This window comes from Luteimonas sp. e5 (assembly GCF_054031035.1).
Map to the genome: position 1 here is coordinate 45,329 of NZ_JBSTRX010000003.1, position 221,701 is coordinate 267,029.

Annotated in this window: 194 protein-coding genes, 2 tRNA genes, 1 other RNA gene, 1 pseudogene and 1 CRISPR repeat array; of the genes and pseudogenes, 91 read left to right on the plus strand and 107 right to left on the minus strand. The window is 66.4% G+C overall.

The genetic code is table 11. The features are described 5' to 3' along the window. The coding region (locus ACW11F_RS09340) for a hypothetical protein (RefSeq protein WP_456996627.1) at positions 1–1,935 on the minus strand (1,935 nt) is incomplete at its 3' end. A 363-nt stretch (positions 1,936–2,298) separates the two neighbouring features. Beyond that, positions 2,299–3,009 (minus strand): response regulator transcription factor, encoded by a 711-nt coding sequence (locus ACW11F_RS09345; RefSeq protein WP_456996628.1) that lies wholly within the window; start codon positions 3,007–3,009, stop codon positions 2,299–2,301. Between the two features lie 139 nt (positions 3,010–3,148). On the opposite strand from ACW11F_RS09345, the gene ACW11F_RS09350 reads away from it, so the two are divergent. Continuing rightward, the gene (locus ACW11F_RS09350) at positions 3,149–4,252 is read left to right on the plus strand and encodes a sensor histidine kinase (RefSeq protein WP_456996629.1); all 1,104 of its coding nucleotides are present in this window, start codon (positions 3,149–3,151) and stop codon (positions 4,250–4,252) included. 1 nt (position 4,253) lies between these two features. Here ACW11F_RS09350 and ACW11F_RS09355 read toward each other — a convergent pair whose 3' ends face one another. Genes ACW11F_RS09355 through rluD form a run of 3 tightly spaced genes read right to left on the minus strand, consistent with a single transcriptional unit; the run spans position 4,254 to position 8,469 of the window. Continuing rightward, positions 4,254–6,668 (minus strand): ligand-binding sensor domain-containing protein, encoded by a 2,415-nt coding sequence (locus ACW11F_RS09355; RefSeq protein ID WP_456996630.1) that lies wholly within the window; start codon positions 6,666–6,668, stop codon positions 4,254–4,256. A gap of 21 nt (positions 6,669–6,689) precedes the next feature. Continuing rightward, positions 6,690–7,481, minus strand: a complete 792-nt coding sequence (gene pgeF / locus ACW11F_RS09360; RefSeq protein ID WP_456996631.1) for a peptidoglycan editing factor PgeF — start codon at positions 7,479–7,481, stop codon at positions 6,690–6,692. Between the two features lies 1 nt (position 7,482). Next, complete coding sequence (gene rluD / locus ACW11F_RS09365) at positions 7,483–8,469, minus strand: 23S rRNA pseudouridine(1911/1915/1917) synthase RluD (protein WP_456996632.1); 987 nt, start codon at positions 8,467–8,469, stop codon at positions 7,483–7,485. Between the two features lie 98 nt (positions 8,470–8,567). Between rluD and ACW11F_RS09370 the strand changes: the two genes are divergently transcribed. Beyond that, positions 8,568–9,443 (plus strand): outer membrane protein assembly factor BamD, encoded by an 876-nt coding sequence (locus ACW11F_RS09370; RefSeq protein ID WP_456996633.1) that lies wholly within the window; start codon positions 8,568–8,570, stop codon positions 9,441–9,443. Between the two features lie 39 nt (positions 9,444–9,482). Here ACW11F_RS09370 and ACW11F_RS09375 read toward each other — a convergent pair whose 3' ends face one another. Both ACW11F_RS09375 and ACW11F_RS09380 read right to left on the minus strand, forming a co-directional pair. After that, positions 9,483–10,979 carry a sigma-54-dependent transcriptional regulator gene (locus ACW11F_RS09375; RefSeq protein WP_456996634.1) on the minus strand — a complete coding sequence of 499 codons (1,497 nt, stop codon included), beginning with the start codon at positions 10,977–10,979 and terminating at the stop codon, positions 9,483–9,485. A 38-nt stretch (positions 10,980–11,017) separates the two neighbouring features. Continuing rightward, positions 11,018–12,643, minus strand: a complete 1,626-nt coding sequence (locus ACW11F_RS09380) for a sensor histidine kinase (RefSeq protein ID WP_456996635.1) — start codon at positions 12,641–12,643, stop codon at positions 11,018–11,020. A gap of 151 nt (positions 12,644–12,794) precedes the next feature. Here ACW11F_RS09380 and sucC point away from each other — a divergent pair, with 151 nt between their 5' ends. The 3 genes from sucC (at position 12,795) to ACW11F_RS09395 (ending at position 16,681) form a co-directional block, all read left to right on the plus strand. Beyond that, positions 12,795–13,964, plus strand: a complete 1,170-nt coding sequence (gene sucC, locus ACW11F_RS09385; RefSeq protein WP_456996636.1) for an ADP-forming succinate--CoA ligase subunit beta — start codon at positions 12,795–12,797, stop codon at positions 13,962–13,964. A 25-nt stretch (positions 13,965–13,989) separates the two neighbouring features. Then, the gene (gene sucD, locus ACW11F_RS09390) at positions 13,990–14,865 is read left to right on the plus strand and encodes a succinate--CoA ligase subunit alpha (RefSeq protein ID WP_456996637.1); all 876 of its coding nucleotides are present in this window, start codon (positions 13,990–13,992) and stop codon (positions 14,863–14,865) included. 148 nt (positions 14,866–15,013) lie between these two features. Next, entirely contained in the window at positions 15,014–16,681 is a 1,668-nt protein-coding gene (locus ACW11F_RS09395; protein WP_456996638.1) for an NAD+ synthase, read from the plus strand. Positions 16,682–16,712: 31 nt separating this feature from the next. On the opposite strand, the gene ACW11F_RS09400 is transcribed toward ACW11F_RS09395, so the two are convergent. From ACW11F_RS09400 to mtgA, 3 genes are read right to left on the minus strand one after another with little or no spacing between them, the layout of a single operon-like run. Continuing rightward, positions 16,713–17,141, minus strand: coding sequence for a CBS domain-containing protein (locus ACW11F_RS09400; RefSeq protein WP_456996639.1), 429 nt, complete (start codon positions 17,139–17,141; stop codon positions 16,713–16,715). Further along, positions 17,116–18,117, minus strand: a complete 1,002-nt coding sequence (locus ACW11F_RS09405; RefSeq protein ID WP_456996640.1) for a glycosyltransferase family 2 protein — start codon at positions 18,115–18,117, stop codon at positions 17,116–17,118. The genes ACW11F_RS09400 and ACW11F_RS09405 overlap by 26 nt, the downstream gene beginning before the upstream one ends. Continuing rightward, complete coding sequence (mtgA, locus tag ACW11F_RS09410; protein ID WP_456996641.1) at positions 18,114–18,845, minus strand: monofunctional biosynthetic peptidoglycan transglycosylase; 732 nt, start codon at positions 18,843–18,845, stop codon at positions 18,114–18,116. Before mtgA ends, ACW11F_RS09405 begins: the two co-directional genes overlap by 4 nt. Positions 18,846–18,925: 80 nt before the next feature. Between mtgA and hslO the strand changes: the two genes are divergently transcribed. Together hslO and ACW11F_RS09420 are read left to right on the plus strand one after the other, a co-directional pair. Then, entirely contained in the window at positions 18,926–19,855 is a 930-nt protein-coding gene (hslO, locus tag ACW11F_RS09415) for an Hsp33 family molecular chaperone HslO (protein ID WP_456996642.1), read from the plus strand. Positions 19,856–20,033: 178 nt separating this feature from the next. Beyond that, positions 20,034–20,852, plus strand: a complete 819-nt coding sequence (locus ACW11F_RS09420; RefSeq protein WP_456996643.1) for an XOO1806 family protein — start codon at positions 20,034–20,036, stop codon at positions 20,850–20,852. A gap of 244 nt (positions 20,853–21,096) precedes the next feature. Here the strand turns inward: ACW11F_RS09420 and ACW11F_RS09425 are convergent, their stop codons facing one another. Both ACW11F_RS09425 and ACW11F_RS09430 read right to left on the minus strand, forming a co-directional pair. Further along, positions 21,097–24,162, minus strand: a complete 3,066-nt coding sequence (locus ACW11F_RS09425) for a TonB-dependent receptor domain-containing protein (protein WP_456996644.1) — start codon at positions 24,160–24,162, stop codon at positions 21,097–21,099. A 364-nt stretch (positions 24,163–24,526) separates the two neighbouring features. After that, entirely contained in the window at positions 24,527–27,172 is a 2,646-nt protein-coding gene (locus ACW11F_RS09430) for a TonB-dependent receptor plug domain-containing protein (RefSeq protein ID WP_456996645.1), read from the minus strand. Between the two features lie 244 nt (positions 27,173–27,416). Here ACW11F_RS09430 and ACW11F_RS09435 point away from each other — a divergent pair, with 244 nt between their 5' ends. Genes ACW11F_RS09435 through ACW11F_RS09450 form a run of 4 tightly spaced genes read left to right on the plus strand, consistent with a single transcriptional unit; the run spans position 27,417 to position 32,458 of the window. Then, entirely contained in the window at positions 27,417–28,517 is a 1,101-nt protein-coding gene (locus tag ACW11F_RS09435; RefSeq protein ID WP_456996646.1) for a class I SAM-dependent methyltransferase, read from the plus strand. Continuing rightward, positions 28,510–30,462 (plus strand): O-linked N-acetylglucosamine transferase, SPINDLY family protein, encoded by a 1,953-nt coding sequence (locus tag ACW11F_RS09440; RefSeq protein ID WP_456996647.1) that lies wholly within the window; start codon positions 28,510–28,512, stop codon positions 30,460–30,462. The genes ACW11F_RS09435 and ACW11F_RS09440 overlap by 8 nt, the downstream gene beginning before the upstream one ends. Positions 30,463–30,489: 27 nt before the next feature. After that, positions 30,490–31,164, plus strand: coding sequence for a putative 2OG-Fe(II) oxygenase (locus ACW11F_RS09445; RefSeq protein WP_456996649.1), 675 nt, complete (start codon positions 30,490–30,492; stop codon positions 31,162–31,164). A gap of 16 nt (positions 31,165–31,180) precedes the next feature. After that, positions 31,181–32,458, plus strand: a complete 1,278-nt coding sequence (locus ACW11F_RS09450; RefSeq protein ID WP_456996650.1) for a putative 2OG-Fe(II) oxygenase — start codon at positions 31,181–31,183, stop codon at positions 32,456–32,458. Between the two features lies 1 nt (position 32,459). On the opposite strand, the gene ACW11F_RS09455 is transcribed toward ACW11F_RS09450, so the two are convergent. Together ACW11F_RS09455 and ACW11F_RS09460 are read right to left on the minus strand one after the other, a co-directional pair. Continuing rightward, a complete protein-coding gene (locus ACW11F_RS09455; RefSeq protein ID WP_456996651.1) occupies positions 32,460–34,238 on the minus strand; it encodes a phosphoenolpyruvate carboxykinase (GTP) in 1,779 nt (592 codons plus the stop codon). Between the two features lie 60 nt (positions 34,239–34,298). After that, a complete protein-coding gene (locus ACW11F_RS09460) occupies positions 34,299–34,901 on the minus strand; it encodes a TetR/AcrR family transcriptional regulator (protein ID WP_456996652.1) in 603 nt (200 codons plus the stop codon). Positions 34,902–35,089: 188 nt separating this feature from the next. Between ACW11F_RS09460 and ACW11F_RS09465 the strand changes: the two genes are divergently transcribed. Further along, positions 35,090–37,567, plus strand: a complete 2,478-nt coding sequence (locus ACW11F_RS09465; protein ID WP_456996653.1) for an acyl-CoA dehydrogenase — start codon at positions 35,090–35,092, stop codon at positions 37,565–37,567. A 59-nt stretch (positions 37,568–37,626) separates the two neighbouring features. Then, positions 37,627–38,625: a Nudix family hydrolase gene (locus ACW11F_RS09470; RefSeq protein ID WP_456996654.1), complete on the plus strand. Its 999-nt coding sequence runs from the start codon at positions 37,627–37,629 to the stop codon at positions 38,623–38,625. Positions 38,626–38,691: 66 nt separating this feature from the next. Here ACW11F_RS09470 and secA read toward each other — a convergent pair whose 3' ends face one another. Both secA and ACW11F_RS09480 read right to left on the minus strand, forming a co-directional pair. Further along, on the minus strand, positions 38,692–41,433 hold the full coding sequence (gene secA, locus ACW11F_RS09475; RefSeq protein ID WP_456996655.1) for a preprotein translocase subunit SecA: 2,742 nt from the start codon (positions 41,431–41,433) through the stop codon (positions 38,692–38,694). A 141-nt stretch (positions 41,434–41,574) separates the two neighbouring features. After that, positions 41,575–42,504, minus strand: a complete 930-nt coding sequence (locus tag ACW11F_RS09480) for a M23 family metallopeptidase (protein WP_456996656.1) — start codon at positions 42,502–42,504, stop codon at positions 41,575–41,577. Between the two features lie 55 nt (positions 42,505–42,559). Here ACW11F_RS09480 and ACW11F_RS09485 point away from each other — a divergent pair, with 55 nt between their 5' ends. Continuing rightward, complete coding sequence (locus ACW11F_RS09485) at positions 42,560–42,916, plus strand: DciA family protein (RefSeq protein WP_456996657.1); 357 nt, start codon at positions 42,560–42,562, stop codon at positions 42,914–42,916. Positions 42,917–43,058: 142 nt separating this feature from the next. Here the strand turns inward: ACW11F_RS09485 and lpxC are convergent, their stop codons facing one another. From lpxC to rsmI, 17 genes are all read right to left on the minus strand, one after another. After that, positions 43,059–43,985, minus strand: coding sequence for a UDP-3-O-acyl-N-acetylglucosamine deacetylase (lpxC, locus tag ACW11F_RS09490; RefSeq protein WP_456996658.1), 927 nt, complete (start codon positions 43,983–43,985; stop codon positions 43,059–43,061). 173 nt (positions 43,986–44,158) lie between these two features. Further along, positions 44,159–45,472 (minus strand): cell division protein FtsZ, encoded by a 1,314-nt coding sequence (gene ftsZ, locus ACW11F_RS09495; RefSeq protein ID WP_456996659.1) that lies wholly within the window; start codon positions 45,470–45,472, stop codon positions 44,159–44,161. Positions 45,473–45,659: 187 nt separating this feature from the next. Beyond that, positions 45,660–46,898: a cell division protein FtsA gene (gene ftsA, locus ACW11F_RS09500; RefSeq protein ID WP_456996660.1), complete on the minus strand. Its 1,239-nt coding sequence runs from the start codon at positions 46,896–46,898 to the stop codon at positions 45,660–45,662. Continuing rightward, the gene (locus tag ACW11F_RS09505; protein ID WP_456996661.1) at positions 46,895–47,635 is read right to left on the minus strand and encodes a cell division protein FtsQ/DivIB; all 741 of its coding nucleotides are present in this window, start codon (positions 47,633–47,635) and stop codon (positions 46,895–46,897) included. Before ACW11F_RS09505 ends, ftsA begins: the two co-directional genes overlap by 4 nt. A 55-nt stretch (positions 47,636–47,690) precedes the next feature. Continuing rightward, a complete protein-coding gene (locus ACW11F_RS09510; RefSeq protein WP_456997087.1) occupies positions 47,691–48,632 on the minus strand; it encodes a D-alanine--D-alanine ligase in 942 nt (313 codons plus the stop codon). 4 nt (positions 48,633–48,636) lie between these two features. Then, the gene (gene murC / locus ACW11F_RS09515) at positions 48,637–50,097 is read right to left on the minus strand and encodes a UDP-N-acetylmuramate--L-alanine ligase (protein WP_456996662.1); all 1,461 of its coding nucleotides are present in this window, start codon (positions 50,095–50,097) and stop codon (positions 48,637–48,639) included. Beyond that, entirely contained in the window at positions 50,094–51,170 is a 1,077-nt protein-coding gene (gene murG, locus ACW11F_RS09520; protein ID WP_456996663.1) for an undecaprenyldiphospho-muramoylpentapeptide beta-N-acetylglucosaminyltransferase, read from the minus strand. Before murG ends, murC begins: the two co-directional genes overlap by 4 nt. Beyond that, positions 51,167–52,591, minus strand: a complete 1,425-nt coding sequence (gene ftsW / locus ACW11F_RS09525; protein WP_456996664.1) for a putative lipid II flippase FtsW — start codon at positions 52,589–52,591, stop codon at positions 51,167–51,169. The genes murG and ftsW overlap by 4 nt, the downstream gene beginning before the upstream one ends. Further along, positions 52,591–53,679, minus strand: coding sequence for a phospho-N-acetylmuramoyl-pentapeptide-transferase (mraY, locus tag ACW11F_RS09530; protein ID WP_456996665.1), 1,089 nt, complete (start codon positions 53,677–53,679; stop codon positions 52,591–52,593). The genes ftsW and mraY overlap by 1 nt, the downstream gene beginning before the upstream one ends. Then, the gene (locus ACW11F_RS09535; RefSeq protein ID WP_456996666.1) at positions 53,669–55,051 is read right to left on the minus strand and encodes a UDP-N-acetylmuramoyl-tripeptide--D-alanyl-D-alanine ligase; all 1,383 of its coding nucleotides are present in this window, start codon (positions 55,049–55,051) and stop codon (positions 53,669–53,671) included. Before ACW11F_RS09535 ends, mraY begins: the two co-directional genes overlap by 11 nt. Further along, complete coding sequence (locus ACW11F_RS09540) at positions 55,048–56,520, minus strand: UDP-N-acetylmuramoyl-L-alanyl-D-glutamate--2,6-diaminopimelate ligase (protein WP_456996667.1); 1,473 nt, start codon at positions 56,518–56,520, stop codon at positions 55,048–55,050. The genes ACW11F_RS09535 and ACW11F_RS09540 overlap by 4 nt, the downstream gene beginning before the upstream one ends. After that, on the minus strand, positions 56,517–58,292 hold the full coding sequence (locus ACW11F_RS09545) for a peptidoglycan D,D-transpeptidase FtsI family protein (protein WP_456997088.1): 1,776 nt from the start codon (positions 58,290–58,292) through the stop codon (positions 56,517–56,519). Before ACW11F_RS09545 ends, ACW11F_RS09540 begins: the two co-directional genes overlap by 4 nt. 89 nt (positions 58,293–58,381) lie before the next feature. After that, on the minus strand, positions 58,382–58,648 hold the full coding sequence (ftsL, locus tag ACW11F_RS09550; RefSeq protein WP_456996668.1) for a cell division protein FtsL: 267 nt from the start codon (positions 58,646–58,648) through the stop codon (positions 58,382–58,384). Next, positions 58,645–59,586 carry a 16S rRNA (cytosine(1402)-N(4))-methyltransferase RsmH gene (gene rsmH, locus ACW11F_RS09555; protein ID WP_456996669.1) on the minus strand — a complete coding sequence of 314 codons (942 nt, stop codon included), beginning with the start codon at positions 59,584–59,586 and terminating at the stop codon, positions 58,645–58,647. The genes ftsL and rsmH overlap by 4 nt, the downstream gene beginning before the upstream one ends. Then, positions 59,583–60,032, minus strand: a complete 450-nt coding sequence (locus tag ACW11F_RS09560; RefSeq protein WP_456996670.1) for a division/cell wall cluster transcriptional repressor MraZ — start codon at positions 60,030–60,032, stop codon at positions 59,583–59,585. Before ACW11F_RS09560 ends, rsmH begins: the two co-directional genes overlap by 4 nt. Positions 60,033–60,427: 395 nt before the next feature. Beyond that, positions 60,428–60,778: RNase P RNA component class A (gene rnpB / locus ACW11F_RS09565), an RNA gene on the minus strand. Between the two features lie 99 nt (positions 60,779–60,877). Beyond that, the gene (gene rsmI / locus ACW11F_RS09570) at positions 60,878–61,726 is read right to left on the minus strand and encodes a 16S rRNA (cytidine(1402)-2'-O)-methyltransferase (protein WP_456996671.1); all 849 of its coding nucleotides are present in this window, start codon (positions 61,724–61,726) and stop codon (positions 60,878–60,880) included. Between the two features lie 59 nt (positions 61,727–61,785). Between rsmI and ACW11F_RS09575 the strand changes: the two genes are divergently transcribed. Continuing rightward, a complete protein-coding gene (locus tag ACW11F_RS09575) occupies positions 61,786–63,111 on the plus strand; it encodes a penicillin-binding protein activator (protein WP_456996672.1) in 1,326 nt (441 codons plus the stop codon). Next, positions 63,101–63,472: a YraN family protein gene (locus ACW11F_RS09580; RefSeq protein WP_456996673.1), complete on the plus strand. Its 372-nt coding sequence runs from the start codon at positions 63,101–63,103 to the stop codon at positions 63,470–63,472. The genes ACW11F_RS09575 and ACW11F_RS09580 overlap by 11 nt, the downstream gene beginning before the upstream one ends. Before the next feature lie 9 nt (positions 63,473–63,481). Here ACW11F_RS09580 and thiL read toward each other — a convergent pair whose 3' ends face one another. From thiL to glyA, 8 genes and pseudogenes are all read right to left on the minus strand, one after another. Next, positions 63,482–64,435 carry a thiamine-phosphate kinase gene (thiL, locus tag ACW11F_RS09585; protein ID WP_456996674.1) on the minus strand — a complete coding sequence of 318 codons (954 nt, stop codon included), beginning with the start codon at positions 64,433–64,435 and terminating at the stop codon, positions 63,482–63,484. A 75-nt stretch (positions 64,436–64,510) separates the two neighbouring features. Further along, positions 64,511–64,972, minus strand: a complete 462-nt coding sequence (gene nusB, locus ACW11F_RS09590) for a transcription antitermination factor NusB (RefSeq protein ID WP_456996676.1) — start codon at positions 64,970–64,972, stop codon at positions 64,511–64,513. A gap of 110 nt (positions 64,973–65,082) precedes the next feature. Next, a pseudogene (gene ribH / locus ACW11F_RS09595) lies at positions 65,083–65,532 on the minus strand (6,7-dimethyl-8-ribityllumazine synthase); the annotation flags it as partial. A 78-nt stretch (positions 65,533–65,610) separates the two neighbouring features. Then, the gene (gene ribB / locus ACW11F_RS09600) at positions 65,611–66,702 is read right to left on the minus strand and encodes a 3,4-dihydroxy-2-butanone-4-phosphate synthase (RefSeq protein WP_456996678.1); all 1,092 of its coding nucleotides are present in this window, start codon (positions 66,700–66,702) and stop codon (positions 65,611–65,613) included. 348 nt (positions 66,703–67,050) lie between these two features. Further along, positions 67,051–67,647 (minus strand): riboflavin synthase, encoded by a 597-nt coding sequence (locus tag ACW11F_RS09605; protein ID WP_456996679.1) that lies wholly within the window; start codon positions 67,645–67,647, stop codon positions 67,051–67,053. Further along, the gene (ribD, locus tag ACW11F_RS09610; RefSeq protein WP_456996680.1) at positions 67,647–68,747 is read right to left on the minus strand and encodes a bifunctional diaminohydroxyphosphoribosylaminopyrimidine deaminase/5-amino-6-(5-phosphoribosylamino)uracil reductase RibD; all 1,101 of its coding nucleotides are present in this window, start codon (positions 68,745–68,747) and stop codon (positions 67,647–67,649) included. The genes ACW11F_RS09605 and ribD overlap by 1 nt, the downstream gene beginning before the upstream one ends. 93 nt (positions 68,748–68,840) lie before the next feature. Continuing rightward, complete coding sequence (gene nrdR / locus ACW11F_RS09615; protein WP_456996681.1) at positions 68,841–69,359, minus strand: transcriptional regulator NrdR; 519 nt, start codon at positions 69,357–69,359, stop codon at positions 68,841–68,843. 206 nt (positions 69,360–69,565) lie between these two features. Beyond that, a complete protein-coding gene (gene glyA, locus ACW11F_RS09620; RefSeq protein WP_456996682.1) occupies positions 69,566–70,834 on the minus strand; it encodes a serine hydroxymethyltransferase in 1,269 nt (422 codons plus the stop codon). A 233-nt stretch (positions 70,835–71,067) separates the two neighbouring features. Here glyA and ACW11F_RS09625 point away from each other — a divergent pair, with 233 nt between their 5' ends. The 13 genes from ACW11F_RS09625 (at position 71,068) to ettA (ending at position 83,544) form a co-directional block, all read left to right on the plus strand. Then, entirely contained in the window at positions 71,068–71,382 is a 315-nt protein-coding gene (locus ACW11F_RS09625) for a YerC/YecD family TrpR-related protein (protein ID WP_456996683.1), read from the plus strand. Further along, on the plus strand, positions 71,379–72,266 hold the full coding sequence (gene hisG, locus ACW11F_RS09630; RefSeq protein ID WP_456996684.1) for an ATP phosphoribosyltransferase: 888 nt from the start codon (positions 71,379–71,381) through the stop codon (positions 72,264–72,266). Before ACW11F_RS09625 ends, hisG begins: the two co-directional genes overlap by 4 nt. After that, the gene (gene hisD / locus ACW11F_RS09635) at positions 72,263–73,561 is read left to right on the plus strand and encodes a histidinol dehydrogenase (protein ID WP_456996685.1); all 1,299 of its coding nucleotides are present in this window, start codon (positions 72,263–72,265) and stop codon (positions 73,559–73,561) included. Before hisG ends, hisD begins: the two co-directional genes overlap by 4 nt. Then, positions 73,558–74,646, plus strand: a complete 1,089-nt coding sequence (gene hisC, locus ACW11F_RS09640) for a histidinol-phosphate transaminase (RefSeq protein WP_456996686.1) — start codon at positions 73,558–73,560, stop codon at positions 74,644–74,646. Before hisD ends, hisC begins: the two co-directional genes overlap by 4 nt. After that, on the plus strand, positions 74,553–75,725 hold the full coding sequence (hisB, locus tag ACW11F_RS09645; protein ID WP_456997089.1) for a bifunctional histidinol-phosphatase/imidazoleglycerol-phosphate dehydratase HisB: 1,173 nt from the start codon (positions 74,553–74,555) through the stop codon (positions 75,723–75,725). The genes hisC and hisB overlap by 94 nt, the downstream gene beginning before the upstream one ends. Before the next feature lie 47 nt (positions 75,726–75,772). Beyond that, positions 75,773–76,498: a 1-(5-phosphoribosyl)-5-[(5-phosphoribosylamino)methylideneamino]imidazole-4-carboxamide isomerase gene (locus ACW11F_RS09650; protein ID WP_456997090.1), complete on the plus strand. Its 726-nt coding sequence runs from the start codon at positions 75,773–75,775 to the stop codon at positions 76,496–76,498. Then, entirely contained in the window at positions 76,492–77,268 is a 777-nt protein-coding gene (gene hisF, locus ACW11F_RS09655) for an imidazole glycerol phosphate synthase subunit HisF (protein ID WP_456996687.1), read from the plus strand. Before ACW11F_RS09650 ends, hisF begins: the two co-directional genes overlap by 7 nt. Then, positions 77,258–77,896 (plus strand): bifunctional phosphoribosyl-AMP cyclohydrolase/phosphoribosyl-ATP diphosphatase HisIE, encoded by a 639-nt coding sequence (hisIE, locus tag ACW11F_RS09660; RefSeq protein ID WP_456996688.1) that lies wholly within the window; start codon positions 77,258–77,260, stop codon positions 77,894–77,896. Before hisF ends, hisIE begins: the two co-directional genes overlap by 11 nt. A 227-nt stretch (positions 77,897–78,123) precedes the next feature. Continuing rightward, positions 78,124–78,993: a hypothetical protein gene (locus ACW11F_RS09665; RefSeq protein WP_456996689.1), complete on the plus strand. Its 870-nt coding sequence runs from the start codon at positions 78,124–78,126 to the stop codon at positions 78,991–78,993. A gap of 166 nt (positions 78,994–79,159) precedes the next feature. Further along, complete coding sequence (locus ACW11F_RS09670) at positions 79,160–79,783, plus strand: hypothetical protein (RefSeq protein ID WP_456996690.1); 624 nt, start codon at positions 79,160–79,162, stop codon at positions 79,781–79,783. Between the two features lie 19 nt (positions 79,784–79,802). Then, the gene (locus ACW11F_RS09675; protein WP_456996691.1) at positions 79,803–81,200 is read left to right on the plus strand and encodes a phospholipase effector Tle1 domain-containing protein; all 1,398 of its coding nucleotides are present in this window, start codon (positions 79,803–79,805) and stop codon (positions 81,198–81,200) included. Between the two features lie 21 nt (positions 81,201–81,221). Beyond that, positions 81,222–81,785 (plus strand): hypothetical protein, encoded by a 564-nt coding sequence (locus ACW11F_RS09680; RefSeq protein ID WP_456996692.1) that lies wholly within the window; start codon positions 81,222–81,224, stop codon positions 81,783–81,785. Between the two features lie 94 nt (positions 81,786–81,879). Next, on the plus strand, positions 81,880–83,544 hold the full coding sequence (gene ettA, locus ACW11F_RS09685) for an energy-dependent translational throttle protein EttA (protein ID WP_456996693.1): 1,665 nt from the start codon (positions 81,880–81,882) through the stop codon (positions 83,542–83,544). 70 nt (positions 83,545–83,614) lie between these two features. Here the strand turns inward: ettA and pncB are convergent, their stop codons facing one another. Further along, the gene (pncB, locus tag ACW11F_RS09690; RefSeq protein ID WP_456996694.1) at positions 83,615–84,787 is read right to left on the minus strand and encodes a nicotinate phosphoribosyltransferase; all 1,173 of its coding nucleotides are present in this window, start codon (positions 84,785–84,787) and stop codon (positions 83,615–83,617) included. Between the two features lie 66 nt (positions 84,788–84,853). Between pncB and pyrF the strand changes: the two genes are divergently transcribed. Next, on the plus strand, positions 84,854–85,669 hold the full coding sequence (gene pyrF / locus ACW11F_RS09695; protein WP_456996695.1) for an orotidine-5'-phosphate decarboxylase: 816 nt from the start codon (positions 84,854–84,856) through the stop codon (positions 85,667–85,669). A gap of 9 nt (positions 85,670–85,678) precedes the next feature. Here the strand turns inward: pyrF and ACW11F_RS09700 are convergent, their stop codons facing one another. The 6 genes from ACW11F_RS09700 to xerD all read right to left on the minus strand — a co-directional run bounded on the left by ACW11F_RS09700 (position 85,679) and on the right by xerD (position 94,143). Continuing rightward, on the minus strand, positions 85,679–86,473 hold the full coding sequence (locus tag ACW11F_RS09700) for a DUF3667 domain-containing protein (protein ID WP_456996696.1): 795 nt from the start codon (positions 86,471–86,473) through the stop codon (positions 85,679–85,681). 75 nt (positions 86,474–86,548) lie between these two features. Next, complete coding sequence (locus tag ACW11F_RS09705) at positions 86,549–87,388, minus strand: glycosyltransferase family 2 protein (RefSeq protein ID WP_456996697.1); 840 nt, start codon at positions 87,386–87,388, stop codon at positions 86,549–86,551. Further along, on the minus strand, positions 87,385–88,224 hold the full coding sequence (locus tag ACW11F_RS09710; protein WP_456996698.1) for a glycosyltransferase family 2 protein: 840 nt from the start codon (positions 88,222–88,224) through the stop codon (positions 87,385–87,387). The genes ACW11F_RS09705 and ACW11F_RS09710 overlap by 4 nt, the downstream gene beginning before the upstream one ends. Before the next feature lie 116 nt (positions 88,225–88,340). Then, positions 88,341–92,219, minus strand: a complete 3,879-nt coding sequence (purL, locus tag ACW11F_RS09715) for a phosphoribosylformylglycinamidine synthase (protein ID WP_456996699.1) — start codon at positions 92,217–92,219, stop codon at positions 88,341–88,343. A gap of 66 nt (positions 92,220–92,285) precedes the next feature. Beyond that, positions 92,286–93,083, minus strand: a complete 798-nt coding sequence (locus tag ACW11F_RS09720; RefSeq protein WP_456996700.1) for a DsbC family protein — start codon at positions 93,081–93,083, stop codon at positions 92,286–92,288. Between the two features lie 100 nt (positions 93,084–93,183). Next, entirely contained in the window at positions 93,184–94,143 is a 960-nt protein-coding gene (xerD, locus tag ACW11F_RS09725; protein ID WP_456996701.1) for a site-specific tyrosine recombinase XerD, read from the minus strand. Between the two features lie 67 nt (positions 94,144–94,210). Between xerD and ACW11F_RS09730 the strand changes: the two genes are divergently transcribed. Further along, positions 94,211–94,681 carry an RDD family protein gene (locus ACW11F_RS09730; protein ID WP_456996702.1) on the plus strand — a complete coding sequence of 157 codons (471 nt, stop codon included), beginning with the start codon at positions 94,211–94,213 and terminating at the stop codon, positions 94,679–94,681. A gap of 6 nt (positions 94,682–94,687) precedes the next feature. Here ACW11F_RS09730 and lptG read toward each other — a convergent pair whose 3' ends face one another. After that, complete coding sequence (gene lptG / locus ACW11F_RS09735; RefSeq protein ID WP_456996703.1) at positions 94,688–95,797, minus strand: LPS export ABC transporter permease LptG; 1,110 nt, start codon at positions 95,795–95,797, stop codon at positions 94,688–94,690. Beyond that, a complete protein-coding gene (gene lptF, locus ACW11F_RS09740) occupies positions 95,797–96,879 on the minus strand; it encodes an LPS export ABC transporter permease LptF (RefSeq protein WP_456996704.1) in 1,083 nt (360 codons plus the stop codon). The genes lptG and lptF overlap by 1 nt, the downstream gene beginning before the upstream one ends. Before the next feature lie 107 nt (positions 96,880–96,986). Between lptF and ACW11F_RS09745 the strand changes: the two genes are divergently transcribed. The 3 genes from ACW11F_RS09745 (at position 96,987) to ACW11F_RS09755 (ending at position 102,328) form a co-directional block, all read left to right on the plus strand. After that, positions 96,987–98,465 carry a leucyl aminopeptidase gene (locus ACW11F_RS09745; RefSeq protein WP_456996705.1) on the plus strand — a complete coding sequence of 493 codons (1,479 nt, stop codon included), beginning with the start codon at positions 96,987–96,989 and terminating at the stop codon, positions 98,463–98,465. A gap of 282 nt (positions 98,466–98,747) precedes the next feature. Beyond that, positions 98,748–99,170, plus strand: coding sequence for a DNA polymerase III subunit chi (locus ACW11F_RS09750; RefSeq protein ID WP_456996706.1), 423 nt, complete (start codon positions 98,748–98,750; stop codon positions 99,168–99,170). 212 nt (positions 99,171–99,382) lie between these two features. Next, a complete protein-coding gene (locus ACW11F_RS09755; protein WP_456996707.1) occupies positions 99,383–102,328 on the plus strand; it encodes a valine--tRNA ligase in 2,946 nt (981 codons plus the stop codon). 48 nt (positions 102,329–102,376) lie between these two features. On the opposite strand, the gene rimI is transcribed toward ACW11F_RS09755, so the two are convergent. Genes rimI through pssA form a run of 3 tightly spaced genes read right to left on the minus strand, consistent with a single transcriptional unit; the run spans position 102,377 to position 103,874 of the window. Further along, the gene (rimI, locus tag ACW11F_RS09760; protein ID WP_456996708.1) at positions 102,377–102,850 is read right to left on the minus strand and encodes a ribosomal protein S18-alanine N-acetyltransferase; all 474 of its coding nucleotides are present in this window, start codon (positions 102,848–102,850) and stop codon (positions 102,377–102,379) included. After that, positions 102,847–103,098 (minus strand): hypothetical protein, encoded by a 252-nt coding sequence (locus ACW11F_RS09765; RefSeq protein ID WP_456996709.1) that lies wholly within the window; start codon positions 103,096–103,098, stop codon positions 102,847–102,849. Before ACW11F_RS09765 ends, rimI begins: the two co-directional genes overlap by 4 nt. Next, the gene (pssA, locus tag ACW11F_RS09770; protein ID WP_456996710.1) at positions 103,095–103,874 is read right to left on the minus strand and encodes a CDP-diacylglycerol--serine O-phosphatidyltransferase; all 780 of its coding nucleotides are present in this window, start codon (positions 103,872–103,874) and stop codon (positions 103,095–103,097) included. The genes ACW11F_RS09765 and pssA overlap by 4 nt, the downstream gene beginning before the upstream one ends. A gap of 114 nt (positions 103,875–103,988) precedes the next feature. On the opposite strand from pssA, the gene ACW11F_RS09775 reads away from it, so the two are divergent. The 3 genes from ACW11F_RS09775 to ACW11F_RS09785 all read left to right on the plus strand — a co-directional run bounded on the left by ACW11F_RS09775 (position 103,989) and on the right by ACW11F_RS09785 (position 106,664). Next, entirely contained in the window at positions 103,989–104,363 is a 375-nt protein-coding gene (locus tag ACW11F_RS09775; RefSeq protein ID WP_456996712.1) for a DUF4124 domain-containing protein, read from the plus strand. Between the two features lie 100 nt (positions 104,364–104,463). Then, positions 104,464–106,173 carry a proline--tRNA ligase gene (locus ACW11F_RS09780; RefSeq protein ID WP_456996713.1) on the plus strand — a complete coding sequence of 570 codons (1,710 nt, stop codon included), beginning with the start codon at positions 104,464–104,466 and terminating at the stop codon, positions 106,171–106,173. 131 nt (positions 106,174–106,304) lie between these two features. After that, positions 106,305–106,664, plus strand: a complete 360-nt coding sequence (locus tag ACW11F_RS09785; protein WP_456996714.1) for an H-NS histone family protein — start codon at positions 106,305–106,307, stop codon at positions 106,662–106,664. Between the two features lie 78 nt (positions 106,665–106,742). Here the strand turns inward: ACW11F_RS09785 and ACW11F_RS09790 are convergent, their stop codons facing one another. Then, complete coding sequence (locus ACW11F_RS09790; RefSeq protein WP_456996715.1) at positions 106,743–107,987, minus strand: threonine/serine ThrE exporter family protein; 1,245 nt, start codon at positions 107,985–107,987, stop codon at positions 106,743–106,745. An 89-nt stretch (positions 107,988–108,076) separates the two neighbouring features. Here ACW11F_RS09790 and ACW11F_RS09795 point away from each other — a divergent pair, with 89 nt between their 5' ends. From ACW11F_RS09795 to ACW11F_RS09810, 4 genes are read left to right on the plus strand one after another with little or no spacing between them, the layout of a single operon-like run. Beyond that, positions 108,077–109,192 (plus strand): MlaE family ABC transporter permease, encoded by a 1,116-nt coding sequence (locus ACW11F_RS09795; RefSeq protein WP_456996716.1) that lies wholly within the window; start codon positions 108,077–108,079, stop codon positions 109,190–109,192. A gap of 26 nt (positions 109,193–109,218) precedes the next feature. Beyond that, entirely contained in the window at positions 109,219–110,031 is an 813-nt protein-coding gene (locus ACW11F_RS09800) for an ABC transporter ATP-binding protein (RefSeq protein WP_456996717.1), read from the plus strand. Between the two features lie 7 nt (positions 110,032–110,038). Beyond that, complete coding sequence (locus tag ACW11F_RS09805) at positions 110,039–110,965, plus strand: MlaD family protein (RefSeq protein ID WP_456996718.1); 927 nt, start codon at positions 110,039–110,041, stop codon at positions 110,963–110,965. Continuing rightward, positions 110,962–111,657: an ABC-type transport auxiliary lipoprotein family protein gene (locus ACW11F_RS09810; RefSeq protein WP_456996719.1), complete on the plus strand. Its 696-nt coding sequence runs from the start codon at positions 110,962–110,964 to the stop codon at positions 111,655–111,657. The genes ACW11F_RS09805 and ACW11F_RS09810 overlap by 4 nt, the downstream gene beginning before the upstream one ends. A gap of 47 nt (positions 111,658–111,704) precedes the next feature. On the opposite strand, the gene ACW11F_RS09815 is transcribed toward ACW11F_RS09810, so the two are convergent. Next, entirely contained in the window at positions 111,705–112,292 is a 588-nt protein-coding gene (locus tag ACW11F_RS09815; RefSeq protein WP_456996721.1) for an alpha-ketoglutarate-dependent dioxygenase AlkB family protein, read from the minus strand. A 71-nt stretch (positions 112,293–112,363) separates the two neighbouring features. Between ACW11F_RS09815 and ACW11F_RS09820 the strand changes: the two genes are divergently transcribed. Both ACW11F_RS09820 and ACW11F_RS09825 read left to right on the plus strand, forming a co-directional pair. Continuing rightward, positions 112,364–113,995 carry an electron transfer flavoprotein-ubiquinone oxidoreductase gene (locus ACW11F_RS09820; RefSeq protein ID WP_456996722.1) on the plus strand — a complete coding sequence of 544 codons (1,632 nt, stop codon included), beginning with the start codon at positions 112,364–112,366 and terminating at the stop codon, positions 113,993–113,995. A gap of 28 nt (positions 113,996–114,023) precedes the next feature. Beyond that, on the plus strand, positions 114,024–116,093 hold the full coding sequence (locus ACW11F_RS09825; protein ID WP_456996723.1) for a glycoside hydrolase family 99-like domain-containing protein: 2,070 nt from the start codon (positions 114,024–114,026) through the stop codon (positions 116,091–116,093). A gap of 38 nt (positions 116,094–116,131) precedes the next feature. On the opposite strand, the gene ACW11F_RS09830 is transcribed toward ACW11F_RS09825, so the two are convergent. From ACW11F_RS09830 to rfbB, 7 genes are all read right to left on the minus strand, one after another. Beyond that, positions 116,132–116,758: a CoA transferase subunit B gene (locus ACW11F_RS09830; protein WP_456996724.1), complete on the minus strand. Its 627-nt coding sequence runs from the start codon at positions 116,756–116,758 to the stop codon at positions 116,132–116,134. After that, entirely contained in the window at positions 116,758–117,465 is a 708-nt protein-coding gene (locus ACW11F_RS09835) for a CoA transferase subunit A (protein WP_456996725.1), read from the minus strand. The genes ACW11F_RS09830 and ACW11F_RS09835 overlap by 1 nt, the downstream gene beginning before the upstream one ends. Before the next feature lie 85 nt (positions 117,466–117,550). Next, positions 117,551–118,963 carry a mannose-1-phosphate guanylyltransferase/mannose-6-phosphate isomerase gene (locus tag ACW11F_RS09840; RefSeq protein ID WP_456997091.1) on the minus strand — a complete coding sequence of 471 codons (1,413 nt, stop codon included), beginning with the start codon at positions 118,961–118,963 and terminating at the stop codon, positions 117,551–117,553. A 52-nt stretch (positions 118,964–119,015) separates the two neighbouring features. Further along, on the minus strand, positions 119,016–119,918 hold the full coding sequence (rfbD, locus tag ACW11F_RS09845; RefSeq protein ID WP_456996727.1) for a dTDP-4-dehydrorhamnose reductase: 903 nt from the start codon (positions 119,916–119,918) through the stop codon (positions 119,016–119,018). Next, the gene (gene rfbC / locus ACW11F_RS09850; protein WP_456996728.1) at positions 119,915–120,472 is read right to left on the minus strand and encodes a dTDP-4-dehydrorhamnose 3,5-epimerase; all 558 of its coding nucleotides are present in this window, start codon (positions 120,470–120,472) and stop codon (positions 119,915–119,917) included. Before rfbC ends, rfbD begins: the two co-directional genes overlap by 4 nt. Continuing rightward, a complete protein-coding gene (gene rfbA / locus ACW11F_RS09855; protein WP_456996729.1) occupies positions 120,469–121,353 on the minus strand; it encodes a glucose-1-phosphate thymidylyltransferase RfbA in 885 nt (294 codons plus the stop codon). The genes rfbC and rfbA overlap by 4 nt, the downstream gene beginning before the upstream one ends. A 15-nt stretch (positions 121,354–121,368) precedes the next feature. Next, complete coding sequence (gene rfbB, locus ACW11F_RS09860; RefSeq protein WP_456996730.1) at positions 121,369–122,421, minus strand: dTDP-glucose 4,6-dehydratase; 1,053 nt, start codon at positions 122,419–122,421, stop codon at positions 121,369–121,371. Between the two features lie 109 nt (positions 122,422–122,530). Here rfbB and ACW11F_RS09865 point away from each other — a divergent pair, with 109 nt between their 5' ends. The 14 genes from ACW11F_RS09865 to wecB all read left to right on the plus strand — a co-directional run bounded on the left by ACW11F_RS09865 (position 122,531) and on the right by wecB (position 135,644). Continuing rightward, positions 122,531–123,277, plus strand: coding sequence for an electron transfer flavoprotein subunit beta/FixA family protein (locus ACW11F_RS09865; protein ID WP_456996731.1), 747 nt, complete (start codon positions 122,531–122,533; stop codon positions 123,275–123,277). Then, positions 123,277–124,215, plus strand: a complete 939-nt coding sequence (locus ACW11F_RS09870; RefSeq protein WP_456996732.1) for an electron transfer flavoprotein subunit alpha/FixB family protein — start codon at positions 123,277–123,279, stop codon at positions 124,213–124,215. The genes ACW11F_RS09865 and ACW11F_RS09870 overlap by 1 nt, the downstream gene beginning before the upstream one ends. Positions 124,216–124,297: 82 nt before the next feature. Then, positions 124,298–125,215: a glycosyltransferase family 2 protein gene (locus ACW11F_RS09875; RefSeq protein ID WP_456996733.1), complete on the plus strand. Its 918-nt coding sequence runs from the start codon at positions 124,298–124,300 to the stop codon at positions 125,213–125,215. Next, on the plus strand, positions 125,212–125,991 hold the full coding sequence (locus ACW11F_RS09880; RefSeq protein ID WP_456996734.1) for a GNAT family N-acetyltransferase: 780 nt from the start codon (positions 125,212–125,214) through the stop codon (positions 125,989–125,991). The genes ACW11F_RS09875 and ACW11F_RS09880 overlap by 4 nt, the downstream gene beginning before the upstream one ends. Then, on the plus strand, positions 125,988–126,230 hold the full coding sequence (locus ACW11F_RS09885) for an acyl carrier protein (protein WP_456996735.1): 243 nt from the start codon (positions 125,988–125,990) through the stop codon (positions 126,228–126,230). Before ACW11F_RS09880 ends, ACW11F_RS09885 begins: the two co-directional genes overlap by 4 nt. A 1-nt stretch (position 126,231) precedes the next feature. Beyond that, positions 126,232–126,975, plus strand: a complete 744-nt coding sequence (locus ACW11F_RS09890) for an SDR family NAD(P)-dependent oxidoreductase (protein WP_456996736.1) — start codon at positions 126,232–126,234, stop codon at positions 126,973–126,975. Further along, positions 126,972–128,378, plus strand: a complete 1,407-nt coding sequence (locus ACW11F_RS09895; protein ID WP_456996737.1) for an AMP-binding protein — start codon at positions 126,972–126,974, stop codon at positions 128,376–128,378. Before ACW11F_RS09890 ends, ACW11F_RS09895 begins: the two co-directional genes overlap by 4 nt. After that, positions 128,375–129,466 (plus strand): LuxE/PaaK family acyltransferase, encoded by a 1,092-nt coding sequence (locus tag ACW11F_RS09900; RefSeq protein ID WP_456996738.1) that lies wholly within the window; start codon positions 128,375–128,377, stop codon positions 129,464–129,466. Before ACW11F_RS09895 ends, ACW11F_RS09900 begins: the two co-directional genes overlap by 4 nt. Continuing rightward, entirely contained in the window at positions 129,463–130,683 is a 1,221-nt protein-coding gene (locus tag ACW11F_RS09905; protein ID WP_456996739.1) for an acyl-CoA reductase, read from the plus strand. The genes ACW11F_RS09900 and ACW11F_RS09905 overlap by 4 nt, the downstream gene beginning before the upstream one ends. Positions 130,684–130,687: 4 nt before the next feature. Beyond that, positions 130,688–131,053 (plus strand): EamA family transporter, encoded by a 366-nt coding sequence (locus tag ACW11F_RS09910; protein ID WP_456996740.1) that lies wholly within the window; start codon positions 130,688–130,690, stop codon positions 131,051–131,053. A 26-nt stretch (positions 131,054–131,079) separates the two neighbouring features. Then, entirely contained in the window at positions 131,080–132,231 is a 1,152-nt protein-coding gene (gene rffA, locus ACW11F_RS09915) for a dTDP-4-amino-4,6-dideoxygalactose transaminase (RefSeq protein ID WP_456996741.1), read from the plus strand. Between the two features lie 278 nt (positions 132,232–132,509). After that, positions 132,510–133,940 (plus strand): hypothetical protein, encoded by a 1,431-nt coding sequence (locus ACW11F_RS09920; RefSeq protein WP_456996742.1) that lies wholly within the window; start codon positions 132,510–132,512, stop codon positions 133,938–133,940. Positions 133,941–134,010: 70 nt separating this feature from the next. Next, on the plus strand, positions 134,011–134,430 hold the full coding sequence (locus ACW11F_RS09925) for a hypothetical protein (protein ID WP_456996743.1): 420 nt from the start codon (positions 134,011–134,013) through the stop codon (positions 134,428–134,430). 59 nt (positions 134,431–134,489) lie between these two features. After that, positions 134,490–135,644 carry a non-hydrolyzing UDP-N-acetylglucosamine 2-epimerase gene (wecB, locus tag ACW11F_RS09930; protein ID WP_456996744.1) on the plus strand — a complete coding sequence of 385 codons (1,155 nt, stop codon included), beginning with the start codon at positions 134,490–134,492 and terminating at the stop codon, positions 135,642–135,644. A gap of 820 nt (positions 135,645–136,464) precedes the next feature. Here wecB and ACW11F_RS09935 read toward each other — a convergent pair. Genes ACW11F_RS09935 through ACW11F_RS09945 form a run of 3 tightly spaced genes read right to left on the minus strand, consistent with a single transcriptional unit; the run spans position 136,465 to position 141,969 of the window. Further along, a complete protein-coding gene (locus ACW11F_RS09935) occupies positions 136,465–139,920 on the minus strand; it encodes a glycosyltransferase (protein WP_456996745.1) in 3,456 nt (1,151 codons plus the stop codon). After that, complete coding sequence (locus tag ACW11F_RS09940) at positions 139,917–141,209, minus strand: ABC transporter ATP-binding protein (RefSeq protein ID WP_456996746.1); 1,293 nt, start codon at positions 141,207–141,209, stop codon at positions 139,917–139,919. Before ACW11F_RS09940 ends, ACW11F_RS09935 begins: the two co-directional genes overlap by 4 nt. Next, a complete protein-coding gene (locus ACW11F_RS09945) occupies positions 141,199–141,969 on the minus strand; it encodes an ABC transporter permease (RefSeq protein WP_456996747.1) in 771 nt (256 codons plus the stop codon). The genes ACW11F_RS09940 and ACW11F_RS09945 overlap by 11 nt, the downstream gene beginning before the upstream one ends. 295 nt (positions 141,970–142,264) lie before the next feature. Here ACW11F_RS09945 and ACW11F_RS09950 point away from each other — a divergent pair, with 295 nt between their 5' ends. Beyond that, positions 142,265–143,410 carry a PilT/PilU family type 4a pilus ATPase gene (locus ACW11F_RS09950; RefSeq protein ID WP_456996748.1) on the plus strand — a complete coding sequence of 382 codons (1,146 nt, stop codon included), beginning with the start codon at positions 142,265–142,267 and terminating at the stop codon, positions 143,408–143,410. A gap of 33 nt (positions 143,411–143,443) precedes the next feature. Here ACW11F_RS09950 and maiA read toward each other — a convergent pair whose 3' ends face one another. The 6 genes from maiA to rplM all read right to left on the minus strand — a co-directional run bounded on the left by maiA (position 143,444) and on the right by rplM (position 147,242). Beyond that, complete coding sequence (gene maiA, locus ACW11F_RS09955; protein ID WP_456996749.1) at positions 143,444–144,103, minus strand: maleylacetoacetate isomerase; 660 nt, start codon at positions 144,101–144,103, stop codon at positions 143,444–143,446. A gap of 9 nt (positions 144,104–144,112) precedes the next feature. Continuing rightward, positions 144,113–145,102 carry a fumarylacetoacetate hydrolase family protein gene (locus ACW11F_RS09960; protein ID WP_456996750.1) on the minus strand — a complete coding sequence of 330 codons (990 nt, stop codon included), beginning with the start codon at positions 145,100–145,102 and terminating at the stop codon, positions 144,113–144,115. A gap of 113 nt (positions 145,103–145,215) precedes the next feature. Next, the gene (locus ACW11F_RS09965) at positions 145,216–145,995 is read right to left on the minus strand and encodes a 2OG-Fe dioxygenase family protein (protein ID WP_456996751.1); all 780 of its coding nucleotides are present in this window, start codon (positions 145,993–145,995) and stop codon (positions 145,216–145,218) included. Positions 145,996–146,061: 66 nt separating this feature from the next. Continuing rightward, positions 146,062–146,136, minus strand: a tRNA-Gln gene (locus ACW11F_RS09970). Between the two features lie 274 nt (positions 146,137–146,410). Beyond that, positions 146,411–146,803 (minus strand): 30S ribosomal protein S9, encoded by a 393-nt coding sequence (gene rpsI / locus ACW11F_RS09975; RefSeq protein WP_456996752.1) that lies wholly within the window; start codon positions 146,801–146,803, stop codon positions 146,411–146,413. 10 nt (positions 146,804–146,813) lie between these two features. Next, positions 146,814–147,242, minus strand: coding sequence for a 50S ribosomal protein L13 (rplM, locus tag ACW11F_RS09980; RefSeq protein ID WP_456996753.1), 429 nt, complete (start codon positions 147,240–147,242; stop codon positions 146,814–146,816). A 185-nt stretch (positions 147,243–147,427) separates the two neighbouring features. Here rplM and coq7 point away from each other — a divergent pair, with 185 nt between their 5' ends. Next, positions 147,428–148,072: a 2-polyprenyl-3-methyl-6-methoxy-1,4-benzoquinone monooxygenase gene (gene coq7, locus ACW11F_RS09985; RefSeq protein ID WP_456996754.1), complete on the plus strand. Its 645-nt coding sequence runs from the start codon at positions 147,428–147,430 to the stop codon at positions 148,070–148,072. A gap of 231 nt (positions 148,073–148,303) precedes the next feature. Here the strand turns inward: coq7 and speD are convergent, their stop codons facing one another. Further along, entirely contained in the window at positions 148,304–149,095 is a 792-nt protein-coding gene (gene speD, locus ACW11F_RS09990) for an adenosylmethionine decarboxylase (protein WP_456996755.1), read from the minus strand. Between the two features lie 134 nt (positions 149,096–149,229). Between speD and crp the strand changes: the two genes are divergently transcribed. Both crp and ACW11F_RS10000 read left to right on the plus strand, forming a co-directional pair. After that, on the plus strand, positions 149,230–149,916 hold the full coding sequence (crp, locus tag ACW11F_RS09995; RefSeq protein WP_456996756.1) for a cAMP-activated global transcriptional regulator CRP: 687 nt from the start codon (positions 149,230–149,232) through the stop codon (positions 149,914–149,916). 1 nt (position 149,917) lies between these two features. Continuing rightward, a complete protein-coding gene (locus ACW11F_RS10000) occupies positions 149,918–150,388 on the plus strand; it encodes a GNAT family N-acetyltransferase (RefSeq protein ID WP_456996757.1) in 471 nt (156 codons plus the stop codon). A gap of 40 nt (positions 150,389–150,428) precedes the next feature. Here ACW11F_RS10000 and ACW11F_RS10005 read toward each other — a convergent pair whose 3' ends face one another. From ACW11F_RS10005 to ACW11F_RS10045, 9 genes are all read right to left on the minus strand, one after another. Further along, positions 150,429–151,160, minus strand: coding sequence for an HAD-IB family phosphatase (locus ACW11F_RS10005; RefSeq protein ID WP_456996758.1), 732 nt, complete (start codon positions 151,158–151,160; stop codon positions 150,429–150,431). After that, positions 151,157–151,966: an indole-3-glycerol phosphate synthase TrpC gene (trpC, locus tag ACW11F_RS10010; protein ID WP_456996759.1), complete on the minus strand. Its 810-nt coding sequence runs from the start codon at positions 151,964–151,966 to the stop codon at positions 151,157–151,159. The genes ACW11F_RS10005 and trpC overlap by 4 nt, the downstream gene beginning before the upstream one ends. Further along, the gene (trpD, locus tag ACW11F_RS10015; RefSeq protein WP_456996760.1) at positions 151,959–152,993 is read right to left on the minus strand and encodes an anthranilate phosphoribosyltransferase; all 1,035 of its coding nucleotides are present in this window, start codon (positions 152,991–152,993) and stop codon (positions 151,959–151,961) included. The genes trpC and trpD overlap by 8 nt, the downstream gene beginning before the upstream one ends. 38 nt (positions 152,994–153,031) lie before the next feature. Next, entirely contained in the window at positions 153,032–153,610 is a 579-nt protein-coding gene (locus ACW11F_RS10020; protein WP_456996761.1) for an anthranilate synthase component II, read from the minus strand. A gap of 120 nt (positions 153,611–153,730) precedes the next feature. Further along, positions 153,731–154,618 (minus strand): GGDEF domain-containing protein, encoded by an 888-nt coding sequence (locus ACW11F_RS10025; RefSeq protein WP_456996762.1) that lies wholly within the window; start codon positions 154,616–154,618, stop codon positions 153,731–153,733. Continuing rightward, positions 154,608–156,098 (minus strand): anthranilate synthase component I, encoded by a 1,491-nt coding sequence (trpE, locus tag ACW11F_RS10030; RefSeq protein WP_456996763.1) that lies wholly within the window; start codon positions 156,096–156,098, stop codon positions 154,608–154,610. The genes ACW11F_RS10025 and trpE overlap by 11 nt, the downstream gene beginning before the upstream one ends. A 109-nt stretch (positions 156,099–156,207) precedes the next feature. After that, positions 156,208–157,206, minus strand: a complete 999-nt coding sequence (yegS, locus tag ACW11F_RS10035) for a lipid kinase YegS (protein ID WP_456996764.1) — start codon at positions 157,204–157,206, stop codon at positions 156,208–156,210. Positions 157,207–157,396: 190 nt separating this feature from the next. Further along, the gene (gene rpe, locus ACW11F_RS10040) at positions 157,397–158,077 is read right to left on the minus strand and encodes a ribulose-phosphate 3-epimerase (protein ID WP_456996765.1); all 681 of its coding nucleotides are present in this window, start codon (positions 158,075–158,077) and stop codon (positions 157,397–157,399) included. Next, on the minus strand, positions 158,074–158,415 hold the full coding sequence (locus ACW11F_RS10045) for a J domain-containing protein (protein ID WP_456996766.1): 342 nt from the start codon (positions 158,413–158,415) through the stop codon (positions 158,074–158,076). The genes rpe and ACW11F_RS10045 overlap by 4 nt, the downstream gene beginning before the upstream one ends. A gap of 57 nt (positions 158,416–158,472) precedes the next feature. Between ACW11F_RS10045 and ACW11F_RS10050 the strand changes: the two genes are divergently transcribed. Genes ACW11F_RS10050 through ACW11F_RS10060 form a run of 3 tightly spaced genes read left to right on the plus strand, consistent with a single transcriptional unit; the run spans position 158,473 to position 160,763 of the window. Beyond that, positions 158,473–159,369: a phosphoribosylaminoimidazolesuccinocarboxamide synthase gene (locus tag ACW11F_RS10050; protein ID WP_456996767.1), complete on the plus strand. Its 897-nt coding sequence runs from the start codon at positions 158,473–158,475 to the stop codon at positions 159,367–159,369. A gap of 1 nt (position 159,370) precedes the next feature. After that, on the plus strand, positions 159,371–159,859 hold the full coding sequence (locus ACW11F_RS10055; RefSeq protein ID WP_456996768.1) for an Mpo1 family 2-hydroxy fatty acid dioxygenase: 489 nt from the start codon (positions 159,371–159,373) through the stop codon (positions 159,857–159,859). Position 159,860: 1 nt separating this feature from the next. Then, positions 159,861–160,763 carry a DMT family transporter gene (locus ACW11F_RS10060; protein WP_456996769.1) on the plus strand — a complete coding sequence of 301 codons (903 nt, stop codon included), beginning with the start codon at positions 159,861–159,863 and terminating at the stop codon, positions 160,761–160,763. A 19-nt stretch (positions 160,764–160,782) separates the two neighbouring features. Here ACW11F_RS10060 and ACW11F_RS10065 read toward each other — a convergent pair whose 3' ends face one another. Next, positions 160,783–161,655, minus strand: a complete 873-nt coding sequence (locus ACW11F_RS10065) for an NAD-dependent epimerase/dehydratase family protein (protein WP_456996770.1) — start codon at positions 161,653–161,655, stop codon at positions 160,783–160,785. 121 nt (positions 161,656–161,776) lie between these two features. Here ACW11F_RS10065 and ACW11F_RS10070 point away from each other — a divergent pair, with 121 nt between their 5' ends. The 7 genes from ACW11F_RS10070 to ACW11F_RS10100 all read left to right on the plus strand — a co-directional run bounded on the left by ACW11F_RS10070 (position 161,777) and on the right by ACW11F_RS10100 (position 168,556). Continuing rightward, positions 161,777–162,679, plus strand: coding sequence for a universal stress protein (locus ACW11F_RS10070; protein ID WP_456996771.1), 903 nt, complete (start codon positions 161,777–161,779; stop codon positions 162,677–162,679). 95 nt (positions 162,680–162,774) lie between these two features. Continuing rightward, positions 162,775–165,549, plus strand: coding sequence for a monovalent cation/H+ antiporter subunit A (locus ACW11F_RS10075; protein WP_456996772.1), 2,775 nt, complete (start codon positions 162,775–162,777; stop codon positions 165,547–165,549). Then, positions 165,549–165,911: a Na+/H+ antiporter subunit C gene (locus ACW11F_RS10080; protein WP_456997092.1), complete on the plus strand. Its 363-nt coding sequence runs from the start codon at positions 165,549–165,551 to the stop codon at positions 165,909–165,911. Before ACW11F_RS10075 ends, ACW11F_RS10080 begins: the two co-directional genes overlap by 1 nt. Further along, positions 165,908–167,440 carry a monovalent cation/H+ antiporter subunit D gene (locus tag ACW11F_RS10085; RefSeq protein ID WP_456996773.1) on the plus strand — a complete coding sequence of 511 codons (1,533 nt, stop codon included), beginning with the start codon at positions 165,908–165,910 and terminating at the stop codon, positions 167,438–167,440. Before ACW11F_RS10080 ends, ACW11F_RS10085 begins: the two co-directional genes overlap by 4 nt. Further along, positions 167,437–167,925 carry a Na+/H+ antiporter subunit E gene (locus ACW11F_RS10090; protein WP_456996774.1) on the plus strand — a complete coding sequence of 163 codons (489 nt, stop codon included), beginning with the start codon at positions 167,437–167,439 and terminating at the stop codon, positions 167,923–167,925. Before ACW11F_RS10085 ends, ACW11F_RS10090 begins: the two co-directional genes overlap by 4 nt. Further along, positions 167,922–168,191 carry a K+/H+ antiporter subunit F gene (locus ACW11F_RS10095; protein ID WP_456996775.1) on the plus strand — a complete coding sequence of 90 codons (270 nt, stop codon included), beginning with the start codon at positions 167,922–167,924 and terminating at the stop codon, positions 168,189–168,191. The genes ACW11F_RS10090 and ACW11F_RS10095 overlap by 4 nt, the downstream gene beginning before the upstream one ends. Beyond that, the gene (locus tag ACW11F_RS10100) at positions 168,188–168,556 is read left to right on the plus strand and encodes a Na+/H+ antiporter subunit G (protein WP_456996776.1); all 369 of its coding nucleotides are present in this window, start codon (positions 168,188–168,190) and stop codon (positions 168,554–168,556) included. Before ACW11F_RS10095 ends, ACW11F_RS10100 begins: the two co-directional genes overlap by 4 nt. Positions 168,557–168,580: 24 nt before the next feature. Here ACW11F_RS10100 and ACW11F_RS10105 read toward each other — a convergent pair whose 3' ends face one another. After that, entirely contained in the window at positions 168,581–168,988 is a 408-nt protein-coding gene (locus tag ACW11F_RS10105) for a lectin (RefSeq protein ID WP_456996777.1), read from the minus strand. A 680-nt stretch (positions 168,989–169,668) separates the two neighbouring features. Here ACW11F_RS10105 and csy1 point away from each other — a divergent pair. From csy1 to cas6f, 4 genes are read left to right on the plus strand one after another with little or no spacing between them, the layout of a single operon-like run. After that, on the plus strand, positions 169,669–171,036 hold the full coding sequence (csy1, locus tag ACW11F_RS10110) for a type I-F CRISPR-associated protein Csy1 (RefSeq protein ID WP_456996778.1): 1,368 nt from the start codon (positions 169,669–169,671) through the stop codon (positions 171,034–171,036). Continuing rightward, complete coding sequence (gene csy2, locus ACW11F_RS10115) at positions 171,033–172,046, plus strand: type I-F CRISPR-associated protein Csy2 (RefSeq protein WP_456996779.1); 1,014 nt, start codon at positions 171,033–171,035, stop codon at positions 172,044–172,046. Before csy1 ends, csy2 begins: the two co-directional genes overlap by 4 nt. Then, positions 172,043–173,074 (plus strand): type I-F CRISPR-associated protein Csy3, encoded by a 1,032-nt coding sequence (gene csy3 / locus ACW11F_RS10120; protein WP_456996780.1) that lies wholly within the window; start codon positions 172,043–172,045, stop codon positions 173,072–173,074. The genes csy2 and csy3 overlap by 4 nt, the downstream gene beginning before the upstream one ends. Position 173,075: 1 nt before the next feature. Then, a complete protein-coding gene (cas6f, locus tag ACW11F_RS10125; protein WP_456996782.1) occupies positions 173,076–173,636 on the plus strand; it encodes a type I-F CRISPR-associated endoribonuclease Cas6/Csy4 in 561 nt (186 codons plus the stop codon). Positions 173,637–173,766: 130 nt separating this feature from the next. Then, positions 173,767–175,595: a CRISPR direct-repeat array (repeat unit 28 nt; unit sequence GTTCACTGCCGCACAGGCAGCTGAGAAA). 80 nt (positions 175,596–175,675) lie between these two features. Here the strand turns inward: cas6f and cas3f are convergent. From cas3f to groES, 12 genes are all read right to left on the minus strand, one after another. After that, on the minus strand, positions 175,676–179,056 hold the full coding sequence (cas3f, locus tag ACW11F_RS10130) for a type I-F CRISPR-associated helicase Cas3f (RefSeq protein ID WP_456996783.1): 3,381 nt from the start codon (positions 179,054–179,056) through the stop codon (positions 175,676–175,678). Continuing rightward, positions 179,053–180,024 carry a type I-F CRISPR-associated endonuclease Cas1f gene (cas1f, locus tag ACW11F_RS10135; RefSeq protein ID WP_456996784.1) on the minus strand — a complete coding sequence of 324 codons (972 nt, stop codon included), beginning with the start codon at positions 180,022–180,024 and terminating at the stop codon, positions 179,053–179,055. Before cas1f ends, cas3f begins: the two co-directional genes overlap by 4 nt. 372 nt (positions 180,025–180,396) lie before the next feature. Further along, positions 180,397–182,328, minus strand: a complete 1,932-nt coding sequence (locus ACW11F_RS10140; protein ID WP_456996785.1) for a calcineurin-like phosphoesterase C-terminal domain-containing protein — start codon at positions 182,326–182,328, stop codon at positions 180,397–180,399. Between the two features lie 127 nt (positions 182,329–182,455). Beyond that, positions 182,456–185,488: a TonB-dependent receptor domain-containing protein gene (locus ACW11F_RS10145; protein WP_456996786.1), complete on the minus strand. Its 3,033-nt coding sequence runs from the start codon at positions 185,486–185,488 to the stop codon at positions 182,456–182,458. 109 nt (positions 185,489–185,597) lie between these two features. Further along, a complete protein-coding gene (locus ACW11F_RS10150; protein ID WP_456996787.1) occupies positions 185,598–186,719 on the minus strand; it encodes a hypothetical protein in 1,122 nt (373 codons plus the stop codon). A gap of 247 nt (positions 186,720–186,966) precedes the next feature. Then, positions 186,967–187,332 carry a hypothetical protein gene (locus ACW11F_RS10155; protein ID WP_456996788.1) on the minus strand — a complete coding sequence of 122 codons (366 nt, stop codon included), beginning with the start codon at positions 187,330–187,332 and terminating at the stop codon, positions 186,967–186,969. Between the two features lie 183 nt (positions 187,333–187,515). Then, complete coding sequence (locus ACW11F_RS10160) at positions 187,516–188,346, minus strand: hypothetical protein (RefSeq protein ID WP_456996789.1); 831 nt, start codon at positions 188,344–188,346, stop codon at positions 187,516–187,518. After that, complete coding sequence (locus ACW11F_RS10165; RefSeq protein WP_456996790.1) at positions 188,324–188,695, minus strand: hypothetical protein; 372 nt, start codon at positions 188,693–188,695, stop codon at positions 188,324–188,326. Before ACW11F_RS10165 ends, ACW11F_RS10160 begins: the two co-directional genes overlap by 23 nt. Continuing rightward, positions 188,658–188,918 (minus strand): hypothetical protein, encoded by a 261-nt coding sequence (locus ACW11F_RS10170; RefSeq protein ID WP_456996791.1) that lies wholly within the window; start codon positions 188,916–188,918, stop codon positions 188,658–188,660. The genes ACW11F_RS10165 and ACW11F_RS10170 overlap by 38 nt, the downstream gene beginning before the upstream one ends. Before the next feature lie 279 nt (positions 188,919–189,197). After that, positions 189,198–189,488: a hypothetical protein gene (locus tag ACW11F_RS10175; protein ID WP_456996792.1), complete on the minus strand. Its 291-nt coding sequence runs from the start codon at positions 189,486–189,488 to the stop codon at positions 189,198–189,200. A gap of 452 nt (positions 189,489–189,940) precedes the next feature. Then, the gene (gene groL / locus ACW11F_RS10180) at positions 189,941–191,581 is read right to left on the minus strand and encodes a chaperonin GroEL (RefSeq protein ID WP_456996793.1); all 1,641 of its coding nucleotides are present in this window, start codon (positions 191,579–191,581) and stop codon (positions 189,941–189,943) included. Positions 191,582–191,620: 39 nt separating this feature from the next. Next, positions 191,621–191,908 carry a co-chaperone GroES gene (gene groES, locus ACW11F_RS10185; RefSeq protein ID WP_456996794.1) on the minus strand — a complete coding sequence of 96 codons (288 nt, stop codon included), beginning with the start codon at positions 191,906–191,908 and terminating at the stop codon, positions 191,621–191,623. Between the two features lie 177 nt (positions 191,909–192,085). Between groES and recQ the strand changes: the two genes are divergently transcribed. The 8 genes from recQ to ACW11F_RS10225 all read left to right on the plus strand — a co-directional run bounded on the left by recQ (position 192,086) and on the right by ACW11F_RS10225 (position 199,915). Then, on the plus strand, positions 192,086–193,909 hold the full coding sequence (gene recQ / locus ACW11F_RS10190; RefSeq protein ID WP_456996795.1) for a DNA helicase RecQ: 1,824 nt from the start codon (positions 192,086–192,088) through the stop codon (positions 193,907–193,909). 28 nt (positions 193,910–193,937) lie between these two features. Then, positions 193,938–194,267 carry a divalent-cation tolerance protein CutA gene (cutA, locus tag ACW11F_RS10195; RefSeq protein ID WP_456996796.1) on the plus strand — a complete coding sequence of 110 codons (330 nt, stop codon included), beginning with the start codon at positions 193,938–193,940 and terminating at the stop codon, positions 194,265–194,267. A gap of 60 nt (positions 194,268–194,327) precedes the next feature. Continuing rightward, positions 194,328–196,682: a protein-disulfide reductase DsbD family protein gene (locus tag ACW11F_RS10200; protein WP_456996797.1), complete on the plus strand. Its 2,355-nt coding sequence runs from the start codon at positions 194,328–194,330 to the stop codon at positions 196,680–196,682. 4 nt (positions 196,683–196,686) lie between these two features. Then, positions 196,687–197,274, plus strand: coding sequence for a TlpA family protein disulfide reductase (locus ACW11F_RS10205; protein ID WP_456996798.1), 588 nt, complete (start codon positions 196,687–196,689; stop codon positions 197,272–197,274). A gap of 186 nt (positions 197,275–197,460) precedes the next feature. Next, complete coding sequence (locus ACW11F_RS10210; protein ID WP_456996799.1) at positions 197,461–198,480, plus strand: hypothetical protein; 1,020 nt, start codon at positions 197,461–197,463, stop codon at positions 198,478–198,480. A 110-nt stretch (positions 198,481–198,590) separates the two neighbouring features. After that, positions 198,591–199,037, plus strand: a complete 447-nt coding sequence (locus tag ACW11F_RS10215) for a hypothetical protein (RefSeq protein ID WP_456996800.1) — start codon at positions 198,591–198,593, stop codon at positions 199,035–199,037. Further along, entirely contained in the window at positions 199,027–199,464 is a 438-nt protein-coding gene (locus tag ACW11F_RS10220; RefSeq protein WP_456996801.1) for a roadblock/LC7 domain-containing protein, read from the plus strand. Before ACW11F_RS10215 ends, ACW11F_RS10220 begins: the two co-directional genes overlap by 11 nt. Positions 199,465–199,552: 88 nt before the next feature. Continuing rightward, complete coding sequence (locus ACW11F_RS10225) at positions 199,553–199,915, plus strand: hypothetical protein (protein ID WP_456996802.1); 363 nt, start codon at positions 199,553–199,555, stop codon at positions 199,913–199,915. Between the two features lie 84 nt (positions 199,916–199,999). Here ACW11F_RS10225 and ppc read toward each other — a convergent pair whose 3' ends face one another. The 3 genes from ppc to yihA all read right to left on the minus strand — a co-directional run bounded on the left by ppc (position 200,000) and on the right by yihA (position 204,803). Then, positions 200,000–202,735, minus strand: a complete 2,736-nt coding sequence (gene ppc, locus ACW11F_RS10230; RefSeq protein ID WP_456996803.1) for a phosphoenolpyruvate carboxylase — start codon at positions 202,733–202,735, stop codon at positions 200,000–200,002. Between the two features lie 3 nt (positions 202,736–202,738). After that, positions 202,739–204,103: a glutamate--cysteine ligase gene (locus tag ACW11F_RS10235; RefSeq protein WP_456996804.1), complete on the minus strand. Its 1,365-nt coding sequence runs from the start codon at positions 204,101–204,103 to the stop codon at positions 202,739–202,741. A 79-nt stretch (positions 204,104–204,182) separates the two neighbouring features. Further along, positions 204,183–204,803 carry a ribosome biogenesis GTP-binding protein YihA/YsxC gene (gene yihA / locus ACW11F_RS10240; RefSeq protein ID WP_456996805.1) on the minus strand — a complete coding sequence of 207 codons (621 nt, stop codon included), beginning with the start codon at positions 204,801–204,803 and terminating at the stop codon, positions 204,183–204,185. A gap of 111 nt (positions 204,804–204,914) precedes the next feature. Between yihA and ACW11F_RS10245 the strand changes: the two genes are divergently transcribed. From ACW11F_RS10245 to ACW11F_RS10260, 4 genes are all read left to right on the plus strand, one after another. Continuing rightward, the gene (locus ACW11F_RS10245) at positions 204,915–205,844 is read left to right on the plus strand and encodes a c-type cytochrome (RefSeq protein ID WP_456996806.1); all 930 of its coding nucleotides are present in this window, start codon (positions 204,915–204,917) and stop codon (positions 205,842–205,844) included. A gap of 141 nt (positions 205,845–205,985) precedes the next feature. Further along, positions 205,986–206,636, plus strand: coding sequence for a thiol:disulfide interchange protein DsbA/DsbL (locus tag ACW11F_RS10250; protein ID WP_456996807.1), 651 nt, complete (start codon positions 205,986–205,988; stop codon positions 206,634–206,636). 43 nt (positions 206,637–206,679) lie between these two features. Continuing rightward, positions 206,680–207,438 carry a thiol:disulfide interchange protein DsbA/DsbL gene (locus ACW11F_RS10255; protein WP_456996808.1) on the plus strand — a complete coding sequence of 253 codons (759 nt, stop codon included), beginning with the start codon at positions 206,680–206,682 and terminating at the stop codon, positions 207,436–207,438. A 15-nt stretch (positions 207,439–207,453) separates the two neighbouring features. Beyond that, on the plus strand, positions 207,454–208,215 hold the full coding sequence (locus ACW11F_RS10260; protein ID WP_456996809.1) for an endonuclease/exonuclease/phosphatase family protein: 762 nt from the start codon (positions 207,454–207,456) through the stop codon (positions 208,213–208,215). 1 nt (position 208,216) lies between these two features. Here the strand turns inward: ACW11F_RS10260 and ACW11F_RS10265 are convergent, their stop codons facing one another. Further along, complete coding sequence (locus ACW11F_RS10265) at positions 208,217–209,038, minus strand: sulfite exporter TauE/SafE family protein (RefSeq protein WP_456996810.1); 822 nt, start codon at positions 209,036–209,038, stop codon at positions 208,217–208,219. 23 nt (positions 209,039–209,061) lie between these two features. Between ACW11F_RS10265 and ACW11F_RS10270 the strand changes: the two genes are divergently transcribed. Beyond that, a complete protein-coding gene (locus ACW11F_RS10270; RefSeq protein ID WP_456996811.1) occupies positions 209,062–211,074 on the plus strand; it encodes a transglycosylase SLT domain-containing protein in 2,013 nt (670 codons plus the stop codon). 85 nt (positions 211,075–211,159) lie between these two features. Here the strand turns inward: ACW11F_RS10270 and ACW11F_RS10275 are convergent, their stop codons facing one another. The 4 genes from ACW11F_RS10275 to queF all read right to left on the minus strand — a co-directional run bounded on the left by ACW11F_RS10275 (position 211,160) and on the right by queF (position 215,405). Next, on the minus strand, positions 211,160–213,382 hold the full coding sequence (locus ACW11F_RS10275; RefSeq protein WP_456996812.1) for an NADP-dependent isocitrate dehydrogenase: 2,223 nt from the start codon (positions 213,380–213,382) through the stop codon (positions 211,160–211,162). Between the two features lie 206 nt (positions 213,383–213,588). Further along, positions 213,589–214,065 (minus strand): hypothetical protein, encoded by a 477-nt coding sequence (locus tag ACW11F_RS10280; RefSeq protein ID WP_456996813.1) that lies wholly within the window; start codon positions 214,063–214,065, stop codon positions 213,589–213,591. A 95-nt stretch (positions 214,066–214,160) separates the two neighbouring features. Beyond that, positions 214,161–214,502: a LysM peptidoglycan-binding domain-containing protein gene (locus ACW11F_RS10285; RefSeq protein WP_456996814.1), complete on the minus strand. Its 342-nt coding sequence runs from the start codon at positions 214,500–214,502 to the stop codon at positions 214,161–214,163. A gap of 81 nt (positions 214,503–214,583) precedes the next feature. After that, positions 214,584–215,405, minus strand: coding sequence for an NADPH-dependent 7-cyano-7-deazaguanine reductase QueF (gene queF, locus ACW11F_RS10290; protein WP_456996815.1), 822 nt, complete (start codon positions 215,403–215,405; stop codon positions 214,584–214,586). A 71-nt stretch (positions 215,406–215,476) separates the two neighbouring features. Between queF and ACW11F_RS10295 the strand changes: the two genes are divergently transcribed. Further along, positions 215,477–217,309, plus strand: a complete 1,833-nt coding sequence (locus ACW11F_RS10295) for a monovalent cation:proton antiporter-2 (CPA2) family protein (protein ID WP_456996816.1) — start codon at positions 215,477–215,479, stop codon at positions 217,307–217,309. A gap of 28 nt (positions 217,310–217,337) precedes the next feature. Here the strand turns inward: ACW11F_RS10295 and ACW11F_RS10300 are convergent, their stop codons facing one another. The 4 genes from ACW11F_RS10300 to ACW11F_RS10315 form a co-directional block, all read right to left on the minus strand. Continuing rightward, positions 217,338–218,063, minus strand: a complete 726-nt coding sequence (locus ACW11F_RS10300; protein ID WP_456996817.1) for an SIMPL domain-containing protein — start codon at positions 218,061–218,063, stop codon at positions 217,338–217,340. Between the two features lie 38 nt (positions 218,064–218,101). Next, positions 218,102–219,196: a cell division protein ZapE gene (gene zapE / locus ACW11F_RS10305; protein ID WP_456996818.1), complete on the minus strand. Its 1,095-nt coding sequence runs from the start codon at positions 219,194–219,196 to the stop codon at positions 218,102–218,104. After that, positions 219,193–219,888: an alpha/beta hydrolase gene (locus ACW11F_RS10310; protein ID WP_456996819.1), complete on the minus strand. Its 696-nt coding sequence runs from the start codon at positions 219,886–219,888 to the stop codon at positions 219,193–219,195. The genes zapE and ACW11F_RS10310 overlap by 4 nt, the downstream gene beginning before the upstream one ends. 215 nt (positions 219,889–220,103) lie before the next feature. Next, a complete protein-coding gene (locus ACW11F_RS10315; protein ID WP_456996820.1) occupies positions 220,104–220,625 on the minus strand; it encodes a c-type cytochrome in 522 nt (173 codons plus the stop codon). Positions 220,626–220,759: 134 nt separating this feature from the next. Between ACW11F_RS10315 and aqpZ the strand changes: the two genes are divergently transcribed. Together aqpZ and ACW11F_RS10325 are read left to right on the plus strand one after the other, a co-directional pair. Continuing rightward, positions 220,760–221,518, plus strand: a complete 759-nt coding sequence (gene aqpZ, locus ACW11F_RS10320; RefSeq protein ID WP_456996821.1) for an aquaporin Z — start codon at positions 220,760–220,762, stop codon at positions 221,516–221,518. An 82-nt stretch (positions 221,519–221,600) separates the two neighbouring features. Beyond that, positions 221,601–221,677, plus strand: a tRNA-Arg gene (locus ACW11F_RS10325). Positions 221,678–221,701 lie beyond the last annotated feature (24 nt).

A 221,701-nucleotide genomic window follows, 5' to 3' on the forward strand; every position in this document is an offset into this window, starting at 1 on the left:
CTTCGGCGCGTTCAGGGTGGTCACCACCGGCGGGCTGTCGCAGCCCGTGGTGCAGTCCGGATCGCCACCGCCGCTCACGCTCGCGGTGTTGGTCACGCTGCCACCGGCCGCCGCCGTCGGCGTCACGTTGATCGTGAACACCGTGTTGGCGCCCGCCGCCAGGCCCGAAGCCACCGTGCAGCTCACGTCCTGGCCGCTGATGCTGCAGCCCGGGCCGGCCGAGTTGATGGTCAGACCCGCCGGCACGGTATCGGTCACCGTCGCGTCCGCCGTCGTCGCCGTGCCGGTATTGCTCACCGTCAGCGTGTAGTCATACGCCACGCCCACCACCGCCGTGGCCGGACCGCTCTTGGCGATCTCCAGCTTCGGCGGATTCGCGACCGGACCGATGTCAGCCGTCGTGGTGCCGGTCAGATTGTTCGGCAGTGGCGCGGTTTCCGCGTTGTGCTCCACGCCGGCCACGTTATGGATGACAGTGCCGCCGGGAGCTGACGCATCCACCTGCACGCGGAAGCGCAAACGCACGCCTTCATTGAACTGGAGCAAACCGCCCTGAACGGCATTTGCACCATTGCCGACACGGAACACGACCCGGTTGTTGACGGCGTCGTACTCCGCCTGGTCGTCGCCCGGCGCATCGGTGGATGGGACCGTGTTGCCCGCAATCCCGCGACCGTCATCGTCGACGATGACCAAGGTCCCCGGCACATAGGTGGTATGCGTCGGAATCACGTCCGTCATCACCACGAACGTGGCGCCGTCCTGCCCGGTGTTCTCGAACACGATGGTGTATTCGAGAATGTCTTCTGGCTGCAGCGGCCCACCGGGGTTCGTAATGTTGGTGACGGTTTTCTGCAGCGACGTCACCAGGTCGGGCACATACAGATTCGACACGAAAACAAGGGCGTGCGGGAAATAGGCATCCTGATTGGTGGTGAAGGTCAGGTCGGCACCCGTCGCGCCATTGGCCATGCGCGGTTTGCCGACATTCGCCGGCGTGTTGGAGATGTCCACCAACTTCAGATCGACCGCGAAGTGGTTGACGTAGTCCGGTGACTTCGCGCTGAAGCGCGTGCCCAGACGACTGATGCCGCTGTTCCAGAAGTTGTTGCTCGGGCTCTGCGCATCGCTCAGAGCACCCCCGTCGAGTACGCCGGCACCCGTCAACCGGAACTGGTCCCCCAAAATGTTCTGATCGCCCTCCCAGACCAGGGCCCCCATGTAGGCATCGAAATCGCCACTGACCGGTGTCAGCAGCCCATCGATCGTCACGGTCTGGGTGCCACCGCTGGCCACGTAGCCCGCATTGCCGTCGAAGACCATCAGTCGACGGAATGGCTTGCCGTCATTCTCGTAGAGGACGATCAGCGCCCAGCCGCCATAAAAACCCAAGGGGCTGGTTGTGCCACCGGTAGTTGAGGTCAGGCCGCCCGCGTAGTAGCTGCCGCTGCCGGCACTGCGGACCAGACTGGTGACATCGGCGTGAGCCGTATAGGGACGATTCGCATCGGATTCGCCCTGCCCCATGAAGGTGTTCACATCGGCAGCACTGGCGGTGATCGGCTGATAACTGCCGCTGCCGGGAACACGCAGGTAGATCGTCCCGCGATTGCCGTCGGAATAACCCGCACGACCGCCCCAGTAGAGCCCGGCGGAGAGCACCGTGGATCCGGCCGGCAAGGCCAGGTCGGCACGGGAGGAATTTTCCGGCACACCGAAGGGCAGCGCGGCACCATCGATGTTGACGTAAACCATCTGCCGACTGGCGTTGCCGCCATCGGTCGTGCCGGCCTGTTGGCTGGCGCAGCCGGTACCACTGCAGGTCAACAGCGCGTTGCCGACCATCTCCACGTCGCCCCTGACGTTGAAGCTGTGTCGCTGCGCAAGCTGCGCATGCGCCATGAACGGCATCAGTGCCAGCACGAACGCGAACATCGCCGCGAACATGGGCAAGGGCCGCGCCCGTCGCGCACCCGGACTGGCTCGCAGCCCAAACGCCTTCGCAAACGTGCGAATCACGATTCCCGCAGTGCTCAAGTACCCATTCATGGCGCATCCGATTTCTTTTGATCCGAAAGACTCCCGGCGGCGCCTGCACAGGCGAAAACGCACCGGAACTTGCAACGCAGAACACACACGACGCGGATCGCGCCGATGTATGCGGCGCGACGATCCGGATGCGATAGCCCCTGATTGCGGGCGGCAATTTAGACAACAATGGCGTGCAATACACGCACGCAAACTCACCTTCCCTGCAATGAAAGGTGAGGTTTCGTGATGTTGGAAATGGCGCCGGGGTTAAGGCAGGAACAGATGTCCCACGCCGCGCACGGTGACAAGCGGCAACTCCTCGCCGGCAACCAGTTGCACTTTGCGGCGCAGCCGATGCACCAGCATCTCGAGGCGGTGCGGGTCGAAGTCGTAGTCATTGCCGCACAGGTGGCCGATGATCGTTTCGCGCTCGACGGCCGTACCCGCAGACTCGGCCAGCAACGTCAGCAGCAGGCGCTCGCCCTTGGACAGCGTGACCTGGGTTCCGGACGGCGACAGCAGCTGCCAGCCCTGCTGCTCCAGGCGCCAGCCCGAAGGCGCCGGTGGAGGCACCGGTTCGGCGGGCGTTGCAACCGGGCCGAGGCGACGCAGCACGCTGCGCAGGGTGGCCGCCAGCACGTTCACGCCAACCGGCTTCGACAGATAGGCATCCGCGCCGCTGTCCAGGCCCTGCACCCGATCCTCGGCACCGGATCGGCCGGTCAGCAGCACGATGCCGACGTCGCCCAGCTTGCGCAGATGGTTCAACACGTCGAAGCCGCTTTCATCCGGCAAACCGATGTCGACCACGAACATGTCGTAAGAACGCAGGCTCAGCTTGCGATACAGGGCCATCGCACTTTCCGCACCCTCGGCATCGAACCCCTCCTTCCTCAGGCCGGGAACGAGGATGCGATCGCGCAGCTCATCGTCGTCCTCGACGACCATCACGGAGGGCTTGCCTGTCTTCGTCTGCATGCGGATCCGGTGGATAGGCGGCATGGTGAAAGCCTATTCTAGGTTTTTTGCCGGTCGGACACCCCGGCTTGGCCAGCGGGATGCGGACGAGGACGGAGCGAGCCGTGCGCACCGCCCACCATCGCGAGATACTGACACCATGCCGCTGCCCCGCAACGCTGCCATCGTGCTGATCGTGACCGGGCTTTGCCTGCTCGCGCTGAGCCACTACCACTACGGGCTGGTGGCGCAGCAGGGGCTGCTGATCGGCATCGTGCCGCTGCTGTTCGCAGGTCTGTTGCTCGGCCGCAGCGGCCTGTGGGCCACGTTCGGCGCCTATTTCCTGATCCTGCTGCTGGGTGCCTGGGTCGACCACCGCAATGGCGCCTCCAACGTCGCCATGCGGGGCGAGGAGCTGTTCAACCTGCTTCAGTCGGCCCTGGGTTACGCGATCGTGACCCTGATCCTGGACCGGCTGATCCTGAAGTCCGATGTCAGCCGCCAGCGCAGCCGCGAGCTGGCACTGCTGTATCGCCAACTGGAAGCGGAAGTGGAGGAAAAAGAGCGCTCGCGGGCAAAGCTGATCCATTCGCAACGCATGGACGCACTGGGCAAGCTGGCCGGGAACATCTCCCACGATTTCAACAACCTGCTCAGCGTCATCCTGGGCTACGCCAGTCAGAGCGATCACGTTGCCGATCCGCGGACGCGTCTGGATGGCATCGCCGCCGCAACCCGCCGCGGCAAGCAGTTGACCGACAAACTGATGACGCTGGCACGGGCGACCCCACCCAGGCTCGAGACGTTCGATGCAAACCAGGTCCTGGCCGAATTGCTGCCGATGATCGAGTCGATGCTCGGCAAGCGGGTTCGCGTGGCGGCGACGCTGTGTCCGCAGGCGGCGCCGATCCACATGGACCTGGCCGAGTTCGAGGCCTGCGTGCTCAATATCGCCAAGAACGCAGGCGACGCGATCGCCGGAGAAGGCGGCTTCGGCATCGAAAGCCGGATTGTCGACGGCGACTTCGTGCTGCGCCTCACCGATGACGGCTGCGGCATGTCAGATGAGGTCAGCGCACGCGTGTTCGACCCGTTCTTCACCACCAAGCCTGCACAACAAGGCACCGGCATCGGCCTGTCCGTGGTCTACCGCACCATCACCGAATCCGGCGGCCATATCGACGTGGACAGCACGCCGGAGCAAGGGACCTGCTTCACCCTGCGCCTGCCGCTGCAGACCACAGGCGGGAACCCGGCGGGCTGACTCAGTCGACCGGCCCTGCACCGGATCGGCGCAGGCGCGCGAGCAGGGCATCGTCCACCCCGGGCACGTCCTGTTCACGGGTGATCCGCAGCACTGCCAGCAGGCTCGCCAGGCTCACCGCCAACCAGATCCATTGGTGCCTGTACCAAGGTCGCGGACGACTCAGCTGCAGCGTGGCCGAAGGCGACCATGGCCCACCCACCACCCGCGCCTGTACTTCGAATATCAGCTGTCCCCATGGCACCACCGGCAGCAACAGGCTGCGGTTGGTGCCGGCGTCAATCCAATCGCCCACGTCATCGAGGCCGGTCAAACGGTAGCGGAAGCGGACCTTGCCGGAATTGTGCAGGGCGATCGCACCGTAGCGGATTTCCAGATTGGTGGCGCTGACGCCGAGCTCGCCCGGCCGTGACACATCCAGCGCATTCCCCGACACCGCGACATGATCGATGTATGCCGCAGGCACGGCACTGCCGACCCAGTCGCTCAACTGCGCGGGGGTGATGCGTGCCACACCGGTCATCATCGCGAACCACAGCTGCCCTGCGCCGTCATCCGCGCAAGGCGGCACCGGGCTGCCATTGAACTCGGACGGATCCAGGCCATCCTGGGCGGTCAGGCTGCGCATGAGCGGCCCATCGTCACCGATGTTCCGATCCAGCAGCAGGCCGATACCGCGGTTGCCGGCCAACCACAGACGGCCGCGTTCGCCGGGCAGGATGCAGGACACGGTGTCGTCGAACAGACCGTTGGCCTCGGTGTACTGCTGCACCTTGCCGTTCTCGATCCGGATCAGCCCATGACCGTAGCTGCCGATCCACAACACGCCATCGGCATCTTCATGGAGAGCGCGGAAGAAGCGTCCGTTGATGCCCTGCGCGGGAGTCCAGCGCTCGACCACGTCGCCGTCGACCACCCGGAACGCACCATGATCACCCACCACCCACACACCCCCGGCACGCGCGTCGACGATGCGCTTGACTTCCATGCCAGCCAGTTCGTCCACCTGCTCGACACCCGCCAACGCACCATCCTCGGTGAAGCGCATGCGGCCGACGAACTGCAGGTTCGCAACCCAGAAGCTGCCGTCACGCATCTTCCAGACAGCGACCTGCCGGGATCGTGGCCAGGCCGCCACGCGCTCGACGCGCCCTCCGACCAGTCGCTCCAGGCTGCCGCCGGACATGCCGATCCACAGCGTTCCGGTGTCCGCATCGTGCACCAGGCTGTGGATGCAGCCCTCATCCACGGTCGCCTCGATCGGCCATGCCCGCTGCCTGCCCTGCGCGTCGACATGCCACAGTGACATGCAGCCCATGGCCACCCACATCCCGCCGGCACCATCTCTCGCCAGTACCCGTCCCGGCGCATCAGGCACCGATGTCGAGCGCAGCAGGCTGACCCGCGAAGGACGCAACATCCACAGCCCGTTGCCGGGCGTGCCGATCCACAAGGCGCCATCCGCATCCGCCGTCATCGTGGCCGCGAACAATCGCTGCGCGCCTTCCAGCGGCGTCTCGCTGCCATCGTCCGCAAGCCGCCGCGTTCCCTCGACGCCATCGGACAGATACAGCCCCCCGACACCATCGGTCAGCACCCGCGTCTCCCGCGTCAGTCCGCCACGCAGCCATGTCCAGTGCTCGCTGTCGGCATCGAATCGATACAGATCGCCGCCGTTCAACACCATCCACGCGGAGTCTCCGAGCGCCACCATCGAAGACACCATGTGATGCCCTTCCGGCAACGCGATCGTCTCCAGCTTGCCGTCCGACAAACGTCGCAATCCCGACACGCCAGCCACCAGCACCTTGCTGCCGATGTGCACCACCTGACTGAATTGGCCGGGCTGGCCTGGGCCGCGCGCGCGCAAGCTGTCCGGGTCGATGCGGATGACGCCGACCGAGGTCAGTGCCCAGATGTCGCCGCCATCGCCGGAGAACACCCGATCGACCATGCAGCTGCCGCCACAGATGGGAAGGTGGCGGAAACGGCCATGTTCGTGGACGCTGACGCCCGCGTCCTCGGTACCGATCCACAGGCGTTGCCGCGCATCCTCGTGCAGCGACACGATGCGTCGGCTGGACGGCCCACTGTCGCTGCCATCCGAGCGGAACGTCCGGAACTCGTGGCCGTCGAAACGGGCCAACCCGCCGAACGTGCTGATCCAGAGAAATCCGTCCTGCGTGCGCAACACGCCGTTCGCGGCAAGTTGCGGCAATTCATGCTCCAGACCGTAGTGGCGCAGCACCGGCGGTGAATGCACGGCCAGCGAATCCCCGCTCATGTGCGTGGCGGTGGCGGTGGCAACCGGCAACGCAGCCAGCAGCCACCCCAGCAGCATCGCCCACCCTCGGGCCGCAGGGCGGCTCCTCGTTGTCGTCATCGCCTCCTGGGCCTGCATCAGCGATTCCGGCATGTCTCGCTCACTCACCGGATCTCAAACAGCGCGCCAGGCCAGCGTGGCGATGCGGCCAGTGCGGCCGCTGCCCTGCTGCGTGCTGCGACGGTGCGAGAAGAAGGCCTGCGGCTCGCCGATGGTGCAGCGCGTGCCGCCGTGGATCGCGTGGGCGGGCAGGCCGGCGGCGCTCAGCCGCTGCCGCGCCAGTGCGTACAGATCGATGCGCCAATGGCCGGGCCGGGTCGGCTGGAACGCGGCGTCGGCAGCCGAGTCCACCGCAAGGAAGGCGTCGCGCACTTCGACACCGATTTCATAGGCCTCGGGGCCGGCGGCCGGGCCGAGCCAGGCCATCAGCTGCGCGGGCGGCGTGCGCATCGCGCCGGCCGTCGCCTCCAGCACGCCGGCAGCCAGCCCGCGCCAGCCGGCATGCGCCACGGCCACCTCGCTGCCGTCGGCGGCGGCCAGCACCACCGGCAGGCAGTCGGCGGTCAGCACCGCCAGCACCACGCCACGCGCGCTGGTGACCGCGGCATCGGCCTCGGGTTCGTCGGCATCGCCGGCCATGTCCGCGGGCGCGTCGGCAAAGCGCTGCACGCCGATGCCATGCACCTGCCGCAGCCAACGCGGCGGCGCGGGCAGCGCCAGCAACGCGCACAGCTGCCGGCGATTGGCGGCCACGGCGGCGGGCGCATCGCCGCAGCGGTTGCCGAGGTTGAAATCTTCGAACGGCGGCGCCGACACGCCTGCGCCATGGCGCAGGGTGGTGACCGCCTGCACGCCGGGCGGCGCCGGCCAATCGGCGGCGATCCATGGCTGCGCGTGGTTCGGCATTTCAACCACGCGTGCTGGCGGCGTGCTCGGCCGCATCGCTGCGCAGCAATGTCATCAGCCGCTGCATGTCCTCGGGCACCGGCGCGGAAACTTCCAGCTGCTCGCCGCTGATCGGATGCTCGAACGCCAGCACCTCGGCATGCAGGGCCTGGCGCTTGAAGCCGCGCAGTGCCTCGGTCAGCGCATCGCCGGCGCCCTTGGGCAGGCGCAGCGGCCCGCCGTACAGCGGGTCACCGACGATCGGGTGCTTCAGGTGCTGCATGTGCACGCGGATCTGGTGGGTACGCCCGGTTTCCAGCCGGCATTCCAGCGCGGTATGCGCGCGGAAACGCTCGCGCAGGCGGTAATGGGTGATCGCCTCGCGCCCGTCTTCGCGCACCGCCATACGGATGCGGTCACGCGGGTGCCGGTCGATGGCGGCGTCGGCGGTGCCGCCGGAAACCAGCGCGCCGACCACGATCGCGAGGTATTGCCGGTGCACGTCGCGCTCGGACAGCATCTCCACCAGCCGCGTGTGTGCCGGCAGGCTGCGCGCCACCACCATCACTCCGGAGGTGTCCTTGTCCAAGCGGTGCACGATCCCGGCCCGCGGCAGGCTGGCCAGCGCGGCATCGAAGTTCAGCAGCGCATTGACCAGGGTCCCGTCCGGATTGCCGGCGCCGGGGTGCACCACCAGCCCGGCCGGCTTGTCGATCACCAGCAGGTGCTCGTCGGCAAACAGCACGTTCAGCGGGATGTCCTGCGGCTGTGCATGGGTCTGCTCTTCCAGCACCACTTGGAGTTGCACCCGCTGGCCGCCATGCACCGGCTCGCGCGGGCGCACCACGCGCCCGTCCAGAAGCGCATCGCCGGACTTGATCCACTCGGCCAGCCGCGAGCGCGAAAACTCCGGGAACAGCTCGGCCAGCACCGCGTCGAAGCGCCGTCCGGCGGCTTCGGCGGGCACCTGCGCAGTCAGCGGTTCGGGAGCGTGCGGGTTCTCGGGCATGGCAGTGGTGGCGTTAGCGCCGGGTTCATCCAACAGGACCGGAGGCGGGCCCGGCTTGGGCTATTATCACCGCTTCCGTTGCCCAGCCCTGCCTGCCCATGTCCGCACCTTCGCACGCGCCTCGTCCGCTGCTCCGTTCCCTGATCCTGCTGTTGGCCATCGCCGTCGCCGCCAGCGGCTGTGCCCGTCTGGGCAAGGGCGTCAAGCGCAGCGACAAGAACGAAGGGCTGCCGGTGGAAACGCTGTACGACAAGGCCCACGCCTCGATGCGCAGTGGCAACTACGGCACCGCCGAGGAAACCTTCAAGCGCCTGATCGCGCAGTACCCCTATGGCACCTACGCCGAGCAGGCACTGATGGAAACCGCCTACGCGCAGTACAAGTCGGGCAAGAACGACGACGCGGTTTCCACCATCGACCGTTTCCTGCGCACCTACCCCACCCACCGCAACGTGCCGTACATGTACTACCTGCGCGGCCTGGCGAACCAGGCGCGCAACACGGTATTCCTGCAGCGGGTGTTCTCGCTGGACATGGCCAGCCGCGACCTCGCCGCGCCGATGCAGGCCTACAACGACTTCGGCATCGTCACCGAGCGCTTCGGCAACAGCCGTTATGCCGACGACGCCCGCCAGCGCATGGTCTTCCTGCGCAACCAGTTCGCCCGTCACGAGCTGAATACCGCGGTCTATTACCTGCGCCGCAGCGCCTGGGTCGCCGCCGCCGACCGTGCCAAGTACCTGCTGGAAACCTATCCGCAAAGCGAATACCAGAACGATGCGGTGGCGATCCTGGCCGAAACCTATACCCGCCTCGGCAACCAGGTGCTGGCCGAGGACGCCAAGCGCGTGCTGGCACAGAACGACGCCAGCCATCCCTGGCTGTCCGGCGGCTGGCCAAAGAACCCGTCGATCTTCCAGCGCCTCAATCCGTTCGCCCGCGAGCAGGTACCCGGCGCGCGCGACACCGACTGAGCGCGTGCGCGTCAGCGCGTGAGGTGACACGGGCCGGCGTCAGTCGATGCCGAGCTTCTTCAGCTTGTAGCGCAGCGCGCGGAAGGTGATGCCCAGCTGCGCAGCGGTCTTGGTCTTGTTGTAGCGGTTGGCGATCAACGCCTGCTCGATCACCGCCCGCTCCATCTGTTCGATCGCCTCGGGCAGTGGCGCGTCGATGTCGATTTCCGGCAATTCGCCGACGCCTGGCGCGCTTGCGGCCGGTGCTGGTGCAGGTGCCGTGGCGGGCACGGCCGCCGGTTCGCCATTGCGCGCCGGCGGCAACGGCGGAGGCTGTTGCGGCAGGCGCAGGTCGTCGGCGCCGATCACCGTGCCCTCGGCCAGCGCCATCGCGCGCTCCAGCATGTTTTCCAGTTCACGCACATTGCCGGGGAACGGATACGCCGCCAGCGCCTTGCGCGCGGACTCGCCGAGCTTGGGCGTGGCCACTTCCAGACTGCGCGCGAGACGGGCCAGGATGCCATCGGCCAGCGGCCAGATGTCGTCGCCGCGCTCGCGCAGCGGGGGCAACGGCAATTCGATCACGTTGATGCGGTAGTAGAGGTCATGGCGGAACACGCCCTCCTCCACCAGCTGCGCCAGGTTCTTGTGCGTGGCCGAGAGGATGCGCACGTCCACGTCCACTTCCGCCGCGGCGCCGACCGGACGCACGCGCTTTTCCTGGATGGCGCGCAGCAGCTTGACCTGCATCGGCAACGGCAACTCGGCGACCTCGTCAAGGAACAGGGTGCCGCCATTGGCCGCCTGGAACAGTCCGGTCTTGTCGGCATGCGCGCCGGTGAAGCTGCCCTTCTTGTGGCCGAAGAACTCGCTCTCCATCAGTTCGGCGGGGATCGCGCCGCAGTTGACCGGCACGAACGCGCCGGAAGCACGCGGGCTGAGTTCATGGATGCTGCGCGCGGCCAGCTCCTTGCCGGTGCCCGACTCGCCGCTGATATGCACCGGGGCCTGGCTGCGCGCGACCTTGGCGATGGTTTCACGCAGCGTCTGCATCGCTGGCGACTCGCCGATCATGTGCGCCCACGCCGAGCCGCCCTGCACCACGGCGGCGGCATCCGCGGCGCCACCTGCACCCGATGCCGCGGCGCTCGCGGCGGCATCGGCATCGGCATCGGGATGGCGCTCGGAGCGCAGTTTCAAGGCATGCCGCACCAGATCGCGCAGCACCTGCAGGTCCACCGGCTTGGCGACGAAGTCGAAGGCGCCGGCGCGCAGTGCCTCGACCGCGGCCTCGACGTTGCCGAACGCGGTGATCATCGCCGCCGGGGTCTGCGGGTAATGCTCGGTGATGTGCGCCAGGATCTCCATGCCGCTGCCGTCGGGCAGGCGCATGTCGGTGAGGCAGAAGTCGAAGGCCTGCGCCGCCAGTTGCTGCTTGGCCGCGCCAACGGTGGCCGCAGTCTCCACCCGCAGGCCCATGCGGCTCAGGGTGACCGCCAGGAGTTCGCGGATGTCGCGTTCGTCATCCACCACCAGGGCACATTGCGCCTCGCTCACATCGTCCCTCGCCTCGGGTTGTCGTCATCGGCCCGAGTTTAACCGTTGGCCCGGGACGCGGCCGCCAACGGCAGACCGAGGCGGAAACAGCTGCCTCGCGCGCGCGGCAGGTATTGCAGGTCGCCGTCATTGGAACGCGCCAGTTCGCGTGCGATGTACAGGCCCAGCCCGGTGCCATGCCCGGAGGTGGTGTAGAACGGGCGGAACAGGCTCTTCTGCCCGCTCTCGCTGATGCCCGGACCATGGTCGATGACATCGACCTGCACCGCCTCGCCCACCTGCTGCAGGCGCAGGATCATTTCCGCGGGCTCGTCCGGCATGCGCCCGTAGTAGCGCGCATTGCTGACCAGCACCATCAGGATCTGGTGCACCTGGCGCGGATCGGCGTGCGCCATCACCACCGTGTCCGGCACGCGCAGGTCGAGGCGATCATTGTCGAGCGGGAAACCGGCCACGTATTCGTCGACGAAATCGCGCAACATCTGGCGGATGTCGAAGATTTCCGGCTGCGTGCGTTCGCGCCTGGCCAGGCTCAGCACGCTTTCGATGATGCCGTTCATGCGCTGGATCTGCTGTTGCACGATGTCCAGCATGCGTCGATCCATCACGTCGAGGTTGCTCGACTCGCGCAGCAGCTGACTGGCGTACTTGATCGCCGACAGCGGGTTGCGGATTTCGTGTGCGAGGCTGGCGGAAAAGCGCCCCAGCGTGGCCAGGGTGATGGTTTCGGCGCGCCGCTCGGCCTGCGAGGTGTCCTCGAGGAACAGCAGGGTTTCATGCTCCTCGGCATTGAGCTCGAGGAAACGCGGCTCGATCTGGCGCAGTTCGCTGCCGAGCATCAGCGGTGGCGATTCATGCTCCCGATTCTCGCGCCAGCGTGTCCACTGGCGGAACAGTTCGGGGGCGACCAGCGCCACCGACTGCCGATCTCCGTCGCCCAATTGCAGCAATTGGCGCGCGGTTTCGTTGAACAGGTCGATGTCGCCATGCTCGTCGATCACCAGCACGCCGGTCGGCAGGCGCATCAGGATCTGCTCGTTCAGGGCCAGCAGGTCGGCGATCTCGTCCTTGCGCATGCGCGCGAAGTGCTCATGCTTGAACAGCTTGTCGCCGATGCGGCTGAGGATCACCGCGATGAACGCCAGCAGCACCGGGAAATACACCGCCAGCACCGGCGGCATGTTGCGCACGCTGAACAACTCGGCGGTGTGTTCGGCCGGCAGCCAGTGGCGATGCAGCAGCAGGGTCAGGGTGCCGAGCAGCGCCATCAGCAGACCGAAGCGCAGGTGGATGAACATCGCCGCGCCGGCAACACTGCTGATCAACAGCATCGCCACCGGCCACACCGCGCCGGGCGCGGCGTACAGCACCACGTTGGCATAGGCAAGATCGAGCGCCGAGCCGAGGAAGAACTGGCCGAGGGTGCGGATGCTGTGGCGGAACGAGAGCAGCACCATCAGCAGCGCGGAGATCACGTAGATCGCACTGGCCACCAGGCCGGTGGCTGCATCCACCACGCTCCATTGCTCAAGGATCGAGCCCAGGCCGATGAAGGCCACCAGGATCGCCGCGCCCTGCACCGCGCGGAACAGCCAGTACAGCCGCAGCTCGTCACCCAGCGCGAAAAATCGGATTGGCGTGTTGTACGGGCGTTGCGGCGACATCCGGACCTCCCCGTGCGGCATGCGTGGCGAGTATAGGCCCCGGACCGTGCCGATCGCGGGATTTTGCCCGCAACCGGGTGATCGGCGACAATATCCGGCGCCCTGCGCCCTGGCGCACGCCCTCTTTTCGTTTCCCACTCCCTGGTGACCCATGAATTTCCACGAATATCAGGCCAAGCAGATGTTCGCCGAGTACGGCGTGAGCGTCCCGGCCGGGCAGGTAGCCCATTCCCCCGACGAAGCCGTGAGCGCGGCCAAGGCCATTGGCGGCGATTTCTGGGTGGTCAAGGCCCAGATCCACGCCGGCGGTCGCGGCAAGGCCGGCGGCGTCAAGCTGTGCAAGACGCTGGATGAGGTCAAGCAGCACGCCAAGGCCATGCTCGGCACCAGGATGGCCACCTACCAGACCGCCGGCGTCGAACTGCCGGTGGACTCGGTACTGGTGACCCAGGCCACCGACATCGACAAGGAGCTGTACCTGTCGGTGCTGGTCGATCGCGCCACGCAGAGCGTCACCTTCATCGCCTCGGCCGAGGGCGGCATGGACATCGAGCAGGTCGCGCGCGAGAAGCCGGACGCGATCAAGACCCTGCACGTGGACTTCGTCGAAGGCCTGCAGCCCTACCAGTGCCGCGACCTCGGCTTCGCCCTGGGCCTGGACGCCAAGCAGGCCGGTCAGCTGACCAGGATCATGACCGGGCTGTTCAAGCTGTTCAACGACAAGGACCTGGCGCTGGTCGAACTGAACCCGCTGGCGATCCTCACCGATGGCTCGCTGGCAGTGCTGGACGGCAAGATCAACTCCGACGACAACGCCAACTTCCGCCATCCCGACCTCGTCGCCATGCGCGACGTGCGCCAGGAAGACGAAACCGAAGTGCTGGCCAGCAAGTACGACCTCAACTACGTGACCATGGACGGCGACATCGGCTGCATGGTCAACGGCGCCGGCCTGGCGATGGCGACCATGGACGTGATCAAGCTCAATGGCGGCGAGCCGGCCAACTTCCTCGATGTCGGCGGCGGCGCCAACAAGGAGAAGGTCACCGAGGCGTTCAAGCTGATCCTGTCCAGCGACAAGGTCAAGGCGATCTTCGTCAACATCTTCGGCGGCATCGTGCGCTGCGACATGATCGCCGAAGGCATCATCGCCGCGGTCAAGGAAGTCGGGGTCAAGGTGCCGGTGATCGTGCGCCTTGAAGGCACCAACGTGGACGCCGGCAAGGAACTGCTGAAGAACTCCGGCCTGGCCATCATCCCGGCTGACGACATCAACGATGGCGCGAAGAAGGCGGTGCACGCCGTCCGCGACGCCGCCTGACCCACCGCTTGAAGGAAGAATCGAAATGGCAGTCTTGATCAACAAGGACACCAAGGTGCTGGTGCAGGGCTTCACCGGCTCGCAAGGCACGTTCCACGCGCAGCAGATGCTCGAATACGGCACCAAGGTCGTGGGTGGCGTGACCCCCGGCAAGGGCGGCAGCGAACACCTCGGCCTGCCGGTGTTCAACACCATGAAGCAGGCGGTGGAAGCCACCGGCGCCGATGCCTCGGTGATCTACGTGCCGCCGCCGTTCGCCGCCGACGCGATCCTGGAAGCCGCCGATGCCGGCATCAAGGTCATCGTCTGCATCACCGAGGGCATCCCGGTGCTGGACATGATGCGGGTGAAGAACGTGCTCAAGGGCCACCCGGACACCGTGCTGGTCGGCCCCAACTGCCCCGGCGTGATCACCCCGGGCGAGTGCAAGATCGGCATCATGCCCGGCCACATCCACAAGCCGGGCAAGGTCGGCATCGTCTCGCGCTCGGGCACGCTGACCTATGAAGCGGTCAAGCAGACCACCGATGCCGGCCTCGGCCAGTCCACCTGCATCGGCATCGGCGGCGACCCGATCAACGGCACCAACTTCATCGATGCGCTGAAGCTGTTCCAGGACGATCCTCAGACCGAAGGCATCATCATGGTCGGCGAGATCGGCGGCAGCGCCGAGGAAGAAGCCGCCGAGTACGTGGCCAAGCACGTGACCAAGCCGGTGGTCGGCTTCATCGCCGGCGCCTCCGCCCCCGAAGGCAAGCGCATGGGCCACGCCGGCGCGATCGCCTCCGGTGGCCAGGGCACCGCGGCGGGCAAGTTCGCGGCGATGGAAAAGGCCGGCATCACCACGGTCAAGTCGCCGGGTGACCTCGGTGCGGCCATCGCCAAGCGCCTCGCCAAGTAAGCCGCGCGCGCACCGCGTTGCCTGCGACGGGCTGCCTTCGGGCAGCCCGTTGCGTTTGCGGCCCCGCGCGGCCGCACCGTGCTCCACTGCGCGATGACCCGTGCGGTGCGATCATGGAGCCATTCCCGAACGCGAAAGCCTGCCCCCGATGAATGCACAGACCCCGCGCAAGCTGCGCATCGCCATGGCCCAGTTCGACTTCCCGGTCGGCGATATTGACGGCAACCGCCAGCGCATCGGCGAAATGATCCGCGATGCGCGCGACGAGTTCGGCGCCGACATCGTGCTGTTCCCGGAACTGGCGCTGTGCGGCTACCCGCCCGAGGACCTGCTGCGCCGCCCCGCCTTCGTCAAGGAATGCCGCGCCGCGCTGGAGTCGCTGGCCGCCGAGGTCGAAGGCATCGTCGCCGTGGTCGGCTGGCCGGAGCAGGCCGCCGATGGCATGTTCAACGCCGCCAGCGTGCTGCGTGACGGGGGCATCGCCACCACTGCACGCAAGCAGGTATTGCCGACCTGCGCCTCGGTCGACGAGCGACGCTGGTTCACCCCCGCCGGTGCGCAGGCCGAGCCCTGCGTGTTCGAGGTCGCCGGCAGCCGGGTCGGCCTCATCATCGGCGAAGACCTCGATCAGCCGGCACCGGTCACCGCCACCGTGGCCGCAGGCGCGCGCCTGCTGCTGGGCATCAACGCCTCGCCGTTCGAGCATGACTGCCATGCGCGGCGCGACATCCTGCTGGCCGGGCGTGCCCGCGACAACGGCGTCGGCATCGCCTGGTTGAACCTGGTCGGGGCGCAGGATGCGCTGGTGTTCGACGGCGCCTCGCTGGTGGCGAATGCCGATGGCGAAGTGTCGCCGGCCGCGGCCGCGTTCACCGATCAGTGGTTGCTGGTCGAATACGACCCGGAACAAGGCCGCTTCGCGCCGATGGAATGGGTCGATGATGGCGATGAATCGAAATACGCGCTGACCTGGCGCGCGATCGTGCGCGGCATCCAGGACTATTGCGGCAAGAACGGCTTCGACCGCGTCTGGCTCGGCCTTTCCGGCGGACTCGACTCGGCGCTGGTGCTGGCGCTGGCGGTGCATGCACTGGGTGCGGACAAGGTGACCGCGGTGCGCATGCCCTCGCGCTACACCGCCGAGCTGTCCAACGACCTGGCCGAGCGCCAATGCCAGGCGCTGGGCGTGGAACTGATCAGCCTGCCGATCGAGGCCCCGTTCCGTGCCTACCTCGATACCCTCGCTGACTGCTTCGCCGGGCGCGAGGCCGACACCACCGAGGAAAACCTGCAATCACGCATCCGCGGCGCACTGCTGATGGCGCTGTCCAACAAGTTCGGCGGCCTGGTGCTGACCACCGGCAACAAGAGCGAGTATGCGGTCGGCTACGCCACCATCTATGGCGACATGAACGGCGGCTACGCACCGATCAAGGACCTGTACAAGACCGAGGTGTTCTCGCTGGCGCGCTGGCGCAACACCGTCGGCGGGGTGCCGGCCAATGCCGATGGCGTGATTCCGCCGGCGGTGATCGAGCGCCCGCCGAGCGCGGAGCTGCGCGAGAACCAGACCGATCAGGATTCGCTGCCGCCCTACGACGTGCTCGACGGCATCCTGCGCCGCCACATCGAGGAACAGCAATCACGCGACGAGATCGTCGCCGCCGGCTTCGATGTCGCCGTGGTCGAGCGCGTGCTGCAGCTGGTGCAGCGCAGTGAATGGAAGCGCCAGCAGGCCGCACCGGGCCCGCGTCTGAGTCGCCGCGGCTTCGGCCGCGAACGCCGCTACCCGAGCACCAACGCCTGGCGCGGCTGAGCGCCGACGCCGGCACCGGACACGCCCGGGATCAGGAGGTGATGTAGTCCTGCAGGTGCTGCAGTTCGGCGGCCTGCTGGTCGATCACCGCCTTGACCAGATCGCCGATCGAGACGATGCCGACCACCTGCTTCTGGTCGAGGATCGGCAAGTGGCGGATGCGCTTTTCGGTCATCACCTGCATGCACTGCGCCACGCTGTCGCCGGGGCGCGCGCACACCACCTGGGTGCTCATGATGCCGCTGACCGGGGTGGTTGCCGAACCGCGCCCCAGCAGCACCACCTTGCGCGCGTAATCGCGCTCGGAAAGGATGCCGACCAGCTTCGGCCCGTCCATCACCAGCACCGCGCCGATGCCCTTCTCCGCCATCAGGCGCAGTGCATCGAGCACCTGCGAATCGGGGTCGATCGAGACCACCGCCGCGCCCTTTTCCTCAAGCAGATGACGCACCTGTTTCATGCCCGCTCCCGGCCATCGAACCGGCCTCAGCATACCCCGGTTCCGCGGCCGGCTGCCAATCGGCGACCAGGTACAGCGGGCGCTGCTTGGCCTCCAGATACAGCCGGCCCAAGTACTCGCCGATGGTGCCCAGCGCGATCAGCTGCACGCCGCCCAGGAACAGGATCACCGCCATCATGCTCGGCCAGCCGGCCACCGGGTCGCCGTACAGCAGCGCCTTGGCGATCACCCAGCCGCCGTAACCCAGCGCGAACAATGCGGTGAGCAGGCCAAGATAGGTGCTGATGCGCAAGGGCGCGGTGGAAAAGCCGGTGATGCCTTCCAGCGCGAAGTTCCACAGGCGCCAGAAACTGAACTTGCTGCGCCCGGCATTGCGCGGTTCGCGCTGGTAGCGGATTTCGACACTGTTGAATCCGACCCAGCCGAACAATCCCTTCATGAAACGCTGGCGCTCGCGCAACTGCGCCAGCGCGGCGAGCGCACGCGGCGAGAGCAGGCGGAAGTCGCCGCTGTCCTCGGGGATCGGGGTGCGCGACAGCCGGCTGATCAGGCGATAGAACAGCGAGGCGCTGGCACGTCGCGCCACGCCGTCGCCTTCACGCGCCACGCGCCGGCCATACACGTTGTCGTACCCCTCGCGCCATTTGGCGACGAACTGCGGGATCAGTTCCGGCGGGTCCTGCGCATCGGCATCGAGGATCATCGCCGCGCCATGCTCGACATGATCCAGGCCCGCGGTCAGCGCGGCCTCCTTGCCGAAATTGCGCGACAGCCGCAGCAGGCCGACCCGCGCATCACCGGCGGCGAGGCGCTGCATCACCGCCCAAGTGCCGTCGCGGCTGCCATCATCGACATACAACACGCGCGCCTGGATCCGCTCCAGCGCATCGAGCACCGGCAGCAGCCGTGCATGCAGCAGCGGCAAGGCCTCGGCCTCGTTGTACGCCGCCACCACCACGGTCAGGCGCTCGCTCATTGCAATTGCTCCAGATGGGCGGTGCCGCCGATCAGGCGCATCTGCCGCTGGATCGCCGCGCTGCGCCGCTGCACGTACGGCCCGGGCCTGGCCACGCTGTAACGGCGCGGGCTGGGCAGCACCGCGGCCAACCGCGCGGACTCGGCCGCGCCCAGGCGCGCGGCGTCCTTGCCGAACCAGGTCTTCGCCGCCGCCTGCGCACCGTACACGCCATCGCCGAACTCGGCGAAGTTGAGGTACATCTCCAGAATCCGCTGCTTGGGCCAGAGCATTTCCATCCACATCGTGTACCACGCTTCCAGTCCCTTGCGCAGCCAGCGGTTCCAGCCCGAGCCGCTCCACAGGAACAGGTTCTTCGCGGTCTGCTGGCTGATCGTGCTGCCGCCGCGGATGCGCCCGCCCTGCTGGTTGCGCTCGCGCGCCTTTTCGATTGCTTCGCGGTCGAAGCCGTCGTGCTCGGCGAAGCGCTGGTCCTCGGCGGCGATCACTGCCAACGCAAGCTGCGGCGACACCTGCGCCAGCGGCCGCCATTCGTGCGCACTGCGGTAGCGCCAGTCGCCCTCGCCCCAGGCCTGCAGCTGGCGGATCAGCATGAAGCTGGAGAACGGCGGATCGACGAAGCGCAGCAGCGCCACCTGCGCCACCGGCAACAACACGGGCAGCAGCGCCAGCCACAGCAGCCGGCGCCACCAGCGCCGCGCGCGCCGCGTGCCTTGCGCCTCGCTCATCGCGCCCCCATTTGGCAAGGTATCGACATCATCCACGCATTATCCGGCATGAGGCCGCCTGCGCCGCCACGAGTCCAGCCATGAGCGAACACCACACCTCCGACCACGACGACCACCTCGATGTCTTCCTGCTGCCCGATGCCGGCGTGCGCGGCGCGCTGGTGCGCCTCGGCCCGGCGTGGCAACAGGTGCTCGAACGCAGCGAGCCGCCCGCCGCGGCACGCGCCCTGCTCGGACAGGCACTGGTGGCCAGCGCGCTGATGACCGCACACAGCAAGGTGGAAGGCCGGCTCTCGGTGCAGCTGCGCGCGCCCGGCGCGCTGCGCAGCCTGTTCGCCGAATGCACCGGTGCGCATACCCTGCGCGGCCTGGTGCGCACCGCCGAGGACGCCGATGCCGCCGCCATCGCCGCGGAAGCGGACGACCTCAGCCGGCTCGGCGATGGCGCCCTCTTGGCGATCACGGTGGAGAACCCCGGCGTCGCTGGCGAGCCGATGCGTTACCAAGGGCTGGTGCCGCTGGACTCGGCCGACCTGGCACACGCGCTGGAAGGCTATTTCGTGCAATCCGAGCAATTGCCCACGCGCCTGCTGCTTGCCGCCGACGCCGACGGCGCCAGCGGCCTGCTGCTGCAGAAGCTGCCCGGCGCCGAGGGCGATGACGAGGGCTGGACCCGTGCCGGACTGTTGCTCGACACGCTCGGCACGGACGAATTGCAGGCCACCGGCGCCGAGCTGCTGCTGCACCGCCTGTTCCACCAGGAAAACCTGCAATTGCTGGGCCGCCGCCCGCTGCACTTCGGCTGCTCGTGTTCGCGCTCGCGGGTCGAGGAGGTGTTGCGCACCCTCGGCAGCGAAGAAGCGCATGCCGCGGTGGCCGCCGGCCGCGACGGCCGCGCCGAGGTGCACTGCGAATTCTGCGGCCAGCGCTACCATTTCGACCGCGCCGAAATCGATGCGCTGTTCACCGGCCCGGAAGTCGGCAGCACGACTTCCACCCGCCTGCACTGAGCGCCGCGCGCCGATGCGGGCCGGCCCCGGCGCCGTCCGCCGCTGTCGCTTCGCCCGACCCCGTCTCGAAAGCGCCCAAGCGATTGTTAAATAAATATAAATGGGATATGTTGGTCACATGCGGGAAATTCCCACTTCCGGGAACTTTTCCGCACCGGGGAAAGTCCATACAACGACCATGAAACGCCTGCTCAAGCCGACCCTGCTCACCGCTGCCCTGTCGCTGGCACTGGCCAGTGGCGGTGCGTGGGCGCAATCGGGCAACCGCGGCATGACCGTGATCCCGGTGGTCAACAGCAGCAGCGGCAAGGTCGAGGGTGCGGTGGTGCTCGAACCCACCGGCGCGGCCACCGAGGGCGCGCGCTGGCGCTTCGGCAGCAACACCCTGGAATCGGCCTTCGGCCTGTCCAACGGCCAGTCGCTGGCCCTGCTGTGCGATGGCAAGGGTGGCATCCCCAGCCGCATGGACCGGCTCTCCAACAGCTGCTCGCTGGGCTCGATCGGCCCGGCCAGCGCCAGCTTCGGCGGACGCAACGCGCGCGTGGGCGTGGGCGTGGGTCGCGAGCGCGGCTCGCTGCCGGCCTGGCTCAGCGCACCCAGCCGCACCCGCGTGGAACAGACCGATCTCGCCCTGTTTGCCGAATACAACCTCGGCCGCAGCGGCGTGGTCTCGATCGCCGGCACCACCGCCAAGGCGCGGCTGATGCCGGCGGCGGAACTGTCGCAGCTCAGTGACCAGTGGAACACGCTCGGCCTGTCGATCGGCGGTGGCGTGGGCGCGTTCCGTGCCAACGTGTTCGGACGCGTGGTCGAAGTCCCCGGCCAGCCCGGCAAATGGGAAGGCTTCGGCGTCGGCCTGACCTGGCGCACGCCATGGAGCGGCCAGCTCAGCGTCGGCGCGGAGAATGTCGTCACCCGCGGCCGCAACCCGTTCTCCCCGGTCAAGGGCGAGGACGAAGGCACCATCCCCTACGTGCGCTACCAGCAGGACCTCTGAGGTCCACGGCGCAGCGCGCCGAACGTCTCCCCGCCCCTGCGTTGACGGCCGCCATGCCGCGGCCGCCGCATGGCGCGTGTCCGCGCCACCGTGACGAGCTGATCGCAGGACCCGTGGCTGCTGCCCCCGAAAGTTCGCCGTGGGAAGCCGGGGCAAGCGCCCGCGCATGCGTGAATGCACGGGATCACCCAACAGGAAAGGGGCGCCAGTGGCGCCCCTTTCGGTCTTGCATCAGCCGTGGTTGTCAGAAGTCGTAGCGCGCGGTCAGGCGCACCGAACGCGGGCTGTAGTAGTTCAGGTCCTGGCCGAAGAAGCGGCTCGGCGTGACCCGGTTGGCGGCATAGCGGCCGTAGGCATACTGCGCCTTCTGCTGGTCGAACACGTTGAGCACGTCCACGCGCAGGGTCAGGCGCTTGGCCGCCCAGCTCGGACGGTACTGCACGTTGAGGTTCCAGATCTGGCTCCACGGCGTGGTGCCGTAGGTGCCGCGCGGCGACTCGACGTAGCCCGGGGTGCCGGGCAGGCCGCACCAGTAGTAGTACGCGCCGTTGTACACCTGCGCATCCGGGTCCGGGTAGTAGCTGGTGCAACTCAGCGGACGCCCGGAGGTGATGATCGCCGACGCACCGACCTGCCAGTCCTCGCCCAGGCGGTAGGAGCCATAGGCCTTGAGCTGGTGCGCGCGGTGATTGGGCAGCAGGCCGTAGGCGCCTTGCATCAGCTCCGGCAGGTCCCAGTCCTGGGTGACCGAAACGTCGGACTGGCCGCCGCCGCCGGTATCCAGGTCGGAATGCAGCTGGCCCTCGGTGTTGCCGATGTTGCGCGAGAAGCTGTACTCCACGCGGGCCATGCCGCGGTTGGAGAACGAGCGCTCCCAGAAGGTTTCGATCGCCCAGTACTTGCGCTTCAGCTTGGGCAGGTCGAGTTCCTCGGCACTGTAGTACACCTCGTGCAGCTGGCCATCGGCACCCATCTCGTAGAAGGTGTTGCCGATGCCCGGGTTGAAGATGTAGCACTCACCGCCCAGCGCCGGGGTGCAGGTATCGTCGATCGCGTTGCGCAGCTCGCGGTAACGGCCCTTGATGCCCCAGGTGGTGCTCGGGCTGAACTGGTGCTGCACGCCGAGGATGTATTCGTCCTGGTAATGCGGCTTCAGGTCCTTGGCCGCGACCACGCGCGGATCACGCGCATTGCCGCATTCGAGGTTGGAGGAAATCACCGTCGGCTGGCCCGGGCAGTTGTAGCCACGGTCGGTGACCGGGATGTTGGTCAGCCCCGTCGGCGCACCGGTGACCGGGTCGATGCCGGTGTAGTTGAAGTACTCCTGGGTGTACAGCGAACGTGCCGCCGCGCGAGCGGCCACGTTGTTGGGCAGCGCCAGGTGGTAGCGGCCGGCGTTGCCGAACACCTTGACCGTGGAGTCGCCGTTGACGTCCCAGCTGAAGCCCAGGCGCGGCGCCCACTGGTTCTTCTGCTCGACGTACACCTCATGCTCGCCGTTGTAGTTGGTGAAGTTCTCGTTGCGCAGGCCCAGCGACAGCAGCAGGTTGTCGGTCACCTGCCAGCGGTCTTCCAGGTACCAGGCACGCTGGCGGGTCTTCACGTTGGCACTGTTGGTGTAGTACTGGCGACGCACGAACCAGCCTTCGGTGCCGGTGTTGGGGGTGCCGGCGGCCGGACCCGGTGCACCCACGCCATAGCCCGGGCTGACCGGCGCGTTGTAATCCCGCGTGTACATGTAGACCCAGACGTAGCCGCCGGCGTATTCGGTGCCGGAGAAGGTATGCGCTTCGGTATCGTCATAGCCCAGGCGCAGGCCATGCGAGCCGAGCTGCCATTCCAGGTCGATGCGGCCACCGCGGGTGTTGTCGAACTGGCCCTCGGGCGAGACGCTCGACGCCAGCTGGCAGCCCTGGCTGCCGGTGATGCCGGGCTTGACGTTGGACAGCGAGCCGGACAGGCGCGGGCAGTTCGGGTCATAGCCGAACAGGTCGATCTCGTGGTCGATCTTCTGCTGGCCGTAGAGCACGCTCAGCGACAGGTTGTCCGTGAAGTGGCCGACGTACTTGCCGATGTACAGCCGCCCGCCATCCTTGTAGCGGCCGCCGCCGGTCTGCACGTCGCTGTGGCTGTAGTCGCGGTAGTCGTAGGAGCTGTAGACCAGGTCGGACTTGGTCACGTCCTGCACGCCGGTGAATTCCAGCGAGTGGTTGTCGTTGATCTGCCAGTCCAGCTTGGCCAGCCAGCGCGGGTATTCGTAGCTGTTGTTGCCGTAGCCGTTGTTCACCGCCGGCACCGTCGAAGGATCGATGGTGGTGTCGTACATGTTCTGCGGGATCGCCGCGCGCACGCTCTTGGTATCGATCTTGGTCAGGTCGGCCGCGGCATAGAAGAACAGTCGATCCTGGATGATCGGGCCGCCGGCATAGACGCCGTACTGCAGGCTGTCACGCTTGTTTTCCTGGCGCCGCAGGTACAGCTTGCCGTCGGTCGGGATGCGCTCGCCTTGCCCATAGAAGCCGGTATCCGGGTAGTACTCGTCGCGGTACTTGCCGCGCAGGCTGTCCGGGGTCCAGTACACCGCACCGCCGAACTTCCAGTCATTGGTGCCGCGCTTGGTGGTGATCGAAATCACGCCGCCGGTGGAGCGGCCGTACTGCGCGCCGTAACCGCCGGTCAGCACTTCCACCTGGTCGGCGCCATCGAACGGCAGCGTGGTGAAGCCGATCGAGGTCAGCGGGTTGGTCACCGCATAGCCGTTGATGTAGTAGGCGTTCTCCGAAGAGGCCGAACCACCGAAGCTCGGCGCATTGGAGGCATAGCTGGAGTTGGCCACCACGCTGGGCGCCAGCAGTGCCACGCTCTGCACGTTGCGGCCGACCGGGATCGCATCGATCTGCTCGGCGGTGAACACGGTATTGGATTCGACGTTGCTGACGTCGATCGCATTGGCGTTGTAGGCGGTGCCGGTCACCGTGACCACGTCGAGCGGCGCACCGCCGGCACCGACGAAGTTCACCGGCGTACCGCTGCCGACGTTGACCTGCACCTCGCGAGTGGCGCCGCCGGAAGTGACGCGGTAGCGGCCGGGCGGCAGCTGGGTCAGGGTGTAGCGGCCGTCGGCACCCGCGGTGATCGAGCGCGTGGCACCGGTGGCGATGTTTTCGATCTGCACGGTTTCATTGGCCGTGGTCTGACCGAACACCGAACCCACCGTGCTCTGCGCCTGCACGCTGCCTGCAAAGCACAGGCCCAGAGCGACGGTGAGTGCGCTGCGCTTGAGGTTCCTGCGGAAGTTGGAAGTTGCCATGTATGAGTCCCCGATGGAGAAAAGTCGAGTCGGATGAAACCGACATCCGCGACTAGATCACAGCAACAAAACTTTAACAAGGGGTGAGGCGTATTCATCTTGGTCTGTGCAAGGGATCACCTCCACCGTGCGAGCACAAGACCAGTGCCACCCCGGACCGGCTTTCGCACTGCTGCCACTGGATCACGCCGGTGCCTGGCCTTGCACGATCACGCTGCATTGCAGCAGCCACCAAGTTGAACACGCTGCTGCCCAGACATCCGGTGGAAGATGCGCGCGAGATCATTGGCCGGCGGCCGGCAAAAAAAAAGCGACCCGCCGAAGCGGGTCGCCAAGTGCTACATCTGCGATTCCGAACGAGTGATCAGAAGCTCTGCTCGTAACGGAGGTACGGGGTACGACCCCAGATGTTGTACAGCGAGTTGTCGTAGTACGGGAAACCGTACAGGCGGTTGTTCATCGGCGGCATCTTGTTGCCGATGTTGCGCACACCCAAGGTCACCTTGGCATTCCACGGCGTGGCCACGGCCACCTGACCATCAAACGTGGTCCAGGACGGCAGGGTGGTTGCCGGCGTGCCATCGCTGCTGCCAGCGATGTAGTTGGTGATCAGAGCAGTGCTCACCGGACCACGATCCCAACCCAGGTACAACTGGCCACGATCCTTCGGAATGCCTGCGGTACCCAGCTGCTTCTGCACTGTGCTGTCACCGGCGGGGATCAGGTCACGCTCGAGCATGTGCGACCAGGTCAGCTTGGTCATGAAGCGACCCATGGCGTCGGTCTCGATGCGGTAATTTGCCTCCAAATCGATGCCACGCGTGGTGCGCACCGCACCATTGACGATCGGCAGCAGGATCTGCCGGGGGACGCCCGGCAGCGGCGCAGCACCCGGAGTCGGCGGAATGATGGGGTCGGAACGATCAACACCGTACAGCGGGACACCATCATCCCCGTACTGGAACGCCAAGGCGCGCGGCAGGGTGGTGATGATGTTGGTGATCTCGATGTCGTAGTAATCGAGCGCGAAGGACAGCGTGTTGGTCGGGCTCCACACCACGCCCACGCCCCAGTTCTTGGACTCCTCCGGTTCCAGGCCAGGATTGCTGGTCACCAACCACTGGTACTGGTTTGTACTGGTGCAGGGATTCACCGGATACGGCTGATAAGTGGTGTTGCCCGAGGCATTGCGGTAGGCGGTCAGCGCGTCACAGGCCAGCTTGTCACCACCCGGCAGACCGGCCGAAGCCAGCGGCGGGCTGTTGAGGTTGGTGGTGGATGGCGCACCCCACATGTCGGTCAACGCCGGCGCACGGAAACCCTTGCCCCAGGAACCACGGACCAGCAGCGAATCCAGCGGACGGAACTCGAACGAGGCGCGCGGCGAGAACTTGCTGCCCACATCGTTGTAGTCGTCGTAGCGGCCCGCAACAGTGAGATTCAGGGTGTCCAGAATGGGGAACAGCGCTTCGAAATACAGCGCGGTGTACTTGCGCTCGCCATCGGCGCCGGCCCCTGCGGAGCCGAACACGTTGCCGGCAGCACTCTGCGAATCATAGGTCTGGCTCAGCTTGTCTTCGCGATGCTCGAAACCGGTGACGAAGCCGACCGGGCGATCACCGATGTTGAACAGGTCGAACGCGATGTTGCCATCGATGCCCTTGCTGGTCATGTCCGATTCCACGAACACGGTGTGGCCAACGGAGGGCGCAGCTTCGACCACGCTCGGATGAGTCGGATCAAACGGGTTGTAGTTGCCGGCGTCGATGGCTTCTTGCAGCGCGCTGCCCAGGCCGTAGTTGTAGTTGACACTGGCCTGCGAAACGCGACCATGGCTGAACCCGATTTCCCAGTCCGCACCACCCAGCCAGTTGTTGCTGCCGCGCAGACCGAAGTTGTAGTCGCGCATGGTGTCCTTGCGCACCGAGTCACGGGTGCCCAGCGGGGTGAAGCGGTAGTACAGGGTGCCATCCATGCCGAACGGGTTGAACGGGTTGTCCGCCGCGATGGTCGGGAAGGTATCGACCGGAGCCGAGGCATACACGCCGAGGCTGGAGGTGCGCGAGGACAAGCCGCGGAAGAAGAACGACAGGTTGTCGGTGATGTCGAAACTGCCGTTGACCAGCAGCGAATCGCGGGTCAGCGAGGACTCGTTGGCCGAGGTGGCACCGTGGTCGAAGCCACAGAAGCCATCGTCAGTGAGGTAGCTGTTCTCAAACGTTTCACAACCCGGGGCGCCGACCAGACCGAGCGAGGGGTTGAAGAAGTTCGCCGAGGAGTTGAACGCACTCAGACCCCAGGGCAGCCCGGCACCGGTGACGATGTCACGGATTTCACGGTTGTACATCATCTCGCGCTCTTGGTGATCGAGCACGAAGGTCAGGTTGCCGCGATCCGAACCCACGCCACCGGAGATGCTGGCGGTGTTGCCGTTCGGACCCACCTTCGGCATTTCGTAACCGGCGCTGAAGTTCAGGCCCTCGTAATCCTTGCGCAGGATCACGTTGACCACGCCTCCGATGGCATCAGAGCCGTAGATGGCGCCCGCGCCTTCGCGCAGCACTTCGATGCGCTCGACGGCGGCGGTCGGAATCAGGTTGATGTTGGCTGCGGCACCACCAAGCGCCGCCGAGGTGGTCATGCGACGACCATCCAGCAGCACCAGGGTGTATTCCGAGCCCAGACCACGCAGGCTGATGGTCGCCTGGGAGCCTGTGGCCGAACCCGAGGATTCGCGAGTAGAGCCGAAGGAGTTGTAGACGTTGTTGCGCAGATAGTCGGCCACCGAAATCTCGCCGGCGGCATCCAGGTCGGCGCGACTGATCACGGTGATCGGGTTCGGGCCTTCGACTTCTGCGCGCTTGATGCGCGAACCGGTCACTTCGACACGGTCAAGGCTGCGGGCCTCTTCCTGGTCAGTGCTCTGGGCGAGAGCCACGCCCGGCGCTGCCACGCCGATCGCGAGCGCAACGATGATGGCATCGCGGAGTTTGTGGGTTTTGAAGCTCATGGTCTCTTTGTCTCCAAGAGGGCTTTGAGAGTTTGTCGATGACAAATTGAGGGGGCCACACACCCCGCCGCAATGGCAGAACGGCATGGCTGGGTCCGATGGTAGCTGTTTGGCGGGAAAAATTAAAGTGTCGTTAAAAGCTGCGTCACGCCATTGCAACGTGACTGTGCATCGGCCCCAATCAGGAGACGGGCAAAGGGCCGGCTGGAGCTGGATCGAGCGGCTTGACAGGCCACAGACACCGTTGTGGCTGATCTTCCCGAACTTCTCATGTCATGGGCAGCGTCACCGCCTTGGTCGGTCACCGTACGCAAGCCGGCATGGTCAGTGCGAGCGCCAGTATGATGGCTGGATGGCAGCAAACAATGCGCAAACAGCCGGAGCCGAGGCTTGGGCCGAGTTGTGGCGGCGGGGCGTCCTGCACTCCTGCGCGTCGTCGATCGATGGCAACTACGACGGAGCCATCGCCGCCTTCTGGTCGTCGTGCTTTGATCCGCTGCTGGCAGGCGACCGCTTGGTGGATCTGGGCACCGGCAACGGAGCCTTGGCGCTGCTGGCCAAGGCGCACGCCACACGACAAGGCTTTTCACTCGACATCCACGGGGTTGACCTCGCCGATATCCGACCCGCCGAGAACCTTGCCGATGGTGCACGTTTGCTCGACGGCATCCGTTTCCACCCTTGTACCGACATGCGACAGCTGCCTTTCGAGGACGGCAGCGTGACCTTGCTGACCTCGCAATACGGCTTCGAGTACGCGGCAAGCCGCGAAGTCGTCACCGAGATGGCGCGGGTGCTGGCCGCAGACGGCCGTGTCTGCATGCTGATGCACAGCGATGATTCGCTGATCGCGCGTACTGCCCCGGCACAACAGCAAGGCATCGACTACCTGCTCCAATCGCCGCTGGTCAGCCGGCTGTCGGCCATCGCCCAGCTGATCGCTGCTGCACCCGACGCAGGATCACGGGCCGCGCTGGCGCGTTCGCCGAATGCAGAGGAAACGCGCCATGCCTTCAACGCAAGCGTGGATGATCTGCTGACGCACCAGCGCAAGCTGCCTGATGCCCACGTGCTTGCCGAAGCGGCCTGGCACGTGAGACGCATACTCGAAGTGGCGCAACAGGGCCATGCCGCACGTGCGGTCGCGTACCTGGAGGACTGGACGAAGGCGCTCGCAGCCGAGCGGATGCGCTTGCAGGATCTGGCTGCCGCGCTGCTGTCGCCAAAGAAGCTGGCACAGATTCGCATGTGGCTGGAGGAGCATGGCATGAGCGTCGAAACGGGCACCCTGCGGCAAGCCACTGATGCCCCCATGGGTTGGACCCTGGTCGCGCGGCATGGATGACTCGCACCACGCGCGGGAGCGGCATCTGGCAGGAGACATCGTCGGCGCAGAACACTGCTATCAGTCGGCATTGCAGCACCAGCCGCATGACTGGTTGCTGCGACATGACTATGCGGTATTGCTGCTGCAAACCGGGCGCCCGGCGCCGGCGATCCCCCTTCTCGAGGCCATTCCGCCAGGCGCCGAGTGTTACCCACAGGCCATTCTGGCCCTGACCCATTGTCAGCGCGCCACGGGTCGGCTTGATGCCGGGGTGCGCTCGGCCCACCTTGCCGTGGAGGCGCTGCCACAACAGCCAGCCAGCTGGCTGCTGCTCGGCAGCCTGTTGTCGATGTCGGGACAACATGTGCAGGCCGAGAAGGCATTGAGGCGGGCATTGGACCTGGCGCCCGGGTTGGCCGAAGCCTGGCATTACCTCGGTGAGTCGTTGCAGGCCTGCAAGCGCTACGTCGAAGCGGCATCGGCTTATCGGCAGGCGGCCAAAACGCATCCGGGCGAGTGGCTCAACATCGGCATCTGTGCCGAGTTGCAGGGTGATCTGGAAACCGCACGCACATGCTTCATTGAAATGGATCGCCATTTCCCGGATCGCATGGACAACCTGGTTCGGCTGGCCCATGTCTGTGCCCAGCTGTGCCGCATGCACGAATGCGATGCGGTCGTCGAACGCCTTCGAAGGCTGGATGCAGGCGGTGCGGGCGGCACTGAACTTGCCGGCATCGAACCTTTCCCGCTGACCTATCTGCCGCTTGCACAGGCTTTCAAACAACGCGCACTGGCTGCACACGCCCAGCGCGTCGTTGCCCGTGCAAACGCATTTGCATCTTTGCCGGTGTCAGCGCGCCACGAGCACGGGCGGATCCGCCTGGGCTACATCTCCCCGGACCTTGGCAACCATGCTGTCGGCAGCCTGCTGCAAGAGCATTTCCACGCCCACGACCGCGAGCGCTTCGAAGTCACTGCCTACAGTCTGCGTGCGCATGAAGATGCACATGCAAGACGGATCGCGGCCGGTGTGGAGCATTTTGTCGATGCCAGCGAGATGCCGGATCAAGCCCTGGCCCGGCGCATCCGTGATGACGGCATCGATGTCTTGATCGACCTGGGCGGCTATACCCAGGGTGCACGGCCAGCTGCACTCGCGCTGCGCCCGGCACCGATCCAGTTGGGCTGGCTCGGCTTCATCCATGCACAGGAAGCGCCGTGGCTGGATGGCATCATCCTCGACCACTGGATCGCACCGCCCGATCAGGCATGGCCTTACACCGACCGGATCTACCACATGCGCTCGCCAGTGCTTCCGGGCTGGCAGGTCGCCTGTCCCGAACCTGACCGGACACGATTTTCCCTGCCGCCACTGCCGACGCCACTGCTGGCGAGCTTCAACAACAGTTACAAACTGGATATTGAAGTGCTCTCGGCCTGGTCGAGGATTCTGGCGCGTGCAGGGACGGCAAGACTGTTGCTGTTTCTTCGCGGCGAACAGGCACGCACGGGGTTCCTTGCCAGCTGGGCGAGTGTTGGCGGCGACCCCTCACGCCTGCTGTTCGCCGACGCAGTGCCCTGGGAAGCACAGCTGGTGCGTGCGTCATCCTGCGATTTGTTTCTTGATGCATTCCGCTACCAGGCCGGAGCCACCAGCATGTTCGCCATCGCCTCCGCACTGCCGGTGCTGAGCCTGCCGGGCGATTCCCCGACCGCTCGTTTGGGCAGCACGGCCAACCACCACCTCGGCATGCATGAGCTGATTGCCACGAACGTGGACGAATACGTGGAAACCGCCGTCGCCCTTGCCAACGACCGCGACCGGTTGGACGCGTTGCGCGGACAACTGCAGACTGCCGTGGCGCACGGCGACCTGTTTTCGCCGCGACGTGGTGCGGCCGAGATCGAACGCATTGCCATGCTGGCCATGGAACGCAGCAAGGACAGTTTGATGGCATGATCGATCACGGCAACAAAGGGGACAGACATGGAGCAGAACGGAGAAATTCAGGCAGCAATCCACCCACTGTTCGTGGTGCCGTTCATGTCGGCGACATTGCCCGAAGCCGAGCCATTGAACAACGAGCTTCGCGATCTGTTCCTGGCCCTGGAAGCGCAAGGCGATGCTTACCGCGACTTCATCCAGCGTGATACGCAGCACCGCGTTTTTGAAAGCCGCTTTGACCTTCACCGCCGCCCGGAAGCACCGGTGCGCAAGCTGTTCGGGATGATCAACCATCTGCTGATGGGCTTCATCCGCAACATCAACGGCTATGACGATGCACAGATGGCGAACATCGAGTTCGACATGCACTCATGGTTCCACGTCACCAGCACCGGCGGCTTTCAGGGCACGCACAGCCACCCGAATGCCAGTTGGTCGGCCATCTACTGCGTGGACCCGGGTGACCCGGGCTCGAGCTTCAGCGGCGCAGTGCGTTTCCATGACCCCAGGATCGCGGCAACAGCGTACCGCGACCCTTGCATCGAGAACCTCAAGGTGCCTTACCAGCTAGCGCCGTGGCAGTTGACGCACAAACCCGGCCAATTGCTGATATTCCCTTCCTATCTCCCGCATGAAATCTTCCCCTATGAGGGGCAGCGGCCACGTATCGTGGTCGCCCTCAACGCATGGGGGCGCTGGAAGCAATCACCGCTCTGATATCGACGGCACCGGCATGCCCGTATCCGACCACCGCGAACGTGCCAAGGAGTTGATGCGCCGGGGCCAAGCGTCAAACGCCCGGGAGTTGCTCGACGAACTGATCCGCCAGGATGGCCAGGATGCCGAACTGTTGTTCCTGCGAGGCATGGCCCATGGCCAGCTGTCCAGAAACGAATCGGCAATCGGAGATTTCAACGCAGCGCTTGCGCAATCACCGGACAACCCTGCGATCCTGTTCAATCGCGCCCTGGCATACAACGCGCTCGAGCGTGCCGACGAGGCGTTGGCGGACTTCATCCGCGTGACGCAGCTGCATCCTGCCGCCAGCGACGCGGATGCCAACGCCGGCATACTGCTGTTGCGCATGGAGCGACCGAACGAAGCAGTGCACCACTTGCGCAATGCCTTGCGCCGTGCACCCGGCAATCTGCGCATCCTTCGCAGCCTGGGCAACGCGCTGCAGGCTGCAGGGGAGCCGGAACAGGCATTATCGGCCTTGGCACGTTGTGAACAAGGTGCAAGCAACGACCCTGCGGTGCTGACCGATCACGCAATGGCCCTGCTCGCCAATGGCCGGATTGACGCTGCGGAAGCACGTTTCCGGCACGCGCTGGAATTGCAGCCGCGCGACCAGACTGCAATGGCCGGGCTTTACCTGGCTGCATGTGCCCGCGCGGACAATGACGCGGCACGGCTGCTGGTGGACTATTCGCAACTGCTCGCGGCAACCCAAGCGCCCGAATCGCTGGACCTGGGCGTCTTGCGAGAGGCCATACTCGCGCACCCCGCCCTGCGCTGGGAACCTGCCGGGCGGTCAACCCGGCTCGGCCAGCAATCGGTGATGCTGGATCTGGCTCCCGAGTCGCCGTTTTTTGCGTACGCCGAACTGGTGACCGGTTTTGTCGCCAACCGCATCGCGCATGTGCGCACCGACCCGGTTCTCACCACACATCCCTGGGCCAGGAGCGCGCCCCAACGGTGGCGCATCCAGTCCTGGGCCACCGTGTTGCATGAAGGTGGCCACCAAAGTCCGCACATCCACCCCGCCGGCTGGCTGAGCGGTGTGTTCTATGTCGATGCCGGCAACGCATGTGCCAGCCAGGATGGTGACCTCGTGTTCGGTCACCCGCCTTCCTCGATGCAACTGGACATCGCGCCCTGCGAGCATGTGCACCACCCCCGCAGCGGACAGCTGGTCAGCTTTCCTTCCTACTTTTTCCACCACACGCGTCCCTATCACGGGACGCGTCCACGAATCAGCCTGGCGTTCGACGCCATTCCACTGGACTGAGTCAGCCCAGCTCGGCGGCGATGCGCTGCTGTTCGTCCTTCAGCGCCTGCGGCATGCGCGGTCCGTATTCCTCGAGGTATTCGCCGATGCTGGCGAATTCGCGCGCCCAGCCGGCGCGATCGCAGCTGAACAGCTTGTCGCGGGCCTCGTCGCTGAGGTGGACGCCTTCGAGGTTCAGGTCTTCGACCTTGGGCAGGTGGCCGATCGGGGTTTCCACGCTGCCGGCGCGGCCATCCACGCGCTTGAGCATCCACTCCAGCACGCGCATGTTGTCGCCGAAGCCCGGCCACAGGAAGTCGCCCCCTTCGCCGCGGCGGAACCAGTTGACGTGGAAGATCCGCGGCAGGCGCGCGCCTTCGCGGTCGAACGCGAGCCAGTGCGCGAAGTAGTCGGCGAAGTTGTAGCCGCAGAACGGCTTCATCGCCATCGGGTCGCGGCGCATCACGCCGACCTGTCCGGCGGCGGCGGCGGTGGTTTCCGAGCCCATCGAGGCGCCGATCAGCACGCCATGGGTCCAGTCGCGGGCTTCGAACACCAGCGGCGCCAGCGAGGCGCGGCGACCACCGAACACGATCGCCGAGATCGGCACGCCCTGCGGGTCTTCCGCCATCGGCGACCATGACGGGCACTGCCGCGCACTGACGGTGAAGCGCGCATTGGGATGCGCGGCCGGGGTGCCGGCGGCGGGATCGAACGGCTGCCCCTTCCAGTCGGTCACCGGCACGCGATCATCCAGCCCTTCCCACCACGGCTGGTTGTCGTCGGTGACCGCGACGTTGGTGAAGATGGCATCGTGTTGCAGCGTCGCCAACGCATTGGGGTTGGAGACTTCCGAGGTGCCGGGGGCGACGCCGAAGAAGCCGGCTTCCGGGTTGATCGCGTACAGCCGGCCATCGGCACCGGGACGCATCCAGCAGATGTCATCGCCGATGGTGGTGATCTTCCAGCCATCGCGCACGTAGCCCTCGGGCGGGATCAGCATGGCGAGGTTGGTCTTGCCGCAGGCGCTGGGGAAGGCGGCGGCGATGTAGTGCTGCTCGCCCTGCGGGTTTTCGATGCCGAGGATCAGCATGTGCTCGGCCATCCAGCCTTCGTTGCGCGCCTGGTGGCTGGCGATGCGCAGCGCATGGCACTTCTTGCCGAGCAGGGCATTGCCGCCGTAGCCCGAGCCGTAGGACTGGATTTCCAGTTGCTCGGGGAAGTGCATGATGTAGCGACGCTCCGGGTCCAGCTCGCCGATCGAGTGCAGGCCCTTGACGAAGTGGCCCTCGCGCTCGATGCGCGCCAGCGCGGCGCTGCCCATGCGCGTCATCAGACGCATGTTGATGACCACGTAGGGCGAATCGGTGATTTCGACCCCGCAGCGCGACAGCGGCGAGTCGATCGGGCCCATGCAGTACGGCACCACGTACAGGGTGCGGCCCTGCATGCAGCCCTCGAACAGCGAGCGCATCTTCTCGCGCGCAGCCTGCGGCTCCATCCAGTGGTTGTTCGGGCCGGCATCCTCGCGCTCGCTGGTGCACACGAAGGTGAGGTGTTCGACGCGGGCGACGTCATCCGGGTCGGAGCGGTGCAAGTAGCTGCCGGGATGGGTGTCGGGGTTCAGCCGCAGCAGGGTGCCATCCTCCAGCATCTGCTCGATCAGCCGCGCGTTCTCCGCGTCCGAGCCATCGCACCAGTGGATGCGGTCGGGACGGGTCAGTTGCGCGATTTCATCCACCCACTGGTTGAGGGCGTCGAGCTGGCTGCGGGTCTGGGTCATGGTGTTGGTGGTTTCCATCGGGAACGAAAGGGACGCGACGCCGCGCGCGGCGCCGCGCTTCGGGCGTGGGGAAGCGGCTCAGGCCGCGTTGGCCACCGCGGGCGGAATCAGCGTGGCCATCATGTGCGCGACGTAATCCTCGAACTCCTCGCGCTGCATGTCGCGCTGGCCCAGCTGCAGGTTGAGCTGGAGGAAGCCGACGTAGGCCGAGTAGGCCAGCCGTGCGCGATGCTGCGCGGCGACCGGATCGAGGCCGGCAGCACGGAACGCGGCGGTGAGGTAATCCATGCGCCGCTTCGACACCCGCCCGATCACCGGCTGCACCGCCGGATGGTCGAGCGATTTCAGCAACTCGCTGTAGACCACGTGCGATTGCACTTCGTGCGCGACCAGCTTGAACAGCGCGCCGAGGCGCTCGGCCGGGTTGCCGAGGTTCTCCAGCTGGCCGAAGACTTCGTCCTGCTCGTAGCTTTCCCAGCGCTCCAGCGCGGCCTGCAGCAGTGCATCGCGCGAGGGGAAATGCCAGTAGAAGCTGCCCTTGGTCACGCCCAGGCGACGCGCCAGCGGCTCCACCGCCACCGCGGACACGCCCTGTTCGGCGATCTGGTCCAGCGCCGCCTGGGCCCAGTCCTCGGCGCTCAGGCGACCGCTGCGTTCGGGCTTGGAAGATGTCTCGTTCATGACAGGCATTGTAACCATACGCAGGCGTCCAAAGACGTATGCGGCAGCGCCGCTTGACACTGCCCGAGGCGCAACATACCTTTGCGTATGGAGCCGCCATTCATCGTGTGAACACGGCGCCGCCGGTACATCTGCCTGATGCAGGCACCGGCATCCCGTCCACGCCCGCCGCCGCGCAGGAGTCCCGCATGAGCATCGCCCTTCCCTTCCTGATCCTGGTCCTCGCCACCGGGCTGGCCGCCTACCATCGCTGGCGCCTGGCGATCTGGGCCGCGCTGGCTGCCAGCGGCCTGGTGCTGGCCTGGCTTGCCGGGGCGAACCAGACCGCGGTGCTGGTGGCGGCGGTGATCGCCGCGCTGATCGCGCTGCCGCTGCTGATCGCGCCGCTGCGCAAGGCGCTGATCACCACCCCGCTGCTGAAGTTCTACACCCGCATCCTGCCGCCGCTGTCGGATACCGAGCGCACCGCGCTGGAATCGGGCACGGTCGGCTTCGAGGGCGAGCTGTTTTCCGGCAAGCCGGACTGGTCGCAACTGCTGGATCAGCCGCGGCCCGAACTGACCGCCGAGGAACAGGCCTATCTCGATGGCCCGACCGAAGAACTGTGCCGCATGGTGGACAACTGGGACATCGACCACGTGCGCGCCGACCTGCCGCCGGAGCTGTGGGACTACATCAAGCGCAACAAGTTCTTCGGCCTCAACATCCCGAAGGAATACGGCGGCCTCGGCTTCTCCGCGCTGATGAACCACAAGGTGATCCAGAAGCTGGCCTCGATCAGCTCGGTGGTCAGTTCCACCGTCGGCGTGCCCAATTCGCTGGGTCCGGCCGAGCTGCTGATGCACTACGGCACCGAGGAGCAGAAGCGCCACTACCTGCCGCGCCTGGCCGATGGCCGCGAGGTGCCCTGCTTCGCGCTGACCGGGCCGTTCGCCGGCTCCGATGCCACCTCGATCCCCGATTACGGCATCGTCTGCAAGGGCGAGTGGAACGGCGCGCAGGTGCTCGGCATCCGCCTGACCCTGAACAAGCGCTACATCACCCTGGCGCCGGTGGCGACGCTGATCGGCGTGGCCTTCCGCATGTACGACCCGGACGGCCTGCTCGGCGACGTGCGCGACATCGGCATCTCGCTGGCGCTGGTGCCGCACGACACGCCGGGGCTGGAGATCGGCCGCCGCCACTTCCCGCTCAATTCGCCGTTCCAGAACGGCCCGATCAAAGGCCGCGACGTGTTCGTGCCGCTGTCGCAGCTGATCGGCGGCGAGGAATACGCCGGCCAGGGCTGGCGCATGCTGATGGAATGCCTGTCCATCGGCCGCTCGATCACCCTGCCCTCCACCGCCAGCGGCGGCGCCAAGCTGGGCGCGGTGGCGGTCGGCTCCTATGCGCGCATCCGCAAGCAGTTCGGCCTGTCGATCGGCCGCTTCGAGGGCGTCGAGGAAGCGCTGGCGCGCATCGGCGGCCATGCCTACACCATCAGCGGTCTGTCGCAGGCGACCGCGGCCGCGGTCGCACGCGGCGAGAACCCGGCCGTGCCCTCGACCATCTCCAAGTACCACTGCACCGAGATGGGGCGGATGGTGAGCAAGGACGTGATGGACGTGATCGGCGGCAAGGGCATCATCCTCGGCCCGCGCAACTTCGCCGGCCGCGCCTGGCAGGCCTCGCCGATCGCGATCACGGTCGAGGGCGCCAACATCATGACGCGCAGCCTGATGATCTTCGGCCAGGGCGCGATCCTGTGCCATCCGTGGGTGATGAAGGAAATGAAGGCGACGCAGATCGCCGACCCGGCCGAACGCATCGACGCCTTCGACCACGCCCTGTTCGGCCACATCGGCTATGCCATCTCCAACGCGGTGCGCAGCTTCTGGTTCGGCCTGACCGGCTCGCGCTTCGGCCGTGCGCCGGGCGATGACTACACCCGCCGCTACTTCCGCAAGTTGAACCGTTATTCGGCGGCGCTGGCGGTGATGGCCGACACCTCGATGCTGCTGCTCGGCGGCAAGCTGAAGTTCAAGGAATCGCTGAGCGGGCGCCTGGGCGACGTGCTGTCGCAGCTGTACATCGTCAGCAGCCTGCTCAAGCGCTTCCACGACGAGGGCCACCCGGCCAGCGACCGGCCGTTGCTGGCGTGGTCGGTGCACGAGGCGGTGAACAAGATCGAAACCGCGCTCTCCACCGCGCTGCGCAACTTCCCGGTGCGCCCGGTGGCGTGGCTGCTGTGGCCGATCATCTTCCCGCTGGGACGCCGTGCGCAGGCGCCGTCCGACCGCCTCGGGCACAAGGTGGCGAGCCTGCTGATGACGCCCTCGGATGCGCGCGACCGCCTTGCCGAGGGCGTGTTCACCACGCCCACCGAACTCAATCCGGCCGGCCGCATCATCAGCTACCTGCCGAAGTTCGTGCTGGCCGAACCGGTCGAGCGCAAGTTCATGAAGGCGCTGAAGACGAGCGACATCGAGGCGCTGGAGTTCGATCAGCAATTGGCCGAAGGCGTCGCCGAGGGCTGGATCAGCGCCGAGGAAGCCACGCAATTGCAGGAGCTGCGCGAGCTGACCCTGGACACCATCACGGTGGACGACTTCGACCCCGCCGAGCTGCGTTCGGCGGGCCATGTCGGGCGTGATGAGCACGGCCAGGGCCACCGCGAGGTGGCCTGAGCCAAGGTTGGCGGGCGGCGCGGGCCGCCGCCGCGCCCAAGCCGGGCTATCGTAGCCGGGTGCCCGCCGACCCACCCTCCCCGTCCGCTGCGCCGATTCCTGTCGTCGCCGGCGTCATCCGCGACCCGCACGGGCGCGTGCTGCTGACCCAGCGCACGCGCGGGCGCGACCTTGCCGGGCTGTGGGAGTTCCCCGGCGGCAAGGTGGAGCCGGGCGAGCCCGCCGCGACCGCGCTGGCGCGCGAGCTGCATGAGGAGCTGGGCCTGCGCGTCGAGGTCGGCGAGTTGCTGATTTCGGTGCCGCAGCGCATGGCGCACAAGCGCATCGTGCTGCAGGTGCACCAGATCGCGCGCTGGCAGGGCGTGCCGCGCGGGCTGGACGGCCAGGCGCTGGCGTGGAGCCCGCTCGAGCAGCTGCGCGACTGGCCGATGCCGCCGGCCGACCTCCCGGTCTGCGCCGCGCTGCAGGCACCGGCGCGCCTCCTGGTCACGCCGACACCGACCGACGATGACGAAGCGTGGCTGGCGACGCTCGCGCGCGCGCTCGAGGCCGGCATCCGCCGCGTGCAACTGCGCGCACCGGGGCTCGAGCCGGCGCGCTGGCAGCGCCTTGCCGCGGCAGCGGTGGCGCTGTGCCGGGCGCATGCGGCCGAGGTGCTGCTGAACGGCGATGCGGCACTCGCGGTGCAGCTCGGCTGCGGCCTGCACCTGCCCTCATCGCAGCTGCTGGCCCGCCGTGAGCGGCCTGCGCTGGCCGCGGGACAAGCGCTCTCGGCGTCCTGCCATGATCTTGCGCAATTGCGGCAGGCCGCCGCCATCGGCTGCGATTTCGCCGTGGTCGGCACGCTCAAGCCGAGCGCCAGCCATCCGGGGCGACCCGGCATCGGCTGGCCGGGCTTCGTCCGCCTGCGCGAGGAAAGTGCGCTGCCGCTGTATGCCATCGGCGGCCTGGGCGAAGGCGACATCGCCGAGGCACGCCGGCACGGCGCGCAGGGCATCGCCGCGATCCGCGCGCTGTGGCCGGCGGCGGTGCCGGCCGGCGGCGACGCCACGGCCTGAGCGCCGGCAACCCCGCTTCAGGCGCGCCGGCGCCGGGCCTTCATTGCGCGCTGTCGCGCAGCGGCCTCAGCCGATGCGGCCGTGGCAGTGCTTGTACTTCTTGCCCGAACCGCAGGGGCACGGCTCGTTGCGCCCGACCTTGGGCAACGCGGCCTGGCCATCGGCGAAGTCGGTGGCGCCGAGCACGTCGGCGGCCTCCTCGTCGGCACCGTAGCCGCCCATGCCCGGATGCTGGAACTGCATGCGCTGCGCGGCCAGTTCGGCCAGACGGCGCTCCTCGGCCTCGATCGCGTCGATCTCCTCCTGGCTGCGGATGCGCACCCGCGCGAGCATGGTGACCACTTCGCGCTTGACCGTTTCCAGCATTTCCGAGAACAGCTCGAACGCTTCGCGCTTGTACTCCTGCTTGGGCTGTTTCTGCGCATAGCCACGCAGGTGGATGCCCTGACGCAGGTAATCCATGCGCGCCAAGTGCTCCTTCCAGTTCTGGTCGAGCACGTTCAGCATGAAGTGCTTTTCCAGCATGCGCATGGTCTCGTCGCCGACCTGCTGCTCCTTGTCGGCGAACAGCTTGTCCATCGCCTGCTCGACTTCGCTGGCGACATCGTCGGCGTCCAGCTCGCTGCGCTCCTGGTGCATCCGGGTCAGCGGCAGGGCGAGGCCGAACTGGCTTTCCAGTTCCGCTTCAAGGCCCGGCAGGTCCCATTGCTCGTCGATCGATTCGGCCGGCACGAAGCGCTGCACCACGTCGCTGACCACGTCGGCACGGATGCCGTCGATGTTGTCCTTGACGCTTTCGGCCTCGAGCAGTTCGTCGCGCTGCGAGTAGATCACCTTGCGCTGGTCGTTGTTGACGTCGTCGAAGTCCAGCAGGTTCTTGCGGATGTCGAAGTTGTGCGCTTCCACCTTGCGCTGCGCATTGGCGATCTGCTTGGTGACCAGCGGCGACTCGATGATGTCGTCTTCCTTCAGCCCCATGCGCTCCATCATCCGCTGCACCCAGTCGGCGGCGAAGATGCGCATCAGATTGTCTTCCAGCGACAGGTAGAAGCGGCTGGAGCCGGGGTCGCCCTGGCGCCCGGAGCGGCCGCGCAGCTGGTTGTCGATGCGCCGGCTTTCGTGGCGCTCGGTGCCGATGATGTGCAGGCCGCCGGCCTGCTTGACCGCCTCGTGGCGCTCGCGCCATTGCGCGGTGAGCTGCTCGCGGGTGGCGGCGTCCACCTCGCTGCCGGATTCAGCCTCCAGCTGCGCCAGCTCCGCTTCCAGCGAGCCGCCGAGCACGATGTCGGTGCCGCGGCCGGCCATGTTGGTGGCGATGGTGACCGCGCCGGGGCGCCCGGCCTGGGCGACGATGGTCGCCTCGCGCTCGTGCTGCTTGGCGTTCAGCACTTCGTGCGCGATGCCGTCCTTCTTCAGATAGTCGGACAGCAGCTCGGAGACTTCGATCGAGGTGGTGCCGACCAGTACCGGCTGGCCGCGCTCGTGGCATTCCTTGATTTCGCGCGCCACCGCGCGGAACTTGCCGGCACGGTTGAGGAACACCAGGTCGGGGTGGTCCTTGCGGATCATCGGCCGGTGGGTCGGGATCACCACCACTTCCAGCCCGTAGATGCTCTGGAACTCGAACGCCTCGGTATCGGCGGTACCGGTCATGCCGGCGAGCTTGCCGTACATGCGGAACAGGTTCTGGAAGGTGATGCTGGCCAGCGTCTGGTTCTCGCGCTGCACCGACACGCCCTCCTTGGCCTCGACCGCCTGGTGCAGGCCGTCCGACCAGCGACGCCCGGGCAGGGTGCGGCCGGTGAATTCGTCGACGATCACCACCTCGCCATCGCGCACGATGTAATCGACGTCGCGCTGGTAGATGGCATGCGCGCGCAGCGCGGCATTGAGGTGATGCACCACGTGGATGTTCTGCGCGGCGTACAGCATGTCCTCCTCGCCCTGCAGCACGCCGGCCTCGCGCAGCAGCTGCTCGGCGCGTTCCATGCCGCCTTCGGACAGGTGCACCTGCTTCTGCTTCTCGTCGACCCAGAAATCACCCTCGCCTTTCTCGTCGGCCTGGCGCGTCAGGCCCGGCACGATGCGGTCGACCTGGAGGTAGAGGTCCGGGCTGTCGTCGGTCGGGCCGGAGATGATCAGCGGGGTGCGCGCCTCGTCGATCAGGATCGAGTCCACCTCGTCGACGATGGCGAAGTTGAGGCCGCGCTGGAAGCGGTCCTCGCGCGAGAGCGCCATGTTGTCGCGCAGGTAGTCGAAGCCGAACTCGTTGTTGGTGCCGTAGGTGATGTCCGCGGCATAGGCTTCGTGCTTGTCGCCATGCGGCATGCCCGGATACACCACACCCACGCTCAGGCCGAGCCAGTTGTACAGCTTGCCCATCTGCGCGGCGTCGCGGCGCGCCAGGTAATCGTTGACGGTGACCACGTGCACGCCCTTGCCGGAAAGCGCGTTGAGGTACACCGGCAACGTGGCGACCAGGGTCTTGCCCTCGCCGGTGCGCATCTCGGCGATCTTGCCCATGTGCAGCACCATGCCGCCGACCAGCTGCACGTCATAGGGACGCATGCCCAGCGCGCGCACGCTGGCCTCGCGGCATACCGCGAAGGCTTCAGGCAGCAGCTTGTCCAGCGATTCGCCCTCGGCGTGGCGGCGCTTGAACTCTTCGGTCTTGGCTTTCAGCGCATCGTCATCGAGCGCCTGCATCCCCGCTTCCAATGCATTGATCTTGTCGACGATGCGGTCGAGCTGGCGAAGGAGGCGGTCATTGCGACTGCCGAACACGCGGGTAAGCAGGTTGTTGAGCATGCGTCAGGCCGGTTGGGCGCCGCGCGGTGCGCGTGCGCTGGAAACATGAAGGGGCGCCGCAGCGCCCCGGGCAACTCTCAATTGTAGTGGAGGCGGTCCGGGACCGCTTCAAGGGCGGCGCCCGGCATGCGCGTCGCGGCTTCAGCCGTGGGTCGGCCGGCGCTTGCCGTCGAGGAACCTGGCCGGGTTCACGTAGCGCCCGTTCTGCCACACTTCCAGATGCACGTGCACCCCGGTGGAACGCCCGGTGGAGCCGGCCTTGGCGATTTCGTTGCCGGCACGGACCAGATCGCCGACCTGGCGGGTCAGGCGCGAATTGTGCGCGTAGCGGGTGACGTAGCCGTTGCCGTGGTCGATCTCGATGGTGTGGCCGTAGCCGGCGCGGTTGCCGGCGAAGGTGACCACGCCATCGGCCACCGCCAGCACCGGGTCGCCGTGACTGGCCTTGTAGTCGATGCCCTTGTGGAACTGCCCACCGCCGCCGAACGGATCGGCGCGCATGCCGAAGGAGGAGGTGACGTAGCTGCCGGCCACCGGCGTGCCCGAGGGCAGCGCGGCGCGCTCGCGCTCGCGGTTGAACAGCAGCGATTCCAGTGCCGAGAGCTGGCTGCCGGCACTGCGCAGCTCGGTGTCGAGGCCACGGATGCCACCGGCCAGCTCGCCCGGCGCGATGTCGCGGCTCGCGCCGCCGCCGCCGATGCCGACCGGCTGGCCGAAGTCGAATTCGTTTTCCGGCAGTTCCGCGACCTGGATCAGGCGCTGGCCGAGGGCGTTCAGGCGCGTGGTTTCGGCCTGCAGCTCGGCCAGTCGCGCGGCCATGGCATTGAGTTCGCGCTGCGCCGCATCGCGCTCGGCGGCGACGGCCTCGTGCGCGCCGGCGCTGCCGATGCCCACCGCCTGGGTGGCCAGGGTGCCGGCGCAGATGCCGGCCACCAGCAGGCCGCAGGTGGCGAGCCATGGCTGGCGGCGGATGAACGTGCGTGCACGGCGCGCGGCAGCCACTGCATGGGCCTGGCCCAGGCGCAACGCGTTGCGCGTATGCTGATGAAACTGTTGGAGATTGGCTTGCATGTCTGAATCGGGTTCCTCGTCTTCCCGCGGCACGCCCCGGCTTGCGCTGGACACGTTGCTGCAGGAGCCGGTGGGTGATGTCCTGCGTCGCGCCTTGTGGCTTGACGCCGTGGACCGGCAATTGCGATCGCGGCTTGCGCCGCCCCTGGCGCGACATGTCCGCCTGGTGGACCTGGCGCAAAAACGCCTGTCGCTGCGTGCGCAATCCCCGGCCTGGGCGCATCGTGCGCGCCTGGAAGGCGATCAGATCCTGCACGCCGCCCGTTCCATCGGGCTGGAGGTCGAACGGGTCGAAGTGCGCCTGGCCACGGCCGGCGCGCCCCCACCCCGACGGACGTCAGCGGAAAAGCCGCCTTCGGCCGCCTCGCGCGCCGCCATGGAAGAGGCCTTGCGCGTGCTCGATGGAAAATGAACAGGCGGCCTTCACGCCGCCTGCACATTCATCGCGGGGCGCAGCATAAACCCGCAAGCGATTGAAATTGTTAATCAATCGCTTCACGAAACCGAATGGGGGTTTATCGCAGCGCCGGAAACGCCGTGCGCGCAGAAGGCGCTCAGGCCGGCAGCGCGCCGCTTGCCGGGGCGAACATCTCCACCCCGCCACTGCGTACCGGGGCATCCTCGAAACACGTTTCCTGCCACGCCTCGGGCTGTGCCAGCAAGGCGCGCACCAGGGTGTTGTTCAAGGCATGGCCGGACTTGAAGCCCTCGTAGGCGCCGATGATCGGGCCACCGGCCAGGTACAGGTCACCGACCGCGTCGAGGATCTTGTGGCGCACGAATTCGTCGGCATAGCGCAGGCCGTCCTCGTTCAGCACGCGGAACTCGTCGAGCACGATGGCATTGTCCATCGAGCCACCGAGGCCGAGATTGCGCTCGCGCATGAACTCCAGATCGCGCATGAAACCGAAGGTGCGTGCGCGGCTGATTTCCTCGATGTAGCGCGCGGTGGAAAACTCCAGCCGGGCACTGGAGCGCGCGGCGGGGATCGCCGGATGGTCGAACTCGACGGTGAAATCGAGGCGGAAACCCTCATGCGGGCTGAAGCGCGCCCATTTGTCGCCGTCGCGCACCTCGATCGGGCGCAGGATGCGGATGAAGCGCTTGGCGGCGTCCTGCTCCTCGATCCCCGCCGACTGCAGCAGGAACACGAACGGGCCGGCGGAGCCGTCCATGATCGGCACTTCGGCCGCGGACAGTTCGACCCAGGCATTGTCGATGCCGAGGCCGGCGAGCGCCGAAAGCAGATGCTCGACCGTCTGCACCTTGGCTTCGCCGCAGGACAGGCCGGTGCACAGCGTGGTTTCGCTGACCAGGTCGCCGCGCGCGGGAATCTCGACCACCGGATCAAGGTCGGTGCGGCGGAACACGATGCCGGTATCGACCGGCGCCGGGCGCAAGGTCATGAACACCTTTTCGCCGCTGTGCAAGCCAACGCCGGTGGCGCGGATCGGGTTTTTCAGGGTGCGTTGGCGGGTCATGTCGGGGGAATGGGCACTCGGGCCGATGGTTCAGGTTATCACCGGACGACCTGAACAGGCGCCGAAGAAAGGCGTCGGGCACGCGGCCCGACGCAAGGGACATGGCGGGGACGGGCGCACGCACCCGTCCCGCGTGCCCGCCGATGGCGGGCGACGCGGTGACACGGCGGAGATCAGTCCGCCTGGCGACGCAGGAACGCCGGGATGTCGAGGTAGTCGGCGCCACCGAAGTCGGCCGCGCCCGAGGCCGTGGCCGTCTTGGCGTTGCCCTGCGCTTCGGATGCCGCCGATTCGCGGGTGCGCGCAGGCGCCGCCGCGGGCGCGACGCTGGCACTGCCGCGGCGCAGGCCGCCGGCGATGCCCATGGCCGGGTTGTAGCCGTTGCCCGGGGTCACCTCGTCGATCGGCAGGCCGGTGGTGCCATCGCGCTTGACGCTGGTCGCGCTGTGCACCACTTCCATCTGCGGGCGCGGCTTGCGCACCGGCTCGAAATCGAAATCCGGGCGCTGCGGCAAGCGCTGCGCGTTGCGGTTGAGGCCGGTGGCGACCACGGTCACCTTGATCTCGTCCTGCATCTCCGGTTCGATCGCGGTGCCGATGACCACGGTGGCGTCCTCGGAGGCGAACTCGCTGATGACCTGGCCGATCTCGCTGAACTCGGCCATGGTGATGTCCGAGCCGGAGGTGATGTTGACCAGGATGCCGTTGGCACCGTGCAGGTTGATGTCGTCCAGCAGCGGGTTCTGGATCGCCGCCTCGGCCGCGGCCTGCGCGCGGTCATCGCCACGCGCCACGCCGGTGCCCATCATCGCCAGGCCCATCTCGTTCATCACCGTGCGCACGTCGGCGAAGTCGACGTTGATCACGCCCGGGCGCACGATCAGGTCGGCGATGCCCTGCACCGCGCCCTGCAGCACTTCGTTGGCGGCACGGAAGGCCTGCACCATGGTCGCGTTGCGGCCGAGCACGGTGATCAGCTTCTCGTTGGGGATGGTGATCAGCGAATCGACGTGCTGCGACAGCTCCTCGATGCCCTTCATCGCCACCTGCATGCGGCGACGGCCCTCGAACGGGAACGGCTTGGTGACCACGGCCACGGTCAGGATGCCCATCTCCTTGGCCAGCTGCGCCACCACCGGCGCTGCGCCGGTGCCGGTGCCGCCGCCCATGCCGGCGGTGATGAACACCATGTCCGCACCCTGCAGCGCGTCCATGATCCGCTCACGGTCCTCCAGCGCGGCCTGGCGGCCGACTTCGGGGTTGGCGCCGGCGCCCAGGCCCTTGGTGACGTTGGTGCCAAGCTGCAGCTGCAGCTTGGCGCCGCAGTTCTTGATCGCCTGGGCGTCGGTATTGGCGGTGATGAACTCCACTCCGTCCACCTGGCTCATCACCATGTGCGCGACCGCGTTGCCGCCGCCGCCGCCCACGCCGACCACCTTGATGACCGCATTGGGCGTGATTTTTTCCATCAGTTCGAAAGTTGCCATGTCCATGTCCTCGTTGTGGTGCCGGCTGCCTTCCCGGGGCGGGGGCTCGGACCCCGCGGCCGGGTGATGCCGGCTTGTTGGTTTGCTTGTTGACGCTGTTGCCTGTGCCTGTTTTCCGCTTCCTCGTCCTGCCTGCCGCTCCTTCATTCCACCCTTGCCTGCCTGCACGCCGGGCCCTCCCGACGCGCTAGAACTGCCCGTCGTACCACTCCTTGAATTTCTTCAGCAGCCCGGCGGCGCGACCGCCGGGGAGCAACGGCCGCGGCCGTGGCTGCTCCATGCGACTGCCCATCAACAGCAGGCCGACGCCGGTGGCATGCACCGGGTTGCCCACCACTTCGGCCAGCCCGGCCACGTGCTGCGGGATGCCGATACGCACCGGCATGTGCAGCATCTCCTCGGCCAGCTCGACCACGCCTTCCATCTTCGAACCGCCACCGGTCAGCACCATGCCGGCGCGCACCAGTTCCTCGAAGCCGGAACGGCGCAACTCGGCCTGCACCATTTCGAAAATTTCCTCGTAACGTCCCTGTACCGCCTGCGCCAGCGCCTGGCGCGGCAGGCGCCGCGGCGGCCGGTCGCCCACGCTGGGCACCTGGATCGACTCTTCGGCGGTGGCCATCTGTGCCAGCGCGCAGGCATAGCGCACCTTGATCTGCTCCGCTTCCGGGGTCGGCGTGCGCAGCATGTGCGCGATGTCGTTGGTGACGTGATCGCCGGCGATCGGCAGCGAGGCGGTATGCGCGATCGCACCCTGCACGAACACCGCGAGATCAGTGGTGCCGGCGCCGATGTCGACCAGCACCACGCCCAGCTCGCGCTCATCATCGGTCAGCACCGCCTCGCTGGAGGCGAGCGCCGAGAGGATCAGATCGTCCACCGACAGCCCGCAGCGCTCCACGCATTTGGTGATGTTGGTCGCCGCCGACTGCGCGCAGGTGACCAGGTGGGCGTGCACCTCCAGCCGGATGCCGCTCATGCCGACCGGGTTGCGGATGCCTTCCTGCGAGCTGTCGAGCACGTATTCGCGGGCGATCGCATGCAGGATGCGCTGATCGGAGGGGATCGCCACCGCCTTGGCCGCCTCCAGTGCGCGATCCATGTCGGCATGGGTGACCTCGCCATCGCGCAGCGGCTCCATGCCCTGCGAATTGCGGCATTGCACGTGGTTGCCGGAGATCGAGGCGTACACGCTGCGGATCTCGCAGCCGGCCATCAACTCGGCTTCCTCCACCGCGCGCTGGATCGATTGCACGGTGGAATCGATGTCCACCACCACGCCGCGGCGCAGGCCGCGCGATTCATGGCTGCCGACGCCGATCACCTCGACCGGCATGCCCGGCGAATGTTCGCCGACCAGTGCGGTCACCTTGGAGGTGCCGATGTCGAGGCCGACGATCAGGAGTTTGTCGCCTTTGCGATTCATCTGGAAACACCGGAACTCAGGGAGGAGGAAGGGGGCGCCGCGCCCCACAGCAACGCGAAGCCGTTGGCGTAACGCAGGTCGGCGCGCTGCAGCTGCTGCCCGGTCGGCGCGATCAGCTGCGGCAGCAGGCGGGCGAAGCGGCGGATGCGCGCCTCGGGTTGCTGGCGGCCCACCACCACTTCGGCACCATCGGCCAGGCCCAGTTGCCAGCTGCCGCGCGCGTCCTGGCGCAGCTCGCGCACCTCGATGCCGAGCGGCGCGAACAACTCGCGCGAGCGGTTGTACAGCGCCAGCACTTCGCCCACGCGCTGCGGGTCGCCGCCGAGTTGCGGCAAGCCGGCCGGCAGCGCCTCGCCCATCGCGGTGCGCGGATACAGCCGCCCGTGCACCGACAGCAACTGGTCTTCGTCCCACAACGCCAGCGGGCGGTGTTCGACGATCGCGACTTCGAGCACGTCGGGCCACTTCTTGCTGACCTCGGCCGACTCCACCCACGGCATCGCCGCCACCGCGGCCTGCGCGCGCGCCAGCTCGACCGCGAAAAAGCCCTTGGCCGCGTACGGCGCCAGCACCTGGCGCAGGGCGGCATCGTCCACGTGATCAAGCTCGCCGCTGACGCGCAGGGTGCGCAGCGGGAAACGCTCGGCACCGATCCAGCCATTGACCACCGCCACCACCGGCAGCGCGATCACCGCCAGCACCAGGACGATGCCGAGCAGGCGGCCGAGCGCGCTCATCGGCCACCTCCCGTGCGCCGCTGCGGCGCGAGCAGCAAATGGCAGGCCACGCGCATCACAGCGTCTGCTCCAGGATGCGCCAGCACAGCTCGTCGAACTCGACGCCGAGGTGGCGCGCCGCCTTGGGCACCAGCGAATGGCTGGTCATGCCCGGTGCGGTGTTGATTTCCATCAGCATGAAGCGGCCATCGGCATGCCGCATCAGGTCGACCCGGCCCCAGCCGGTGCAGCCGGCGGCGACGAAGGCGGCATGCGCGAGGCGGCGGATGGCGGCTTCGTCCGCGCCCTCCAACCCCGGACAGATGTATTGCGTCTCGTCCGACACGTACTTGGCGTGGTAGTCGTACCACTCGCCCGGCGGCACGATCTTGACCGAGGGCAGAGCCAGCTCGCCGACCACGCCGACGGTGTATTCGCCGCCGGTCAGCATCTGTTCGACCAGCAGCTCGCCCGGATAGTCGGCAGCAAACGCCAGTGCATCGCCCAGTTCGGCTTCGCTGGTGACGCGGAACACGCCCACGCTGGAACCTTCCGCCGAAGGCTTGACGAACACCGGCAGGCCGACCTCGCGCACCGCGGCGGCAAGATCGCCGCCCGCTGCCACGCGCACGAAGTGCGCGGTCGGCAGGCCGGCGGCGATCCACACCTGCTTGGTGCGGATCTTGTCCATGGTCAGCGCGCTGGCCAGCACGCCGGGGCCGGTGAACGGCACGCCGAGCGCGGTCAGCAGGCCCTGCACCACGCCGTTCTCGCCGGCGCCGCCGTGCATGATGTTGAACACGCGATCGATGCGGCCCGCATCTATTTCGCGCAGCAGGGCGGTGACGCCGTCCACCGCATGCGCATCGACGCCGCGCTGGCGCAGTGCTTCCAGCACGTTGCGGCCGGAATCGAGCGAGACTTCGCGCTCGCTGCTGTCGCCACCCATCAGCACCGCCACCTGGCCGAAGCGCGCCGGGTCGTGCACCGCCAGCGGCGGGAAGGCAAGATGCTGCATCGACTCATTCATGGCTGTCCTCCTCGCGCGCGCGCAGGCCGTCACTGGCGAGGCGCTGCGCCGCCGCGCCGATGTCGCCGGCGCCCATCAACAGCAGCAGGTCGCCATCGCGCAGCAGGTCGGGCAGCACCGCGTCCAGTTCATCCTGGTGATTGACCAGCACCGGATCGATGCGGCCGCGGGTACGGATCGCGCGCGCCAGTGCGCGCGCATCGGCGCCGGCGATCGGCTCCTCGCCGGCGGGATAGACCTCGGTCAGCAGCAGTGAATCGACCTCGGACAGCACCGCGGCGAAATCATCGAACTGGTCACGGGTACGGCTGTAGCGGTGCGGCTGGAACGCCACCACCAGGCGGCGCTCGGGCCAGCCACCGCGCGCGGCCTCGAACACCGCAGCCAGCTCGCGCGGGTGGTGACCGTAGTCGTCCACCAGCGCCACCGAACCGCCACCGGGCAGGTCGAGATCGGCGAGATGGTTGAAGCGCCGGCCAATGCCCTTGAACTTGTCCAGCGCACTGGCGATCGCCTCCGGGGCGACGCCGAGCTGCCAGCCGACCGCGGCCGCGGCCAGCGCGTTCTGCACGTTGTGCCGTCCGGGCAGCGCCAGCCGCACCGCGGTGCACGAGCCATCCGGCAGGCACAAGTCGAAATGCATCGCCGCACCCGCCTGGCGCACGTTCTCGGCACGCACCTCGGCCGCTTCGTCGAAGCCATAGGTCAGCACGTGGCGTTGCACGCGCTCGGCCAGTTGCGCCACCTCCGGGTCGTCCACGCCCAGCACCGCCAGCCCGTAGAACGGCAGGCGATGCAGGAATTCGGCGAACGCGGCCTGCACCCGGGCGAAGTCGCCCTGGTAATTCTCCAGATGATCGGCATCGATGTTGGTGATCACCGCGATCAACGGGTTCAGGCGCAGGAAGCTGCCATCGCTCTCGTCGGCCTCGGCCACCAGCCACGGGCTGCCGCCGAGCTTGGCATTGGCACCTGCCGCCAGCAATTGGCCGCCGATGACGAAGGTCGGATCCTTGCCGCCTTCATGCAACACGCTGGCGGTCAGCGAGGTGGTGGTGGTCTTGCCATGGGTGCCGGCGATGGCGATGCCACGACGGAAGCGCATCAGCTCGGCCAGCATCTCCGCGCGCGGCACCACCGGGATGCGCTGCGCACGCGCCTCCATCAGTTCGGCGTTGTCGGCGCTGATCGCCGAGGACACCACCACGCAGTCGGCACCGAGCACGTTGGCCGCGGCATGCTGGCGGTCGATGCGCGCGCCCATCGCCGCCAGGCGCCGGGTGGCGGCATTGTCGGCGCGATCCGAGCCGGAGACTTCGTAGCCCAGCGTGCACAGCACCTCGGCGATGCCGCTCATGCCCACGCCGCCGATGCCGACGAAGTGCACGCGGCGGAACTTGCGCGCCAGGTCGCCCGGATCCTGCAGGCGGCGTTCGAACACGGTCTTGATCATGCCGCCACCTCCATCACCGCATCGGCCACGCGGGCCGCGGCATCGGGTCGCGCCAGGCCACGCGCGGCACGGCCCATCTGCGCCAGGCGAGCGCGGTCGGATGCCAGCTCGACCAGTTGCTCGGCAAGCCGCGCCGCCATCCCCTCGCCCTGCGGCAGCAGCATCGCGGCGTCGTGTTCGACCAGGTATTCGGCATTGCGCGTCTGGTGATCGTCCACCGCCTGCGGGAAGGGCACCAGGATCGAGGGCACGCCCGCGGCGCAGACCTCGGCCAGGGTCAACGCACCGGCGCGGCAGACCACGATGTCGGCCCAGCGCCAGGCCGCGGCCATGTCCTGGATGAAGGCTTCCGGCACCACGCCGAGCCCGGCCGAGGCATACGCCTCGCGCGCTTCATCCAGCATCTTCTCGCCGCACTGGTGGCGCACGCTGAAGGTTTCCCGCGGCAGGCGTGCCAGCGCCCTGGGCAGTGCCTGATTGAGTGCGCGTGCGCCCTGACTGCCGCCGATCACCAGCAGGTGCAGCGGCACATGGCTGGGCGACTCGCGTTCGGGCAAGTCGGCGATCTCGCTGCGCACCGGATTGCCCACCACCTGCTCGCGCGCAAACGTGTCGGGGAAGCCGGTCATCACCGTATCGGCCAGCCGCGAGAGCACGCGATTGGTCAGCCCGGGGGCGCGATTTTGCTCATGCACCAGCAACGGAATCCCGGCCAGTCGCGCGGCCAGCCCGCCGGGGCCGGCGGCATAGCCACCGAAACTGACCACTGCACGCGGGCGGTGCAGGCGCAGCAGACGCAGGGCCGCGCCGACCGCACCGACCAGTGAAAACGGCAGTGCCATCAGGCGCGCGACGCCCTTGCCGCGCGCGCCACTGACCCGCAACGTGTCGATGGCGATGTCATGCCGCGGCACCAGTCGCGTTTCCATGCCGCCCTCGGCGCCGATCCAGCGCACCGGCACGCCGCGCTGGCGCAGCACATCGGCCACGGCAAGGCCGGGGAAGATGTGGCCACCGGTACCACCGGCCAGGATCATCACCGGTGCCTGCTGCGGGTCATGGCGTGCGTTCATCGTCCGGCCACGCCTCCCAGTGAAGGTTCGATGCGCTGCCTGGCGATGCGGCGCGGCGCACGCTCGAACAGCCGCGCCAGAGCCGCGCGCATGCCACCGACGGCCTGTACCTCGGCCTCGGGTCGCAGACCCTCGCCGCGACCGTTGCCGGCATGCGCCGGCGCCTGGCCGACATCGAGCACCGAGACCGGGGCCGCAGCCTGGGTCGCCGCCAGCGTTTCGCGACGCAGCGCCACTTGCCGCCGCGCACGTTCCAGTTCCCAGGACACGCGCAGCAACAGACCCAGTGCCACGCAGGTGACCAGCACCGAGGAGCCGCCGGAGGAAATCAACGGCAGGGTCAGGCCCTTGGTCGGCAACAGGCCGAGGTTGACGCCGATCGAGACGAAGGCCTGCATCGCCAGCCACAGGCCGATGCCGAAGGCGAGGTAACCGGCGAAGTGGCGGCGCATGTCCACGCACTGCAGGCCGATCCACAGCGCCCTCCCCACCAGCCCGGCATACAGCGCAACCACCAGGCACACGCCGACGAAACCCAGTTCCTCGCCGATCACCGCCATGATGAAGTCGGTATGCGCCTCGGGCAGATAGGAAAGTTTCTGCACCGAGCCGCCGAGGCCGACCCCGGAAAACTCGCCGCGGCCCATCGCCATCAGCGCATTGGTCAGCTGGTAGCCGGCGCCGAACGGGTCGGCCCACGGGTTGCTGAACGACACCAGCCGTTCGACGCGATAAGGCTCCATCAGGATCACCCAGGCCAGCGCGGGCGTGGCCAGCGCCGCCGGCAGCAGCATTTTCGGCATGTTGATGCCGCCGAGTACCAGCATCCCGGCGGTGATGCCGAGCACCAGCGCCGCGGTGCCGAAGTCGCGGTGGATGGCGAGCAGCAGCACGCAGAACACCGCCGCCACGCCGAACACCTTGCCCAGCGCCTTCCAGCCGCCCTTGACCTCGTCGGCGAAGCGCGCGAGGTAGCTGGCCAGCCAGACCACGGTGATCAGCTTGACCGCTTCGGCCGGCTGGAAGCCGATGAAGCCGAGATCGATCCAGCGTCGCGCGCCCTTCACCGTGTGCCCGAGTCCGGGCACCAGCACCAGCAGCAGCAGCAGCACACCGGCCAGCGGCAGCCAGCGCGCGTGCTGCTCGATGCGGCGCACGTCGCCGCGACGCATCACCATCCAGGCCAGCATGCCGCCGATGACGAGAAACATCAGGTGGCGAGAGAGGTAATAGGTGGTGGCCAGGCCATGGCTTTCGGCCACCGCCAGCGAGGCCGAAGCCACCATCACCGCGCCCAGCGCGGCCAGCGCCAGGGTGAGGAACAGCAACCAGCGGTCGAAACGCCCGGTGATCGCTTCCACGCGGGTGGCCTGGCGGTCGCTGCGAAACAGGCAGGTGGTGGGGGAAAGTCGATCGTCCATCAGCGCACCTTCAACGTGGCCAAACCGATCAGCACCAGGACCACGGAAATGATCCAGAAGCGCACGATCACCCGCGGCTCGGGCCAGCCCTTGAGTTCGAAGTGGTGGTGGATCGGCGCCATGCGGAAGACCCGCTTGCCGGTCAGCTTGAAGCTGGCCACCTGGATCATCACCGAGAGGGTTTCGATGACGAACACACCGCCCATGATCACCAGCACCAGTTCCTGACGCACGATCACCGCCAGCGTGCCAAGCACCGCGCCCAGCGCCAGTGCACCGATGTCGCCCATGAACACCATCGCCGGATAGGTGTTGAACCACAGGAAACCCAGGCCCGCGCCGGCGATCGCGGTGCAGATGATGGCGAGTTCGCCGGCGCCGGGCACCGACGGGATCTGCAGGTACTTGGAGAACTCGGCATGGCCCGAGGCATAGGCGAACACGCCCAGCCCGCAGGCCACCATCACCGTGGGCATGATCGCGAGGCCGTCCAGTCCATCGGTCAGATTGACCGCATTGGAGAAGCCGACGATCCACAGGTAGGCGATGGCGACGAAGCTGATCCCCGCCAGCGGCAGCGCGACCGATTTGAACAGCGGCAGGTAGAAGGTGGTCGCCGCCGGCACGTCGGCATAGGCATACAGATAGATGCCGGCGGCAAGGCCGAGCAGCGACTGCAACGCGTACTTGGTGCGCGAGCGCATGCCGTTGGGGTCGCGCTTGACGATCTTGATCCAGTCATCGGCCCAGCCGATGGCACCGAAACCAACCATCACCACCAGTACCACCCATACGTACTTGTTGCGCAGATCGCCCCACAGCAGCACTGCGGCGAGGATGGTGATCAGGATCAGGGCCCCGCCCATGGTCGGGGTGCCGGCCTTGGACAGATGCGACTGCGGGCCGTCGCTGCGGATCGGCTGGCCGCCGGCCTTGAGCGAAGCGAGGTAGCGGATCACCGCCGGCCCCCACCACAGCGACAGCGCCAATGCGGTCAGCGCGGAAAGAATGGCGCGGAAGGTGAGATATTCGAACAGGCCGAAGTGGCCCTGCAGCTGTTCCAGCCAGCGCGCAAGTTCAAGCAGCATCGTCCTGCCCTCCATTCTGCGGCAGTGCGGCCACCACCCGTTCCATCTCGGCGCCGCGCGAGCCCTTGACCAGCACCCGTACCCCGGCGGCCAGATCCTTGCGCAGCGCCGCGGCAAGCGCGTCATGGCTGTCGAACACCGCGCCGCCTTCGCCGAAGGCCTGCGCGGCATGGCCAGCCATCGCGCCCAGCGCATACAGACGCGTGATGCCGGCGGCGCGCGCGCGACGCCCGACCTCGGCATGCAGCTCGGCCGCGTCGGCACCCAGTTCGCGCATCTCGCCCAGCACCAGCCACGCCTCGCCACCGCCCGCGGCAAGGGTGTCGATGGCGGCATGCAGCGAGCCGGGGTTGGCGTTGTAGCTGTCGTCGATCAGTTCCGCGCCGCCGGCGAGCCGGCGCACCACGCCGCGCCCCGCCACCGGGCGCGTCGCCTCGAGGCCGGCCCGAATGGTGTCGATGTCGATCCCTGCGGCGAGCGCCATCGACGCCGCGGCCAGCGCATTGGCGACCTGATGCCGGCCTTCCAACGCCAGCGTGATGCTGGCATCGCCGGCCGGCGTCAGCAGGCGGAAGCGCGAGCCATCACGACCGCAGCTCACCTCGCGCGCGACCACGTCCGCGCTGGCCTCGAGGCCGAAGCGCAGGATGCGGCGGCCATGCGCGCGCTCGGCAAAGTACGGCGCGAACGCATCATCGGCATTGATCACCGCCACGCCATCGGCCGGCAGCGCGTCATAGATCGCGGCCTTGGTGTCGGCCACGCCCAGCAGGTTGCCCATGCGCTCCAGATGCGCCGGGGCGATGTTGTTGACCAATGCGATGTGCGGGCGCACCACGCTGGTGAGGTAGCGGATGTCGCCGGGCTTGCCTGCGCCCATCTCGTACACCGCGAAGCGTGCGTCCTCGGGCGCGTCGATCACCGCCAGCGGCAGGCCGATCTCGTTGTTGAAGTTGCCCGGATTGGCATGGCCGCCACCCGCCGCCTGCAGGATCGCGGCGAGCAGGGTCTTGACGCTGGTCTTGCCGTTGCTGCCGGTGATCGCGAACACCCGCGTCTGGCGCTGCTGCTGCAGGCCGCGCGCCAGTGCACCGAGTGCCTGCTCGGTATCGGCGACGCGGATCTGCGCGATGTCGGCCGCATCCTCGCGCGCGACCAGCGCGGCCACCGCACCGCGTGCGGCGGCCTCGGCCAGATGCGCATGGCCATCGAAGTTCTCGCCCTTGAGCGCGACGAACAGCATCGCGCGACCCTGGGCATCGGGCAGCGCGCGGGTATCGGTGGACACCGCTTCGACCCGCGCGTCCGCATCGCCCTGCAGCAGGCGCCCGCCGGCCAGTCGCGCCACCTCGGCGAGAGACAGCGGCTTCATGCGTGCACCCCTAGGCAGGCGCGTGCCACCGCCATGTCGTCGAAGTCGTGGCGCACGCCAGCGACCTCCTGGTAGGTTTCATGGCCCTTGCCGGCGATCAGCACGATGTCGTCCGGGCCGGCCGCACCGACCGCCTCGGCGATCGCCTGCTGCCGGTCGCGCAGCACGCGCACGCGGCTGCGATCATCGAAGCCGGCGAGGATGTCGGCAACGATGACATCGCCATCCTCGCCACGCGGGTTGTCATCGGTGACGATCACCGCCTCGGACAGTCGCTCGGCGATCGCCGCCATCTGCGGGCGCTTGCCGCGGTCACGCTCGCCCCCGCAGCCGAACACGCAGGTCAGTTCGCCCTTGAGGTGCGCGCGCAGCGATTGCAGCGCCTGTTCCAATGCATCGGGTTTGTGCGAGTAATCCACCACCACCAGCGGCAGGCGGCCATCGCCGCCGAGGCGATTCATGCGCCCCGGCACCGGGCCCAGCACTTCGAGCGCACCAACGATCTCGCCGAAGCCACGCCCCAGCGCCAGCAACACGCCGGCGGTGCTGAGCAGGTTGTCGATGTTGAAGCGGCCAAGCAGCGGCGAGCGCACGCGCCGGCTTCGATCGCCCAGGCGCAGGTCGAAGGCGATGCCGCCGGCATCCAGTTCGATACCATCGGCGGCGACGTCCGCCGCCTTGTCGCCACTGGCGGAAATGCCGATGCCGCGCACGCCCAGCGGCAAGCCGGCCAGCAGTTGCGCGCCGAAGGCGTCATCGCGGTTGATCACCGCCGCGGCCAGCCCCGGGCGGTCGAACAGCCTGGCCTTGGCCGCGCCGTAATTGGCCATGTCGCCGTGGTAGTCGAGATGGTCGCGGGTGAGATTGGTGAACACCGCGACGTCGTAATGCACGCCATCGACGCGGCCCTGATCGAGCGCGTGCGAGCTGACTTCCATGCTCACTGCCTCGGCGCCCGCTTCGCGCAGGCCGGCCAGCAGCGCATGCATCGGCAGCACCAGCGGGGTGGTGAAGCCGGTCGCGACCTCGGCGCCGAACAGGCCCGCGCCGAGCGTGCCGATGGTGCCGCAGCGTGTGCCCAGGTGTTCCAGCGCCTGCGCGATCATCTGCACGGTGGAGGTCTTGCCGCTGGTGCCGGTGACGCCGACCATCTTCATCGCGCGCGAGGGCGCGCCGTGGAACTGGTCGCCCATCTGCCCCAGCCGCGCACGCAGCTGCGGCACCGCGATCGCATCCGCCGGTGGCGGCAAGTCATCGGGCGCCGGCGGCTGGTACAGCACCGCCACCGCCCCATTGGCGCGCGCCTGCTCGACGAAGCCGAGCCCATGCGCGCCGAAACCGGCGATGGCGATGAAGGCATCGCCCGGCTGCACCTGGCGGCTGTCCATCACCAGACCGGAGACTTCCAGCCCGGCGGGCACACCGGCCACGTCCGGCAGCAGCTCGGCCAGCGGCATGCGGCGGCTCATGGCCGTACCTCCAGAGGTTCGGGCAACGGCTCGGGCAATGCGCCCGCGCGCGGGCGCGGGGCGGCCGGTGCGGGCGTGGCCGCCTGCGCGATCAGCTGCGGCTGCGCCTTGGCCTGCGCGGCGATCCAGCTTTCGATGTCGTCCGGCGGCACGTCCATCAGGCGCAGCGCGCCTTCCATCACGTTGCGGAACACCGGCGCCGACACCAGCCCGCCGTAATAGCCCTTGGCCGGATCCGGGTCATCCACCGCTACCACCATCGCGTAGCGCGGGTGCTCCACCGGCACCAGGCCGGCGAAATAGGCGACGTAGCGACGCGAATACCCGCCGCCGCTGGCCTTGCGCGCGGTGCCGGTCTTGCCGGCGATGTGATAGCCGAGGATCGCCGCCTGGGTCGCGGTGCCGCCGGGCTCGGTCACCGTCTGCATCATGCGCACCACGTCACGCGCGATGCCCGCATCCAGCACCTGGCGGCGCTCGCCCTGATGCCCCTTGATGAAGGTCGGTTGCACCGCGACGCCATCATTGGCCAGCGTCGCGTAGGCATGCACGATCTGCATCGGCGTGGCATTGAAGGCGTAGCCGTAGGACATCGTCTGCTTGTGCGTGCCGCTCCAGCTGGAGGGCACCGGCAGCAGGCCGGCGGCTTCGCCGGGGAAACCCACGCCGGTGCGGCTGCCATAGCCGAACTTGCGCAGGAAGTCGTACAGCTGCTGGTTGCTCAGCTTGTGCGCGATCAGCGATACGCCCACGTTGGAGCTTTTCTGGATCACGCCGGTGGTGCTGAGCACGCCGTAATTGCGCGTGTCGGTGGTGCGGTAGCGGCCATTGGCGATCCAGCCCGGATTGGTGTTGAAGCTGGAATCGGCCCGGATGACGCCGGCCTCCAGGCCTGCGGCGACGGTCAGCGGCTTGATCGTGGAACCGGGCTCGAGCAGGTCGGTGAGCGCGCGGTTGCGATGCGCCTCGCGGTTGCCGCGGCCGACGTTGTTCGGGTTGAACGAGGGCAGGTTGGCCATCGCCAGCACTTCGCCGTTGCGCACGTCCAGCACCACCGCCGAACCGCTGGCGGCGCCGCTTTGCTCGATCATCGCCTTGAGTTCGCGATAGGTGAGGTACTGGATGCGGCGGTCGATGCTGAGCGCCAGATCCTTGCCCGGCTCGGCCGCGCGCAGCAGGTCGACGTGTTCGACGATGCGCCCATGGTTGTCGCGGATCACCCGCTTCAGGCCCGGCTTGCCGCGCAGCCAGTCATCCAGCGCCAGCTCCACGCCTTCCTGGCCGTAATCGTCGATGTTGGTGAAGCCGAGCACGTGGGCAAAGGCTTCGCCCTGCGGATAGAAGCGGCGGAACTCGCGCTGGGTGTAGACGCCGGGGATGTGCAATGCCATCACCTGCGCGGCCAGCGCCGGATTCATCCGTCGCCGCACCCACAGGAACTCCTTGTCGGCCTTCTGCGATACACGCCGGCGCAACTCGTCCTCATTGAGCTCCAGCGCCTGCGCGAGGCGGCGGATGCCTTCGGGCGACTTGACCAGTTCCTGCGGGTTGGCCCACACCGATTCGACCGGGGTGGAAACCGCCAGCGGCTCGCCGTTGCGGTCGGTGATCATGCCGCGGATGGCGGCGATCTCCAGATCGCGCTGGATGCGCTGTGCGCCCTGATCCTGGTAGAACTCGTGGTTGATCAGCTGCACGTAGCTGGCGCGCGCGATCAGTGCCGCCGCGGCCAGCGACAGGCCGCCGCCGACCAGCAGCAGGCGTTTGCGCATGTCCAGGCCGCCGCGACCGACCGCTGCCGCGCGCGGACGTTCGCGACGCAGGTTGCCGCGGCGTGGGCGCAACGGGCGCTCGAACAGGCTCATGGCCGCACCACCACGATTTCATCGGCGCGCGGCATGACCATGCCCAGGCGCTCGCGCGCGGTACGGTCGATCAGCGTGCTCTCGGCCCAGGTCGCCTGCTCCAGCTGCAGGCGGCTGAACTCGACGTTCAATTCGTCGCGGGTCTTTTCCAGCCGGTCCAGCTCGACATACAGCTGGCGGTGCTGGTGGCGATCGAGCACCACGCCCACCGCACTGGCGATGCACAACGCGAGCAGCAGGCCGATGAACAGACGCCCGCTCATGCCGCCAACTCCAGCTTCTCGGCCACCCGCAGCACGGCGCTGCGTGCACGCGGGTTGGCCGCGCGCTCGGCCTCGTCGGCGCGCACCGCGCCACCGACCAGCTTCAGGCTCGGCTTGAACGTTTCAACCTGCGGCAGGCGACGATCCGCCGGCGGCGGCTTGGCATGCGCCGCCATGAAACGCTTGACGATGCGGTCTTCCAGCGAGTGGAAGCTGATCACCGCCAGGCGCCCGCGCGCGCGCAGCGCACGATGCGCGGCGGCCAGACCCTCCTGCAGATCGCCCAGTTCGCGATTGATGTGGATGCGGATCGCCTGGAAGCTGCGCGTGGCCGGATGGATGCCGTCGCGCGCACGCGGCACCACCTGCGCGATCAGCGCGGCCAGCTCGCTGGTACGGGTCAGCGGCGCGGCGCTGCGGCGCTCGACGATGGCACGCGCGATGCGCCGGCTCATGCGCTCCTCGCCCCAGCTCCACAGCACGTCGGCGATCTCGCTCTCGCTCGCCTCGGCCAGCCACTCGGCGGCACTGGGCGACTGGCGCTGATCCATGCGCATGTCCAGCGGACCGTCCTTGCCGAAGGAGAAACCGCGCTCGGCCTGGTCCAGTTGCGGCGAGGACACGCCAAGGTCGAACAGCACGCCGTCGAGTCCGGCCGCAACCGCGTCCCACTCGCCCAGCGTGGCGAAACTGGCCTGACGGATGGACACGCGCGGATCGGCCGCGAAGCGCGCTTCGGCCTCCTCGATCGCCTGGCGGTCCTTGTCCATCACCAGCAGCCTGCCCCGCTCCCCCAATCGCGCCAGAATTCCCGCGGCATGCCCTCCGCGGCCGAAGGTGCCATCCAGATAGGTGCCATCCGGACGCACTGCCAGTCCGTCCAGCGCCGGCTGCAACATCACCGGCACGTGGGCGGACGCATTGCCCGCCGCGATCACAGATCCAGGCCCAGCAGTTCGTCGCTGTCCATGTCCTCGTCGGACAGCGTCTGGCTGATCTGCGCGGCGTGCGCGCTTTCGCTCCACAGCTCGAACTTCTCGCCCATGCCCACCAGCACCGCGCGGCGCTCGATGCCGACGCTGGCACGGTGGCTGGCCGGCAGGCTGATGCGCGCATTGCCGTCCAGCTCCAGCAGCGCGGCGGCACCGACCAGCTTGAGTTGCAGCAGGCGGCTGTTCTTGCGCGCGCGCGGCAGCGCATTGACCTGCTCGCGCAGCTTCAGCCACACCGGCTCGGGGTACAGGTACAGCGAGCCGGTCTCGAACGGGTTGTAGGTCAGCACCAGGCGATTGCCACACTCCGCCGCCACCTGCGCGCGCAGGCTGGTCGGGATGGTCAGACGACCTTTGTCGTCGATGGTGATGGCAGTCTCACCCTGGAACATGGGGACTCGCGGTCAACGCTCTCGGCTGGGGAAGTAGGATGACATGAAATCCCACAAGATTCCCGCCTATCCCACTTCTTCCCACCTTAGGTTTCGCCCACAACCTTGTCAACAGCTTTCAAGGGATTTTTTTTCAGGCGCATCAAGGACTTGCGAATAACTTGAGAAATTGCTCAAAGGTTTATCCACAAGCCATTGTTCTGTCTCAAAAGCTGAGACAGACAGGCGAGGTTCAGGCGGTGAAGATGAATACGCTGCCGCATCGATGGGCGTCCATCGCTGCATGCAATTGCGTGGATCATGGCGTGAATCCGGCGGCCGAATACACCACCGGCGATCCGCCTCACCTGGCCCATTCGCTGCGTTGCGCGACACAAGGAGCCGCTCGCTGAAAGTGGCGGAGCCGGCCTGTAAGCCGGGTTCTGTCGGGGACAGTCATTCATCTAGGCCGCACATCGCTGCGCGGCTCCAGCAACCTACCCGGAGGCGTCGCGGGCCACGACATCGCCTCCCTATTTGGTCTTGCTCCCGATGGGGTTTGCCGTGCCGGCCGGTTGCCCGGCTCGCGGTGCGCTCTTACCGCACCATTTCACCCTTGCCGTCCCGCTTGCGCGGTCTTGGGCGGTATCTTTCTGTTGCACTTTCCGTCGGCTCACGCCGCCCAGGCGTTACCTGGCATCGCGCCCTGTGGAGCCCGGACTTTCCTCGGCACCGCACTACGGTGACGCGACTGTCCGGCCGACTCCGCCGCGGCCATTCTAGCGGTTGCCGATGCGTGCCCGCGCCTGCACGCCACAGTCAGTCATGCCCGGTTGCACACGCCGGCACCGGCCCTGCCCGCGGCATCAGTCACCGTCATCGGCGGCAGTGCCGCCATACAGTGCCTTGCGCGCGGCGCCGGTGATCTCCGCCGCCACCCGCGCCGCCTTGGACGGCGGCAGGTGCTCGACCAGGCGGGCATACAGGCGGCGCCCTTCGGCCAGGCGCGCCTCGGTGTCTTCACCGGCGCCTTCGAGCAGCACCACGAATTCACCCTTGCGCTGGTTGCCGTCGGCGGCGAGCCTTTCGCGCAACTCGGCCAGGCTGCCGTCACTCACGGTTTCGAACAGCTTGCTCAATTCGCGCGCGATCACCGCGCGCCGCACGGGCGTGAAGTTCGCGATCGCATCATCGAGAAAATCGAGAATGCGGTGCGAGGACTCGTAGAAGATCAGGGTGCGCACTTCACCGGCCAATGCCGCCATGCGTTCGCGACGCGCACCCGCCCGCGCCGGCAGGAAGCCCTCGAACACGAAACGGTCGCTGGGCAGGCCCGCCACCGACAGCGCGGCGATCAACGCCGACGGCCCCGGCACCGGGCTGACGCGAATGCCCGCCGTGCGCGCCGCACGCACCAGGCGGAAGCCCGGGTCACTGACCAGCGGCGTGCCGGCATCACAGATCAGCGCCAGCGATTCACCGGCGGCCATGCGCGCCACCAGGGCGGCGGCCAGCTCGTCCTCGTTGTGCTCGTGCAGCGCGATCATCGGGCGCTCGATGTCGAAATGCTGCAACAGGGGGCGGCTGTGACGGGTGTCCTCGGCACAGATCGCATCCACCGCGCGCAGCGTTTCCACCGCACGCGGAGAAAAGTCGCCCAGGTTGCCGATCGGCGTGGCGACGACGTACAGGGTGCCGGCGGTGGCGGGGCTCAATCGTTTCTCCACATGGGGCGCAGGTAGAATCCTAGCCGTTCCCTGCCTGGACGAATCACATGCGCGCCGTCATCAAGCATCTCGCCCTCGCCTGCTGCCTGCTGTGGCTGTCGGCCTGCGTCAGTACCCCGACCCAAACGGGCGCTGGCAGCGCGCCGACGCGCACGACGCCTGCCGCGTTCACCGAAGCACATGAGTTGGCGCTGGCCGATGGCCATGGCAATGCGGCACGCATCCAGCGTCTGCTCGCCACGCTGGACGATGCGGTGCTGACGCGCCAGGCCACGGCACTGAGCGCCAATGACCCACTCTATCCGCATGTGGCGCAGGTCATGCTGCAGCGCGGCCTGCAGCCACCCCATGCGCTCGAGCGCGGCCTCGACCTTTCGGCGCGCGCACCGGCCGACCGCGACGGCTATCGCCCGCCGAACCGCATCGCGGTGCTGCTGCCGCTGTCCGGTGGCCTGTCGGCGGCCGCCAAGCCGGTGCGTGACGGCTTCCTCGCCGGTTATTACGCCGAGCGCCGCCCGCGTCCGCCGATCAATTTCTACGACAGCGCGACCGGCGTGGCCGCAGCCTATCGTCAGGCGGTCGCCGATGGTGCCGATTACGTGGTCGGGCCGCTGGACCGGGCCGAAGTCGATGCCCTCCTCGCCAGCCAGACGCTGAATGTTCCGCTGCTGGCATTGAACCGCGGTCAACGCACGCCGCCACCGGGCAGCATCACCTTTTCGCTGGCGCCCGAAGACGAAGGTGTGGCCGCGGCCGAATACCTGATCGCCCAAGGCGCGCGCACGGTGCTGCTGTTGGCCGGCAGCGAAGACAGCCTGCGCCGTCTGGCCAGCACGTTCGCCGAGCACTTCGCTGCACGCGGCGGCCGCGTGCAGCGCCTGCCGGTGGATGCCGATGCCCAGGCATTGGCCACGGCGGCGGCGCAGGGCGCGGTGGATACGCTGTATTTCGCCGCGCGCGGCAGCGAGACGCGCGCCGCACTGGCCCGGGTCGCCACCCAACCCGCGCTGTCCGGCGCTCGCCGCGTCGCCAGCTCGCAGATCGGCAATGACCTTGGCAGCGGCAGCGAACTGGCCGTCCTCGAGGGTGTGGTGTTCCCGAGCGAAAGCGTGTCCGCGCAGCGCGTCACCAGCCTGCCCGCCGATGCCGGTGCACTGACCCCCACCGCCCGCGGCGCCGCCGCACGACTGTTCGCCTTCGGCCACGATGCCTGGCTGATCAGCGTGTACCCCGAGCGCGTGGCCGACCCGCGCCAGGGTGGGCTTGCCGGCGCCACCGGCGACCTGCGTCTGGACAGCTTCGGCAACGTGCTGCGCATGCCGGTGTGGTCGGTGCTGCGCGGCGGCGTGGCGATGCCGCTGGGTGGCCGCTGAGCATCTTGCCGCCGGTGCCGCGGTCGAGGCCGCGGCCGCGCAGTGGCTGCAACGCCAGGGACTGACGCCGCTGGCGCGCAATGTGCGCTACCGCGATGGCGAACTCGACCTGGTGATGCGCGATGGTGACGTGCTGGTGTTCGTCGAGGTGCGCTACCGCGCCGACGCCGCCTTCGGTGGCGCCGCGGCTTCGATCGGTGCAGCCAAGCAGCGCAGATTGATCCGCGCCGCACAGCGCTTCCTCGCTTCCGAGCCGGCACTGGCGCGCCTGCCGGCACGCTTCGATGTCATCGCCGCCGAGGGCGATCCCGCCGCGCCACGGCTGCAATGGTTGCGCGACGCGTTCCGCCTCGAGGGCTGAAGCGCGCGCTCAGGCGCCGGTGAAATGCTCGAAGCCGCGGCGCGGCGCCTGCCACGGCCTGCCCTCACGCAGCAGTTGCACGCCGCTGCCCGGCACCATCGCGCCGATGCAGCTCAGCGCGAGGCCGAGATCGCGTGACAGCGCCTCGAGTGCGGGCCGCGACTGCGGCGGCGCGCTGAAGCACAGTTCGTAATCGTCACCCCCCGCAACCTGCCATGCGAGACGTTGCCCGGCATCGACCGCCAGCTCTGCCAGCGCCGGCGAGCACGGCAGCGCCTCCACCTCGATGCGCGCGCCAAGCCCGCTGGCGCGGCAGATGTGGCCGAGATCGGCGACCAGGCCATCGGAAAGATCGATGCAGGCATGCGCGAGGCCGCGCAGGGCGCGTCCCAACGCGATGCGCGGCTGCGGTCGTTCCAGTCGCGTGCGCAGCTCCGGCATCACCGGCCCACCCGCCTGCCACTGTGCCAACGCTGCCGCCGCATCGCCGAGATGGCCGCTGACCCAGACCTCGTCACCGGCACGCGCATGCGCACGTTGCAGGGCGCTGCCGGCTTCGACCAGGCCGATCACCGACACCGCCAGTGACAACGGGCCGCGCGTGGTATCACCGCCCACCAGCGCGAGCTCATGCAGCCCCGCCAATTCGAAGAAACCGTCAAGGAAGCCGTCCAGCCACCCCGCATCAGCCTCGGGCAAGGACAGCGACAGGCTGCACCAGGCCGGCCTGGCGCCCATCGCGGCGAGGTCGGACAGGTTGACCGCCAGCGCCTTCCAGCCGATCGCGACGGGATCGGTATGCGGCGGGAAATGAATGCCGGCATTGAGCGTGTCGGCGGCGAATGCCAGCTCATGCCCGGGCGGCGGCGCCAGCAACGCGGCGTCGTCGCCGATGCCAAGGCGCACGTCCGCGCGCGCGGCCACCCGCGCGCGGATGCGCTCGATCAGGTCGAACTCAGCCATGACTGCCATTCCCGCTGCCGTGCCCATGTCGCGCCAGCGGGCACGCGGGCGCGCGCCGCGTCACGGGTGCCGGCATCAGCCGCGCGCGGCCCGTGCTTCCACGCTGCGCCATTGCCCCGCCAGCTTGTCCAGCACGCCGTTGACATAGGTATGCCCATGTTCGGCCCCGAAGCGCTTGGTGGTTTCGATCGCCTCGTTGATCACCACCCGGTACGGCACGTCGATGCGGTGGCGGAACTCGTAGGCGGCGATGCGCAGCACCGCGCGCTCCACCGCGTCCACCTCGTCGACCGTGCGATCCAGATGCGGCGCAAGACCGGCATCGAGCTCGGCCACGTGCTGCATCACGCCACGCACCAGGTCCTCGAAGTACGCCAGGTCGGCGATTTCATGCGCCTGCTCATGGGCGAACTGTGCGATCACCTGCTGCGCCGTGCCACCGGCCATCTGCCACGCATACAGCGCCTGCATCGCGCGCCGGCGCGCACGCGTGCGATGCACCGGGTCGATGCCCTGTGGGCGCCGCGGCTGGCTCATTCGCGCGCCTTCCCGATCAGCTCGCGCAGGCCCTGCTCGACTTCGTCCAGATCGAATCCCTGCCCCAACACGGGTGCATGCTCCAGCTCGACCTCGTCGATGCGCGCAAACAGGTTGGCCATTTCCAGCGCCACCATCGCCGCCTCTTCGCCCTTGTTGCCATGGCTGCCACCGGCGCGCGCCTCGGCATCCTCGACCCGCTCCACCGCCAGCACGCCATTGGCCACCGGCACGCCATGCTCCAGCGCGACCTTCATCAGCCCTTCGGCGCAGCCATCGGCGACATGTTCGTAATGCCGGGTTTCGCCGCGGATCACGCAGCCCAGGGCAACGATGGCGGCGTGCCGGCCACCGGCGGCAAGGCGCTCGGCCAGGCTCGGCAATTCCCATGCGCCCGGCACGCGGAACACGTCGACCAGTGCCTCGTCCACGCCGTTGTCGATCAGGCCACTGCGCGCGCCTTCGATCAGCGACTCGCTGATGCGCGCATTCCAGCGGCTGGCGATGATGGCGATGCGGGCGTCCTCGGGCAGGCGCAGATCGCCTTCGAAACTGGGCATGACGGGTGCTCTTGGCTGCGGTGTCGTGGGGTCGTCATTCTAGCGCGGCCGACAACAGCGCCCGATGACAGCGCGCTTTCAGCCCGCGGCGACGTATTCCACCACTTCCAGACCGAAGCCACCCAGACCCACCTGCTTGCGCGGGGTGCCCAGCACGCGCAGTCGGCGGCAGCCAAGATCGGCCAGGATCTGGCTGCCGGCGCCATTGCGCCGCCACTGCGCCACGTGCGGCGCCGGCGCCGCGGCTTCGTTGCGGATGCGTGCGAGCACCGCCTCGGGCGTCGGGCTGTCCCACAACAGCAGCAGCACGCCCTGCCCGGCGGCGGCAATCGCGGCCAGCGCCTCACCCGGCAACGGGCCGAAGTCTTCGCGCCGCCAGTGCAGGCTGTCGGTGAGCGGGTTCATCATCTGCACCCGCACCAGGGTCGGCGTGCCGGCGTCGATCCCGCCGCGTTGCAAGGCGAAATGCAGGCCATGGCTGAGCCGGTCACGATAGACGTGCAGCTGGAAACGGCCGTGGTCGGTATCGATCGCGCGGCTGTCGATGCGCTCCACGGTCTGTTCGGTTTCCAGCCGGTGGCGGATCAGCGATTCGATCGAACCGATCTTCAATCCGTGCTCACGTGCGAAGACTTCAAGCTGTGGCCGGCGCGCCATGCTGCCGTCCTCGTTGAGGATTTCCACCAGTACCCCGGCCGGCTCCAGCCCGGCCAGCAGCGCGAGATCGCTGGCCGCTTCGGTGTGCCCGGCACGGTTGAGCACGCCACCGAGCTGCGACTGCAGCGGGAAGATGTGCCCCGGCTGCGAAAGATCCTGCGGACCGGCATCCGGGCGCACCGCGGTGCGGATGGTATGCGCGCGGTCATAGGCACTGATGCCGGTGGTGACGCCCTCGGCGGCCTCGATGCTGACGGTGAAATTGGTGTGGTGCTGCGAGGTGTTGTCGCGCACCATCGGCGGCAGACCGAGCTGCCGGCAACGCTCGCGGGTCAACGACAGGCACACCAGCCCGCGCGCATGGGTGACCATGAAATTGACATCCTGCGGCCGCACCAGCTCCGCGGCCATGATCAGGTCGCCTTCGTTCTCGCGATCCTCGTCATCGACGATCACGACCATGCGGCCGGCACGGATTTCATCCAGGAGTTCGGGGATCGGGGAGAAAGACATGGGCGAGGAGTGAGGGGAGAGAAGTGAGGAGTGAGAGAGGGGGGAGCGAGAAGTGAGGGAAGAGGAGTGAGGAAGGGGGAGCGAGAAGTGAGGGAAGAGGAGTGAGGAGTGAGAAGGGGGCCAGGAACGAGGGACGGGAAACGAGGAACGAGTCAGTGCTGGAGAGTTGAAACGGCGTGCGGGTTTTGCTTTTGACCTTCTCTCACTTCTCACTTCTCTCTACTCACTCCTGACATCTTCATTGAACGATGGTTGAAAGAGCGGAACACGATCAGCGAGTGAGCACTGGATAAAAAGAAGCGCGCGGATTTTGCCTTTGCTTATCTCTCACTTCTCACTCCTCTCCACTCACTCCTCGACCTGCATCAGCCTCTCAACATACCGCGCCACCAGATCAATCTCCAGGTTCACCTTGTCGCCGACGCGGGTTTCGGCGAACGCGGTGTGGCTCACGGTATGCGGGATCAGGGCGACTTCGAAGTGATCGGTGCCGGCTTCATTGACGGTGAGGCTGACGCCGTCGACGCAGATCGAGCCTTTCTTCGCCACGTAGCGGGCCAGTGCCGGCGGCATGGCGAAGTACCAGCGCTGTGCGCGGGCGTCTTCTTCCACGGCGAGGACACGGCCGACGCCATCGACATGGCCGCTGACCAGGTGCCCGCCAAGGCGGTCGGTCGGCAGCAGGGCGCGTTCCAGATTCAGTGCAGCGCCATCGGCGAGGCCACCCAGCGTGGTCACCGACAGGGTTTCATTCGAGGCGTCGGCGGCAAAGCTGTCGGCATCGAATTCGACCACGGTCAGGCACACGCCGTTGACGGCGATGCTCTCGCCCAGCTGCACGTCCGTGAACGGCAGGCTGCCGACGTCGACATGCAAGCGCACGTCACCGCCGCGCGGCTCACGGCGCACGAGGCGTCCCACACCCTGGATCAGGCCGGTGAACATCAGCTTGCCTCCGGCTGCAGCAGCAGGCGCATGTCGGGACCGACCTGGCGGTTGTCGATGATGCGCAGCGACAACGCATCGGCCATGCTGTCGATACCGAGCCCATCGAACATCGGCCGCGCGGTATCGCCGAGCAGGCGCGGCGCGACATAGATCAGGATTTCATCGACCAGGCCACTGCGCAGGAACGCGCCGGCCAGCGTGGCACCGGCCTCGACCTGCACCTCGTTGACTTCGCGCCGTGCCAGTTCGGCCAGCACTTCATCCAGCGCCAGCAGGCCGCGCATGACCGGCACCGCGTGCCGCTGCAACGGGATATCGCGCGGCGGCTTGGCGTCGGGCGCATGGAAGTACAGCGTCGGCACCTCGCCCTCACGCACATTGCCGCGCGCCGCGGTGGCCAGGCCGGGATCGAGCACCACGCGCATCGGCGGCACGAATTCCACGGCGTCCTGCAGGCGCACCGTCAGATGGGGATTGTCGGCGAGCACGGTGCCGGCACCGGTCAGCAGTGCGCCGCAGCGGGCACGCCAGCGATGCGCGTCCTCGCGTGCCTCGGGGCTGGTGATCCACTGCGATTCGCCGCTGGCCAGCGCGGTACGGCCATCCAGACTCACGCCCAGCTTCACCCGCAGCCATGGCCGGCCACGCTCCACCCGCGAGAAGAACGCGCGATTGAGTGCCCGCGCCTGCACCTCGAGCAGGCCCGATGCGGTGGCGATGCCGGCCTCGGCAAGGCGTGCGAAACCGACACCATCCACTTCCGGAAACGGATCGCGCATCGCCGCCACCACCCGCGCCACACCGGCCTGGATCAAGGCGTCGGCGCACGGCGCGGTGCGTCCATGATGAGCGCATGGCTCGAGCGTGACATACGCGGTGGCGCCGCGCGCGTCATCACCGGCGGCGCGCAACGCATCGATCTCGGCATGCGGCCCGCCGGCATGGCGATGCCAGCCCTCGCCCACCACTTCGCCATCGCGCACCAGCACGCAGCCGACCATCGGATTGGGCTTGCAGGTGTACAGGCCATGCTCGGCCAGACGCAACGCGCGCGCCATCATCTGGTGATCGAAAGCGGTGAACTCAGCGCTGGACATGGTGAACCCGGGTTTGAAAAGTGGTGTTGCGTGTTGCATGCGGCGAACGAACGGCCGTCGGGCAGACGCATTGAGCAATGAAAGGAAAGCGCCTCATCGCGACCTGCCACGTGGCTTGTCCTCGCCACTCTCCAGCAACGGCAATTGCCCTTCGCCCGGCAGCTCGCGCTCGAGCCGATCCAGTTCCTCGCGGAAATCGTCGGCATCCTCGAATGCACGATAGACCGAGGCGAAGCGAACGAAGGCGACCTGGTCGAGCTTGCGCAGCTCGGCCATCACGAACTCGCCGACCCGGCGCGAGGGCAGTTCGCGCTCGGCGGTCATGCGCAATCCGTGCACCACCGCGCGCATCGCCGCCTCCACCTGCTCCTCCGATACCGGGCGCTTGTGCAATGCGCGGTCGAAGGACAGACGCAGCTTGCGCGCATCGAACGGCTCGCGACGACCATCCGACTTGATGATCGCCGGCAGCTTCAGCTCGATCGTCTCCAGCGTGGAGAAGCGCTCACCACAGGTTTCGCACTCGCGCCGACGCCGGATCGTGGCGCCGTCATCGCTGACGCGCGAATCGATCACCCGGGTATCCGTGTTCTGGCAGAAGGGGCAATGCATGGGGCTGGGGAGCGAGGAATGAGTGCAGAGAAGTGATGAGTGAGAGAAGAACGGGTGGAATGCGCGGAAGGAGAAACGAGGATCGAGTCAAGATGAACGAGTCAAAGAAGAAACATGAAAAAAACGCAAGGCCTTTGCCTTTGCTTTTCTCTCACTTCTCACTCCTCTTCACTCACTTCTCGTTCCTCTCCACTCGTTCCTCGCTCTCACCCATATACCGGGAACTGCGCGCACTGCAGGCTGACGTTCTCGCGTACGCCGGCGATCACGCGTTCATCTTCCGGGTTGTCGAGGACGTCGCAGATCCAGTTGGCCAGTGCCACGCATTCGGGTTCGCGGTAGCCGCGGGTGGTCACCGCGGGAGTGCCGATGCGCAGGCCGGAGGTGACGAAGGGCTTTTCCGGGTCGTTCGGCACCGCGTTCTTGTTCACCGTGATGTGCGCGCGGCCCAGTGCTTCCTCGGCCTGCTTGCCGGTCACGCCCTTGCCGATCATGTCGATCAGCATCAGGTGGTTCTCGGTGCCACCGGAAACGATCTTGTAGCCGCGCGCGATGATCGCCTTGGCCATCGCCTGCGCGTTCTTCACCACCTGCTGCTGGTAGGCCTTGAATTCCGGCTCCAGCGCTTCCTTGAACGCCACCGCCTTGGCCGCGATCACGTGCATCAACGGGCCGCCCTGGATGCCGGGGAACACGACCGACTGCAACTTTTTGCTCAGCTCGTCGAAAGCATCACCGGCACCGGCACGGCTGGCGACGATGATGCCGCCACGCGGGCCGCGCAGGGTCTTGTGCGTGGTCGAAGTGACCACATGCGCATGCGGCAGCGGCGTCGGATAGACCCCGGCGGCGACAAGGCCGGCCACATGTGCCATGTCGACGAAGAAGATCGCCCCGACCTTGTCGGCGATCTCCCGCATGCGCTTCCAGTCCACCACCTGCGAATAGGCACTGAAGCCGCCCACCAGCATCTTCGGCTTGTGTTCCAGTGCCAGCCGCTCGATCTCGTCGTAATCGATCAGGCCCTGCTCGTCGACGCCGTACTGCACCGCGTTGAACAGCTTGCCCGAGGCATTGACCTTGGCACCATGGGTCAGGTGGCCACCGTGCGCCAGGCTCATGCCGAGGATGGTGTCACCCGGCTGCAGCAGCGCCAGATACACCGCCTGATTGGCCTGCGAGCCCGAGTGTGGTTGCACGTTGGCGTAATCGCAGTCGTACAGCTGCTTGAGCCGGTCGATCGCCAGCTGCTCGGCCACGTCGACGAATTCGCAACCCCCGTAATAGCGCTTGCCCGGATAGCCCTCCGCGTACTTGTTGGTCAACTGGCTGCCCTGCGCCTCCATCACCGCCGGCGAGCAATAGTTTTCCGACGCGATCAGTTCGACGTGGTCCTCCTGGCGCTGCACTTCCCCGGCAATGGCCTTGGCCAGTTCGGGATCAAACGACTCGATTCGGACATCGCGCGCAAACATGGCATCTCCGGCAGTGGGGTGATCGGAACGGACAAGTTTAGCCCTGCGGCCGCCCGCCCGTCGGCGGCAGGCCATCGGCGGCATCGGTCGAGTGGCACCGACGCGGCCATGCCGGGTTCCACCTGACCCATGCGCCGGATTGCCGGCAGCTGGGCGCGCGAAGTGGTTGGTGGCGCAGGGTGCATCGGCTGCAAGCGCTTGACAATGTATTAATGTGTTAATACATTGTGACAATGAAAACACGCCGCCCCCGCTCCCGTCAGCCCCGATTCGAACGCGACGTGCAGGCGCTCGCCCACGCCATCGCTTCGCTGCAGGACGCCGACACCATCGTCGACTTCCTGTACGACCTGTGCACCCCGGCCGAACTCGAGGCCATGGCCGACCGCTGGAAGGTGGTGCCCAGGATCGCCGAGGGCATGCCCTACCGCGAGATCCATGAGGCCACCGGTGTCAGCGTGACCACGGTTGGCCGCGTGGCACGCACCCTGAACAGCGGTACCGGCGGCTACGCCGCGGCCCTCCGCGCACAGGCCGATGCGTCATGAGCGCGGCGCGCGATCGACTGCGCATCGCCGTGCAGAAGAGCGGGCGCCTGGGTGAGCCGGCACGGGCGCTGCTTGCCTCCTGCGGACTGTCCTGGCGCGAAAGCCCCGATCGCCTGTTCTGCTTTGGCGAATCCGCTCCGGTCGACCTCCTGCTGGTGCGCGACGACGACATCCCGGGACTCCTCGCCGGCGGCCTGTGTGATCTGGGCATCGTCGGTCGCAATGTCCTGCGTGAACAGGCCGGCGAGGCCGACACGCGTGCGGTGGAGCTGCGCGCACTCGGCTTCGGCGCCTGTCGCCTGGCGTTGGCGATACCGCAGGAGTGGGAGTGGACCGGTCCGGCGCAACTGACCGGCAAGCGCATCGCCACCAGCTATCCGGTGCTGCTGCGCGGCTGGCTGGATCAACAGGGCATCGATGCGCAGGTGGTCGTGTTGTCCGGGTCGGTGGAGATCGCCCCGCGCCTGGGCCAGGCCGACGCGATCTGCGACCTGGTTTCCAGTGGTGCCACGCTGGCCGCAAACCAGCTGCGCGCGGTGCAGGACATCCTCGCCAGCGAGGCGGTGCTGGCGGCACCGTTGCAGCCGCTGCATCCCGTGCTGCAGCCGATCGCCGACATGCTGTTGCGGCGACTGGACGGGGCATTGAAAGTCCGCGACAGCAAGCTGCTGATGTTCCAGGCACCGCGTGCCGCGCTGGCAGGCGTGCTGCCGCTGCTGCCCGATGCCGAGCCGCCCACGGTATGCGGTGCGATCGAGGGCAGCGATCTGTTGTCGCTGCAGGCGCTGTGCCATGGCACGGTCAGTTGGCAGCGTCTGGAGGAGCTCAGGCGCGCCGGTGCGCGCGGACTGATGGTGCTTCCGGTCGAGAGGATGCTGGCATGAACACGATCGACTGGTCCGCGCTGGACGAGGCGCGGCGCGAGGCCGTGCTGACGCGCCCCACGCGCGCCCTGGCGGGCAATGTCTCGGCGGCGGTCAGCGCCATCCTCGAAGACGTGGACATGCGCGGCGACACCGCCCTGCGAGTGCATACCGAACATCTGGATGGCGTGCGCCTGGAAGCGCTGGAAGTGACGGCAGACGAATTCGATGCGGCTGCACGCGGCCTGGCGCCGAACGTGCGTGAGGCGATCGAAGAGGCGGCCGCGCGCATCGAAGCCTTCCACGCCGCCGGCGCTCCGCGTGCGTATGCTCTGGATACCGCGCCAGGCATGCGCTGCGAACGGCAGCTGCGCGCGATCAGCCCGGTCGGCTTGTACGTGCCCGCCGGCACCGCGCCGCTGCCCTCCACCGCATTGATGCTCACGATCCCGGCGCAGCTGGCCGGGTGCGCGCAAATCGTGCTGTGCACGCCGCCGCGCAAGGATGGCAGCGCCGATCCCGCGGTGCTGGTGGCGGCGCGCAACGCACCGCAGGTGCGCGTGTTCAAGGTCGGCGGCGCGCAGGCAATCGCCGGCATGGCCTTCGGTACCGAATCGATGCCCCGCTGCGCCAAACTGTTCGGGCCGGGCAATGCCTATGTCGACGAAGCCAAGCGGCAAGTGTCGCAGCGCCCGGGTGGCCCCGCCATCGACATGCCCGCCGGGCCCTCCGAGGTGCTGGTGATTGCCGATGCCGCGGCGGATCCCGCCTTCATCGCGGCCGACCTGCTCAGCCAGGCCGAGCATGGCGCAGACTCGCAGGTGCTGCTGCTGTCGGACTCGGCGCCTGTGCTGCAGGCCACCGCGGCCGAGGTCGAAGCCCAGCTGGCCACGCTGCCACGCGCGCCGATCGCGCGTCAGGCGCTGCTGGCATCGCGCCTGATCCTCACCCGCTCGATCGACGAGGCGATCGCGATCTCGAACCACTATGCCCCCGAGCACCTGATTCTGGCAGTGCGCGAGCCGCGTCAATGGCTGCCCCGAGTCCAGCGCGCGGGCACCGTGTTCCTTGGCAAGTGGACACCGGAATCTCTGGGCGATTACTGCAGCGGAAGCAACCACGTGCTGCCCACTGGCGGTGCGGCGCGCGCCTGGAGCGGCTTGTCGGTGGCCAGCTTCATGAACGCGATCACCGTGCAGGAGGCCAGCCATGACGGGCTGGGCCGGATCGGCCCCTGCGCCGAGACACTGGCCCATGCCGAGGGTCTGCATGGGCATGCGCGTGCCGTGCGTCTGCGCCTGGATGCAGGCGCATGAGCACCGCCGAGCGTGTGCTGCGCAGCGACCTGCGCGACTTCAGCGGATACGTCTCGGCAGCCCGTCAAGCCGTGCACGGCGAAACCTGGCTCAATGCCAACGAGGCAGCCACCGCCTCGCTGGCCGATGCCGATGAGCGTTGCCGGCGCTATCCGCCGCCGCAACCGGCCGCCCTGGTCGGCGCACTGGCCGCGCTGTACGGCGTGCAACCCGCGCAGCTGCTGGCCACGCGCGGAAGCGATGAGGGCATCGACCTGCTGCTGCGGGCGTTCTGTCCGCCCGGTGCAGGTGCGATCGTCATCGCACCGCCGGTATTCGGCATGTATGCCGTGTGCGCGCGCCTGCATGGCAGCCGCGTGATCGAGGTGCCGGCCCGCCGCGGCCGCAGCGGATGGCACAGCGATCTGCACGCGATGGCTCAGGCTGCGCGCGACACCGGGGCCAGTCTGGTGTTCGTCTGCAACCCCGGCAACCCGACCGGGGAATGCATCGACACCGACGCCATCACCGCACTGGCGCACTCGCTGCAGGGGCAGGCGCTGGTGGTGCTGGATGCCGCCTATGCCGAATTCGCCGACGCATTCCCCGACATGGCGCCGCTGCTGGACGCACACGACAACCTCGTGATCCTGCGCACCTTGTCCAAGGCGCACGCGCTGGCCGGTGCGCGCATCGGCAGCGTGCTGGCCGATCCCGGGATCGTGCGCATCCTGCAACGCTGCCAGGTACCCTACCCCCTGCCCGCCCCTGCCGTGTCGCTGGCGCTGGATGCCTTGCAACCGGCGGCGCTGGCCGCCACCCGCGCGCGCGCAGCGGACTGCAAAATGCAGCGCAGCCGCATGCTCGAGGCACTGACCGCACAGCCCGGCGTGGCGCGCGTCTGGCCCTCGCAGGGCAATTTCCTGCTGGTGGAATTCGAGCAGCCGCAAGCGGCCTTCGATGCCCTGCTGGCCGCCGGCGTGGTGGTGCGCGACATGCGCTCGCAACCCGGCTGCGAGCGCGCCTTGCGCATCAGCATCGGCCGCCGCACGGACAATGCGCGCGTGCTGGCGGCACTGGCCACCCTTGCGGAGCGTGCCGCATGAGTGCACCAACGCCACTGCTGCTGGTCGATCGCGATGGCACGCTGATCACCGAACCACACGACCTGCAAGTGGATGCGATCGACAAGGTGATGCTGGTCGAGGGCGTGGTCCCCGCCCTGCTGCAGCTGCGCGATGCGGGCTGGCAATTCGTGATCGTGACCAATCAGGACGGACTGGGCACCGCGGCCTTCCCGCAGGCACATTTCGACGCCGCCCACCAGTTCATGCTGCAGCTGTTCGAAAGCCAGGGCATCACCTTCCGCGAGGTGCTGATCGACACCAGTACCGAAGCCGCACCCTCGCCGTTGCGCAAGCCCGCCACCGGCCTGGTCACCCATCTGCTCAAGGACCGCGGCATCGACTGGTCGCGCGCGGCGATGGTCGGCGACCGCGACAGCGATCTGCAGTTTGCCGCCAACCTCGGGATTCCCGGCTACAAACTGGCTTCGGCACAGTTCGGCGATGGCCTGCGATGGGCCGACATCGCCCATGCACTGGTCAATGCCCCGCGCACCGCCCGGGTGCAGCGCGCCACCCGCGAGACACGGGTGGACGTGAGGGTCGACCTCGACCGCATGGCGCCTCCGCGCATTGCCACCGGCCTTGCCTTCTTCGACCACATGCTCGAGCAGATCGGCACGCATGGCGGCTTCGCACTGGAGCTGCAATGCAACGGCGACCTGCAGGTGGACGAGCATCACACCGTGGAGGACTGCGCCCTGTCACTCGGACAGGCCCTGCGCGAAGCGTTGGGCGGCAAGCGCGGCATCGGGCGGTATGGCTTCGCATTGCCGATGGACGAAGCCCACGCCAGTGCCAGCCTCGACCTGTCCGGTCGCCCGTATTTCCTGTTCGATGGCCGCTTCACGCGGGAGCGGGTCGGCGACCTGCCGACCGAACTGGTGCCGCATTTTTTCCACTCGCTGGCGCAATCCGCCGGCATGACCCTGCATCTGGCGATCCATGGCGAGAATGCACACCACCAGGTCGAAGCCTGCTTCAAGGGGGTGGCGCGTGCATTGCGACAGGCGATCGCGCGCGACGGCCATGCACTTCCCAGCAGCAAGGGGGCACTGTGAACGTTTCCACCAGAGTCGAGGTGAAAGCCGCCACGGGGTTTGAAGTGATGCCGGCGATCGACCTGCGATCAGGCCGCGTGGTTCGCCTGGCCCAGGGCGATTACGCTCGACAAACGACCTACGCGAACGAGCCCTTGGTGCTGGCCCTGCAGCATGCCGATGCCGGTGCACGCTGGCTGCATCTGGTCGATCTGGATGCCGCACGCGACGGCGGCTATGCGCTGCTGCCCCTGCTGCACGCCCTGGCCCGCCGTGGCCGGCTGCATGTGCAGACCGGTGGCGGCGTGCGCAGCGGGGACGATGTGCAGCGCTTGCTGGATGCAGGCGCCGCACGCGTGGTGGTGGGTTCGGTGGCGATCCGCGAGCCACGCCGCGTGGCGGGCTGGCTGCAACGCTTCGGGGCCGATGCGCTGGTGATCGCGCTGGATGCGCGCCGCGATCCGGACGGGGTTTGGCGGCTGCCGACCCACGGCTGGACACGCGATGCCGGCGACACACTGGACACGCTGCTGGCGCATTACGCCGATGCCGGCGCACGCCACCTGCTGTGCACCGACATCGGCCGCGACGGCATGCTGTCCGGCCCCAACATCGAGCTGTACCGGACGCTGTGCGCGCGCTGGCCACAGTTCGCCCTGATAGCCTCCGGCGGGGTGCGCAATGTCGCCGACGTGACGGCCGCACGCAGCGCCGGCTGCGCCGGCGTGGTCCTGGGCCGTTCGCTGCTGGAAGGCCGGCTGACACTTGCGGACGCGCTGGAGGCAGCATGCTGACCCGCCGCATCATTCCGTGTCTGGACGTGCGCGACGGCCGCGTGGTGAAGGGCGTGCGCTTTGCCGACCACGTGGACATGGGCGCCATCGCCGATCTGGCCGTGCGCTACCGGGATGCCGGCGCGGACGAACTGGTGATGTACGACATCACCGCCAGCGTCGAACGCCGGCATGCGGACCTGGCCTGGGTGCGGCGCCTCGCCGAACTGCTCGACATCCCGTTCTGCGTGGCCGGCGGCATCGACAGCGTGGATGCCGCCCGCCGCATGCTGCAGGCCGGTGCCAGCAAGGTATCGGTCAACACGCCGGCGCTGCTGCAACCTGCACTGGTGGATGCGCTGGCCGACGCCTTCGGCAGCGCGCGCGTGGTGGTCGGCATCGACAGCCTTCGTGATGCGGATGGCATCTGGCGCGTGCGCAGCCACACCGGCGATCCCGCCGCGATGCGCACCCATCCGCGCCCGACCCTGGAATGGATCGCCGAGGTGCAACAGCGCGGTGCCGGCGAAGTGGTGCTCAACTGCATGAACAGCGACGGCGTGCGCGACGGTTACGACATCGCGCAGCTGCAGGCCGCACGCGCCGTCTGCCAGGTACCGCTGGTCGCCTCCGGTGGTGCCGGCAAGGCCGAACACTTCATCGAGGTGTTCACCCAGGCCAACGTCGATGGCGCCCTGGCCGCCAGCGCGTTCCACTCCGGCACGGTGCAGATCGGACCGCTCAAGCAAGCCCTGCGCAAGGCCGGCGTCGAGGTGCGCGATGGCGGCTGAGACGGCTGCCGTGATCGCCCAGGACGGCACGCCGCTGGCGCTGTCCGCGCTGGCCTGGGACAAACAGGGCGGATTGCTTCCGGCGGTGGTGCAGGACGCAGACACCCTGCGTGTGCTGATGCTCGGCTACATGAGCCGCGACGCCCTTGCGCGCACGCTTGAAACCGGCCTCGCCACCTTTCACAGCCGCAGCCGCGCCAGCCTGTGGACCAAGGGCGAGTCCAGCGGCAACGTCCTGCGCGTGCGCAGCGTGCATGCCGATTGCGACCTGGATGCGCTGCTGCTGCTGGCCGAGCCGGCCGGCCCGACCTGCCACAAGGGAATCACCAGCTGTTTCGGCAACGTACCCGGCGACGTGCTGGCCGGACTGCAAGGCACGATCGCCGCACGCAGCGACGCCGACCCGGCACACAGCTATACACGTCGTCTGCTGGATTCGGGCGTGCCGCGGATCGCCCAGAAGGTGGGCGAAGAAGGCGTGGAAACCGCACTGGCCGCGGTGACCGACGACGAGGCTTCGCTATGCGGCGAAGCCGCGGACCTGCTCTACCACCTGCTGGTACTGCTGCAGGCACGCGGCCTGGGCTGGCGCGACGTCAGCACCCTGTTGCAGGCCCGTGCACGCTGAGTCCGCGGCTGCATCCCTTCCCGCTTCTCCGTCGCGCATTCGCTCCGGCATCCGCAGACACGCCGATGCGGGTACGCGAAGCCCATCGTGATCCAGCATGCATTGATTGCCGGGCACCAAATCTATCGGTGGTGGCTTTGGCCACGTCGGGATCACGGATTCGATGCCATATCCCGGCAATGCCTGGCGAGCTCGATGAAACACCCGCACGGCCACATGCGTGATCGGTGGCGGCGCATGATGTCCCCGCGCGCTTTTGCATCGCAAAACAGATGCCGCACCGCGCCATCCCGTGCGGCGCGGACCTGGGCTATGCTGGCCCCAACGGATTGTTTGGCCACGTGAAAGGAGATACGAACATGCAAGTGATCGCGAATCTTGCTGCAGCCGGGATGATTGCGTTTGTCGGTGGCCTGGGCCAGGCACAGGCAGTGGAGTCCCCCGCCACACCGCCGATCCACAATGTCGCGGTGATCAACAAGCAGGACTGCGCAGGACCGGCACCCGCCGTTGGTTGGATCGTGCATCCGCAGCGTGAGGCCATCTGGTCGAGTGGCGCATTGCAGATCGGCAGCACCGGCTATCGCATCGATTTCAATGCCATTCCCGACTACCGGGCATGGACGGCCATGACCCGTTTCGATGCCGACGACCGTGGCGTCAGTGACAACTATGTGCTGTTGAGTCGAACCGGGCAGGCCCCCTTCGAAGCCGCGTACGTGGTCACCCATCTCCCGGAATCGTTGCGTGGCGCCGGCGACGGCATCCTGCTCAATGTCATGGAAATGCAAAGGAGCAATGCCCAGGGCAACAAGGTCTCCTTCATTCGCACCGCCACGCCGTTGGGCGATGGCCTGGAAATGATTACCGGAGGCCGCGTCGGCTCGCACTGCTTCCCGACTTCGCGTTTCAAATATGCCGAATCACCGGAACAGGCGGCGGTCGGCATCAGCCGCTTCGTGGTGCATGGCGATTACCTGATCGAATACAGCCTGTCGGTGCCGGTATCGGCGGACATTGCCCAGCCGCGGATGATCGAACTGGGCCAGAGCGCCATGGACGCCTTCGTCAAGGGCTTGCAGCCACCCACCAACTGATCCGCCGGGAGGGGTTGCCTGACGTGACCTCGCAGGCTTGGCACCACCATCAAACGACTCGGCGCGGCCATCAATTGCGCGGTTTTCCACGCCGGCGCCCCTCGCGTTTTCGCTTGCCAAGCCGCTCGCCGCGAGGCTATAACCGGGTTGAATCCAGGAGCATGCGATGACACGCCTCAGGCCATCCACCCTTCTCCTCGCCACCAGCGCCCTGCTGGGCACCAGCACAGGATGCAGCTCGGCCATGAACAACCAATTTCCGCCACCCACCCAGTCCGAGCAGGCCGGCGGCCAGCCGGAGAAGACCAAGTGGGAGTGGCCGTTGAGGTTCAATGCGCACAATTTCAGTGCGTTTACCTACAGCACCTATGGCGCCAAGGTCATCTATGGAAACCGCTCATATATCAATGCCCCCGATGACAAACTGCAGATATCGTCGGAATCACTCGGAGACAAATATCCCGACAACCTCGGGGCCAGTCATCTATCTATACCCAACTTCCCGCCCCCCGCGCGGGTGACATGGCGCTCCAAGGACGGCACGCCACTGCAGGCTGAAGTGGACATGGCCGAGATCTTCAAGGATGGTCTGATCCACCACAACCTCAAGCGGGAGGAAATCGCCAACACCACCGACATGTTCGTGCCCGACATCATCCTCGAGGTGAACGACCGCACCATCAATGTCTACATGCGGGCACATATTGGCACCAAGGAACTGCAGAAACCCGGAAATCGCTACAGCAACTTCCGGTATGACCTGATCAAGGTTTACTCGCGAACTTACTGAAGACTGACAGAAGATCACTATGGGTAAAGATGCGTCCCGTATTCGTCACGACCCGGTCACTCAAGCCGATCTGGACCGTTACGCTGCCGCCGAACAACAGCTCGGCCAGATGCAGGCGCCCATCCTGCTGCGGCATGACAATCCGCACCAGCGCCTGTATGTCGCCGCGATGGACGGCACCGGCAACAGCATCTATCAGGATAATCCCGAAACATGGAGTGCCGTAGGAAAGATCCATGAGCAACTGGAAGAGTTGCGGCGTAACGGTGTCAGCAACATTCGCTCTGGCTATGTCGAAGGCATCGGCACCCAGGAAAGCTGGCTGCCGAAAAAATGGGACGGCTGGACTGGGCACAGCTTCGAACAACGCGTGGAAACGGCCTATCGCCAGTTTTGCGTGCAAGCCAAGCGATGGCTCGAAGAAGACCCCAACGCCGAGATCAGTGTTGCCGCCATCGGCTTCAGTCGTGGCGCAGAGCTGGCAGCCGCATTGACACGGGTGATCCATGAACGCGGCATCATGGATCCCGATACTGCTGTTATCAATGCACCAAACGGCATCGTGACCCATGCCGTGTACCGCGACCAACTGGTCCCACCCGGCAACACCCGGCAGGCGGTGATGCTGTTCGATCCGGTCGCCACCGGCATCACCGAGCATGACCGGCGCCTGCCGCCTTCGGTGGTCGGCGGGTTCCAGATCATGTCGCAGGACCGGCGTGATCAATTCAAGGGCAATTACCTGATCCCGGAGGGCATGACCGAAGCCAACCGCTTCCTCAGCATCACCGTGCCCGGGGCCCACAGCGACGTGGGCAACAGCTATCCGCGCAATGGCCTGGGCATCCTCAGTGCCAATCTGGGTATCGACTTTCTCAACAGCCTCAGCGACCGTGACTTCCTCACCAAGCAAGCGGTGCCCCAGGATCCCGCGCAATATGTCATTCACCGCTCCGAGGATCATTCACCAATCTGGACTACCCGGGGCTTTCGCGATGGCCAGCGCGATTTCATCGAACAGCCGGGCCCGGCGCGGCAGTGTCGCATCGAGCCGCAACCCGACTGCACCCGCAAGGCGCCGGTGGATCCGGTCCTCGATGCCCAGGTCGAGCGCCAGCCGGTACGCATCCAGCCCGCCGACAGCCCGCCGCGGCTGCAGACCGATGTGCAATCCCGGGCCAGGGATCCGATCGAAGACATGTTCATGCGCATGACCGATGCCGCGATGCGCAATGACTCGGCCGGCATGCTGGGCGTGGGGCGTGAGTATGCGCGCAGCCCGCAGGGGCAGTCATGGCTGCAGCAGGGCCGCGAATACCATCACGATCTGGCGGTACTGGAAAAGGCGCAGGCCGAGCAATTGGCACAGCAACAGCAACAGGCTGAAATCCAGCGCGGCCCAGTCATGCGAGTCTGATCGAACACCAGGGGGCGAGGCGTGAACGAGAGGGAACTCCAGGAGCTGGCATTGCGCCTGGGTGCATTCACCCAGGCACTGGAAGAGCGTGCCGCGCGCATCAGCGGGGAGCTGGAGCGCACCGGCGAATCGATGGCGAAATCGGCGCAGGACATCGAGAGCCGGATGCAACGGTTGAGCCATGACGTCATCGACACCGTGCGTCGCGAAGGCCGCGGCGCGGTGAGCCAGGGCCTGCAGGAAGGGATGGCACCGGGCATCGAGCGCTTGCAGCAAACGGTCGGCAGCCTCCATCAGGCCAGCCAGACCTTGCATGAGCAGGTGAAGGGGCTGCAGGCATCGCAGCGCTCGATCGGCATGCTTGCCGGCGCGGCATTGATCATCGGCGCCCTTCTTGCCGCAGGGGGCAGCAGCTATCTGGTGTGGAAAAACCACCAGGAGCTGAAACGAGCCGAGTTTTCCCGGCAGATCCTCGACGCATCGCGCAGCGGCAGCCTGAGCCAGTGCGGGGAGCGCCTGTGCGTGCGCGTGGGGCCCGAGGCGAAACGTTTCGACGCCAACGCCGACTACATCCTGGTCGACTGAGCAACACCTGCGGGCGCAGCTTATAATAGGGGGTTAGCTCTTTCCCCTGCCCGGCCGCGTCGTGCGACGCCGGGCTTTCGCTCGCGGAGCCCGCATGTCCTCGCAATACATCTACACCATGAACCGGGTGTCCAAGGTGGTGCCGCCCAAGCGGCAGATCATCAAGGACATCTCGCTGTCCTTCTTCCCCGGAGCCAAGATCGGCCTGCTCGGCCTGAACGGTGCCGGCAAGTCCACCGTGCTGCGGATCATGGCCGGCGTGGATACCGATTTCGAAGGCGAGGCACGCGCGCAGCCGGGAATCAAGGTCGGCTACCTGCCGCAGGAGCCGCAGCTGGACCCGGAGCAGACCGTGCGCGAGGCGGTCGAGGAAGGCGTTGGCGAGGTGCTGCAGGCACAGGCCGCGCTGGACAAGGTCTATGCCGCCTATGCCGAGGAAGGCGCCGACTTCGACGCGCTGGCCAAGGAACAGGAGCGGCTGGAGGCGATCCTTGCCGCCGGTGACGCGCACACGCTGGAAAACCAGCTGGAAGTCGCCGCCGATGCGCTGCGCCTGCCGCCGTGGGATGCGAAGATCGGTCATCTTTCCGGTGGCGAGAAGCGCCGCGTCGCACTGTGCCGGCTGCTGCTGCAGAAGCCGGACATGCTGCTGCTGGACGAGCCGACCAACCACCTCGACGCCGAATCGGTGGAGTGGCTGGAGCAGTTCCTGCAGCGCTACCCCGGCACCGTGGTCGCGGTGACCCACGATCGCTACTTCCTCGACAACGCCGCCGAGTGGATCCTCGAACTCGACCGCGGCCGCGGCATTCCGTGGAAGGGCAATTACACCGAATGGCTGGTGCAGAAGGAAGCGCGCCTGCGCCAGGAAGAGAGCCAGGAAAAGGCCCGCCAGAAGGCGATCCAGAAGGAACTGGAATGGTCGCGGCAGAACGCCAAGGGCGGCCGCTCCAAGGGCAAGGCGCGTCTTGCTCGGCTGGAGGAACTGCAGTCGCAGGAATACCAGAAGCGGCAGGAGACCAACGAGATCTTCATCCCGCCGGGCGAGCGCCTGGGCAACAAGGTGATCGAGTTCAAGAACGTCTCCAAGCGCTTCGGCGATCGCCTGCTGATCGACGATCTGTCGTTCTCGGTGCCGCCGGGCGCGATCGTCGGCATCATCGGCCCCAACGGCGCCGGCAAATCGACCCTGTTCAAGATGATCACCGGCCAGGAGCAGCCGGATTCGGGCAGCATCGACATCGGCCCGACGGTCAACATCGCCTATGTCGACCAGAGCCGCGACAAGCTGGAAGGTGACCACACCGTGTTCGAGGAAGTTTCCGGTGGCCGCGACATCCTCGACATCAACGGCATCGAGATCCAGTCACGTGCCTACATCGGCCGCTTCAACTTCAAGGGCCAGGACCAGCAGAAGCGGGTCGGCTCGCTGTCCGGTGGTGAACGCGGCCGCCTGCACCTGGCCAAGACCCTGCTGCAGGGCGGCAACGTGCTGCTGCTGGACGAACCGTCCAACGACCTGGACGTGGAAACCCTGCGTGCGCTGGAAGACGCGTTGCTGGAATTCCCCGGCAACGCCTTCGTGATCAGCCACGACCGCTGGTTCCTCGACCGCATCGCCACCCACATCCTCGCCTTCGAAGGCAACTCGCACGTGGAGTTCTTCCAGGGCAACTACCGCGAATACGAGGAAGACAAGAAGCGCCGCCTCGGCGACGACGCCGGCCCCAAGCGGCTGCGCTTCAAGGCGCTGAAATAAGCGGCCACATTCGTTCGCTCACTGCTTCACCACGACGCCCGGCCCCGCCGGGCGTCGTTCATTGCGCCGCTCACGGCGTCGGCGGCAGGCCGAACACCTTGCGCAGGTAGGTGACGAAGGCCGGGTCGTCGCTCATGCCCTTGCCGGGGGTGTCGCTGATCTTGGCCACCGGCTGGCCATTCAAGCGCACCATCTTCAGCACGATCGACAGCGGCTTTGGGCCGACGTCATTGGTCAGGTTGGTGCCGATGCCGAAGCCCAGCTTGCAGCGGCCGGCAAAATGGCGGTGGATGCGGATCACCGCGTTGGCATCCAGGCCGTCGCTGAACACCAGCGACTTGCTGCGTGCATCGACCTTGTTCGCGGCCAGATGCGCCAGCAGGGCATCACCCCAGACCAGCGGGTCGCCGGAATCGTGGCGCATGCCGTCGAACAGCTTGCAGAAGTACATGTCGAAGTCGGCGAGGAAGGCCTGCAGGCCGACGATGTCGGTCAGGGCGATGCCGAGGTCGCCGCGGTATTCCTGCGCCCAGGCCTCGAACGCGGCGCGCTGCGAATCGCGCAGGCGCGGGCCGAGCTGCTGGAACGCCTGCAGCCATTCGTGGGCCATGGTGCCGTGCGGCGTCATGCCATGGCGCATGGCAAGGCCGACATTGCTGGTGCCGACGAATTGCGCGCCCAGCACCTCGCGGCAAATGGGAACGAGGTGCGCCTGCCACTGACGCGAGTAGCGGCGGCGGGTACCGAAGTCGGTCACGGTGCAGTGCGGCGCTTCATTGCCGATGCGTTCGAGCTTGGCGCGCAGGCGGCGTTCGCCCTCCTCCAGATCCGCACCGCTTTGCTGCCGCATCCAGGTCTCGCTGACGATCGCCAGCACCGGCACCTCGAACAGGATGGTGTGCAGCCACGGGCCACGGATGATGATCTCGATCTCGCCCGGCACGCTGGTTGACGCACTCAGCTCGACGCGCCGCCGCTGCAACTGGAACAGCTCCAGGAAATCGACGAAGTCCGACTTGATGTAGCGCAGGCTGCGCAGGTAGGCCAGTTCCTCCGGCTGCAGGCGCAAGCTGCACAGATGCTCGATCTGCGCGCCGATCTCGTCCAGATGACGGGCCAGGTCCACGCCCGGGGTGCGGCATTTGAAGCGGTATTCGACCTGCGCGCCGGGGTGCTGGTGCAGCACCGCCTGCATCATGGTGAACTTGTACAGATCGGTATCAAGCAGGGACTGGATGATCATCCGCGCAGCTTAGCGCGGCGGTGCCGGCAACTGGCAAAATGGGCGGCCTGCACCGTGGAGCCTGCCATGTCCTTCATCCAACGCCTGCGCCAGCGCTGGCAAGACGCCGACAGCCTGCTCTGCGTGGGCCTGGACCCGGACCCGGCGCGCTTCCCCGATGCCTTCGTCAACGATCCGGATGCGCTGTTCCATTTCTGCGCGCGCATCGTCGATGCCACCGCCGAATACGCCTGCGCGTTCAAGCCGCAGATCGCCTATTTCGCCGCGCACAACAGTGGCGAGGCACAGCTGCAGCGGCTGATCGCGCACATCAACGGGACGCACCCGGACATCCCGGTGATCCTGGATGCCAAGCGCGGCGACATCGGCAGCACCGCCGAACAGTACGCGGTGGAGGCCTTCGATCGCTTCGGCGCGGATGCGGTCACGCTCAATCCCTACATGGGCCGCGATTCGGCGCAGCCGTTCCTGGCGCGCAATGACCGCGGCTGCGTGTTCCTGTGCCACACCAGCAACCCCGGCGCGCGTGACTTCCAGGAACTTCTGGTCGATGGCGTGCCGCTGTACCAGCACATCGCGCGCACCATTGCCAATGACTGGAATGCCGATGGCAACTGCGCACTGGTGGTCGGCGCGACCTTCCCCGAGGAATTGAAGGTGATCCGCGGCATCGTCGGTGACATGCCGCTGTTGATTCCCGGCGTCGGCGCGCAGGGCGGCGACGTGCGCGCGGTGGTGGAGAACGGAAGCAGTGCCGATGGCACCGGGCTGATGATCAATTCCTCGCGCGGCATCCTGTATGCCTCCTCCGGCGCAGGCTTTGCCGAAGCCGCCGCCGATGCCGCGCGCGAACTGCGCGATGCGATCAACCGCTGGCGCTGATCGCGGCCCTCAGCTCGCCGCGGTGCCGGCAAACGCAGGCCGCAGCAGCTGGATGAACAGCATGGCCAGCGAACTGCCCACGATTTGCAAAATGAATGACAGCCCGTAGGCCACCATCAGACGCCACAGCACCTGCCAGCGTGAGCCGGGGCCGAAGAACTGCATCAGGCTGGCCGTGGCATACAGCGGCATCAGCAGCAAGGACCAAACCATGGTGTCGGGCAGCCAGCGCTGCACCAGCATCAGCAGCCCCCACAGCACATAGCCCTGCGCGGTCAGGAACGCCCAGATCACCAGCCATTCCGGATAGTTGACATCGCGCCAGCGACGGAAGACCAGCCAACTGGTCGCCGCCATCAGCGGAATCGAGGCCAGCGTGATCAGGGTGAAATTGCCGCGAAACCAGATGTTAGCCGCCTGCAACTCCTCCAGGCCCCCCGCACCCTCGCCGGCCGCACCGGTCATGGTTCCAGGATCGACATCCAGCAGCATCCCGCCGGCGAAATGGCGATTGAGCAACAGCACCGCCGCCGCCATCATCATCACCAGCAACAGCGGTTTGACATGACTGCCGCGCTGGCCATCCAGGTATTCGCGCAGCAAGTGCCCGGGGCGCAGCATCAGATGCTTCAGCGTATGCAGCACGCCGCGATCCATGTGCAGCACGCTGTGCTCCAGCTCGCTGCGCAGGAACGCCCAGTCGATCCGCCGCACCGGGGTGGCGCGACCGCAGGCCGGGCAGAACTTCTGCTCCGCGCCATCGATGGCACGACCGCAATTGGCACAGTGGCCGGCTTCAAGCATGGGCGTTCCCTCCACTCACTGTCGCGATGTTAGCGGGCGCGGCACGCCTGCCGCACCTGCCGCACCTGTGGCGGGTCATCGCGCGGCCATGGCCTTGCGGGCCAGTGCCAGCGGAAACCGTGCCCAGATCATGCCAAACACCGCCAGGCGCGTGACCAGACCGTGATTGGGGGCATCGAACTTGCGGTAGTAACGCCACAGCCCGCGGTGCTTGTGCCATTCGACGAACAGCGGCCGGCTGCGCGAGGACACGCCGCGCACGTGCAGCACATGCACGTCGTTGGCGCAGGCGATGACGGCGCCGGCCTGGCGCGCGCGCCGGCACAGGTCGAGGTCTTCGGCATGCAGCCGATAGCCTTCATCGAAACCGCCGATGCGCACGAACAGGCTGCGCGGCAGCAGCATGAGTGCGCCGGATACCGCATCCACCGGCTGCACGGCGCGGCCCGCATCGCGTGGCACGGCGAGGTCACGTGCCGCGGCCAAACGCAGCATCGCGGCGAAGTCGGGATCACGTCGCCGCGCGGCCGGATCGGGTTCGCCATCCTCGCCGTGCAGTTCGGCGCCGAGCAGCGCCTCGCCCAAGCCGGTCGCGGCATCGCGCAGGCGCAGCAGGGCATCCGCTTCCACCAGCAGATCCGGGTTGACGAAGGCCAGCCACGGTGCATCGCTGTCGGCCGCACCCTGGTTGCAGGCCACGGCAAAACCGGGGTTGTCGGGGTTGGCGATGAAGCGCAGCCGCACATCGGCCAGCGCATGGCGCTGCACGATCTCCATGGTGCCGTCGCCCGAGGCATTGTCGACCACGCGGATCTCGTCCACCCCGTGCGCTGCGCGCAGGCGCCGCAGGCACTCGTCGATGGTCGTTGCGCTGTTGAAACTCACCACCACCGCGGCGATGCCGGCCCCGCTCATGCGAACAGGTCATCCTGCGGTGACGGATCCTCGCACGCGTCGTACAGCACCTGCAGTTGGCGGCGCATGTCCTGCAACGGATCATCCATCAGGAAGCGCGCCAGGCGTGGACGGTAGTCGGGCCAGCGCACCGCCAGCACGCCCGGATCGTCCTCGCCATGCCAAGGCTCGCGGTCGCGGGCAACGAAGGCGTTCTCGCACAAGGCGTTGCGCCAGCCCATCGCCGCCAGGCGCAGGGAATAGTCGGTCAACGCGGCGGCCCAACTGGCGAAACTTTCGCCATCCAGCGTTCCACTGCGGCGGCGTGCCGCGCCACGCAGCAGCACGGCATGGGTGCCGGCCCCGGGCAGCTCCGGGTGCAGCGGCGGCATGCGCGCGCAGGCCGCGGCGATGCGTTGCGGTTCTGCCGGCTCCGGCTGCAATTCGCCCAGGCGTGGCCAGGCCACGGTTTCGCCGGCATTGCTCCACGGCGTCGCGGTGGCGATGCTGGCATCGCGGCCGAGGCAGGCGGCCATCTGGCCGAGCCAGCCCGGCGCCGGGCGCACGTCCGGGGCCAGCACCACGATGTCGAGTTCGCCACAGGCGGCGACGCCTTCGGCCAGATGCGCCGCTTCGCCGATGGGCTTCTCACGCCGGGTGTATTCGGCCTGCAGCCGGGTGCCGCCGAGCCAACGCTCGATGATCGCGATGCCGCGCGGCCCGGCTTGGCCATCGTCGAGCAGCCATACCCGGGTGCCGACCGGCGTGCCGCGCTCCAGTGCTGCGAGGCAGGCATCCAGCGCCGCGTCATCGGTGCCGATGGGCAGCAGGACGACGGGCAGATCGGATGGGCTCATGCGACGGAAACGGCGGGCGATGCCGGCACTTTAGCCGAGTCCGCGCGCGACGGTGCGCTCATCGCATGATGCGATTCGCGGTGCCGCCCATGCCGTGCCTGCGTGGACGGACCGGATCAGGCCACCCATGCACGCGCGTTCTGGAACATGCGTGCCCACGGCGAAGCATCACCCCAGGCCTCGGGTCGCCAACTGAAATTGATCGCGTCCAGGGTGCGTTCGGGGTGCGGCATCATGATCGTCACCCGGCCATCGTCATTGGCCAGCGCGGCGATGCCTTCGGGCGAGCCGTTGGGGTTGGCGGGATAGGCCTCGGCGATGCGGCCCTCGCCATCGACATAGCGCGCGGCCACCACCGCCGCGGCCTGATCGGCACCGCTGGCGAACTGCATCCGCCCCTCGCCATGCGCCACCACCACCGGAATGCGCGAGCCTTCCATGCCACGGAACAGGATCGATGGGGATGCTTCCAGCCGCACCTGTGACAGACGCGCCTCGTACTGTTCGCTGGCATTGCGCAGCAGTTGCGGCCAATGCGCGGCGCCGGGGATGATGTCCTTGAGCTGCGACAACATCTGGCAGCCGTTGCACACGCCGAGTGCAAAACTGTCGCCACGGGCGAAGAACTCGGCGAACTGCGCACGCAACGCCGGGCGCTCGAGGATCGAGGTGGCCCAGCCGCGTCCTGCCCCGAGCACGTCGCCATAGCTGAAACCGCCACCGGCGGCGAGGCCAATGAAGTCCGCGAGGCGCGCACGGCCCGCAATCAGGTCACTCATGTGGATGTCATGCGCCTCGAAGCCGGCACGCATGAAGGCCGCGGCCATTTCGACCTGGCCATTGACGCCCTGCTCGCGCAGGATCGCCACCTTCGGCTTGGCCCCGCGCGCGATCCACGGCGCGGCGACGTCTTCGCCCGGCTCGAACGTCAGCTTCGGATTGAGGCCGATGGCGTCGAAATCACGCGCCGCCTCGCGTTCCTGATCGGCCGACTGCGGGTTGTCGCGGCGGCGCTGCATGGCATGGGTGACCGACCACCAGGCATCGAACAATTCCTGCCAGTGCCATTCCGCCAGCACCCGGCCATCGCGCAGCACGCGGATGTCGTCGGCGCTGTGCGGGCGGGCGATGCGCTGCGCGCATTCGACCAGACCGTGGCGGGCGATGAGGTCGGCGAAATCGGCACGATCCTCGGCGCGGATCTGTACCACCGCGCCCAGTTCCTCGTTGAACAGCACTTCGAACACGTCATCGTCGTGCTCGTCGGCCCAGCCATCGAGGCTGATGTCGAGCCCCAGGCGCGAAGCGAACGCCATCTCCGCCAGCGTGGCGAACACGCCGCCATCGGAGCGGTCGTGATAGGCCAGCAGCAGGCCGGCCTCGCGTGCATCGCGGATCAGTTCGAAGAACCCGCGCAGCAGATCCGGCTCGTCGATGTCGGGTACTTCACCAGCGAAACCGTCATGGCATTGCGCCAGGATCGAGCCGCCCATGCGCCGCTTCCCGGCTCCGAGGCCGATCAGCCACAGCTCGGTGTCCTCGCCACGCTGCAACAGCGGCGTGAGCTGGCGGCGCACGTCGGCCACCGGGGCAAACGCGGTCACCACCAGCGACACCGGCGATACCGTGCGCCGGGTTTCGCCTTCATGCTGCCACTGCGCCTGCATCGACAGCGAGTCCTTGCCCACCGGGATCGCCAGATCCAGCGCCGGGCACAGCTCCATGCCCACCGCGCGCACCGCGTCATACAGGCGCGCGTCCTCGCCCTCGAAACCGGCCGCCGCCATCCAGTTGGCGGAAAGCTTGATCCGCTCCAGCGCTTCGACCGGAGCCGCGCACAGGTTGGTGATCGCCTCGCCCACCGCCATGCGCGCGCTGGCGGCGGCATCGATCAACGCCAGCGGGGTACGCTCGCCGATCGCCATCGCTTCGCCGGCATGGCCCTCGAAGCCGGCCAGGGTGATCGCGCAGTCGGCCACCGGCACCTGCCATGGGCCGACCATCTGGTCACGCGCGGTGAGCCCGCCGACGCTGCGATCACCGATGGTGACGAGAAAGTTCTTCGCCGCCACCGTCGGGTGCGCGAGCACGCGCAACGCGGCCTGGCGCAGCTCCAGCCCGGCGTGTTGCAGTTCCGGCCAGCGCGCAGGCGCGAGGTGGCGCACGTCGCGGTGCATCTTCGGCGGCTTGCCGAACAGCACGTCCATCGGCAGGTCGATCGCGGCATCCTCGGGGATCGCCTCCACCCGCGCGCCATGGCCGACCACCAGCCGCTCCTCGGCGGTGGCATGGCCGACCACCGCGAACGGGCAACGCTCGCGCTCGCAGATGGCGCGGAACTCCTCGACCCGGTCGGCGCCGATGCCGAGCACGTAGCGCTCCTGCGATTCGTTGCACCACAGCTGCATCGGCGTCAGCGACGCATCGTCGCTGGGCACCTGGTCGAGGTCGATCACGCCGCCGACGCCCGAATCGTGCAGCAGCTCGGGAATGGCGTTGGACAGGCCACCGGCGCCGACGTCATGGATGCTGCGGATCGGGTTGCGCGCACCCAGCGCGACGCAGGCATCGATCACTTCCTGCGCACGGCGTTCCATTTCCGGGTTGTCGCGCTGCACGCTGGCGAAGTCCAGCGCCTCGCTGCTCTCGCCGGCGGCGACGGAGCTGGCCGCGCCGCCGCCCAGGCCGATCAGCATCGCCGGCCCGCCGAGCACGATCACCGCATCGCCCGGCGCCAGGCGGCGTTTTTCCACCATCGGCACGTCGATCGCGCCCAGGCCGCCGGCAAGCATGATCGGCTTGTCGTAGCCACGCACCAGGCCCGGGGCCTGTTCGATCTCGAAACTGCGGAAATAGCCGGTCAGGTTGGGCCGGCCGAATTCGTTGTTGAAGGCCGCGGCCCCGAGCGGGCCATCGGTCATGATTTCACAGGCGCTGGCCATGCGCGGATTGAGTGCGCGCGGTGACTCCCACGGCTGCGGCAGTTCCGGGATGCGCAGATGCGAGACGGTGAAGCCGACCAGGCCCGCCTTCGGCTTGCCGCCACGGCCGGTGGCGCCTTCGTCGCGGATTTCGCCGCCGGCGCCGGTCGAGGCGCCGGGGAAGGGCGAGATGGCGGTCGGATGGTTATGCGTTTCCACCTTGATCGCGAACGCGCTGTCGGCCAGCGGCTGCAGCACGAACGGCCCGGCGGCGGCCTCCGCGCGCAGGCGGCGCGCGGGGTAGCCGGCCACCACCGCGGCATTGTCGCTGTAGGCCGACAGCGTGTGCTGCGGCGTCTTCGCATGCGTGTTCTTGATCATGCGGAACAGCGAGCGTTCCTGCTCGATGCCGTCGATGGTCCAATCGGCATTGAAGATCTTGTGCCGACAGTGCTCGGAATTGGCCTGCGCGAACATCATCAGTTCGACGTCATGCGGGTCGCGGCCCAGCTCGGCGTAGCGCGCCTGCAGGTATTCCACCTCGTCATCGGCCAGCGCCAGGCCGAGACGGCGGTTGGCTTCGCCCAGCTGCGCCAGCGGGATGATCTCGACCTGGCCACGCGGCGGGCTGCTGAACATGGCATCGCCGCCGGCGGCATCCTCCAGCAGCGATTGCGTCATCGGGTCGTGCAGCAATTGCGCCAACGCCCGCGCGCGCTGCGCATCCTCCGGCCAGCCTTCGACGTCCATGCGCAGGCCACGCTCGACGCGCTCGATGGCGAGTCCGGCGCCGCGCAGCAATTCACCGGCCTTGCTCGCCCACGGCGAAATGGTGCCCAGGCGCGGCAGCACGAACTTGGACACGCTGCCGGCGGCGACCGGCTCGATGTACTCGCCCGCCTGCAGGATGCGCCCGAGCACCGCAAGGTCCGGGGCGGCACCGGCCTGCGGCTGGATCCAGTAGGTGAACCAGCTGCCGGACAGGCGCAGGTCGGGATGCAGGGCGCGCAGCCGCGCTTCCAGGCGTTCACGGCGGAACGGCGACAGGGCAGTCTGCCCCTCGAGCACGATCATGTGCGGGGAACCGTCAGCAATCGGGCCCGCCATTGTAGCGAAGCCGGGCCCGGCCCGGCGCGCCCGTCAACGCGCGCCGACGTTGGCCTCCAGCCACTGCAGCAGCTGTGCCGGCGGCACGTAGCCCGGCGGCGACAGGCCGTTTTCGGCGACGATCAGCGGCGTGCCCTGCAGGCCGATGCGCTGGCCGAGGTTCCAGTGCGCCATCACCGGGCTGGTGCAGGTGGCCGCCTTCGGCTTGCGTTCGGCCATCGCCTGGTCCATCACCTGCTTGCGGTTGTCCGCGCACCAGATCGATTCCATCTTGCGGAAATCCTCGCTGGCCGGGCCCATGCGCGGGAAAGCGAGGTATTCGATGGCGATGCCGAGGCGGTTGTATTCGGCCATGTCGCGGTGCATGGCACGGCAGAACGGGCACTCGACGTCGGTGAACACCGCCACCCGGTACTTGGGATTTGCCGGTGCGTACACGATGCGTTCGCTCGCCGGCACCTTGTCGATCAACTCCTTGCGCAGCCCGCCCAGCGCGTCCGCAGACAGGTCGCGCGCTTCCTGCACGTCGTACAGGGCGCCCTGCATCAGGTAGCGACCATCGTCGGAGACATAGACCACCTGCCCCGAGATCACCACCTGGCGGAAGCCCGGCAACGGGGCGGCCTCGATGCGGTCGATCTCGACCTGCTGGTTGAGCTTGCGAATGGCGGCGATCGCATTGGCGTCGGCGCTGCCCGGCGCGGCGGCCGGATCCTGTGGCCGGGCTTCGGGCGCCGCGGCACTTGCGGGTGCTTCGGATGCGGCCTTGTCCTGTGCACAGGCGATCAGGCTCATGCCACCCAGCAGCGCGGTCAACAGGGCTTTCTTCATCAGATGTCCTTGCATCATTCGGATTGTTCGGTGCCAAACATGGCATTGTCGCATGCGCAGCTGAACCGTTCGCGGCGACAAAACCATGATGAGCCCTCGGTCAGGCGCGCGGATGATGCGCGGCGTGCAGGCGCTTGAGCTTTTCACGCGCCACCAGGGTGTAGATCTGGGTGGTCGACAGCGAACCATGGCCGAGCAACATCTGCAGCGTGCGCAGGTCGGCACCGTGATTCAGCAAATGGGTGGCGAAACTGTGGCGCAGCACATGCGGGCTGACCCGCGACGGGTCGATGCCCGCCGCCACGGCATGGCGCTTGACCTGCCGCCAGCACTGCTGCCGCGTGAGCGGCTCGCCTTCACCCGCCAGGAACAGCGGCAGCGCATCGTGCTGTGCACGCAGCAACTTCGGCCTCGCCTGCACCAGATAGCGCTGCAGCCAGTGCTGCGCTTCCTCGCCAATCGGCACCAGACGCTCCTTGCCGCCCTTGCCGCTGACCCGCAGCAGCCCCTGACGCAGATTGACCGCTGCCGCCGGCAGGCCGGTCAGCTCGCTCACGCGCAAGCCCGCGGCATACATCAGTTCGAGCATCGCACGGTCGCGCAGGCCCTCGGCCGTCGCAGTATCCGGCGCCTGCAGCAGCGCTTCGACCTGGCCTTCGCCCAGCGCCTTGGGCAGCCGCCCGGGCAGCCGTGGCGATTCAAGCAGCGCGGCCGGGTCATCCGTGCGCAACTGCTGGCGCAGCATCCAGCCATGCAGCGCACGCAGGGCCGACAGCAGGCGCGCATTGCTGCGTGCGGCGTAGCCCTGCTGCAGCCGCCAACGCAGGTAATCGAACAGGTCGCTGCGCCGGGCATGCGCCAGCGCCGGGCGGCCCTGGCCGAACCAGCGCGCGAAGCCGGCAAGGTCGCGCCGGTAACTGTCCAGGGTGCTGCGCGCAAGCCCACGCTCGGCCCAGGTGGCATCGAGGAAGGCATCGATCAAGCGCTCATCCTCGGCGTCCAGCGGCGGCAGTTGCCCGATCGCCTGGCGGCGCTCGGCGGGGGTGTTGGGCGCGCTCATCCCCGCCACTTTACCCGCGCCGACACCACGCAAGCGGATGCCGCGCGCCGCGGTTTATCCTGCGCGCATGCACACAGCCGATTCCGCTCCCCGCCCGCGCCCGCTGCTTGGCTGGCGCCTGCTGGCGATGGTGTACGACTTCTTCCCCCTGCTCGGCATCTGGTTCGTCATCGCCAGCCTGGCGACCGCGCTGCACGGCGGGGATGCGGTGCCGAGCAACACGCTTGCCAGCTGGCTGACCTTCGCCGCGCTGGTTGCTGCCAGCGGCCTGTATGCCACCGCCAGCTGGCGACGCGGCGGGCAGACTATCGGCATGAAGCCGTGGCGGCTGTACGTGGAGGACACGGGCGGCGGCAGCGCCCCGTGGGGTCGGCTGTGGCTGCGTTACGCGGTCGGCATCCTGTCGCTGGCCTGCGCCGGCCTCGGCTTCGCCTGGGCCCTGATCGAAGGCAAGGGGCGCACCTGGCATGACCTTGCCAGTGGCACCCGCATGGTCCGCGACCCGGATCGCGACGCCCTGCACGCGGCGCGGCGCTGAAACGCCTCAGCCGCTGCGGCGGCGGAACAGCCACCACGACACGGTGAGCATCAACAGCGAGGGCAGCAGATAGGCGAGGCGGTAATCGAAGCGGTAGGCGCCGGCCAGCCGCGCCGACATTTCCTGCAGCAGCCAGAAGCCGAGCGCGAACACCACGCCGACGAACAGGCGACGACCCAGGCCGCCACTGCGCAGGGTGCCGAAGGCGAACGGGATCGCCGCCAGGCACAGCGCCAGCACGTTCAGCGGATAGAACCAGCGGCCCCAGTAATAGGCTTCGAACTCGCCCGAATCGAGTTGATTGCGCTTGCGGTACTCGATGCTGGCGCGCAGGGTGCTCGAATCGAGGTAGCGCGGGCGCGCCACACTGGCCGAAAGCGCCGCCGCATCCAACTCCGATTCCCAGCGCTCTTCCGCGACGCGTTCACGCTCGACCGAACGCTCGCCGAAGCGGGTGCGCACCACGTCCTTCAGCAGCCAGCCACCGGGACGGTGCTCGGCGGTCGCGGCATGCGCGATCGACTGCAGCTTGCCGGCCTCGTCGAACTGGTACAGACGCAGGTCCTTCAATTCCAGCCAGGCATCCTCGCCATCGGTGCGCTCGTGCCCGGTTTCGGCATTGAGCACCACGTCACCCTCGCGCGCCCACAGACCGGAATACTGCGCCACGATCATGTTCGGCGAAGTCGCCGCGGCCTTCAGCGCATTGGCCTTGCGCTCGGTCCACGGCCCAAGCGTTTCGCCGGACAGCACCATCAGCCCGGTAAGCACGCCGATGGTCAGCGCCACCGATACGCTGAGTCGCTTGCGCGACAGGCCCAGTGCGCGCAACGCGGTGAGCTCCGAGCTTGCCGCCAGCTGGCCCAGGCCGAGCAGCGCACCGATCACCGCCGCGGTCGGGAACAGGGTGTAGGCGCGACGCGGCAGGGTGTAGGTCGAATACAGCAACGCATCGCCGAAGCCGTAGCTGCCCTTGCCGATGTCGTCGAGCTGCGCCATCACCCCGCCGCCGCCGAGCATGAAGTCGAGTGCCACCAGCACGAACCACACCGCGAGCACGAAGGTCAGCACGCTGCGGCCGATGTAGCGGTCGTGGATCATCGGGAACGGCTTCATCACGCACGCCTCCGCCGCGGCAGGCGGCCATCACGTCGGTAGGCCCAGATGCCCAGCGCCAGCGCCGGCAGCACCAGCCACCACAGGCCGAGCCCCGCCGGCAGCTTGCCCTTGGCGATCAGATCGGTGCCCAAGAGCATCAGCTGCACCGACACCAGATAACCGAGGAAGCCGGTCACCATGCGTCCGTAGCGCGCCTGGCGCGGCGGGCTGCGCGAAAGCGGCACCGCCATCAGCGCCAGTGCCAACGCCAGCAACGGGGGCGCGATGCGCCAGTGCAACTGCGCACGCGCCTCGGGGGCGGAGTCGCCAATCAGGTCCAGCGTCGGCCGGCGGCGCGCATCGTCCGGCTTGCCGTCGCGTTGGCGGTCAGGCATGCGCACGTCATTGCGCTCGAAGCGCAACAGGCGATAGTCGAGCTCGCTGCCGCTCATCGGCCCTTCCACCTCGAAGCCGCTGCCCAGGGTCAGGTAGCGCTCGCTTGCACCATCCAGGGTCAGTTGACCCTCGGCTGCGGTGGTCACGTCCAGCCTGTCGCCCTTTTGCCGGTAGATGAAGATGCGCTTGAACGCCGCGCCATCCTGTGCCATCTCGCCGACATAGACCACGCCACCGCCACCGGGCAGCTCGGTGAAGCGTCCGGCTTCCAGACCGGTGATCAGCAGGTTGCGATTGGCCTCCTGCACCATCTCGCGCGAGGTGCGGTCGGCCCAGGGTCCCAGCCACAACGACAGCAACGCGATCAGTGCAACCAGTGGCAAGGTCACCATCATCAGCGGGCGCAGCAGGCGCCGCGGCCCGACGCCGACCGAGGTCAGCACCGGCATTTCCGCATCCCGGTACAGCCGTGACATCGCCATCAGCAGGCCCAGCATCAGCGCCATCGGCAGGATGATCGGCAGCCAGGTCAGCAGCACGAAGCCCAGCTGCGCCCCGGTCATGCTGGCCGGCAGCCGGCCACGGGCGATGTCGCCGAGCACGTCGATGAAGGCACCGCCCAGCATCACGATCAACAGCACCGTCAAGGTGGCGAAGATGGTCTGGATGAATTCGCGCAGCAGGTAGCGGTCGAGCGTTTGCATGCGGGTTCGGGCGGCCGGATGAATTAGACTAATGAGTTCCGCGTGGCCGCGGCGTCGATGCGTTGCGCGGCCGTGCATTGTACTCACGGACACATGGAATCTCGTCGATGGCCCTCGAATTCGCCCTGAACAACCACTCGCCCGCCACCGCCCAAGTCGATTGCGTGGTGGTCGGCGTCTTCGCCGACAAGTCGCTGAGCCCCGCCGCCGGCGTGATCGACCAGGCCAGCGATGGCGCGCTGAAGAAGCTGGCCGAGCGCGGCGACCTGCCGGGCAAGACCGGCAAGAGCACCCTGCTGCACGCACTGCCGGGCGTCACCGCGCGCCAGGTGCTGGTGATCGGCCTTGGCGATGCCGCCAAGTTCGGCGTGCCGCAGTACCTCAAGGCGGTCGCCGATGCGGCGCGTGCGCTCAAGACCGGCAGCGTGAAGTCGGCGCTGCTGACCCTGAGCGAGCTCACGGTCAAGGACCGCGACGCGGCATGGAACATCCGCCAGGCCGCGATCGCCGCCGACCATGCCAGCTACCGCTATACCGCCACCCTCGGCAAGGACAACAAGAAGCGCGGGGAGACGGGCCTGGAGCGGCTCGAGATCGCCGGCGAGGACAGCGCCGCCCTGGCCCAGGGCCAAGCCATCGCCGCCGGCGTTCAGTTCGCGCGCGAACTGGGCAACCTGCCGCCGAACATCTGCAACCCGCAGTACCTTGCCGAGCAGGGCCAGGCCTTCGCCGCGCGCTTCGAAGGCGCCGAGTGCGAGGTGCTGGACGAAGAAGCCATGGACAAGCTCGGCATGGGCTCGCTGCTGGCGGTGGCACGCGGCTCGGCCAACCGCCCGCGCCTGGTGGTGATGAAGTGGAACGGCTGCGGCGATGCCAAGCCGTACGTGCTGGTCGGCAAGGGCATCACCTTCGATACCGGCGGCGTCAACCTCAAGGTGCAGGGCGGCATCGAGGAAATGAAGTACGACATGTGCGGCGCGGCCACCGTGCTCGGCACCTTCGTTTCCGCGGTCGGCATGAAGCTGCCGATCAACCTGGTGTGCATCGCCGCGGCGGTGGAAAACATGCCCGACGGCAACAGCTACCGCCCCAGCGACGTCATCACCAGCATGTCCGGCAAGACCATCGAGGTCGGCAATACCGATGCCGAAGGCCGCCTGATCCTGTGCGACGCGCTGACCTATGCCGAACGCTTCGAGCCGGCGGCGCTGGTCGACGTGGCCACCCTCACCGGCGCGTGCATGGTTGCACTCGGCAAGTACGCCACCGGCGTGATGACGAAGAAGGACGATGACCTGGCGCGCGAGCTGATCGACGCCGGCGAAACCGTGTTCGACCGCGCCTGGCAGCTGCCGCTGTGGGACGAATACCAGCCGATGCTGGACTCGGAATTCGCCGACATCTACAACATCGGCGGACGCTGGGCGGGCGCGATCACTGCCGGCTGCTTCCTCTCGCGCTTCACCGAGAAGCAGCGCTGGGCGCACATGGACATCGCCGGCAGCGCCAGCGACGAAGGCAAGAAGGGCATGGCCACCGGCCGCCCGGTCGGCCTGCTGAGCCAGTGGCTGCTTGACCGCAGCTGAGGGAGCGAGGAACGAGTGATGAGGAACGAGCAACGAGTGAAAGCGGCCACACGGCAAGCCCCTGCTTTCTCTCACTTCTCGTTCCTCTCCACTCGTTCCTCGCCCTCCCCCACTCACGCCTCGCAATGAAAAAGAGGAACGAGAAATGAGCAACGAGCAACGAGTGAATGCCGCCGTACGGCAAGCCCCTGCCTTCTCTCACTCCTCGTTCCTCTCCACTCGTTCCTCGCCCTCCACCACTCGTTCCTCGTTCCTCCGTACTCGTTCCTCGCTTCACCAGCCATGCGCGCGGACTTCTACCTGATCGGCAAGCCGCGCTTCCGCGCCGAGCCGCTGCTGCTGGTATGCGAGCTGGCGCGCAAGGCGCATCAGGCCGAAATGCCGACCCTGGTGCTGGCGCGTGACATGGCGCAGGCCGAGGCACTGGACGATCTGATGTGGTCGTTCGACCCCGAGTTCTACCTGCCGCACCAGATCGCCGGCCTCGACGAAGACGAGGAACTGGCCCCGATCCTGATCCTGCCACCCGGCACCGATGCGCCGCCGCGCCCGCTGGTGATCAACCTGCGTGATGCCGCGGTCAGCGGCGAATTCGAGCGCGTGCTGGAAGTGGTACCGGCCGACCCCGCCGCACGCGGCCCGCTGCGCGAACGCTGGAAGCAGTACCAGGCACGCGGGCTTGAGGTAAAAAAGCACGATATGTGAGGGCGAGGAACGAGTGGAGAGGAACGAGTAACGAGAGAAAGCAGGAGCAATGCGCACTTGTGCCGCATATTCGCCCCCCCACTCTCACTCCTCACTCCCCTCCACTCACTCCTCTCCACCCACTCGTTCCTCGTTCCTCCCCACTAGTTCCTCGCTTCCACCCACTCGTTCCTCGTTCCTCCTCACTCGTTCCTAGCTCTCGACATCCCGCCATGACCCTCGCGCCCAGCTACCAGCCCGACCAGATCGAATCCCGCCTGTATGCCGAGTGGGAGGCTTCGGGCGTGTTCGCGCCGCAGGGTGATGGACCGGCCTACACCATCCTCCTGCCGCCGCCCAATGTCACCGGCACCCTGCACATGGGCCATGCGTTCCAGCACACGCTGCAGGACGCGCTGATCCGCTACCACCGCATGCGCGGCTATCGCACCCTGTGGCAGCTCGGCACCGACCACGCCGGCATCGCCACCGAGATGGTGGTGGGTCGCAACCTCGCGCTCGAGGGCCGCGGCGAAACCCGCGACTCGCTCGGTCGCGAAGCCTTCATCGACAAGGTCTGGCAATGGAAGGCGCGGTCCGGCGACACCATCGAGCGGCAGATGCGTCGGCTGGGAACCTCCGGCGACTGGTCGCGCAGCGTGTTCACCATGGACCCGATGGCCTCGCGCGCGGTGATCGAGGCGTTCGTACGCCTGCATGAGATGGGCCTGATCTATCGCGGCAAGCGGCTGGTCAACTGGGACCCGGTGCTGAAGACCGCGATTTCCGACTTGGAAGTGGAAAACCGCGAAGTGCCCGGCCACATGTGGCATTTCAAATACCCGCTGGCCGGCGGCGAAACCTACGAATACATCGAGCGCGATGCCGAGGGCAACGAGCTGCTGCGCGAAACCCGCGACTACATCGCGATCGCCACCACGCGGCCGGAAACCATGCTCGGCGACGGCGCGATCGCGGTGCATCCGGACGATGCGCGCTACGCGCCGATCATCGGCAAGCTGGTGGAAATCCCGGTCGGGCCGAAGGCGCAGCGGCGCCTGATCCCGATCATCGCCGACGAGTACCCGGATCCGGAATTCGGCTCGGGCGCGGTCAAGATCACCGGCGCACACGACTTCAATGACTACCAGGTCGCACGCCGCCACGGCATCCCGCTGTACGCGCTGATGGATGATGCCGCGCACATGCGCAGCGATGGCCTGTCGTATGCGGAAAGTGCCGCCATCGCCAGCCGCGCCGCGCGTGGCGAAGACGTGGGCGACGTGTCCGCGCTCAATCTGGTGCCGGAGGAATTGCGCGGGCTGGACCGCTACGAGGCACGCCGCCGCGTGGTCGCCGAAATCACCGCCGAAGGGCTTGCGGTGAGCGACGCGGACGGCGAGCCGCTGGTCGAGCACAAGCCGATCATGCAGCCGTTCGGCGACCGCAGCGGACAGGTGATCGAGCCGTTCCTGACCGACCAGTGGTTCGTGAAGATGGACGAGCTGGCACGCCGCGGCATGGCGCTGGTGGAATCGGGCGAAGTGCGCTTCGTGCCGCCGAACTGGATCAACACCTACCGCCACTGGATGCAGAACATCCAGGACTGGACCATCTCGCGCCAGCTGTGGTGGGGCCATCGCATCCCGGCCTGGTACGACGCCGACGGCAATGTCTACGTGGGCCGCGACGAGGCCGAAGTGCGCGCCACCCATGCGCTGGGCGACACTCCGCTGCGCCAGGAAGAGGACGTGCTGGAAACCTGGTTCTCCTCGGCCATGTTCCCGTTCTCCACCCAGGGCTGGCCCGACGAGGACGCCATGGGCAATCGCGGCTTCGAGACCGCCCTGCCGACCAGCGTGCTGGTCACCGGCTTCGACATCATCTTCTTCTGGGTCGCGCGCATGATCATGATGAGCGATGCGCTGATCGGCCGCGTGCCGTTCCGCGATGTCTACATCACCGGCCTGGTGCGCGACAAGGACGGGCAGAAGATGTCGAAGTCGAAGGGCAACATCCTCGACCCGCTGGACATCATCGACGGCATCAGCGCCGACGCGCTGGTGGCCAAGCGCACCAGCGGGCTGATGAAGCCCGGCGATGCGCCGAAGATCGAGAAGGCCACGCGCAAGGAGTTCCCCGAGGGCATCAACGCGCACGGCGCCGATGCGCTGCGTTTCACCATGGCCGCCCTCGCCGGCCCCGGGCGCGACATCAAGTTCGACCTCGCGCGCGCCGAGGGCTATCGCAACTTCTGCAACAAGCTGTGGAACGCCACCCGCTTCGTGCTGATGAACACCGAAGGCCTGGGCGCATTGCCCGCGGCGCCGCAGCCCTGCACCGATGCGGAAAAATGGATCCTGCTCCAGCTCGAGCGCACCTGCGCCGAGGCCGCACAGCACTTCGCCAGCTATCGCTTCGACCTGCTCGCGCAAAGCCTGTACGAATTCGCCTGGAACCAGTTCTGCGACTGGTTCCTCGAACTTGCCAAGCCGGCACTGAACGGCGATGACGCGCGCGCTGCCGATTCCACCCGCCACACCCTGCTGCTCGTGCTCGAGCGCCTGCTGCGCCTGTTGCACCCGCTGATGCCGTTCGTCAGCGAGGAACTGTGGCGGCAGGTCGCGCCACGCCTCGGCATCGATGCCGCGACCATCATGACCCGGCCCTATCCGCAGCCGGGCGAGCTGGACGTGGCCGCGCATGCGAAGGCCGCCGCTGACATCGAGTGGCTGAAGGCGATGGTCAGCGCGCTGCGCCGCATGCGCAGCGAACTGGGCGTGTCACCGGGCCGGCAACTGCCGCTGCTGCTGCGCGGTGGCGATGCCGCCAGTCATGCACGCCTGCAGCGCTTCGATTCCGCGCTGCGCTTCCTGTCGCGGCTGGACCGCATCGAAACGATCGACAGCGAACCGCCACCCGCCGCCGCCGCCCGCGTCGGCGAGCTCGACCTGTTCATTCCGCTCGAGGGCCTGGTCGATCTCGATGCCGAGCGCGCGCGGCTGGACAAGGAACTGAAGAAGGTCGAGGCCGAACTCGCCAGGTCGCAGGGCAAGCTCGGCAACGCGACCTTCGTCGCCAATGCACCTGCCGCGGTGGTCGAGCAGGAGCGCACACGGCTGGCCGAGTGGAGCTCGCAGCGCGATGCGCTGAAGGCACAACGCGAACGCCTGGGTTGAACCATGCCGTGGCGCGGCCGGCGTGATTGCGCGCCGGCAACGCCGCGCTCAGTCGAGCAGCTCCATCGCCATCACCAGCGCGTCCTCGCGCTGGCCATGCGCCGCCGGGTAATAGCGCGGGCGCCGCCCGATCTCGTTGAAGCCCTCGTCCTGGTACAGGGCGATCGCATGCGGATTGGAGGGGCGTACTTCGAGGAACATGCGTCGCGCGCCCTGGCCGTGGACGATGCGTCGCATCGCGCGCAGCAGGCGCCGACCCTCGCCTTGCGACTGACGCGCCGGATCGATGCAGATGTTGAGCAGGTGCGCTTCGTCCAGCATCACGCTGGCGACCGCATAGCCGACCAGGCCGCCGTGATCCTCCAGCACCCACATCGGATAGCCGGCGCGCAGGCAATCGCGGAAATTGCCGGCTGTCCACGGCCACGGGTAGGCACGGTGCTCGATGGCGATGACCGCGTCGATGTCCTCCTCGCGCATGCGCCGCAACTGCGCCTGCGCGGGCGCTGGCTGCGCGTTCATGACCGTCGGCGCAATGGCCGCAGCTGAGGCCACAGCGCACGCTTGATCGCCGGCTCGCGCAGGCGCTCGATCGGCGGCAGGCGCAGGCCGGCTTCGGCCAGGTGCTCGGGCGCGATGCCAAGCCCGCGCGAGAGCATCGCGAGGCTGTGCGGATCCGGCGGCGGTGCCTCGCTGCCCGGTGCGCGCGGCGCAAGCAACTGCAGGCCCAGTTCGGCCAGCACCTCGCGCTGCACGCCATCCCAGCTCATGGCGCCGTGCTCCGCCTGCGCAGACGCCACAGCCACGCCAACGGACCGGAAAGCGCATACAGCACGAACACCAGCAACAAGGTTTCGGGCGGATACAGCGCCAGCGCGATCAATGCCACCACCACCAGCAGCATGACGAAAAACGGCACCCGCTCGCCCTGTGGTCCGCTGCGGCTGCCCTTGAAACTGCTGTAACGCAGGTTGCTGACCATCAACAGGCCGCTGGCAACGGTCACCGCCAGCGCCAGCAGACGCATGTCCTCGCCGGCCAGATCCCACGATTCAAGCGTCCATACCGTGCTCGCCATCACCGCCGCGGCGGCGGGGCTGGCAAGGCCGATGAACCAGCGCTTGTCCACGCTGCCGACCTGCGCATTGAAGCGGGCCAGCCGCAATGCGGCGCAGGCGGCATACAGGAACGCCGCCAGCCAACCCAGCTTGCCGGCGGTGGCACCATCCATCCGCATGAACTGCAGGGCCCAGTGGTACATCACCAGCGCCGGCGCCATGCCGAAACTGACCAGATCGGCCAGCGAGTCGTACTGCACGCCGAATTCGCTTTGCGTGTTGGTCAGGCGCGCGACGCGACCATCCAGGCCATCGAGCAGCGCGGCGATGAAGATCGCCACGCAGGCATGTCCGAACTTGCCCTGACTCGCGGCGATGATGGCGTAGAAGCCGGCGAACAGGCCGCCGGTGGTGAACAGGTTGGGCAGCAGGTAGACCGCTCGCGGGGGGCGGTGTTGCGGGGTGAGGGAAGGATCATGTTCGGCCATCGGCCAAGTCTAGCCGCGAAATTGCCCGATGAATGCCGCATGCCCCCAACTTGCGCCCGCCCCCGCACGATGCTGCAATGAGCCAAATCCCCCGGAAACCACCCCATGCCCGCCATGCGCCTCCTCCTTGTCGCCCTGTTCCTGTCCAGCGCCTGCGTACCGCATGCCCAGGCGCAGCAGAAGATCTACCAGTGGAAGGATGCGCAAGGCCGCACCCATTACTCGGGCACGCCCCCGGCCTCCGGCAGTTATGACGTGCGTGGCGTTCGCCGCCAGCCCGAGGCCGCACCTGCCACCGCAGCCCCCGCAGCGGCGGCAAACCCGCGCTGCAGCCAGGCGCGCGAAAATCTGAAAATCCTGCAGGAAAACAAGGATGTGATGATCGACAGCAACGGCGACGGCACGCCCGACCGCGCGCTGGACACGGAAGAACACGCGGCGCAGATGCGCCTGGCGCAAAGCGCGATCGAGGTGCACTGCACGCCCTGAACGGGCGTCGCACCCGGTTCCCAGCCGGGCACACGCATGCACGCGGACTGTCATGCGCCGGCGCATGGCAAAATGCGCGATCGTTCCCGCGAGTTCCATCATGCGTCTGTCGCAATTCCATCTGCACACCGAAAAGGAAACCCCGGCCGAGGCGGAAATCGCCAGTCATCGGCTGATGCTGAAGGCCGGTCTGATCCGCAAACTGGCCGCCGGCCTGTACACCTGGTCGCCACTGGGCCTGCGCGTGCTGCGCAAGGTCGAAGCGGTGGTGCGCGAGGAAATGAATCGTGCCGGCGCGGTGGAAATGCTGATGCCATCGGTGCAGCCGCGTGAATTGTGGGAGGAAACCGGACGCTGGGAAAAGTTCGGTGGTCAGCTGCTGAAAATCCGCGACCGCAAGGAAGCCGATTACTGCTATGGCCCCACCGCCGAAGAAGTGATCACCGATTTCGCACGCAACGAGTTGGCGAGTTATCGCCAGTTGCCGCTCAACCTGTACCAGATCCAGACCAAGTTCCGCGACGAGATCCGGCCCCGCTTCGGGGTGATGCGTGCGCGCGAATTCCTGATGAAGGATGCCTACTCGTTCCACGTGGATGCGGCGTCACTGGATGCCGAATACCGCAACATGTACGCGACCTATGCGCGCATTTTCGAGCGTCTCGGCCTCGCGTTCCGGGCGGTGCTGGCCGATACCGGCGCGATTGGCGGCTCCGCCAGCCATGAGTTCCACGTGCTGGCCGATTCGGGCGAGGACGCCATCGCGTTTTCCGATGCTTCCGATTATGCGGCGAACATCGAATTGGCCGAGGCGCTCAGCCCGGGGCCGCGCGCGAACGCCAGCGAAACCCTGCGCGAAGTGGAAACCCCGACGCAGAAAACCTGCGAGGCGGTGGCCGAACTGCTCGGCATTCCATTGTCGCGCACGGTGAAATCGGTGGCCGTGATCGGCAGCGATGACGATGGCGCGCCGCAATTCGTCCTCGCACTGGTGCGCGGCGACCACCAGGTGAATGACATCAAGCTGGGCAAACTCTCGGGTCTGGGCGACTACCGCTTTGCCGACGAAGAGGAAATCCGCGATCACCTGGGCGCCACGCCCGGTTTCCTCGGCCCGGTCAAACCCGCACGTCCGATCCGCGTGATCGCCGATCGCAGCGTCGCGGCGATGGCGGATTTCGTGGTCGGCGCCAACCGCGACGGCTATCACCTGGCCGGGGTCAACTGGGGACGCGACCTGGCCGAGGCCGAAGTGGCCGATATCCGCAACGTGGTCGTCGGCGACCCCTCGCCCGACGGCCAGGGCACGCTGCGCATGGCGCGCGGCATCGAGGTCGGCCACGTGTTCGCATTGGGCGACCGGTATTCCAAGGCGATGGACTGCACGGTGCTGGATGCCACGGGCAAACCGCTGCATCCGCTGATGGGGTGTTACGGCATCGGCGTGTCGCGCATCGTCGCCGCCGCGATCGAACAGAATCACGACGAGGCCGGCATCCGCTGGCCCGAGGCGATGGCCCCGTGGCAGGTGGCGATTTGCGTGATCAATCCCAAGGGCAATGCCGACGTCACCGCCGCCGCGGAAACGCTGTACCGCGAATTGAACGCCGCCGGCATCGACACCGTGCTGGATGACCGCGGCCTGCGCCCGGGGGCGATGTTCGCCGACATCGAATTGATCGGCATCCCGCAGCGCGTGGTGGTTTCCGAGCGCGGACTGGCGGCCGGGCAATTCGAATATCGCCGACGTGATTCCGATACAGCCGAAAACCTCGACCGCGACGCACTGCGGCAGCGATTGGGTGGGTGAACGCGACGTGATGATGCTGTCGGCCTGTCGCGAAACAATATCGAAAACATTTGAATCGGGGTATTCGATTCATTATCATTCGCGCAGGCAGGATGCCCATTTCCCATCATCCGTACCCCATCGAGGATCCCATGGATATCAATTCGCTCAATACCCGTGAGCTGACCCAGCTGATCAGCGAAGCCACCAAGCGCAAGAAGGTGCTGGCCAAGCGCAAGCCGATCAACCAGGTGCGCGCCTCGGTGAATCGCATCGTGCGCACGTCCGGATATACCTTCGAGGAACTGTTCGGCGTTCCCGCACCGAAGGCCACCAAGCGCGCCACGCGCAAGACCACGGCTCGCAAGAGCACCGGCAAGGTGCCGCCGAAGTATCGCGATCCCGCCAATCCGGAAAACACCTGGACCGGCCGTGGTCGCCAGCCATTGTGGCTGGTCGCCTATACCGATGCCGGTCGCGACGTGAACGAGTTCCTGATCGACAAGGCGTGATCCGACACGTCGGGAAAGTGGAAAGCGCCGGCATGCCGGCGCTTTTTCATTTCACGGCACGCGGATGCTGCGCCCGCCTCACAAATGCCGCCGCGGGGCAACGATCAGGTTGCCGAACATGATGCCCGCCGCCAGCGCCATCAGGATATTCAGCACCAGCATCAATGCCGCCTCGCCGGCGCCCACGTCCTGCTGCTGCATCAGATTCATCATGCCGCGGAAACTCACGCTGCCCGGTACCAGCAGGATGATGCCGGGCACGCGAATGATCGCGCCCGGGCGATTGCGCAGGCGTGCATACAGATTGCCCGCCGTGGTCAGTGTCAGGGCACCGATGAATACCCCGGCAATATGGCCGAAATGCATGCCGATCCCGCGTGACACCGCATATCCCGCCGCCGCGGCGAGCATCACCAGCCAGTAATCCCCGAGGCGTGCACGGAAACTGATGGCAAACGCGATGCACGCGACCAGCAGGCCCGCGGCCTCGACCCATGGCCCCTGTGGTCGGGAATAGGCCACGCGTGGCTCCAGGCCCAGCACGCGGGCAATGGCCAAGGCCAGCATCACGCCGATGGTCAGTTTGAGGATGGCGGTGATGGCGCCCGCCATGCGCGCACTGCCGGCCCCCAGGTGCTGCCCGGTCAATTCACTGATCGCGTTGGTCAGGGCCAGACCGGGCAGGAACACGATCACCGAGGCGATGATCACGGTATTGAGATTGAGCGGGCCCACGAAGTGCGCGACCGTGACCGCGATGATCCCGGCCAGCAGCGCGGCCACCGCTTCCATCGCTTCGCGCAGATGTGCGTGGCGTCGGCTGAACTGGTCGAGCAGGCCGATCAGCAAGCCCGACCCGGCGGCAGTGGCGATATCCAGCCACGGCAGGCGCAGCAGCGCGCCGATGCCGCCGGCCACCATGGCAAAGCCGAGCACCTGGACCAGCCGCCAGCGCGCCGTGGGCTGCCGGGTCCGCCGCTTCAACGCGGCATGCCCTTCAGCCACGCCGCAACGGCCGGCGACGACATCCTCGGCGATGCGGTCGACGTCCACCAGCAGGGACAGGTCGGTATCCCCGGGCGGGCGCCGCACCACGCGCGTCAGTTCATTGGCCTCGGCATCCGCCGGATCGCGGAAGCTCAGGATCATGCCGGTGGGCGTGGCCCAAGGCTCGCACTCGACGCCAAGGCGCTCGGCCACGCCCAGCAGGGCACCTTCCAGGCGCTGCGCGGTGGCGCCGCCGGCATGCAGACCCTCGGCAAGTTCAGTGATGAAGGCGACCCGTTGGCGGTAGTCGGCGATCGAAGGCGTGGCTGGCGTCATCCGCACAGCATCGCATGCCGCGATGACCGGTTCAGCCTGCAGGTGCCGACGTGCACATGATCACGCCGGCATCCGTAAGATGGCAGCTGATGAGCACCCGGTCCCGCCAGCCGCCCCGCATCGAGTTGGACGCCGATGACGGCCTCGCCCGCCTGCAGGGTGACTGGCGCATCGGCCATGCCAAGGCGATCAGCACCGCGCTGGCCGGACTACCCGCGGATCTGCGCGGCATCGATGCCAGCACGGTGGATGCACTGGATTCGGTCGGCGTGCTGGAGATCCAGCATCATGCGCGCAAGCGGAAACTGACAGGCGACGCGCTGCATTTCGCGCCTGCGCACCAATCCCTGGTGGAAGCGATCGAGGATGTCGCCCAGGACCGCCCGGCACAGGCCCGCGACTTCGGCTTCAATGCCGCCCTCGCGCGCCTTGGCATGGCGGTGGCACGCGGTTGGGACGAAGTGCTCGCCATGGTCAACTTCTTCGGCGAATGCATCGTCAAGAGCCTGCGCCTGATCCGCGACCCGCGCCGCCTGCGCCCGGTCAGCATCGTGCACCACATGGAGCAGGTCGGACTGGACGCGGTGCCGCTGGTGCTGCTGCTCAACTTCCTGGTTGGTGCGGTGATCGCCTTTCTCGGCGCCAACATCCTGCGCGACTTCGGTGCGACCATCTTCGTGGTCGAGCTGGTCAACATCGCCTTCCTGCGCGAATTCGCCGTGCTGCTGACCGCGATCGTGCTTGCTGGCCGCACCGCCAGCGCGTTCACCGCACAGATCGGGGCAATGGTCAGCCGCGAGGAAGTCGACGCCATCCGCACGCTGGGTCTGGATCCGGTCGACGTGCTGGTGCTGCCACGCCTGATCGCGTTGCTGGTGATGCTGCCGCTGCTGACCTTCCTCGCCATGATCGCCGGCCTGCTGGGCGGCCTTTCGGTCGGCGCCTTCAGCCTGGGCATCCCGCCGCAGGGCTGGATGGCGCGCATGCACGCCACCATCGACATCGGCGATTTCTGGATCGGCCTGTCCAAGGCACCCCTGTTCGCACTGGTGATCGCGCTGATCGGCTGTCTGCAAGGTCTGCGGGTCAAGGGCACCGCGCAGTCGGTGGGTGAGCGCACCACCGCCAGCGTGGTGCAGGCGATCTCGCTGGTGATCGTGTTCGATGCATTCGCCGCGATCTGGTTCATGCACATGGGGTGGTGAGGATGCACGAGGAGACTGCCCACGTCATGAGCCATGACACGACCGAGCCGGAGGCGATGGTGCGCGTGCGCGGGCTGCGCAACCAGTTCGGCGCCCAGGTGGTGCACGAGAACCTCGATCTCGACCTGCGCCGTGGCGAGATCCTCGGCGTGGTCGGCGGCTCCGGCTCGGGCAAGTCGGTGCTGATGCGTTCGATCATCGGCCTGCGCCGGCCCAATGGCGGCCATGTCCATGTGCTGGACATGGACGCATTGTCCGATGACGAGGACGTGCGTCTGGAGATCGAGCGCAACATCGGCGTGCTGTTCCAGGATGGCGCGCTGTTTTCTTCGCTGAGCGTGGGCGAGAACGTGGAGGTGCCGCTGAAGGAGCACCATCCCGAGCTGGATGACCGCCTGCGTTACGAACTGGCGCTGCTGAAGATCAAGCTGGCCGGGCTGCCCGCCGATGCACTCGGCAAACTGCCTTCGCAGCTGTCCGGCGGCATGCGCAAGCGCGCGGCACTGGCGCGGGCGTTGGCGCTGGATCCCCCGCTGCTGTTCCTCGACGAACCCACCGCCGGCCTGGATCCGATCGGCGCGGCCGCCTTCGACCAGTTGATCCTGACCCTGCGCGATGCGTTGGGGCTGACCGTGTTCCTCATCACCCACGACCTCGACACGCTATACGCTATCTGCGACCGCGTGGCGGTGCTGGCCGAGCGCCGGGTGGTGGTCTGCGCACCGCTGGCCGAGGTCGAGCAGTTCGACCATCCATGGGTGCGCGAATATTTCCACGGCCCGCGCGCGCGCGCCGCGCAGGCCGCCGCCGGTGACGAGCGCACCGACATGCACAGGTGAGGCAAGAATGGAAACCAAGGCCAATTACGTATTGATCGGGGCATTCACCATCCTGGTGACGGTGTTCCTGCTCGGCTTCGCGCTGTGGGCGGCCAAGTATTCCTCCGACGCCGGCTGGCAGCATTACCAGGTGATCTTCAACGAACCGGTCACCGGCCTCAGCGAAGGCGGCTCGGTGCAATACAACGGCATCTCCGTGGGCACCATCGAGCGGCTGAGTCTGGATCCGCGCGATCCGCGCCGGGTGCAGGCCCTGCTGCGCCTGCGCGCGGACGCACCGATCAAGGTGGATACCCGTGCCAAGCTGTCGATGGCGGGGCTGACCGGCAGCCCGTTCATCCAGCTCACCGGCGGCAATCCGGATGCCGCGTTGCTGAAGCCCGAGTCGCGCGACGAGATTCCGATCATTCTGGCCGAACCTTCGGCCTTGCAGAACATCGCCGACACCGCCAACCGGCTGGTCGCGCGCCTGGATCAGGCCTTGAGCGAAGAAAACATCCAGCGCATTTCCGACACCCTGGAAAATCTGCGCAGCACCACCGAGGCCATCAGCGACCAGCGCGATGACATCCGCCAGCTGCTGGTCAACGCGCAGCGTGCCAGCGAAGACCTGCGCCGCACGCTGGCCAGTGCCGATGGTGCGATCAACCGCATCGACCGCGAGGTGATCGCACGCCTGCCGGCGACGGTGGACAAGCTGGATCGGGCGATCGCCTCGTTCGAATCGGCCGGTGCCAATGCCAATGCGCTGGTCGCGGAAAACCGCGCGCCGCTGCGCAACTTCAGCCGCGACGGCCTGCAACAACTGGGCCCGACCCTGTCCGAGCTGCGCACGCTGATGCGCGATCTGCGCCAGATCAGCGACCGCCTCGACGGCAACCCGGCCGGCTACCTGCTTGGCCGCGAGCAACCCAAGGAGTTCACCCCGCAATGAACCCGCATCGCCCTGCCCGTCCGTCCGCCCCGTTGCGCCACGCACCCGGGTCGCGTCTGCTTCTCGCGCCCTTGCTGACCGCCGCGGTGCTGGCCATGAGTGCCTGCGGCATCGTGCCGAAGAAGGTGGAAATCGCGATCTTCGACCCGACCCCGACACTGCAGGCCGATCCGGCCTGGCCGATGGCACCGGGCCAGCTGGTGGTGCAGCGGCCCAATGCCGATACCCTGCTGGACAGTGCGCGCATCGTGGTGCGCCCGCAGCCGGGCGAACTGCAGGTCTATCGCGGCGCGGCCTGGGCGCAGCCGGCACCGGATCTGGTGCAGGACGCCATCGTGCGCCTGCTCGAAGACAGCGAGCGCATCGCCGGGGTCAGCCGCCGTGGCGGCGGCATCGCCGGCGACCATGACCTGACCCTGGACATCCGCCGCTTCGATGCCGATTACGCCGGGCAGGACACGCCCGGCGCGGTGGTGGAAATCTCCGCCAGCCTGATCGACAACCAGCACAACCGCATCATCGGCCACCGCCTGTTCCGTGCCACCCGTCCGGCCGAAGGCACGGATCTGGCCAACGTCAGCGCCGCGCTGCGCGATGCGCTGGGCAGCACCAGCCAGGAGATCGTCGGCTGGACCCTGCAGACCTTGAGCCGCGAGCCGGTTCCGCCCACCACGCCGCCGGCGCAGCGCTGAGCCGCGCCAGCGCTCAAGCCGGCAAGCAAGAACTGGCAGGCAAGGCGTCAGCCGCGCTCGGGGTACACCCGACGGAAAGTCAGATTGATGCGCGGGCCGACCGCGCACCGGGTCTTCGGCAAGGCGTGTCGGTACAGCTGCTGGCTGGGCCCGGACATCAGCAGCAGGTCACCCGCACCCAGTTCGATCGCATGGCGCGTGCCGTCATCGGTCTTCAGCAGGAAGCGCCGTGGATGGCCGAGACTGAGCGAGGCGATCAAGGGCGCCGGCCCCAGTTCCGGCTCGTCGTCGCGATGCCAGCCCATGCCGTCGGCGCCGTCGCGGTACAGATTGGCCAGCACGCTGTTGAAGTCGGCGCACAACGCCTCGTTCAGACGCGCGCGCAGTCCCGACAGGCTCGCTGTCCATGGATGCGGCAGGAAACGGGCGCCGGAATAACGGTACACCGCATCGGCATCGCCGATCCAGCAGGACAGCCGCGGCGAGGCGACTTCGCGGCCGAACAGGCGGATGCGATGCACCTCCCATGGCAGCCTCGCATGCAGCTGCGTGAACAGCGCGTCGGCCTCATCCAGCGGCACCCAGCCGCGCCTGAGCGCAATGCCGGGAAGTTCGATGTGTGCGCGTGTCGCCATCGCCTGCATGCTGCGGATTTGCCGGCCCGTGCGCAAACCCGGACAATCCGGGGCAGACGCGAGGAGTAAGCATGAACGAGCAGCAAGCGCCGGAAATCGAACGCGACATGATGGAATACGACGTGGTCACCGTCGGTGCCGGCCCGGCCGGGCTGGCCTTCGCCATCCGCCTGAAGCAGTTGCAGCCTGAGCTGTCGGTGTGCGTGATCGAAAAGGGCGCCAGCGTCGGTGCGCACATCCTGTCCGGTGCGGTGATCGAGCCGGGCCCGCTGGATGCGCTGCTGCCCGGCTGGCGCGAGAACCCGCCGCCGATCTGCGTGCCCGCGCGCGAGGACGAGTTCTGGCTGCTCAGCCGCAACGGCCAGCGCCGGCTGCCGCTGCCGCCGGGCATGAACAACCACGGCAATTTCATCGTCTCGCTGGGCGCGCTGTGCGCGTGGTTGGCGCCGCAGGCCGAAGCCCTGGGCGTGGAAGTGTTCCCCGGCTTCGCCGCCGCCGAGACCCTGCACGATGACAGCGGCAAGGTCATCGGCGTGCGCATCGGCGACATGGGCATCGCCAAGGACGGTTCGCACAAGCCCGGCTTCACCGCCGGCATCGACATCCACGCCAAGGTCACGGTGCTGGCCGAAGGCGCACGCGGTTCGCTGACCAAGCAGCTCGTCAAGCGCTTCGACCTGGATGCCGACAGCGACCCACAAAGCCATTCGATCGGCATCAAGGAGCTGTGGCAAGTCGATCCGGCCAAGCTCAGCCCCGGCAAGATCGTGCACAGCTTCGGCTGGCCGCTGGACAGCCGCACCTACGGCGGCAGCTTCGCCTACCACTTGGAGAACGGGCAGATCGCGGTCGGCTTCGTCAGCGGGCTGGACTACGCGGACCCGCAGTTCCGGCCGTGGGAAGCGTTCCAGCAATGGAAGGCACACCCGCTGATCCGCGAGGTGCTGGAAGGCGGGCAGATCCTGTCGGCCGGTGCCCGCGCCATCGTCACCGGCGGCTGGCAGTCGCTGCCCAAGGTGGAAATGCCCGGCGCGCTGCTGATCGGCGATGGCGCCGGCGTGCTCAACGTGCCCAAGGTCAAGGGCGTGCACCAGTCGATGCGCTCGGCGATGCTGGCCGCCGAACACCTGGCCGCGAACGAGCTGGCCAGCAGCGGCTTCGATGCGAAATTGCGCGACTCGGAAGTGATGCGCGAGTTGCACAAGGTGCGCAACATCAAGCCCGGCTTCAAGCGCGGGCTGTGGTGGGGCATGGCCAATGCCGCTTGGGAAACCGCATTGGGCGGGCGCTCGCCATGGACGCTCAAGCAGAAGGCCGACCATGCCGCGCTGGACAAACTGGGCAGCGCCGAGCCCGATCGCGACTGGGTCAGCCCGCGCAACCTGCCGCCGCGCGACCGCCTGGCCGGCGTGTTCTTCGCCAGCACCGTGCATGACGAAGACCAGCCGGTGCACCTGAAGGTGGCCGACACCGACATCTGCGCCACCCGCTGCGTCGAGGAATACGACAACCCCTGCACCCGCTTCTGCCCGGCCGCGGTGTACGAGATGGTCGAGGACAGCAGCCAGCCGCACGGCAAGCGCCTGCAGATCAACGCCGCCAACTGCGTGCACTGCAAGACCTGCGACATCAAGGACCCCTACCAGATCATCAACTGGGTCACCCCCGAAGGCGGCAGCGGGCCGAATTACCAGAACCTGTGAGCATGCGGGCAGGACCGCAGGCACGTCGATGCCCTCCTTGCGTTCGCGGCTGAGCGACCGGCTGTTCCGCATCCTGCGTGCGGGCTTCCGCCGGTTGCCGATCGGCGAATCCACGCGTGACCGCTGGCGCGAGGCGTTCTTCGAGCGCTTTCCGCGCATCCGTCCCTCGCGCCGGCAGGCGCTGGCCACCGCGGCAACGCCGCGCGTCGCGCCGACGTATGGTGGCCCGGCAATCGGCACCGTCACGCATCACCGCATCACGCTGCCGAACCCCCTGCCCGCCCGCGTGGTGGCGTTCTACCTGCCGCAATTCCATCCGATCCCGGAGAACGATGCGGCCTGGGGCGAGGGCTATACCGAGTGGCGCGCGGTAAAGGCCGCGACCCCGGACTTCGACACCCACGTCCAGCCGCGCCTGCCGGGCGCACTGGGTGCCTATGACCTGCGCGAGATCGAGGTCATGCGCCGTCAGGCGAGCCTGGCCCGTGATTACGGCATCAGCGCATTCTGCTTCTACTTCTACTGGTTCCATGGCCGCACACTGCTGGAGCAGCCGCTGCTGCAATGGCTGGATGCCGGCGACATCGACCTCGCGTTCTGCCTGTGCTGGGCCAACGAAGCCTGGACCCGCACCTGGGATGGACGTGCAGGCGACGTGTTGATCCCGCAGTCGCATGATGCCGCGGATGATCTTGCCTTCATCGCGCACGTGGCGCGTTACCTGCGTGATCCGCGTTGCCTGCGGGTGGATGGCAAGCCGGTGCTGCTGGTCTATCGCCCCGGAAAGCTGCCGGATGCACGCGCCACCGCCGCGCGCTGGCGCGCGTGGTGCCGCGACAACGGCATCGGCGAGATCCACCTTGCCTACACACAGTCCTTCGAGCGGCCCGATCCGCACGAGATCGGTTTCGACGCTGCGGTGGAGTTTCCGCCCAACCTTGCCCGCCCCGCCGACATCACCCAGGACCAGGTGTTCACCGATGCCGGCTTCAGTGGCGAAGTGCTCGACTGGCGCGATCTGCCGCGGCACTTCCTGACCAAGCCGCCACCGGCGTATCCGCTGCATCCGGCGGTGAATTGCGGCTGGGACAACGCGCCACGCCGTCCCGGCCGCGGCCGCAGCCTGCTGCATGCCGCGCCGCGCCGCTACCGCGACTGGCTGCGCGCCACCATTGAGCAGCGATTGCCGGTCCTGCGCGAGCGCGGTGCGGACGACCTGGTGTTCGTCAATGCGTGGAACGAATGGGGCGAAGGCGCGGTGCTGGAGCCGGATGCACGACTGGACCATGCCTGGCTCGATGCGACGCGCGCTGCCCTGCTGCCGCCTCCGGCAACGCCGGCCACGCACGATGCCTGCGCGATCCTCCATGCCTGGCATGTCGAGCTGCTGCCCGAGCTGCTGCGCAGCGTGCTCGACACCGGCCTGCACTGGCGCATCGTGATCACCACCGGCGAGGATCGTGTCGCTGCCGTGCATGAGGTGGCAGAGCAATTCCGCACGCATGCCAATGCCGCGGACATCGAGATCATTGCCGGTGAAAACCGCGGCCGCGACATCCTGCCGTTTCTGCGCGTCGCCAACCGCCTGTTCGACGAAGGCGAGGACGTGGTGCTGAAACTGCATACCAAGCAGTCACCGCATCGCCGCGATGGCGATCAATGGCGGCGCGAGTTCCTGGAAACGATGGTGCATCCGGCGCAGGCGCGCAGCATCGCCGACGCGTTCGCCGCCGATGCGCGGCTCGGCATGGTGGTTCCCGCGCAACAGCTGCCGCCGATGCAGTTCTACTGGGGTGCCAACGCCGAGCGCGTGCACTGGCTGCTGCGCCGCCTCGGCATGGCGCCGCTGGACATGGAGCATGGTCGTTTCGCTGCCGGCAGCATGTTCTGGTGCCGGCTTTCCGCGCTGCGACCCCTGCTCGATGCACATCTGGAAGAGGCCGAGTTCGAACCGGAATCGGGACAGGTCGACGGCACCCTCGCCCACGCGATCGAACGGATCATCGCCGCCTGCGTGACCCAGGGCGGCTTCGAACTCAGGTCATGGCCGCCCGATGCCGCCCTGCCCTCGCGGCATCGTTATGCGCAGATCGATTGAACTGAGCGCGAGTCCCGCCTGCGTGGGCGGGACGTGGCTCAGTGCACCGGCACGCCGGTCTTTTCCTTCACTTCCTCGGCGCTGACGCCATCGGCCAGTTCCACCAGCTTGAGGCCGGCATCGGTGATGTCGAACACGCCAAGGTCGGTGATGATGCGGCTGACAACGCCCACGCCGGTCAGCGGCAGGGTGCATTCGGGCAGGATCTTGGGTGCGCCGGTCTTGGTGGTGTGCTCCATCAGCACCACCACGCGCTTGACCCCGGCCACCAGGTCCATCGCCCCGCCCATGCCCTTGACCATCTTGCCCGGCACCATCCAGTTGGCCAGATCACCCTTGTCGGTGACTTCCATCGCGCCCAGGATGGCGAGGTCAATATGGCCGCCGCGGATCATCGCGAAGCTGTCGTGGCTGCCGAAGAAACTGGCGCCGGTCATCGCGGTCACGGTCTGCTTGCCGGCGTTGATCAGGTCGGCGTCGACCTCGTCCTCGGTCGGGAACGGGCCGATCCCGAGCAGGCCGTTCTCGCTTTGCAGCCACACTTCCATGCCCTCGGGGATATGGTTGGCGACCAGCGTCGGCAGGCCGATGCCGAGGTTCACGTAGGCGCCGTCACTCAGTTCGCGGGCGGCGCGTTGCGCCATCTGTTCACGGGTCCAGGCCATCAGTTCGCTCCTCGCACGGTGCGCTGTTCGATGCGCTTCTCGGGGTTGGGATTGACCACGATGCGGTCGACGTAGATGCCCGGCAGGTGCACCTGGTCCGGATCGATGCTGCCGGTTTCGACCAGCTCCTCGACCTCGACGATGCAGACCTTGCCGGCCATGGCGCAGGCCGGGTTGAAGTTGCGTGCGGTCTTGCGGAACAGCAGGTTGCCGGCACGGTCGGCCTTCCACGCCTTGACCAGCGCCACGTCGGCGATCAACGCGGTTTCCAGCACGTAATGGCGGCCGTCGAACTCGCGGGTTTCCTTGCCTTCGGCGACCACCGTGCCGTAGCCGGTGGCGGTGAAGAATGCGGGAATGCCGGCGCCGCCGGCACGCAGGCGCTCGGCCAGGGTGCCCTGCGGATTGAACTCCAGCTCCAGCTCGCCGGCCAGGTACTGGCGCTCGAACTCCTTGTTCTCGCCCACGTAGGACGCGACCATCTTGCTGATCTGCCGGGTTTCCAGCAGCTGACCGAGACCGAAGCCATCGACCCCGGCATTGTTGGAAATCACCGTCAGCCCGGTGACACCCGAATCACGCAACGCTTCGATCAGCGCCTCGGGAATGCCACACAGGCCGAAGCCGCCCACGGCGAAGGTCTGGCCATCGGCCACCACGTCGGCCAACGCGGCCGTTGCATCGGAATACAGCTTGTTTTGGCTCATCGAACGGGCCCCGGGATTCGTGGACACACAGTCTAGCCTGCCGGCCATGGCGTTTCGGCGGCACTGGACGAAGGTACGATGCCGCTCAGCTGCGACCGTACACGTCGTCCAGCCGTTCGATATCGTCCTCGCCCAGATAGTCGCCGGACTGCACTTCGATCAATTCCACCGGCACATCGGTGGTGTTGCGCAGGCGGTGCACGCTGCCCTGCGGGATATAGGTGCTCTGGTTGGCGTGCAGTTGAAATACGCAGTCGCCACAAGTCACTTCGGCGCTGCCGCGAACCACGATCCAGTGCTCGGCGCGGTGCTGGTGGCGCTGCAGGCTGAGCGCGGCGCCAGGCTTGATCAGGATGCGTTTGGCCTGGAAGCCCGGACCCTTGGCAAGCAGGTCGTAATGGCCCCAGGGCCGGTGGACCTGGCGATGCTGCAGGTGCTCGCAGCGGCCCTGCGCCTGCAGCGCATCGACCAGCGATTTGACGTCCTGCGCGCGCTCGCGATGCGTGACCAGCACGGCATCGGCGGTGTCCACCACCACCAGGTCGCGCACACCGAGCGTGGCGATCATGCGCCCATCGGCGGCTTGCAGATAACTGTCGCGGGTATCCATGGCAAGGGTGTCGCCGGTCTGCGAGTTCCCCTGCGCATCCTTGGCACCCACATCCCACAGCGACGACCACGATCCGATGTCACTCCAACCGCAATCCACCGGCACCACCACCGCGTTGCCGGCGCGCTCCATCACCGCGTAGTCGATCGAGTCGGCGGGGCTGGCGGCGAATGCTTCGGCATCGACACGGATGAAGTCCAGGTCGGCACGCGCCTGCTGCAGGCCGGCGCGGGCGGCGTCCAGCATTGCCGGCGCATGCTCGGCCAGGGCATCAAGGTAACTTTGCGCACGGAACAGGAACATGCCCGAGTTCCATGCGTAGTCACCGCTGGCCAGGTACTGCCGCGCACGCTCGGCATCGGGCTTTTCGATGAATGCCTCGATCCGATGCACGCCCGGTTCCAGCACGTCACCCACACGGATGTAGCCGTAGCCGGTTTCCGCATGCGAGGGCGCGATGCCGAATGTCACCAGCGCCCCGGCCCGGGCCTGCGGCAAGCCGGCCTGCACCGCTTGCCGGAATGCGGCCTCATCCTCGATCACGTGGTCGGCCGGCAGCACCAGCAGCAGCGCGTCCGGGGTGTCCGCCACCACATGCAGCGCCGCCAGCGCGATCGCCGGCGCGGTGTTGCGGGCCACCGGCTCGAGCAGGATGCCGCTGCCGGCAAGGTTCATCGCCTGCAACTGCTCGGCCACGAGGAAGCGATGCGCCTCCGCGCACACGGTCAATACCGGCCGCGTGCCGGGAATCGCGGCGGCCCGTCGCGCGGTGGCCTGGAACAGGGTTTCCTCGCCGCTCAGGCGCAGGAACTGTTTGGGCATGTTGCGGCGCGAATACGGCCACAGCCGGGTTCCGCTGCCGCCACTGAGAATCACCGGAACAATCATCCGCGCATGATGCCGCGATTCGGCCATGCCTGCGTCCACGGCGAGCACCGCATCAAGGCGCGTTCAGCTCGTCGAGCACGGCGCCCAGCGCCACCTGCCAGTGCGGCAATTCCACGCCCCAATCGCGGCACAGGCGGGTGGTGTCCAGTACCGAGTAGGCCGGACGCCGTGCCGGCGTCGGGAATTCGGCGCTGGTGATGGGCATCACCAGCGGCTTGCGCGCGAGCATGCCGCGCTCGCATGCCTGCTCCATGATCGCCTGGGCAAAGCCGTGCCACGTGGTTTCACCGCCAGCGGTGAGATGCCAGGTGCCACTGCGGGACACACCCGTGCCGAGCACGTGGGCCGTGACATCGGCGATCAGTGCGGCCGGGGTCGGCGTCCCCCGCTGGTCTGCGACCACGCGCAGCTCATCACGCTCGCCCGCCAGGCGCAGCATGGTGCGCAGGAAATTGTGACCATGCGCGGCATAGACCCAGGCGGTGCGCAGGATCACGTGGCGAGCGCCGCTGGCACGGATCGCCTGTTCGCCAGCCAGCTTGCTGGCGCCGTAGACACCGAGCGGCGCGGTCGGTGCATCGGGCGCGTAGGGCTGCTGTGCCTGCCCATCGAACACATAATCCGTCGAGTAGTGCAGCAGCGGGATATCCTGTTCGCGACAGGCCGCGGCGATCTCGGCCACGGCCTCGCCATTCACCCGCATCGCCAAATCGCGTTCGGTTTCCGCCCGATCCACGGCGGTATAGGCCGCCGCATTGATCACCGCCTGCGGACGCATGCGCTCGACGAGGGCTGCCGCCATGCCCGGCTGCGCCAGATCGGCCTCTTCGCAGGCCGCGCCATCATCCAGGCGTCCATCGCGCGACGCACAGGCCACATCGAAGCCCTGTGCCGGCAACGCACGCCGACACTCGCGACCCACCTGGCCGTTGGCACCAAGCAGCAGCACCCTCATGGCACGAAGACCGGCAGCCGCTCCGGTGCCACGTCGGCCAGCAGGGGAGCGGCGGCATCCTTGGGCGAGAGTTGCGGCGCCGCGATCGGCCAGTCGATCGCCAGTTGCGGGTCATTCCAGGCGATATTGGCATCCGCCTGCGGGTCGTAGGTTTCGGTACACAGGTAAGTGAACAAGGTGTCGTCACGCAACGCCACGAAGCCGTGGGCGAAGCCCTCGGGAATCCAGAACTGGCGCCTGTTTTCCGCGCTCAGCAGCACCGCGGTCGATTGGCCGAAGGTCGGCGAGCCACGGCGGATGTCGACCGCCACATCCCATACCTCGCCCGCCAGCACCCAGACCAGTTTGCCCTGCGGCTTGGGCCACTGGTAATGCAGGCCGCGCAGCACGCCATGGCTGGACGACGAGACGTTGCCCTGCTTGAAGCTCAATGGCAGTCCCGATGCGTGCAGCTTGTCGACATTGAATGATTCGAAGAAAAACCCACGTTCGTCGGCGAACACGCGCGGCTCGAGGATCAGGCAGCCCGGCAAGTCGGTGGCGATGATGTTCATGGCACGAATCCGCGCTCGGGCAGGCTGATCAGGTAGCGACCATAGCCGTTCTTGGCCAGCGGCTCGGCCAGGGCGCGCAGGTCATCGTCACTGATCCAGCCATTGTTCCAGGCGATCTCCTCCGGGCAGCACACCCGCAGGCCCTGGCGTGCTTCGATCGTCTCGATGTAGTTGGACGCTTCCAGCAAGGATTGATGGGTACCGGTATCCAGCCAGGCATAGCCACGGCCGAGCTGCTCCAGGCGCAGCGAGCCTTCATCCAGATAGCACTTGTTGAGGTCGGTGATCTCCAATTCGCCACGCGGCGAGGGGGTGAGTGCGGCAGCGAACTCCGGCGCCCGCCCGTCGTAGAAATACAGGCCGGTGACCGCGTAGTGCGAACGCGGCTGCGCCGGCTTCTCCTCCAGCCCGATCACCCGGCCTTCGGCATCGAACTCGGCCACGCCATAGCGCTCGGGATCCTGCACCCAATAGCCGAACACGGTCGCGCCCTCGGTGCGGGCGTCGGCGCGCTTGAGCATCGCGGTCAGGCCCGGGCCATGGAAGATGTTGTCGCCCAACACCAGGCAGCTGGGTGCGCCATCGAGAAAATCGCGGCCGATGGTGAACGCCTGCGCCAGCCCATCCGGGCTCGGCTGCACCGCGTACTCGATGTGCATGCCCCACTGCGAACCATCGCCCAGCAAGCTCTTGAACAGGGCCTGCTCATGCGGGGTGTTGATGATCAGCACCTCGCGGATCCCCGCCAGCATCAGCACGCTGAGCGGGTAATAGATCATCGGCTTGTCGTACACCGGCAACAGCTGCTTGCTGATGCCCTGGGTGATGGGATAAAGCCGGGTGCCGGAGCCCCCGGCGAGGATGATGCCCTTGCGTTGCATGCCTGATGCGCCTCCTCAGCCTTGTCCGATCCGTTCCAGGCGGTAGCTGCCGTCCAGCACCCGCTGCACCCAGTCCTGGTTGGACAGATACCAGTCCACGGTGTCGGCGATGCCCTGCTCGAAGCTGTGCGCCGGCTCCCAGCCCAGCTCGGCGCGGATCTTGCCGGCGTCGATGGCATAACGGCGGTCATGGCCGGGCCGGTCCTTGACGTAGGTGATCTGCTCTTCGTACTTCCTGCCATCCTCGCGTGGACGCCTGGCATCAAGCAGGGCGCAGATCGTCTTCGCCACTTCGATGTTGCGCTTCTCGGCATTGCCGCCGACGTTGTACACCTCGCCCACCCGGCCACCGGCCAGCACCGCGCGGATCGCCGTACAGTGATCGCCGACGTACAGCCAGTCGCGCACATTGCGGCCATCACCGTAGATCGGCAACGGCTCGCCCGCGATCGCCTTGGCGATGATCAGCGGGATGAGCTTTTCCGGGAACTGGTACGGGCCGTAGTTGTTCGAACAGTTGGTGGTCAGCACCGGCAGCCCGTAAGTATGGTGAAACGCACGCACCAGGTGGTCCGAGGCGGCCTTGGAAGCCGAATACGGCGAGTTCGGAGCATAGGCGGTTTCTTCGGTGAACAAGCCGGTCTCACCCAACGAGCCGTAGACCTCGTCGGTGGACACGTGCAGGAAGCGGAAGGCGTCCCGCTTCACTTCGTCCAGAGACTTCCAGTAATCGCGCACCGCCTCCAGCAGCGCCAAGGTGCCGACCACATTGGTCTGCACGAACGCTGCCGGTCCGTCGATCGAGCGGTCCACATGGCTCTCGGCGGCGAAATTGATCACCGCATCCGGCTGGTGTTCGTCCAGCAACCGGGTGACCAGCTCGCCATCACCGATGTCGCCATGCACGAACACATGCTGCGGATTCCCCCCCAGCGAGGCCAGCGTGTCGAGGTTGCCGGCATAGGTCAGGGCATCAAGGTTGACCACCTTGATCCCGTCGCGCACGGCCTGCAGCACGAAGTTGCCACCGATGAAGCCGGCGCCACCTGTTACCAACCACGTATCCATCACTTGCTTCCTGATCATCCGAGGCGGCATTGTAATCGGCTGCTCATGGGCGCGTTCGTCTCCGTTAGAATGAGGCGCTTGCATTCGTGATTCCGAAGGCTGCACGCCCATGAAAATCCTCGTCGGTTACAAGCGCGTCATCGACGCCAACGTCCGCGTCCAGGTCAAGCCCGACGGTTCGGGCGTGGTCACCCAGGGCGTGAAGCTCTCGCCCAATCCGTTCGATGACATCGCGCTGGAGGAAGCCCTGCGCCTGCGCGATGCCGGCCATGCCGGCGAAGTGATCGTCGCCAGCATCGCCCCGGCCGACGCCCAGCCGCATCTGCGCAATGGCCTGGCCATGGGCGCGAACCGCGCCATCCACGTGGTCAGCGACGAGGCGGTACAGCCACTCACCGCCGCGCGCATCCTGCTCAAGCTGATCGAGAAGGAGCAGCCCGGACTGGTGCTGCTGGGCAAGCAGGCGATCGACGATGACGCCAACCAGACCGGGCAGATGCTGGCCACGCTGTGGCGCCGCCCGCAGGCGACCTTCGCCAGCAAGGTGGTGGTCGAAGGCGAAAAAGCCACCGTCACCCGTGAAGTGGACGCCGGCCTGGAAACGCTGGAAGTGGACCTGCCGGCGGTGATCACCACCGACCTGCGCCTGAACGAGCCGCGCTTCATCAAGCTGCCGGACATCATGAAGGCCAAGAGCAAGCCGCTGGAAACCCTCGCCCTGGCCGACCTGGGCGTGGCGCCGGGCCATGCGCTGGAAACCACCCACTACGCGCCGCCGGCGCAGCGCAGCCGCGGGATCATGGTCAAGGATGCGGCCGAGCTGGTCGCCAAGCTCAAAGAGAAGGGGTTGCTGTGATGTCCAAGGTCCTGATCGTCGCCGAACACGCCGGCGGCGCCCTCAACGCCGCCACCGCCAAGTGCGTCTCCGCGGCCAAGGCATTCGCGCCCGAAGCCATCGACATCGTGGTGCTGGCCGCCGACCCGACCGCCGTCGCCGCCGAAGCCGCGCAGATCGACGGCGTCGGCAAGGTGCTGGCCGTGGCCCATGCCGCCAACGAACACACCATCGCCCAGCTGCTGGCGCCGCAGGTCGCCAAGCTGGCCGAAGGCTGCAGCCACGTGTTCGGCCCCAGCACCACCTTCGGCAAGGACCTGATGCCATGCGTGGCCGCGCTGCTTGGCGTCGGCCAGGTCTCGGACATCATGGCGGTGGACGATGCGCACACCTTCAAGCGCCCGATCTATGCCGGCAACGCCATCATCACGGTGAAGGCGCCGACCGACGCGCCGGTGGTCGCCACCGTGCGCAGCGCCTCATGGCCGGAAGCGGCCAAGGGCGGCAACGCCAGCGTCGAGAACGTCAGCGTCGAGGCCGAGCTGCCCGGCCACACCCGCTTCGTCGGGCTGGAAGCGGCCAGCTCTGACCGCCCCGACCTGCAGGCCGCCAGGCGCGTGGTCTCCGGCGGTCGCGGCGTCGGCAGCGCCGAGAACTTCAAGATCATCTACGAGTTCGCCGACAAGCTCGGTGCCGGCGTCGGCGCATCGCGCGCCGCGGTCGATGCCGGCTACGTGCCCAACGACATGCAGGTCGGCCAGACTGGCAAGATCATCGCCCCCGAGCTGTACATCGCCATCGGCATCTCCGGCGCGATCCAGCACCTGACCGGGATCAAGGACGCCGGCACCATCGTCGCCATCAACAAGGACCCGGACGCGCCGATCTTCGAGATCGCCGACATCGGGTTGGTGGGGGATTTGTTCCAGATCTTGCCAGAGCTGCAGTCCAACATTTAACCGACCCATGTCTGTCGAACCAATGCCCCACCGGCACGAGAGTGCACCAATACAGCCTGCGGTACCCGACACTCTGATTTCGGTGGTCTCACCTATTTACGGCTGCCGGGGCTGCCTGGAGGACTTGGTCGACTCCATAAGCAAGCATGTCGGCAGCATAACGCCGGCGTTCGAGATCATCCTCGTGGATGACGCCAGTCCAGACGCGGCATGGCCACGCATCCTCGAACTTTCACAGACCCACCCCGTCGTGCGCGGACTGCGCCTGGCCCGAAACTTCGGCCAACACTCGGCGATCTCGGCAGGCATCGAAGCGACACGCGGACGATGGGTGGTGGTGATGGACTGCGATCTTCAGGATCCACCAAACGCCATTCCCGCATTGTTCGAGCACGTCACTGCGCAGAATCTCGACGTGGTCTTCGCGCGTCGCATGAACCGCAAGGATTCGGGTCCCAAGCGACTGTCCTCCTGGGCTTTCTTCAAGGTGTTGAGCTGGATGACAGGCGCTCCTCAGGACCCCAGCACCGCCAATTTCGGGATTTTCCACCGACGGGTCATCGACACCATCAACCGCATGCCTGAGCGCGACCGCTCCTTCCCGCTGATGGTCAAATGGGCAGGTTTCAAGCACGGCACCCTTGATGTCGAGCACGCGGCGCGGGGCGAAGGCAACAGCAGCTACACGCTGCGCAAACTGCTGCGCTTGGCCACTGGCATCATCCTCGGCTACTCCGAGAAGCCTCTGAAGCTGGTGGCCTATGCGGGACTTGCCTGTGCAAGCGCCTCGTTCCTGATGGTCGCCTACGCCATCGTCAGTTGGTTCGAAGGCAATACCAGCGTGCTGGGTTACACGTCGCTGATGGCTTCGATCTGGCTGATCGGTGGCCTGTTGCTGTTCAGTCTAGGCGTGGTTGGGCTGTACGTCGGCCAAGTTTTCCGCAACGTGCAGGGGCGCCCCTACTACGTGATAGCCGAAGACACCAGGGACGGCAAATGAGCAACACATCCACGTGCCAGCTTGAGGCGGGTGGCTGTTCGCTTCAGGTGCGGCTCACACCTTGGGACGAGCGCGCACTGGGCATGCGCACTGCGGAAATCCTGGCTCTCGCAGCAACTTCTGACCAAACCACCACGCACATACGCGAACTTCTGGGGAGGGCCGAGGACTGGGCCCGACAACAACAAGCCGGATATCTGTTCGGCCGGTTCGATGCCAACCACGCAGAGACGAAGCAGGCAGTGCTGGGCTGTGGCTTCACCATCGTCGAATGTTCATTGGCGCTGTCCAAGGCAGGCTTCGCCGGATTGCCGCCGGTTCCGAGCGGCATGCGTCCCACCATGCGCCCGGCGGTTCCCGAGGATATTCCGGTTTTGGCCGAAATCGCTCGTGTGGATTTCGACCACGGACGTTTCCTGGAGGATCCGGCAATTCCCCGTGAACTGGCTGCCGAACGTTCTGCCAACTGGATCTCCGATCTGGTGTGCCAAGGGCTTGCCCAAGTGGCGATGTCCCGCGGACAATGCATCGGCTTCCATGCCGAACAGGTTGATTGGGAGGAGCGCCATGCCGATCTGATCCTGACTGGCACCGCTTCAGCCTATGCCATGCTCTCACTGCCACTGTGGACGGTTGCCCTGCAATCACTCCACCAGCGCGGCGTGACTCGATGTTCCACGCTCATTTCAGCGGCCAATACCGGAGTACTGAACCTGTACTCACGGCTTGGCTTCCATTTCGACGCCACCTTGATGGGATACCGGAAATTCCTGTGAACGAATCACCAACCAATGACCCACTGGTGCAGGCCTTTGCTTCCGTGCTCGGCCTGCCTGCCTCCGACATCACCAATGACCTGAAGTACGCGACGATCCCGCAGTGGGACTCGATCGCCCACATGTCGATCATCGCCGCACTGGAAGAAGCATTCGGGATCATGATCGACATGGAAGACGTGATCGACATGAATACCGTGGGCATGGCCCGCAACATCGTGGCCAAGTACCTGTCCTGACATGCAAGCTTCACCTCCGGTCATCCTGGTCACCGGCGCGAGCCGGGGCATCGGCCGCGCGGTGGCTCTGAGTGTCGCCGCAAGCGGTGCGCGCCTGGCGTTGATCGCCCGCGACACGCAGGCGCTCGAAAGCACGACGTCGGCTTGTCGGGATGCCGGAGCGGCGGAAGTCTGGGCAAGCCCGCTGGACCTGGCCGATGTCGATGCGATCTCTGCCATGTTCCGCGATTTGTCCGGCCGCTTCGGCCAGCTGGACGGGCTGGTCAACAATGCCGGCATCTTGCACGAAGGCCTGCTGGGCATGATCCGCCCTGACGACATCGACCGAGTGCTGGCGATCAACGTCCGCGCACCATTGATGCTGATGCAGCTGGCCGCGCGGATCATGAGCCGCCGCAAGCAGGGCAGCGTCGTCAATGTGGTGTCCATCATGGGCAGTCAGGGTGCTGCCGGACTGACCCTGTATTCAGCCAGCAAGGCCGCGTTGATCGGCGCGACACGCGCAGCGGCAAAGGAGCTGGCGCCGCGCGGCATCCGGGTAAATGCCGTGGCCCCGGGCTTCATCGACACCGACATGACCCGAGGCATGCCGGAGCAGGCGCATGCCAAGCGTGTTTCCTCGATAGGCATGGGTCGGCCCGGTCGCGCCGATGAAGTCGCCGATGTCATCACTTCCCTGCTAGGCCCGCAGTTCGGCTACGTCACCGGGCAGGTCATCGGCATTGACGGGCAGATGTCGGTATGAGCGCCTTTTGGCAACTCGAGACGCACCCGGCCGAGCACATTGCGCTGGTCGAGGCAGAGCGCAACTGGACTTACGCACAGCTGGCTGCGCTGGCCGACCATTGGATGGCACAACTTCCGGATGGCCCGGGTTTGGGCCTGTTGGCCATGCCCAATACCGCTTCGGCAATCGCCCTGTACCTGGCCTGTTTGCGCAGTGGCCGACAGGTACCGCTGCTGCTGCAGCCGGGCATGGATCCGGCACTGCTGGCCGATTTGGTCGCACATTACCAGCCGGACTGGATCGCGTTGCCGGAGCATGACCACGTGCCTGGCCAAGCGGTCCGGCAGCACGCGCACCAGGGCATGCAGCTGCATCATCTGTCCGCGTCGGCAGAACACCCGGCACTGCATCCCGAACTGGGGCTGCTGCTGAGCACTTCCGGCAGCACCGGATCCGCCAAGCTGGTGAGGCTCTCGCGTGAAGGGCTGGCCGCCAATTCACGAGCCATCGTTGAATACCTGGGCCTCACCCACGAGGACCGCGCCATCACCACCTTGCCGCTGGCCTATTCCTACGGCATGTCGATTCTCAACAGCCACCTGCAGGCCGGTGGCTCGCTGGTACTGACCGACGCACCACTCGTCAGCCGCGAATTCTGGACCCTGGCGCGCACGCACGGCATCACATCGCTGTCCGGCGTACCGGCGACCTTCGAGATGTTGCGCCGGGTCGGTCTGCAGCAGCATGGACTGGATCGCCTCCGCATGCTCACCCAAGCGGGCGGCAAGCTGCGCGATGCGATGGTCGAGCACTTCGCCAAGCTGGGCAGTCAGTCAGGGGTTTCCTTTTTCGTGATGTATGGCCAGACCGAAGCATCGCCACGGATCAGCTATCTGCCGCCGGACCGGCTGCCCGGCAAGATCGGCAGCATCGGCATCGCCATTCCGGGCGGCGATCTTTCACTGCACCCGGAGACCGGCGAACTGGTGTATCGCGGCCCGAACGTGATGCTCGGCTACGCCGGGAACCGGCAGGATCTCGCACTTGGCGATGTGCTTCAGGGCGTCCTGCACACCGGCGACCTGGCTCGACGCGACGACGACGGTTTCTACTACATCACGGGTCGAGCCAAGCGCTTCATCAAGCTCTCAGGCAACCGCGTCAATCTCGACGAAGTCGAGGCCCTGCTCTCCGCCGAGTACGCCACCCACGTCGCCTGCAGCGGGCGCGACGACAGGCTGCTGGTGTTCCTGCCGACCGATGCAGGCATCGACGAAAGCACCGTCAAGCAGTTCCTGCAACTGCGCCTGCGGATATTCTCCGGGCTGGTTCGGGTGCACGGCATCCAGGCCCTGCCCACGCTTTCCAATGGCAAGATCGACTACAACGCCCTGATGCAGATCGAAGAGTCCGGCACATGACCATGCCCCAGACCGAGTCTCCTCTGGATATCGAGGTCTTTTCGATTGGCCGCGAAGACAAGCGCACGTGGTTGCGTGATGGTCTGGATGCCCTGACTCGCCATCACCAGGCTCGTTGCGCGCCCTACGGCAACATGCTTCAAGCGCTATGGCCCCGTGCAGGGCAGTCCGATTCGCTGGAAGCGGTGCCTTGGCTGCCGGTGCGTCTGTTCAAACTCCTTGACCTCAAGAGCATCCCCGACGACGCGGTCAGTCGCACCTTGGTCTCAAGCGGCACGACCGGAGCGGCGGTCTCTCGCATTTACTTGGACGCCGATACCGCCCGTTCACAAGCCAAGGCCTTGGCTCGCATTTTTTCGCACTTCGCCGGCGGCAAGCGCTTGCCAATGCTCGTGCTGGACAACAACGGCTTCATGCGTGACCGCAGTCGCTTCAATGCACGCGCCGCCGGCATCCTCGGCTTTTCCAATTTCGGTCGCGACCACCACTACTTGATGGATGAGCAGTTGCAACCGGATTGGGATGGTCTTCGCAGGTGGCTGGAGAAGGTCGGCGACCAACCGCTGCTGCTGTTCGGTTTCACCTTCATTGTCTGGCAGTCGATCGTCATGGCTGCACGCCGGGATGGCATTAAGCTGCCACTGCCACAAGACAGTCTTCTGGTACATGGAGGCGGATGGAAGAAAATGGAGGAGGCCAAGGTCGACAACGCCACATTCAAGGCTGCGCTGGAAGAAACCTTCAACCTGCGCCGCGTCCACAATTACTACGGCATGGTCGAGCAGGTCGGTTCGATCTTCTTCGAGTGCGAACACGGCCGGTTGCACGCCCCGGCTTATGCCGATGTCATCGTCCGCGACGAACGCACCCTGGAGCCTGTCGCGCATGGACAGCCCGGCATCGTCCAGGTACTGAGCCTGCTGCCGCGCAGCTACCCGGGCCACAGCATTCTCACCGAGGACCTGGGCGTGATCCATGGCGAAGACGATTGCGCCTGTGGTCGGCTGGGCAAGCACTTCAGCATCCTCGGACGCATCCGCAATGTGGAGATGCGCGGCTGCAGCGATACCCGGACGATGCCGGCATGAGCACCTTGCTGTTTGCCGCCTCAGGGCATGATCTTCCCGATCAGCTCGAACGGATCAGCGCATTGCCGCCGTTGCAACCATTCAGTCCGGAAGCTCGCGAGTTCGTGGCCGAGTTTTCGCAACGCATCCTGAAGTTGCCACGACTCCGTGACTTCCCGGAACTGGCCACCCTCTCGCACTGGTTCCGCCCGGCCGCGATCAACAACATGGCCGAACGAGTCCAGGCTTCCGGCAGCGGCGTACGGATGGCTCGCGGCACGGTGTTCCACTTGGCCCCTTCCAACGTCGACGTACTGTTCGCCTACGCCTGGTTGATGTCGGTGCTGTGCGGCAACCGCAACGTGGCCCGGCTCTCGCAGAAGGGCGGCGCGCAGCGCGATAGCCTGCTTGGGCTGCTTGAGCAGATACGCGCCGAGTCGGGCCACCAATCCATCATTCAACGCAACCTGCTGCTCACCTACCCGCACGATGACAGCATCACGACGGCGATTTCGGCCCGTGCCCATGCGCGCATCATCTGGGGTGGAGATGCCACGGTGGCTCGGATCCGCTCGATCCCGCTGGCCCCGCTAGCTGTGGAGCTTGCCTTTGCCGATCGCTTCGGCGTCGCTGCATTCAAGGCCAGTGCCGTGGCCGAGATGGATGACGAGCAGCTTGAAAGATTTGCCCACCGCTTCTGCAACGACCTGCTGTGGTTCTCGCAACAGGCCTGCTCCTCGCCGCGCTCACTGTTCTGGATCGGCAGTGATCAGGAAATCGCTATGGCCAAACAGGTGTTCTGGCCTCGGGTGCATGCACAGGCACGCAGCTTCCAGGACGAAACCGCCGCGCTGATGCAACGTGTCACCGACAGCCACCTGCTTGCTGCCCAAGGCAAGATCGATGGCACGGATTGTGATTTCGCCGACTTCCCGCTGCCGCTTGCTGCCCTGCATGCCGACGGCAGCTCACGCGAGTTGCAGTCCGGATACGGACTGGTTGTCGAAGTCCCTCTGCAGGAGCTCCGGCAACTCGCTGCTCAGCTCGATGAACGTGACCAGACCCTTGTCCAGCACGGCTTTGACCGGCAGCAATTGGTCGAACTGCTGCAAGGCATTGGCAACCGCGCCATTGACCGCATCGTTCCCGTTGGCCGCGCACTGGATTTCGACAACGTCTGGGATGGTACCGATCTGTATCAGATCCTGACCCGACAAACGACACTGACCGGCTGTTGAGACCATGCCTTATTTCTTCATCGCCCTGACCATCCTGCTGACCGTCTACGGCCAGCTGGTGCTGAAGTGGCAGGCGGACATCAATGCCCAACTGTTGTCCACCCCGCTGGTCCCCACCAACATCATCATGCTGCTGCTCAAGCCTTGGGTCATCTCGGCATTCATCGCCGCATTCGGCGCTTCGATTTGCTGGATGGCTGCGATCAACAAGCTTCCCTTGAGCAAGGCCTACCCGTTCATGGCGATCAATTTCGTGCTGGTTGCCCTGATGGCCAGCGTGCTCTTTCAAGAGCGGCTGGATGGTTACAAGATCGCCGGCACGGCGATCATCATGCTGGGTGTTCTAGTGCTCTCCCGCTCCACAGCCTGATCCGATATTCCAAGCGAGGCCACAACTTGATCCCTTTCAACAAGCCGCATCTCACCGGCAACGAAATCCATAACATCGTCCAGGCACATGCCAACGGTCACCTTTCGGGAGACGGCGCCTTCACGCGCAAATGCCATGCCGCGCTGGAATCGATGACTGGCAGCCACAAGGCGCTGCTCACTCACAGTTGCACCGCTGCGCTGGAAATGGCCGCGCTGTTGATTGACCTCGAGCCAGGCGACGAAGTGATCATGCCGTCCTTCACCTTCGTATCCACCGCGAATGCATTCGTGCTGAGGGGCGCGGTGCCGGTATTCGTGGATATCCGCCCCGACACTTTCAACATCGACGAGCGGCTGATCGAGGCCGCCATCACCCCGCGTACCCGCGCGATCTGCGTGGTGCACTACGCAGGCGTGGGATGCGAGATGGACAGCATCATGGCGATTGCCGCCCGCTATGATCTGAAAGTCATCGAGGATGCCGCCCAAGCTATCCACTCCACCTACAAAGGACGGCCACTGGGCAGCATAGGCGACCTGGGGTGCTTCAGCTTCCACGAAACCAAAAACGTGATTTCCGGCGAAGGTGGCGCGCTGCTCATCAACGACCCGGCGATGGTCGAACGCGCCGAGATGATTCGTGAGAAGGGAACCAACCGCAGCCGCTTCTTCCGCGGTCAGGTCGACAAGTACACATGGATCGAGCATGGCTCATCCTTCCTGCCAGGCGAAATCACCGCTGCCTTCCTCTCTGCGCAGCTTGATGCGTCCGAAGACATCACCCGGCGCAGGCTGGCAATCTGGGATGCCTACCACGCATGGTCCCGATCACATGCAGAGGCGGGCACCATCACGCGTCCAATGATCCCGGGAGACTGCCGCCACAACGCGCACATGTACCAGTTGTTGCTGCCCAGCCTTGAGGCACGCACACGCTTCATCGAAGCAATGAAGGCCTCTGGTGTGCATACAGTGTTCCATTACGTGCCCTTGCACAGCTCACCTGCTGGAGAAAAGTTCGGTCGCGCTTCGGGAAGCCTGGAAGTTACCAACAACGTCAGCGAAAGGCTCGTGCGGCTTCCGTTGTGGCTCGGAGTCGAAGCACATCTGGACACCATTTTCGCGGCGGCCGACAACGCTCTTGCTGCAATCAGCGACGCCCACCAAAAGCAATGAACGTGCGATACCTGCCACCCGGCGCATGACTATAACTTTGCATCAATCCGAAGCACCTCTTGCCGGGGATTGCAGCAGGATAGGAAGCAAGACAGTCATGGGGCAAGATGCACTTGGACCCCATGCGCTGCATGCCTATCCACTGCTTCAAATGCCTGACACCCACAGCCTCAGCCGCCGCGACAGCCCGCTCAACTCTTCCTGAACGAATGCCTTCATCGACTGCACCGCCGGACCTGTCGGCGACGACACAGCTGGATCAACGCTCCCTGTACTGGATGGCGGCGTTGGTTCTGCCGCTGCTCGCATTGGCGAACGTGGCGCTGTACATCGCCTATGCCGGCAACCCTCTGCTGTCCTCGGATGCTTGGTACTTCGTTGACACGTTCCTACAAAAAGCGTATTCGGAAGGAGTGGGGGTTGTCGATTTTTACGTCAAACGTAGCAGCGACGACCACGCCCAACCTATCCAGAAACTGTTGCTTCTGGCCAACGCAAGATGGTTCAACCTTGACTTCGTCATTGAGTCATACGTGGGGTTGGTGTTGGCCCTGTTGACGTTCCTTGCAGCGTTCTCGCAGATGCGCAAGGGCGCTATCGAGGGCGGGCACTCGCACTTGCATTTCATTGTTACCACCGCAGCTGTCGCCGGCGTTCTGTTTTCGCTCAACAGCGGCATGGTCTTCAGCTGGTCTTTGGTCACTCTCGGCTTCATGTTGCCTCTGCTGCTGCTGCTTGCTGCGACAGCCGCATGGCATTTACTTGTCGATGGCCGTCTGATGCCGCTTGCGCTGGTGATGCTGCTGATCGCCTTCACCCAAGATAGTGGTGCCAGCCTCCTCGCCGCCGCACTGATCGGTGCTACCGTGTTGTATCGCCTGACGGGTCAGGCGAGTGGTTGGCGCAGACCAATGCTGACCATCCTTCTGGTCATCACTTCAATCCTGTTGTATACCGCACTCAGCAGCTGGTACCTGCACGGCGCCATGGGTTCTGCCCTAAGTGCTGATGGCGGCTCTGGGCAGGGTAACATCGGCCCTTCGCAATTGCTGCAGTTCACGAAGATCGTCTTGGCGACTTCCGTCGTACACATCAACCAATTGTTGCACTATTTCCCAAGCAAAGCCGACATCGTGCAAGCTGCGCTGGCACTGCTCGTGGCGCTGGCGCACGGCTGGTTCTGGTGGCGCGCGGCCATGGACCGCTGGAATATCACCACATTTTCCAGTGTCGCACTGATGCTCTTCAGCTATGCGGCAGCAGCCGGCATCTTTCTCGTTCGCGTTCCACAGTTCGGCGCCAACTACGCCAATGAGCCGCGCTATCCGCTGTTGTTTTCGCTATCGATCGTTGCAATTTTGATGATGACCGTGGCCGCAGGCCGGCATTCAAGCTGGCGACGCACGTTTCCCACCGTCGTCGCTGGATCCATCGTGCTGTTGCAGATTCCGTTGTCGCTCTTTACATGGAAAGAGGGCGCGTATCTGCAAGCGTATTATCACCAAATGGCTGCACAGATGATTATGCTCGGCGACGCACCCGAATCCACCCCCGAGCAATGCTTGCCCATGCTCGTCATCTGCAACGCCTCCCAAGAGGAACGTAAAATGTTGATCAATTTCCTCAAGACGTATCAGCTGAACGCCTACTCGACATCGGTAATGGATAGATACCAGCTATCCCCACGGCACCCAGAACTTGACGATTGATACGTCTGCACGACGTGGCTGGACGCTTGGACAGCAGTCCTCATGGCACATGACTATTGGAAAGAAAGGAATGAAGAAGAGCCTGCTTGCCTCCACCCTTGCACTACTGGCTACCGCATGCTTTCGCGAGCCAAATCCTGCAACTGAAACCATTGTCAGCGCCGAAGCGCCGACTGCGCAAGCCATCGAAAGTCCGGCAACGGAAGTCGAGAACTGTCGCTTCTGCGCCCGGCCTTCAACCGTTCGCGAATGCGATGTCGCAAACGGTGTCGCCACCACACTGCATTGGCATCTCCCCGAGCTAAGCGGTCAGGCAATCGGTATTTTCGTCAGTGACGAAAATGGCGCTGACCAACCTTTTGCAGAACAACCTGCTGATGCTGGCAGCATCCAGACCGGACCGTGGCTGCGCCCGGGCTTGCGGTTTCGTCTGAAGTCGCAAACTGGTGAGCAACTCGAGGAAATCACGATCACCGGCGTTGGCTGCTGAATTCGGTGTTTTCCGCCACCATCTCCAAAAGCTTTCGCACCTCAACCCATGAAATCTTGATGAGCCAACCCGTCAGAAAAGTCCTCGTCGCATTCGGCACCCGGCCCGAGGCAATCAAGATGGCCCCGGTCGTGCATGCGCTGCAGGCTGACCCACGTGCCGAAGTGGTGGTTTGCGTCACGGCACAGCATCGGCAGATGCTGGACCAGGTACTGGAACTGTTCGGTATCGTCCCGGACGAGGATCTTGGCGTGATGCAACCCAACCAGTCGTTGCCGCAACTTTTTTCACGGCTGCTGGAGGGCATGAGCGATGCGATTGCATGGCATCAGCCAGACGCCGTGCTGGTCCATGGCGACACCAGCACCACGCTCGCCTCTGCCATGGCAGCGTTCTACAACCGTGTGCCGGTCGGCCACGTCGAAGCCGGACTGCGCACTGGCGATTTGGCCGCGCCATGGCCGGAGGAAGCGAACCGGCGCCTGACCGCACCCCTGTCGCGCTGGCATTTCGCACCGACCGCGGGTGCCAGAGCCAATCTGCTGGCTGAAGGATTCCCCGACAAGAGCATCGAAGTCACCGGCAACACCGTGATCGATGCATTGCTGCAGGTCACTCAGCGTCTTGCACACGACACGGAACTGACCAACAGCATGGCAGACCGCTTCCCCTTCCTGGATCCCGGCAAGCGGATGATTCTGGTCACCGGACATCGCCGCGAAAATTTTGGGGATGGGATGGAGCAGATATGTCTGGCGCTCAAATCTTTGGCCAAGCGTGATGACGTGCAACTAGTCTATCCGGTCCACCTGAACCCGAACGTCCAAGCGCCGGTCAAGCGCCATCTTGATGGGCTGGACAACGTCCACCTGATTGCACCGCAGGACTATCTGCCCTTCGTCTACTTGATGAGCCGCTCGAGCCTGATCATCACCGACTCCGGTGGCATTCAGGAAGAAGCGCCATCCTTGGGCAAGCCTGTCCTTGTCATGCGCGATACCACCGAACGCCCGGAGGCCGTTGAAGCCGGCACGGTAAAACTGGTCGGTGCGCGCGCGCGCAGCATCGTTGGAGAGGCCAGTCGACTTCTGGACGATACCTCCGAATACGATCGGATGTCTCAAGCCCACAACCCGTACGGTGACGGCATGGCGGCACAACGTATCACCGAATCACTACTGGGATCGCCGAGCACAGCCGTGGAAAGACGTTGATAGCGCGTGCTTAGCCTGGACTTTCAACAGGTGCCAGGGAGAAAGATTGCTAACTACTTTCGCTGCCGTCGCATTCTGGCGGTCGCGTTGCACGCGTACATCGTGTTTTTCACTCCGAGGATCGTGGGTGTCTGTAGTTCAACGGTGCCCAAGAAGACTACCGGCATTGTCGCAATTTTCTCCGATTCCGATACTAACGGCTGATATGTAGAGCACCGCTTTGCGTGGCATCTTCATCCTCACCATCACCGCGTCGAGCTCCACCCACGAAGAAGCACAGTTACAGGAGAGGCGGGACTGGACTTGCTGATGCACGATACCATCGAGTCATCCGAGACAGTCGATGTCGGCACAACAAGCCTTGGCAAGACCGGCAATACGCATATCGCTACACATGTCTCCCTAGTACCAGATGTCGATGTTCAATAAGAGAGTAATTTAAAGTACACAACCCTTAGGGGTGTTGCAGGACAAGTCAGCCTGTATCAGCAGACTGGTATAAGCGTCCCGTAATACTGCATTCTCAAACCGTACCCGACCATCAAGATAGCCGCTGCCAACGACAAACGCTACTGCCGGGGGCAACTCGTCCGTCTGGCGAGCAGTCATACAGTTTGCAGTTGGCGTAAGCAAGGGGATATCAAAAGCCTAGCCAAAAAGAACGGTGCAGCCCTGAAAATCGGCGCCACTGCATCGCGCCCAAGGTGGACAGCACATGCTGGAGCAAGGAATAAAGTCAGAATTTTTGAACAAAAGGTTATTTGGCTCCAAGGAAGCACGACTACTTGTTTCTATACACAATCAGCTGGCAGGACCGGAATTACGAGCGCCCCCTATGCGGCTGCCACTGTCCCCACTTCTTTTCGTATTTTTCCTTGTTTGTCAGGAATAGTTCCTTCTTGCGCTCCGCCCTGAGCGCATCAAAGCTTGCAGAAAGATGATGATGGACGAAAACGTCCTCCAGGCACAGCTTTCTGAGTCCGAGCTTCTCGACCCTGCGGCAATAATCATCATCCTCGAAGAACCCGACCCCGAACTCTTCATCCAGCGGACCCACTTTCTCATACGTGGCACGAGACATCATGACGCAAAAGAAGGCAAGAGTATCGATATCAAACGAAATTCCGGCATGTCTGCGGGTATACTCACCCGAAAGCTCCAGCATGTCCGTCATTGAATCATACGTGATGTCAATCTTCGCTTCATTTCCTATATTATTTGTGACTGGCCCAACCAAACCGACGTCGGGATTGGTGCGAAGTGGTGACAAGAGCCCTCGCACCCAGCCCGGCGTCACATGAGTGTCGTTGTTCAATATGACGATGTACTCGCCCTTACTCACTTGCATGCCGATATTGTTCCCGGCAGAGAATCCGAGGTTGTCATTATTCAGAATCAAACGCCGTGAATGACCTGCACACGAGCCCTCGTCCATCCAGCGCTGCAGCTCTTCCCTAGTTTCATCGCTGGACGCATTGTCCACGACGATGACCTCGAGGTTCGGATAGTCGGAATACTCTTCGATGCTGCGCAGGCACTCCCGGGTGTATGCCCAATTGTTGTAAGTCAAGACTATGACGCTCACCAAGGGCTCCGGAATGCTGGAAACCGCTTTATCAAAAGCAGCTGCACGCGCGGCCCAGGTTTGCTCCCGCGCGAAATTAATCCGCCCAGCCCGCAGCTCACCAGATTCGGACAGCGCGAGCTTGACTGAACGGGTGAACCCTTCCGCATCATCGGCCTTGTAAACATGAGTGCCAAACTGCGCTATTTCCGGCAGATCGATAGTGACCACCGGGACGCCGGCAGCCAGGTATTCGTAGATCTTCACCGGGTTCGTCGCGAGCGTGAGTGGGATGACCTTGAACGGGAGCAGCGCCACATCAAATCCGTGCAAGTAATGGGGCAGCTCACGGTATGGCACTTCGCCCGTCATCACGACGTTGGGTAGGTCCGCCAAAACCTGTCCGGTGCCGGAGCTGTCCGCGCCAATCAGCAAGACCACCGCATCGGGGTTGTCGATGGCGACTGCACGCACCAGCTCCGGGTCGAACCACTCCGCGATCGCACCGAAATACCCAATGACGCGACGCCCTTGGACATCGCGGTATACGGAATCCGGAACCTGGTTGAAGAAGGCAAAATCACCCGCATTCCGGATCATTGCAACACTTTGATTGTGCGCGCGCACCTCGCGTTCCAGATATTCTGATGTGACGACCACCAAGTCGGCCCCGCGCATCAGGTGTTCTTCCGCGGACAGCACGGACGAGTTGTTTGTCTCGAAGCCTGCATGGTGATCCATGCAGTCGTACACCAGCCGTGCATTTGGCACGGCCCGAACCAATGGCCACCAATAGGGATGGTGCGCGATGGACACCGATGAACGGGTTCTGCTCCATCCCAGCAACCGAGACAAGCTGGCCTTCAGCTGGCGAACTTGGTGCGCACTTGCCGGGTCGAAATAGATTGCCGGCGCCCCGGACAGGTGCAGGTTGATCTGGAAAAGCCTGCCTGAGGAGTCGAGCTCTTCTACCGCAAACCCGGGCTCTTCCGAATTGATGAAGTTGTTGGAGATGTAGAATACGCGATGGCCGCGCTCCGCCAAGGCGCGAGCGATATGCTGCGGTCGCTGCGTTCTGAAATGCCAATCGATTACCGACCAAACGAATACGTCCGGCAAGCCCCGACCCGGGCTTGACAGGAAAACCCCGGGATCAAAGCCGTCTTTGTCGACATACTCGTCGTCCAATGTTTTCAGATCACTGGCTTCCGGCAGGTCCATGGCCGGCACTCGCGGCTGTACCGGGACATCCACTGCCTCGTATGGCACAAGCTGCTGCGCGGGTACTGCCGGCATTTCCTCGATCGTACGGCGCTCTATCACGGCCGACAGCTTGCGCAGGGGGCCCATCCACCTCCACGAGCGGCTCGACACGATCCGGTTGTAACGACTGGCCACTTCGGCAAGATGGAAGTTTCGTTGCTGGAGCTTCTCCAGTCGCTTCACCAGATTCGATTCAAGAGCGTGCATGGCTGCGTGCGCATGCTCCAACTCCTTCCGGACCTCCGCAAGTTCGTGCTGTTTCGCCCCCAGACGGGAAGCCATTGACTCCGCTGCGCTCTGAAGCTCCACCCTGAGCTGGTTCAGCTCGCAGCTCATTTCGGCAAGCTCCGACCTGAGCAGACCCAACTCGCCTTCCTTGGCGGCAAGCTCCGACCTGAGCAGATCCAACTCGCCGTCCTTGTCGGCAAGCTCCGACTTGAGCAGACCCAACTCGCCGTCCTTGTCGGCAAGCTCCGACTTGAGCAAGCACAGTTCAGCGTTCTTGTCCGAGAGTTCGGATTCGATACCCCGCAACTTTGCAGTGGCCTGCTCTTCCATTCTGGCCACGAGTGCTTCATGGCTGTCCCGCAGCGACTCGCCCAACGCCCGGATCCCCGCCTCCGTGACACTATGCGAATGGCCTTGCAGTCGTTGCAAGTCGGAAAGATAGGAACCAAGACCCACCTGCAGACCCTTGATTTCACCGAGCTGACCAGCGATACCTGCTATTTCATTCTCCTTCCGCGCGCTGCCAAGCCACGGGGCCTCATCCCCTGCGACACCCATCTCGGCAAGGGTCGAGTCGACATGCTTCAGCTCGGACACCTTCGAATACACGACGAGGATCTGGGAGCCCGACCAATATCTACTGTCCACGCGAGAAGTATCGATTATCCGGGCGCAGGTCAAGACCCACCCCTCTCTGACCACGCGGAAGGATGACTCGATGAAGCTGGTGAAGTGTTCTTCGTGGCGTTTCAAGGGCTCCTCCCTGAAAGGGAGGAGCAACACGACGTGCTTCAACGCCCGGCTCGCCACTTCGTCGAACACGCTCCAAGGGTTGATGAAATGCTCTAGCGTATTGGATGAAAATATGACGTCGTATTGTCCGCCAGCACTCGGAGAAGTGCCCAACCAGTCTTCGGCAACAAAATCCAGTCCGTCTCCCACGTGTTTTTTCGACGCGATGCCTATCGCCTCTTCTGAAAAATCGATACCCGTTGTGGGCACTCCAAGCTGTGAATGCAGTGCAGCGGTGCCTTCGCCGGTTCCACAGCCCCAGTCACACAAGGTGAGCTGGTCACCGTTGATGTGCTGTTTCAGCCAGTCTGGCATGGCCGCCAAGGCAAGTCTTGAAAAGTATGCACTCTGCGCCGGGCCATCCAGCTCCACCCAATCCTCGGTGAAACGACGCTCCCAGTACTCCTTGGAGTTGATGTTCTCAGTCAAGATCGACCCTCCTGAGTCGTAAATGCGCACGAAATTTGCGGGACGAACATGCCATGGATACGACGCTCATGATTACAGGAAAAATAACAGGCGCCCTCGATGTATTCCACATAGTCGATTCGACTGGCTGAATGATCCTCAACCGCGACCACCAAGAGATAATCGCCTGGCGCCAATGCCATCTCCAGGCGGAAATCGACACAAATGGTCGTCCCGCGCAAGGCATCCACATCCCAGCGAACACCCATGTCCCATGTCGAAGCGACGATGAGATCGATTCCGTTGGTGTCCTTGATCGAGAACGCCACACTGGGATTTTCGAAACCGAAATCCGGGCCCACATGCCAGCAAATGCGTATGTGGGCTTTCTCCGAGTTGTTGAACACTCTAGCCTTCCGGCCCGAAGCATACATTTCAACGCCCATGATGGTGCCTGTCGCTGCACCCCAGTGCGCCAGCGGCACGCCGTCCCAGCCACTCTCACGCGGCTCATCTTCCGCTGCCTGCTTCAGGCTGACATCGTCGGGACCGGCTTCCTCATCGTTCGTTTCAAACAGGAAACGCGTATACGCCGATGTGACAGGGACGACATCTCCCACCATGCGGACCTTGCCGCCGTCAAGCCATATTGCGCGATCACAGAGCTTGCGCACCGCGAAAACATCGTGGCTGACAAACAAAATGGTGGCGCCGGCATTCTTGATTTGCTCGATCCTGTCCATGCACTTAGCCTGGAAACGGGCATCACCGACCGAAAGTGCCTCGTCCACGATGAGCAGCGCCGGATCGACGTGTATGGCTACCGAAAAGGCAAGTCGCACGTACATGCCTGAGGAATAGGTCTTGACTGGCCGATCGAGGAAATCACCCAGCTCGGAAAACTCATAAATCTGCTCGAGACGATCTTCGAACTCCGACTCGGGAACCCCCAACAAACGGGCATTGAATCGTGCATTCTCCCGCCCGGTGAACTCCACGTTGAATCCGGCGCCCAATTCCAGCAAGGCCGCAACCCGGCCGTTGACCTCGGCCGTTCCGGAGCTCGGCTCCAGAACCCCACTTATCAGCTGCAGGAGCGTGGATTTTCCAGCGCCGTTCTGTCCGATGATCCCGACCGTCTCGCCAGACCTGACTTCGAAGCTCACGTTGTCCAGCGCAAAGAAACTTGCTTCCGTACGCCTGCGACCAAAAAGCAGCGACAACATATGCTGGAATGGCTTGGGCGTTACCGCATAACCCTTGCTCAATGAACGGACCGAGACGACGGGCTGCAGCTGGTCAGAGGACATCTGCAAACCCCGGTGAAACCCGTTTGAAAAACCAGACTGCGCCAGCATAAAAGACAACCGTACCGGCAACGAACCCGCCATAGCGGCCGATATCCAGCCCCTCTCCGAAAAGCAGGGTATTGCGGGACTGCTCTATCAGGAAGGTCAAGGGATTGAGCTCAATCACATTCCGAAACCAACCGTCGATCTGGTCTGATCGAAAGAAAACAGGCGATGTGAAAAGCAGGACTGTAACCAGCACCGAGGTTACGTGTCCAAAGTCCCGCACATACACATTTAATGCAGCGCACATAAACGCGGTTGCTGCGGTGAACAGCAAGATCGGAAACAGCAGCAAGGGCCACTGCCAAGCCACGGAACTGAACTCCTGGCCAATCAGCAGCCATGCGCAAATGCTGATCACGATGCCGATGATCCCGGTGAACAACGCGGCCATGGCAACTGCCCATGGCATGATCTCAATCGGGAATGCCAACTTTTTCACGTAATTTGGGTTTGACAGGATCACGGCGCCGCCCCGGGTCAGCGCTTCGGCCACGAAACCGTGAATCACAATCCCAACGAACAGCGCGACCGCATACGTTCCCATGCCTTCGTCTTCAGGTCGCCAGCGCGCGCCAAAGACCTGCGTAAAGAACACCGTATACATCAACAGCATTATGATGGGCTGAAATACCGACCAGACAAGCCCGAACGCAGATCCACGATATCGGCTTTGGATATCCCGGCTTGCCAGTGAGAACGCAAGGCGGAACTTCATGCGAAAACCTGACCACATGCTTTGAAGTGACACTGACAGTCCTCAATCCAAATGGCCAACAACGCATGAGCGGCATGCACAAAAACGATTGCGCATAGTGCACTCACGTACCGGCTGGCACAATCAACCCGGCCCGTTTTCATGTATGGACGAGTAGCAGCATCTGGGGCATTCGCGGTGCCAATCGGGTGCAACAGAGCGAGGGCTTGCACGAGGTAACTGCCGAACCCACGCAGATGCTCCGACCAAGAATAAAGTTTAAGCTATCCTCTCGTCTCGCGAACCAGGGGTCCGCATGGACATCACCCACTTCCTCAAGCTCATGACTGAAAAGCACGGGTCCGACATGTTCCTGTCGACCGGTGCGCCGATCCACATCAAGGTGGAGGGCCGATTGTACCCGCTCGGGACCACCAGTCTGCCGCCCGGTTTGGTGGAACGCATCGCATATTCATTGCTGGATCGGGAGCAGATCGAGGTCTTCGAGCGCGAGATGGAGCTGAACATGGCGATGGCGATCCCGGATGCGGGACGCTTCCGCGTCAACGTGTTCCGCCAGCGTGGCGACGTCAGCATGGTGATCCGCGCGATCCGCACCGAGATCCCCTCGATCGACGAGCTGCACCTGCCGCCGGTGCTGCGCGAGATCGTCAACCAGCCGCGCGGGCTGGTGCTGGTGGTGGGCTCGACCGGCTCGGGCAAGTCGACCACGCTGGCCTCGATGATCGACCATCGCAACAACACCAAGACCGGACACATCCTGACCATCGAGGACCCGATCGAGTACCTGCATCGGCACAAGCGTTCGCTGGTCAACCAGCGCGAGGTGGGCATCGACACGCACAGCTTCCACGTGGCGCTGAAGAACGCGATGCGCGAGGCGCCGGACGTGATCCTGATCGGCGAGATCCTTGATGCGGAAACGATGGAGGCGGCGATCACCTTCTCCGAGACCGGCCACCTGTGCCTGGCGACGCTGCACTCGAACAATGCCGATCAGGCACTGGAGCGCATCCTCAACTTCTTCCCCGAGGCGGCGCACAAGAACGTGCTGATGAACCTTTCGCTGAACCTGCATGCGGTGATCTCGCAGCGGCTGGTCAAGGGCGTGGATGGCAAGCGCCTGCCGGCAGTGGAAGTGCTGATCAACACGCCGCTGATCCGCGACCTGATGCGCCGCGGCGAGGTGCACAAGATCAAGCCGGCAATGGAGGAGTCGCTGACCGAGCAGATGCAGACCTTCGACCAAGCGCTGTTCACCATGTACAAGCAGGGTCGCATCGAGCAGGAAGAGGCGTTGCGCGCGGCCGATTCGCGCGAAGGGCTGGCCTTGCGTTTCCGCCTGTCCGAGGGCAGCCAGGGCGAGCACGATCCGTATGCCACCACGTTCTCGCCGCCGGCCATCACCCAGGGCTTCGACGACAGCAATTACGGCGGCTGAGCGCGGCCCCTGCGACACATCGGGTGACGCGGCTCAGGCCGCGTCGGGCTGGTTTTCCGGGCGTGCGGCCTCGAACGCGGGCAAGGCGAGGCAGGCGGCCTCGATCCGCGTCAGCGTCGGGTAATCATCCAGTGCCAATGCAAAGCGCCGCGCGTTGTACAGCTGCGGCACCAGGCAGGCATCGGCCAGGCCCGGCGCATCACCATGGCAGAAGGCGCCGGTACCGGGCGTGGTGGCGAGCAACTGCTCCATCGCGGCAAAGCCCTGCTGCATCCAGTGCCGCATCCACGCATCGATGGCGTCCTGCTCCAGCGCATGCTCGCGCTTGAGGTACTGCAGCACGCGCAGGTTGTTGAGCGGATGGATGTCGCAGGCGACCAGCTGCGCCAGCGCGCGCACGCGGGCACGTTCGACGGCGCTGGCGGGCAGCAGGGGCGCGGGCTGCGGCCAGATCTCGTCGATGTATTCGAGGATCGCCAGCGACTGCGTCAGCACCCGATCCCCGTGCACCAGCGCCGGCACCAGTGCCTGCGGATTGAGTGCGCGATAGGCTTCACCGCGCTGTTCGCCGCCATCGCGCACCAGATGCACCGGCTCGATCACGTAATCGAGCTGCTTGAGGTTGAGGCCGATGCGCACGCGATAGGCGGCGCTGGAGCGCCAGTACGAATACAGGGTCAGCGACGCATCCATCGCCACCCCTCAGCGCGCGGCGTGCGGTTCGATGACCTGCTCGATCGCGCCGAAGATGCTGGCACCGTCGCGATCCAGCATCTCGATGCGCACGCGGTCGCCGAAGGACATGAACGGCGTCACCGGCTTGCCGGTTTCCAGCGTCTCGATGGTGCGCCGCTCGGCGAAGCAGGAGGCGCCGCGCGAGGTGTCCTGGTTGGCGATGGTGCCCGAGCCGACGATGGTGCCGGCCGACAACGGTCGCGTCCGCGCCGCATGCGCCACCAGTTCGGCGAAGTTGAACTGCATGTCCTCGCCCGCTTCCGGGGCGCCGAACCATTCGCCGTTGACGTGGGTCAGCAGCGGCAGGTGCACCTTCTCGTCGCGCCAGGCATCGCCCAGCTCGTCGGGGGTGACGAACACCGGCGACAGCGCCGAACGCGGCTTGGACTGCAGGAAGCCGAAGCCCTTGGCCAACTCGCCGGGAATCAGATTGCGCAGCGAGACGTCGTTGACCAGACCGATCAGCTGGATGTGGTCGGCGCACTGTTCGGCGTTGGCCGCCATCGGCACGTCGTCGGTGATGACCACGATCTCGGCTTCGAGGTCGATGCCGTAGTCTTCGCTGGGCACGATCACCGGATCACGCGGGCCGTAGAAACCGGCGCTGACGGCCTGGTACATCAGCGGATCGGTGTAGAAGCTTTCCGGCACTTCGGCGCCGCGCGCGCGACGCACGCGCTCGACGTGCGGCAGGTAGGCGCTGCCGTCGACGAATTCGTAGGCGCGCGGCAGCGGCGCGGCCAATGCCTGCAGGTCGATGTCGAACGCGCCCTCGGCCTGGCCGTCGTTGAGTGCCTCGTACAGCGCCACCAGCCGCGGCGCGGTATTGGACCAGTCCTCCAGCGCGCGCTGCAGGGTCGGCGCGATGTCGCCGGCGCGCACGCCGCGCGCGAGGTCACGGGAGACGACGATCAGGGTGCCGTCGCGGCCACCTTCCTTCAACGATCCAAGCTTCATGGGGCCTCCGCCGCACGCAGTGATGAACACGCAAGTCTAGCAAGCGCGGACATTCCCAATAAGACGCGACGACCCACACACGCCCGGATGCCGGCCGGCCCAGGCCAGCCGGATCAACCGCCTGCAGTTGCGTCCGGCTGCGCTTCGGCCATCTGGTCATCGCCCAGAAACCCCTCGGCGCGCCAGGTCAGCACCAACGTGTCGCGATGCCCCGGCGCCTCGCCGGCGGGCTGGATCGGGGTCGATTCGTGGATCATCCGCGCATCGTCCATCCACAACAGGCTCCACGGCTGGCACAGTGTGAAGCGCTGGCCTTCGGGGCGGTCGGCGGCGAACACCCGGGTTTCGCCACCGATGACCTGATGCCGGGCGATCAGGATCACCGCGACGAAGTCCACGCCATCGCGATGCGCGCCTTCCGGCGTCGGCCGGCCGATGCCGGCACCGGTGTCGATGCGGAACTGGTGCGCCTCGATATGCCAGCGCGGCACCGGGCGCAGCGCCGAGCACTGCGCGCTCAGGCCCAGCAGCAGGGCCTGGAACGCGGGGTGCGACTGTACCGCGTCGGTGATCGGCTCGAACCAGCGCTGCATGCCGCCATGCAGGGCGTTGTATTCGGTGGGCTGGTAGTGGGCGCGGCGCGGGCCGGGGCGCAAGCGGCCATCTTCGACCAGATAGCAGCCATGGCGGCGATGCCGATAGCGGCCGTCGTCGCGCAGATAGGCATCTTCTGGCAGGTCGTCCCAGCTGGGCACCAGCTCGTCCAGCGCCTGCACGCGGGTGCCGCACAGTGTTGCCAGATCATCCGCCGCCAGCGCCGCGCTGCCATGCGCCTGCAGCATCCGGGTCAGATGCGCCGGCGAGGTATAGGGCGGCGGAAAGCTGGCGACCATCGAGAAATCCTTTGCTTGAAAAGCAGGAAAGCCCGCCTTGGCAGGCGGGCTTTCTTGGCTTGGAACTGGCAGCCCCGGATGGATTCGAACCACCGAATGTCTGAGTCAGAGTCAGATGCCTTACCACTTGGCTACGGGGCTGTGAAAGCAGATTTTACCGCGACTTTCGGCCGCATGCACGCACAATCGAAGCATCATTCCAACCATGCGTGGCCACGCGTCGCAATCGTTCGCTGGCCAGGCGTGGCAGCTTGCCTGTATCGAGAGTGCCGGCAAGCTGCCACAACACCGCCAGCGGGCGATCGGCTGCCCAGCGCGACAAGCGCGTGGACAGGCGCCCCGTGGCAAGGAGTGGTGGCGCCGCCTGTACTGCGGTACCGGCAAGCCGCCACGACGCCGCCACGCTGCGGATGGATCAGCGCTTGGAGAACTGCGTGGCGCGACGCGCCTTGTGCAGACCGACCTTCTTGCGCTCGACCTCACGCGCATCGCGGGTCATGAAGCCGGCCTTGCGCAGCTCGCTCTTCAGCGTTTCGTCGTACTCGACCAGCGCGCGGGCGATGCCCAGGCGGATCGCACCGGCCTGTCCGGTGGTGCCGCCGCCGGTGGTGGTGGCGATGACGTCGAACTTGTCCACCGACTGGGTCAGTTCCAGCGGCTGGCGCACGATCATGCGCGCGGTTTCACGACCGAAGAACTCGTCCAGCGGACGGCCATTGATGGTGATGTTGCCCTCGCCCTTGCGCAGGAACACGCGGGCGGTGGAGGACTTGCGACGGCCGGTGCCGTAATTCTGTTGGATAGCCATGATGTCGACCTCAGATGTCCAGGACCTGCGGCTGCTGCGCAGCGTGCGGATGTTCGGCGCCCTTGTAGACCTTGAGCTTGCGGAACATGGCGCGGCCCAGCGGGTTCTTCGGCAGCATGCCCTTGACCGCGGTTTCGATCACGCGCTCGGGGTGGCGCTCCAGCGCCTGGCCGAGGGTTTCGGTCTTGAGGTTGCCGATGTAGCCGGTGAAGCGGTGGTACTTCTTGTCGGCCAGCTTGTTGCCGGTGACGGCGATCTTCTCGGCGTTGATCACGATCAGGTAATCGCCGGTGTCGACGTGCGGGGTGTAGACCGGCTTGTGCTTGCCACGCAGGCGGCGGGCCAGTTCGGTGGACAGGCGGCCCAGGGTCTTGCCCTCGGCGTCGACGACGTACCAGTCGCGCTGGACGGTCTCGTTCTTTGCGGAATAGGTCTTCATGGTGTGACTCTCGGGTGGATGGTCGGGCTGGTTGCGCGGCGCGGCCGCGGAACTTCACCTCGCGTTGTATCCCTGCCCGGGCCTTGCGGCGGGCAAAGAGGCGGAATTGTAGCCCTTCCTGGCCGCCACGCGCAAGCCACCCGGCATGCACGACGACGCAAGCCGGCATGGCGCACAATGCACGCATGGACAGCATTCGACACCTGAGCGCGCTCGACCGCCTGCTGGCCGGAGCGCAGAACGCCATCGAAACCGTGTTCGGCCAGCCACTGGCCGAGCGTCCCAATCCCGGTGAAGTGCATCCGCCACTGCCGATGACCGCGGACGAGCGCCGCCACGCGGCCGGCCTGATGCGCATCAACCACGTCGGCGAAGTCTGCGCCCAGGCGCTCTACATCGGCCAGGCCACGGTGGCGCGCGACCCGGCGACACGCGCGCAACTGCTGCATGCGGCGCAGGAGGAAACCGATCACCTCGCGTGGTGCGCGCAGCGTCTGGAAGAGCTCGACAGCCGCCCGAGCCTGCTCAACCCGCTGTGGTACGGCGGCAGCTTTGCCATCGGCGCCCTCGCCGGCCTGCGCGGCGATGGTTGGAACCTCGGCTTCGTGGTCGAAACCGAACGCCAGGTGGAGGCGCATCTGGACGAGCACCTGCGCGAACTGCCGGACGAGGACGAACGCAGCCGCGCGATCCTCGAGCAGATGAAGGAAGACGAAATCCGCCACGCCGATGCCGCCGAAGCCGCCGGCGCCCGCGTGCTGCCCGACCCGATCCCGTCGCTGATGGCCGCGGCGTCGCGGGTGATGAAGACGGTTGCGTACAGAATCTAGGAGTGAGTGGAGAGGAGTGAGAAGTGAGAGAAAGGCGGGTGTGCGTGGAGTGATCACCGCAGTCGCCACTCTGCATCACCTCGCTTCGTCTGCTGGACGCATCCAGATGGAGGCGCTAGATCGTCGAGCGGCGAGAAAACGGTTATGTATCCGGGAAAGGCCGCTGCGCTCAGTTGTGCAGAGCCAGCTGATCCCTCTCACTCCTCACTTCTCTGCACTCACTCCTCGCCCTTAGTCCGTCAAATTCCGCCCCTGATACAGCTCCTCGATCTCGCGCTTCAGGCGCTGTTCGATCTTCATGCGCTCCTTGAACGAGAGGTTGCGGGCCTTCTCTTCGAACAGGTACTGGTCGAGGTCGAAGTCCTTGAGGTGCATCTTGGTGTGGAACAGGTTTTCCTGGTAGACGTTGACGTCGAGCATCTCGTAGCGCGACTTGATGTTCTTGTGCAGGTAATCCTGGATCGAGTTGATCTTGTGGTCGATGTAGTGCTTCTTGCCCTTGATGTCGCGGGTGAAGCCGCGCACGCGGTAGTCCATGATGACGATGTCGGACTCCAGCGACTCGATCAGGTAGTTCAGCGCCTTCAGCGGTGAGATCACGCCGCAGGTGGAGACGTCGATGTCGGCGCGGAAGGTGGCGATGCCGTTGTCCGGGTGCGTCTCCGGGTAGGTGTGCACGGTGATGTGCGACTTGTCCAGGTGCGCGACCACGGCCTCGGAAATCACGCCCTTGGCGTCGGCCTTGTCGATCACCGGCTGCTCGGAGATCAGGATCGTCACCGACGCGCCCTGCGGGTCGTAGTCCTGGCGCGCGATGTTGAGGATGTTGGCGCCGATGATCTCGGCCACGTCGGTCAGGATCTGGGTCAGGCGATCGGCGTCGTACTGCTCGTCGATGTACTCGATGTAGCGCTGGCGCTCGTCCTCGGACACGGCGTAGCACACGTCGTAGATGTTGAACGACAGGGACTTGGTGAGGTTGTTGAAACCTTGCAGCTTCAGGCGCGGCAGTGGCTTGACCACGGCAGTGCTCCGGGAACGCGAAAGACGCAATTATGCGGGAATCCTCGTGCACTGTCGCGGAATGGGATGCAGTCGTTTGCGGCGCGGCATGCAAGGGCATAAGCTTCACTGTCTATTCAGCCGCATCTGCTGCCATGACCCTGCCTTCCCCCCTCAGCCTCGCGTTGCGTCAACAGACCTCCGCGCTGGCCCCCGATGCCGGCGTCATCGAGCGCTTCCTCGCGCATACCCAGCGCCGCCGCTTTCCCTCACGCAGTGACGTGTTCCGTCCGGGCGACCCGGCCGGGACGATGTATTACGTGGTCGAAGGTTCGGTCAGCATCATCGCCGAAGAAGAGGATGACCGCGAACTGATCCTCGGCTACTTCGGCCCCGGCGAATTCATCGGCGAGATGTCGCTGTTCACCGAGCCCGAGCCGCGCGAAGTGACGCTGCGCACGCGGGTGGCGACCGATCTGGCCGAGATCGACACGCAGAAGTTCCAGCAGCTGCTGACCGGTGCGCTGGCCGCTGATGCGACGCGACTGATGTACGGCATTGCCGACCAGCTTTCCCGACGTCTGCGCGACACCACGCGCAAGGCCAGCCGCCTGGCCTTCCTCGATGTCACCAACCGCATCTGGCGCACCCTGCACGATCTCGCACGTGAACCCGACGCACTGAGCCATCCGCAAGGCATGCAGCTGCGCATCTCGCGCCAGGAACTGGCCCGTCTGGTGGGCTGTTCGCGCGAGATGGCAGGACGGGTATTGAAGAAGCTGCAGGCCGACGGCAAGTTGCATGCACGCGGCAAGACCCTGGTCCTGTACGACGCGCGCTGAGATGGATCGTCCGGAGACCGAGCGGATGCACGAGATCGACAGACTCGACCTGCGCAGCGCCTCGCCGATGGACGCCGACGACGTGGCCCTGCTGCTCAACACGCTGGGCTATCCCTGCGAGATCGACGAGGCCAGCGAGCGCATCCACGCGATCCTCGACAATGATCGCCAGGCACTGGTGCTGGCACGCGAGGCCGGCGTGGTCTGCGGCCTGATCGCGCTGGACTTCATGTACTACCTGCCGCTGGGCACCACCACCTGCCGCATCACCGCGATGGTGGTGACGCCCGAAGCCCAGGGCCGCGGCCTGGGACGCGCCTTGCTGCGCGAGGCCGAGCGCCGCGCGCGTCTGGCCGGCGCGGCACGGCTGGAAATCACCAGCGGCTCGCAGCGCACCGACGCCCACGCGTTCTACCGCGCCTGCGGCTACAGCGACGGCACCCTGCGCTTCGTCAAGCACCTGGGCTGCTGAGCCACGAAACGCAACGTGGCTGCTGCGGGCGCGTCCGGCATCACGGCAACGTGCTTGGCCTGACCGGTTCTCCGCCACGATCCGGGCAACCCCAGTTGAGAAACGGCGTGCCGGGCGGCAGCCGCTCGCGGAACCAGGCGATGCGCTGCGGCTTGGGATTGACCACCACCGGACGCTGCGCCGCCTGCAGCAACGGCAGGTCGGCACTGCTGTCGCTGTAGGCCGCCGCCACCGGCTCGACGTGGCCGGCCTCGCGGATCATGCGCATCTTCATTTCATGGTGGCAGTGGCGCACGGCGATGACCGCGCCGTACTTCGGCCCGACCTGGGTGCCGATCACCGGCACGTCCTCGTGCGCGACGAAGGCGAGGATCGCGCGCGCCAGCTCCGGTGGCGCACCGGTGGCGACGATCACCTTGTCGCCGGCGGCACGATGCCTCGCCAGCACGTCCAGCGCGATCGGCAACAGGCGCTGACGCATCGCCTGCTGATTGGCCAGCACGTAACGATCGATCAGATCGTCGAGATCGCGACGCCGATGCAGGCCGACGGTGCCGGCCCAGACGAAGGCGGAGATGCCGACGCGGCGGGTCGGCAGGAACGCGATCAAGGGCGCGAACACCGGTGCCAGCAGGGCCGCCAGCAGCACGCGCCACCATGAGCGCGCAATCAACCAGCGAAACAGATGGGTACCGGAATCGCCGTCGTACAGGGTGTGGTCGAAATCGAATACCACCAGCGGCGGGCCGGCCGGGCCAGGCTGAGCGCTCATGCGTCGGTGAACAGGTCGGCCAGCGCGGTGCCCGGATCGTCGGCACGCATGAAAGCCTCGCCGACGAGGAAGGCGTGCACACCGGCATCGCGCATGCGACGCACATCCTCGCGGGTGTGGATGCCGCTCTCGGTGACCAGCAGGCGATCGTCGGGGATCTGCTCGAGCAGGCCCAGCGTGGTATCCAGGCTGACGGAAAAATCGCGCAGATCGCGATTGTTGATGCCGATCAGCGGCGCGCGGCCGTCCATGCCCGGCACGCCCAGCGCACGCGCCAGCTCCTCGCCATCGTGCGCCTCGATCAGCACATCCATGCCCAGGCCCATCGCGCGTGCGGCCAGGCGATGCATGGCGAGATCATCCAGCGCAGCCACGATCAGCAACACGCAGTCGGCACCGATGGCCCGCGCCTCGACCACCTGCCAGGGATCGACCACGAAATCCTTGCGCAGCACCGGCAACGCGCAGGCGGCACGCGCCGCTTGCAGATATGCGTCGCTGCCCTGGAAGAAATCGACATCGGTCAGCACCGAGAGGCAGGCGGCACCACCCTCGGCATAGCGCGCGGCAATCGCCGCCGGATCGAAATCGGCGCGGATGACGCCACGCGAGGGGCTGGCTTTCTTCACCTCGGCGATCACCGCCGCCTGTCCGTCCGCGATGCGTGCCGCCAGCGCCGCGGCGAACCCGCGTACCGGTGGGGCTTCGACCAGCCGCTCTTCCAATGCCGCCAGCGGCGTCACCGCGCTGCGCTCGGCCACTTCCTCGTGCTTGCGCGCGAGGATCTTCTGCAACACGTCACTCATCGGCCAGCCTCCGCGTGGTGTCAACGAACCGGGTCAGCTTCTCCCGCGCCGCGCCGCTGGCAATCGCCTTGCGTGCCAGCGCGATGCCTTCACGAATGTCCTCGGCCACGCCACTGACGTACAGCGCGGCACCCGCGTTCATCGCCACGATCTCCAGTGCCAAGCCAGGTGTATTGTCGAGCGCGCCCTGCAGCATCGACTTGGACTCGGCGGCATCGTGCACGCGCAGGTTGCGCGTATGCGCCATGCGGATGCCGAAATCCTCGGGGTGCACGTCGTATTCGCGCACCTTGCCGTCGCGCAGCTCGCCGACCAGGGTGGCCGCGCCGAGCGAGAGCTCGTCCATGCCGTCACGGCCCCACACCACCAGCGCGCGCTTGGCGCCCAGTGCCTGCAGCACGCGCACCTGGATACCGACCAGGTCCGGATGGAACACGCCCATCAGGATGTTGTCGGCGCCGGCCGGATTGGTCAGCGGGCCGAGGATGTTGAACAGCGTGCGCACGCCGAGCTCGCGGCGCACCGGCGCGACCACCTTCATCGCCGGATGATGCAGCGGCGCGTACATGAAGCCGATGCCGGTTTCGTCGATGCAGGCGGCGACCTTTTCCGGCGGCAATTCGATCTTCGCGCCCAGCGACTCCAGCACGTCGGCGCTGCCCGAGGACGAGGACACGCTGCGACCGCCGTGCTTGGCCACGCGCGCGCCGGCGGCAGCGGCGACGAACATCGCCGCAGTGGAAATGTTGAAGGTTTGCGCACCGTCACCGCCGGTGCCGACGATATCGACCAGATGCGTGCGATCAGCGACCTCGACCTTGCGCGAGAACTCGCGCATCACCGTGGCCGCGCCGGCGATTTCGTCGACGGTCTCCTTCTTCACCCGCAGGCCGGTGAGGATCGCCCCGGTCATCAGCGGCGAGACATCGCCGCGCATGATCTGGCGCATCAGCTCGACCATTTCGTCGAAGAAGATTTCGCGGTGCTCGATGGTACGTTGCAGGGCTTCGTGCGGAGTGATCGACATGGACGGTTGGAAAAACGGAAGGTTGCCGGCCGCACGCCTCAGCGCGCGAGGAAGTTGCGCAACAGGTCGTGCCCGTGGCGGGTGAGGATGGATTCGGGATGGAACTGCACGCCTTCAAGCGGGAACTGGCGATGCCGCAGACCCATGATTTCCTCGCGGCTGCCATCGGCGTTCTCGGTCCAAGCGGTGACCTCGAGGTTGTCAGGCAGCGAATCCTGATCCACCACCAGCGAATGGTAGCGGGTCGCCTCGAACGGGTTTTCCAGACCGGCAAAGACGCCCTCGCCGCGGTGATGGATGGGTGAGGTCTTGCCGTGCATGATGCGGGCGGCACGCACCACCCTGCCGCCATAAGCCTGGCCGATCGCCTGATGGCCCAGGCACACGCCGAGGATCGGAATGCGTGGACCGAGCCGTTCGATCAATGCCAGCGATATCCCGGCCTGATCCGGCGTGCCCGGCCCCGGCGAGATCACGATCTTGTCCGGTGCCAGCGCCGCGACCGCATCCACGTCGAGCGCGTCATTGCGCTCCACCCGCACCTCGGCACCCAGCTCCTGCAGGTACTGCACCAGGTTCCAGGTGAAGCTGTCGTAGTTGTCGATCATCAGGATCATGGTGCGTGAGGGGCGTGCGGGGACAGGGCGTGGATACGAAGCGAATGCTGAATGCGGCTATTTTGCACCGTGAGCAGGTCGCCCGAAGGACAATGGATGGAAGCCGGCATCGGTACGGGTTCAGTGGGCGCCAGCGTCCGGGTCCGGAAGGGCATGCGCCTCGACCCGATTGCGTCCCTGCCGTTTGGCGATGTACAGGCGCGCGTCGGCGCGGCGCAGCAGCTGCGAAAGACTGGTCATGCCTTCGCTGCTGCTGGCGACGCCGGCACTGATGCGCATGCTCGCCACCGCCGCCGGCGGGTTGCCCGCTTCATCGCCTTCCACCCGCCGTCGCAGTGCTTCAGCCACCTGCGCGACACGCTCGATGCCGGCATCGGCCAGCAGCAGGACGAACTCTTCGCCGCCCAGGCGCGCGGCAAGCGCATGCGACTCGCAACTCTCGCGCAGGTGGTCGGCCAGGCGCACCAGTGCGGCATCCCCCGCCGAATGTCCCCAAGTGTCGTTGATCAGCTTGAAACGATCGATATCCAGCAGGATCAGGCCCAGCGGACGCCCGGCCGCAGCGCAATCGCGGATCTGCTGTTGCGCCGCCTGCATGAAGCTGCGTCGGTTCATCAGCCCGGTCAGGGCATCGCTGGCGGCCATGCGGTTGACCTGTGCCAATACCGCTTCGACATGATTGAGAATGCGCAGCAACCAGAGTATCAGCAGCGGGCTGACCACCGCGGGAATGATCACCGAGGTCAGCAGCGCCCACCCACGGAAGCGCGCCACCTGCGCGCTGTCGCCAACCGTGAAGCCGCCAAGCCAGAGCATGAAGTACGTCATCACGGCGGAAGAGGCGATGGCCACGAACGTGGTGCGCAGCACCGTGCGCTTGCGGCCTCGCTTGAGCAGGCGTGCGTAGGCTGCATCAGCAGGCACCAGGGCTTCGATTTCGGCATGGCGTGGCAAGCGCTCGGGCCAGCCCCGGCGATCACTGCCGCGCGTGCGTGGATCAAAGTCCACGCACCGCCTCGGCCACGGCGCGGAACAGGGCACGACCCTTGTTCATGGTCTCCTCCCACTCCTTTTGCGGATCCGAATCGAACACGATGCCTGCCCCTGCCTGCACATGCAGTCGGCCCTCCTGGATCACCGCGGTACGGATCGCGATCGCGGTGTCGAACGCGCCCGGCGTGCCGGCACTGCTCCAACCCAGGTAACCGACTGCCCCCGAATATACCCCGCGTTTGACCGGCTCGAGCGCGCGGATGATTTCCAGCGCGCGGATCTTCGGCGCGCCTGACACCGTGCCCGCCGGAAACGCCGCGCGCAACACGTCGATGCTGTCCAGGCCTTCGCGCAGGCGGCCGTTGACCTCGCTGACGATGTGCATGACGTGGCTGTAGCGCTCGATGGTGAAACGCTCGCCGACTTCCACGCTGCCCGCCTCACTGACCCGGCCCACGTCGTTGCGGCCGAGGTCGATCAGCATCAGGTGCTCGGCACGTTCCTTGGGGTCGGCCAGCAATTCGGCTTCCAGCGCGGCATCGGCCTCGGGCGTGGCACCACGCGGGCGGGTGCCGGCAATCGGACGCACGGTGATGCGCCCTTCCTGCAGGCGCACCAGGATTTCCGGCGAGGAACCGACCACCTGGGTGCGCCCGGTATCGAGGAAATACATGTACGGCGATGGATTGAGTGCACGCAGCGCGCGGTACACGTCCACCGGGCGGGCGTGGAACGGCACCGACATGCGCTGGCTCAGCACCACCTGGAAGATGTCGCCGGCGCGGATGTGCTCGCGCGCGGTTTCCACTGCGGCCATGAAGCCCTCGCGGGTGAAGCCGGAAGCGAAGTCGGCCTCGTCGAGCACGCTGCCGGACGGTGTCTGCGGATAGCCGGCGCCGCCCTGGCGCAGGCGGTGGCCGAGCGCATCCAGCCGCCGCTGCGCGCGCTCCCAGGCATGTGGCTGGCGCGGGTCGGCATGCACCACCAGATACAGCCGGCCCTTGAGGTTGTCGAACACCGCGACTTCCTCGGCGCGCATCAGCAGGATGTCGGGGGTACCCAACTCGTCCGGCTTGTCGTTGCCGGCGAAGCGCGGCTCGATGTAGCCGATGCTCTCGAAGCCGAACCAGCCGACCAACCCGCCACTGAAGCCGGGCAGGCCGGGCAGGCGCGGCACGCTTTCCGCCGCACGCAGGCACTCGACTTCGGCCAGCGGATCGGCCACCTGGCGGCGCTCGATTTCGACCCCGTCCTCGCACACGCGCAATTCGTGGCCGTGGAAGGCATACACCCGGCGCGCGGGCAGGCCGATGATCGAATAGCGGCCGAAACGCTCGCCGCCCTCGACCGATTCGAACAGGAAGCTGTGCGGGCCATCGGCCAGCTTGAGGTAAACCGAGAGCGGGGTGTCGAGGTCGGACAGCACCTCGCGCACCACCGGGATCAGGCTGTGGCCTTGTGCGGCCAGGCGTTGGAACTCAGTCGAATCGATCACGCGCGGGATCTCCGTGCAAGGGACAGGGGCGATGCGGGCGGGCGGCAAGCCGCCATCGCCATCGGCCCGGTCCACGGAAATGCGCGCGCGATGCACTCATGCACGCACTTTAGCCCGAAGCCCCCTCCCCTTCCAGATTCCCCGTCGGCAGCCCGTGCACGGTGGCTTGCAGCAGCGGGCAATCACGCGGCAGGTGCATGTTCAGTCGTGCCGGCACGCACTCGATGCGGAAGGCGTGCGAAGGGCACGGTTCGCCATCCAGATTGAACGTCAGCTCCGCATCGGACTCGATTTCCAGCCACGGCAGGCGCGCACGGATGGCGACGCGCTCCAGCGCCGCCTCGCGGCCACCGCTCATCGCCGCGCCCAGTGCACTGCCGACCTCTCCCTCCAGCGGCGGGATCACGGTGAGTTCGAACGAGCCGTCATCCAGCAGCGCCTCCGGGCACAGCACCTGGCCACCGCCGGCCTGGCGTCCATTGCCGATGCCCATGGCGATGAACTCGCCCTGCCAGTCGAAGCCGGGCCCGTGCAGCCGCGCCGGCAATGGCTCGATGCGGCCCAGCCGGCCCAGGCCGGTGACCACGTACGCCAAGCCGCCGAGCATGCCCTTGAGCCATTCGCTGGTTTCGGTGGTGATGTCAGCGCCGAAGCCGCCACTGGCAAGGTTGATGCACCAGCCACTGCCGCTGTCATGCTCGATGCGCAGCAGGTCGATCGGCAGCGGCGTATTGCCACGCAGCAGGCGCAGCGCGGTTTCCGCATCGGAAGGGATGGTCGCGGCGGCGGCGAAGTCATTGGCGGTGCCCAACGGCAGATGGGCCAGCGCCGGCAGTGCATCAGCCGCTTCGGGCCGGTCGGCCAGCGCGGCGGCGACTTCACCCAGGGTGCCGTCGCCGCCACCGGCAATCACCACATCCATGCCCGCGGCGCACGCTTCGGCGACCATGCGCGCGGGGTCGCCACGCTCCCAGGTCACGCGTACTTCCAGTTCGACGCCTTCACGGCGCAATGCAGCCACCGCATCACGCACGCTCTCGTCGCAGGCGGCCGAGCCATGCACGATCAGCATCCAGTGCAGCGGTGGATTGGCAGCTTCGTTGATCATCCAATGACGATAGCGCAGCCCGGACAGTGCCGTGCAGGGAGGCTGCCCACCCCTGTCATCCGTGCTTCATCAAAATGTCATGCATGCACCCCAGCATGGGAGTCCATAGCAGGGACGAAACGCGGGGGACGGAGCCTCCAATTTTCCGGCCGACGCCATCCGCGTCGGCCTTTTCATTGCATGTGATCGCTCAGCCCAGCGCGGCATCCACTTCGGCACGCATGCGCGCGATCACCGCGGCATAGTCGGGCTGGCCGAAGATCGCCGAGCCGGCAACGAAGGTATCGGCACCGGCGGCGGCGATCCGGCCGATGTTGTCGGGCTTGACGCCGCCATCGATCTGCAGCCGGATCGACTTGCCGCAGGCATCGATCCGCGCCCGCACCGCGCGCAGCTTGTCCAGCGTGGCATCAATGAAAGCCTGCCCGCCGAAGCCCGGGTTGACCGACATCAGCAGCACGTGGTCGAGATCGTCCAGCACCCAGTCCAGCACTTCAACGGGCGTGGCCGGGTTCAGCACCAGCCCGGCCTGGCAGCCGCGCGACTTGATCAGCTGCACGCTGCGGTGCACGTGGCGGCTGGCCTCGGGATGGAAGCTGATCAGGCTGGCGCCGGCATCGGCGAACATCGGGATGATCGCGTCCACCGGCTCGACCATCAGATGCACGTCGATCGGCGCGCTCACGCCGTGCTTGCGCAGCGCTTCGCAGACCAGCGGGCCGATGGTCAGGTTGGGCACGTAATGGTTGTCCATCACGTCGAAATGCACCCAGTCGGCACCGGCGGCGAGCACGGTGTCGACTTCCTCGCCGAGGCGGGCGAAGTCGGCGGAAAGGATCGAGGGGGCGATCACGGTCGATTGGCGGCTCATCGGCGACGGCTCCGCAGTTGCTGGATGCGATCCCAGGCGGCATTGATTTCACGCGCCTTCTTCTCCGCCTGCGCGCGCAACTCCGGCGCGGCATCGGCGTACTTGTCGGGATGGTATTGCGACATCAGGCGCCGGTAGGCGCGTTCGAGTTCGGCATCGCTGGCCTCGGCGCCGAGGCCGAGCACACGGTACGGCCGTTGGCGTTGGCCGATGCCGAACCAGTCGGCATCGAAGGCATGCCCGATCAGCCCGCCCAGCAGCAGGCCGAACAAGGGCTGCACGCGCAGCAGCAGGGCGCCGGCCAGCGCGCCGAGGATTTTCCCGTACCAGCGGTTCATGCGCGCATTCTAGCCGGCGCCAGACCGTACACTGTCAGCCCACTTGGGAGAAGCCGCTTGAGCACCACCCTGATCGAATCCGACCTGCCCGGCCTCGACCTGCTGCATCGCGGCAAGGTGCGTGACGTGTTCGACCTGGGCGACGGGCGCCTGCTGATGGTGGCGAGCGACCGCCTGTCCGCCTTCGACGTGGTGCTGCCGGACCCGATCCCCGGCAAGGGCGAGATGCTGACGCAGATCAGCAACTTCTGGTTCGACAAGACCGCGCACCTGATGCCGAACCACCTGACGCATGATCCGGTGGAGAGTGTGCTGCCGGCCGGCGTGGATGCGGCGCTGTATGCGCAGCGCGCGGTGGTGACGCGCAAGCTGACCCCGCTGCCGGTGGAATGCATCGCACGCGGCTATCTGATCGGCAGCGGCTGGAAGGACTATCAGGCCAGCGGCGCGGTCAGCGGCATCGCCCTGCCGCCCGGCCTGCGCCAGGCCGAACAACTGGCCGAACCGATCTTCACGCCCTCGACCAAGGCCGCGGTCGGCGACCACGACGAGAACATCGACTTCGAGCAGGCCGCCAACCTGGTCGGCCGCGAACGCGCCGAGGCGCTGCGCGAGGCGACCCTCGCGCTGTACCGCTTCGCCCGCGACTACGCCGCCGGTCGCGGCATCCTGCTGGCGGATACCAAATTCGAATTCGGCACCGACGAGGATGGCCGGCTGTACGTCATGGACGAGATGCTGACGCCCGATTCCAGCCGCTGGTGGCCGGCGGAGGAGTACGCCGTCGGCAGCAGCCCGCCGAGCTACGACAAGCAGATCGTGCGCGACCATCTGGAAACGCTGGACTGGGACAAGACCCCACCCGGCCCGCGCCTGCCCGCCGAGGTGATCGAGCGCACCCGCGCGCGCTACGCCGAGGCACTGCATCGGCTGGCCGGTATCGAGGTCGCCTGAGGTGCGCGGCGCCACTGGCGACGGGCAGCGCCCGATCGAGCGCTGGTTCGCGCACTATGCCGACGACCACCGCGACGCGCTGAACCAGAAGCTGCACGTGGTCTGCGTGCCGCTGATCCTGTGGTCGGTGATCGCGCTGCTGTGGTGCATCCCGGTGCCCGGCACGCTGTTCGGCCCCGGCGCCTGGGCGGCGCTGGCGATGTTCATGACCTGGTCGTTCTACTACCGCCATTCGCGGCCGTTGGGCATGGGCATGCTGGCGGTGTTCGTGCTGCTGGCGTGGAGCACGCGCGCGCTGCACCTGGCACTGGGCCCGGGCCTGCTCGCCGCGCTGGCGCTGGGCGTGTTCGTGCTGGCCTGGCTGGGCCAGTTCATCGGCCACCATCACGAAGGCCGGCGCCCCAGTTTCCTCACCGATCTCACCTACCTGCTGATCGGCCCTCTGTGGGTGTTGAACAAGCTCTATCGCCGGCTGGGCTGGAACTACTGACATGAACAGCCGAACGCCGCTTGGCGGGCGCGACCTCGCCCTGCTCCTTCTGGTTTGCGTGGTGTGGGCGCTGAACTTCCTGACCTCGGCGATCAGTCTGCGCGAAATCCCGCCGTTCACCTTCACCCTGATGCGCTTCGCGGTGCTCGGCCTCGCGCTGGTGGTGTTCCTGCGTCCGGCGCCGCCCGGGCAGGGGCTGCGCCTGCTGCTGGTCTCGCTGCTGATCGGCGTGGTGCACTTTTCGCTCAGCTTCCTCTCGCTGTACCTGTCCGGTGACCTGACCTCGCCGGCGATCGTGCTGCAGAGCTACATCCCGATGACCACGCTGCTGGCCTGGGTCTGGCTCGGCGAGAAGTTCGGCTGGCGCACCGGCAGCGCGATCGGGCTCAGCTTTCTCGGCGTGCTGGTGCTGGGTCTGGATCCGCAGGTGCTGGCCAAGCCGCTGGCGCTGTTGACCATGCTCGCCTCGGCATTGGCACTGGCCGTGGCCACGGTGATGATGCGGCGCATCCAAGGCGTGAGCATGCTCAACCAGCAGGCGTGGATGGCGGCGGCCAGCGTGCTGCCGCTGCTGGCGATCAGCCTGTGGCTGGAACCGGGCGCGCTGGCCCGGTTGCCCACTGCCAGCGCTGCCGCGTGGATCGGCGTGGCCTATGCCGCGCTCGCCTCGTCCCTGCTCGGCCATGGCATCTACTACCAACTGGTGCAGCGCCATCCGGTGGCGACGCTGATGCCGTGGCTGCAACTGGTGCCGGTGATCGCGGTGGGACTGGGTGTGGTGTTCTGGGGCGACCGGCCCGGCGCGCGCGTGCTCATCGGCGGCGCGATGGTGGTCGGCGGCGTGCTGCTGATCGCGTTGCGCATGCTGGCGCGACAGCGCGAGGCACCCGTTCCCCGGGCATGAGCATGCACATTGGCATGCATCAGGACGAAACGGATTCGAACTGTGCCGCCTCGGGCCGGAACGGGCGCGGCGCATAGCCAAGCTCGCGCCGCGCCGGCTCGGCATCGAATACCAGGTCCTGACACAGACGCGCCTGCATCGCCGGGCTGAACCCTTCAAGGCGACCGCTGCGGCGCACCAGCGCGACCAGCAGCGCGAACAGGGCCGGCGGCACCCGATGCAGGCGTGGCGACGGATCGAGCACTGCCAGCGTGCGTTGCACCATCTGCGCATAGCCCAGGGTTTCGCCACCGGGAAGGTCATAGGCCCGCACCCCGCCCGCTTCGTCCTGCAATGCGGCGATGGCGGCCGCGGCAAGATCCTCCGCGTGCACCGGCTGGCGCAGGCCATTGGCATCGCTGGGCAGCACGAAGCGGCCATGCCGCCGCGCCAGGGCGACGATCCGTGCCAGGCTGCGATCCCCGCCACGGCCATAGATCAGCGTCGGCCTGAGCAGGTCGAGGCCACTGCCGCGCTCGCGGCAGGCGGCGGCAAGCCGGGCTTCGGCGGCGGCCAGACGCGCGGCAAGTTCGCGCTCTGCGGCATCGGGGGAGTCGTGCTTGACGTGCACGCTGGTGGAACCGAACGCGACCACGCGCGCGGGATCAAGATCGCTGCCCGCGAACCATTCGGCGAACGCATCCAGCGGCCCGCAGCTGGCGATCATCGCCGGACGCGCGGGCAGCACCGGCATCGATTGCAGCCAGCCGGGCAGCCAGGTGAGGCGCGCGCGTGGCGGCATCGCCGCGGCCTGGCGCGATACCGCCAGCACCTGCGCGCCACCGGCCAGCAGGCGTTCGATCAATGGTGCACCGATCACCCCGCTGCCACCAAAGACCAGCACGGGATTCACGCGTGGCTCCGGTGCGGGGACGGCGCGGCGCACATCCGGCAAGCATACGCCAGCCACCGTGCTGCAGCGACGCAACGCACGCGGCTAAACTTGACGCAACGCCACGACAGACCGAGAACGCATGAGCGCATCCGCCTGCCCGAAGCCGCCTGCCGCGATCCTGCTGGCTACCGACCTCAGTGCACGTTCCGATCGCGCCTTCGACCGCGCCCTGCAACTGGCCGAACAATGGAAAGCGCGCCTGGTATTGCTCACCGTGCTGCCGCAGGAATCGAGCTTCAGCCGACCCAATCATTACCAGCGCGATGACGAGGACGAGGACGATGCACCGACCGTGGCCGAACTGGTCGAGGAGCGCATCCGTGCCGAGTTGCCGGACACGCCGGTCGAGATCGATGTGCGCGTGGAAGCGCCCGGGCACGTCGGCCAGGCCGCGGCGCGGGTGGCGGCGGAAACCGGCTGCGGACTGATCGTCACCGGCATCGCGCGCAGCGATTCGATGCAGCGCATCGCAATGGGTTCGACCCTGGTCTGGCTCAGCCGTCATGCGGAGATCCCGGTACTGGCGGTGCAGCAGCGCCCGCGTGGACCCTACCAGCGCATGCTGGTGGCGAGCGACCTGTCCGATTCCTCGGCGACGGCACTGCGTGTGGCCAGTGGCTGGTTCGCCCAACTGCCATCGCCGCTGCTGCTGCACGCCGGCGACATGGCGCTGCGCGAGATGACCAGCGGCAATGCCGCGCAACGCGAAGCGGCTGCCGCGCAGGCTCGCGATGAAGCTGGGAAAGCCCTCAAGCAATGGCGCGACGAGGTGCTGCCCGCGGCGCAGGCCAAGCGCTGGCGGATGCGGGTCGAGATCAGCAATCCGATCCGCCTGCTGCGCCAGGCCGCACTGGACGAGAACGTGCAACTGGCGGTGATCGCCTCGCACGGGCGCACGCGTCTGGCCGATGCGCTGATCGGCAGTGTCGCCAAGCGTCTGCTGGAAACCGCCATCACCGACATGCTGATCGTGCGCGGCTGAGCGCGCGAGCGGCCCGCGAAGGGCGAATGCGGGGCTTCGGCTAAGATTGGCGGCCGGGCGCGCCGCCGCCGCTCCATCACGCCGACCTTCCCTGCATGCTGTTGCCCGTCCTGCTGTGCCTGCCGTTCCTCGCTGCCCTGTTGATGCCCTTCGTCGGCAGCAGGCGCCAGGCGGCATGGCTGGCGGCCTCGGCGCCGCTGCTCGGGCTGCTGCTGCTGGCGCGCTTCGCGCCGCGGGTGATGAGCGAAGCGGTGCCCTACTTCCACCAGCCTTGGCTGCCGTCGCTGGGGTTGGATCTGTCGCTGCGCATGGACGGGCTGGCGTGGATGTTCGCGCTGCTGGTGCTCGCCATCGGTGCGCTGATCGTGCTGTACGCGGCCTATTACCTCAGCCCGAAGGACAGCGCGCGGCGCTTCTTCGGCTACCTGCTGCTGTTCATGGGCGCGATGCTTGGCCTGGTCATCGCCGGCAACCTGCTGCTGATGGTGGTGTTCTGGGAGCTGACCTCGATCAGTTCGTTCCTGCTGATCGGCTTCTGGTCACAGCAGCGCGATGCCCGCCGCGGCGCGCGCATGGCGCTGTCGATCACCGCGATGGGCGGACTGGCGCTGCTCGGTGGCGCGGTATTGATCGGCCAGGTGGTGGGCAGTTACGAGCTGGATGCGGTGCTCGCCGCCGGCGATCAGATCCGCGCCGATGCACGCTATCCGGCGATCGTGCTGCTGGTGCTGGCCGGCGTGTTCACCAAGAGCGCGCAGTTCCCGTTCCAGTTCTGGCTGCCGCAGGCGATGGCGGCACCGACGCCGGTTTCCGCCTATCTGCACTCGGCGACCATGGTCAAGGCCGGCGTGTTCCTGCTGGCACGGCTGTACCCGATACTCTCCGGCAGCGACCTGTTCTTCTGGCTGGTCAGCGGCGTGGGCGCGGCAACCCTGCTGATCGGCGCCTGGGCGGCGATCTTCCAGCATGACCTCAAGGGCCTGCTGGCGTATTCGACCATCTCGCACCTGGGTCTGATCACCCTGCTGTTCGGCCTGTCGCGGCCGCTGGCGGTGGTCGCGGCGCTGTTCCACATCCTCAATCACGCCACCTTCAAGGCCGGCCTGTTCATGGCCGCCGGCATCATCGACCACGAAACCGGCACCCGCGACATGCGCCGGCTGGGCAACCTGCGGCACTACCTGCCCTATACCAGCGTGCTGGCGATCATCGCCAGTCTGGCGATGGCCGGCATCCCGCTGCTCAACGGCTTCCTGTCCAAGGAAATGTTCTTCGCCCAGGCACTGGAGCTGCCCGGCGATGGCGCGCGCCTTGCATTCGCGCTGGTCGCCTTCGCCGCCGGCGCGCTGGGTGTGGCCTACAGCCTGCGCTTCGTGCATGACACCTTCTTCGGCACCGGTCCGCGCCGGGTCAATCGCGAGATCCACGAACCGCCGCGCTTCATGCGCGTGCCGGTGGCAATCCTGGTGGTGCTGTGCCTCGCCGTCGGCGTGGCCCCGGGACTGACCGTGGCACCGGTGCTGGCGGCCGCGGTGCACGGCGTGCTCGGCAGCAAAGCGCCGGAGTACAGCCTCGCGCTGTGGCATGGCATCAACCCGCCGCTGCTGATGAGCGCAGGCGGGCTGGTGGTCGGCATCGGCCTGTACTTCGCGCTGCGCCGCTGGTGGGATCTGCATGCGCGCGAGAACATCGCGCGCGGTCGACGCCTGTTCGAATGGAACGTCGACACCCTGTTCAACCTTGCGCAGCGCTTCACCAGCCACGTCGCCGATGGCGGACTGCGGCGCAGCCTGGCGTGGCTGCTGATGGTCGCACTGGTGGTCGGCGTGGCTCCTTATCTTGCCGGCGAAGCGCTGCCGACCGGACGCGTGGTGCAAGGCCAGCCGATGCCGATCCTCGGCTGGATGCTGTGGGCGGTCCTGCTGCTGGCGGTGTTCGGCACGCTGGCCGTGCACCGGCGACGCATGACCGCGCTGATCGTGATCGGCGCGGTGGGCCTGATGGTCAGCCTCACGTTCGCCTTCCTCTCCGCACCCGACCTCGCGCTGACCCAGCTGCTGGTGGAGATGGTCACCATCGCGCTGATGATGATGGCGCTGAACTACCTGCCCAAGGAATCCGGCCCGACCCTGAGCCGGCCACGCAAATGGCGCGACATCGGACTGGCGACGCTGGCCGGCGGCGGTGTCGGCGCACTGGCCTGGGCGATGATGACCCGGCCCAGCCAGACCATCGCCGGCGAGCTACTTGCGCGCTCGCTGCCGGAGGCGCATGGCCGCAACGTGGTCAACGTGATCCTGGTCGATTTCCGCGGCCTCGACACACTGGGCGAAATCGCCGTGTTCGGCATCGCCGCACTGGTCGTGCATGCGCTGCTCAAATGGGCGCGCCTGCCGCCCGATGAGGTGGTGCCCGGCCCGCCGGTGTCGCTGCCGATCCCGGCCGATCTCACCCAGCTGCTGTTCCCGCTGACCCTGACGGTGTCGTTCTTCCTGTTCCTGCGCGGACACAATGCGCCGGGCGGCGGCTTCATCGCCGGGCTCGCGATCGCGGTGCCGGTGCTGGTCAAATACGTGCTGCAGGGCGCGCGCTCGGTGGAGGCGACGTTCGGCTTCGACTACCTGCGCGGGATCGGCCTGGGCCTGATCGTCGCGGTGCTGGGCGGTCTCGGCTCGCTGCTGTTCCAGCTGCCGTTCCTCACCAGTGGCTACATCGCACCGAGCCTGCCGCTGATCGGCGAGCTGCCGCTGGCCAGCGCACTGGTGTTCGATACCGGCGTGTACCTGGTGGTGTTCTGCGGCGCGCTGCTGATGCTTTCCACCCTGGGCACGGTGCGTCACCGCTACCGCGCCGCGGGAGACGCGCCATGATGGAACTGGCCATGGCCATCGCCATCGGCGTGCTCACCGGTGCCGGCGTGTACCTGATGCTGCGTGCGCGCACCTTCGACGTCATCCTCGGCCTGACCCTGCTCTCCTACGCCACCAACCTGCTGATCTTCTCGGCCGGACGGCTGACCCCGGGCAAGCCGCCACTATTGCGCGATGGCGTGGCCGCCAACCTCGCCAACCACACCGACCCGCTGCCGCAGGCACTGGTGTTGACCGCGATCGTGATCGCATTCGCGATGACTGCGGTCACCGTGGTGGTGGCGATGCGCGAGCGCGCCGACCTGCATTGCGACCATGTCGATGGCGAGGAACCAGACGATCGCGCGGAGGATGGGCCATGAACCATCTGCTGATCGCGCCGATCCTGATCCCGCTGCTGTGCGGCGCGCTGCTGCTGTTGCTGGAGCGCCGCCACGATGCGCGCGTGCTGCGCATCGGCGCCTGGGTCGGCATGGCCGCGCTGCTGCTGGCATCGCTGGCGCTGCTGCGGCAGACACTGGATGGCAGCATCGGCGTGTACCTGGTCGGTGACTGGCCATCGCGCCTGGGCATCACCTTGGTCGGTGACCGCCTCGGCAGCACGCTGGTGCTCACCACCTGCCTGCTCGCCATTCCCTGCCTGCTGCATGCAGGCGCCGGCTGGGACATGCGCGCACCGCACTTCCATCCGCTGTTCCAGTTCCAGCTGGCCGGGCTCAATGGCGCCTTCCTCACCGGCGACCTGTTCAACCTGTTCGTGTTCTTCGAGGTGCTGCTGATCGCCTCCTACGGCCTGCTGCTTTCGGGCGCGCGCGGGCTGCGCATCAAGGCCGGCTTGCATTACGTGGTGTTCAACATCGCCGCATCGACCCTGTTCCTGATCGCACTCGGCCTGCTCTACGGCATGCTCGGCACGCTCAACATGGCCGAAATGGCCGCGCGGATCGGCCAGGTGCCTGCGGCTGACCAGGCCTTGCTGCGTGCCTCGGGCGGCCTGGTGCTGGTGGTGTTCTGCGCCAAGGCGGCGCTGCTGCCGATGTACACCTGGTTGCCGGAGACCTACTCCCGCGCACCGGCGGTGGTGGCGGCACTGTTCGCAATCATGACCAAGGTCGGCCTGTACGCGGTGCTGCGCGTGGGTGCGCTGATGTTCGGCGCTGCGGCCGGCGCACTCGACGGCCTCGCCTGGGACTGGCTGCTGCCCGCCGGCATCCTCACCGTGGTGCTGGCCTCGCTGGGCGTGGTCGGCGCCACCCTGTTGCGCATCGGCGTGGCCTACCTCGTGCTGCTCTCCGCCGGCACCCTGTTCATCGCCTTCGCCCTGCACACTCCGGCGACCATCGGCGCCGGCCTGTACTACCTGCCGCACAGCGCGTTCGCCGCCGCGGCGCTGTTCCTGATCGCCGAACTGATCCAGCGCGTGCGCGGCGACAGCGGCGATGACCTGTTGCACCGCGGGCCGATTGCCGCCAAGCCGGTGCTCGGCACGCTCTACCTGCTGGCCGGGGTGGCGCTGGTGGGCCTGCCGCCGCTGTCGGGCTTCATCGGCAAGCTGGCGCTGCTGCAGGCCACGCCCGACGGCATGCAGGGCTGGGTCTGGGCGGCGGTGCTGGGCAGCAGCCTGCTGACCCTGGTCGGCGTCACCCGCATCGGCACCCGCGTGTTCTGGCGCGTCGAACCACGCCCGACCACCGCCGCGCCGCCACCGTTGCCACGCCGCGTGGAGCTGGCCGCCATCTTCATCCTCATGCTCTACGTGTTCGCGATGAGCCTCGCCGCCGAGCCGCTGCTGCGCCATGCCCGTGCCACCGCCAGCCAGACGCTGGATGCCGAGGCCTACATCCATGCCATCGGCAGCGCCCGGCCCTTGATCCGGGAGCCCTCGCCATGAAGCGGCGCCTGCTGCCCTCCATCCCGCAGAGCCTGACCGTATTCCTGTTCTGGCTGCTGCTGGTGGAAACCATCGACGCCGGCAACGTGCTGCTGGCGCTGCTGCTGGCGTGGCTGCTGCCGCTGGTGGCGGCGCGGCTGGAACGCGAGTTCGCCCGCCTCGGCCAGTTGCGCCACCTGCCGTTCCTCGTCCTGTTGCTGCTGTGGGACGTGCTGCGCGCCAACTTCACCGTGGCCCGGCAGATCCTTGGCCGTACCTCCACGCTGCGCTCGGATTTCATCTGGGTGCCGCTGGAGCTGACCAACATCCATGGCATCTCCGCGCTGGCCAGCCTGATCACCCTGACCCCGGGCACGGTGTCGGCCGAACTGGCGCCCGACCGCCGCCATCTCCTGGTGCATTGCCTCAACGTCGACGACAAGCAGGCGATGATCCGCGAGATCAAGACCCGTTACGAAGCGCCGATGCTGAAGGTGTTCCCATGATCGAAACCGCGATTGACCTGGCCATGCTGGTGGTCGCGCTGGGCATGCTGATCGCGTTGTGGCGATTGCTGCGTGGCCCCGGCGCACCCGACCGCATCCTCGCACTGGACACGCTGTACGTGTCCGGCATCGCCGAACTCATCCTGCTGGGCATGCGCGAGCGCAGCGAAACCTATTTCGAAGCGGCGCTGATCATCGCCATGCTCGGCTTCTTCGGCACCGTGGTGCTGTCCAAATACGTCATCCGCCGGGACATCGTGGAATGAGCGGCGTGATCGAATGGCTGGTGCTGGGCCTGCTCGCGGTTGGTGCCGCGTTCGCCTTCCTCGGCTCGTTCGCGCTGGTGCGGCTGAAGACCTTTTTCCAGCGCCTGCACGGCCCGACCAAGGCCAGCACGCTGGGCGTGGGCTGCCTGTTGATGGCCTCGGTGCTCTACCACTGGCACGTCGGCAACGGCCTGCACCCGCGCGAACTGCTGATTACCGTCTTCCTGTTCCTGACCGCGCCGGTCTCCGCCCACATGATGGCGAAGGCGGCGCTGTCACTGGCCAATGAGCGCCAGCGCCCGATGCCGCCGCCGGGTGAAGGCGTGGAAGCCTCCGACCCCGGCGATGAATCAAGCGGCGAATAGAGAATAGACCGACGTCAAACGGCCTCAGCTGCAGCCCTCGACCCAGTCCACCTGCGGCTCGTGACCGACGCGCCAGCCGCTGACTTTGCCGGCCTCATCGGTTTCGAACACCAGCACCGACGTGCCATCGACCACGCGCAGGTAATGCCCGCCGCTGACATAGACATGCGGCTCGGCCTTGACCTTGCCCGGATACAGCGCCTCGATCTGCTGCCGATCCATCCCGGGCTTGCCACCACCCGGCGCCACGAGCTGCGAGTCCGGCATCGTCGTGTAACGCACGAAGCGACCCTCATCGAACATGAACGCCACACCCGGATGTCCCGAGCCATCGGTCGGCGCCATGTGCCTGCAGGTACTGCCCTCCATCGGCTCGTCCGCCTTCAGCTCGCCATCCCAGGCCGCGCGGAACGCCGCCTCGTCCATCCCCAAGCGAACATCGGCATACCCGTCCCAACGCGCCGGCCCCGAACCCTGCTCCGGCACAGCCGGCGCCTCGCCACCGCCTTGATCATCCGCAGCGCGCTCGGCCGGGGCTGACTCTGCTGGCGACGTTGCTTGGACTGACTCATCCGAAGGCGCCGGCGCGGGCGAGCACCCCACCGCCAGGCCCATCGCCACCACCAACGTACACAAACCAATCTGCTTCATCACGTCACCTGCTTGCCTGAAACGAGCCCCTATTGCACGCGGTGGTGGCTGAACGTGGGTGTGATGGGGCATCCGGCAATCACTGGCACCTTGGAGCAACGCCATGCGGACCCGCGACTGGTCTGGTACACCGCGGCTCATCTTGGGCGTCACCGGCCCTTCTGCCTGCTCGGCAGTGGAAATGAGAAGCGAACACAAAATTTCCTCAGCAACTTTGGCAGTTGTGGAAGCCAACCCGATCCATACGAAGCAGCTTTGCTGCGGCCCAGCCAGCCGCGGAAGGGTAGTGCTGACCATTACTTTGCGCTAGAGTGAGTCCTAAAAATTAAAAGTATACATAAAATGGCCTGTATCTATTAGCCTGTATCTATTAGCTGGGGTCTGAGCCATGGAGCGCACCTGTCTCATCTTCTGCGACAGCACTCTTGCAACCTTGTTCAACCACACAGTCCGGAGGCGTCATGAATGACCGCGCAAAAGGGTTCCGCAAGACGATCGCTGCCTTCATCAGTGAGCGTCACACCGACGCGCTGAAGAAGGCCGACGGCAAAGAAAAGGATCCGTCGGCGTTGGCAGCGAGATACGACTACGACACGTGGCTCGCAGACGCTGCGCGCCGGGTGAGTCAGATCCAGGCTGCCACCCATGTCCTGAAGGCCACGCACCCCGACGCCAAAGGCAGCAGCCTGTACATCCCCCCTTCCAACCTGCCGAGCCAACCGGAAGTCGCCTCCCATGCCCTGGGTGAGACGTTCGCGGAGGATATCGTCGGCAACGCAGCCGCGTTGGATGTCTACAAGTTCCTTAAAATCGAGCACGACGGAAAGCGGCTGTTCGATTGGTTGCGGAACGAAGACCCGGACCTGCGGGCTGCGCTGGCAAAAGATCCGGATGTTGCGACCGCCCACATGACGGCGTTCCGCTCACTGATACGTCAAAGCGAAGCGTTTGCATCCCACGCCAATGCAAAACAGGTTTACTGGTGCGTCGGCCAAGACCCCACGGATAACAGCCACTATCACCTGCTGCAGCCGATGTTTCCCAGCAGCCTGCTGCACGCCGTGCATCAGAAAATCCAGTACAGCCGCTTTGACCCATCCATGGTGGAAGCCCGCAAGGCGCGCCGCGAAAAACGACCAGACAGTCTAGTTATCCCGGAGCATCGGCAGCTCGCGACCCGCAAGCTGGGCGGCACGAAACCACAGAATATCTCCCAGCTCAACAGCGACCGGGGCGGTGTCAACTACCTGTTAGCCTCGCTTCCGCCATCTTGGAATCAAGACCATCCTCGCCGATTCCTGCATATTGACTCGGCGATCCCTCGCATTATCCATTTTGACGATGTCAAGAAGCAGCTGGATGTGCTGTTGTCTCACCTGCAATCCTACGAGCAACGGCGCCATCCGGAACAGCAGAAACGAAAGCGTCTGGAACAGCGCCTCGGAGCCACACTGGCCGCGTTCGGCACCGCCACCTCGCTGTTGTTTGAACCCGGTTGGACGCGCCAGCCCGAATGCAAACTGCCGCTTGTCGAGAAGGTGTGGCTCGATCCCGGCCGAACAGCGCTTCCAGTGCGGCAGGAGGAAGATGCCAGAGCCGACGACGAGGCTTTCCTCCTCGAGTTCGGAAAACAGGACTGGCCGGATGAGATCGCATCACGCTTCGCCGAATGGTTGAACCAATGGCTTCGGGAGCGCGGCATGCCAATGGGAGACGTGGAACTGCGGCATTGGGCTCGCCAGGCAATCATTGCAAGCACGAGCTGGCCCAGCCCCGTTCGGCGCGACCTGCCGGAAAAGCGCAGCTGGGCATCGGAGGCCAGGCAATGACACATCACCCGGAATACGACCACCTGCTGGTGTTGCCACGACTGCAGGTTCAAAACGCCAATGCCATCTCCAGCCCGTTGACCCATGGGTTCCCGGCAATCACGGCCTTCATCGGCCTGAAATGGGCATTGCAGCGGCTGCTGCGACGCGAGGGCCTCGGAGATATTCGTTTGACCGCAGTCGGCGTCATCTGCCACCAGCATCAGGAACTTACAACCACCAGCGGTTACACCCGGACTTTCAGTCTGACGCGCAACCCGATCCTCCCAACAGGGAAAACGGCGGCAATTGTCGAAGAGGGCCGGATTCACCTGGATATCAGCTTGGTATTCGGCGTAGCGACATCGTCGCTTGGCCTGGACCCGGAAGCAGACGCCGCCTTGGCGCAGCGCATCCTGCAGTTGCTCGGATCATTGCGGATAGCCGGCGGAAGCCAACTTCCCCCCGGCAATCGCACCCATCCGTTCTGGGTGGCGTTGACCGGTGATGCCGAGGGCCGGGAAACACTGTTCCGACACGCCATGCTCCGGCTCCTGCCCGGCTATGCACTGGTACTTCGAGATGATCTTCTGTCGGCCGCGCTGACTGAAGCAAGAAGGCACGACGGCGATGCCACCGTCCTGGATGCGTGGCTGGCGCGCTCGTCGTGGCGCCACTGGTACGACGAAAACCTTGGTGCCTGGACGCATAATCGACTGAAGGGCAGCGGCTGGATCGTCCCCATTCCTGTCGGGTATACCGCGCTGACCGACCTTCAAGCTCCGGGGAGCGTCAAAAACGCCCGAGACATGGATACACCATTTCGCTTTGTCGAGGGTCTCTATTCGCTCGGTCAGTGGATAGGACCACATCAGCTCCAGAGCCCGGAACAACTGCTGTGGTATCCGTTGACCGACGCTGACGGTGGCTGCTACCGCTGCCGCAATGAATACATAACAGCCACGCTTCCAGACGACACCTTCGACAGCGAAGACCTCTTCAAACAGACACCCACTGGAGAACAGTCATGAGCATCAAGAATCCATCCGTACTCGCCTTTGAACGCAAGCTCGACCCTTCCGATGCCACCCTGTACTCCGGCCGTTGGGACGATCGCGACGACAGTGCGAAATGGTTACCTGTCCGACTTCGCGAAAAATCCGTTCGCGGCACCATCTCCAACCGACTGAAGGCCGGTGCTCAGGATCCGGCCAAGCTGGATGCGGCCATCGACAAGCCCAACCTGCAAACCGTGGATGTCGCTGCCCTGCCGATGACCGCTGACACCGTGCGCGTGAGCTTCACGCTGCGCGTATTGCCCGGCTTGGGCGAACCATCCGCATGCAACGAAGCCAACTACCGCCTCAAGCTGATCGAATTGGTGAAAACCTATGCAGACACGCATGGTTTTGATGAGCTTGCCAACCGCTACGCCACCAACCTCGCAAACGCACGCTTCTTGTGGCGCAACCGTGTCGGTGCCGAGCAGATCGAAGTCCGAATTGATCGGCTACAGGATGGTCAGGCCCACGAACTGGCCACCTTTGATGCGTTGACCTTCTCGCTGCGCGACCTTGACGTTCCCGAGGCCGCGCAAGCATCCCTGAAAAAGGTTTCAAACATGATTCGCTTGGGACTGTCCGGGGAAGAGCACGTGCTGTTGCAGGTCACGGCCTTTGCGCGCGTGGGTGAAGGTCAAGAAGTCTTCCCATCCCAAGAGTTGATTCTTGCCCGTGGCAGCGGCGACAAGAGCAAGACCTTGTACGCGATCGGCCCCGAAGGAGACCAAGTCGCAGCCATGCATTCGCAGAAGATCGGCAATGCCATCCGAACCATCGATACCTGGTATCAGGAGGCGGACGCCAACGGACCGATTGCAGTTGAGCCCTATGGCTCGGTGACCACACAGGGCAAGGCCTATCGTCAACCCCGTGGCAGCAAGGATGATTTTTATACCTTGTTCGACGGATGGATGCTCAAGGACAAACAGCCCCCGACCCAACAGCAACACTTCGTGATGGCGGTTCTTGTGCGCGGCGGCGTCTTCGGTGAGGGCTGACATGGAATCCTATGTCGAGTTCGCACTGCTCCCAGATGACGAGTTTCCCCTCAATCTGTTGATGGATGCATTCCTGGCGAAGCTTCATCGCAATTTGGTTCAAGCTGGCTCCGCGGACGTCGGAGCCAGCTTTCCCGGCTGGCGCAGTGGCGAGTATCCGACACTCGGAACAGTGATCCGCTTGCACGGAACCGATGCACGCATGCATGCATTGATGGAAAGCAATTGGCTGCAGGGCATGCGGGACCACTTGCGTGTGGAAGGCCCGCGACAAATTCCTGCGCAACACCACCACCTCAAAGTGGAGCGCCAAGCACCAAAAAGCGCCCACAACATGCGCAAGCGTGCGATGCGACGCCATGGCCTCACATTGGCCGAGGCGGAAAAACGTATTCCCAGCAATGCGGGAGATCGCCTGGACCTGCCATTCACCATGCAACGCAGCTCCAGCACCGGGCAACGCTACCCCTTGTTCGTGAGCCAAATAGTGATTGACCAGCCCACTACAGGCGCCTTCAACAGCTACGCATTGAGCGTGGGCGGAACCGTACCCGGGTTCTGACCCAAAATCCGACGCACATACCAAAGTCTTTTTGAATCAATACCTTGCAGCACACGCAACAACAAAGGTTGTGGCGACCAATGATCACTTGATCTTTGAAAACTCAATGGCTTACGATTCGCTGACTCTAGTTCACTGCCGCACAGGCAGCTGAGAAAAAGCTCAATGCTGCCCGCGCCGAATCCACCGAGTTCACTGCCGCACAGGCAGCTGAGAAAATCTATGGCGCTCTGCACATTGCGGTGGCGGTGTTCACTGCCGCACAGGCAGCTGAGAAAAGCACCATCGTGGACGAACGCGGGGCAGCAGCGTTCACTGCCGCACAGGCAGCTGAGAAAAGTACCCTCGCGCCGGCCCGGTCGGGCGAGGCGTTCACTGCCGCACAGGCAGCTGAGAAATTAATGTCACGCACGTCGAACGTCAGCCTCATGTTCACTGCCGCACAGGCAGCTGAGAAATGTCCCGTGATGATGCACGCCGCGTGCGCATAGTTCACTGCCGCACAGGCAGCTGAGAAAAGGATCATGCGCTCGGCACCCTGCACGACCATGTTCACTGCCGCACAGGCAGCTGAGAAAAAGCGTGCGGCGATCTGCATTGGGTTGATGGCGTTCACTGCCGCACAGGCAGCTGAGAAAAAGCAGACCCGATGCGCTCGATCCAGCCGACAGTTCACTGCCGCACAGGCAGCTGAGAAATGCTGCTGCGCCGCTTCGCGCAGTGCCCCAACGTTCACTGCCGCACAGGCAGCTGAGAAATTGTTGAATGCGCGCAGCCCGGTCTTGAGCTGGTTCACTGCCGCACAGGCAGCTGAGAAAAGTCGCTGTTCTACGGCGATCCGAACGCCACGGTTCACTGCCGCACAGGCAGCTGAGAAACGCCGGCGTCGGGGTGCCTGACCATGCCGTATGTTCACTGCCGCACAGGCAGCTGAGAAATGCCCCTGGCCGATGCGCTGGAAGATCATCACGTTCACTGCCGCACAGGCAGCTGAGAAAATGACCCGCCACCTGCGCCACCACCCGGCCAGCGTTCACTGCCGCACAGGCAGCTGAGAAAATTGGCGCACCTCACCGACGGGATAGCCCATGGTTCACTGCCGCACAGGCAGCTGAGAAAATGAATCGGTCGGACACTCAGTAACGCATCGAGTTCACTGCCGCACAGGCAGCTGAGAAATACATCGCCGATCCGGATGACGCCGCGCCCGTGTTCACTGCCGCACAGGCAGCTGAGAAAATCGCGCACGGTCGCCTCATCGATGCGGCTCGGTTCACTGCCGCACAGGCAGCTGAGAAATGCAGCACCTCCTGCGTCGGGCGCATCTGCCCGTTCACTGCCGCACAGGCAGCTGAGAAAAGAGGCAGCCCCTGCATCATCGTCGACGTGAGGTTCACTGCCGCACAGGCAGCTGAGAAATGCGGCGGGTTGGCGGCCATGTGCTCGGCCACGTTCACTGCCGCACAGGCAGCTGAGAAATGACTGGAAGCCCGTCGGTGTCAACACCCTCGGTTCACTGCCGCACAGGCAGCTGAGAAAACCGCACCAGCGATGTCGCCGCTCTTGACCGCGTTCACTGCCGCACAGGCAGCTGAGAAAAAGCGGCTCACGCGCATGCTGCCGGCGCGTCTGTTCACTGCCGCACAGGCAGCTGAGAAAACTCGACGTGCGTCTCCGCCTCGCCGTGATGCGTTCACTGCCGCACAGGCAGCTGAGAAAAATTCCGGGCCGTACCGACCGGGAATGAGATCGTTCACTGCCGCACAGGCAGCTGAGAAAATCCTCGGATCACCCGAAGATGGCACCCTTCAGTTCACTGCCGCACAGGCAGCTGAGAAATGCATGCCGAGGGATTCGGCCTGTGCGCCACCGTTCACTGCCGCACAGGCAGCTGAGAAATGATTTCGACGAGAACCCGCAGCCGACGCCAAGTTCACTGCCGCACAGGCAGCTGAGAAATCGATAGACGAAATCAGGCGGCGGCGCTGCGCGTTCACTGCCGCACAGGCAGCCAACCTTTGCTTGGGCGGGCGGCTCCGTCACGAGGCACGTGCGAAACCCAGCACCGGATGCCAGTACCAGCGCGCGATTTGGTTCTTGCCCGGCGCGCGGACATTGGCAATCGTGAAGCGTTCTGCGGCAGCGTGCAGCGTCATCCCCTCGGTGTCAGCCAACTTCTCCAGCAACTGCATCATGTCTGGCTGCATCCATGGCTCGATACCTGGACCCAACCGTTCATTCAGGTTCAAGTGCTGCACGGAGGATTCGGCCGGCGTGTAAATCGCTTCGCTCCTGCCGCGCCGGCGCTCTTCATGTACTCGATGGATGATCAGCTGTTCGCCATCGTCATCAGGGAGAAAAACCAACGTCTCGTCGCCTGCGCCTTCCTGTGCCCGGAACGGCTGCTGCTGAGGCAATACCCACGTCAAGCCCGAGCGTGGTGTAGCCCACGCACTGGCTGCGTTGAGGGCGTTCGACTTCAAGGGCCGCATCAGCAGTTGCATGCGGAAATGCTCGAGATCGACAAGGTAGCGCCGTGGCTCAAGCGTCTGTTTCGACTCAAGCTGGATACGCGGCCGCGCATCAATCCCCTGCCACTCCTGCGGCCGCAACAACTCCTTGAGGGGGCACGATGGCAGCCTGAGTGGTTCCTTCAGGTATGACGCCCTCTCCTCTTCAAACCCGGGGCGGATGAATGCTGCCTTTCCTGGCTTCTCGAAGTGGCGAAGATTACGTTCGAAGATCAAAACATTCGGTAGTCCACACCCGGGCTTTCGGTGCCGACGAACCCGCCCGGCCAGTTGGATCAGCGAGCGCATAGAGGAAGGTTCGACGACAGCCCAGTCATAGTCGTGATCACGTCCGACTTCGGCCACTGGGCTGGCAAGCACGACAAACACATGCTCCTGGGCTTCGCTGGCATCCAGGGCAGCGCGAACCCTTGGATGATTGAACACTCTCCTCTCGTCCCGACGATCCAGAACCTCGTCGAGCTCACGCTCGATCTCCGACCGCAACAGCAACGGGAAGCGCGAGTGGTAAACACAAAGATGCATGCGAGTGCCCGCGGGTGCTCCGTGCTCAAACAACTCCAAGGCAACTTCCTGCAAAGGCTCGATATTTGCCATGCGTACCAAGCCGAAGCTGATCCGCTTCCCCGTCTTCGGATCAGCTTCCGCATGAGCTGCATGCGCCTGCTGGATCGCGTTGCCCACCGCTATGGAAAACTCCTGTCGGATACCGGGTTTGGTTTTCGCCTTGATGTCGAGCGGCAGAATCTCGCCGATGCGCTTGACACCACCCTGCTCAGCGTCTTTTTTCAACGCTCGGACACGAGTGTTGACGAAGTCAGCATGCGCGGCGGAATACCGAGCTTGATCGCTGCAATCAACCGATGCCGACTTGAACTCGTCTACCCACATGCAGGGGACGTCCGGTGGCGGCAACGCCTGGCCGCCACCGCAGCCGCGATTCCGCTGGTACTGCATTCGCCCGTGCCGGTAGGCGTCGAACAAACCGCTGACCAGATCAGGCGGCAAGGTCGCCGATGACAACAGCACCCTTGCGCCCAGCATGCCGGCCCAATGCACCAGCCGGGCCAAAGCCGGCAGATCACTCAAATCAAAGTCGTCAGGCTCATCCAGCACGAGGTCGCCGCTCATCAGGCGCAACATCGGCGCAATCTGGCGACCGGAACGCTGCGCCTCGGTTGCCGGGGTCAGATGATCGATGGTGCAGACAAGAACCGGAGCGCTCAACAGGCGGGCAATACGCTGATCATCCATTGCCATGCGCAACAGCGGGTGATTGGCGTGGTTGCCCTCATAAAGGACCGCGCCATCCTCCTCCATCAGAGCTTGCGTGGAAGCCGAACCCAGGCGCTCCGCCTCGGCCATGTGGTATTCGAACAGCTGCCGGCTGGCCGAGCCACCCACGCGAATCGCGATCTGCTCGTCTTGCAACCCGAGGTCCTTCTGGAAGGAGCGACCGGTCTGCAACGTCAATGTGCGCAGGCCAACCGCAAAGCTGCAACGCATGCCATGTTGCGGGTCCGCAAGTGCATACATGATGCGGGCGTTGGCGATGGTCTTGCCTCGCCCGGTCGATGCCATGTTGACGATGAAAGCGCCGTGCTCGACCGTTCGCTCGCGTATCGACTCGGCCAAGTCGAAGGCCTTGTCCTGCCAGCGAAACGCGTCATGCGAAGAGCGCTTGCGCAGCGAACGATGCAACAGGCGTGGCAAATGCCTGCTGAAGCCCGGCAGAGTGCGGACAATCATCGCCGCATCACCTGCCACTCCCAACAAGTGTTCATCAAGCGCCTGCTTGAGTCGCCCTGACGTGTCGGTGTTGGCATGCAAGGAACAAGCCTCGTCGCCCGAAACGCGAAGATGCGAATCCGGTGCAAGCGACGAGTAATGGTGATCGGCCAGCATCAGGCTCATGCGGGCGACATGCATCACATAAGGATTGGACAGCCAATCGCCCTTGCCGGGCTTCCCGGTCAACTCCAGAAGCCGCTGCGCAAGCTTGGCCGCGCATGCGCGCCACTTCGGCAAGGTGACGGGCAGCACTCCAGCCATCGTCCAGTAAGGCGCAATGTCTTCGACTGATGCCGCGCTCCGGATCTCATTCCAGTCATGCCGCATTTCCGACAGCAACTCATGCAGGCGTTCGACATCGTTGAACTCCCGGGACCGGCTCCCCAACCACTGCTGCTCGTCACTCCCCGGCCTGTTCACCGGCAGGGTCGGCAAGCGATGGTGCGTCACCACCAACCACGCCACGGCTGCGGCCAATGGTGGCAAGCCTGTGAATGGTCGTGGCGCCTTGGGGTCGAGGCCATCACGCCAGAAGCGATCGGCCGACAACCACAACGTGTCGCTTTCGGGGTCGGCAGTGGCCAGCCGCTGCAACCATCCACTGTCATCATCCTGACCGACGAAAGCCAGGAAAAGTCGCAGCGACACCCACTCGTGGCGATACAAGTTGCGATCAAACGAGCCGCTGCGCAGCCGCTTCTGGAAGGCAACGCTGGCTTTCCCCAAGTCATGCAACAGCGCAGCCAGCTGCGCCAGAAGGCTGATGTCCTCCGCGGTATGCCAGTCATCTTCATCCGATCCGCGCAGCACATCCCGCGCGGTCGTGTTGGTGGGTACGGCCCCCTGCGCGTTGAAGCGTCGCGCATCACCGACAATCCACAACAGCTCGGAATGATCCCGCCCACGGATCCAGTGGCAGGCAACCGCGGTGTTCTTGCGCGCACCCTTGCGCAACAGACGCCTCAGCGTATTCAAGCCTTCCATGGTGATGGGTGTCTGCCAGGTTCGTTCGCCCCGGCGTTCGGCGAACTGATCCAGGATGCGTCGCGTCTGGTTGATGGCTCGCCCACTGCACTCGGATACCAGGAGGATGTTCATTCGCGCCCGACGTCCCCCGCCACGCGTTTCAGGGTTTCAATCATCAGGTCCAAGGCCTCCATGCGTGTCAGCTGTTCAATGCACGCTTGGCGAAATGCCTGCTCTTCGTCCCCTCGCATGGCCGAGATGAATGCTTGCGGCAAAATCGCTGCATCCTTGACCAGATCGGCAACATCAAACACCAACCCACCACGGCGCGTCTTGCCATGCAGCACAGCAAGGCCGTGTGGCAGGCCCAGCACCCAAGTGGCGCTGGCCGCCAGGCCATATGCCAGATAGTTCCCGTGATCGAGAAAGCGATTGGCCGGATCGGTACCACTGCCGCGCTTGGCGCGCGTGAAGTGACCATAACGCGTTGTCTGTGCCGCCAGTCGGAACAAGGCCTTGGTCAGCCGTGCCTCCTCCGTCAACAAGCTTGTGACATCACAGGAAGAATCGATTGCATGTGATGACGCGTCCAGCAAGCCGTTCAACGTGCCAAGGTCAGGCTCGAAACCGGCATCACGAAGCAACCTCGACTTCGACCATTGCTCATGAATACATGCCAGTCGAGCCTTCTGGATGGCCTTTGCCGCAGCCAGCCGCTTGCGCTCGTCAAACCAGAAGCCGACCCATGCCTGCAGGTACTCGGTAGGCCGATACTCACTTTGCGGGGAAAACCACGCCACTTCGATATCGACCTCGGTGGCCGAAAACAACGGCGTACCACCTCCTCCACAGAAACCCACCAAAACGCCGGCCTTGGCCAGTTCGCGCATCGCGGCCTGGGTGATGGACGTGCCGGTACCCAGCATGACGACCGACGTATTGGCGATGGGGATGTTCCAGTACAAGGAACGCTTTCCGGCATCAGTCACGTACTCGACCCGGCCACCGTTGACCAGCACTCTGCAATGCTGCAGGTAGTAAATGTTGGCCCGCTTGGACAGCAGGATGGACTTCAGGTCGGTGGGCGAAAGGTCATCCAACACTCTTCCTCGTGATCCCTTGAGAACAGGATAGCCGTAGCACCTGCAAACTCGGCACTTCAGTCCCCATCGAAGGACTCTCGGCTCACCCGAGGCAGCACAGGATCCCTTGTGAGAAATCGAGCCACAAGCGCGGCGATCACGGATCCAGCGTCTCACGCCGCCGCGAGCCTTTTCCGGCCTGCAATGCGAGCCATGCCCTCACGCTTCGATGCATGCGGGGCAGCGGTGTTCAGCACGACTGCTTCAAGGCCCGCTGCCGTCCAGCGGGCCTTGCGATACGCGTCTGCACCCAGGTCACGCCGGCGCAACTTCGGGCAGACAGCGCGAGAGCCGCCCGATTCGTTACGGCACGGCTCCTTCAGTCCGTGCTCAGCGCCAGAGTTCGCGGCGGTGGCGGCGGGGCGGGTGTTCTGCGCGCACCTCGAATGTAAGCACATCGCTCCAGCGCCGGCCATTGCGGTCTGTCGAGGTCACCCTCAGGGTATGCACACCTTCTTCCAGGTCCGTGGGAAGTGCAGCTCGCCACAGGTGCGTACTGCGTTCGGCCCAGCCGGACGGTTGCGGCACGCCACGGTTGGCACTGCCGCGGCCACCCTCCCAGCCCTGGTTGCGCTCCTGTCCGGAGCGGCTCTGGATCGCATAACGGCCAATGCTGGCCTGGCGCTTGATCGCAAACGGGTCAGCGTATTCGGCGCCGCGGCGGGATTCTTCCCCCGCACCTTTCTGGGTCCTTGCCAGTGTGATGAGCGGTCCGCCATTGATCGAAGCCTCGACGCGGGATGAGGCGGAGCCGTGCCAGAAGTTGGCGGTGATCCAGACGCCTTCGAGCAGCTCCTGGCGAGTGAAGCTGCGCGTATCCGGCAGGTCGTTGATGGACACGGGCGGCAGCGGATCGCGCTGCGCCGCGCGCTCCAGCCGCCAGGCATCCAATGTCTTGAACCAGGCGCGGAATGACGGGGTGTTCAGGTCGATCCACTGGCCGCGCTCGCCGAGCCGCGAACCCACGTAGCGCTCCGCATATTCGATCCCGTCGAAGTCGAGCATCAACACGCCCTTCGGCTCACCCAGGTCGGTCAACGCCATGGCGGTGCCGTCGATGCCGAAGTCGCCCTGCCACCAGCGCCCGGAGGCGGCGCCGGCGACGATGTGGCGAAATGGCAACGGCCCAAGTCCGACCATCTCTTTCCAGCCGGCGTAATGCTGCCCGGGGTCGTGGTTTTCCAGCGTATGGGTATGCCCAGAGAGCGACAGTGCCGGGCGCCCTTTCAGCAGCTGATGGATTTGTGCGGCGTTGTCGGTTTGATGGATCGGGCTGTCGGCACTGGTGTACGACACCAGCGGGATGTGATGCAGCAGGACGATGAGGCGCTCACGTGGCGTGTGTTCGAGCAGGTTGGACAGCCACTCCATCTGGGTATCGGTCACCCGCGCGTTGTAGCCTGGCCTGCGCCCGTTCGCGCAGGACTCCCGGCCGGGCCGCGCGGCGTCATCCGCGTTGCAGGGGTAAACCACGTTGTCCAGCGCGACGAACAAGACTTCGCCGATCTCGAACGCGTAATAGGCCGGGCCCCACAGGCGCCGCCAGCTGTCCAGCGAATGGGCGTCGTCGGGCGCATCGAAATCGACATCGTGGTTGCCGGCCACCGCCCATTGCGGCAAGCCGGTTACCGAACCCACCTGCAACAGGCGCGGCAGCAGGCCCAGATCATCGCCGACCACATCGCCCAGATAGATCGCGCAGTCATTGGGGCCGTTGTCGCGCTCCAGCAAGTCGGTGATCGCGCTGTCGCGGAATTGCTCGATCTCCTGATTGGAATACGTCTGGCTGTCACCGATCACCGCGCAGGTGAAACGCTGCCGTGCCGCACTCGTCCGGCGCAAGGGGAAGTTCACCTGCGCCGGAGCCGGCCCGGTATCGGCAAGGCCTCCGAAGCGCAACGGCACCGGGCTGCCGCCGGGCTTGTGGGTATGCGAAAAGCGGGGCACGTTGCGCTCATCGACCGGAACCTGCCAGCCCGATGGCTGGATCACGAACAGGTCCATGTCCTCGCGCAGCGGAAGCACGTAGCCCCCCTGCTCATCCGTGCGCACGACGTCCAGTCCGTTGGACACGAGCACGCCCGCCACGCCGGCCTCGCCCGGTTGCCGGCGACCATCGCCATCACGATCTTCGAACACCATGCCGCGTATCTCGCGGCCTGCCGACGGGCCCTGCACCACCTCGGGTGCCGCCACCCAGGACGAGGCCATGCCACAGGCCGGCACCAGCATCAATACGGATAACAACAGGCTCGGACGCATCATCTTTCCTTCCATCAGGTCGCAGGCCGCCAGCGCGGCTGGATGAGTGATCAGGGACAAGCGGAGCGGCAGTTCCCGCCGCACCGCTAACGGTGCGGCAGGCCACTGCCAGACGGGAGCGAAGGGCTCAGAACTGCCCCCGGATGCCGAAGTTCCACATCGAGCCGTAGCTGTCATGCCGTTGCACGCGGCTGCGCACATTCGAGTAGATGATGTCGGGCTCGTTGAACACGTTGCGCCCGGCAATCTGCAAGTCGAAGTGATCCGAAAGCTTGTAGCTCAGGCTCACGTTCCACATTTCACGCGCGGCGCGATAGAGGATGCCGTTGTTGGCCGTGGTCGGCTTGTTGTTCAACCCGCTGATGCGGTAGCTGTCCTGGTAGGTGCCATTGACCTGGAAGTCGAAGCGCCCGTGGCTGTAACCCAGCCCCCAGTTGGCCACCTTCTCCGGCGTGTTGACGCGTGGGCCGTCCGGCCTGATATGGGTATAGGAGCCGCGCAGACTCAGCCCCTTGAGCACGCCGGGCAGGAACGTCAGCTGCTGGCTGTACTCGAGGATCAATCCCTCGTTCCGGCTGGTACCGGGAATGTTGCCGGCGCTGCGGAATTCGTAGCCAGGATATTCGGCGGGATCGAAACCGACATCCTCCGGGTTCACCGTGAAGCCGGTCGCCTGCATGTCACGGACATCCAGCCTGTAGTAGGACAGGCCGACCACGCCGGCAGGCTCGAGGTAATACTGCAGGCCGGCGAAATACTTGGTCGACTGCTCCGGCTTCAATTCGGCATTGGGCACGGTCACGATCATGGTGTTGTCGTTGATGCCGACCACGCCGCCGATGTTTCCGTAATCCGGGCGCAGGATCGACTGGCTGAAGGACAACTGCCCCACCAGCTGCCGGGTGAAGTCGTACTTGACACCGCCGCTCAGGAAGAAGTTGTCGTAACTGCCCTTGCGCGTGGTGTACGTCGGCATGCCATCGACGCAGCGATACTGGTAGCACAAGCCCTCGAGGGTGCCGACCGAAAGCCCGGCCTCTTCGACCTCGCTCACGGGACGTATCGCGGCCACGCGCGCGGCACTCTTGGTCTTCTCGTAACGCAGCCCCAGGTCGAAGCGCGTCTTGCCCCAGTGGGTCTGCCCCTGGAGGTAGGCGGCGTTGATGGTTTCCCGGATCAGTCGGTTGTTGTCGAACACCCGCTTGAGGTTGCCCAGGGTATCCGGCACGAACCATTCCGGGTGTGCCTTGAAGATCTCGTACATGGCGTAGTTGCTGTCGGCACGCCAGTTCTGGTCATGCATGTTGCCCGCATCGAGGTTCTCGAAGTGGAAGCGGTACTTCTGCGTCCACGGCACCACGGCGGAGGGGGCGGTCTGCACTCCGGTCGGGCCGACGTAGGCATATTGCTGGAAGTGGCTTTCGTTGGTCTGCCACTGGTTGCGACGGGTGGCCAGGCCGGTCATGAACGTCACCGGCAGCGCGCCGAAATCAAGCTCCTTCTTCACGTCCAGATTGAAGCCGAGCTGCCGGTTCCGGGCATCCGATTGGTTGTTGCGGATATTGTTGCCGATGGGGTCATCCAGTCCCCAGTTGCCGGGATCGCTCCAGTCGCGGCCCGCGGTCTGGGTCAGATACCAGGCGGTCGAATCCTCGGACTCGCGCTCGGCAATGAAGCCAAGCCGGGTCAGCCAGCTGTTGGTCGCCTGCAGGAAGCCCTTGCTGCTGTCCCTGAAGTTGAACTCGGAGGTCGAGTAGCTTCCGCGCAAGGTGATGTCGGTGCTCTCGCCCTTGAACTCCAGCTTCGGTGCAAAGGTGATCGCGGGCGTGCCTGCATAGCGGTGCGAATAACCTGTCTGCAGCCGCGGACTGCCGCTTCCTTGGCCGATCGGGTTGACCACGATCCGCGTCGGCGTGGAATCCGGCGTCGCCCATGAGGTGCCGGTGGTGCCGATATGCAGGTAGGTGTACTGATTGAAGTATTCCACGTCGTAGTGCGAGTACGCACTGCGCAGGGAGAAGGTCCAATCGTCGGTGATGCGGAAGTCCGTGCTCAGGTTGACCGCGGTGCGGCTGGTCATCTTCGGACCCGGCCGCCACATCAGGCGGTAGGGCAGCACCCGGCCATCCGAGTAATAGGCCCAATCGGTCTGGATGCGATCCTGCTGCACGTAGTTGGCGTTGTAGCTGGCATTGAGCGCCACACCGAAGCGGCCATCCATGAACACTTCGCCGTAGCCCACCTGGGCGGAGGGATAGACGGTGCGATGCTTCCTGTCATCCGGGAAGTACTTGCGCGAGAAAAAGCCGGAGTTGGAGGTGGCGACGCCGCCAAGCTGGAAAATCAGATCACGCCCGGTGCGGTCGAAGGCGTACTTGCTGCGCATGTTGATGTTGCCCGCCGGCGAGTCGGCATCCATGCTCGCGGTCAGGGTGTGGTTGAGCTCGATCGACTCGATGCCGGTGATCGACATCTGCTCGAACGAGTTCTGGCGCCCGGCGTTGTTGTTCGACGTGGCCGTGGCCATCCGCGCACCGTCCATGGTGAAGGTGGAGTATTTCGGATCAAGGCCGCCGATGCGCACCTGGGTGGCGTCCACTTCGGTGTAGTCCAGCGATATTCCGGGCATGGACTTCATGAACTCGCCCACGTCACCCATGGTCAGCACGCCATAGTTGTCCGCGGGAACCACGTGCTTGGCATTCATCGCCGCACGCCGTTCCATCAGTGCGATGGCCTCGCCACTGCGCGATGCGGTGACCCGTACGGAGTCGAGCCGGGTCGTTCCCTCGCTGGGGGCGTAGTCGGGGGATTGCATGGCGAAGTCCAGGGTCGACACCTGGCCTGGCTGGACGGTCACGCTTTGCTCGGCGTCCTGCAGGCCGGTGTAGCGAACCCTCACTCGAGCCTCGCCGGCCGGCACGCCATTGATCCGGTAATGGCCACCCTCTTCGGAGCGGACCACGATCGAAGTCCCTTCCACACGGATTTCCGCATTGCGGATGTACTCGCCGGTCGCGGTATTGAGCACGCGCCCGCGCACGGCACCGGACTCCTTGGCCTGGAGCGTGCCGGTGTCCGGCTGCGCCCGTATGTCGGGAGCGGAAAAAAGGGCGATGGCGACGGCAATGGAGATTGCCGATCTTGTGATGGGGAACATCGTATTTCCTGTCAGAGGTGGGGAAAGGGAAGAGGCGGACAACGCCGCCAAGTGGGGCGCCCAAAGGCGATGGAGGACTCAACCCGTGCGTGGGCTCGGACCGCAGCGACTACCGCGCAGGGCTGGTGCCGGAGACCGGCACAAACGGAGCTTCGGGATCACCGGTCCATCGGTGCAGGGTCAGGCGCGCACCCTGCCAGCCATGACCACCGACATCGGTGGCGATGTAGAACAGGCCACGACCCATCGGCTGGAAGCCCACGTCCGCCTTCTGGTGCCAACCTCGAATCCCGGTCGCCGGATCTTCAAGCCCGTCATCGGCCAACTGCAGCAGCAGGCCTTGCTCCCAACCGGTTCCATCCGCCCCGGGCACGCCGACGAGGTCGGCCATGGTCGGCGCCTGCATCGCATCGATGGCAAACAGCGTGTAATTGGGAAAGCCTTCCTTGCGGCCCGCATACACGCCAAGGAACCAGCGCTTCATGCTTTGATCCCAAGCCAGGTTCTGCACGCCATAGGTGGTGTTGCCCGTGCGCACGAAGTACTTTCCGTGCGGCGAATCAGGGCCACTGCGGTGCAGCGCATCCTCGTCCAGTGGCTGCAGGAGGCTGTCCCACACGGACACGTCGTACTGCAGGATCACCTGATGATCATTGTCGGAGCGGGCGGTGTTCCGGTAGATGCCGTAGCCCACGGTGAACAGCTGCTTGCCCTCGGACTTCCCGAATGCCGGGCCGAAGGAAACCCCATCGATGCCGGAGGTGCCATAGCGATGATCCGGCGTATCCGCGGTATCACCATCGAACTTGCCATCGCCGTCCATGTCCTGCGCATAGTCACTGGCGACCTCGGCCAGATGCACCGTGCGCAGGATCCCGGAACGCTGATTGACCATGCCGACACGATCCAGGCGCGACACGTCCAGCACGGCGGCGTAGAACGCATTGGCACGCTTGTATTCCAGCGATCCATAGATGCGGCCATCCGCCGCATTGAAGGCGATGTCGCCCAGATGCCCTCGCCACCCGACAAGCGTGCCGACCAGCCTCCCGGAAAAATCGTACTTGGCCAACAGGTTGGTGAACGAGTAGTAGATGTAGCCACCCTCGACATCCACGGCGATGCCCTGGACATGCCCCGTCGGCCACCCTCCCGTTTCCTGTGACAGCGGCAGGCGCGCCTCGGCCTGGCTCGCCATCGCCAGTGGCGCGCAAGCTGCACACGCCATCATGAAAAGTGTTGCGATCCATGCTCCCCGTGCGCGCCCTGCTCCTTTTCCGGCGCGATCTGCGTTGCCTGAATCCGGATGCCTCACATCTGCCCCACCACTTCGAGTCAGGCCATCAGGGTGGACGGCGATTGTTGGGATCCGATGACGGGCGTGCTACAGATATGTGTGCTGAAGGATTCCTGTTGCGTGGGCACAGTCATATCCTCAAGCAGCTGCGTGCAACCCGTGACATTCCGGCCCAGGGTGCTTACTCCACGTGCACCAATCCCGTCCACAGCCTGCGCTTGGCGGCCTTGACGTAGAAGTCGTTGACGAAGTTGTCGATGATGCGGGCCATGGCCTCTTCGCGGATGTGAGCTCGCCGCTTGGGGCCTTTCATGTTCCAGCTTTCGCACCATGGCGGCACGATGCCTTCGAAGGCTTCGAGCTTGTTGCCGAGCAACTTCATCGCCCAGACCGCGACGTGCACGGCTTCGTGGGCGACGATGCGCGGGTACCAGGCGTTCGGCGGGAACCACACGATGCAATATGGCGAATGAGGACACACTTCGGTGACCGGGTACCACTTCTTCCTCTTGATGTCGCGCGGTCCGTAACCGACACGAACGGACACGGATGGCAGGCGCTTGCAGATACGGTGTCTGTATTCGAATTTCGGTGACTTCATTTCGTTCCTTTCAACGTCCCATGCACATCCACTCGGCAGCAGAGCTCACGCCGGGACGTTCTTCGCCTTCACCAGTGCGCCCGGCACGCGCACGGGCGGCCTTGGATGTCTGCGTGGATGCGCAAGTGTTCAGCAGCACGACGTTTCGGCGGCTTTTGCTTCATTCGCAAACAATTCCAGCAACCATTCGCGATGGCGTGCTCCGCCCATCCTGAGGAGGCCTTCGTCGCTGTCGTTGATCAGGCGAATGATCAAGCCGTCTTCGTGCAGGCTGATGCCGAATGGCTCGCGCTCGTAGCGGGTGGCGGTGAGGCGCTGGATCTCGGCGATCGGGATCGCGAGGCAGTCATCCACCAGCAGATCGCCGTTCGGTGCCGAGGCAAGCTTGTGCTTGCCGATGCGTGCCGGCGCGCGACCTTCGACGATCTGTGCGACCAGGCTGCGCAGTTCCGGAATGGAGATCGGCAGCGCATGTCCGCCGGATGTTTCCACCTGACCATTGCGGTAGCGCAGGTGATGTGGCGGCAGCAGTGGGTGCCATGCCGGGCTGCCTTCGCGGCAGCTTTGCCAAGTGGACAGCTCGGCCTGCATCAGTCGCTCTCGCGCGGCCTCGAACCCGGACGCCTGCGGATCGAAGTCGCCGGCCAGCAGCTCGTGGATGGTGCATGCATGGTCGATGGCGGTCGGTTTGGCCGGCCGGCTCCAGCTCTGCAGGATGGCTTGATGCGTGTCGATCGCGCGCAGCACATCGGCATCCGTGGTTGCGGCCCGGGCCTTGTCGGGGTCGTAGGGGTGCAGCGGGAATCGATGGATGTTCATGGCAGGAACTCCTGATCCAACGGCGGCCGCAGCGAACGTGAACGGCCCCCGCATGCGTGCGTGGCACGGGTCTGCGACGAGCGCGTCGTCGGCCCTTGGGCAGCAGTCACGACGCGACTCATCGTGGGCCGTCCTTGGCATCGGCTTTGGCTTTGGCTTTGGCCTTCGCTTCCGCCTGCGCCTGACGCTTGGCGTATTCGCGTTCGGTGGCAGCCCGCACCTCGGGTGCCAACAGCATGAGCAGCTTGAACTGGTATGCGTCGAGCAGCCAGGCCACATCTTTCTGGTCGGGCCGGTTTCGCAGCATGTGTGCGGCATCGCCCATGTCGGCCAGCAGCCCCTTCCAGTCATCCGATTGCGCATCGAGGCCGCGCAGGATGGCCTCGCGGTACTCGTCGCTGGGCGGGAGCTGCAGGTGGATGCGCACTTGCCGCGCGATCGGTGGCGATGCTTCAGTCATGGCAGCGCTCGCCATCCGCAGCGCGAGCATCCGCCGCCGGCTCTGCGGCACCGCCGCGTACCGGCCGCCCGTTGGCGCCGAAGCGCTCTTTCCAGGCCGCGGTCAGGCCCTCGTGATGCTGTGGCGCTGCCGCGCGCAGCAGTCCTTCCAGCGATTCGAAGCCGTCATCGCCGATGTACATGCGCTCACAGCCAGGCGTGAAGACGCTGCCTTCGCCATTGGCGTGGACGACATATCGAATGGGTGTGGTCATGACGTTTCCCCCTGTTGGACACGAGTCAAGGAAACGGCGCCCAGGCACGCGCCGGTGCTGTTTGCCGAGCCGTGCGTGGCTTCGGCGGAACAGACGATAGTCCGATGCCGTCTCGGAACCTGAGACGGGCGCATGGCACATGCACCGAGTGCGTGCGAAGACCGATCACTGCATCGACACAACGACCCCGCGCGCGGTGGATCCACGCGCTGTCGGTCCGGGCGTCAACACCCGATCGGCAACGCCGGGTGGCACAGGCCGAGTAGCAGTGATTGTTGATCAGTGCCGCGCCATGTTCTTGCTCAGATCGCGTTTGACGACTGCTGCCACCTCCGGGGACAGCAGCGCAAGCACCCGCATCTGGAAGGTCGCGGTGAGCGAGCCGACCAGCTCGAACTTCGGTTGCGCCTTGCCCATGCACGCCATTTCGCCCATGTCGCTGATGACGTCCAACCATTCCTGCGGCATGTCCGCCAGGCAGTTGTCGATCGCGGTGATCAGATCATTGCTGGCGTGGCCTTCGACATGGATGGAAATGGGCGGGCGCTTGGTGACAGGAGTGTTGCTCATGCTTGCACCTCGGCTTGGGCGATGGCGAGCCGCTGCCAAGTGCCGGCCCTAACTGCCGCCCGTTCGCCCGCGGCGATCAACGCGCGACGATGCCCGTCCGGCATCGCCGACTGACGGATGAAACAAAGTGCTTCGCCCGCACGGGCGATGCGCAAAGTTGAATTGACCACGACAGACGCCTCCCGCTGGATATCGCTGCACGGGCGCTGTCGTCAAGCAGACGCCCCCTGTCCGCGACGCGTTGGCGTCGTCACCCCGTCACATCCATGTCGCGCCCAACCGACAGCGCCCGTGCGCGAAGCACTCTAACGGGCAGCCGTCTCGCAAGCTGAGACTGGCCGACTGTGCAAACAAAACCCCCGCCTTGCGGCGGGGGCTTTCTGTTGCGATTTGCCAATGTCTGGCGGCGGAAACGTTGCAGTCCACCGCCATGGCGGATGGAATGGAACGTTTTAGAAATCCATGCCGCCCATGCCACCCATGCCACCGGCGCCCGGCATGGCCGGCTCATCCTTCTTCGGCAGTTCGGCCACCATGGCTTCGGTGGTGATCATCAGGCCGGCGATGGAGGCCGCGTTCTGCAGCGCGGTGCGGGTGACCTTGGTCGGGTCCAGGATGCCGGCTTCGACCATGTCCACGAACTCGCCATTGGCGGCGTTGTAGCCATAGTCGCCCTTGCCGTCCTTGACCTTGGCCACGATCACGCTCGGCTCTTCACCGGCGTTGGCGACGATCTCGCGCAGCGGGGCTTCCATCGCACGGCGGGCGATCTCGATGCCGTGGTTCTGGTCCTCGTTGCTGCCCTTGAGCTCGGCGATGGCGGCCAGCGCGCGGATCAGGGCGACACCGCCACCCGGGACGATGCCCTCTTCCACCGCGGCGCGGGTGGCGTGCAGGGCGTCTTCGACGCGGGCCTTCTTTTCCTTCATCTCGACTTCGGTCGCGGCACCGACCTTGATCACCGCCACGCCGCCGGCCAGCTTGGCCACGCGCTCCTGCAGCTTCTCGCGGTCGTAGTCGGAGGAGGTTTCCTCGATCTGCGCCTTGATCTGCTTGATGCGCGCTTCGATGTCCTCGGTGTTGCCGGCACCGTCGATGATGGTGGTGTTCTCCTTCGAGACCTGCACCTTCTTGGCGCGGCCGAGGTCATTGATGGTGGCCTTCTCCAGCGACAGGCCGACTTCCTCGGAGATCACGGTACCGCCGGTCAGGATCGCCATGTCTTCCAGCATCGCCTTGCGACGATCGCCGAAACCCGGGGCCTTGACCGCGCACACCTTGACGATGCCGCGGATGGTGTTGACCACCAGCGTCGCCAGGGCTTCGCCCTCGACTTCCTCGGCCACGATCAGCAGCGGCTTGCCGGCCTTGGCCACGCCCTCGAGCACCGGCAGCAGGTCGCGCACGTTGGAGATCTTCTTGTCGTGCAGCAGGATGAACGGATCATCCAGCTCGGCCGACATCGACTGCTGGTTGTTGACGAAGTACGGGCTCAGGTAGCCACGGTCGAACTGCATGCCTTCGACCACGTCCAGCTCGTTGTCCAGGCTGTTGCCTTCCTCGACCGTGATCACGCCTTCCTTGCCGACCTTCTGCATCGCGTCGGCGATGATGTTGCCGATCGACTCGTCGGAGTTGGCCGAGATGGTGCCGACCTGGGCGATGGCCTTGTCGTCGGCGGTGGGCTTGGACATCTTCTTCAGCTCGTCCACCGCGGCCTTCACCGCCGCGTCCATGCCGCGCTTGAGGTCCATCGGGTTCATGCCGGCGGCCACGCCCTTCATGCCCTCGCGGATCATCGCCTGCGCCAGCACGGTGGCGGTGGTGGTGCCGTCACCGGCGTTGTCGGAGGTCTTGGAAGCGACTTCCTTGACCATCTGCGCGCCCATGTTCTCGAACGCGTCGGCGAGTTCGATTTCCTTGGCCACGCTCACGCCGTCCTTGGTGATGGTCGGCGCGCCGAAGCTCTTGTGCAGCACGACGTTGCGGCCTTTCGGGCCGAGGGTGGCCTTGACGGCATTGGCGAGGGTGTTGACGCCGCGCACCATGCGCGAACGGGCGTCTTCGCCGAAACGGATATCTTTGGCAGCCATGTGTTCAGTCCTTCAAATGACGAAATTCGGGGGAGGAAATCAGGCGAGGACGGCGAGAATGTCGTCTTCGCGCACGATCTTGTATTCGACGCCGTCCTGCTTGTAGGCGCTGCCCGAATACTGGCCGTAGATCACCTTGTCGCCGACCTTGACGGTCATGGCACGGGTCTGGCCGTTGTCCAGCACCTTGCCGGTGCCCACGGCGACGACTTCGCCCTTGGTCGGCTTTTCCTTGGCGTTGTCCGGGATCACGATGCCACCGGCGGACATTTCCTCGGCTTCGATCGGCTTGACCACGATGCGGTCATGGAGCGGCTTGATGTTCATTCTCGAATCTCTCAAGTGATTGATTGGATTGGAAAAACCCGACCATTTTAGCAGTCTGCGCCTCGGAGTGCCAAGGCGCCGGACAGGCGCGATCCCGGCCGGGATGCCTTGGAGATGGGGCGGCCTTGGCGGCTTTCAAGGGCGGCAGCGGAAAACCGGCCCGCTATCCTGTGGCGGATGAGCGAGCACCCCGACTCCCCCGCCCTCGACCTGCTGCAGCGGGTGTTCGGCCATGCCGCGTTCCGTGGCCCGCAGGCCGAAATCGTCGAGCACGTCGCCGGCGGCGGCGATGCGCTGGTGCTGATGCCGACCGGTGGCGGCAAGTCGTTGTGTTACCAGATCCCGGCGCTGTTGCGCGAGGGCACGGCGATCGTGGTCTCGCCGCTGATCGCGCTGATGCAGGATCAGGTCGAGGCACTGAAGCAGGCCGGCGTGGCGGCCGCTTTCCTCAATTCCTCGCTCGATGCCGAGGCGGCACTGGAGGTGGAGCGCCAGCTTGTCGATGGCGCGCTCGACCTGCTCTACGTGGCACCGGAACGCTTGCTGACGCCACGTTTCCTGGCGCTGCTCGAGCGCAGCCGGATCGCCCTGTTCGCCATCGACGAGGCACATTGCGTGTCGCAATGGGGCCATGATTTCCGTCCCGAATACCGCCAGCTCACCGTGCTGCACGAGCGCTGGCCCGGGGTGCCACGCATCGCGCTGACCGCGACTGCGGATGCGCCCACGCGCGAGGAAATCGTCGAGCGCCTGCAGCTGGGCGATGCGAAGCGTTTCATCAGCAGCTTCGACCGGCCCAACATCCGCTACCACATGCAGCAGAAGGACAATGCGCGGCGGCAGCTGCTGGATTTCCTCGCCGGCCACCGCGGCGAGGCCGGCATCGTCTACGTGATGTCGCGGCGCAAGGTGGAGGACTACGCGCATTTCCTGTGCGACAACGGCATCCGCGCGCTGCCCTACCACGCCGGCATGGACAGCCACGACCGCGCCGCGCACCAGCGCCGCTTCCTGCGCGAGGACGGCATCGTGATGGTGGCGACGATCGCCTTCGGCATGGGCATCGACAAGCCGGACGTGCGCTTCGTCGCCCACCTCGACCTGCCCAAGTCGATCGAAGGCTACTACCAGGAGACCGGCCGCGCCGGGCGCGACGGCGAGCCGGCGGAGGCATGGATGTGCTGGGGCCTGGGCGATCTGGTGCTGCTGCGGCAGATGATCGAGCAGTCCGATTCCGAAGCGGCGCGCAAGCGGCTGGAGCATGCCAAGCTCGATGCTCTGCTCGGCCTGTGCGAAACCCTGCGCTGCCGGCGCCAGGTGCTGCTGGCGAACTTCGGCGAAACCCTGGCCGAGCCCTGCGGCAACTGCGACAACTGCCTGCAGCCGCCGCAGAGCTGGGATGCGAGCGTGGCCGCGCAGAAGGCATTGTCCTGCGTGTACCGCAGCGGCCAGCGCTTCGGCGCGGGGCACCTGATCGACATCCTGCGCGGCAGCGACAACGCGCGCATCCGTCAGCTCGGGCATGAGCGTCTGTCCACCTACGGCATCGGCGCCGATCTCGACATGCGCACCTGGCGCAGCGTGTTCCGCCAGCTGCTGGCCGGTGGCTGGCTGGCGGTCGATGCCGAGGGTCACGGTGCGCTGCGGCTGACCGCGAAGAGTGCGGAAATCCTCAAGCAGCGGCAGCCGTTGCATCTGCGCCGGGAGGTGGCGCGCACGCGCGTCGCCACCGGCCCGCGCCGGCCGGCGGAAAGCCTGGACGATCCCGCCGCGCAGGCACGTTTCGAGGCTTTGCGCGGGCTGCGCACGCGGCTGGCGCGCGAGCAGGGCGTGCCGCCTTACGTGATCTTCCATGACCGCACCCTGCGCGACATCGCCAGCCGTGCGCCCGGCTCGCTGCGGGAGCTGGGCGAGGTTGGGGGCATCGGCAGTCGCAAGCTGGAGCGCTATGGCGAAGCGGTGATGCAGGTGCTGGAGGGCGAGGCGACCGCACCCGCCTGAACGGCTTCTTTCGGCAACCCGGTACCCTATGCGCATGGACGACGTGCTGGTTTGCCTCAACACCTGCCCCGGACGCGACAGCGCCGAGCGCATCGCCGACGCGCTGGTCGAGGAGCGTCTCGCCGCCTGCGTCAACATCGTGCCCGGGCTGCGCTCCACGTATCGCTGGCAGGGCAGGATCGAGCGCGACGAGGAGTGCTTGCTGATCATCAAGACCCGCTCCGCGTGCCTTGCCGCGCTGCGCACGCGGCTGGTGGCGCTGCATCCGTATGAACTCCCCGAGCTGATCGCGGTCAAAGCCGCCGACGGCCTGCCCGCCTATCTCGACTGGGTGCGCAACGAAACCGGCGTTTCCTGACGCCATTCCCGATCCTTAGTTCCTTCCGGCCTGCTCCGGACTGCATCACGAACCTTGCTCATGCCTCTGCTGTCCCGCCTGCTGCTTTCCGCTTTCCTGCTGCTGACCACCCTGCCCGCCGCTGCGCGGCCGCAGGCGATGGATGCGGCCGACCTGCCGCCGGTGGATTCGGTGTTCCGGCTTTCCGCCAGCGCACCCGCGCGTGATCGCATCGAGGTGCGCTGGAAGATCGCCCCGGGCTACTACCTGTACCGGCACCGCACCCAGGTCGAGGCGCTGGGCGGGTTCCAGGCCGGCGCGTTGCAGATCCCGGACGGCACGCCGCACCACGACGAGTTCTTCGGCGACGTGGAAACCTATCGCGGCGAGCTCAAGGTCAGCCTGCCGGGCAATGCCAGCGCCGATCGCATCGCGCTGCGCATCAAATACCAGGGCTGCGCCGACATCGGCGTGTGCTATCCGCCGCAGACCCGTACCGTCAACGTGCAACTGCCGGCGGCGACCACCGCGGCCGGCTCCGACAGCGGCTTCGCCGCCCTCGGCGCGCGCCTGGGTGGCCGCGGACAGGCCGGCAGCCTGATCCCCGGACAGAAGGGTGCCCCGCTGCCGCCGGAGCAGGCGTTCCCGATCCAGGCGATGGCCGATGGCGGTGAGCGCCTGCTGCTGCGCATCACCCCGGCAGCCGGCTATTACGTGTACCGCGACAAGCTGCAGCTCAAGCTCGATGGTGGCCCCGGGATCACCCTGGGCGAGGTGCGCCTGCCGCCGGGCCGCGCGCATCGCGACGAATACTTCGGCAACGTGCAGGTGTGGTTCGACGAGGTCAACGCCACCCTGCCGCTGCAGCGCAGTGGCGCGGGCAGCGCGGCACGCGAAGTGCGGTTGCAGATCGGCTGGCAGGGCTGCCAGGACGGCGGCATCTGCTACGAGCCGATGCGGCGCACCTTGCGCATCGCGCTGCCGGCAGCGAGCGCCGCGGCCGGCAGCACGCCTGCGGCCGAGGCCGAACCGGTCGGTGCCATCGAAAGCGGCCGCGTCACCGATGCCGAGCCGCTGGTGGATGCCGGCACGCCGACGGATGACAGCGCGCCCGCATCGGATGAATCTGCGAGTGAACCATCGTTCGCCGACCCCGTGGCGCAAGTCGCCGACCCGGCCACGGACGCCGCGGCCGCGGGCAGCCAGCGCCGCCCGCTCGGCCTCGCCGCCGCATTGCTGCTCGCGCTCGGTGGAGGCCTGATCCTCAACCTGATGCCCTGCGTGCTGCCGGTACTCTCGCTCAAGGCGCTGGGCCTGGCACAGAGCGGGCACAGCCGCGCCACCGCGCGCGGCCATGCGCTGTGGTACACGCTGGGTGTGCTGTCCGCATTCGCGGTGCTCGCCGCCATCGTGCTGGCGCTGCGCGGACAGATCCTCGCCGAGGGCATGGGCTGGGGCTTCCAGCTGCAGATGCCGTGGGTGGTGGCGATCCTCGCGCTGCTGGTGTTCGCGCTGGGTCTGTCGCTCTCGGGCATGTGGTTCGCCAACCTGCGGGCACCACAGGCCGGCATGGCACTGGCCACCGGTGGCGGCCGCCGCGGCGACTTTTTCACCGGCGTGCTGGCGGTGGCGCTGGCAACGCCATGCACCGCGCCGTTCATGGGCGCGGCGCTGGCCTATGCCTTCCTTGCCCCGGCGCTGGCAGCCTTTCTGGTGTTCATGGCCCTCGGCCTGGGCCTGGCGCTGCCGTTCCTGCTGATCGGCTTCGTGCCGGCGCTGGCGCGGTTCCTGCCGCGGCCCGGCGCATGGATGGAAACACTCAAGCAGTTGCTCGCCTTCCCCATGTACGCCACCGCCGCTTGGCTGGTATGGGTGCTGGTGCAGCAGCGCGGGGCGGATGCCTTCGCGCTGTGGGCAGGGGCGGCGATCACCCTGACCCTGGCACTGTGGGCCTGGACCCATGCACGCCGCCACGGCCGCCGCTGGCCGCTGGGCCTGGCCTTGCTGGCACTGGCCGCAAGCGTGTTCGCGGTGGTGATGATCGAGCGCATCGAGCGGCCTCAGGCCACGACGACGACGGTCGCCGCCGACGGTCACGTGGCGTATTCGCCCGAAGCACTGGCCACCCTGCGTGCCGAAGGCCGCCCGGTGTTCGTCAACATCACCGCCGACTGGTGCGTGACCTGCAAGGCCAACGAGCGCACCGTGTTCGCGCGCGAAGGCTTCCGCCAGGCACTGGCCGAAACCGGCGCGGTGTACATGGTCGGCGACCACACCGACGTGGATCCGGTGATCTCCGCCTTCCTGCAGCAGCATGGCGCGGTCGGGCTGCCGTTGTACGTGGTCTACCCGCGCGATGGCGGTGCCCCAAGCATCCTGCCGACGCTGCTGACCCCGGCAATCGCGCGCGACGCGCTGCACGCCGCGGCCCGCTGAGCGCATGAAGCGTTACCTGCTGATCGCCCTCGTCGCCGCGCTGGTCGGCGCGAGCGCCGCCTTGCTGATGAAAGGCCCGGGGCCGATCTGGCGCAGCGAACTGGGCCAGCGCGCGCTGATCAAGGCCAGTGAGCGCCCGGTACCCGAAGGCGTCAGCGTGGCGCGTCGAGGCGAAGCGTTGCCCGAAGTCAGGGTGCACACCCTGGATGGCGAGCAGATCGCGTTGCCGCTGCCCGAAGGCCGTCCGGTGCTGATCAACGTCTGGGCCACCTGGTGCCCGCCCTGCGTGCGGGAAATGCCCGAACTGGCCGATTTCGCGCGCAGCCAGGGCCGCGACGGGGTGCAGGTGATCGGCGTGGCGCTGGACGAGGCCGAAGCGGTCGCCGCCTGGCTGCAACGCCAGCCTTCGCCATATATGCACTTCCGCGACGATGCCAGCGACCGCGACGCCGGCGTGGTGCTGGGCAATCCCGCCGGCCTGCTGCCCTACTCGGTGCTGGTCGCGGCCGATGGCCGTGTGCTGCGCCAGCGCCTCGGCCCGTTCAGCTCGAAGGCCGAAATCGAAGCGTGGTCGATCCCCGCGGAACGATGACGTTACGGCAATTTGTGCCGCAAATTGCCGCTTCCTTGCTCAGCTAGCTGAACGCTGTACCGCCTGACCTGACGTCAGATCCGCATCGGCACTGCCTTGTGGCACAGGGTTTTAGTGATCTTCATCGCGCTTTTCACGCGTTGGCATGATGATTGCTGAATACCGAGCACTCCCCCGAGGTGCGCCATGTCACTGCCCAATGCCCTGCAAACCCGCCCACCGCTCACACTGGCCATCGGCCTGCTGGAGCCGATGGAGCAGAACCATGTGCAGATCGCGCTGCGCGTGATCGCTTCGCGCCTGCCCGCACCCTGCACCGCGGTCCTCGGCGACCGTGCCGAACTGGTGCTGGGTCCACGCGATGACGGCAACGGCCTGCTGTTGACCGGCCCCAATGGCAGTCGTGAGCTTGATCGCCCGCTGCGCATCGTGCCGCTGGCCGAGGCCATCAACCAACTGGCCGGCGATGCGCCGCAGGTTGCGGACGCTGCCGCGACGACGCCCGCGGTCACCGACCATGACCGGGGCGGCGCCATGTCCGATCCGCAACCCGCCTCCGTGGCGACGGCCGATACGCATGGCCAATCGCTGCTGCACCTGCTGCTCAAGCGTGAGGAAGCCGGCCCGCTGCACATCGTGCTCGACAATGGCGATGAGTGGTGGCTCGATGCGCGTTACCACAGCGCCTACAGCCAGACCGAACCCGGCATCGCGCTGCAACGCCTGAGCGATGCCCGCGTCAGCCGGATCGAGCAACTCGACGCGGCCACGTTCGCCGCATCCACCGAGCAGGCCGGCTTGCGCCCGCTGCAGGTGAGCCAGCTGTGCTGGAGCCTGGCCGTCAGCCCCGACACGCAGACCTTGCTCGGGCATTGGCATGCCAACCCGGACGCACTGCTGCAGCTTGACTCCTGGCCCAACCTGTCGCGCCAGGGTGATGGCCTGGCCTGGCTGCGGGTGCTCGCCCAGCTCTCGCGCCGCAGCATGAGCCTGGCCGAGCTGCGTCGCGCTGCGGAAGCCGAAGGCATCACCCCGGCCCGCGCACGCCATGGCCTGTCGCTGCTGCTGCTGTTCCGCCATGCGCGGATCGTGGCAGCGGCCAATGATCCCGCTCCGCTGCGCCGCACCGCATCGGCGACTGCCCCCACCCATTCCGGCGGCTTGCTCGGCCGCCTGCGCCAGCGCCTGCGCGCCCTGGCAGGCTGAGGAAATCCCCCTGGTCCGAAGACCTCAAGATCATTTTCGTCGGGCCGCCCGAGGCCGGAAAGTCGACCGCCATCCGCACCATCAGCGATCAGCCGCCGGTCAGTACCGAAGTGCCCGCCTCCGACGAGAGCCGCCTGACCACGGTCGCCCTCGATTTCGGCGAAATGATGCTCGATGACGGCGACGTGCTGCGGCTGTATGGCGTGCCGGGCCAGGGTCGTTTCGAGTTCATCTGGCCGCTGATTTCCGATGGCGCGATCGGCGCACTGTTCTTCCTCGATGCGCGCCATCCGACGCCGCTGCAGGTGCTCGACGAGTACCTGGCGAGCTTCGCCGAAACCATTCGCAACGTCACCAGCGTGCTGGTGGTGACCCATGGTGACGAGGCGTCGCATGATTTCGATACCCTCAAGCTGACCCGCCATCTGCGCAGCAAGGGAATCGACATGGCCATCGTGCAGATCGATCCGCGCCAGCGTGCCGACGTGCTCTACGCGCTCAATCTGCTGCTGGAATCGATGCCCGAATCCGTTGCCGAGGCCAGCCATGCGCTTTGACAGCGAAATCGATGCGCGTCGCTGGACCCGCTATTTCCCCGCCGGGCGCAGCGAGGAGTGCGTGGCACGGATGCGCGAGACGCTGGAGAACATCCCCGGCGCCTATGCCATGGTGTTGTCGAGCCTGGACGGCATGCAGCTGGCATGGATCTCCGATCGCGAAGTCAATGCCTCGCGCCTGGCCGCGATCACCGGCTCGCTGTGCGGGCTGGGCGAAACCCTGGGCAAGGAGCTGGGACAGAACGACTTCCGCGATGTGCTGATCTCGACCGAGAGCGGCATCGCGGTAGTGCAGCGCCTGCCAGCACCCGGTGCGCGCATGGTGCTGCTGACCGCGGCCAACCATCAGGCCAACGTCGGCATCGTTTCGGCGCAATCGCGCTGGTGCGCGCGGGAACTGGCACAGAACGCCTTCCCCGGCAGCTGAGTTTTTTGCAACAGGGAATCCGGGAACGGCGCCGTTCCGCGTTTCCCTTCGCTTCCGGCGCCTCACCCACTGAAGAAAGGAAACAATCATGGCCAACATCCAAGAATCCCTTGCCAACCTGATGACCATCGACGGCTGCATCGCCTGCGCGCTGGTCGATTACAACAGCGGCCTGGTGCTCGGCCAGAGCGGTTCGGGCATTGATCTGGACCTCGCCGGCGCCGGCAACACCGAAGTGGTGCGCGCGAAGATGAAGACGATGAAGTCGCTCGGCCTCAAGGGCGAAACCATCGAGGACATCCTGATCACGCTGACCAGCCAGTACCACATCATCCGCCCGCTCACCAGCCGCGAAGGCCTGTTCGTGTACGCGGTGCTGATGAAGGATCGCGCCAACCTGGCGCTGGCGCGCATGAAGACCGCCGACGTGGAAAAGAATCTCTCGGTTTGATTCGTTCCAGGCGTCACCCTGGCAACAGCCCGCGCCCTGCGCGGGCTGTTTTTTTCGGCCGGCAGGATGAGCCGCCGGCCGCGCTCAACCAGTGTTCTGGATGCCCGCGGCGATGCCGTTGACGGTGGCGGCAAGGGCGCGGAACAAAGCCTCGTCGCTGCGTCCGCCTGCACGCCAGCGCTGCAGCAGATCGACCTGCAACAGGCTGATCGGATCGACATAGGGATTGCGCAGGCGGATCGACAGCCGCAGGCGGTAATCGTCGGCAAGCAGTTCATCGCGCTGCTTGAGGATCAGGATCGCCTCGCGCGCACGCTCGAACTCGGCGGCGATGGCCGGGTGCAGCCGTGCATGCAGCGGCCCGGCAAGCTGCGAATAACGCGCGAAGATGTCCGCGTCCGACTTCGCCATCAGCATTTCCACATCGGCCAACAGCGCGGCGAAGAACGGCCACTCGCGCGCCATCTCGCGCATCGGCTCCAGGCCGTAGGCATCGATGCCGTGCACCAGCCCGCTGCCGATGCCGTACCAGCCGGTGAGCCCGGAGCGATTCTGGCTCCAGGCAAACACCCACGGGATCGCACGCAGGGTGTCGATGCCGCCGGCGCGGCGCTTGGCCGGGCGCGAACCGATGTGCAGGCGCTCGATCACGTCGATCGGGGTCGCGGCGCGGAAGTAGTCGGCAAATTCCGCCTGCCCGTGCACCAGCGCACGGTAATGCGCGCGCGAGGCATCGGCCATCGCGGCGGCCCATTCACGCCAGCGCAACTCGCGCGGATCGTCCGCCCGCGGCCGCAGGCTGGCACGCAGCACCGCACTGCCGGCCTGCTCCAGATTGCGTACCGCCAGCGCCGGGATGGCGTAATTGCGGTGGATCACCTCGCCCTGCTCGGTCATGCGCAGCACGCCGTCGATGCTGCCGCGCGGCGCGGCATGCACCGCGCGCCCGGTCTTGCCGCCGCCGCGGCTGACCGAACCCCCGCGGCCATGGAAGAACAGCAGGCGCACACCCTGCGCGCGCGCGATCTCCAGCAGTTCGGCCTGTGCCCGCTGCAGCGCCCAGCGCGAGGCCAGCAGGCCACCGTCCTTGGCACTGTCGGAATAGCCCAGCATCACCATCTGCGTGCCGCCGCGCGCCTCGAGGTGGCGGCGGTACAGCGGATCGTCGAACAGCTCGCGCATCACCCGTGGCGCGGCATCCAGGTCCTGCACGGTTTCGAACAGCGGTGCGACATCCAGCGGCACCGCGCCGTCCTCGCTGCAACCGCCGATGCGCGCCAATGCCAGCACCGCCAGCGCGTCGGCGGCACTGCGGCTCATGCTGACGATGTACGGACCGAACGCGCGCGGGCCGTAATGCCGGCGCAGTTCCGCAACCGCAGCGAACACTGCCAGCACGCCGGCGGCGGCCTCGGCCCCGGCGGCCGCTGGCGTGGCGCCTTCGATCAGCGCATGCAGGCGCTCGACGCGCTGCGCGCTGTCGCGCTGCGGCCACGCCGCGTCTTCGAGCACGGCGGCCAATGCCTCGTCATGTGCCAGTGATTCCTGACGCAGGTCGAGCGCAGCCAGGTGGAAGCCGAAGCATTCGGCACGCCGCTGCAACCGACGCAGGGCGAAACGCCCGGCATGGTCGCCACGGTGTGCGGCGAGGCTGGCATCCATCAGCGCCAGATCGGTGATGAACTCCCCCGCATCTGCGTAGCCGCGTGCATCGCCCGGCTCCTCGCTCAACGCCAGACGCGCCGATACCAGCTCGATCATGCTGCGATAGGGCATGTCGGCCATGCGCGGGCGCAGTCGTGCCGCGGCCTCGGGCAGGCGCTGGCGATAGTCGTCGATGCGCGCCAACAGCGCGGCATCGACGCCGACACGCGCCTGGCTCTGGGTCAGGATGTCGGCGAGGCGTTCGAGGTCGGCACGATACGCGCGCAATACCTGACGTCGCTGGGTGGCCAGCGCGGCACGAATGGTTGCCGCACCGACATTGGGATTGCCGTCCATGTCGCCGCCGACCCAGGTGCCGAAGGTGAGCAGCGGCGGCAGTTCCAGACGCTCGCCGAACACCTTCTCGATCGCGTCGGCGAACGATTCGTGGAAGGCCGGCAGCACGCGGTACAGCACGCCGAGGTAATGGCCGATGTGCTCCACCTCGTCGGCCACGCTGGGCTTTTGCGCCGGCGCCTCCAGCGTCTGCCAGGACGTGGTCAGCGCCTGACGGATGCGCGCATGGTCGCTGCGCCGCTCGATCGGCGTGCGCGTGCGGTCGATGTCGGCCAGCAGGCGCGACACCACCATGCGCTCCTTGACCAGCAGCGCGCGGCGCACCGCCTCGGTGGGGTGCGCGGTGAACACCGGCTCGATGCGCATGCGCGGCAGCAGCGCGAGCAGTTCGGCCAGACCCACGCCTTCATCGCGCAGCGCCGCCAGCACCGCCTCGAAACCCTCCGGCTGCGGCTGTTCGCTGCGGCGCTGGTAGTCGCGCCGACGGCGGATGCGGTGCACCCGCTCGGCCAGGTTGATCGCGCCGAACCACGCGGCGAAGGCACGCACCAGCGCCTCGGCATCTCCCTGCGGCACCACCGCCAGGCGCCCGGCCAGCGCGTCCAGCGGTGCACCCTCCTCGCGCCTGGCGATCGCCGCGCGGCGCACCGCCTCGACCTGGGCCAGCAGTGCGGGCGAGACCTGTTCGGACAGCATCTGTCCGACCATCGCCCCGAGCATGCGCACGTCATCGCGCAACAGGTCGTCACTGGCGGCGAAGCCGAGCTCGTCACGCAGCCGCTCGCCATCGGGGTTGTGGATGTGTTCGGCCTGACTCACGAATCAATACGCAAATTCGCGGAATACGCGGTCGATGTCACCCTGCCACGGCCCATGGAACAGCGCCAGCTTGCGCTCGGCGGCGGTCTGTCCGGCCTCGGCCATCTCGATCAGCGGTTCGAGGAAGGCGGATTCGTCCTGCCCGGCCTTGTTGAGGCGGGCGCGGCGCTGCAGGCCGGCGGCGGAAATCTTCAACGCTTCGATCGCCAGCTCGCGCACGCTGGCGCCGCGGAACGGCAGCTTGAAGGCGTGCTTCGGCACCCCGTCGCGCAGCGCATGGCGCTCGGCCAGGGTGAAGTCGCGCACCAGGTCCCACGCCGCATCCAGCGCGGCATCGTCGTACAACAGGCCGACCCAGAATGCCGGCAACGCGCAGATGCGTCCCCACGGGCCGGAATCGGCGCCGCGCATTTCGAGGTAGCTCTTCAGGCGCACTTCGGGGAAGGCAGTGGTCATGTGGTCGTGCCAGTCGCGCAGCAGCGGCTTTTCGCCGCGCAGGCCGTCCAGTTCACCTGCAAGGAAGGCACGGAAGCTGCGCCCGGCAAGATCCCGGTATTCGCCATCGCGGAAGGAAAAATACATTGGCACGTCGAGCAGGTAGTCGACGTAACGCTCGTAGCCGAAGCCATCCTCGAACACGAAATCGAGCATGCCGGTACGGTCGGGGTCGGTATCGGTCCAGATGTGCGAGCGATAGCTGAGCCAGCCATTGGGCCGGCCTTCGGTGAACGGCGAATCGGCGAACAGTGCGGTCGCCACCGGCTGCAGCGCCAGCGAGACGCGGAACTTCTTCACCATGTCCGCTTCGCTGGCGTAATCGAGGTTGACCTGCACGGTGCAGGTGCGGGTCATCATGTCCAGACCCAACGAGCCGACCTTGGGCATGTACTCGCGCATCACCTTGTAGCGGCCCTTGGGCATCCATGGCATGTCCTCGCGCCGCCACTTGGGCTGGAAGCCCATGCCGAGGAAGCCCAGGCCCAGGGTGTCGGCCACTTCGCGCACCTCGCGCAGGTGGCCGCCGACCTCGCGGCAGGTTTCGTGGATCGAATCCAGCGGCGCGCCGGACAGCTCCAGCTGGCCGGCCGGCTCCAGCGTCACCGAGGCGCCGTTGCGCGAGAGCGCGATCACGCGGTCGTCCTCGCGCACCGGCGCCCAGCCGAAGCCGGCAATGCCCTTGAGCAGGGCCTCGATGCCGCGCTCGCCGTCGAAGGTGGGCGGACGCAGGTCGTCCAGGCGAAAGCCGAACTTCTCGTGCTCGGTGCCGATGCGCCACTGCGCAGGCGGCTTCTCGCCGCGCGCGAACACCTCGACCAGCTGATGACGGTCGGTGATCGGGGTGGAGTCGGGATCGGAAGGGCCGGACATGGACTGCTCGCCAGAAACCAGGGCCACACTATATCGGGGCGATGGCGAAAGCCGTGCGCTGCAACCCTGCGCCGATGACTCAATCGCCGGCGGCGGCCAGCCCGAGCCAGTGCGCGAGCAACGCGCGCGCCTCGTCCACGCCCTGCCGCGAGGCACCGGAAAAGGTCTGCGCGCTGACCGCATCGCCGCAGCTGGCGGCCAGCTCGCGCCGCACCTGCTGCAGGGTGTTGCCGGCCGCGCCGCGCGAGAGCTTGTCGGCCTTGGTCAGCAGCACGTGCGCCGGGATGCCGCGGCTGACCGCATAGGCCAGCATCTGCCGGTCGTAGTCCTTCAGCGGGTGGCGGATGTCCATCACCACCACCAGCCCGGCCAGCGCCTCGCGGGTCTGGAAATAGCGCTGGATGAAGGCTTGCCAGTGCGCCTGCAGGTCCTTCGGCACCTTGGCATAGCCATAGCCCGGCAAGTCGACCAGATAAGTGTCGGCATGCGGCGGCAATTCGAAATACACCAGTTGCTGGGTGCGGCCCGGGGTCTTCGACACCCGCGCCAGCGCATTCTGCTGGCAGATGGCGTTGAGTGCGCTGGACTTGCCGGCGTTGGAGCGCCCGGCGAAGGCGACTTCATGGCCACCATCGGGCGGCAACTGGCGCGGCGTATGCGCCGAAAGCAGGTAGCGGGCTTGCGCGAAAGGATTGCTCATCGCGCTAGCATGGCATGCTGGCACCGGTTTGACCGCCTGCCGCCGCTCACACGATAATCTCGGGGTTACCGCCTGCGCCTGCCGCGCAGGTTCCTGCATCGGAGCTTCGCAATGCGCAACGCCCGCGTTCTTGCCATCACCGTACTGGCCGGTGCCGCACTGGCTGCGGTGGCCATCGCCCAGACCAACGTCATCCCGCTGCCGGAGTCGACGCCTGCCGATACCCAGCCGATCGACGCTGCCGCCGCGCTGGCCGCCGACCCGGTGGCCGAACTGGCACAAACCCACTGGGGCGATGCCCAGGCCGGGGCCGGCAAGGCCGGCGCCTGCGCCGCCTGCCACGGCCTGGACGGCAACGCCCTGCAGCAGAATGCGCCACGCATCGCCGGCATGCCCGAGCTGTATGTCGCGCGCCAGCTGGCACTGTTCAAGTCCGGCCAGCGCCATACCGGCCTGGCGGATCAGATGAAGCCGTATGCCGACGTGCTCAGCGCGCAGGACATGCGCGACATCGGCGCGCATTACGCCGCGCAGCGCAGCGGCATCGGCGTGGCCGACGACCGCCCGATCGATGATCCGGACAGCCCCTGGCATGGCCAGCCGCTGCACGAGCTGGGCCAGTCGCTGTACCGCGTCGGCGATGCCGAGCGCGGCATCCCCGCCTGCATGGCCTGCCACGGTCCCAGCGGCGCCGGCAACCCCGGTCCGGCCTACCCGCACATCGGCAGCCAGGAATCCGGCTACGTGATCCGCCGCCTCGAGGAATATCGCGGCGGGCAGACCGACATCGCCGATTCCACCCTGTTCCAGCAGATGGCCACCGTCACCCGCAACATGAGCGACCTCGACATCCGCGCGGTGGCGAGCTATGTGCAGGGCCTGCATGACGTCAGCGACCAGGCGCCAGCCGCCGACGTTGCCGCGGCCAAGGCCGAAGGCAAGGCGGTGGCACCGCCGGCCGTCGGCAGCGCGATCACCCCGGCCGTGCCGGCCGCCAGCGATACCGCCACCGGCACGGAAGAAAACGGCGAGGCCGGCTGAGCACGGGCGCCGCACGCGGAACTTTCCCCGCGCGCGGCGGTCCAATTCCATGCTCTGTTGGTCTCCTTGAGTGCTTGCGCCAGCCCCTGCGGCTGGCGTTTCTTTATCCGGAACTCACCCATGCGGACCTATCTTGGGAAGATGAACACCATGAAAGCATTGCGCCACCTGCTGTTCGCCCTGTTTTTCACGCTGCTCCTGCCCGCCGGCATCGGCCATGCACAGGGCCCGGCGCTGGTCGAGGGCCGTGACTATCTGGTGATCGAGGGCGGTGCACCGTACGCGCCGGTGCGCGGCAAGATCGAGGTGGCCGAGGTGTTCGGCTATGCCTGTCCGCACTGCCACCGCTTCGAGCCGTTGCTGGCCGAATGGCGGCGCACGCTGCCGGCGGATGTCAATTTCGTCCACGTGCCGGCCACCTTCAATCCACGCGATGCCTTCGCCCGCGCTTATTTCGCCGCGCGCCAGCTGCGCCTGCCGGCGCGCACGCATGACGAGTTGTTCCGCGCCGTGCACGAAGCGCGCAGCATGCCGCCCAATCCCACCGAAGCCGAACTAGCCACTTTCTACAGCGGTTACGGGGTCAGCGAAGAGACATTTGCCGAGGCCATGCGCTCGCCCGAAGTGGAGCGGCAGATGCAGCACGCGCATCGCTTCATCCAGACCGCCGACGTGCCCGGCACCCCGGTGCTGATCGTCGCCGGCCGCTACCTGGTCCGCGGTCGCACGCACCAGGACGCGCTGCGCATTGCTTCGCAACTCGTTGCACAATCGCGCGCGGCACGCCGTTGAGCCTGCCGCCGTTCCCGCCATCGAACCCTCACGGAGACACTCCATGAATGCCAAGCGCCACCTGCCGCTGCTGATGCTGCCCCTGCTGATGCTGGCTGCGTGCAGCAAGAACGAAACCCCGGCCAGCCCGACGCCAGTCGCCAGCCCGGCGACCAGTGACAGCGCCGCGCCGGCCGGCGAAGCCGCCGCTGCAGGTGAAGCGCCGGCCAGCACCACGCAGGCGCCCGCGCTCGACCACAGCGCGCTGGTGCCGGACGTGGACTACGTGGAGATCGCCGGCGGCCAGCCGTTCCAACCGCTGGATGGCAAGGTCGAGGTGGTCGAGGTGTTCGCCTACTGGTGCAACCACTGCGCCGCGCTGGAGCCGGTGCTCAAGAGCTGGAAGGCCAAGCAGCCGGCCGATGTGCGCTTCACCGCGCTGCCGCTGGGCGGTGGTGCCGCCGATACCTTGGCGCGGGTCTATTTCGCCGCCGAAACCACCGGCCAGCTGGACAAGGTGCATGACCTGATGTTCAACGCCATCCACCACCAGCGTTCGCTGCCGGCCAACGCCAATGCCGACGAGATCCTCGCATTCCTCGGCAAGAACGGCGTGGATGCGCAGAGCATGCGCGCGGCAATGAACAGCTTCGCGATGAGCGCGCGTCTGGGTCAGGTGATGCAATTCGCCGACCGCACCGGCGTGGAAGGCACGCCGACCCTGATCGTCAATGGCAAGTACCGGGTGCTGCGCGGCATGGATGCCGGCCTGCGCGTGGTGGATGCGCTGGTTGCCCGGGAGCGCGCGCTGGCCGCGCCCTGAGCGCGGGATCGGGCGATGGCTCGCAGGCGCCTCAAACTGTTGTCGGCCAATATCCAGGCCGGCTCCAGCACGCGTCGCTACAGCGATTACGCCACCCGCAGCTGGTCCCACGTGATCCCGCTGGGTGGCAAGCGCATGGCGCTGGACGCGATCGCCGAACTGGCGCGCCAGCATGACATCGTCGGCCTGCAGGAAGCCGATCCGGGCAGCCTGCGCTCGGGCTTCACCAACCAGACCCATTACCTCGCCAACCGCGCCGGCTTCGCCTACTGGACGCACCAGCCCAATCGCAGCGTCGGCGGCGTGGCCGGCAGTGCCAACGGCCTGCTCAGCCAGATGGAACCGCTGGAAGTGGAAACCCACCCGCTGCCGGGCCGGGTCAAGGGCCGCGGCCTCCTGGTCGGCCGCTTCGGCAAGGGCGAGGATGGCCTCGCGGTGGCGGTGGCGCACCTGTCATTGGGCGTGCAGTCGCGCCTGTCGCAACTCGCCTTCATCGCCGAGATCCTCGGCGATGCGCGCAACGCGGTGCTGATGGGCGATTTCAACTGCGGCGTGGAGCAGCCGGAGATGGACGTGCTGTTCCGTCGTACCCGCCTGCAGCCGCCCGACTGCGATGTGCCGACGTTCCCGGCATGGGCGCCAGAGCGTGCCATCGACCATATCCTCGCCACCTCCGAGATCAGCAGCGAGAAACATTGCGCACTGCCCGCCGCGGCATCGGATCATCTCGCGCTGTCGGTGGAGCTGGAAGTGCCCGAGAGCGCCCTGCAGCGCTGACTCAGGGCCACGCCAGGCTGGCCGCGACCAGCAGCAGGAACAGCGCGAACACGCGCTTGAGTGCCACGCCACTGAGCGCATGCGCCAGGCGCACGCCGAGCGGCGCGCACAGGATCGAGGCCGCGGCCACCGCCAGCGCTGCCGGCACATGCACATAGCCCCATCCCGCATCCGGCAATGCGCCCGCCGGGGCATGCAGCGCATAGCCCAGCGCGGTGATGAGGCCGATCACCACTCCGCAGGCCGACGAGGTCGCCACCGCGCGCACCGGCGCCACCCCGAGCCAGGTCAGCAGCGGCACGGTCATGCTGCCGCCGCCGATGCCGACCAGCGCCGACACCAGGCCGATGCCGCCGCCGGCCGCGCTCATCGCCGGACCGCGCGGCGCGCGCGTCGTGCCAAGGTCGCGACGCGGCTTCGCCAGCAACATCTGCGCCGCCGCCAGCACGCAATACAACGCCACGCCCCAGCGCAGCCAGCGGCCATCGACCTGTACCGCCAGCGCACTGCCCCACCAGCCACCCAGCAGCAGGCCCGGCACCAGCCAGCCCCAGGTCGGCCACAACACGCTGCCGCGGCGTGCATGCGCGAAGGCCGAGGAGGCGGCGGTGAACACGATGCTGGCCAGCGAGGTGGCCAGCGCCGCATGCATCGCGGCTTCCACCGGCACGCCCTGCCCGGGCAGCAACCAGGCCAGCGCCGCGACCAGTACCAGCCCGCCACCGACGCCGAGCAGGCCGGCCAGCACCCCGGCCGCCGCGCCCAGCACGAGAAACAGCAACAGCGCGGTCAGATCCAGCGGCATCGCGAATATCCGATTCATGAAACGCTGGGTATAGTCGGCGCATGTCCCGGCCCGCGTCCACCCTGTTGCTGCTCACCCTGCTCGCCGGTTGTGCCGGTCATGGCGATGCCCAGGCCACCGCGACCGTGGATGCGGCCGCGGCTGGCACTGCCGCAGTCGGCCCGCAAGCCGCGCCACCAGCCGCGACGCAAGCCGCGGACGCCGCACTGGCGCGCGCGATCGAACTGGCGGAAGCCGGCGCGGACGAGGGCGACACGCCCGCCGTGCGCGCGCATCCGGCCTACGTCTGGGTCGAGTACGCACGCCTGCACCGCGATCTGGCCAATGTCGGTGGTGTGGCCGTCGAGCGCTGGCTTGCCGAACACGAGAACGATGCCGCCGGGCGCCGCCTGCGCATGGACTGGCTGCAGGAACTGGCCAGCCGCGGCGACTGGGAACGCATCGTCGCCACCTGGCGCCCGTGGATCGAGCGTCCGGCCTTGCGCTGTGCGTGGCTGACCGCGCGCGGCAACCTCCAGCCCGATGCGCAATGGATGCAGGACGTGCGCGCCGAATGGCTGCAGCCGCGTGCGCGCATCCCCGCCGCCTGCCATGGCGCGATCGCGCTGTGGCAGGAGCGCGGCGGGCTGGATGACGCCACCCGCTGGCGGCGCATCGAGGCGGCGATCGATGCCGGCGAGACGCTGGCGATCCGCAACACCGCCCGCGAGCTGCCGGATACCGCGCGCGCCATGGCCGAAGCCTATGCCAGTGCGATTTCCGCCGCGAACCTGCCGGCGTCGGCACGGGCGTGGCCGAAGGATGCGCGCAGCCGCGCCGCGGCCACTGCGGCGCTGGTGGCGATGGCGAAGAAGTCTCCGGACGACGCGGAAGCCGCGTTGGGCGAATTCGCGCCGCTGCTGGGGCTGGATGCCGCGCAGCAAGGCCGCGTGCGCTACGAGATAGCGTTGCAGAGCGCCGCGTCCTACCTGCCGGCCAGTGCCGAACGCCTGGCGCGGGTGCCGGCGGCAAGTTATGACGATGGCCTGCACATGCTGCGCACACGCGAGGCGATGGCACGGCGTGACTGGCGCGGCGCACTGGCGGCGATCGATGCCATGCCGCCGACGCTGGCCGAGCGCGCGCAATGGCGCTATTTCAAGGCACGGCTGCTGGAGTTGAGCGGCGCTGAAGGCGCCGAGGCACTGTACCGGCAGGCCGCGCGCGAGCCCGAGTTCCACGGCTTCCTCGCCGCCGACCGCCTGCGTGCACCGTATCCGCTGTGCCCGTGGCAGCCCGAGGCGCAGCCGGCCGTGCAGCGCGAAGTCGCCGCCACCCCGGCGCTGCAGGCGGCACTGGCGCTGTACCGCATCGGTCGCCGCGACTGGGCGCTGGCCGAATGGAACCAGGCCCTGTCCGGCTTCGACGACGCACGCCGCCGCATCGCGGTGGCCCTGGCGCAGGACAGCGGCTGGTACGACCGCGCGGTGTTCAACCTCGCCCGCGATGGCCGCCGCGAGGAGCTGCGTCTGTACACGCTGCGCTTTCCGCTGGCCTGGCGCGAGGAGATCGAACGCGAGGCGCGGCGCAACGGCATCGACCCGGTCTGGGTCACCGCGGAGATCCGCGCCGAAAGCCTGTTCGACCCGCAGGCGCGCTCGCCGGCCAATGCGCGCGGACTGATGCAGGTACTGCCGGCCACCGGGCAGGCGGTCGCCACGCGCAACGGCATCGCCTGGGACGGCGACGACACGCTGTACCAGCCGGCGCGCAACATCGCCATCGGCAGCGCCTACCTGCGCGAGATGCTGGAGCGCTGGGGCGACTTGCCCGCGGCGATCGCCGCCTACAACGCCGGGCCGACGCCGACCACGCGCTGGCGCGAGCAACGCCCCGACTTCGACCCCGACCTGTGGATCGAAACCATCAGCTATCGCGAAACCCGCGAATACGTGGCGCGGGTGCTGGCCTTCAGCGTGCTCTACGACTGGCGCCTGCATGGCGACGCCCTGCGCGTGGGCGAACGCATCGCCGGGCGCCAGGATGGCGAACGGGTGAAGTTCGTCTGCCCGTGACGAAAACGCGCCGCGGATGCGGCGCGCAACGGAGCGCTTCGACTGCGCCACCCGGCATGCAGGCCGGGCGCGCAGCGGCGCGTGCTCAGAGCGCGGCCAGTGCCGCGTTGAGGGTGGCGCTGGGACGCATGGCGCTGTCGGTGCGCTGGCTGTCGGGGCGGTAGTAGCCGCCCAGCTCAACCGGCTTGCCCTGCACCGCGATCAGTTCCTCGATGATCTTCGCTTCGCCTTCGGCCAGTGCCTTGGCCAGCGGCGCGAACTGTGCCTTGAGCGCGGCGTCGGCATCCTGCGCGGCCAGTGCCTCGGCCCAGTAGCGGGCCAGCCAGTAATGGCTGCCGCGGTTGTCGATGCCGCCGAGCTTGCGCGTGGGCGACTTGTTGGTGTCGAGGAACTGGCCGTTGGCCGCGTCCAGTGCATCGGCCAGCACCCTCGCGCGGGCGTTGCCGCTGGTTTCGGCCAGATGCTCCAGCGAGGCCTGCAGGGCGAGGAATTCGCCCAGTGAATCCCAGCGCAGGTAGTCTTCGGCCACGAACTGCTGCACGTGCTTGGGTGCGGAGCCGCCGGCGCCGGTTTCGAACAGGCCACCACCGGCCATCAGCGGCACGATCGACAGCATCTTGGCGCTGGTGCCCAGCTCGAGGATCGGGAACAGGTCGGTCAGGTAGTCGCGCAGCACGTTGCCGGTGACGCTGATGGTGTCCTTGCCGTCGCGGATGCGCGCCAGCGAATGGCGCATCGCCTCGACCGGGGCGAGGATGCGGATGTCCAGCCCGCGGGTATCGTGCTGCGGCAGGTACTGCTCGACCTTGGCGATGATCTCGCGGTCGTGCGCGCGCGCCTTGTCCAGCCAGAACACCGCCGGGGTGTCGGACAGCCGCGCGCGGCTCACCGCCAGCTTGACCCAGTCGGCGATCGGTGCGTCCTTGGTCTGGCACATGCGGAAGATGTCGCCGGCCTCGACCTCCTGTTCCATCCACACCTTGCCGGTGTCATCGACCACGCGCACGCTGCCGGCGTGAGGGATGCGGAAGGTCTTGTCGTGGCTGCCGTATTCCTCGGCCTTCTGCGCCATCAGGCCGACGTTGGGCACGCTGCCCATGGTCGCCGGGTCGAACGCGCCATTGGCCTTGCAGTCCTCGATCACCGCCTGGTAGATGCCGGCGTAGCAGCGGTCCGGGATCACCGCCTTGGCGTCCTGCAGCTCGCCTTGCGGGTTCCACATGCGGCCGGCGTCGCGGATCATCGCCGGCATCGAGGCATCGACGATGATGTCGCTGGGCACGTGCAGATTGGTGATGCCCTTGTCCGAGTTCACCATCGCCAGCGGCGGATTGTGCGCCTGGATCTCGGCGATGGTGGCTTCGATCGCGGCGCGCTCATCGGCGCCGAGTGCATCGATCTTGGCGTACAGATCGCCGATGCCGTTGTCCGGCTCGAAGCCGATCTTCTCCAGCAGCGCGCCGTGCTTGTCGTACAGCGCCTTGTAGTAGCGCTGCACCACGATGCCGAACATGATCGGGTCGCTGACCTTCATCATGGTCGCCTTCAAATGCAGCGAGAACAGCGTGCCCTGCGCCTTGGCATCGGCGATCTGTGCATCGACGAACTCGGCCAGGCGCGCGGCGTGCATCACCGCGCAATCGATCACCTCGCCCGCCTGCAGCTTGATCTTGGGCTTGAGCACGATTTCCGAGCCATCCTTGCCGACCAGTTCGATCTGCACCTTGCCGTCATGGTCGAAGGTGGCCGACTGCTCGCTGGCGTAGAAATCGCCATCGTCCATGTGCGCGACATGTGCCTTCGACGAGGCCTCCCATTTGCCCATGCGGTGCGGGTGCTTCTTCGCGTAGTTCTTCACCGAAGCCGGTGCACGGCGGTCGGAATTGCCCTCGCGCAGCACCGGGTTGACCGCGCTGCCCTTGACCCGGTCGTAGCGCGCGCGGGTCTCGCGCGCTTCGTCGCTGTCCGGCTCGTCCGGGTAATCCGGCAGGTCGAAGCCCTGCTGCTGCAACTCGGCGATGGCCGCCTTCAGCTGCGGCTCGGAGGCGCTGATGTTGGGCAGCTTGATGATGTTGGCGGCCGGGGTCTTGGCCAGCTCGCCCAGCTCGGCCAGGTCGTCGGAGACGGCGCGCTCGCCAAGGCGCTCGGGGAACTGCGCGAGGATGCGCGCGGCCAGCGAGATGTCGCGGGTCTCGACCTCGACCCCGGCGCTGCGCGCGAACGCCTGCACGATCGGCAGCAGCGAATGGGTCGCCAGCAGCGGCGCTTCGTCGGTCAGGGTGTAGAGGATCTTGGCGGTGTCGGTCATGGCGTCCTCGCGGTGCGGTGGCGCGCGGGCGGGCGCGCCGCGCGGAAACCGCCATTGTCGCCGCTGGCCGCGGCGGGGGCAAAGTGCGGCGGCGTATGCATCGGGGCACGCGCCAGCCGGTGAAAACGAGAACGGGCGCGACTGCGGTCGCGCCCGTCGAGTGGCCGACCCGCCATGCGCGGGCCGCGGACCTCAGCCCGCCTGCTTCACTGATTCACTTCGAATTCGCGGGTTTCGACCTGAGCCCCGTCGATGTCGACCTCCAGCTTGTACTTGCCGGCCGGCCACGGGTTCGGGTTCTGGATGTGGAACTCGTAGATGGTGTCGGCGCCCTGCATGTCGCGGCTTTCGCTGTGCACCACGGCGCCGTCCTGATAGGTCCACTTGACGCCGATCTTGTTGCCGCTGGGCATGCCGCTGGTATTGATCGAGGCGTAGATGGTGTCGCCGGTGGCGAATGCGGTCGCCGGCGCGGTGACACGGTTGCCGGCGCCCAGCGCATTGCCCAGATCCACCGAGAGGATGCGCGCCGGCTGCGCCGAAGGTGCCGGGGCCGGTGCAGGCGTGGTGTCCGCCGCCGGCGGAGTGGCGACCACCGGGGCCTCCTTCTTCTTGCAGCCGGCCAGGCCGACGGTGGCGACCAGGGCGCCGGCAAGGGCGATGGCGAGTTGCTTGCGGGTCATGGGGACTCCTTGTGCGGGTAGTGATGGGTGTTACGGGCTGTGCCGGAGGCGCATCCCGGCGTTGCGCGGAAGAAAACGAAACGACGTGCGATGGCTTAGGGCAGTTTCAGGGTCTGTCCGGGGAAGATGCGATCCGGGTCGTCGATCTGGTCGCGGTTGGCCTCGAAGATGCGCTGCCACTGGTTGCCATCGCCGTACACCTGCTGCGCGATCTTGGACAGCGAATCGCCTGATTGCACGGTATAGCTGCGAGCGCCGACGCCACCGGCGCCGACCGCCGCGCTGCTGCCGCCGGTGACACCGGCAAAACGCGGGTCCTTCTGCGCGGGCTGCCCACTGCTGCCGCCACTGACGCCGGAAAACGCACCGCCCTTGTCCTTGTCACCGCCCATGCCGGACAGCGACAACTTGTCGGGATCGATCGGGGTATTGGCCATCATTCGGCTCCAGGACTGCGGGGATGCGGGCAGCCTTGCACGTCGCCTGTTAAGAAAACATCGCGCCGGAGTGAAGGCCGCTCACTGCCGCAGGTCGCGGCGCGGTGGCGGCGGCGCCTGCCCGGGCGTGGCGCGCCACGGATTGATGTCGAGGCCACCGCGGCGGGTGAAACGGGCTTCCACCGACAGCGCCTTCGGCGCGCAACGCTGCTGCAGGTCGATGAAGATCTGCTCCACGCATTGCTCATGGAAGCCGCGGTGCTCGCGGAATCCGGCGAGGTAGCGCAACAACTGGCCGCGATCCAGCCGCGGCCCGTGCCACGCGATATGCACACTGGCCCAGTCCGGCTGGCCGGTCACCGGGCAATTGGATTTGAAGCTGCGACTGACCAGGGTTTCCTCGACCACCGGCCCCTCGGCGCGCAGCAGGGATGCATCCGGCGGGCCGTAACCATCGATCTCGACTTCGCTGTCATCGATGCAGGCCGCGTCGCCGGCGTCGTCGATCGGCGCCAGGCCGAACTGCAGGTGCACGCGGGCGCCGGCGGCGGCGGAGAGGTCGGCCTCGATCCGCGCACGCACCGCCTCCGCGTCCTGCAGGCGCTCGCCATTGAGCGAGTTGAGGTAGAGCTTGAGCGATTTGGATTCGACCAGCCGTGGCGAGTCGGCCGGCACCAGGAAGCTGGCCGTCGCCACCTGCGGGCGGCCACGCGGATCCAGCCAGGACAGTTCGTAGGCCTGCCAGCGGTCGTGGCCGATGAACGGCGGCGAGGCCTCGATGCCCAGCTGTGCACGTGCCGGTGCACGCGGAATCGGGAACAACAGGCCCGGATCGTAGCGCTCGGGATAGGCGCTCTCGCGCCCCAGCGGGCTGTTCTGTGCGGAATTGTCGGCGTAGTTCATGCGCCCATTATCGATGCACGTCGTGACCGCGACACGCATCAGGTGATAATCGGGGTCTCAAGGAGGTGTGGATGCACGACGGCGGTCTCGAGCTCACCCTGGTATTCCTGCTGGCCGCCGTGGTCGCGGTGCCGGTGTTCAAGCGCTTCGGCCTCGGCGCGGTGCTGGCCTACCTCGTCGCCGGCGTGCTGCTCGGCCCGTATGCGTTGCGTCTGGTACCGAACCCGGAGCCGGTGCTGATCGCCAGCGAGATCGGCGTGGTGATGATGCTGTTCGTGATCGGCCTGGAACTGTCGCTGCCGCGGCTCAAACTGATGCGGCGCGCAGTATTCGGCGTCGGCGCGCTGCAGGTCGCGGTCAGTGCGCTGATCCTCGGGCTGGTGGTCTGGGCCTGGGGCATGGGCGGCAAGGGCGCGATCATCGTCGGCCTCGGCCTTGCGCTGTCCTCGACCGCGGTCGGCCTGCAGATCCTCGCCGAACGGCACGAGCTGCAAAGCCCGCACGGGCGGCTGGGCTTCGCCATCCTGTTGTTCCAGGACCTGGCCGCGATCCCGCTGATGGCGGCGATCCCGCTGCTGGGCAGTGTCACGGTCGCCGAGGCCGATGCGGTGGGCCTGCTGTTGTTGAAGGGGCTGGGCGCGATGGCGCTGCTGATCATCGGCGGCCGCCTGCTGTTGCGCCATCTGTTCCGCATGGTGGCGCGTGCCGGCATCCCCGAGGTGTTCACCGCCGCCGCACTGCTGGTGGTGCTGGGCTCGGCCTGGCTGATGCAACTGGCCGGGTTGAGCGCCGGGCTTGGCGCCTTCCTCGCCGGTGTGCTGCTCGCCGATTCGGAGTTCCGTCACGAGCTGGAATCGCAGATCCAGCCATTCGAGGGCCTGCTGCTCGGCCTGTTCTTCATGTCGGTGGGCATGAGCATCAACCTGCGCCAGGTGCTGGCCGAGCCGGGGCTGGTGGCTGCCGGCGTGGTGGTGCTGATGGCGATCAAGTTTGCCGTGCTGTACGCCATCGGCATGCGTCCGGGGCGGCTCGACCGGCGTGGCGCGCTGATGCTGGCCGCACTGCTCGCGCTGGGCGGCGAGTTCGCCTTCGTGGTGTTCAGCGAGGCACACCGCGCGCAGTTGATCAGCGCCGTGGAGCAGGCCGAGCTGACCGCCATCGTCGGTCTGTCGATGGCGGCCACGCCGCTGCTGGTGATCGCGGTGCGACGCCTGATGGGCGAGCATGTCGGAGCCGGGCCGCCACGCGAGTTCGACACCCTGCCCAGCGATGCACCGCAAGTGATGATCGCCGGCTTCGGTCGCTTCGGGCAGATCGTGGCGCGGCTGATCCTGTCGCAACGCATCCGCTTCGTCGCCATCGACCCGGACGTGGAGCAGGTCGAGTTCTTCCGCCGCTTCGGCAGCCCGATCTATTACGGCGATCCGAGCAAGCCCGAGCTGATGCGCGCCGCCGGCGTCGACAAGATCAAGGTGTTCGTGGTCGCGGTGGATGACGTGGAAAACAGCCTGCGCATCGTGCGCCTGATCAAGCGCATGCGTCCGGACGCGGTGGTGTTCGCGCGCGCCCGCGACCGCATGCACGCCTGGCGGCTGATGGATTTCGGGGTCAAGGTGATCCGCGAAACCTTCGGCTCCAGCCTGGAAATGGGCGAGGCCGTGCTGGTCGCACTGGGCCTGCCGCGCGAGGCCGCGCACGAACGCACGCAGCGCTTCCGCGCACATGACGAGCGTGTGCTGCGCGCGCAGCATCTGATCTACGACGACGAGGACGCGCTGCAGCAATCCACGCACGAAGCCCGCCGCGAGCTGGAGGAACTGTTCGCCTCCGACCTGGGCGAAGGGCCGCTGAGCGATGCCGCACTGGACAGCGAACAAGGCGGCACGCCGACGCCGCCGGCGTGACCTGGCGGACGCGGCACGCAGTTGCCGGTCAGGGTTGCAGCGAGAACACTGCGCTCACCGACTCGACGAACTCGATCTCCGGCTTCAGGTAACGCGCCGGTTCGGGGGTGTCGATCGCGCTGCCGGTGACCTCGATCCGGTCCAGCGTCTGCCCGCGGTAGCGCGAACCGGTCCCCGAGCCCAGGCTGTCGATGCTGTACACCGACCCCAGTCGCGCGCCGAAACCCGCGGCCAGCTCGCCGGCGCGCTCGCGCGCGTTCCGCGCCGCCTTGGCCCGCGCCTCGGCGCGCAGCGCATCACGCCGCTGCGAGGCGAAACGGGTCGTGCCGAAGCGGTTCATGCCCGCCGCCAGCGCGCCGTCCAGCACCGCGTTGAACTTCGACAGGTCGCGCAGCTTGACCTCGACCCGGCGCGAGGCACCGAAGCCGTTGGACACGCGCTGGCCGGCATCACTCACCTCGACATCCTCTTCCAGCATCAGCTCGGAGGCTTCCACGTCGGCATCGGCCACGCCCTGTGCACCAAGCACGGCAAGGAAGCGGCCCACCGCCGCATCCGCGGCCTGCTTGGCCGCCGCCGCGGTGGGCGCATTGACATCGACGCTGACCGACAATTCCGCCATGTCCGGCGCCACCGTCACCCTGCCCTCGCCGGAGGCGACCACGTGCGGGCCATCGGGCAGCGGGGTTCCGGCCTTGACGCCGGGCATCGACAGCGCGGCTGCCAACAGAAAGATCCCGATCAACTGACGCATGGCGTGGCTCTCCCCGATGATGGAAGCCGCATGGTAGGTCAGGACAGGTGCTCGCGCGCCAGGTATTCCGCGCTCTGCATCTCGATCAGGCGCGATGCGGTGCGCTCGAACGCATGCGCCAGGCGTTCACCCGAATACAGCGCCACCGGCGCCGCAGCGGCGGTGCACACCAGATTGACCTGGCGGTCGTAGAACTCGTCGATGGCAGTGACGAAGCGCCGCGCCGGATCGTCGTTGCCGCCATCGAACAGCGGGATGCCGCCTAGCAGCACGGTATGGAATTCGCTGGCGATGCGGATGTAGTCGGCGGCGGCGCGCGGCCCTTCGCACAGTGCGTCGAAATCGAACCAGATTACCCCGTGCTGGCGCCCGCGCACGCGCAACGGGCGGCCCTCCACCTCGAAGCGGCCCGCCTGCGGCGCGGACTGAGTCAGGCTGCGCCAGCGCTCGCACAGCCAGGCATCGGCAGCGTCATCGGCCGGCACCCGGTACACCGACGAGCGGGTCAATTCGCGCAGCCGGTAATCGGTGCTCGATTCGATGTGCAGCACTTCGCAGTGTTGTTCGATCAGCGCGATCGCCGGCAGGAAGCGCGCGCGCTGCAGTCCGTCGCGGTACAACTCGGCCGGCGCGGTATTGGAGGTGGCGACCAGGGTCACGCCTTCGGCGAACAGGGTTTCCAGCAGGCGCGCCAGCAGCATCGCATCGCCGATGTCGCTGACGAAGAATTCGTCCAGCACCAGCAGACGCATCTCGCGCCGCCATTCGCGCGCGATCGCGGCCAGCGGATCACGCTCGCCGGCATGCGCCTTCAGTCGCTCGTGGACCTCGCGCATGAAGCGGTGGAAATGCGTGCGTCGCTTGTGCGGGGTGTCGACTGCCGCGAAGAACAGATCGACGAGGAAGGTCTTGCCGCGCCCGACCCCGCCCCACAGGTACAGCCCCGGCACCGCTTCGGGCTTCTGCCGTGCGCCACCGAACAGGCGGCCGAGCACGCCATCGGACGCGGGCGGCGCCGACAACGCCGCATGCAGGCGGTCGAGTTCGACCAGCACCGCACGTTGCGCCGGATCATCGCGCCAATCGCCGCGGGCGATGCCGACGGCATAAGCCTCGCTGGGGGAAGGCGTCATTCGCCGGCGCTGCCCCCGGCCTCGCCCGGCGCATGCGGCAGCCAATGCTTGGCGGTGTTCTTCACCACCCCGCGCAGGTCGACCAGCTTGCCGTGGAAGAAGTGCGTGGCGCCCGGCATCTCGACCAGGGTCAGCTGCGGCGGGTCGAGCTCCTGCAACCAGTGCATCACCGCGCCGGGATCGACCACTTCGTCCTCGTCGCCCTGGATCACCAGCCACGGCATGCGCGGCGGCTCGGGCGGGAACTCCCAGCGCCCGGCAGGCGGTGCCAGCGAGATCAGCGCCGCCGGCTCCAGGCGCGCGGCATTGCGGATGCTGACGAAGGCGCCAAAGCTGAAACCGGCCAGCCACAGCAGCGAGGCCGGACGCTCGCGGCGCACCCAGTCCACCACCGCGGCCAGATCCTCGCTCTCGCCCTCGCCCTCGTCGAACTCGCCGGCGGACTCGCCGGTGCCGCGAAAGTTGAAGCGCAGCGTGGTCACGCCGAGCTCGCGCAGGCCGCGCGCGGTCATCGTCACCACCTTGTTGTTCATGCTGCCGCCCTCGGTGGGCAGCGGGTGGCAGACCACCGCGATCACCGGCTGGCGCGCGATGTCGGCGTCGGGGTATTCCACCGCCAGCTCCAGCGCACCGGCCGGACCGGGCAGACGGAGGGTGGCGTCGGATTCGGGAAAGCGGACATTCTCTTGCATCCGCCCATTTTATCCGCCCGCGCACCGCCAGACGCCAGTCTCACGGAGCGTGCAGATCGAACGGTCACGGATGGGGGATGGAACCGCCCCCTGCATTGGTCACTTGCGATGCACTTTCGAGGCCGCGGCGCGCCGGCCGTGCAGGCCTCCACTCACGCCGGACATGCACACAAACAAAAACGCCGCCCGCAGGCGGCGTCTTCGCGATCGGTCGTTTATTTGCTTTGCTCGACCATGTAATCGACCGCGGCCATCACCTGGGCATCGGTCAGCGTAGCCATGCCGCCACGTGCGGGCATGATGCCGGTATTGCCGGTGAAGCCGTCGATGGCATGCGTGTGCAGCAGTTCCATGCCCTTTTCGGCCAGGCGCGCGCCCATGCCGGCGGCATTGAGCATCGGCGCACCGCCGGTGCCGGCGGTATGGCAGGCATGGCACAGACCGTCATAGACCACCTTGCCGTCGGTCGAACCGCCGAACGGCGCATCCGCACCGGCGGCGGCCTTGGCCAGCAGCTGATTGGCGGCATGCGCGGCGGCCGCACCCTCGGCTCCTGCGTACACCGCACCCACCGGCGCGATGCGCGCCGCGGTCTGCGCCTGCGCCTGCGGCGTGATTTCCGGCGGCAGCAACTTGTGCACATGGCGCGCAAGCAGGATGAAGCCCAAAGTCACCAGGGCCAGCAGCCCGATGATCAGCGAAAACTTCTTCAGGAAAACGGCGTCGTGCTTGTTCACGTGTTCGATCCCCGCGACCAACCGGCCGCGCCTAGATCGACAAAGTATAAGCGGCACATCGGCGGCCCGTCACGCCCGCGCGGCACGGTACCCTTGGCAGGCGCGGCTGTCGCGCGAGTGCCTGGGGGATCACGATGCAGATGAAGAAATGGGTGGCCGAATTGATCGGCACGTTCTGGCTGGTGCTGGGCGGCTGTGGCAGCGCGGTGCTGGCGGCCAAGTTCGGCGGTGACGGCAACCCGCTGGGCATCGGCCTGGTCGGTGTCGCACTGGCCTTCGGCCTGACCGTGCTGACCGGCGCCTACGCCTTCGGCCATGTTTCCGGTGCCCACTTCAACCCGGCGGTCAGCCTCGGCCTGTGGGCAGGCGGCCGCTTCCCCGCGCGTGAGCTGCCCGGCTACATCGTCGCCCAGGTGATCGGCGGCATCGCCGCCGGCGCGCTGCTGTGGTTCATCGCCAGCGGCAACGGCAGCATGATCGTGCCGGCCAACACCGCCGACCCGACCACCGCCGGCGCCTTCGCCAGCAACGGCTTCGGCATGCTCTCGCCCGGCGGTTATTCCATGGCGGCGGTGCTGGTGTGCGAAATCGTGATGACCGCGATGTTCCTGGTGGTGATCCTCGGCAGCACCCACCGCCGCGCACCGGCCGGCTTCGCCCCGATCGCGATCGGCCTGGCACTGACCCTGATCCACCTGATCAGCATCCCGGTCAGCAACACCTCGGTGAACCCGGCGCGCTCCACCGGCGTCGCCCTGTTCGCCGGCAGCGGCGCCGTCGAACAACTGTGGATGTTCTGGCTCGCCCCGTTCATCGGTGCGGTGATCGGCGGCGTGATCTGGAAATGGCTGGGCGAAGAAGGCCGGCCCGACATCAGCGGCGACCCCGCCTGAGCGCAAGCGGTCGGCGCCGGGGCTTCGCACGCCGCGCGCCGACCGGCTACACTTGCCAACCCGCCACCCGAGGCGGGCCTGCGCGCCTGTAGCTCAGCTGGATAGAGTAGTGGCTTCCGAAGCCATTGGTCGGGGGTTCGAATCCCTCCAGGCGCGCCATCTTCCAGATGGCGTCCTGTCGTA

Bases quoted from the DNA above. Each gene is read 5' to 3' on its own strand.
- ACW11F_RS09880 (WP_456996734.1), top strand. From the start codon at position 125,212: ATGAGCAACACATCCACGTGCCAGCTTGAGGCGGGTGGCTGTTCGCTT.
- ACW11F_RS09350 (WP_456996629.1), top strand. From the start codon at position 3,149: ATGCCGCTGCCCCGCAACGCTGCCATCGTGCTGATCGTGACCGGGCTT.
- xerD (WP_456996701.1), bottom strand. From the start codon at position 94,143: ATGAGCGCGCCCAACACCCCCGCCGAGCGCCGCCAGGCGATCGGGCAA.
- sucC (WP_456996636.1), top strand. From the start codon at position 12,795: ATGAATTTCCACGAATATCAGGCCAAGCAGATGTTCGCCGAGTACGGC.
- ACW11F_RS10140 (WP_456996785.1), bottom strand. From the start codon at position 182,328: ATGCGTCCGAGCCTGTTGTTATCCGTATTGATGCTGGTGCCGGCCTGT.
- ACW11F_RS09575 (WP_456996672.1), top strand. From the start codon at position 61,786: ATGCGCGCCGTCATCAAGCATCTCGCCCTCGCCTGCTGCCTGCTGTGG.
- ACW11F_RS10175 (WP_456996792.1), bottom strand. From the start codon at position 189,488: ATGAGCAACACTCCTGTCACCAAGCGCCCGCCCATTTCCATCCATGTC.
- ACW11F_RS09380 (WP_456996635.1), bottom strand. From the start codon at position 12,643: ATGTCGCCGCAACGCCCGTACAACACGCCAATCCGATTTTTCGCGCTG.
- ACW11F_RS09815 (WP_456996721.1), bottom strand. From the start codon at position 112,292: ATGGCGACACGCGCACACATCGAACTTCCCGGCATTGCGCTCAGGCGC.
- ACW11F_RS09450 (WP_456996650.1), top strand. From the start codon at position 31,181: ATGCCCGTATCCGACCACCGCGAACGTGCCAAGGAGTTGATGCGCCGG.
- ACW11F_RS10275 (WP_456996812.1), bottom strand. From the start codon at position 213,382: ATGACCGACACCGCCAAGATCCTCTACACCCTGACCGACGAAGCGCCG.
- hisF (WP_456996687.1), top strand. From the start codon at position 76,492: ATGCTGACCCGCCGCATCATTCCGTGTCTGGACGTGCGCGACGGCCGC.
- rfbA (WP_456996729.1), bottom strand. From the start codon at position 121,353: ATGCAACGCAAGGGCATCATCCTCGCCGGGGGCTCCGGCACCCGGCTT.
- ACW11F_RS09705 (WP_456996697.1), bottom strand. From the start codon at position 87,388: ATGAGCGGGGCCGGCATCGCCGCGGTGGTGGTGAGTTTCAACAGCGCA.
- rfbC (WP_456996728.1), bottom strand. From the start codon at position 120,472: ATGAACATCATCGCCACCGACTTGCCGGGCTGCCTGATCCTCGAGCCG.
- rluD (WP_456996632.1), bottom strand. From the start codon at position 8,469: ATGCCCGAGAACCCGCACGCTCCCGAACCGCTGACTGCGCAGGTGCCC.
- ACW11F_RS09750 (WP_456996706.1), top strand. From the start codon at position 98,748: ATGCGCGCGGACTTCTACCTGATCGGCAAGCCGCGCTTCCGCGCCGAG.
- rimI (WP_456996708.1), bottom strand. From the start codon at position 102,850: ATGAACGCGCAGCCAGCGCCCGCGCAGGCGCAGTTGCGGCGCATGCGC.
- cutA (WP_456996796.1), top strand. From the start codon at position 193,938: ATGCGCATGGACGACGTGCTGGTTTGCCTCAACACCTGCCCCGGACGC.
- ACW11F_RS09805 (WP_456996718.1), top strand. From the start codon at position 110,039: ATGGAAACCAAGGCCAATTACGTATTGATCGGGGCATTCACCATCCTG.
- ACW11F_RS10020 (WP_456996761.1), bottom strand. From the start codon at position 153,610: ATGATCCTGATGATCGACAACTACGACAGCTTCACCTGGAACCTGGTG.
- rplM (WP_456996753.1), bottom strand. From the start codon at position 147,242: ATGAAGACCTATTCCGCAAAGAACGAGACCGTCCAGCGCGACTGGTAC.
- ACW11F_RS10075 (WP_456996772.1), top strand. From the start codon at position 162,775: ATGCTGTTGCCCGTCCTGCTGTGCCTGCCGTTCCTCGCTGCCCTGTTG.
- crp (WP_456996756.1), top strand. From the start codon at position 149,230: ATGACCCTGCCTTCCCCCCTCAGCCTCGCGTTGCGTCAACAGACCTCC.
- lptF (WP_456996704.1), bottom strand. From the start codon at position 96,879: ATGCAAACGCTCGACCGCTACCTGCTGCGCGAATTCATCCAGACCATC.
- ACW11F_RS09700 (WP_456996696.1), bottom strand. From the start codon at position 86,473: ATGCTTGAAGCCGGCCACTGTGCCAATTGCGGTCGTGCCATCGATGGC.
- ACW11F_RS10200 (WP_456996797.1), top strand. From the start codon at position 194,328: ATGCCTCTGCTGTCCCGCCTGCTGCTTTCCGCTTTCCTGCTGCTGACC.
- ACW11F_RS09395 (WP_456996638.1), top strand. From the start codon at position 15,014: ATGAATGCACAGACCCCGCGCAAGCTGCGCATCGCCATGGCCCAGTTC.
- csy1 (WP_456996778.1), top strand. From the start codon at position 169,669: ATGAATGACCGCGCAAAAGGGTTCCGCAAGACGATCGCTGCCTTCATC.
- maiA (WP_456996749.1), bottom strand. From the start codon at position 144,103: ATGGATGCGTCGCTGACCCTGTATTCGTACTGGCGCTCCAGCGCCGCC.
- ACW11F_RS09560 (WP_456996670.1), bottom strand. From the start codon at position 60,032: ATGTTCCAGGGTGAGACTGCCATCACCATCGACGACAAAGGTCGTCTG.
- groES (WP_456996794.1), bottom strand. From the start codon at position 191,908: ATGAACATCAAGCCGCTCCATGACCGCATCGTGGTCAAGCCGATCGAA.
- coq7 (WP_456996754.1), top strand. From the start codon at position 147,428: ATGGACAGCATTCGACACCTGAGCGCGCTCGACCGCCTGCTGGCCGGA.
- ACW11F_RS10245 (WP_456996806.1), top strand. From the start codon at position 204,915: ATGCGCAACGCCCGCGTTCTTGCCATCACCGTACTGGCCGGTGCCGCA.
- pncB (WP_456996694.1), bottom strand. From the start codon at position 84,787: ATGATCATCCAGTCCCTGCTTGATACCGATCTGTACAAGTTCACCATG.
- ACW11F_RS09505 (WP_456996661.1), bottom strand. From the start codon at position 47,635: ATGAGCGCGCTCGGCCGCCTGCTCGGCATCGTCCTGGTGCTGGCGGTG.
- ACW11F_RS09425 (WP_456996644.1), bottom strand. From the start codon at position 24,162: ATGGCAACTTCCAACTTCCGCAGGAACCTCAAGCGCAGCGCACTCACC.
- ACW11F_RS10225 (WP_456996802.1), top strand. From the start codon at position 199,553: ATGGCCAACATCCAAGAATCCCTTGCCAACCTGATGACCATCGACGGC.
- ACW11F_RS09510 (WP_456997087.1), bottom strand. From the start codon at position 48,632: ATGCAGCATCTTGCCTTCCCGCCGCTGGCGGTGCACGACCCGGCGCGC.
- ACW11F_RS09465 (WP_456996653.1), top strand. From the start codon at position 35,090: ATGAGCATCGCCCTTCCCTTCCTGATCCTGGTCCTCGCCACCGGGCTG.
- ACW11F_RS09775 (WP_456996712.1), top strand. From the start codon at position 103,989: ATGCGCCTCCTCCTTGTCGCCCTGTTCCTGTCCAGCGCCTGCGTACCG.
- ACW11F_RS10160 (WP_456996789.1), bottom strand. From the start codon at position 188,346: ATGCCAAGGACGGCCCACGATGAGTCGCGTCGTGACTGCTGCCCAAGG.
- ACW11F_RS09810 (WP_456996719.1), top strand. From the start codon at position 110,962: ATGAACCCGCATCGCCCTGCCCGTCCGTCCGCCCCGTTGCGCCACGCA.
- ACW11F_RS10285 (WP_456996814.1), bottom strand. From the start codon at position 214,502: ATGGCCAATACCCCGATCGATCCCGACAAGTTGTCGCTGTCCGGCATG.
- ACW11F_RS09420 (WP_456996643.1), top strand. From the start codon at position 20,034: ATGAAACGCCTGCTCAAGCCGACCCTGCTCACCGCTGCCCTGTCGCTG.
- ACW11F_RS10085 (WP_456996773.1), top strand. From the start codon at position 165,908: ATGAACCATCTGCTGATCGCGCCGATCCTGATCCCGCTGCTGTGCGGC.
- ACW11F_RS10270 (WP_456996811.1), top strand. From the start codon at position 209,062: ATGTCCCGGCCCGCGTCCACCCTGTTGCTGCTCACCCTGCTCGCCGGT.
- ACW11F_RS09825 (WP_456996723.1), top strand. From the start codon at position 114,024: ATGCCCTCCTTGCGTTCGCGGCTGAGCGACCGGCTGTTCCGCATCCTG.
- ACW11F_RS09755 (WP_456996707.1), top strand. From the start codon at position 99,383: ATGACCCTCGCGCCCAGCTACCAGCCCGACCAGATCGAATCCCGCCTG.
- ACW11F_RS09605 (WP_456996679.1), bottom strand. From the start codon at position 67,647: ATGTTCACCGGCCTGATCCAGGGTGTGGGACGCCTCGTGCGCCGTGAG.
- ACW11F_RS09780 (WP_456996713.1), top strand. From the start codon at position 104,464: ATGCGTCTGTCGCAATTCCATCTGCACACCGAAAAGGAAACCCCGGCC.
- ftsA (WP_456996660.1), bottom strand. From the start codon at position 46,898: ATGAATCGCAAAGGCGACAAACTCCTGATCGTCGGCCTCGACATCGGC.
- ACW11F_RS09890 (WP_456996736.1), top strand. From the start codon at position 126,232: ATGCAAGCTTCACCTCCGGTCATCCTGGTCACCGGCGCGAGCCGGGGC.
- ftsL (WP_456996668.1), bottom strand. From the start codon at position 58,648: ATGAGCGGGCGTCTGTTCATCGGCCTGCTGCTCGCGTTGTGCATCGCC.
- ACW11F_RS09480 (WP_456996656.1), bottom strand. From the start codon at position 42,504: ATGCAAGCCAATCTCCAACAGTTTCATCAGCATACGCGCAACGCGTTG.
- ACW11F_RS10060 (WP_456996769.1), top strand. From the start codon at position 159,861: ATGAACAGCCGAACGCCGCTTGGCGGGCGCGACCTCGCCCTGCTCCTT.
- ACW11F_RS10210 (WP_456996799.1), top strand. From the start codon at position 197,461: ATGTCACTGCCCAATGCCCTGCAAACCCGCCCACCGCTCACACTGGCC.
- lptG (WP_456996703.1), bottom strand. From the start codon at position 95,797: ATGAAGCCGTTCCCGATGATCCACGACCGCTACATCGGCCGCAGCGTG.
- ACW11F_RS10265 (WP_456996810.1), bottom strand. From the start codon at position 209,038: ATGAATCGGATATTCGCGATGCCGCTGGATCTGACCGCGCTGTTGCTG.
- ACW11F_RS09765 (WP_456996709.1), bottom strand. From the start codon at position 103,098: ATGAGCTGGGATGGCGTGCAGCGCGAGGTGCTGGCCGAACTGGGCCTG.
- ACW11F_RS10165 (WP_456996790.1), bottom strand. From the start codon at position 188,695: ATGCTCGCGCTGCGGATGGCGAGCGCTGCCATGACTGAAGCATCGCCA.
- ACW11F_RS09785 (WP_456996714.1), top strand. From the start codon at position 106,305: ATGGATATCAATTCGCTCAATACCCGTGAGCTGACCCAGCTGATCAGC.
- cas6f (WP_456996782.1), top strand. From the start codon at position 173,076: ATGGAATCCTATGTCGAGTTCGCACTGCTCCCAGATGACGAGTTTCCC.
- ACW11F_RS10170 (WP_456996791.1), bottom strand. From the start codon at position 188,918: ATGACCACACCCATTCGATATGTCGTCCACGCCAATGGCGAAGGCAGC.
- ACW11F_RS10070 (WP_456996771.1), top strand. From the start codon at position 161,777: ATGAGCGCATCCGCCTGCCCGAAGCCGCCTGCCGCGATCCTGCTGGCT.
- ACW11F_RS10005 (WP_456996758.1), bottom strand. From the start codon at position 151,160: ATGAGCGCTCAGCCTGGCCCGGCCGGCCCGCCGCTGGTGGTATTCGAT.
- thiL (WP_456996674.1), bottom strand. From the start codon at position 64,435: ATGGCTGAGTTCGACCTGATCGAGCGCATCCGCGCGCGGGTGGCCGCG.
- ACW11F_RS10235 (WP_456996804.1), bottom strand. From the start codon at position 204,103: ATGTCCGGCCCTTCCGATCCCGACTCCACCCCGATCACCGACCGTCAT.
- cas3f (WP_456996783.1), bottom strand. From the start codon at position 179,056: ATGAACATCCTCCTGGTATCCGAGTGCAGTGGGCGAGCCATCAACCAG.
- ACW11F_RS09945 (WP_456996747.1), bottom strand. From the start codon at position 141,969: ATGAAGTTCCGCCTTGCGTTCTCACTGGCAAGCCGGGATATCCAAAGC.
- hslO (WP_456996642.1), top strand. From the start codon at position 18,926: ATGAGCGAACACCACACCTCCGACCACGACGACCACCTCGATGTCTTC.
- trpD (WP_456996760.1), bottom strand. From the start codon at position 152,993: ATGTCGATCACTCCGCACGAAGCCCTGCAACGTACCATCGAGCACCGC.
- hisG (WP_456996684.1), top strand. From the start codon at position 71,379: ATGAGCGCGGCGCGCGATCGACTGCGCATCGCCGTGCAGAAGAGCGGG.
- ACW11F_RS10095 (WP_456996775.1), top strand. From the start codon at position 167,922: ATGATCGAAACCGCGATTGACCTGGCCATGCTGGTGGTCGCGCTGGGC.
- ACW11F_RS10100 (WP_456996776.1), top strand. From the start codon at position 168,188: ATGAGCGGCGTGATCGAATGGCTGGTGCTGGGCCTGCTCGCGGTTGGT.
- hisC (WP_456996686.1), top strand. From the start codon at position 73,558: ATGAGCACCGCCGAGCGTGTGCTGCGCAGCGACCTGCGCGACTTCAGC.
- ACW11F_RS10280 (WP_456996813.1), bottom strand. From the start codon at position 214,065: ATGACCCGCAAGCAACTCGCCATCGCCCTTGCCGGCGCCCTGGTCGCC.
- ACW11F_RS09870 (WP_456996732.1), top strand. From the start codon at position 123,277: ATGTCCAAGGTCCTGATCGTCGCCGAACACGCCGGCGGCGCCCTCAAC.
- ACW11F_RS09790 (WP_456996715.1), bottom strand. From the start codon at position 107,987: ATGACGCCAGCCACGCCTTCGATCGCCGACTACCGCCAACGGGTCGCC.
- ACW11F_RS09460 (WP_456996652.1), bottom strand. From the start codon at position 34,901: ATGAACGAGACATCTTCCAAGCCCGAACGCAGCGGTCGCCTGAGCGCC.
- mtgA (WP_456996641.1), bottom strand. From the start codon at position 18,845: ATGAGCGAGGCGCAAGGCACGCGGCGCGCGCGGCGCTGGTGGCGCCGG.
- ACW11F_RS09625 (WP_456996683.1), top strand. From the start codon at position 71,068: ATGAAAACACGCCGCCCCCGCTCCCGTCAGCCCCGATTCGAACGCGAC.
- ACW11F_RS09795 (WP_456996716.1), top strand. From the start codon at position 108,077: ATGAGCACCCGGTCCCGCCAGCCGCCCCGCATCGAGTTGGACGCCGAT.
- ACW11F_RS09905 (WP_456996739.1), top strand. From the start codon at position 129,463: ATGAGCACCTTGCTGTTTGCCGCCTCAGGGCATGATCTTCCCGATCAG.
- ACW11F_RS10250 (WP_456996807.1), top strand. From the start codon at position 205,986: ATGAACACCATGAAAGCATTGCGCCACCTGCTGTTCGCCCTGTTTTTC.
- ACW11F_RS09535 (WP_456996666.1), bottom strand. From the start codon at position 55,051: ATGAAGCCGCTGTCTCTCGCCGAGGTGGCGCGACTGGCCGGCGGGCGC.
- ftsZ (WP_456996659.1), bottom strand. From the start codon at position 45,472: ATGGCAACTTTCGAACTGATGGAAAAAATCACGCCCAATGCGGTCATC.
- glyA (WP_456996682.1), bottom strand. From the start codon at position 70,834: ATGTTTGCGCGCGATGTCCGAATCGAGTCGTTTGATCCCGAACTGGCC.
- ACW11F_RS09455 (WP_456996651.1), bottom strand. From the start codon at position 34,238: ATGGAAACCACCAACACCATGACCCAGACCCGCAGCCAGCTCGACGCC.
- ACW11F_RS09345 (WP_456996628.1), bottom strand. From the start codon at position 3,009: ATGCAGACGAAGACAGGCAAGCCCTCCGTGATGGTCGTCGAGGACGAC.
- ACW11F_RS09430 (WP_456996645.1), bottom strand. From the start codon at position 27,172: ATGAGCTTCAAAACCCACAAACTCCGCGATGCCATCATCGTTGCGCTC.
- ACW11F_RS09720 (WP_456996700.1), bottom strand. From the start codon at position 93,083: ATGAAGAAAGCCCTGTTGACCGCGCTGCTGGGTGGCATGAGCCTGATC.
- hisD (WP_456996685.1), top strand. From the start codon at position 72,263: ATGAACACGATCGACTGGTCCGCGCTGGACGAGGCGCGGCGCGAGGCC.
- secA (WP_456996655.1), bottom strand. From the start codon at position 41,433: ATGCTCAACAACCTGCTTACCCGCGTGTTCGGCAGTCGCAATGACCGC.
- ettA (WP_456996693.1), top strand. From the start codon at position 81,880: ATGTCCTCGCAATACATCTACACCATGAACCGGGTGTCCAAGGTGGTG.
- yihA (WP_456996805.1), bottom strand. From the start codon at position 204,803: ATGAGCAATCCTTTCGCGCAAGCCCGCTACCTGCTTTCGGCGCATACG.
- yegS (WP_456996764.1), bottom strand. From the start codon at position 157,206: ATGATCAACGAAGCTGCCAATCCACCGCTGCACTGGATGCTGATCGTG.
- ACW11F_RS09840 (WP_456997091.1), bottom strand. From the start codon at position 118,963: ATGATTGTTCCGGTGATTCTCAGTGGCGGCAGCGGAACCCGGCTGTGG.
- ACW11F_RS09830 (WP_456996724.1), bottom strand. From the start codon at position 116,758: ATGGCCTGGACCCGTGAACAGATGGCGCAACGCGCCGCCCGCGAACTG.
- ACW11F_RS10220 (WP_456996801.1), top strand. From the start codon at position 199,027: ATGCGCTTTGACAGCGAAATCGATGCGCGTCGCTGGACCCGCTATTTC.
- ACW11F_RS09910 (WP_456996740.1), top strand. From the start codon at position 130,688: ATGCCTTATTTCTTCATCGCCCTGACCATCCTGCTGACCGTCTACGGC.
- ACW11F_RS09920 (WP_456996742.1), top strand. From the start codon at position 132,510: ATGGCGGCGTTGGTTCTGCCGCTGCTCGCATTGGCGAACGTGGCGCTG.
- trpC (WP_456996759.1), bottom strand. From the start codon at position 151,966: ATGAGTGACGTGTTGCAGAAGATCCTCGCGCGCAAGCACGAGGAAGTG.
- ACW11F_RS09540 (WP_456996667.1), bottom strand. From the start codon at position 56,520: ATGAGCCGCCGCATGCCGCTGGCCGAGCTGCTGCCGGACGTGGCCGGT.
- rfbD (WP_456996727.1), bottom strand. From the start codon at position 119,918: ATGAGGGTGCTGCTGCTTGGTGCCAACGGCCAGGTGGGTCGCGAGTGT.
- ACW11F_RS09400 (WP_456996639.1), bottom strand. From the start codon at position 17,141: ATGAAACAGGTGCGTCATCTGCTTGAGGAAAAGGGCGCGGCGGTGGTC.
- ribB (WP_456996678.1), bottom strand. From the start codon at position 66,702: ATGTCTTTCTCCCCGATCCCCGAACTCCTGGATGAAATCCGTGCCGGC.
- murG (WP_456996663.1), bottom strand. From the start codon at position 51,170: ATGAACGCACGCCATGACCCGCAGCAGGCACCGGTGATGATCCTGGCC.
- ACW11F_RS10080 (WP_456997092.1), top strand. From the start codon at position 165,549: ATGGAACTGGCCATGGCCATCGCCATCGGCGTGCTCACCGGTGCCGGC.
- ACW11F_RS09675 (WP_456996691.1), top strand. From the start codon at position 79,803: ATGGGTAAAGATGCGTCCCGTATTCGTCACGACCCGGTCACTCAAGCC.
- ACW11F_RS09745 (WP_456996705.1), top strand. From the start codon at position 96,987: ATGGCCCTCGAATTCGCCCTGAACAACCACTCGCCCGCCACCGCCCAA.
- rpsI (WP_456996752.1), bottom strand. From the start codon at position 146,803: ATGGCTATCCAACAGAATTACGGCACCGGCCGTCGCAAGTCCTCCACC.
- pssA (WP_456996710.1), bottom strand. From the start codon at position 103,874: ATGGCCGAACATGATCCTTCCCTCACCCCGCAACACCGCCCCCCGCGA.
- ACW11F_RS09925 (WP_456996743.1), top strand. From the start codon at position 134,011: ATGAAGAAGAGCCTGCTTGCCTCCACCCTTGCACTACTGGCTACCGCA.
- ACW11F_RS09950 (WP_456996748.1), top strand. From the start codon at position 142,265: ATGGACATCACCCACTTCCTCAAGCTCATGACTGAAAAGCACGGGTCC.
- sucD (WP_456996637.1), top strand. From the start codon at position 13,990: ATGGCAGTCTTGATCAACAAGGACACCAAGGTGCTGGTGCAGGGCTTC.
- ACW11F_RS09545 (WP_456997088.1), bottom strand. From the start codon at position 58,292: ATGCGCAAACGCCTGCTGCTGGTCGGCGGCGGCCTGTCGCTGGCCGCG.
- ACW11F_RS10260 (WP_456996809.1), top strand. From the start codon at position 207,454: ATGGCTCGCAGGCGCCTCAAACTGTTGTCGGCCAATATCCAGGCCGGC.
- ACW11F_RS09670 (WP_456996690.1), top strand. From the start codon at position 79,160: ATGACACGCCTCAGGCCATCCACCCTTCTCCTCGCCACCAGCGCCCTG.
- ACW11F_RS09940 (WP_456996746.1), bottom strand. From the start codon at position 141,209: ATGTCCTCTGACCAGCTGCAGCCCGTCGTCTCGGTCCGTTCATTGAGC.
- lpxC (WP_456996658.1), bottom strand. From the start codon at position 43,985: ATGACCCGCCAACGCACCCTGAAAAACCCGATCCGCGCCACCGGCGTT.
- murC (WP_456996662.1), bottom strand. From the start codon at position 50,097: ATGATCAAGACCGTGTTCGAACGCCGCCTGCAGGATCCGGGCGACCTG.
- queF (WP_456996815.1), bottom strand. From the start codon at position 215,405: ATGAACTACGCCGACAATTCCGCACAGAACAGCCCGCTGGGGCGCGAG.
- wecB (WP_456996744.1), top strand. From the start codon at position 134,490: ATGAGCCAACCCGTCAGAAAAGTCCTCGTCGCATTCGGCACCCGGCCC.
- ACW11F_RS09895 (WP_456996737.1), top strand. From the start codon at position 126,972: ATGAGCGCCTTTTGGCAACTCGAGACGCACCCGGCCGAGCACATTGCG.
- ACW11F_RS09445 (WP_456996649.1), top strand. From the start codon at position 30,490: ATGGAGCAGAACGGAGAAATTCAGGCAGCAATCCACCCACTGTTCGTG.
- ACW11F_RS09835 (WP_456996725.1), bottom strand. From the start codon at position 117,465: ATGAGCCAAAACAAGCTGTATTCCGATGCAACGGCCGCGTTGGCCGAC.
- ACW11F_RS10205 (WP_456996798.1), top strand. From the start codon at position 196,687: ATGAAGCGTTACCTGCTGATCGCCCTCGTCGCCGCGCTGGTCGGCGCG.
- ACW11F_RS10000 (WP_456996757.1), top strand. From the start codon at position 149,918: ATGGATCGTCCGGAGACCGAGCGGATGCACGAGATCGACAGACTCGAC.
- rfbB (WP_456996730.1), bottom strand. From the start codon at position 122,421: ATGGATACGTGGTTGGTAACAGGTGGCGCCGGCTTCATCGGTGGCAAC.
- ACW11F_RS09405 (WP_456996640.1), bottom strand. From the start codon at position 18,117: ATGAGCGAGCGCCTGACCGTGGTGGTGGCGGCGTACAACGAGGCCGAG.
- zapE (WP_456996818.1), bottom strand. From the start codon at position 219,196: ATGACGCCTTCCCCCAGCGAGGCTTATGCCGTCGGCATCGCCCGCGGC.
- rpe (WP_456996765.1), bottom strand. From the start codon at position 158,077: ATGAGCCGCCAATCGACCGTGATCGCCCCCTCGATCCTTTCCGCCGAC.
- ftsW (WP_456996664.1), bottom strand. From the start codon at position 52,591: ATGGACGATCGACTTTCCCCCACCACCTGCCTGTTTCGCAGCGACCGC.
- ACW11F_RS09650 (WP_456997090.1), top strand. From the start codon at position 75,773: ATGCCGGCGATCGACCTGCGATCAGGCCGCGTGGTTCGCCTGGCCCAG.
- ACW11F_RS10045 (WP_456996766.1), bottom strand. From the start codon at position 158,415: ATGAACCGCTGGTACGGGAAAATCCTCGGCGCGCTGGCCGGCGCCCTG.
- ACW11F_RS10150 (WP_456996787.1), bottom strand. From the start codon at position 186,719: ATGATGGCGTGTGCAGCTTGCGCGCCACTGGCGATGGCGAGCCAGGCC.
- ACW11F_RS09710 (WP_456996698.1), bottom strand. From the start codon at position 88,224: ATGAGCCCATCCGATCTGCCCGTCGTCCTGCTGCCCATCGGCACCGAT.
- purL (WP_456996699.1), bottom strand. From the start codon at position 92,219: ATGATCGTGCTCGAGGGGCAGACTGCCCTGTCGCCGTTCCGCCGTGAA.
- ACW11F_RS10090 (WP_456996774.1), top strand. From the start codon at position 167,437: ATGAAGCGGCGCCTGCTGCCCTCCATCCCGCAGAGCCTGACCGTATTC.
- ACW11F_RS10145 (WP_456996786.1), bottom strand. From the start codon at position 185,488: ATGTTCCCCATCACAAGATCGGCAATCTCCATTGCCGTCGCCATCGCC.
- csy2 (WP_456996779.1), top strand. From the start codon at position 171,033: ATGACACATCACCCGGAATACGACCACCTGCTGGTGTTGCCACGACTG.
- pyrF (WP_456996695.1), top strand. From the start codon at position 84,854: ATGTCCTTCATCCAACGCCTGCGCCAGCGCTGGCAAGACGCCGACAGC.
- ACW11F_RS10310 (WP_456996819.1), bottom strand. From the start codon at position 219,888: ATGCAAGAGAATGTCCGCTTTCCCGAATCCGACGCCACCCTCCGTCTG.
- ACW11F_RS10300 (WP_456996817.1), bottom strand. From the start codon at position 218,063: ATGCGTCAGTTGATCGGGATCTTTCTGTTGGCAGCCGCGCTGTCGATG.
- ACW11F_RS09355 (WP_456996630.1), bottom strand. From the start codon at position 6,668: ATGCCGGAATCGCTGATGCAGGCCCAGGAGGCGATGACGACAACGAGG.
- groL (WP_456996793.1), bottom strand. From the start codon at position 191,581: ATGGCTGCCAAAGATATCCGTTTCGGCGAAGACGCCCGTTCGCGCATG.
- csy3 (WP_456996780.1), top strand. From the start codon at position 172,043: ATGAGCATCAAGAATCCATCCGTACTCGCCTTTGAACGCAAGCTCGAC.
- pgeF (WP_456996631.1), bottom strand. From the start codon at position 7,481: ATGCCGAACCACGCGCAGCCATGGATCGCCGCCGATTGGCCGGCGCCG.
- ACW11F_RS09960 (WP_456996750.1), bottom strand. From the start codon at position 145,102: ATGAAGCTTGGATCGTTGAAGGAAGGTGGCCGCGACGGCACCCTGATC.
- hisIE (WP_456996688.1), top strand. From the start codon at position 77,258: ATGGCGGCTGAGACGGCTGCCGTGATCGCCCAGGACGGCACGCCGCTG.
- ribD (WP_456996680.1), bottom strand. From the start codon at position 68,747: ATGTCCAGCGCTGAGTTCACCGCTTTCGATCACCAGATGATGGCGCGC.
- ACW11F_RS09900 (WP_456996738.1), top strand. From the start codon at position 128,375: ATGACCATGCCCCAGACCGAGTCTCCTCTGGATATCGAGGTCTTTTCG.
- ACW11F_RS10255 (WP_456996808.1), top strand. From the start codon at position 206,680: ATGAATGCCAAGCGCCACCTGCCGCTGCTGATGCTGCCCCTGCTGATG.
- recQ (WP_456996795.1), top strand. From the start codon at position 192,086: ATGAGCGAGCACCCCGACTCCCCCGCCCTCGACCTGCTGCAGCGGGTG.
- ACW11F_RS10295 (WP_456996816.1), top strand. From the start codon at position 215,477: ATGCACGACGGCGGTCTCGAGCTCACCCTGGTATTCCTGCTGGCCGCC.
- ACW11F_RS09440 (WP_456996647.1), top strand. From the start codon at position 28,510: ATGGATGACTCGCACCACGCGCGGGAGCGGCATCTGGCAGGAGACATC.
- nusB (WP_456996676.1), bottom strand. From the start codon at position 64,972: ATGAGCCAGCCGCGGCGCCCACAGGGCATCGACCCGGTGCATCGCACG.
- mraY (WP_456996665.1), bottom strand. From the start codon at position 53,679: ATGCTGCTTGAACTTGCGCGCTGGCTGGAACAGCTGCAGGGCCACTTC.
- aqpZ (WP_456996821.1), top strand. From the start codon at position 220,760: ATGCAGATGAAGAAATGGGTGGCCGAATTGATCGGCACGTTCTGGCTG.
- ACW11F_RS09820 (WP_456996722.1), top strand. From the start codon at position 112,364: ATGAACGAGCAGCAAGCGCCGGAAATCGAACGCGACATGATGGAATAC.
- ACW11F_RS09370 (WP_456996633.1), top strand. From the start codon at position 8,568: ATGTCCGCACCTTCGCACGCGCCTCGTCCGCTGCTCCGTTCCCTGATC.
- ACW11F_RS09730 (WP_456996702.1), top strand. From the start codon at position 94,211: ATGCACACAGCCGATTCCGCTCCCCGCCCGCGCCCGCTGCTTGGCTGG.
- ACW11F_RS09865 (WP_456996731.1), top strand. From the start codon at position 122,531: ATGAAAATCCTCGTCGGTTACAAGCGCGTCATCGACGCCAACGTCCGC.
- ACW11F_RS09965 (WP_456996751.1), bottom strand. From the start codon at position 145,995: ATGGTCGCCAGCTTTCCGCCGCCCTATACCTCGCCGGCGCATCTGACC.
- ACW11F_RS09800 (WP_456996717.1), top strand. From the start codon at position 109,219: ATGAGCCATGACACGACCGAGCCGGAGGCGATGGTGCGCGTGCGCGGG.
- nrdR (WP_456996681.1), bottom strand. From the start codon at position 69,359: ATGCATTGCCCCTTCTGCCAGAACACGGATACCCGGGTGATCGATTCG.